The organism is Faecalibacterium sp. i25-0019-C1 (assembly GCF_042854225.1).
In the GTDB taxonomy this organism is placed as follows: Bacteria; Bacillota; Clostridia; order Oscillospirales; family Ruminococcaceae; genus Faecalibacterium; species Faecalibacterium taiwanense.
This window is the reverse complement of record NZ_AP031428.1, coordinates 2386556-2617241: the sequence shown is the minus strand read 5'-3', so window position 1 is coordinate 2617241 and position 230686 is coordinate 2386556. Positions and strand designations below refer to the sequence as shown.

Sequence of the window (230686 nt, the reverse complement as noted above, 5' to 3'; positions counted from 1 at the left end):
GGAAGAAAACCCATCGTCATTCCTGCCGGCGTTACTGTCACTGTCGATGAGGCAGCACATCACGTCGCCGTCAAGGGCCCCAAGGGCAGCCTGAATTCCAACTATCATCCCCTGATGACCGTCAAGGTCGAGGGCAATGAAGTTCTGGTTACCCGCCCCAATGACGAACCCCAGGCCCGCAGCCTGCACGGCCTGACCCGTACCAACATCGCCAACATGGTGAACGGTGTTGTGAACGGCTACGAGAAGAAGCTGGAGATCGTGGGCGTCGGCCTGCGCTGCCAGAAGCAGGGCTCCAACCTGGTCATGAACCTGGGCTTCTCTCATCAGGTGAACATTCCTGATACTGAGGACTGCACCATCGTGTGGCAGGATCCCAACCACTTCACCGTTACCGGTATTGACAAGCAGAAGGTCGGCCAGTATGCTGCCGAGATCCGCGCCAAGAAGCCGCCCGAGCCTTACAAGGGCAAGGGCATCCGCTACGAGGGCGAGGTTGTCAAGCACAAAGAAGGCAAGGCCGGCAAGGGCAAGAAATAAGGTAAGGAGTGAAAGACAATGGTTAAGCAGATCGACAAGAACGAAGCTCGTCTTCGTCGTCATCGCCGCGTTCGTAACAAGATCAGCGGCACCGCAGCACGTCCTCGCCTGGATGTTTTCCGCTCCGCCAAGCACATTTACGCTCAGATCATCGATGATGAGCAGGGCGTGACTCTGGTGTCGGCTTCTACTATGGACAAGGACTTCAACGGCAACGGCGGCAACGTCGAGGCCGCTGCTGAGATCGGCAAGAAGATCGCAGCAAAGGCTCTGGAAAAGGGCATCACCGAGGTCGTGTTCGACCGTGGTGGCTACGTTTATCATGGCCGTGTTAAGGCCCTGGCTGATGGCGCCCGTGAGGGCGGCCTGAAGCTGTAATGAGAGGAGGAAACACATTATGGCTATGAGAAACCGTGAAGACGACGGCATGATCACCAAGGTTGTCTCCATCAACCGCGTTTCCAAGACTGTCAAGGGCGGCCGCATCATGAAGTTTGCCGCTCTGGTTGTCGTGGGCGACGGCAAGGGCACCATTGGTTACGGCATCGGCAAGTCCGGCGAAGTGCCTGAGGCAATCCGCAAGGGCGAAGCTGCTGCTAAGAAGAACATGCACAAGGTTGCCCTGAAGGGCACCACCATCCCCCACGAGATCGTCGGCAAGTACGGCGCAGGCGCCGTTCTGCTCAAGCCGGCTGCACCTGGTACCGGTATGATCGCCGGCGGCCCTGTGCGTGCCGTCATTGAGGCTGCTGGCATCAAGGACATTCGTGCGAAGTCTATGCGTTCCAACAACCCCATCAACGTTGTTTCTGCTACCTTCGCAGGTCTGTGCGGCCTGGTCAGCGCTGAGTCTGTCGCTGAGAAGCGCGGCAAGACCGTGAAAGAAATTCTGGGTTAAGGAGGTAACAAACCATGGCAGATAAGATGCTCAAGATCGAGCTGAAGAAGAGCCTGATTGGCCGCGGCGCTAAGCAGATCGCTACCGCTGAGGCTCTGGGCCTGAAGAAGCCGGGCGACGTTACCGTTCAGCCTGACAATGCCGCTACGCAGGGCAAGATCGCAAAGATCGGCTTTATGCTCAGCGTCACCGAAGCCTAATAGCAGGGGGTATACGCATAATGAAACTTCATGAATTGCACGCGATTCCCGGCGCAAACAAGGCTGTGACCCGCAAGGGCCGCGGCATTGGCTCCGGCAATGGCAAGACTGCCGGCTTCGGCAGCAAGGGCCAGAAGGCCCGTTCCGGCGTGAAGCACGCTGGTTTCGAGGGCGGCCAGATGCCTCTGGCACGCCGCCTGCCCAAGGTTGGCTTTAACAACATCTTTGCTACCCAGTACGCCATCGTCAACGTGGCTGATCTGGAAGCTGCTTTCAATGCCGGCGATGTCGTCGATACCGAGGCTCTGAAGGCAAAGGGTCTGGTCAAGAAGACTCTGGACGGCGTTAAGGTTCTGGGCAACGGCGAGCTGACCAAGGCTCTGACCGTGAAGGCCGCAGCCTATTCCGCTTCTGCCAAAGAGAAAATCGAGAAGGCAGGCGGAAAGGCTGAGGTGATGTAAGGTGTTCCAGACATTCCGTAACGCATGGAAGATCCCCGAGCTTAAAAATCGTCTCCTGTTCACGCTGGCGATCCTCGTGGTGTACCGTCTGGGCTGTGCCATCCCCGTTCCGTTCGTTTCCGGCTCTGCGCTGACGCAGATGTTCGCAAACGGCGACATGCTCTCCTATCTGAACATGATGAGCGGTGGTGCTCTGGCCCGTTGCACGCTCTTCGCGTTAGGTGTGACACCCTATATCAACGCCTCCATTATTGTGCAGCTGCTCACCGTGGCAATTCCCGCGCTGGAAAATCTGGCAAAGGAAGCCGACGGCCAGCAGAAGCTGCAGCAGATCAACCGGTACGCAGGTGCTGTGGTCGCTCTGATCATGAGCATCGGCTACTACTTCGTGATCCGCAATATGGGCGCACTGAAGTACGTTTCCGGCGGTGCCGGCATCTTTGCCGCCATCGTCATCATCGCAACCTTTGTGGCCGGCGCACAGCTGATCACATGGTGCGGTGAGCAGATCGATGACAAGGGCATCGGCAACGGTGTCTCGCTCATCATCTTTGCTTCGATCGTCTCCAACTGGTCTTCGCTGTACACCTCTGTCAAGGGTCTGCTGACTCAGGCAGCGTCCGGCAAGCCCCAGTACTACTTCTTCCTGCCGCTGCTGATCGTGCTGGCACTGGTGGCTGTGGTCTTCGTGGTCGTCATGACCAACGCAGAGCGCCGCATCACCATTCAGTACGCAAAGCGCGTGGTAGGCCGCAAGCAGATGGGCGGTCAGAACAGCTATCTGCCCCTGAAGCTGAACATGAGCGGCGTTATGCCCATCATCTTCGCTTCGGCTCTGGTGTCCATCCCGGGCACCATCGGCAGCTTCCTGCAGATCGACCAGCAGGCACACCCGGTGTGGTATGCATTCTTCCACACCTTCAACTACACCTCCTGGCTGTACGTTGTGATCTACCTGCTGCTGATTCTGGCATTCAACTACTTCTATGTGGCCATCCAGTACAACCCCGTTGAGATCGCCAACAATCTGCGCCGCAACAACGGCTCGATCCCCGGCTTCCGTCCCGGCAAGCCGACCAGCGATTTCATCACCCGCACCCTGAACAAGATCACCCTCATCGGTGCCATCTTCCTGGCTGCGGTGGCTGTGCTGCCGATCATTCTGGGCAACCTGACCGGTATGAGCATCCAGCTGGGCGGTACCAGCCTGCTGATCGTGGTCGGTGTGGCACTTGATACCACCCGCAGCCTCGACAGCTTCATGACGATGCGCAACCACAAGGGCTTCCTTGGTTGATCCACAATAATTAAGATGTGAGAAAGCACTGGAAAGGAGAGTACGCTCGAACTTTTCAGTGCTTTTTTACTTTTTTGGAGTTTACATCCTCTAACAAAGGAAAGGAATGATCCTATGAATCTGATCCTGTTGGGCGCACCTGGTGCTGGTAAGGGCACGCAGGCCGAGATCATCTGCGCCAAGCTGAACATCCCCTCCATCAGCACCGGCAACATTCTGCGCGCTGCTGTCAAGGAAGGCACCGAGATGGGCCTGAAGGCAAAGAGCTTTATGGATGCTGGCGCTCTGGTGCCCGATGAGGTCATCATCGGCATCCTGAAAGAGCGTCTGGCTCAGCCGGACTGCGCAAACGGCTTCATCCTGGACGGTGTGCCCCGCACCATCGCTCAGGCCGAGGCCATCGAGACCATGGGCATCCGTATCGACAAGGTGCTGGAGCTGCAGGTCGAGGACAATGTGATCGTTGACCGCATGAGCGGCCGCCGCGTCTGCGAGAAGTGCGGCGCAAGCTACCACATCGTCAACAAGAAGAGCAAGGTCGAGGGTGTGTGCGACCTGTGCGGCGGCAAGACCGTCATCCGCAAGGACGACCAGCCTGCCACCGTGCTGGATCGTCTGAAAGCATATCATGAGCAGACCGAGCCGCTGGTGGAGTTCTACCGTACCCGCGGCAAGCTGGCAGAGATCAAGTTCTGCCCCTCCATCGAGGAGACCACGGCTGAAGTCATGAAGGCTTTGGAGGCATAATTGTGATTCAGATCAAAAATGCGAAAGAGCTGGACGGCATGCGCAAGGCAAATGCCCTGAGCGCAGCTGCCCTGAAGTACGGCGGTGAGCATATCGAAGCAGGTATGACCACATGGGAATTGGATAAGCTGATCTACGACTTCATCGTGAAGCACGGCGGCACACCCAATTTCAAGGGTCTGTATGGCTTTCCGGGCACGGCCTGCATCAGCCTGAACGATACCATCATCCATGGTATCCCTTCGCATGACATCGTCATTCGTCCCGGTGATATCGTCAGCATCGACACTGGCGCAAAGATCGATGGCTTCAACGGCGACAATGCCTGCACCTATGCGGTAGGCAAGGTCGATCTGGAAGCACAGCGCCTGCTGGATGTGACCAAGGCTGCTCTGTATAAGGGCATCGAGCAGGCTGTGGCCGGCAACCGCATCGGCGACATTGGCTATGCCGTGCAGAGCTACTGCGAGGATGCCGGTTTCTCGGTCGTCCGCGAGTTCGTGGGCCACGGCACCGGCCGTGAGCTGCACGAGGACCCGGAAGTGCCCAACTACGGCCATCAGGGCCGCGGCCCGCGCCTTGTGCCCGGCATGACCATTGCCATTGAGCCCATGATCTGCCAGTACGACTGCAAGATCACCCAGTCCAAGGACGGCTGGACCGTCAAGACCAAGGACGGTGGTCTGGCTGCGCACTTTGAGCACTCCAATGCGATCCTGAAGGATCACACTGAGATCATGACCCGCTTCTGGGATGACCCGGATTTTGACCCGGAAAAGTTCAGCCTGAAGTAAGCTAATCCCTGAAATATGAGAAGCGCCGCCTGTGAAGAGCAGAAATGCTCCGCCGCAGGCGGCGTTTTTGCAGGGACAGACCTGCTGTTTGTGCAATTATGACAACTTTTGGTGAAAAAGTTTCATCTTTGCGGTGGAGAAAAACCAAGACCGGGGAGAGAAAGGACAGCTTTTGAATTTCGAGAATTTTTTATCGGAAATACGGAAAAAAGCTCTTGCAAATTGACAACAAAAGGTGTATAATCTATAAATGGCTGTGGAAGCCAGATACTTCCTCGGCGGACAGGGATTTTCTGCCCGTTTTGCGGATTTTGTGCCGCGAAAGATGAAGTATGTGGCGATCATCGCCGCCTGTCCGTCTGTGGACCGGCACTGGAACTGGAGAACGCTGAAGCGGCAAGCTGCGGTCAAACGGGCGCAGGCACGTGAAAACCGCGGCGCTTTCAGGGTTCCAAGGCAAAGGCACCGGTTCAGGTTCAACGACAAACTGAGCAGATCCAATGAGGAGGCAAATAGCTTGTCTAAGGAAGACGTTATCGAGATCGAAGGCATTGTGCGTGAAGCCATGCCCAACGCCATCTTTAAGGTGGAAATGTTGAGCGAGGATAAGAACACCGGGAAGCTCACTCCCAGCGGTCACATCCTCTTAGCGCACATCTCCGGCAAGCTGCGGACCAATTTCATCCGTATCCTGCCCGGGGACAAGGTTACCGTGGAAATGTCGCCCTATGATCTTTCTAAGGGCCGCATCACCTGGCGCTCCAAATAAGCACCAGGGTATCAACCAAAAGGAGGTTCAACATCATGAAGGTCAAGCCTTCCGTGAAACCCATCTGCGAAAAGTGCAAGGTCATCCGCCGCAAAGGCCGCGTGATGGTCATCTGCCAGAACCCCAAGCATAAGCAGCGCCAGGGCTAATTCGGGCGCCTGGGGGTCAAGTGCGTAGAGTCCCGGCGCAGACCCCGACACTGACATGGGATGATTTTTGGAGGAAACTACTATGGCACGTATTGCCGGCGTTGACCTGCCCCGCGAGAAGCGCGTTCAGGTGGGTCTCACCTACGTTTATGGTATCGGCCAGACCACTGCTAACAAGATCCTGGAAGCAACTGGCATCAACCCCGATACCCGCGTCAAGGACCTGACTCTGGAAGAAGAGGCTAAGATCCGTGACTACATCGATCAGGCTAACATCATCGTTGAAGGCGACCTGCGCCGCAACGTTGCTCTGGACATCAAGCGCCTGGTTGAGATCCAGTCCTTCCGTGGCACCCGCCATCGCAAGAATCTGCCCTGCCGCGGCCAGCGTACCAAGACCAATGCACGTACCTGCAAGGGTCCCAAGCGCACTGTCGCTAACAAGAAGAAGTAAGGAGGATTTGAGAAATGGCAAGTGCAAATAATGCCAAGAAGGGCGCTAATGTCCGCATGAAGCGCAAAGAGCGCAAGAACATTGCTGCTGGTCAGGCTCATATCCAGTCTACCTTCAACAATACTGTTGTCACCATCACCGACCTGCAGGGTAATGCAGTGTCTTGGTGCTCCTCCGGCTCCCTGAACTTCCGCGGCAGCCGTAAGAGCACTCCGTTCGCAGCCCAGTCTGCTGCTGAGACCGCAGCCAAGGTTGCTATCGAGCATGGCATGAAGACCGTTGAGGTCTACGTCAAGGGCCCCGGCGCTGGCCGTGAGTCCGCTATTCGTGCGCTGCAGGCTACCGGCCTGGAAGTCACCCTGATCAAGGACGTGACTCCCATCCCCCACAATGGCTGCCGTCCCCCGAAGCGCCGTCGTGTCTGATCGAAGGAGGAAATTGAATTATGGCAAAGAATACGCAGCCTATCGCAAAGCGTTGCAAGGCCCTGGGCATTTCTCCTGCGGTCATGGGCTATGCAAAGAAGAATACCACCCGCAACTCCAATGGCAACATGCGCAAGAAGCAGTCTGAGTACGCATCTCAGCTGAAGGAGAAGCAGAAGGTCAAGTTTATCTACGGCGTTCTGGAAAAGCAGTTCCACAATGCTTACCTGCGTGCTGAGGCCCGCCCCGGCAAGACTGGTGAGAACCTGCTGCAGATCATGGAGTGCCGTCTGGACAACGTCGTGTTCCGTCTGGGCTTTGCTCAGACCCGCCGCGACGCTCGTCAGCTGGTGTCCCACGCTCACTTCACCGTCAACGGCAAGAAGGTCAACATTCCTTCTTACCAGGTGAAGGCTGGCGACGTGATCGAAGTGCGCGAGTCCAGCCGCAGCTCTGCAAAGTTTGCAAAGCTGACCGGCCCCGAGGCTCCCGTTGTTGCTCTGCCCGCATGGCTGAACCGTGAGACCGGTTCTCTGAAGGGTGTTGTCGCAAAGCTGCCCGAGCGCAGCGATATCGACTACGAAGTCGCAGAGCACCTCATCGTCGAGCTGTACTCCAAGTAATCCATTAAGAAGGCTGGGCCTTCCCCGTGGACGGCTCACTTTCGCATTCTTTTCTTTGAAAGAATTTAATAATGGGCCGGCGGCAGCGCCGGTTTGACAAGGAGGGCATAGATATGATGGAGATTGAACGTCCCAAAATCGAAACGGCAAGCCTGTCCCCGGACGGCCGCTACGGCAAATTCGTGGCAGAACCGCTGGAGCGTGGCTTTGGCATCACACTGGGCAATAGCCTGCGTCGTGTGCTTCTTTCCTCTCTGCCCGGTGTCGCCGTGACCAGCGTCAAGATTGATGGCGTGGTTCACGAGTTCTCCACCATTGAGGGCGTCAAGGAAGACGTTACCGAAATTGTCCTGAACCTGAAGGGTATTGCTGCAAAGCTGTACACCGATGGTCCGAAGACAGTGCGTGTTGAGGCAGTCGGCCCCTGTGAGGTCACCGCTGACAACATCAAGCAGGGCGACGACATCGAAATTCTGAATCCTGAGTGGCACATCGCAACCCTGGGCGAGGGCGGCAAGCTCGTCATGGAGCTGACCTTCGATAAGGGCCGCGGCTATGTGCCCGCAGAGCGCAACAAACAGGCTATCATCGAGAAGAACGATATCAATACTCTTCCCGTTGACAGCATTTACACCCCTGTGCTCAAGGTGAACTACAACGTCGAGAGCACCCGTGTTGGCCAGGCGATCGATTATGACAAGCTGACCATTGAGGTTTGGACCGATGGCACGATCAATGCGCAGGAAGCCGTTTCTCTGGCTGCCCGTGTGCTGACCGAGCACCTGAACCTGTTCGTCAACCTGTCCGATGAGGCAGCCGGCGCTGAGATCATGGTGGAGAAGACCAACGACGACAAGGAAAAGGCTCTGGAAATGACCATTGAAGAGCTGGATCTGAGCGTGCGTTCCTTCAACTGCCTGAAGCGCGCAGGCATCAACACGGTGGAAGATCTGGTCAGCAAGAGCGAGGACGAGATGATGAAGGTTCGCAACCTCGGTCGCAAGAGCCTGGAAGAGGTCATGGCAAAGCTGGATTCTCTGGGCTTCAAGCTGAACACGGATGACGATAACTAAAAATAATTAAGGAGTGAAACGGGATGCCCGGTACCAGAAAGCTCGGTAGAACCAGCGACAGCCGCAACGCTATGATGCGCGCTATGGTTACCTACCTGTTAGAGAATGGCAAGATTGAGACCACTGTCACTCGCGCTAAGGACGTTCGTTCCATGGCCGAGAAGATGATCAGCCTTGGCAAGGCAAGCGACCTGCACACCAAGCGTCAGGTTTATGCCTACATCACCAAGGAAGATGTTGCAAAGAAGCTGTTTGATGAGATCAGCCCCAAGTACGCTGACCGCAACGGCGGCTACACCCGCATCATCAAGATCGGCGCTCGCCGCGGCGACGCTGCTGAGATGGCAGTTCTGGAGCTCGTCTGATCTGCTCTGACTGTTTGATACAGTGTTCAAAAGCCCTTTCCCAGCAATGGGAGAGGGCTTTTTTTTTGCGTGGCATTTTCATTGCTTCTGAATGTTCCCGGGAATAGCAGGCAAAACCGCAAACATTTCAACAAGTCCACTAAAAACTCGAACCTATTTTCTAGCAAAATGCCTCTTGATATGTTGTATGGGGGGGGGGGTAAACTTAAAGAGCAGACGGTGCCTTTTGGGGTGGGTGCCTGCAAAATAACAAACGAAAAGGGGAAGAGAACATGAGAAAAAAGAGTACGAGACTTCTCAGTGCAGCACTTGCGGTGTGCATGATGCTGTCAGCCCTGCCGGTGGGCGCGTTTGCGGCGGAGCCGGGGGCGGAAGAACAGGAAAATGGCGCGAGTGCGCAGGCGGATGCTGCTGTGCCGGAGGGGTATATTGCAATCAACGAGAAAAACTTTCCGGACGAAAATTTTAGAGACTATGTGGCGAGAGAATGGGATAAAAATCAAGACAAGTATTTCAGCCCAAGTGAGATCGCGAACGCAAAGTGGATTTCTTGTGATAATAAAGAAATAAGTAACTTAAAGGGAATCGAGTTTTTTACGAACATCTGGCTCCTCGAGTGCTATTATAATAATCTGACAACGATAGATTTGAGCCACAACAAAAACCTGTCGTATATTAACTGTCATCATAACCAATTGAATGAGCTGGATGTAAGCGGGTTGCCGCTATTGGAAACATTCTACTGTGGGCACAATGCGTTACCGTCGATCGACGTGAGCAAAAATGAGAAGCTGGAAGATTTTGATTGTCAAGATAACCACCTGGATACATTGAATGTAAGTCAAAACAAGGAATTAGTGAAATTAAGCTGCGGAACCAACAATCTGACGGAATTGGATGTCAGTGAAAATAAAAAACTTAAAGAGCTCTCGTGTTATGAGAGTAAATTGAGCAATCTGGATCTGAGGAATCAGACAGAATTGGAAGTGTTAAAATGCTGGAAAAATCCACTGAGTGCATTGAATGTAAGTGCGAACACGAAGCTGAAGAAGTTGTTTGTTTCTAATACAAATCTGACGTCGCTGGATGCAACGAACAATACGGCTTTGGCGACGTTTGTTGGGAAGGACTGCAGCTATAATATTGCAGTTGAAGGCGATGGAAAGTTTGACCTTACCACTTTGCCGGGACACTTTGACGCAAGCAAAGCAACTGCTACACGTGGCGGTACAATCAATGAAAATGAAAATATCCTTACGGTTGATCCCAATTCCAAGACGTTCCGCTACGATTATGATATCGGACAAAACCAAAAATTGAATGTTGTACTGAATGTGCATTGGCATAATTACCAGTGGCAACATGACGGTACCAAACACTGGAGGGAGTGCACTACTGCAAACTGCCCGGGCCTGACGGCTGAACAGGTGGCGAAAACTACCCATGATTACACCGATGCAACAGATCCTTACTGCGACACCTGCGGCTATGTGCGCTCGATGCACAGTGTGATTACCGGTGAGAATGTTACCGCAGAGCTTGAGGACAAAGTGCTGAATGTCCCTGTGGCCGCAGACACCAAAGTGCACCTGACAGCCATTGCGCCGGAGGGACAGCACTTCACCGGCTGGACGGTGAAGGTAGGCGATGAGGAACAGAAAGCAGACACCTTCCTGAAGACCCCGGACGAGAACGACCCCACCAAGGCGACCTTTACGATGCCGAGTAAGAATGTGGAAGTGACGGCAAACTTTGCGAGCAACCCCACTCTGAACCCCACTCTGAGGGTCGGCGACCATGTGACGGCGACCATTGAAGGCAGCGATGCGTCCGTACCGAGCGGCAGCGCTGTGCCGGTGGGTGAAACCGTGCACCTGACAGCCACTGTGCCGGATGGACAGCACTTCATCGGCTGGACGGTGAAGGTGAATGGTGTTGAGCAAGACCCGACCTTCCTGAAGCCGGACGCGGACGACCCCACCAAGGTGACCTTTACCATGCCGGATGCTAATGTAGAGGTGACGGCAACCTTCGCGGATGACCCCATTGGCCCGGATGGCCCCGACCCGGTTGGACCCAGCGATACCGGCAACATTCAGGGCGCGATCTCTGCTGTGGTCGTGGGTGCTGCCGCAGGTGCTATTATCTATGAAGCCGGCACCGGCATCTACCGCGTCATCAATATGCCCGGCATCCCCATGCCCTCCAACCGCATCGAGCTGGCCGAGCTGCTGTGGGAGCACGCCGGGAAGCCTGAGCCTGTAAGCACCGCCCTCTACAGCGACATCGACGAGGGCGATACCGACGCACAAAAGGCCGCCCGCTGGGCAGTGGAGCAGGATCTGATGAAGGACGATGCGGACAACAATAAATTCCACCCGGCCTTCCCCGTCAGCAAGCTGCGCACCTGCCTGACCTGGAACGCCGCAAAAGAAAAAGGCTTGTTTGACAAGACCGAAGAATAACCGCTGAAACCCCAAAGGGGCTGCTGCACAAAAGGCTGTGCGGCGGCCTCTTTCTCATTTTCAGGTGTTGGCATTGCGCCCGGCCCGTGGTATACTGACAATAGCATGTTTTCGGCCTTTGGCCGGACAAGTTTTCCACACAGAGGAGGCGCAGCGGTTGAAACATCCGAATCATTTTGGCCGGTGGTTGGCTTGCGTGCTGCTGTGCCTGCTTCTGGCAGGCTGCAGCATGCCCGGTGAACAGGTGCAGGTGGAAGAGCTTCTGCGTGCGCCCAAGCTTTCCGGCGATTACGGCGATGTGCAGACTGCCCTGAACGACTGGCTGGGGGAGAGCGCACAGCTCAAATATCCCATGCAGGGCGACCTGCTTTCGCCTTTCCTGCTGCAGGATCTGGACGGTGACGGCAGGCAGGATGCCGCCGTGCTTTACACCACCGCCCAAAGCTCCAACGTGTGCATTGCCATCCTGCAGAAGGATGATGCCGACATCTGGCATGTGCGCCAGAACGTAGAGGGCCTTGCAGACACGGTAGAGTCGGTGGGGCTGGCCCAGCTGCAGCCCGGCGATGCCACCCAACTGGTGGTGGGTTATACAGCGGCACAGGGCGACCATTATCTGGCTGTGTATTCCTACACCGACGGCGTGCTTTCCACGATCCTGGAGCAGCAGTACCAGCAGTATCTGGTGGAGGATATCACCGGCGGCGGCAATCAGGACCTGATCCTGATGTCTACGCTGGAGGACGGCGGCGTGCAGATCGAACTGCTGACCGTGGATAAAGAGGGCAGCTTCCAGCAGGTGGCTGTTATGGGCCTTTCCGCCAATCGGTTCGCCGGCTGCGCCTCGGTGGCGGCGGGTGTGGGTGCGGACGGCAGGCATTATCTGGTGTTGGATGGCTGGACCGGCATTTCCGGCAACAATCTGGCCAGCGTGCTGCTGCGTTTTGACGAGGACACGCAGCAGATGGTGCCTGCCGATCAGATCAGCACCGAAAAGCTTTACACCGCATCCCTGCGCAATGTGCCCAGTCTGGTCAGTCAGGATCTGGACGGCGACGGCATCGTGGAGATCCCCACCCAGCCGGACGAAGCGGGCCTGCTGAACATGAGCCAGAGCCGCCGCATGGATTTTATCGTGTGGATGGACTATACCAGCCCGCACCCGGAAAAAAGCTTCGGGCTGCTGGACGAAGAGACCAACTGCTATATCGAGCTGCCCATGGAGTGGGAGGGCAACCTCAAACTGACCGACAGCGAACAATATGATGGTGCAGTGGAGCTGCGCACGGTGGACGAAGACCAGCTGGTAATGACCCTGCGTCTGGTGCGCACCACCTCCAGCCTGAAGGGCTGGACCCGCCTTGGCATCGTGGCATCCCGCCAGATGCAGGCGAAGCTTGCCCCGGATGTGGAGATCCGTGATAAAAATTACCGCCTGTCCAAGGCGCTGTATCTGCTCAACTAAAGAACGGAGGAACAGTTCATGGTACGAGTGCTTGTCGTTGAAGATGAAGCCAACATCCGCGAGATGATCGCGCTGAACCTGCGCCTTGCGGGCATGGAGGCTGTGGAGGCCGAAAGCGCCGAGGCGGCTCTGCCGCTGCTGGAGAAGAAGCCGGGCTGCGATGCGGCCATTCTGGATGTGATGCTGCCGGGCATGAACGGCTTCTCCCTGTGCGAGACCATCCGCCGCACCGATCAGAAGATCGGTATTATCATCCTCAGCGCCAAGGGACAGGAGCAGGACAAGATCCGCGGCCTTTCTATTGGTGCCGATGACTATATGACCAAGCCTTTCAGTGTAAGCGAACTGCTGGCCCGTGTGAAAGCGCTGTGCCGCCGCGTCGGCCGTACTGCAGGCGGGGACGAAAAAGAAAAGGAAAACCCGCTGGGGATGCTCACCAGCGGCGAATTTGTGCTGGACGAGAACCGCCGCGTGCTGCTCAAGGCAGGCCAGCCTATTGAGCTGACGCAGGTGGAATTCCAGATCATGGAGCTGTTCTTCCGCAACCCCGGCATTGCGCTGGTGCGCGAGAAGATCTTGAAGGGTGTCTGGGGCGAGAACTATTTTGGTGACGTGAAGATCGTGGATGTGAACATCCGCCGTCTGCGCATGAAGGTGGAGGATGAACCCAGCCATCCCACCCATATCCTTACTGTGTGGGGTTACGGTTACAGATGGGAAGAATGAGAAGCGGGATCACCAGCCGGTGGCTGCGGGGCAACCTGCTCATCACCGTGCTGCTGGTGCTGCTGGCCGAAACCATGTTCCTGTACAACTACACACGCAGCTATTATAACAGCGTGCAGCAGACCATGTACCGGCGGTTCTCTTCGGTGTCCGGCCAGCTGAAAATGTACACCGGCGATACGGTGCAGAGCACGGCGGCTACCCGCAGCGTGGCCCTGCGCCGCATGGTGGAGCAGTTTGCCGATAAGGACAAATACGAGTTCATGCTGCTGGACAGCTATGGCGGGGTCATTGCGTCCTCCAGCGGCACAAATGCGGACGGCATTGTGACCGGTATCGACTTTGAGCAGGCGCAGGAGGCTTCTGACGGCCTTGGTGTGGCGGTCTACCGCACCCAGTCCGGCGAGCTGGTGATGGCGGCCTGTTATCTGGTGCCCTATGCCGCCGAGGATGTGGCGGCGATGCGTCTTGTCACCAGCCTGACCCTTGTGGGAGCGCAGATCAAGAACGCCATCGCGGTAAGTGTTGTGATCGCGGCGGTGATCCTTGCTTTCACCGTGATGTCCGGCCTGTACTTCATCCGCAGCATCGTGGTGCCGCTGGGGCAGGTGGAGCGCACCGCAGCCAGCATCGCCCGGGGTGAGCTGGATGTGCGCCTGCCGGTCACTGGCAACGAGCACGACGAGGTGGACCGCCTGCGCGGCACCATCAACCAGATGGCCGAAGGGCTGGAAGAGACCGAGAAGATGAAGAACGAGTTCATCAGTTCCGTCTCTCACGAGCTGCGCACGCCGCTCACCTCCATCCGGGGCTGGGTGGAGACCCTGCGCACACTGGACGACCCGGCAGACGAGAACTACCGCAAGGGCCTTGAGATCATCAACAATGAGACGGGCCGCCTGTACAACATGGTGGAAGAGCTGCTGGATTTCAGCCGTCTGCAGAACGGCCGCATCCGTATGGACTGCCGTCCGCTGGACCTTGTGGCAGAGCTGACCGATGCGGTGCTGTTCTGTGAAGCACGCATCCAGCGCGAGGGCCTTGTGCTCAGCTACACCGAGCCGGAGGAGATGATCCCGGTCTATGCCGACCCGGACCGTCTGCGGCAGGTGTTCATCAACATCATGGACAACGCCATCAAGTACTCGGCCCCCGGCGGGCGCATCACGGTCAAGCTGTGGGCGGGCGAATACAAGGCTTTTGCGGAGATCATCGATCAGGGCCGCGGCATCCCGCCGGAAGACCTTGAGAACGTCAAGACCAAGTTCTACAAGGGCAGCAATTCGGTGCGGGGCAGCGGCATCGGCCTTGCGCTGGTGGATTCCATCATGACTGCACTGGACGGCACCATGGACATCAAGAGCACGTTGGGCCGCGGCACAGTGGTCACACTGGGCTTGCCGCTGTACCATAAGGCGTGAAGATTTTGTCACAATTCTGTGGTAAAATGGTCGAAAAAAATATGATCCGATAGGAGAACCCAATGAATCAACCCAAAAAGGAACGTTTCAAGACCAGCGTCGGCGGGCAGGCGCTGATGGAAGGCATCATGATGCGCGGCCCGAAGCTCATCTGCTGCGCCGTGCGCAAGCCGGACGGCACCATTGAGACCAAGATCGACCCTGTGAAGAACCACGGCATCTGGACAAAGATCCCGCTGGTGCGCGGTGCCATCTCCATGATCGAAAGCCTGATCGTGGGCTACCGCTACATGATGTACTCGGCTCAGGTGAGCATGGGTGACGACTACGACCCCGAAGAGGAAGAGACTGCCTTTGAAAAATGGGTGGGCGACCACTTGGGCAAAAAGGCAGAGGACGCACTGCTGGCCTGTGCCGCCGTACTGGGCGGCCTGCTGGCGATTTTGCTGTTCACCGTGCTGCCCACCCTCATCGTGGGCGGTGTGAACCACTTTGTAACATTGGGCCGTTGGGCCAAGGTGGTGCTGGAAGCGGTGCTGAAAGTTGGCATCTTCCTCACCTATATGGTGGCCATCTCCAAGATGAAGGAGATCCACCGCGTGTTTGAGTACCACGGTGCCGAGCACAAGACCATTGCCTGCTATGAGGCCGGTGATGAGCTGACCGTGGAGAATGTGCGCAAGTACACTCGGTTCCATCCGCGCTGCGGCACCAGCTTCCTCATTCTGGTGGTCATCGTCAGCGTGTTCCTCTACAGCGTGCTGCCGTGGGGCAGCATTGGCCTGCGGGTGCTGTTCAAGCTGCTGCTTCTGCCGCTGGTCATGGGCATCAGCTATGAGCTGCTCAAGTGGTGCGGCCGTTCCGATAACATTGCCACCCGCATCATCCGCCAGCCCGGTATCTGGGTGCAGCACCTGACCGTGTTTGAACCGGACGACAGCATGATCGAGGTGGCCATTGCCGCTGTGACCCCTGTGCTGCCCGAGGACCCGGAGGATGGCAGATGGTAATTGCTGGTTTGACCCCGCGCGAAGCGGTGCGGGCCGTGGAAGCCCGGCTTTCCGCTGCAGGGTGTCCGGATGCCGATTACGATGCACGGGAGCTGTTCCGCGTGGCAGCCGGGCGGGATGCCCGCCTTTCCGACCGGGTGCTGACCACAGAGGAAGCGGAAAAGCTGGAAGCCCTCTGCACGCGCCGTGAGCAGCGGGAACCGCTGCAATACCTGTGCGGGATCTGGAGCTTTCTGGATTTTGACCTTGCCGTTGGCCCCGGTGTGCTCTGCCCCCGGGCAGACACTGAGGTGGTAGCGGAAGCGGCTGCCAATACCCTGACGGGCATTGCAGCGCCCCGGGTGCTGGATCTCTGCGCGGGGACCGGCTGTCTGGGGCTGGGCGTCAAGCGCTTCTGCCCGGCGGCGCAGGTGACCTGCGTGGAAAAAAGCCCGGAAGCCTTTGTTTATCTGGAAAAGAACTGCCGCTGCGCCCTGAAAGGGCAGGGCGGGCAGACGGAGGACTTGCTGGAGCCTACCGCGTTTGAGGAGGCAGATGCCCCGGCCTTTGACTGGGGGCCGGCGCTGAACGCTCTGCGCGCAAAGGCAAAGCCAGCCTATGCGGTGCAGCCGGTGGAGGGCGACCTGTTCACCTACTGGCAGGGCCTGCCGGAAGGGCAGCTTGATCTGATCGTATCCAACCCGCCCTACCTCACCGCCGAGGAAATGCGGCACCTGCAGCCGGAGGTGGCACAGGAACCGGCCATGGCGCTGGAAGCGGGGGAGGACGGCCTTGTGTTTTACCGTGCCCTTGCAGAGCATTACCAGAATGCACTGCGGCCCGGCGGAGCGCTGGTGCTGGAGATCGGCTGGCAGCAGCGGCAGGCTGTGGCGGCACTGCTGGCTGCAAACGGCTGGGCAGACATTGAGTGCCGCAAGGATTTTGGCGGCAATGACCGGTGCATGATCGCCCACAGACCCGAAAAATAAAAGTGAAAATAGAAACAACTTCTTGTTGTAATATTTTGATTTTGTGGTATACTATACTGGAAAGTATACGGACAGCCCGCGCACGGCGGGCAGCAGGAAGAAAAGGAGCAGCACGCTATGGCAAAAAATCAGAACAACAACACCGTTGCCCCGGCGACCAAAAAGACCGAGCCGGAGGCCAAAAAGGATGCGCTGGCCACTGCGCTGGCCCAGATCGAAAAGCAGTTCGGCAAGGGTGCCGTGATGAAGCTGGGTGATAACGCCTCCATGCAGGTGGATGCCATTTCCACCGGCAGTCTGGGTCTGGATCTGGCTCTGGGCGTGGGCGGTGTGCCCCGCGGCCGCATCATTGAGGTGTACGGCCCGGAATCCAGTGGTAAGACCACGCTGGCTCTGCACATCCTGGCCGAAGCCCAGAAGCAGGGCGGCGAAGTGGCCTTCATTGATGTGGAGCACGCACTGGACCCCACCTATGCCGAAGCGCTGGGCGTGGACATCAACAATCTGCTGGTCAGCCAGCCGGACACCGGCGAGCAGGCCATGGAGATCTGCGAAGCACTGGTGCGCTCCGGTGCCATCGATGCCATCGTGGTGGACTCGGTTGCCGCCATGGTGCCGAGGGCTGAGATCGAGGGCGAAATGGGCGACAGCCATGTGGGCCTGCAGGCCCGCCTGATGAGTCAGGCCATGCGCAAGCTGACTTCGGTCATCGGCAAGACCAACACGGTCTGCGTCTTCATCAACCAGCTGCGTGAAAAAGTGGGCGTGATGTACGGCAACCCGGAGGTCACCACAGGCGGCCGCGCCCTGAAATATTACGCCTCGGTGCGCATCGACATCCGCCGCGTGGAGGGCCTGAAGGACTCTTCCGGCCAGTTCATCGGCAACCACACCCGCGCCAAGATCGTCAAGAACAAGGTGGCACCTCCGTTCCGTGAGGCAGAGTTCGATATCATGTTCGGCGAGGGCATTTCCAAGATGAGCGAACTCATTGATGTGGGCGTGAAGCTGGGCATCGTGCAGAAGAGCGGCGCATGGTTCAACTATGGCGATATCCGTCTGGGTCAGGGCCGTGACAACGCAAAGCAGTTCCTGAAGGACAATCCCGAGATCGCAAACGACATCGAGGGCCAGATCCGCGCCAATGCCGATAAGCTGTACGCATCCCGCCGCCCGGCAGGCAAGGGCGCTGCGGCCAAGGCCGAGGAACCCGCCAAGGCTGCAGATGCCAAGGAGCCGGTGGTCAAGGCTCCTGCCCGCAGCAGCGAGAGCGAACTGGATATCATGGTGGAGGACTAAATGTCCTTTTATAAACGCCGCCGCCCGAAGCAGGAAGAAGAAAAGTGCGCCGACCCGGCCAAGGCCCGCGCCCGCGCACTGGATGCGCTGGCCTCGCGCGAGATGTCCTCGGCACAGCTGTATGAACGGCTGTGCTATGGCTTTACCGAGCAGGCTGCAGCGGCTGCTGTGGCTGAGATGGTGGAGCTGGATTACGTAAACGATGACCGCTATGCCGAAGCCCGGGCACACAGCCTGCTTGCCGCCCGCAAGAGCCGCCGTGCGGCGGCCCAGAACCTGCGGCAGAAGGGCCTTTCCGGCGCGCAGATCGAGCAGGCGCTGGAAAGCGTCTATGCCCCGGACGCAGACGGCGAAAGCCCGGAGCTGGAAGCTGCCGCCGCTCTGGTGCGCAGCCGCTACATGAAAAAGCTGGCCGATGGCCGCCGCGACCTTGTGGTGGCTGCCCTGCAGCGCCGCGGCTTTGCGTATTCGGTCATAAAAGAAGCGATAAAAAGAGCGGAAGAAGAATAAAAAGCACCCCTCAAAAGAGAAAGAGAGTATCATCCCCTATGAAAATTGCGTGTATTTCCCTTGGCTGCCCCAAGAATCAGGTCGATCTGGATGTGATGGTGCACATCCTGCTGTCTGCCGGCCACGAGACCGTGGCCGATCTGGCCGAAGCAGATGTGATCCTTGTGAACACCTGCGGCTTCATCGAGAGCGCCAAGACCGAAGCCATTGAAAACATTCTGGAAGCCTGCTCCTACAAGCAGCAGAACCCGGAGCTGAAGGTCATCGTCACCGGCTGTCTTGCCGAGCGCTACCGCAGCCAGATCGAGGAAGAGATCCCTGAGGTGGACGCGGTGGTGGGCTGTGCCTCCAACAAGGCCATCGACACCATCGTGGCCCGCCTGTTCCATGGTGAGGACCATCTGGAAAGCTACGGTGCCAAAAAGGACTTTCCGCTGGGCGGCAAGCGTGTCATCGGCACGCCTGCCCACTATGCGTACTTAAAGATCGCTGAAGGCTGCAACAACCGCTGCCACTACTGCGCCATCCCCGGCATCCGCGGCCCGCTGCACAGCCGCGATATGGCCGACTGCGTGGCCGAAGCCCGCTGGCTGGCCGGTGAGGGCGTGAAAGAGCTGATCGTGGTCGCACAGGACCCCACCGCTTACGGCGAGGACTGGGGCAAGCCCGGCAGCATCTGCGAGCTGCTGGATAAGCTGAACAAGGTGCCGGGCCTCGAGTGGATCCGCATTATGTACGCTTACCCGGAGCGCATCACGGATGAGTTCATTGCCGCCATGAAGCGCAATGAGAAGGTGGTGCCCTACCTCGATCTGCCCATCCAGCACTGCAATGACACCATCCTCAAGAATATGAACCGCCGCTCCAACCGCGCCGAGCTGCTGGAAGTGATCGGCAAGCTGCGCCGTGAGATCCCCGGCATCACCCTGCGCACCACTCTGATCGCAGGCTTCCCCGGCGAGACCGAGGAGCAGTTCGAAGATCTGTGCAATTTTGTCAAGGAAGTAAAGTTTGACCGTCTGGGCTGCTTTGCCTACTCGGCCGAGGAGAACACCGTTGCTGCCAAGATGGACGGCCAGATCGAGCAGGAAGTCAAGGACAAGCGCGCCGAACTGGTGATGCAGATCCAGACCGGCATCATGGCCCAGAAGCAGGCCGAAAAGGTGGGCCAGACCGTGCATGTGCTTTGTGACGGCATCGACGAGGAGAGCGGCCTATATCTGTGCCGCACCACCGGCGACGCCCCTGAGGTGGACGGCAATGTTTGCGTTTCCAGCGAGGAACCGCTGTATCCCGGCCAGTTCTACGATGTTCTGGTGGACGACAGCGACCTTTACGATCTGTATGGTACTGTTGCAAAATAACAAATTGGAGGAATCTGTATGAATCTGCCCAATAAACTTACCCTGACCCGCATCCTGCTGGTGCCCGTGTTCATGATCTTTGCGTCCCTGACCGGTCTGAGCGGCATCGCGGATGGCTCCTTCCAGCCGACGTATTACCTGATCGCAGGCATCGTCTTTGCTGCCGCCAGCTTTACCGATTTTCTGGACGGCCATCTGGCCCGCAAGTGGAACATGGTGACCGATTTCGGCAAGTTTGCCGACCCGCTGGCCGACAAACTGCTCACCACTGTGGCCTTCATCTACATGATGCGGGACGGCGTGTGCAGCCCGGTGGTGCTGTGCATCATTCTGGCCCGCGAATTTGCCGTGTCCGGCCTGCGAATGGTGGCCGCCGGCGCCAAGGACGGCAAGGTGATCGCCGCCAACATGTGGGGCAAGGTGAAGACCGTGCTGCAGATGCTGAGCATCATCTTCTACTTCTTTGGCATGGCGATTGCGGCGAATGTGTCCTGGGATGCCACGGTCATGGTTGTGGGAGTCTCGGTGGTGCTGTGCTGGCTGGTGGCTGCCGTGACGGCCATTTCCGGCATCAAGTACCTGTGGGACAACCGCAGCTTCATCAACACCGCAAAATAAAGCGTTTTTTGAAAAAGGGCAGGGAGACCTGCCCTTTTTCAAATTTTCGAGGAAATATTACAAGACGGAAAGGCTTTCCATGAAAAAATTTGCTGATACGGCGCGCCGCCTGCTCTCCATCGCACTGAACCTGTTCATCGTCTGGGCAGAGCCCATTGCCCTGCCCATGAGCTGGGATTGGGGCAAAGAGCAGATGTTCATTTTCTACACGGAGGATTCCAACATCCTTTCGGCCTGCATCTGCGCCATGGTAGCGGTGAGCCAGCTGGTGTGCATCTTTACCGGCAGGGAACTGCCGCGCTGGCTGCACACCCTCAAGTATATCGCCACCTGCTGCCTGACCATGACCTTTCTCACGGTGGTGTTCGTGCTGGGCCCCATGTATGAGGACGGAAACGGCTGGTACATCATGCTGTGCACCAGCTCCATGCTGTACCATCATCTGCTCAACCCGCTGGCGGCCATCTTCTCCTTTGTGCTGCTGGAGCGCACACCGCGCCTGCCCCGCAGCACGGTCAAGTGGGCGCTGCTGCCCACGGTGCTGTATGGCGGCATCATTTTGTGGCTGAACATCCAGCGCGTGGTAGATGGGCCATATCCCTTTATGAAGGTGTATGACCAGAGCGTGCAGGCATCGGTGCTGTGGTGCATCGCCATCCTGCTGATGAATTACTTCTATGCATGGCTGCTCTGGAAGCTGAACGGCGGGAAGAAAGAAAAAGCTTGACGATTTGAAATGCCCTCCGCTTTGCTCTGGGCATATTCAGAGGATAATTTATCTTTAATTTGCAGCTCCGAAAAGCCTGCGGGCTTTTCGGAGCTGCTTTTTCACAGGAAGGGCCGGAGCTTTCAGATGCTGTTTTTCTTTGCGGCCCCTTCTGTGAAAAATGCAATACCGGACAGACCGCAGTCTGTCCGGTATTGCTCTAATAAAAAATAGTATTTCCGCTATTTATGCCCAGAGAAAAGCGGAGGGCATTCTAAATGGTTCTTGTGTTTTTACGCTACGGTGGAATTCTCTTCCAGCCAGTCCAGCACACAGGACTGCAGGGCGTTCAGGTGCGCACGGTTCTCGCCGTAAGTGGAAGCATAGGTGCTCTCGGCATCGTCCAGCTCTTCCTGCGTGGGAGCAAGGCTCTTGGTCTCGGCCACGGCCTGAAGGATCAGGTCCTGCTTTGCCAGATGCTCAAAGTAAGCGTCGGATGCGGCCAGCATGGCATCGGCATCGGTGTAGCCCTGCGTCTGGGCAAAAGCATTCAGATCCATGCCGTAGGCGGTGGCGTACTGGTTGTAGTAGTTCAGGAACATGCGGATGTAATAGCTGGTGATCTCGCTGGGCAGCTCCTTGAAGGTGGAGTTCGACATCAGGTAGTCCACGATGGCGTTCTCGTAGTTGGTGGCATACAGCGCATCGTTAAAGTAGCTGCGCAACTGGTCGACGGTGTGCAGATCATCGCTGATGCCAAAGTTGGAGTCCACCCACTCGTCGGTCAGCTCAGGGGTCACGCTTTCGGAAATGGAGTTCAGGGTCACGCTGAACACGGCTTCCTTGCCGCTGAGGGTGATCGTGTTGCCCTCGGCATCGGTGGAATCGCCGTAGCCGTCCGGGAAGGTGACGGTCACATCAAAGGTATCGCCCACATTGTGCCCGATGATCTGGTCCTCAAAGCCATCGATGAAGGAACCGCTGCCAAGGGTCAGGTCGTAGCCGGTGGCAGTGCCGCCGGTAAAGGCCACGCCGTCCACGGTGCCGGTGTAATCAATGTTGGCAACATCTCCGCTCTGGGCGGAACGGCCGGTAACGGGCTGGGAAGAGGTGTACTGGTTCAGCAGGTTGTCCACCTGCTGCTGCAGTTCATCTTCGGTGGGGGTCAGGTCGTTCTCCTTCAGGGCGATGGAGCCGAAGTCCTCCGGCAGGGTCACATAATCCAGCGCTTTGATGCCGCTCCAATAGCCGTTTTCGTCCAGACCATCGCTGTAATCAAAGGCCTCGTAGTCGAAGTCGGCAACAGAGCCAAACTGCGAGACGGATGCGGCAGCTGAAGAAGCGCTGTCGGTCTGCTTGTGCTTTGTCAGCATGAAACAGGCAAAAATGACGCACACCGCTGCGGCGATGGCCAGCAGGATGCACAGGAGTTTTTTGGTGTTGTTTTTCAAAAGAAATACCTCCATAAAAATCGGCCTGATGCACAGCAAAAGACCGGTACAGGCAGAACAGATACCCATTTATTATATACGTTCTGACGGCAAAAGGAAAGTTCTTTGCAAAATTTCCACAAATCCTGCGGCGGGTTTGTATCACTTTTGCCCGTCTATAGGCGCAAAAGTGACCAAAACCGGTGGAAATGGGCGGGCGGTTCTGTTACAATAAAAATAAGTGAGCCTTCCCGGGAATATAAGGCCCCTCCCTGAGGGGGCTGTCGAGCGTATGCGAGACTGGAGGAGTTCCTCCTTTTGTCATCGCTGTGCAATGGAGAGGGCGAGGACGGTAAGATATTGGAGGAAATTCAAATGGATTACAATAAAGCTGCTCTGGAAATGCACGAGACCCACAAGGGCAAGGTGGGCATCGTAAGCAAGGTGGAGGTCGCCACCCGCGATGACCTGTCCACCGCCTACACTCCCGGTGTGGCCGAACCCTGCCGCAAGATCAAGGAAAACCCCGACGACGTGTATAAGTACACCTTCAAGGGCAACATGGTGGCGGTCGTTTCCAATGGCACCGCCGTGCTGGGCTTGGGCGATATCGGCCCGGAAGCCGGTCTGCCGGTCATGGAGGGCAAGGCGGTGCTGTTCAAGGAGTTCGGCGGCGTGGATGCCTTCCCCATCTGCATCGATGCCCACGACGCTGCCAGCGTCATTGCTGCCTGCAAGGCCATTGCGCCCACCTTTGGCGGCATCAATCTGGAGGATATCAAGAGCCCCGAATGCTTTGAGATCGAAGAAACACTGGAGCGTGAGCTGGACATCCCCGTGTTCCACGATGACCAGCACGGCACTGCTATCGTCGTTACTGCTGCCCTCATCAACGCCCTGCGTGTGGTGGGCAAGAAGATGGAAGATGTGCACATCGTGCTGAACGGCCCCGGTGCTGCCGGTACTGCCATCATCAAGATGCTCATGACCGCCGGTGCAAAGGACATCATTGCAGTGGACCAGTTCGGCACCCTGTACAAGGGCTGCAACAGCGCCGAAGCCCACAAGAACTGGCTGGGTGAGGTGACCAATCCCCGTCAGGTCAAGGGCGGCCTGAAGGAAGCACTGGAAGGTGCCGACGTGTTCATCGGCGTTTCCAAGCCCGGCATCCTGACCACTGAGCTGTGCAAGACCATGAACAAGGATGCCATCGTTTTTGCCATGGCCAACCCCACCCCGGAGATCATGCCGGACGAGGCCAAGGCCGGCGGCGTGCGGGTGATGGCCACCGGCCGCAGCGACTTCCCCAATCAGGTGAACAACGTGCTGTGCTTCCCCGGCTTGTTCAAGGGCGCACTGAGCGTCCGCGCCCGGGACATCAACAATGAGATGAAGCTGGCCGCCGCCTACGCTATCGCCGACCTCATCACCGATGCCGACCGCAGCGAGGAGAACATCATCCCCGGCGCGTTCGACCCCCGCGTGGCCGAAGCTGTGGCAAATGCCGTGGCAAAGGCTGCCCGCGAGACCGGCGTTGCCCGTCTGTAAGCGGAGGAAGCGTTTATGAGAACCATTTCCGCACAGGAGATCACGGATACCGTTGCACGGCTGTGCATCGAAGCCAACACCCGCCTGCCGCAGGACGTGCAGGCGGCGCTGGACAAGGCCCGGCAGGAAGAGCCGTGGCCGCTGGCAAAGAGCACTCTCGACCTTTTGTGGTCGAACCTTTCCGCCGCAAAAGAAGAAAACCTGCCCATCTGTCAGGATACCGGCATGGCCTGCGTGTTTGTGGAGCTTGGCACCGATGTGCACATTGACGGCAGCTTTGAAGCTGCCATCCATGAGGGCGTGCGCCGGGGTTACACCGACGGCTACCTGCGCAAGAGCATCGTGGCAGACCCTTTGCGCCGGGGCAATACCGGCGACAACACCCCGGCGGCCATCACAGTGCATCTGGTGGACGGCGAGGGCTGCCGCATTACGGTGGCACCCAAGGGCTTTGGCAGCGAGAACATGAGCCAGATCAAAATGCTCAAGCCTGCCGACGGCGTGGAGGGCTTCAAAAAGTTCGTGCTGGACACGGTGAAGCTGGCAGGCTCCAACCCCTGCCCGCCCATCGTGCTGGGCATCGGCGTGGGCGGCAGCTTTGACAAGGTGGCGTATCTGGCAAAGAAGGCCCTGCTGCGTCCGCTGGATGTGCCAAACCCGGACCCCTATTACGCACAGCTGGAGCAGGAGCTGCTTGCCGCCATCAACGAGCTGGGCATCGGCCCGCAGGGCTTTGGCGGCAGGACCACCTGTCTGGGCCTTGCCATTGAGCAGATGCCTACCCATGTGGCGGGCCTGCCTGCGGCGGTGAATATTTCCTGCCATGTGACCCGCCGTGCAAGCGCAGAACTGTAAGGAGGGGCAAAGATGGAATACAGACTGACGACTCCCTGCACGGCCGAGGATCTTGCCCCGCTCAAGGCGGGCGACACCGTGCTGCTTTCCGGTGTGGTGTACACCGCCCGCGATCAGGCCCACAGGCGGATGACCGAAGCACTGGAAAAAGGCGAACCGCTGCCCTTTGATCTGACCGGCAGCGCCATCTACTACGTTGGCCCCACGCCGGAACGCCCGGGCCAGGTGATCGGCTCGGCGGGACCCACCACCAGCGGCCGTATGGACGCCATGAGCCCCCGTCTGCTGGACCTTGGCAACAAGATCATGATCGGCAAGGGCAAGCGGGACGATGCCGTAAAGGCGGCTGTGGTGCGCAACGGGGCTGTGTATCTGGCAGCGCTTGGCGGGGCCGGTGCGCTGATGGCAAAAAGCGTGCAGACGCTGGAAGTGATCGCGTGGCCGGACCTTGGCTGTGAAGCCGTGCGCCGCCTGATTGTGAAGGATATGCCGCTGACGGTGATCCTGGATGCCCACGGCGGCGACCTGTACCAGTCCGGCCCGGCGGCATATCTGGAAGCAAAATAATTTATCGCCTTTGCACAAAACGCGGCCGACTAAAAACCGGCAAAACAGCAGATTTGTGCAGGATAAATTTAGTTTGTTTTAACAAACTTCCGCGAATTGCTTGCACATCGGCAAAAAGTGTGATATCTTGTACTATATGAAACCGTGGTGCTTTGCATCCCGGCACAGACAGGAGGCAAACATACCATGCAGATCCACCAATCCGCAGAAGATTATCTTGAAACGATCCTGATGCTGAGTCAGCGTATGGGTAAAGTGCGCTCCATTGACGTTGTCAATGAGCTGGGCTTCACCAAGGCCAGCGTCAGCATTGCCATGAAGAAGCTGCGCGAGAACGGCTATATCGCGGTGGACGGCGAGGGCAACCTGACCCTGCTGGCACCGGGCCGCGAGATCGCAGAGCGCATCTATAGCCGTCACCGTCTGCTGACCCACTTCTTTATGCAGCTGGGCGTGGACGAAAAGACCGCCGCCGAAGATGCCTGCAAGGCAGAGCATATCCTCAGTGAGCAGACGCTGGAAAAGATCCGTGAGCGCGCCATTGAGACGGATGCTGAGCTTGGCAAGACGGTCAAGTGATCCCCGCAGCATTCCAAGATCGTAAAATGATCCCGTTCCTGAAAAGGAGCGGGATTTTTTTGTATGGAAATTGGGCGGCAGATCCCTCTTGCATCCGGGGTGCGGGTGCGGTATTCTTATAAGATAAGAAGGTTTTACAGCCAAACCGGGAGGAAACAGCCATGGATGCAGACGAGATCCGCACGCTTTTGGGCGATAACATTTTTGAGCGGGCTAAGAAATACCGCAAGCGCATCCAGCAGAGCACCTGCACCGTGAACGCCGATGGCGTGCGGCATATTTCGGCCATGGTACAGGGCAGCGGCGGCAGCTATTACTATACGCAGGCATGGCTGCGGGAGAACGGCAGCTTTGTCAGTGCGTCCTGCAGCTGCCCGTATAACCAGAACGGCGAGGGCACCTACTGCAAGCATATCGGCGCATTGCTGCTGGACGATGCCGAAAAGAATGCCCCTGCACCGGCGGCAAAGCCGGATGCGATTCCCGGTGTTGTGCGCGGCGCGGCGGGCCTTGCCCCGGAACCGGCCCGGCGGGACAGCTATGCCTCCGGGCTGGAAATGCTGTTTGGCAAAAAGTGGCACGGCGAAACGCCGGTGTCGGATCACGAGGCCCGCAGGCTGCTGGATACCTACAAGGAAGCAGCCCTTGAAAACCTTGGTGTGGACGAGACCGCCCAGCGCACCGGCTTTGCCCATCTGGAACCGGAGCTGACCCTCGTGCCCGGCGCACAGCCATGGCTGCGGCTGCGCATCTCGGACGGCGGGCGGCAGTATGTGGTAAAAAGCATCCCGAACCTGATGGAAGCCGTCGAGATGGGCAAAAGCGTCAGCTACGGCAAGGCACTGGCTTTTGTGCACCGGTGGGATGCCTTTGATGAAGAGTCCCGTGCGCTTTTGCAGCTGCTGCGCCGTCAGGTGAACGCAAGGCAGAGCATGGACAAAGCCGCCGTGCGGGTGTACGGTGGGGCCGAACAAGGCCCGGCGGGCGGCATGATCCTGACCGGCGAGATCTTTGATGACCTTGTGCAGCTGTACGAGCATACCGGTTTTTTGGGCGGGTACGAGCTGCGGGAAGGTCTGCCCGTCATTACCATGACCGTGGAGCGCCGCCGCGGCGGTGTGCAGGTGGAAGGCGAACCCGCACTTTCCGCTGTGCAGGGCCTTGACTATGATTACCTGTTCAGCGAGGATACGCTCTGGCGGCTGCAGCGGCCCGGGTGCACCCGCATCCTGCCCGCATTGCAGGCGCTGGGCGGCAAAAGCCTGTTCTTTACCAGCGCAGATGCCACGGCCTTTTGCAGCTATGTGCTGCCGGAGCTGGGCAGCAAGCTGAACATCGTGGACCCGGAACGTCTGCTGCTGAACCAGATCCCGCTGGAACCGGTGGTGCAGTTCTATCTGGACGCACCGGACAGCTTCCGCATCGAAGCACACGCGGAGTTTTTGTACGGGGAGGATAAGGTCACGCCGTTCGTGCCGTCTCCGGCAGGGCTTTTGCGGGATGTGCGCGCCGAGAGCCGGGCAAAGCGGCTGCTGGCCTCTTATCTGCAGCCCGGTGTGGGCGGCAGAGAGGAAGTGTACGGCACCGCTGACGAGGACGAGATCTACCGCATGTTGGAGGAGGGCGTGCCGGCCCTGCTGGCCGAGGGTGAAGTATACCTGACGGATGCCTTCCGCAGCCTGCAGGCCGCGCCGCCCCGCATCACGGTGGGCGTTTCGGTGCACGGCAGTGTGCTGGATCTGGAAGTGGATACCGGCGAGTTCCCGGTGGCAGAGCTGAAAGACCTGCTGCGCTCCCTGCACCAGAAAAAGCGCTACCACCGCCTGCGGGACGGCCGTCTGCTGCGGCTGGATGACAGTCTGGAAGGGCTGGACGAACTGAACGATACACTGGAACTTTCCGGGGCCAAGCTCAAGAGCGGCCACGCCGAGCTGCCGCTCTACCGTGCACCCAGTCTCGACTGGGCGCTCTCGGGCCAGAACGGCCTGCGTTTCAACCGCGACGATGCGTTCCGCCGCATCAGCCGCAGCTTTCACGCCGTGAAGGACAGCGAGTATACTCCGCCGGAAAGCCTGCACAATGTGCTGCGCAAGTACCAGCGGGATGGCTACCGTTGGCTGCGCACGCTGGACGGCTACGGCATGGGCGGCATTCTGGCCGACGATATGGGCCTTGGCAAGACCGTGCAGGTGCTCAGCTACCTGCTGGCCATGAAGGAAAGCGGCCAGCGCCTGCCCAGCCTCATCGTCTGCCCGGCATCGCTGGTGCTCAACTGGCAGGAGGAATGCCAGAAGTTCACGCCGCAGCTTTCCTGCGTGGCTGTGGACGGCGACGCTGCTCACCGGGCAGAGCTGGCAAAGCAGTGGGCGGAAGCCGACCTTGTGGTGACCAGCTATGACCTGATGCGCCGGGACGAGGAGCTTTACAGCGGGCAGCAATTCTACGCCTGCATTCTGGACGAAGCGCAGGCCATCAAGAACCACACTACCCAAAAGTACAAGGCGGTGTGCGGAGTGAACAGCAAAGTGCGGTTTGCCCTTACCGGCACCCCGGTGGAGAACCGCTTGGGCGAATTGTGGAGCATCTTCTCCTTCCTGATGCCGGGGTATCTGCCGCCCTACAAGACCTTCTGCGCCCGGTTTGAAAAGCCTATCGTGCAGGAGGACGACAAAGACGCACTGCGCCGTTTGAACCAGCTCACCGGGCCGTTCATCCTGCGGCGCATGAAGTCCGAGGTGCTCAAAGAGCTGCCCCCCAAGACCGAGAATCTCCACCGCATCGAGCTGGACGAGCAGCAACGCAAGCTCTACCTTGCCGCTGTGGTGGACGCGCGGGAAAAGCTGCGCGCTGCAAAGCCGGAGGATAAAATGGCGGTGTTCGCAGTGCTCATGCGCCTGCGGGAGATCTGCTGCGACCCGCGCCTTGTGGCAGACAACTGGGACGGCGGCAGTGCCAAGCTGGATGCCTGCATGGAGCTGGTGACGGCTGCTGTGGAGGGCGGACACCGCATCCTGCTGTTCAGCCAGTTCACCTCCATGCTGGAACTGCTGGCAAAACGGCTGGACGAAGCGGGCGTGAGCCACTTTACCCTGCAGGGCTCCACCCCAAAGCCGGTGCGTGCGGAGCTTGTGCGCCGGTTCAACAGCGGCGAAGCGGACGTGTTCCTCATCTCGCTGCGGGCGGGCGGCACCGGCCTGAACCTGACGGCGGCAGATATCGTCATCCACTACGACCCGTGGTGGAACGTGGCTGCGCAGAATCAGGCCACCGACCGCGCCTACCGCATCGGCCAGCGCAATCCGGTGCAGGTGTACAAGCTCATTGCGCAGGACACCATTGAAGAAAAGATCGTGGAGCTGCAGCAGGCAAAGCAGGACCTTGCCGAGACGGTCACCGGCTCGGCAGACGGAGCGATCCTGTCCATGAAACCAGAGGAATTGCTGCAGCTGCTGCAAGAGGAATAAAGAGGAGAAAACATCATGAAAGTCTGGGATCTGCACTGCGATACCCTCAGCGAGCTGCGCAAAGCCGAACATGCGGGCCGGCCTAAGAGCTTCGCGCAGAACGATCTGCATATCGACCTTGAAAAATTACAAAAAGGCGACTATCTGCTGCAGTGCTTTGCAGCATTCGTCAATCTGGGTGATAAGACGCCCGGAGCGGACCCGCTGGTGACAGCGCTGGAAGAGATCGACCAGTTCAAACGCATCATGGCGGCATACCCGGAAAAAATTGCTCCGGTGTACACGGCGGCGGACATCCGCCGGAATGCTGCGGCGGGAAAGATCAGCGGGATGCTCACCATCGAGGAAGGCGCCTGCTGCAAGGGCAGCGTGGGGGTGCTGCGCCGGATGTATGAGCTGGGCGTGCGCATGATGACCCTGACATGGAACCACGAAAACGAGCTGGCAGCGCCGCAGCGGAACCCCGGCGGCGTGCTGGTGCCCCAGACCGAAAAGGGCCTGACCGGGAAGGGCTTTGAATTTCTGGCCGAGATGGAACGGATGCACATGATCGTGGATGTGAGCCACCTTTCGGACAAGGGCTTCTGGGATATCGTGGAGCACGGCACCCGGCCTTTTGCGGCCAGCCACTCCAACTGCCGTGCACTGGCACCCCACACCCGCAACCTGACCGATGAGATGATCCGCGCCCTTTCGGAGCGCGGCGGCATTGCGGGCCTGAACTACTATGCGCCCTTTCTGGACACCGACCCCACCCACCCGGAAAACTGCCGCAGCACGGTGGAGCTGATCGCAAAGCATGCAGCCCACTATAAGCAGGTGGGCGGTGCACAGATGATCGCCCTTGGCAGCGATTTTGATGGCATCGATGGCCCCCACCAGCTGGAAAATGCTGCCTTCCTGCCGCTGCTGGCGGATGCCCTGCGCAAAGAGGGCTTCACCGAGGACGAGGTGGAAGGCATCTACTACCGCAATGCCATGCGCTTTTTTGAGGAAAACCTGTAATAACAACGGAGAATATGCCGATATGGATAAAAACATGACGCTGGAAAAACGCATTGCTGTGGAGCTGTACTGCTATCAGGGCAAAATGAGCGTGTTCGTGGACGACCTGCAGGGCCATACCGTGGAGGTTGGCGCGGACGAAGAATTTGAGACGGCATCCACCATCAAGGCGTTCATTCTCGCTGCATTGTATTTGCAGGCGCAGCGCGGCAAAGCAGACCTTGCCGAAGAGATCACCTATGAGCAGAGCCAGTTCGTGGACGGCAGCGGTATGCTGCGCGCGCTGGGCGTGGGCGCAAAGCTCAAGGTGAAGGACACCGCTACCATGATGATCATTTGCTCGGACAACATCGCCACCAATATGATCATCGACTATCTGGGACTGGATACCATCAACGCCTGCATCCGGGAGCTGGGCTTTGCGCATACTGTGCTGCACAATCCACTCCACTTTGACCGCTACCGCCGGCTTGGCACCACCACGCCGCGCGACTACGCGGCGCTGTTCGCCCGCATTGCAAAAGGGGAGCTGGTCAGCCGGGAAGCCAGCGCGGAGATGCTTGCCATCCTGCGCCAGCAGCACTACAACACCATGCTGACCCACGATTTTCCCCAGTACTATCTGGACTGCGAGGAGACCGGAGCGCCGGAGCTGATCTGGGTGGCCAGCAAGAGCGGCAGCATGAACGCCTGCCGCAACGACGGCGGCATCGTCCACACCCCCTACGGCGAGTATGTCATCGTGCTGATGAACAAGGATTTTCACGATATCATCGAGTACAATGAACACCCCGCCATGGTGTACGGTGCCCGCGTCTCGCGGATGATCCTGGATCAGGTGCTGGCCTGTGAGGGACGACTGTCCCTGTCCTGAGACGCACGTTCTCCCAAAGAACAAAATTGGAAAAATAAAAGGAATTATAACAATGGGGATCACGCTCTCGCCATGGATGATGGCGTTTCTCGTTCTGATGACGGGCTTTGCAGGCTTTGTGGATTCGGCAGCCGGAGGCGGCGGTCTTATCAGCCTGCCGGCCTATCTGTTTGCCGGGCTTCCGCCCCACTACACCTATGCTACCAACAAATTCAGCGCCGCCTGCGGCACCACTTTTGCCACAGCCAACTTTTTCAAAAACGGTGCAATGAACCTGAAGGTGGGCATCCTTGCAGCCATTGGCAGCTTTGCGGGCAGTGCCCTGGGGGCACATATCGTGCTGCTGCTCAGCGATGAACTGCTGCGCACCATGATGTTCCTCATCCTGCCAGTGGCGGCGGTGGTCATTTTGTGGCAGCGCGACCTGCCGGACCAGAACCGGGACGACGGAACCCTGAACCTGAAAAAGATCCTGCTGGCGCTGGGCATCGGCTTGGGCATCGGCCTGTACGACGGCATCGTGGGCCCGGGCACCGGCACCTTTGCCATCATTGCCTTTACCACCCTGATGGGCTTTGACCTGCGCACCGCCAACGGCAACGGCAAGGTGCTGAATCTTGCCAGCAACTACGCCAGCCTGTTCACCTATCTGATGAACGGTCTGGTGGTGTTCCACATCGGCATCCCCTGCGCCGTCAGCAACATTCTGGGCAACCTGCTGGGGTCCCATTTCGCCCTGAAAAAGGGGGCGCGCTTCATCCGTCCCATGATGCTGGTGGTGCTGGTGCTGCTGCTGGGCAAGCTCATCTCGGACGCAGTGCTGTGAGCGCCGGGCGCGCCAGAGGCTCCCTCTCCGAGGGAGCTGGCAAAACCGTCAGGTTTTGACTGAGGGAGTTTGCGCCCGTTTCCCGCTGCAAAAAATAAGCCGGGCAGCCCGCAGGCTGCCCGACTTTGCTCGGATGATCTTTTTTCGGTGGTCGCTTATTCCAGCACCAGCCCTTTGTCAAAGAATGCCAGACCAAATGCACCGGGGCCTGCGTGGGTGCCGATAACGCAGCCGATCTGGCGCACCAGCGGTTCGCCCATGTGCAGATTTTCACGGAAGTAGTTCTCGATGGGCTGCACTTCCCGCAGGCTGGAAGAATAACCGGCAACAGCGGCAAAGTCCGGGCTGATGCCGCCCAGCTCTTCGATCTTCTTGAACAGGGCCACATAGGCACCGGGCAGGCCGCGGGCCTTACCGGCCATGGCTACCTTACCGTCCTTGATGGTGATGAGGGGCTTGATGCCCAGCATCCCGCCCGCGACGGCCACAGCGGCAGGCAGACGGCCACCCTTGCGCAGATACTTCAGATCGTCGATGGCGGCAACCAGATGCAGGTGCTCCTTGGCGTGCTCCAGATCGGTGGCGATCTGCACCAGCGTCTTGCCTGCGTCACGCAGCTGCACGGCCAGACGCACCAGCAGCGATTCACCCAGACACACGGTGGCACTGTCCACAAACAGCACGTTATCTACATTGGCGAGGTCTGCGGCCAGCTTTGCGCACTGCCATGTGCCGGACAGCTCGTGTGACAGGAAGATGCCCAGCACTTCGTCCCCGGCGGCAACGGCTTCCAGATAGAACTTCTCGAACAGCTCCGGGCTGGGCTGGCTGGTGGTGGGCAGCTTGCGGCAGCTGGCCAGATGGGCGTAGTATTCGGTTGGGGTCATGTCGATGCCATCCCGCAGGATGCTGCCATCCTCCAGCGTCACGTTCAGAGGGATCACGGTCACGCCCAGCTGCTCGGCTTCGGCGGGCAGGATGTCGGACGCAGAATCGGTGAGAATACGGATCATAAAATACCTCCGGATTTCCGGTAAAAACAAATTCAAGTCATGTTTCCCGACGCTTTGCAATAAAACGTCGGGAAACATTATACCAGAATCCACAGGGAAAAGTCAATTACCTGAGCGAAAATTGCTTCGTCCCAGCGCAAAATACTTGCGTAAAAGCCGCTGCTTATGATAAGATGGACGCTGAGAACTGCACGGCAGGGAGGGCAGGCCATGGAGCAAAAGGCAAAAACAAGGGCGCTGCTGGCTGCGTTCGGCTGCGCACTGGCCTACCTGCTGGCAGGCAAAGTGCTGGCATTTCTGCCTGCCCCGGCGTGGGATGTGCGGGCGCTGAGTTTTGTGCACCACTGCATCGCTGCACCTGTCGTGGAGGAACTGGTGTTCCGCGGGGCCATCCAGCAGCTGGCGCAGCCCTTGGGCAGATGGCAGGCCGCGGCGCTGCAGGCGGTACTGTTTGCGGTGCAGCACGGCACCCCGGCGGGCATGGCGTGGGCGCTTGGCTGCGGCCTTGTGCTGGGCGCACTTCGTGAACGCACCGGCAGGGTATGGCCGGGGATGCTTTTGCATACATTGAATAATCTGCTGGTTTTTGCAGCAGGATAAAGGGGAACCTATGACCGATTCTGAACTGATGGGCCTTGCGCTGGAAGAAGCCCGCAAGGCGGCTGCACTGGGCGAGGTGCCGGTGGGGGCCGTGGTGGCCCGCAACGGCGAGGTGGTAGCTGCCGCCCACAACACCCGCGAGACCGAAAAAAACGCACTGCATCATGCAGAGCTGCTGGCTATTGATGCCGCCTGCAAAAAGCTGGGCGGCTGGCGGCTGTGGGAGTGCGAGCTGTTCGTCACGCTGGAGCCGTGCCCCATGTGCGCCGGAGCCATCATCAACAGCCGCATCCGGCGGGTGGTATACGGCGCGGCAGACACCAAGGCGGGCTGCTGCGGCAGTGTGACTGACCTGTTTGCAATGCCCTTCAACCACCACCCGGTGGTGGAGCAGGGGCTGCGCGCAGAGGAAGCACAGGAGCTGCTGCAGGCGTTTTTCAAGGATCTGCGGGCACGGCTTGCGGCCCGGCCGAAGTGGAAACCGCCTGTATGACCGGCATGGAATATGAAGAAACCGTAAAAAAGTGGAAGCTGCGTGAAAAAGTAGGCGGCTTCCACTTTCTTTTTTCGGCAAATTGTGCTATATTATTTAATGGTGTTTTGTCGAAACCCATCTTATGCAGCTGTCTGCCGCGCCGAGCACCGGACTTTGACCGGATAAGAAATGGACGCTGAACGGACGGCGATGGGCCGCACAGACATCTCCTGCACGGCATACCTTTGCAGTGCAGAGATCACGACAGGAGGACTATACTCTTGTACGAAGATGAATTTGAACTGACGTTCAATCTGTCGGGTGAGGAGCCGCAGCCGGAACAGGCTGCACAGGAGCCGCCCGTACCGCCAAAGCCAAAGGCGGCATCACCCGTGGTGGACGAACCCACCCGGGTGATGGTGCTGGAAAAGCCCCAGCCTGCGCCGCAGCCGGAAATGCCGGAGCCTGTGCAGGAAGAGCCGGAGAAAACACCGGCACCTACCGTGCAGGCAGCAGCCAATGGCCGCTGTGTGCTGATCTCCGGCGGCGACCGCGGCATTGGTGCCGCTGCGGCCCGGGCGTTCTATGCGGCGGGCTACCGCGTAGCGGTGCTGTACCACAGCAATGCCAAAGCCGCTGCAGAGCTGGAAAAACAGCTGCCCGGCATCACCGCCGTGCAGTGCGATGTGGCGTCCCGCGCCAGCTGCGAGCTTGCGTTCCGCACCGCAGAACAGGCACTGGGCCGTGTGGATGTGCTGGTGAGCAATGCGGGCATCGCCCAGCAGAAGCTGTTCACCGACATCACCCCGGAAGAGTGGCAGCATATGCTGGACGTGAACCTGACCGGTGCGTTCCACCTGTGTCAGCTGGCGCTGCCGGGTATGATCCGCCGCAAGGCCGGACGCATCCTGACCGTGAGCAGCATGTGGGGCCAGACCGGCGGCAGCTGCGAGGTGCATTACTCTGCAGCAAAGGCAGGCCTGATCGGCCTGACCAAGGCTTTGGCCAAAGAAGAAGGCCCAAGCGGCATCACAGTGAACTGTGTTGCGCCCGGGGTCATTGATACCGATATGATGGCAGCATTCACCGCCGAGGATAAGGCCGCGCTGGCCGAAGAGACCCCTGTGGGCCGTCTTGGCAGCGCAGACGAAGTGGCGCAGCTGCTGGTGTTCCTTGCCGGCGAGGGTGCGGGCTACATCACCGGTCAGGTGTTCGGCGTGAACGGAGGACTTGTGATCTGATGCGCAGGAACACTTTATTACAGGATTTCCCCCGGCGGGAGCATCCCCGGAGCAAGAAGGAGAGAGCAAAATGGGCATGACTTTAAAGGAACTGTTGACGAAAGGCGAAGGCACCATTTCGGCCAAGGAGGCCAAGGCGCTGGCTGCACAGTGCAGAATGGATGAGGAAACGCTCTACACCCTTCTGGAAGAACGCGGCATCAAGGTTCTGGAAGAGGATGCAGAGCCTACGCTGGATGTGGACAGCATCATGGCCGAGGTCGAGAATGCCGAGAACAACAACGATGATATGGGCATCAGCGAGGACGAGGAAGAGCAGAGCGAGGAGAACCCTGCAGACCTGAAGGCTGCCATGGACGAACTGCTGGACGACCCCGTTAAGAACTACCTCAAGCAGATCGGTCAGATCCCGCTTCTGAGCGCGGAGCAGGAGGTGGAGCTGAGCCGCCGCATCCATGCCGGTGCCGAGGCGGCGCACATCCTGCAGGCCGACCGCCAGAAGTACGGCGGGCCGGAGTACATCAAAAAGAACAGCGCCCGTTTCTCGTTTGAAGAGGATGAGAACAGCCGCAGCTATACCGAAGATCTGGACGAGGAGGGCAACGAGAAGCCCAGCGAGGATGCCGAGGAAAAGGCTGCCGAAGAGGAAGCTATGGAGGCTGTGGAGAACGGCCCCCTGAGCGACGAAAAGCGCGCTGAGCTGCTCAAGACCCGCCGCGATGGCCTGAACGCCCGCCGCAGCCTGAGCGAAGCGAACCTGCGTCTGGTGGTGTCCATTGCCAAAAAGCATGTGGGCCACAATCTGGCATTCCTGGATCTGATCCAGGAGGGCAACATCGGCCTGATCAAGGCTGCCGAGAAGTTCGACTGTGACCGCGGCTTCCGCTTCTCCACCTATGCAACCTGGTGGATCCGTCAGGCCATCACCCGTGCCATTGCGGATCAGGCCCGTACCATCCGCATTCCGGTGCACATGGTGGAGACCATCAACCGGATGCGTCAGGCCACCAACCAGCTGGTGTACCAGAACGGCCACGAGCCGACCCCGGAAGAGCTGGCAAAGGCCATGGATATGAGCGTGGAGCGTGTGCGCGAGATCCAGCGCATGGCACAGGAGCCGGCAAGTCTGGAAAGCCCCGTGGGTGAGGAAGAGGATTCCTCTCTGGGCGATTTCGTCGCAGACGAAAACGCCGAAGCCCCCGGCAAGGCCGCAGACCGCGCCATGGTGGCACAGCAGATCAATCTGGCTCTCAAGAGCCTGACCCCTCGTGAAGAGAAGGTCATCCGCCTGCGCTTTGGTCTGGACGATGGCCGTCCCCGTACGCTGGAAGAGGTTGGCCGTGACTTTGGCGTTACCCGTGAGCGTGTGCGCCAGATCGAGGCAAAGGCGATCCGCAAGCTGCACAGCCGCAAGTGCCTGTCCCTGCTGAACGGTCTGATCGAGTGATAAAGTAAGACTCCTTCAGTCATCGCTGCGCGATGCCAGCTCCCTCAGAGAGGGAGCCCTTGGCAAAACCGGAAAGTTGTCCGTACTGCCAAAGGCCCCATCTCCGAGGGGGCTGTCTGCGTAAGCAGACTGGGGGAGTTCTTTCGTAAAAAACGACTTTTTTGCAAAAATCCAGATTTTTTTGCAAAAACCTCTTGCCAAACGGTGGAAACTGTGGTATTATAACTGAGCTGTGATTGCGCTGCTATAGCTCAGTTGGTAGAGCGCATCCTTGGTAAGGATGAGGTCTCCAGTTCGAATCTGGATAGCAGCTCCAGCTCAGATGCCCTGAAGTCGAAAGATTTCGGGGCGTTTTTCTTTTGTAGATCGTTTCTGCTGTGTGGGTCCGGAACAGGGCAGAGCGGGCTTTGAACGGCTCTTTCAGGCTTTTTTGCGTTTTTCGTAAATTCATGCTTGACAAGCGGACGCTTTTTCGATATAATAAAGCACGTTCCGGCGGTAAGCGCCGCGCGAAACTTGAGCGATCATGGCCCGGTAGCTCAGTTGGTTAGAGCACCAGCCTGTCACGCTGGGGGTCGTCGGTTCGAGCCCGATCCGGGTCGCCATTTGCTGCTATAGCTCAGTTGGTAGAGCGCATCCTTGGTAAGGATGAGGTCTCCAGTTCGAATCTGGATAGCAGCTCCACAGCAGACACCTCGAAGCCTTAGGACTTCGGGGTGTTTTTTTGTTGTATGACTGCAAAAGCAGGCTGACGGAGTGCGGATTGCTTTGAGTACAAAAACAAAACGCACAGGCTCCGAAGAACCTGTGCGTTTATGGCAGGGGTAGTAAGTTTCGAACTCACGGCACGCGGTTTTGGAGACCGCTGCTCTACCAGCTGAGCTATACCCCTATAGGCATTCGCTGAATGCTTTGTTATTATAGCCGATGCAAAGGCGAATGTCAAGCATTTCTTTCAAGATTCAGGCATTTTTCGTGCCGCAGCTGCAACAGCCTTCTTTTTTATCGGATGCAGGCAGCTGGCTGGAAAGCTGTTCCAGCGTTACGCTGTCGATATACTGGTTGATCACCTCATCAAGGCCGGTCCAGAAGGGCAGGGTGAAGCACTGCTCCCACATGGGGCACTCGTTGGTCTCGCTGCCAAGGCAGGGAATGGGTGCCACGCTGCCCTCAATGGCGCGCAGGATCTCGCCGGCGGTGTAGTCGGCAGGGGCTTTGGTCAGGCGGTAGCCGCCCTGACTGCCGCGCTCGCTTTTTACAAGGCCCACACGGGCCAGCGGGGTCACGATCTGCTCCAAATATTTCAGGCTCAGGTTCTGCCGCTCACTGATCTCCTTAAGGCTCACGGTGGTGCCCGGCGCATAACGTGCCAGCTCGGCCATCAGGCGCAGGGCATAACGGCTTTTGGTCGAAAATTTCATGGCGATCCTCTCCTTATTGCTTCCTATAGTATAGCACGTTGCTCGGATTTTGCAAAGGTATCCTCTTGTGCAAACAAAAAAGGTCTGTTATCATAGGATGGATAAGAGAATATTATAAGGAGTGAGAGTATGAGTGAGAAGATCACGGCTGCCGATGCCATCCGTCTGCTGGATGCACACGAGGCGGCTGCTGTAGATGTTCGGGAGCCGGACGAGTTTGCCGTGGGCCACATCCCCGGCGCAAAGCTGCTGCCGCTGGGTCAGGTGCTGAGCCGTGCGGCTGAGGTGCTGCCGGATAAGAACGCTGTATGGCTGGTCTACTGCCGCACCGGCCGCCGCAGTGCCGATGCCGTGCGCAAGCTGGAAAGCCTTGGCTACACCCGCCTGTACGATCTGGGCGGCATCCTGAGCTGGCCCTATGAGATCGAGGGCGACTTTGAAGGGCATTTTTAAAAAGAAAGAAGGATAACTCCATGTCGTTCCACGCAAAAGATTTTGCCGGCAGTCACTGCGGCTGCCGCTACCAGCAGGACTACCGCCCCACCTTGGGCCGCGACGGCAAAAAGGAATCCGGCACGCTGGAGGTCATCAAGTTCTATTACGATGGTGCCATCCGCTTTGAGCAGCACTGCTACGGCGAAGCCGCAACCTTCGTGTTCGGCGTATGGGCATCCGGCATGGACGAGGACGGCACCCTGCACTGGGTGCTGCCCGACCGCCGCAAGAGCTACTACGATGAGGCGTATCTGCCCAAAAAGCTGGACCGCGTGGACGAGACGGGCAATCTTTACTTCGACGGCGGCAATTTTCCGTGGAAGCTGGCGGACGATTTTGCCGAGGATAAGCGCTGGGGCTACCCCAAGTGGAAGGTGGTACTGGGAAAACTGACCGGAAAGGGCAAAAAAGGTGACTGAATCACGAAAATCCAGTATTCATATTGACATACTAGGGAATGATATGGTATAACTTATCCGTTGAAAGGATTCCGCATCTGCACAGGGCATGCAAGGCTCCTGCAGACGCGTTCAATAAGAAAGGATCATTCCTATGGAAAACATGGAAAAAGTGGTTTATCTGGATAATGCTGCCACCACTCCCTGTGCTCCCGAGGCACTGGAAATGATGGTCAAAGCCCTGAGCGGTGCCTGCGGCAACCCCAGCAGCCATTACAGTGTGGGCTATGAGGCTAAGGAATTCGTGGACACCGGTCGTGCGCAGGTGGCAAAGGCCATCAATGCAAGTCCGGCTGAGCTCTTCTTTACCAGCTGCGGCTCCGAGGCCGACAACTGGGCCGTAAAGGGCACCGCCTTCACCAAGGCACGCCAGAACAAAAAGCACCTCATCACCAGCGCTTTTGAGCATCATGCCATCATGCACAGCATGGCTGCACTGGAGCGCATGGGCTTTGAAGTGACCTATATCAAGCCCACCGCCGAGGGCTACATCCGTCCCGAGGACGTGGAAGCTGCCATCCGTCCCGATACCGCGCTGGTCAGCATCATGATGGCCAACAACGAGATCGGCACCATCCAGCCCATCAAGGAGATCGCCGAGGTCGCTCACAAGCACGGTGTGTGGATGCACACCGACGCGGTGCAGGCTGTGGGTGCCATCCCCGTGGATGTGAAGGAGCTGGGCGTGGATATGCTGTCCATGAGTGCCCACAAGTTCAACGGCCCCAAGGGCATGGGTGCCCTGTATTGCCGCAAGGGCGTATGGCCCCAGAACCTGATCGATGGCGGCAGTCAGGAGGCCCGCCACCGTGCAGGCACCGAGAACGTGGCCGGCATTGCTGCCATGGGCAAGGCACTGGAGATCGCCACGGCGCATCTGGATGAGCGCATGGCCCACGAGAGCGAGCTGCGCGATTATGTCATTGACCGCGTCCTCAAGAACATCCCGGAAGCCCGCCTGAACGGCGGCCGCAGCCCCCGTCTGCCTAACAATGTGAACATCAGCTTCCCGGGTCTGGAAGGCGAGACCATCCTGCTGGATCTGGATATGCACGGCATCTGCGCCTCCACCGGCTCTGCCTGCAACTCCGACAGTCTGGACCCCAGCCACGTCCTGCTGAGCATCGGCGTGCCTGAGGAGATCGGCCACGGCTCCATGCGGTTCACCTTTGGCCCGCAGAACACCATGGAAGAAGCAAAATATCTGTGCGACGTGCTGGAGGAAGTGATCCCCCGCCGCCGTGCTATGAGTTGTATGTGGCTGCAGGGCCAGAACACGGCCCGCCAGTTCAGCCTGAAGGGAGAGCAGTAATTATGGCAAGCATGTATAGCGCAAAGGTCATGGAGCATTTTGCAAATCCGCACAATGTGGGTGAGATCCCCGACGCAAACGGCGTGGGCGAAGTGGGCAACCCCAAGTGCGGCGATATCATGCGCATGTACCTGAAGATCGAGAACAACGTGATCGTGGATGTCAAGTTCCTCACCTTCGGCTGCGGTGCCGCCATCGCCACCAGCAGCATGGCCACCGACCTCATCAAGGGCAAGACCATCGACGAGGCTCTCAAGCTGACCAACAAGGCCGTTGTGGAAGCTTTGGAAGGTCTGCCTCCCATCAAGGTGCACTGCTCTGTTCTGGCCGAGCAGGCCGTCAAGGCTGCTCTGTCCGACTACTACCGCCGTCAGGGCATCGATCCGGAACCCATCGTGGGTAAGCTCGAAGAGGACTGCGACCACTGCGAGAGCTGCGGCCACTGATCCCCGCATTATGGAAGCCTGCTATTGGACAATGTGCCCGATGGCAGGCTTCTTTTTTGTGGAAATGGGAATCCTTTACAGCATATTGAAAAATGATATAATAGAGAAAAGATTGTTGCCTTTTCAAAAAAGGAGGAAATATGAAAAAATGCAAACTTGCGGCGATGGCATGGTTAAGTGTATGTATTGTTCTGTTTACTTCCTGTGGCAATTCTGCGGGGGTGTCTGCTGGTTCCACTAGCGAGGTAAAAAGTACGGCTGTAAGCGAAAGCACAGCGGAAGAAAAACAGCCCTATGAGATACTTCGTGAGAAAGAAGATGAAACAAAACAGATTGCGGCAGACGAAGAACAGCAGGTAAAAGAACTTCAAGATGCGCTGAATGCAGTTAATTTCTATTATGAAGAATTTGACGGCGGTGATGCTCTGATGGGGGTAAGCCCCAATTGCGAAAATAACGAAAAACAGGGAAAAAGCTGCATTGTCCCAGTTGTTTATGTTTTTGGTCCGTCGGTGGACCCAATAGCATGTATAGGGTTTGATTACATAGGTGATACGTATCTGGATATGGATACGGTTGAAATTGATACGGATAACTATAGATACACCTATGGAAACACAACGTTTATAACTGATGTTCAGAAGGACAAGCTGACAATATCTCCGAATGGCGATGAAAAAACAGAAGAGGCTGCATTTCGCCTTGCGACAGAAGATGACTTGGATGCATTAGTGGATATTGTGGAATCGGATGAAGTTGGTCTGACATTCGCAAAATACAACACCGCAAAGCCGGTTTTCGTAGAATGCGAAATGCCGGAAGAAGATAGACAGGCTATCACAGATGTGTTGAATGCGTATTACCTGTATCTGAATGCCAGTGAGAAGGTGCGTGCAAAAGCACTTGCAGATATTTCGTATACAGAAGTTGAATCGTGAATAGGAGGAGATAAGAATGCGGAGAAAAATTTCAGCGATCCTTGTAACAGTGCTGATAATGCTGATGGTAATGCCAATGGGGGCTTTTGCGGCAGTGCCTTCGGTGCAGGAAGTGGAAACGCTGATTGCACAGATCGGGACAGTCACGCGCGAGAACCGCAGTGCAGTCGAAAAGGCTGTCAATGCTTATAACCAGTTAGACGATGCTTCTAAAGCGGGCGTGTCAAATTTTGATGTGCTGGCCGAAGCACAGCAGATTCTTGGCATCAAGGATGCGCTGGCAAAGCTGAACATTGACCATGATAAGGTGGAAAACAGTATAGTGATGGTGAGTCCATATACAGTAAACAATGAATCAGTAGGACAATCTGTAATGGCACCGGCAATTATTTTTGTTGAACAATATGATCAACCGTTATTAGCAATGGCAGTTGAATATATAGGCGAAGAACATTTGTGGATGAATGTTGTAAAAGTAAGAGCGGGGGAAAACAAATATGAATATTACTATGGGGACTTTCCTATAACAGATGCCGGTGAGGAAAAAATTAAAAATAAGACTGTGGCAGTAGAAACAGGAACACGTATTGCAACGGATAATGACTACAACATGTTTATGAATATACTGAACGCAAAAGAAGCAATCGTCAGATTTAGCAATGTGAATTATGGGCGCGTTATGAAGTCGTATGATTATACAATAACAAATGAAGATCGTCAGGCTATCACGGATGTGCTGAATGCCTACAACCTTATGTGCTCTGTCAGCCCGGATGTACTGCGAAAAGCGTTGGCATGACTTTTGAGCCGTGGGAACAGGCTGTTTTAAATAGCCGACGCTGTTGTATCCTATCCAAAATGTAATAAAGCAAGTGTAAAATATTATTTGTTTACAAAAATGCCCTGAATATGCACTCGTTCATGAAAAATTCATATATTGTTCAGAATGAGTTCACCACTTTTCGGTATAAGTAGGGCAACACAGGCGCAAAGAGCGCCGAACTCCCACGGAAACGGACGAAGAACAGGGCAAAGAACGGTTCGCGGCACGCACTGCAATGCAGGTGCGTCGGCCCCGGAAAACGTCCCGCCGCACAGGAAAGGAAACGAGTTAGTATGAAAATTGGTTTTTGGGAACTTGTCGTCATCGTGATCGTGGCGTTCGTGTTCATCGGCCCGGATCAGCTGCCCGTCTACGCAAAGAAGATCGGCAAGATGCTGCGTGAACTGAAAAAGTACACCGGCGCTGCTTCTGAGGAGATCCAGAAGAACGTTGTGGAGCCGCTGAATGAGATCCAGGCTCCCCTGAAGGAAGCCGTTGCCCCGCTGACCGATATCAAGAAGGATATCGACAACAGCGTCAAGGATGTGACCAAGAGCTTTACCGGTATCGGCAAGACCAGCAAGGAGGAAGCTGCCAAGGCAGAAGCTGCCGAGGAAGTGACCGAGCTGACCGAGGAGCCGGTGGAAGAGCTGGAAGAGGACGCTGCACCTGCCGCCAAGGCAGAGGAGAGCGCTCCCGCTGAGGAGACCGCTGCACCTGCCGAAAAGGCCGAAGAACCCACTGCCCCGGTTGAAAAGGCTGAGCCTGCCGCTGCACCCGCAGAGGAAAAGGCCGAGCCTGCTGAGGAAGCGGCTCCCGCACAGGAAGCTGCCGAGGCTGCTCCTGCGGCCGAACCGGTGGAGGAAGACCCTCGTCAGAATGATGTTCTGCCGAAGGACTGATTACTTACTGGATGCACCCGCGCCCGCGGTTGCCTGATACATGCAATAAGCCCGCCACGCGGCGCGGCAAAGTAAAAAGGAGATTTTTATTATGCGTATTGGTACTAACGAACTGCTGATCATTCTGGTCGTCGCTCTGCTGATCTTTGGACCCAAGAACCTGCCGAAGCTGGGCAAGATGTTCGGTAAGACCATCAACGGCTTCAAGAAGGGCATGGAGGACGAGGAAGGCTCCGATGATTCCGAGGAGAAGACCGAGAAGAAGGTTTCCAAGAAGGACGAAGACGAGGAGTAATTGTGGCTACGAACGTTAAGCGCAAAAAGAAAAAAGCCGAAGTCATGGCAGAGGACGGCAGCATGACGCTGACCGGCCATCTGAAAGAACTGCGGAACAGGCTGATCATCTGCGCGGTGGTGTTCGTGGTGGGTGTTGTGGTCTCGCTGGCATACGCCGACCGTCTGATCGATCTGCTCACTGCCATGGGCCGCGACTATTACGAGTTTGTTTCCATTGCCCCGCAGGAAAAGCTGATGCAGTATTTCCGCGTCTCCATTCTGGCAGGCGTGGTGGTCACTGTGCCGGTGGCGTTCTACCACATCTATGCATTTGCAAGGCCGGGTCTGAAACGGAGCGAGAGCACCTTCTTCAAGCTGGTCATGCTGCTGGGCCTTATCCTGTTCTGCGTGGGCGTGCTGTTCGCCTACAAGCTCATGATGCCCTTCATGCTGCGTTTCCTCAGCACCGGCATCGAGGGTGCCGAGTACATCCAGACCACCACCAGTATCGAGAGCTATGTCAACCTCTGCTTGACCATGTTCATCATTTTTGGCTGCGTGTTTGAGATGCCTCTGATCACCATCATCCTGTCCAAGATGGGCATTATCAACCCGCAGCTGCTCAAGCAGGTGCGCGGCGTTGCCATCGTGATCATCTTCTTCATCGCGGCTGTTGTCACCCCGCCGGATATCGTGTCTCAGTGCATGGTGGCCGGCCCCATGGTGCTGCTGTACTTCATCAGCATTCTCCTGAGCGGCATCTTCTATAAGCCGAAAGAGGACGATGATGACGAAGAGGATGACGAGGATGAGGACGAAGAGTAAGCTCTGACTTCTGGTTTTCTGTTTTATCATTGCAAAAGCAAAGGCTGCTGCGCCATTTGGTGCAGCAGCCTTTTTGTATGTGGAAAATGCTTCCGGTGCAGAGCGTAATCGCGTGGGGCCGTGGCCAGCAGACGCTGGGTGCCACAACTCGTCCAAAGCGAACGCGGCGGCAATTCCAAATCGTTGCTGCTCAGTCTATACAAGCCACCCGCCCTGTGCTAGAATGAAACCAACAAATCAAAGGCGGTGAAACCATGCACCCACTCCCGGAATATCCTCGCCCGGCTATGCGCCGGGACAGCTATGAGAACCTGAACGGCCTGTGGAAGTACGCCATTACTCAGACGGCAGAATACCCCGCTGCGTGGGACGGCAGCATTCTGGTGCCCTACTCTCCGGAAACAAAGGCCTCCGGCGTGGGCCGCACCCTGCAGCCCGGCCAGTGGCTGCACTACCACTGCACCTTTGCTCCCCCTCCGGGAGAAGGGGGTCGGGTGCTGCTGCACTTCGGCGCGGTGGACGATGCCTGTGCGGTGCAGGTGAACGGTCATCTGGTGGGCGGCCATCGGGGCGGCTACTGGCCCTTCACACTGGATGTCACCGCCCAGCTCAACGATACGGGCCGCAACAGCCTGTGGGTGGCCGTGCAGGACCCCACGGACAGCGGTACGCAGGCCCGGGGCAAGCAGACCCTGAAGCCCGGCGGCATGTTCTATCCGGCCCAGAGCGGCATCTGGCAGACGGTCTGGCTGGAGCGTGTGCCGGAAAACTACATCCAGTCGCTCACGGTCACGCCGGACTACGATGCCCGCACCGTGACCGTGAAAGCCCATACTTCCATGCCCGGAGGTGCAGTGAACCTGTGGGCCGTGGTGCGGGCCGGGGGCGTGACCATTGCCGAGGACTGGGGCAGCGACGAAGCGGACCGGGACGGCGAGGTGACGCTGAACATCCCGGAGGAACATTTCTTTCCGTGGAGCCCGGATACCCCGTTTTTGTATGACCTGACCGTGGGCACCACGCAGGGAGGAGAGGAACAGTTCGACACCGTGCACAGCTACTTTGCCCTGCGCAAGTGGAGCTGTGAGCCGGATGCGCGGGGCGTGCTGCGCTTCTGCCTGAACGGAAAGCCCATCCTGCTCAACGGCCTGCTGGACCAGGGCTACTGGCCGCAGGGCCTGTATACCCCGCCTTCCGATGCAGCGGTGGAGCGGGAGCTGAGCGAGGTGAAAGCGCTGGGATTCAACCTGCTGCGCAAGCACGCCAAGATCGAGCCGCAGCGCTGGTACTACCACTGCGACAGGCTGGGCCTTGTGGTCTGGCAGGACATGGTGAACGGCGGCAGCAGATACAACCTGTGGTTCGTCACCTACCTGACCAATGTGCTGCAGCCCCTTGTGCGCCGCCTGCCCGACGCAGAGCCGCTCTGGGGCCTGCTGAGCCGCGGAAAAGCATCCAGCCGGGAAACATACCGCAAAGAGCTGCAAGCCACCGTGGAAGCCCTGCGCTGCCATCCGTGCATCGGCTGCTGGGTACCCTTCAACGAAGGCTGGGGCCAGTTTGATGCGGCCGGGGCAGTGCAGGCCATCCGCACGCTGGACGATACCCGCCTTGTGGACGAGGCCAGCGGCTGGTATGATCAGGGCGGCGGAGATGTGTGCTCCATCCACAACTATTTCTATCCGCTGCATGTAAAGCCCGGAAGCCGTACCGTGGCCCTGAGTGAATACGGCGGCATTGCATGGCCCATGCCGGGGCACGAAGCACCGGGCAAAACCTACGGCTACGGCACGGTCAAGAGCCGCGCAGACCTGACCGCCCGCTGCAAAAAGCTGCAATTGGGCACGGTGCTGCCGCAGCTCAAAAAAGGACTCTCGGCGCTGGTGTACACCCAGCTGACGGATGTGGAAGATGAGGTGAACGGTCTGTTTACCTATGACCGGGCCGAGATCAAGCCGGATGCCAATGCCGTCCGCTCGGTGAATGCTGCCCTTGCCGCAGAGTTCGCAAAAGTGACGCGGTGAAAGAAAAAACTCCCTCAGTCATCGCGCAGCGATGACTGAGGGAGTTTTATGTTACAGCAACTCTCAGCTGTTGGCGCTGTTGTTCACGATCTTTTTGGCGGGCAGCTTGTTCATGGCAGAGCTGTCCAGATCGTGTGCCAGCTCTGCACCGCCTGCGGCCAGTGCGTCGTCCAGCTCGCCGCCCTTCATATCGCTCAGGATCTGGCTGCGCAGGTCGTCCAGCGAAGAAACGCTCAGCGGGTCTACACGCACCATCAGGAGCAGGGTGTGGCTGTTGATCTGCACGGCAGCGGCTTCGCCGTAGGAAAGGCTGCGCAGAGCATCGGCTGCGCCATCCTGCGTAAAGGCCGAAGCAACATCACTCTCGGTCAGCAGCTCGGTCTGGACGCTGGCGCTGTCGTCGGAAGTTTCGCCGTCCAGCACAGCGTAGATGTCCGGCAGGGCATTCTGTGCGGCCTCATGCAGGGCACTCACCTGATCCGAGACCGTCTCGCCGCCTGCAGCATTGACGCTGTCGGCAGCGGCCTGTGCCAGCTTGAGCATCTCGGCCTTCTGGTCATCGTCCGCAAAGGCATAGGTGCTGGTATTGTACAGCGGGATGCTGATGTAGCAGATCTCATACATGCTGTCGTCCAGATGGCTGGTCAGCTCGTCGTCCTCCACTGGGGTCTCGCCGTCCGGGCCGTAGACCATATCCAGCAGGGCGGTGTGCTCCACCTGCAGACGTTCATATGCCTTGACGGTCTCCAGACCAATGCCGTTGGCGGTGTAGGTGTCGCCGTACTGGTCCATCATCTGCTGGGCATAACGGTCGGCAGTGGAAAGCTGCTCTGCAGTCAGCTCACCGCCCAGCGCCTTGAAGCGGGCATCCACAGCGGCCAGCGTTTCCAACGTTTCCTGCGTTTTCTGGGCCACATAGTCGCTCACAACTGCGGTCTCGCCGCTGTCAGAGTCGGTGGTGATGGTCTCTTTCAGGAAGGCTTTTACGTCGGTGGCGTCCTGATCGGTGCCGGCAAGCTGGGCGGCCTGCTGGTAAGCACCGTACTGTGCCAGCAGATACATGCCGGAGGTGATCTCAAAATCACCGATGCTGCCCACGGTGTCCGGGGCGGAAATGGTGCAGCCCACAAGGCTGAACACCAGTGCAAGTGCGCAGATCAGCGCGAGAAGTTTCTTTTTCATGGCAATGCTCCTATGATGTTTATTTTTGCTCGGCGGAGGCAAGGATCTCTGCCATCGCCTTGAGGATGCTTTGCAGCAGCTCCAGCGGCTTTTCGTCGGGCTGCAGGGTGACCGAGAGATAGGGCCGGTTGCCTGCACCGGCGGTGACGCGGCCATTGAAGGCCACCAGCAGGCCCCGGATCATGGGCAGCTCCAGACTTTCCAGCTGCAGGGTGAGGGTGTCCTTTTTCTGGGTCACTTCGGTCACGCCCACAGTGCTGGCCTGCACGCGTACCAGCGACACGTTCACCAGATCGCTCACCGAGGGCGGCGGGTCTCCGTAGCGGTCGATGAGCTCGTCCAGCACATCGGCGGCATCCTCTGCCGTCTGGATGGCGGCAATGCGCTTATAAGCTTCAATGCGGCCCGGGCCGTCTGCGATATATTTCTCCGGGATGAAGGCATCCACCCGCAGGTCCACAAGGCATTCGCTCTTGTCCCGCCGGACAGGTTCGCCCTTGGCCCGGGCGATGGCCTGCCCCAGCATCTTCACGTAGAGGTCGTAGCCCACGGCCTCCATGTGGCCGTGCTGGCTGTGGCCCAGAAGACTGCCCGCACCCCGGATCTGCAGATCCCGCATGGCGATGCGGAAGCCGGAGCCGAAGGCCGTGAACTCCCGGATAGCGGAGAGCCGCTTCTGGGCGATATCGGTCAGAGTCTTGTCTCGCCGGAAGGTGAAGTAGGCATAGGCCTTGCGGCCGGAGCGGCCCACCCGGCCTCTGATCTGGTACAGCTGGGCAAGGCCCATGCGGTCGGCATCCTCGATGATGAGGGTGTTGCAGTTGCGCACGTCGATGCCGGTCTCGATGAGGGTGGTGCACACCAGAATATCGATCTCGCCGTTCAGCAGATGCTGCCACACGGGGTTCAGCTCTTCCTCGGTCATCTTGCCGTGGGCAATGCCGATGCGTGCGCCGGGCACCAGCTTGCTCACATGGGCGGCGCAGGCTTCGATGTTGTCCACCCGGTTGTGCAGGTAGTACACCTGCCCGCCCCGGGCAAGCTCCTTCTTCATGGCTTCGGCAAGGATCACGTCGTTGTATTCCAGCACAAAGGTCTCCACGGGCTGGCGCTCGATGGGCGGCTGCTCGATGGTGGAAAGGTCCCGGATTCCGCTCATGGCCATGTTCAGCGTGCGGGGGATGGGAGTGGCCGACAGGGTGAGCATGTCCACCCCGATGAAGTTCTCCTTGAGCTTTTCCTTGTGCTTCACACCGAAGCGCTGCTCCTCATCGATGATGACAAGGCCAAGGTCATGGAACTTCACGTCCTTGGACAGCAGCCGGTGGGTGCCCACCACGATGTCCACACTGCCCGACTGCAGGCCCCGGAGGGTCTCCTTCTGCTGTTTTGCGGTGCGGAAGCGGGACATCATCTCCACCTTTACGGGAAAAGCTTCCATGCGGGAAAGAATGGTGTTGTAGTGCTGCCACGCCAGCAGGGTGGTGGGGGCAAGGATGGCGCACTGCTTGCCGCCCATCACGCACTTGAAGGCGGCGCGCAGGGCCACTTCGGTCTTGCCCACGCCCACGTCGCCGCACAGCAGGCGGTCCATGGGCCAGCCCTTTTCCATGTCCTGCTTGATCTCGGCGGTGGCGTTCAGCTGGTCGTCGGTCTCGTCGTAGTCAAAGCGGGTCTCAAAGTCCCGCTGCCAGTCGCCGTCCGGCGGGAAGGCGTAGCCGGTGGCCTGGCGGCGGCGGGCGTAGAGCTCGATCAGTTCCTGCGCCATCTCCTCGGTGGCTTTTTTTACCTTGGCGCGGGTACGCTGCCACTCGGCACCGCCCAGCTTTGCCAGCTTTACCTTTTCCTCGTCGCCGGGGGCGGTGTAGCGGCTCAGCAGGTCCAGCTGGGTCACCGGAACATACAGCACATCCGAGCCGGAGTACTGCACCTTCAGGTAATCTTTCGTGGCACCCTGCACTTCCAGCCGCTGGATGCCCGCATACATGCCAATGCCGTGGCTCTGGTGCACCACATAGTCCCCGGGCTTGATGTCCGAAAGGCTGGAAAGGGCGTTTTTGTTCTTTTTGCGCTTTTTGGTCTCGGCGGCGGTCTCTTCCTCCAGACCGTGCCTGCGGCTGGACAGCACCGCCGCATGGGCAAACGGGAAGGTGCACCCGGCGGTCAGATGACCCGGCAGCACCTGTACGATGCCTTTTGTGGGCCGCACATCCCGGCTCATGCTCACGGAGTAGCCCTTGTCGGCAAGGTCGCGGGTGAGGGCGGCGGCACCCTTGGGCGTGCCGGAGAACAAGGTGACGGCATAGCCCTGCGCAATGAGCGGGTCAAGGTCTTCTCGCAGGGAGACAAGGTCGCCGTTCCAGTTGGGGGCGGCAAAGGCCTCGGCGTTGATGAGGTCTTTCAGCTTAAATTCGTTCATGCCGCGCAGGAAGTTCTCGCACAGCAGGGTGCTCTGCTTCTGGGCGGCAGCGGCAAGGTCGTCCATGGTCTGGTAGAGTACATCCAGCCCGGGACAGAGCACACCCTCTTCCAACAGGCCGGTCAGCTCTTCGCTGCGACGGAACTCGGTGGCCTTCTGGGCATCCCGGATGCCGCCCACCTCGTCCAGAATGAACAGCGGTGTGTCCAGATGATCCAGCAGGGTGGCCGGGCTCGGATAGCGCAGGCCGTAGTATTTATCCATGGCTTCCGGCATCAGGCCGGAGTCCAGCTGAGCAAGGTCGGCTTCCGTGGCCTTTTCCAGTGCGGTGCGGTGCCGACCGCGTGCCTTTTTGATGGCGGCACGCAGGGCCTCGGCAGTCTCGGCGGTATCGCCGAACAGCACCTCGCGGGCAGGGGAAAGATAGATCTTTTCCAGTGCGCTGTCCCGCCGCTGGGTGAGCAGGTCGAAGGAGGAAATGGAATCGATCTCGTCGTCCCAGTACTCCACGCGGGCAGGCTGGCGCATATCCGGCGCATAGATATCCACGATATCGCCGCGCACACTGAACTGTCCTGGGCCGTCCACCTGACTGCGCCGCACATACCCGGCGGCGAACAGCCGGGCCACAAGCCCCTCACGGTTGTACACCATGCCGGGTTTGAGGGTAAGAGTGTTCTTTAAAAATTCATCCCGGGGCACGGTGTACTGCAACAGCGCTTCGGCGGGCACGCAGACCGCGTTCAGCCGCCCGCCTGCGAGGGAACCCAGCACCGAAAGGCGGCGGTACTCGTACTCGCGGCCCGCGCCCTCCACTGGGCGCAGCATAAAGTCCCGGGGCGGGAACACCGCAGCGGCAAGCCCCAGTGCCTTGAGGTCGTCCGCAAAGTGGGTGGCCTCGGCCTCGCCGGGGGTCACGATGCACAGCACCCGGCAAAGGTCTTTTTGCAGCGCGGCGTACAGCAGGGCACGGCCTGCGGGCGGCAGACCGAACAGCGCGGCAGGACCAGGCTTTGCAAAGCTGGCCGCGATCTTCTGATATTCCGGTGTGGCCTTGAGTAAGGCTTCGTACATGGAAAAACCTCCTTTCTCGAAACCCTCTCAGTCATCGCTGGCGCGATGCCAGCTCCCCCGAAAGGGGGAGCTTTTGACAAAGAGATTTCGTTTATCATTTAAGGGAAAGTTTATGGGGTGATGCGGAAAAGCTCCCCCCTCGGGGGAGCTGTCGCCGTTAGGCGACTGAGAGGGTTCGTTCCGCTTTACCCGTTATATTTGCTCTGTGCCAGACTCAGCTTGCCGTCCATGATGAGCTTTGCGGCGGCCTCAAGGTCGGGGTAGCGGCCGCTCAGAGCCTTGGCATCCTCTGCCGGGAACTTGCCCAGCACCCACGCGGCAAGGTCGTAGTCCGGGTGGGGCTTGGCACCCACGCCGATGCGGATGCGGGGAAAGTTCTCCCCGCCCAAGCGGGCGATGATGCTCTTCAGGCCGTTATGTCCGCCTGCGGAGCCGGAGGGCCGGATGCGCAGCTTGCCGGGGTTCTGGGTGATATCGTCGCACAGAACGATGACGTGGTCGGCAGGGATCTTGAAAAAGCCCGCCGTGGGGGCGATGGAGTCGCCCGAAAGGTTCATGTAGGTCAGGGGCTTGAGCAGCACCACCTTGTGGCCGTCCACTTCGCCCTGACCCCACAGGCCTTCAAATTTGGTTTTGCTGACCGAAATGCCCCACTTGTCGGCCAGATAGTCCAGCGCGGCATAGCCCGCATTGTGGCGGGTGCCGTCGTATTTTGTTTCCGGGTTGCCAAGACCGGCGATCAGCCAGATGTCATTTGTATTCATGAGTGTTATATTTTCCTTTTTGTGATAAATTGTCCGATGCAAGTCCTAAGTATAACATACGCGCGTGCAAAAAGATATACATTATAAGCGAAAAAGATGCACCTGCAAACAAAAACCGCCGCGCAGGGCCATCCTGTGCAGCGGTCTGTACGCGAAAAACGGACAGCTTACTTGCTCTGCTCGTCTTCCAGCTTCTTTTTTTTGGCAATGTAGGCTTCCATCTTGGGCTCTGCCCAGCCCTCCAGATTGGTCTGGCGGTCACGGGCGATGCCCAGCGCCTGTGCGGGCACGTCCTTGGTGATGGTGCTGCCGGCGGCGGTGTAGGCACCATCGCCCACCTTCACGGGGGCTACAAGGTTCGTGTTGCAGCCGATGAAGCAGTAATCGCCGATCTGGGTGCGGAACTTATCCTTGCCGTCGTAGTTGCAGGTGACGGTGCCGCAGCCGAAGTTGCAGTACTTGCCCACATCGCTGTCGCCGATATAGGTCAGGTGGCTCACCGTGTTGCCCCGGGCAAAGTTGGAGTTCTTGGTCTCCACGTATGCACCCAGATGCACGCCGTAGTCGGTGACGGTGTTCACCCGCACATGGGTGAAGGGGCCGATGTTGTTGTGAGGGCCGATGTGGCTGCTGTATACCTGACTGGCGTTGACGGTGCTGCCCTCGTCTACGATGCTGTCCTCAATGAGGGTGTTGGGGCCGATGATGCAGCCCGCACCGATGACCGTTCTGCCGCGCAGGATGGTACCGGCCAGAATGACGGCACCCGGGGCGATGACCACGTCCGGTGCGATCTGCACGGTGCGGCTGTCGATGATCACGCCGTTTGCGATGTGCTGCAGCAGAATGACCTCGCGGGCGGCTTCGGCGGCATCCAGCTGCTCACGCGCTGCATTCAGCGCAGCAGAAGAAACAGAATTTTCCATACGATAGATCTCCCTTCCGGCACGGCGGCTCCCGGCGGGTGGATGATAAGGCCCGACCCGGAAAAATGATGCATCCATATCCAAAGATGGATACAACAGAAGCTTTGCGCCGACAAAAAAGAAAAGCTGAAATTATAGGGATAGAAAGTTGTATCCAACAGACGGATAATCCGCATCAGAAAACGAAAAACCTCTCGAACTTTCTCCCATTCTATACTACCTTAAAACTTGGCAAATTTCAAGGGATTTGCATAAAAAATAACAGACAAATTCGGGATTTTGCATGGTGGAAAGGAATGGATTTTCTGGTATAATAGTTTAGCATTCACAAACAATGTTCATCGGTCGAGTTTTTAAGACAAGGCAAACGATGAGACTGCGGTGCAGCTGTGCTGCAGTCACGAATGGGAGGTAAACAACGCATGAGCAAAAAGTATCTGTACTACTTCAGCGAAGGCAATGATGCTTTCGGCGGCGACAAAGTCACCATGAAGAATACTCTGGGCGGCAAGGGTGCTGGTCTGGCAGAAATGACCGCAGCCGGTATGCCGGTGCCGCAGGGTTTCACCATCACCACCGACGCCTGCACCCAGTATTATGCAGACGGCCGTCAGATCAATGACGAGATCACTGCTGATATCTTTGAGCACCTCAAGGGTCTGGAAGAGATCACCGGCAAGAAGTTCGGCGATAACCAGAACCCCCTGCTGGTCTCCGTCCGTTCCGGCGCACGTCAGTCCATGCCCGGCATGATGGACACCATCCTGAACCTGGGCCTGAACGACGAGGCTGTTGAAGGTCTGGCAAAGAAGACCGGCAACGCCCGTTTTGCATACGACTGCTACCGCCGCTTTGTGCAGATGTTCGCGGACGTCGTTATGATGGTCCCGAAGAGCCTGTTCGAGGTCGAGATCGACAAGATGAAGGAAGCCAAGGGCGTCAAGAACGACGTTGACCTGACTGCTGATGACCTGAAGGAACTGGTCGGCACCTTCAAGAAGATCTACGAGGAGAACGAAGGCCGTCCCTTCCCGCAGGATCCCCGTGATCAGCTGATCGAGGCTGTCAAGGCCGTCTTCCGCAGCTGGGACAACCCCCGCGCAAATGTCTATCGTAAGATGAACGAGATCCCCTACGAGTGGGGCACCGCTGTCAACGTGCAGCAGATGGCATTCGGCAACTCCGGCGACCGCTCCGGCACCGGCGTTGCATTCACCCGTGACCCCGCCACCGGCGCTAAGAAGCTGATGGGCGAGTACCTGATCAATGCACAGGGCGAGGACGTTGTGGCCGGCGTGCGCACTCCTTCTCCCATCAGCCACCTGAAGGATCAGATGCCTGAGGTGTACGATCAGTTTGTCGAGATCGCTACCCGTCTGGAGAACTACTTCCGCGATATGCAGGATATGGAGTTCACCATCGAGGACGGCCATCTGTACATGCTGCAGACCCGTAACGGCAAGCGTACCGCTCAGGCTGCTCTGCAGATCGCATGTGATCTGGTGGACGAGGGCATGATCACCGAGCAGGAAGCTGTCCTGCGCGTGGAGCCCAAGCAGCTGGATACCCTGCTGCATCCCCAGTTCGACGCCGCTGCCCTGAAGGCCGCCGAGGTCGTCGGCAAGGGTCTGGCAGCTTCTCCCGGTTCTGCCTGTGGCCAGATCGTCTTTACTGCTGAAGAGGCAGAGGAGATGGTCAAGTCCGGCAAGATGAAGAAGGTCGTTCTGGTCCGTCTGGAGACCAGCCCCGAGGATATCGTGGGCATGCAGGTCTCTCAGGGCATCCTGACCGTCCGCGGCGGCATGACCAGCCACGCAGCCGTTGTTGCCCGTGGTATGGGCACCTGCTGTGTCTCCGGCTGCGGCAATGACAACGAGGTCAAGATCGACGAGGAAGCAAAGACCTTCGAGATCAATGGCCACAAGTTCGCCGAGGGTGACTGGATCTCCATCGACGGCTCTACCGGCAACATCTACGGCGAGCAGGTCGCTACCGTGGCCGCTACCGGCAATAAGAACTTCAACCGCTTCATGGGCTGGGCAGACGCTGCTCGTCAGCTGCTGGTCATGACCAACGCTGATAACCCGCGCGACGCACAGCAGGCAGTGGATCTGGGTGCTGAGGGCATCGGCCTGTGCCGTACCGAGCACATGTTCTTCGCAGAGGATCGCATCAAGGCTGTGCGTGAGATGATCTGCGCACGTACCGTGGAAGAGCGCGAAGCTGCTCTGGCCAAGGTCGAGCCGTTCCAGCAGGGTGACTTCGAGGCCATGTACCGCATCATGGGTGAGCGCCCGATGACCATTCGCTATCTGGATCCGCCTCTGCACGAGTTCCTGCCCACCAAGGACGAGGACATCAAGGAGCTGGCTGCCGATATGGGCATGACCTTTGATGACCTGAAGAACGTGGTTACTTCTCTGCACGAGTTCAACCCCATGATGGGTCACCGTGGCTGCCGTCTGGCTGTTACCTACCCTGAGATCGCTGCGATGCAGACCCGCGCTGTGATCAAGGCTGCTCTGAACGTCTCTGCTGAGACCGGCCATGTGATCACCCCGCACATCATGATCCCGCTGGTTGGCGAGGTCAAGGAGCTGAAGTTCGTCAAGGACGTTGTGGTCAAGGTCGCAGACGAACTGATCGCTGCTGCAGGCGTTGATATGAAGTATCAGGTCGGTACCATGATCGAGATCCCCCGTGCAGCCCTGACTGCCGGCGAGATCGCCAAGGAAGCCGAGTTCTTCAGCTTCGGCACCAACGACCTGACCCAGATGACCTTCGGCTTCAGCCGTGATGATGCCGCCAAGTTCCTGGGCGCATACTACGAGAACAAGATCTACGAGAGCGATCCGTTCCAGCATCTGGATCAGATCGGCGTTGGCAAGCTGGTCAAGATGGCTGCCCACGACGGCCGCGAGACCCGTCCCGATCTGGGTCTGGGCATCTGCGGCGAGCACGGCGGCGACCCCACGAGCGTGGAGTTCTGCCACAATGTCGGTCTGGACTACGTCAGCTGCTCTCCCTTCCGTGTGCCTATCGCACGTCTGGCTGCTGCTCAGGCTGCTATCAAAAATCCCAGAAAGTAAGATTGTTGCATGAAGATGCACTAATCCTGCAAAACATGGGAAGATAAGCGTATGATAAAACCCTCCCCGGTGAAACTGAATGGTTTTGCCGGGGAGGGTTTTGTTTTTTGCAGATTGTAGAAGAAAGATTATGGAAAATAAAGGAAAGAAAAAAAGTAGTTCAAGGAACGATATATCACTTGACCAAGCAATATTACAGTGGATTGTGGATGATTATGATATTTCTGATGAAAAATCCAGAAAAATAGTAGGTAAAAGTGGAGAAAAAAGTAAATTAATAACACGCAAAATGGTAATGAATTATCTAGACAATCGAGGTGTATTAGAAGAAACAGATGAAACGGAATTTATGAGATCGCTTCGAAAGCGTCTTTATTATGCAATTGACACAGTCGTTGGATCAATTCCAATGAAATCGAAAAGTATCAATGCACATGAGCTGCTCAGACAAAAAAGTCAATCAAAAGGACGATTTTATGTGACTTCAGCAAATGCGGAATTTTTTATGTATTTGCTTTGGTGCAATGAAGATAGAGCCGACAATGACGATATTTTGTGGTTAATAAAGAACGAAAGGAATTATGAAGCAAGTGAATGGCTGAAAAATTTGATTAGAGACGGCTTTGATTCATTGATTGAGAACCCTGCAATAGGAATAAAACAAAAAACTGTTGAAAGGCGATGGAAGGAATTATTTGAAGGAGAATTAGCCAAAACCAAAGATGCATTAGAATCATTAAATCTGACGTGGGCATATATAGAAGATCGGAAGAAAATGGCAGGGGATGAATTTGATGAAGAATGGTTTGACTTAATAGTAGGATGTTGTTGGAAGAAATGCATAATAAATGTTTGGCTACAAGCTGTAGAAGCAGGAGTATTGGATGATAGCAGAGAAAAATCAGTGATACCAACGTCGTTGGAAGATGAGATAGCTATAATACGAAGAGAATGTAGTGTCAATTGTACGAATGATATAGTAAAACTTTTGGATGAGAGAATTGCCTTGCAACTAGAAGAACTAGATTTTGAAATTCGGGAAGAAGGCAATAAAACGAACTTATACAAAATGCATGATGAATATCTTATCGGTCGGTTCCGGCTCATCCTGCGCTTCGATATACGCACTGACAAGTTCTTTGGTATCGTCATCAAGGTTGCTTATTTGTACGGCTTTCAGGGCAGTTGGAACGTTATACCACGAATGCTTGCCAAAATAATCGACGGCATACCGATATAGAAAGAGCGGAATATCATCACTGATTTTATCAAAATAATGAAACAGCGCATGATTTCCAAACTGGAACTTTGAAGATTTCGATTCCAACTTATCGTGTTCAAATTCTTTCAGACTGGGGCGCTTTAATTGTATTTCATATCGAACCAGATTTTTTGAGCGCTCCAAATCGTCTGGAGAAATCGGATAGCTCTCCTTTTCGCAATTCAAGAGCTGCTGATGCTTGTCATAGAGTGCAAAATCGTACCACGTTTTTTCAAATTTACAGCTTCGGATCTCATTGTGCTGGTTATAGTGCAGTGCGCGACCTTTCCTGTACGGGTCAACGCTTCCTGAATAACGAATGATTTTTACCATCAGCGAGGGATCGCATTTCACATAGAAGTCTTGTGTAATATCCAACCGGTGCATTTTCCATTTAACAGAATCCTCAATTTCAAGGAGTCCAAGCTGCTCCAATTCATCCAGAAATGCCTGCTCTTGCATGGCCAAACCTTCTGGCGATAAATCTGTTAAACTTAAACGAGATGGATCACCTGCGATTCGAGCGAGGTTCACACCAGATAACGTTATGTATCGCTTCTTAAAATCTGGATAATCTGCCAATGTGATGTTCAAACCACCATCTTTTCTTTTATAAGAGTAGCCTTTTTTCGAGGAGCCATGATACGGAATCCGATAGTATTTTCCAGCGGATACCATTTTTTGAATTGCCATAAATATAGTGCGCTTTGCTTCGCAATCGGTATACGTTCCATTCACTTCAAACGTATGAATGGAAGGTGCTAAAAGTGGGAGCTTCTTTGCCATTGTCATAAAAACACCTCTTTTTGTGATTTATCAGGATGTTATGAATCAAATAGAAATTGATCAGGAGGAACAACTACTATAAAAACGCATAGCATTCTATCTGGTGATTTATGACACTGTTATCCATAGATCGATATCTAATAGGATGATAATAAACTGCTTTTTGGGATTTCTTATAGGGCGATTTGATCAAAGGCAGCGTATTTTCGATCTCTGCCCTTCAAATTCATTATGCCGAATGGAAAAATCATTACAGGCTGCAATAAATCCAGTTTCGACATTTTGGATGGTTTTCGTCCGATCAGAATCGAAGTCCGAAGCGGACGGGTCGTTTTCACAATCGAACTGGAACGGAACATCACGATTCTGCGAGGGGACAGCGCCACCGGAAAAACAACGCTGGTGGAGATGCTGCAAGCATACGAGACCTATGGCAGACAGAGCGGCGTAACAGTGAGCTGTGATAAACCGTGCCGGGTGCTGTCGGGTGTTAACTGGGAGTTGCAGTTGAATGCGACCCATGACAGCATTGTGTTTGTGGATGAAGGCAGTACCTTTGTTTCGAGTTTGGACTTTGCCCGTGCGATTCAGCATTCAGACAACTACTATGTGCTGGTCACAAGAGAAGATTTGAGCACTCTGCCGTACAGCGTAAACGCCATTCTGGAACTGAAAAAGACCACCAGCCGCTTCAAACGGACTTATAACAAGGCATACCCGGTCTATGACTCACTGACAGCCAGCAATGTGCAGCTGGAAGGTGTCGAAAAGCTGTTGACAGAAGATGCAAATTCCGGGTATCAGCTGTTTACAAAAGTCGGCGAGAAATACGGAATTGACTGTATCCCTGCGGCGGGCAAAGATAATATCAAACAAAAAATCTTCCCAATGAAATCCGAGAAGGTTCTGGTAATTGCGGATGGTGCGGCGTTTGGCCCGCAGATGAATGATATTTATGCATACGACCCCGATACAGAGGAAGAAGCGGGCCAATGCATGGATGAAGTGATTCAGATTGCAGAGGAAAGCGGCGCCGAAATTCAGTTCTACTAAAAGATAATCATAAGCGACCATAAGGCGGAGCTTTTGCGCAGATAAAATGCTGCGGGAAGCTCCGTTTTTTGTATAAATGAAAACTTTTTACTCTTCGGTTTCGCTCTATAAAACTTATATAAGAACGAAATTTTCTAAAATGCTGGAATAAAAATTGAAAATGAGGTATACTAATAACAGGAAGGAGTTGAAAGAATGCTTTGCCAATTTTCTTTTCAGAATTTTAAGTCTTATAAGGATGAAACAACATTTGATTTCCGTGCAATGGCAATTCCGGAGTTTCAGGATGCCTTGATTCGGCAGGAGAAAGCGGAAGATTTGCTTCCGGTCAGCGCGGTCTATGGCCCTAATGGTGGCGGTAAGACAAATCTGCTTCAGGCATTCTTTTGCCTGATTAACCTTGTCGTAAAGCCAATCCATGCGCTGGAGAAGAATCGACAGCCTATGATCTTCCAGCAGGGCAGCAGTGTGGCTCCTTTTATGCTGGATGAAAACTCTGTAAATGAGCCTACGATTTTTCAGGTGTTTTTCCGTGTAGGCGAGAAGGAGTACCAGTATTATATTTCTCTCAAGGAAGAAATTGTTTTTGAGTCTCTGCTGTGGCGCACACTTGGTGGCAAGAAGACGGGCCTGATTTTTGAGCGAGACGGTCAGAAGATTGAATTGGGCGCGAGCATCAGTAAGGCGAGCATCAATCTGGATGTCAATCCGAAGATGCCGTACCTTTCTTTTTTGGCAATCAATTATAATATTCCTGTGATTGCAGAAGTGCAGAATTGGTTTGAATCCTGTATTACGCAGAGCTACGCGAACCCCAGAGCAGAAAACATTGTGCTGGTGTCCAAGAATGAAGCAACCAAGGAAAGACTGATTCATGCGCTGAATGATGTAGGCATTGATTTGTCTGGCTATCGTTATGATGAGGATAGCAAGCACCTGTTTACGCAGAGAACAATCAACGGCAAGGTCTACGAGCTTCCCTTTGAAGCGGAGTCGGATGGAACCAAGAAAATGATTGCAGCCTTGCCGGTTCTGATGGTAGCATTGCAGGAAGGCCGCACAGTGGTTGTGGACGAATTGGATGCCAAGCTGCATCCGAAGCTGCTCCGGTATGTGATTCAGATGTTCAAGAACCCGGAACTGAACAAGAAGGGCGCACAACTGCTATTCAGTTCTCACGACCTGACTACGATGAAGAATACAGTTTTCCGTCGTGATGAAATTTGGTTTGCCGCAATGAATGACAATCATGAGAGCGAGATTTATTCGCTTTACGAATTCCGACAGGAGGACAATACTCGCGTCAAGAGCACAGCGGCCTTTGACAAGCAGTATCTGGAAGGCCGATATGGTGCAGACCCCTACCTTTCTAATATGCTGACAGGGAGGGATTGGGCATGAGTCTGAAACCTCCGAAAAAGAGTGACCTTGGAAAAAGCTGGATGAAGAATCGCCGTGATAAAGCGAGGATGATTCAGCCGGAATACCACTTGATTGCATCTGAAGGTACAGAAACCGAGCCGCAGTATTTTGGCGCAATTCAGAAAATCATCAATGCTAAGTACCGTGATAGAATCCAGCTAAAGGTAGAGGGCATTGGCGATAATACGGTGAATTTGTTGATGAAAGTTCGTCAATACGTTCAGAATAACGGCATTGTGTTTAAGCACATCTGGATTGTCTATGACACAGATGATTTTCCGGCAGAAAATATCGACATGGTAGCACAGCTGTGCGAAGAATACAATGCACAAAGTGAGACGATTTACCATGCTGTATGGTCGAACCAGTGCGTAGAACTGTGGTATTTGCTGCATTTTATGTATATGGATACTGATATTGACAGATCTCGTTACTGGCCGAAGCTGAGCGATTGGCTGAAAAACATTGGTGCAGGGAGTTACGAGAAGAACCGCCCGGATATGTATGAAGTGCTGCGACCTTACATGGACATTGCGATTGCCAATGCAAAGCGATTGGACAAGCAAAATGAAGGACGGAAGCCCTCTGAGTCAGCACCCGGAACGAAAGTTTACGAACTGGTTGAGATGTTGAGACCTTATCTTTTGGACACGCAGTGACTTTGACGCTGGAAAGGAGGCCCACGCAATATGTGTGATGTGCTTGATAAAGTGGAAAACAGAGGCATCGAAAAAGGCATCGTGAAAGGCGAAAGCCGTGGTGAAAACAAAATGGCTCTGTTGGTGAAGAAGCTTCTTGACCAGAATCGCATTGACGATGTAAAGAGGGCTTCCGAAGATGAAAAGAGCCGTGCGGAGTTGATGAAAGAGCTTGGAATCAACTGAAAATTGAAAACCGCGATGTGTCGTTATTCCGAACGCTCTGTAATTTTGGCACCCGCCCAGGCTGCGATTAAGTCTCCCCGGAAATAAAATCTGATAGGACAAAGAAGAAAAAAGCTCTTGGCTTCTGTAATGGAGGCCAAGAGCTTTTTTGCATCTTGTTTTGTAAGCGGAAAGAGGTTCCAATAATAGAAAAGAAAGCGTACATCGGTCGAATAAGGTGGTGGATTTATGAATGGTTTAAAGTTAAAAGAAGAAGTATTTATGCACAAAAAATGATCGATAAAATTGTAAAAAAGGCGAATGGAATCTCTATGAATTTTATGTTAACATCTTATTACAACACGTGATTCCTCGGAAGCGTCAGTTGTACTTGTGAACAAAGGATAGTGCTCGGTAGAGTGTCTATACCTGCAGGTATAATTATGACTGCAGTCCGAGGCTTTTTCTTTATCCGAAACGGAGAGGGTGGGTGCTATGCGAATTGTTCGGAAAATCAATAACAGTGCCGCTGTTGCTCAGGACTCCCGCGGGAAGGAACTGATCGTGATTGGTAAGGGCATCGGGTTTCCGGCGGTTCCATACGAACTGACGGATATGTCGCGGATAGACCGCACGTTTTACGATATCGACCCGCGTTATTTTGAGATGATCAGTACTCTTCCGCAGGAGATTCTTCTGGCGAGTGCCGACATTACAGAAGATGCGCAGGTCGTACTGAATACGACCCTTAACTCTAACCTGCCGCTGACACTGGCCGACCACCTGAACTTTGCGGTGGAGCGCTTTCGCAGCGGGTTGAACCTGACGATCCCCATTGCCTATGATATCCGTCATCTGTACCCCAATGAGTTTGATCTGGGCGTAAAAGCATTGGATATCCTGAAGGAATACACGGGGGTCTCACTTCCGGATTCCGAAGCGGTCAGCATTGCAATGCATTTGATCAATGCTGAAATCGAAAACAGCGAGATCCATTCCCTCGTAAAGGCGTTGGAGATTCAGGAAGGCGTGGAGTCCATTGTGGAGCGGGAAATGAACCTGAAACTGGATAAGGACAGCTACAGTTACTATCGGTTCACGATGCATATCCGCTATCTCATCCAACGGCTGATGAGCGGTACTCAGAGCGAAACGGGGAGTGGCAGCATGGTAAAGATGCTGGCCAATGATTACCCTAAAACATATATCTGTGCTAAAAAGATTGCGGCTTTCTTGCAAAAGCAGGAGAATTGGTGCTGTAATGATGAGGAGCTTCTCTATTTGATGTTGCATATCAACCGCGTCTGCCAGAAAAATATATAAACAGCTTCCGTTGCTTGGAGCGGCACTCGCCATTTGCGGGACGTGATCCGGGAACAGAGCGCATCCGACCTGAAAACGCTTGCGTTTTCAGGTAGTTTGAAGGCGCTTTGTGCCCGGATCTTTTATTACATATTGAATGAATAGCGGTGCAGGGCCCGCATCGTTTTTCAGATAAAAAATCAGGAGGATTAGCCATGAAACAGGATGCATTCTTTCAAACTATCATACATCACATCGGTGGTGAAGGCAATGTTGCACGAAAACGTTTTGACGGAGAGCACCTGTATGTCACTGTGAAAGACAGCGGTATGGCAGATCTAGAAGAACTGAACCGTTTGGATGGGGTTTTCGGTACGGAACTGAACCGGAACATTCTGTCCGTTACCATCCAGGAAGATTTTTTGGAGGATGTTACAATGGCAAAAGATTTCAAACAGCTGGCGCAGAATATCATGACGTTGGCTGGAGCAAAGGAAAATGTTACTTCCGTATTTCACTGCATGACCCGTCTGCGCATGACGGTCAAGGACGTCAAGAAGGTAGACCAGAAAGCTATCAATGATCTGGACGGTGTGTTGGGCGTCACCTATCAGGGCGGTCAGCTGCAGGTCATCATCGGCAAGGATCTGCTGAAGGTTTATGAAGAGGTGCTGAAGCTGGGCTACAGCGATGGCGGCGCTGTGGACGAAAAACTGGACGGTGACCTGAAAGGCGAAAAGATTTCGGTTGGGCAGGCAGTGATTGGTTACATTTCCGCTGCCGTACAGCCTATGGTTCCGGCACTGATCGGCGGCGGTATGATCAAGGTGTTCCTGCTGCTGATCTCCAAGGTTTATGCTCCCTTTGCGGACAGTTCTACTTATACGCTGCTGAGCATCGTGGGCAATGCGGTATTTTATTTCATGCCCATTTTGGTCGCTTATGGAGCGGCCAAGAAACTGGGTGCGACCCCCACGTATTCCATGGTCGTGGCCGGTGCACTGGTCGCTCCTGAATGGACGGCTATTGTAAGTGCTGGCAATCCAGTCACCATGTTTGGTATCAATGTTGCCCTGAAAGGATACGGCAGTTCTCTGCTTCCTGCGCTGCTGCTGGCAATCGTTGCGTATTATGTGGAAAAATTCCTGAACAAAGTGATCCCCGGCGTGTTCAAGCCTATCTTTGTCGGTACGTTGACAATGGCCGCCACCTATGCCGTCTCGATCCTTGCACTGGCGCCTCTGGGTCAGCTGGCAGGTACCTATGTCACCGCCGCGATCCTGTGGTTGTATAACATTGCAGGCCCCATCACGGTTGCTCTGTTTACGGCTCTGTTCCCCTATATGGTCATGACCGGTATGCACATGACCTTGGGAGCTCCCATGATCCAGCTGCTGTCGGAAACTGGTTTTGATCCCCTGTTCCGCCCCGGTATGCTGCTGTCCAACATGGCAGAAGGCGGCGCTTCTCTGGGTATCGCTATCAAGGCAAAGGACAAGGCAATCAAATCCGAAGCACTGTCCGTTGCAGTGGGCTGCATCTTTGCTAGTGTGACCGAGCCGGCCATTTACGGTTTTAACCTGCCGCTGAAGAAACCTATGTGGGCTGTTTCCCTCGGCGGCGCCATCGGTGGTGTCGTGGCCGCTCTGCTGGGTGCCCATAACTACGAGTATGGTTCTTCTTCCCTGTTTGCCCTGCCGATCTTTGAGGATACCATCGTGGCTATGGTTATTGCAATCATCGTGACGATCGTAGCATCCTGTGTACTTACGATTCTCTTTGGCTTTGACGAGGAAATCTTGAAGAAACACTGATCTCAAAATTTTGTTCGCCCCGGGGAGCGCATGCGTCCCGGGGCGTTGGAGGTATTATGAAACTTAAGTCCAATTTTTTGTGGGGTGGAGCACTTGCGGCTAACCAGTGCGAGGGTGCCTGGCAGGAAGACGGCAGGCTGCCTGCGTCTGCTGACTTTCTGCCGGATGCAGCCCACGGCAGATGGAATGCCATGCTGCATCCGGGAAACATTCTGGAAACGCGGTACGATTATTATCCTAGTCGGGAAGCAATTGATTTTTATCATCGATACAAAGAGGATATCCGCCTTCTTGCAGAGAGCGGGATCAAGGCGCTGCGTTTGTCCATTTCATGGACGCGGATCTATCCGACCGGGGAAGAGAACGCCCCGAACGAAGATGGCCTGCGTTTTTACGAGGAACTGTTTACGGAGTGTTGTAGGTACGGGATAGAGCCGGTGGTCACCCTGTGCCACTTTGATGTGCCGGAAGCCCTGATCCGGAAATATGGTGCCTGGGCAGACCGCAGGCTGATTGCACTGTATGAAAAATATGCTGCCACCGTGTTTGACCGCTACCGGAATCTGGTAAAATACTGGATGACCTTCAATGAGATCAACATGATCACCCACATCCCTTATCTGGGCGGTGGCCTGCTGGTGGACAAGGACGACCCGGAGTTCAACCAGATCGTGTACAATGCCGCGCATAACCAGCTGGTGGCAAGTGCCTGCGCGGTGCGGATCGGTAAAAAAATCAATCCGAATTTCCAAATTGGATGCATGATGGCGGCCGGAAGCTTTTATCCCTATTCCTGTAACCCCAATGATGTGATGGAAGCACGTATCAGTAACAACAAAAATTACATTTTTCCGGATGTCCAATTGAACGGCTGTTACTCCGGATTCGCCCGGAATTACTTTGCAAAATTGGGCATCACGCTGGACGAACAGCCGGGTGATGACGAACTTCTGGCTCAGAACACCTGCGATTTTCTGGGATTCAGTTACTATTCCTCCAGGCTGATCTCCACGGATCCGGAGCATCTGAAAAATGTGGCGGATGGCAACGCCATTACTACCCTGCGCAACCCGTATCTGCAGATCACGAAATGGGGACGTCAGATCGACCCGGTCGGCCTGCGCGTGACCATGAATGATCTGTATGATCGCTATCACAAGCCGTTGTTCATTGTGGAAAACGGTTTGGGCGTGGAGGATACTCTGGAAGTGGACGGTTCCGTCCATGACCCCTACCGGGTGGAGTATCTCGATGCTCATATCACCCAGATGAAAAAAGCCGTTCTGGAGGACGGCATTCCCTGCATGGGATATCTGGTCTGGGGCATCATCGATCTGGTCAGCGCGGGCGGCGGTGAAATGGATAAGCGGTACGGACTGGTCTATGTAAATAAACATAACGACGGCACCGGAGACCTCGCCCGCTACAAAAAAGATTCTTTTGGTTGGTATGCACAGAAGATTCGGGAAGAGTGCTATGAATAAAGCGTATAAGCAGTATTTTGATCTGATATTTGGCTCTACACTACTGACTCTGGGTATCTACCTGTTTGTCACCCCCAATGGTATCAACTTTGGCGGTGTGATTGGCCTGGCTCAGATTATAGAGTTTTTTCTGCGTAGGTTCATTGCAATCCGCAGTGATGCAAACCTTGTTGGCATGATCAATTTACTCATCAATGTACCGCTGTTCCTGATAGGATACCGGGTCATGAGCCGCAGGTTCTGCATTAAAACCATGCTCTCGGTAGCAGTGCAGACGTTGCTTCTCTCAGTACTTCCGCCGCTCAAAGCACCCCTTGTGGAGGATGTGCTGCTAAACTGTATCTTCGGCGCTATTCTCTGTGGTGTAGGTGTCGGCTATGCGCTGCGGGGCAGTGGGTGCTGTGGCGGCATGGACATTGCATGCATGTGTCTGGTAAAGAAATACCCGGATTTTAAAAGCGGACGGCTTTCTATTTATGTCAATGCGGTTCTCTTTTCGGTCTGCCTATTCCTTTTTGATTTGGAAACTACGATGTACTCCATCATCTTTGTGGCAATTCTGTATACGGTGGCAGATAGGTTTCACGATCAGAACATCAATGTGGCGGCCCTGATATTTACGGATGTTTCCACTGTGCAGACTGAAATCCTGCAGAAGATGGGACGCGGCGTCACCTTCTGGAACGGATACGGTGCGTACACCAACCACCCTAAGAAGATCCTTTTCTGTGCCGTGAACAAGTATGAAATCGGGGAGCTGCAGGAAATTATTCACGAGCAAGATCCCAGTGCCTTCGTCACATTCTTTGTAGGTCCTCTGGTCCATGGCGGATTTGAAAAAAGGCTATGAGATTGAGGGTAATCGCATAGAACAAATGAAGCGAGGAACGCTCTGTAATTTTGGCACCTGCTCAGGCTGCCATCAAAAATCCGAGGAAATAAGATTTCCCCTGTGGTATAAGATAGCCTAAAAGCGAATCAAGCCCCTTGGTTTCTGTAATGGAATGAGGTGCACTCCGTCAAGTAGATAGAAAAAATAATACAAGATTTTTTTCGCCGTTTTCATAAGGAAACGGCGATTTTGTGTGCAAATCGTTATCAGGCCCCCCGGTTCATGGCACTGACATGAGCCTGCATTGGTGTTTGGATGAACAGGCGGTGCTGGTAGCGGCGATTGTTGTAATAGTCAATGTAGTTCTCAATCGTTGAAAAGAGACTTTCCCGGCTAAATGTATGTCCATAGTAACATTCTCGTTTGAGGATACCCCAGAAGCCTTCCATCGGGCCATTGTCAATGCAGCGTCCCACGCGAGACATACTTGGCGTCAGACCAGCGTCCAGCAGTTTCTTGTGGAAGATTCGGCTGGTGTACTGGTACCCGCGGTCACTGTGGAGCATAGGATGTGCATTTGGATTTTCCTGAACTGCCTTGTCAAAAGTGTCAAAGACCAGCTTGTTGCTGGTCAGAATGCCATAATCCTTTTCCAGATCATCCCGAATCCGGCGGTGGCCCTTATCCGAGTGTTCTGTGTAAATCTGCTGGATCGCTGCTGAAATCTTCTCGTTTTCAAGCTCATGCTGACTTTTGGGATGGTTTAGCCATTTGTAATAGAATGAACGTGCAATATGTGCGAGCGGACACAAATCCTGAATCGAATATCCTTTTTCTTCATGCAGGATTTTCACTGTCTGGTACCGGAACAGAAGTCTCGTCAGGCTCAGAGATTCCCCCTCTCCAACTCTTGCAATTTTTTTAATACGTCATTCTCCATTTGCGCTAAATAGAGCTGTCGTTTCAATGTGGCAACTTCTAATTTGAGTCGTTCCTCTTCTGTCCGTGGAATGTAATCTTTCTTGTGCCGTCCACGGTGATCTTTTAAGGCAGATTCTCCGTTTTCTTTGTAACAGGAAGCCGGGGCATTTTTTTGTTGGTTAGCTTGCTCAATTCAAAACCACCGGCTTAGCCGGTGGTTTTGAATTGAGCTTTGATGTTCCGAACGCGCAAGCGACAAAATATACATGCAATGATTTCCGGGTCAGCCCTTTGCTTTGGCGGCAAGGGCGTGCACATACGCCGCACAGGCGTCCCAGTCGCGGGCGGCAACCTTGTCCTTCGGCATCAGGCTGCTGGCAAGGCCCACGCCAAGGCAGCCCGCCCGGCGGAACTCCTGAATATTATCCGGTGTTACACCGCCGATGGCAATGTAGTGTGTGTCGTTATACGGGCCCTTCAGGTCTTTGACATAGCTGCGGGGCATGTCACCAGCCGGGAACAACTTCATCGTTTGAAAGCCGTACTGCAGGCTCACCGCCACATCGGTAGGGGTCAGCACGCCGGGCAGCAGCATCACGTCCCGGTCACGGCAGAAGGCTAGCACATCCGGCGGGGTGCCCGGTGTCAGCAGGAACTGTGCACCGGCGTCCAGTGCGGTCTGTGCACACTCGACGGAGATGGCGGTACCCGCACCGACCAGACATTTGCTGCCGTAGGTTTTGTGCAGCAGGGTGATCTGCTCCAATGCGTCCGGGCTGTTCAGGGCCACTTCAAACACCTTTACGCCGCCCCTGAGGATGGCTCCCGCATAGTTCAGCGTGATCTCTTTGGGTACATTGCGCAGGATGGCAAGCAGCGGGTTCTGGGCAAACACTTCGTACATATCCATAAGACGGTTCTCCTTTCTAGCGGTAAATGGTGCTGCTTCCGTTCAGAATGGCATCCATCCGAGCAGCATCCGGGCAACCCTCCACATCGCCGGGCACTTCGGTGGCAAGGGCCCCGCACACCGCGCCCATGCGGCCTGCCTGTTCCAGCGTGCGTCCCTGCAAAAGGCCTGCCAGCACACCGGCGTTGAAGCCGTCGCCTGCACCGATGGGGTCGATGCAGCGGCAGGGATAGGGTTCCAGCCGGATGCACTGGTTCCGGTCGGCGATCCATGCACCGCGGCTGCCGTCCTTGAACGCTGCCACTTCGGTATGGCCTACGGCAAACAACCCTGCGCAAAGCTGCTCCACGTTCCGGGTGCCGAATAGCACTTCCGCCTCGTCCAGCCCCATCAATACGATCTCGGCACGGGTCGTCAGCTGCCGGAGCAGGGGCGTGTAATCCCGGCCGTTCCACAGCTTTTGGCGGATGTTGGGGTCAAAGCTCACCCTGGCACCATATTTTTGCGCCAGACGGATGGCGGCCTGCACCGTCTCGGCACAGCTTTCGCTCAGCACCGGTGTAATGCCGCTCAGGTGCAGGATGCGGCAGCCGCGGAACAATGCTTCGTCCAGATCCTGCGGGGTCATGTGGCTGGCAGCGCTGTTTTCGCGGTAGTAAAACACGCTGCTCTCGCCAGAGCCGGTCTGCTTGAACATCACACCGGTGCGGTGGGCGGGGTCAAAGTGCACACCGCTGCAGTCCACGCCTTCGGCCCGGATCTGATTGCGGATGTACTGCCCAAATTCATCCGCCCCCAGGCGGCTGATCCAGGCGGCAGACACGCCAAGTTTTGCAGCACCGATGGCAGTGTTGCTCTCAGCCCCTGCAATGCGGAGACTGTAGTTTGGCACATAGCGCAGCGGGCCCGTGCGGTCCGGTGCAAAAGCGGCCATGGTTTCGCCAAGGGTCAGGCATTCCGGCATTATGATCCACTCCTTTTTCGATATTTTATTCAGGTACTTCCATTTTAGCAAAAAGAATGGTAAAATACAATTGGATTTGATCAAATATCAAATTTTCTTTTTTCGAAAATCCGAAAAAGATGCCGAAAGACCACTCCGGTTTGATTTCTTATTTTTCTTATGCTACAATAAAAACAACATGTTTGATCAGAAAGGCATGGCCGCTTTATGAAACATGAAAAACAGCAGTCCGTTCTTTTTACAGCCGAACTCCAGCACAGTGAGGAGACCTTCTACCGTCTGGCACGGGTGCAGGCACAGCTGTATGGAGCCCTTGGAAAGGTGTTTGTGATTTTTTGCGGCTTTGCCTTGATCGCAGCGGCACTGTTTGCGCTGCAGGAGAGCACAGGCCGGCTTGTGCTGCTGTTTTTTGGCTGTTGGACCATCAGCTGCTCGGCGCTTCCGGCAAGGCGGACAGCGGAACGCCTTGTGCGTGCAGCAAACGGGAATTTTCCGCATACGGTCTACAAATTCTGCGCAGATACGCTGTATGTGACGGCATATGACAAAACGACAGAGGTTCAGCTTTCGGCAGTTAACGGCTTTTATTCGGATGCGGCGTACTGGTATCTGTTTTTGAACAGCAGCAGCGCATACATGGTGCCCAAGAGTTCACTGCAGCCGGCACGTCCAGAGGCGTTTGAAGCGTTTCTGGAAGAAAGAACCGGCTGCACAAGGGAAAATGTGCCTTCCTTTGTTACGCTGCGGGCCCTGCGGCGCAGTGCAGGGGTGCTTTTTCATAAGGGGTAAGCAGGGCAGCGGCCCAAAATCTGCAAAAATCTGAGAGAAACGAGGATAATTCGTGTGAAAAAGGAAGTGGAAGCTGGATTTGGCGCAACCATTGCCAACCGTGTGGCGGATCAGCTGCGGGATGATATTGTAAGCCATCGGATCAAGCCGGGCAGCAGGATCACGGCAAAAGAGATCGCGGACAAATACGGCGTGAGCAGTATGCCGGTCCGGGAGGCGTTCAGTATGCTGTGCGGTGAAAACCTGCTGGAAATGAACCCTTACCGGGGTGCGACCGTGATCGCAGTCACGCCGGAACTGGTTGCACAGCTCAACGACCTGCAGTATGCGCTGGAAAGCCTTTTGATCGAGCTTTCGATGAAAAAAGGCTATTCGGAAGAGCTTTTGCACCAGCTGGAAGATGTGAATGCACAGATGGCGGCACTGACGGAAAAGGACTGGCGCGAAAAGCGTACCCCGCTGAACATGAAGTTTCATATGCTGGCCTATTCGCCCTGTGCAGATCACATGGCTTACCAGCTTTTTGCGCGGAACATCAAGCAACTGGCCTTCATCCGCAAGTATCACGAGGTGGACTATCAGCGGATGAGCCAGTCGGTGTGGGAGCACAGCCAGCTGATCCATGCTATCCGCAACAACGACGTGATCTCGGCGGTCACGATCGTCAAGCTGCACACTCTGAACTCCAAACAGTATGCTCTGACAGAAAACTTTGAAGAGGAACAGAAAGAAAACTGAGCAATCTTTATAAAGGCCTGATTTGATCGCATCCTGTCCTCGAATAGGCTGAAATGCCCAGATTCTGTGAACATAATATTTTATTTTTGATATTTTTGTATTGACAAACGGCAAAAATACGCGTAAAATAGAATCAAAGATTTGATAAAATATCAAATCCGGACAGAAACAGACCATACAGGAGGAGAATACTATGAAAAAGATCACGCGCCGCACGTTCATGAAAGTTATGGGCACTACCGCCGCTGCCGTCGGTCTGTCTGCCTGCGGCGGCTCCGCGGGCAGCACCGCTGCCTCCGCATCCAACGCAGCTTCTTCGACAGCAGTTTCTGCACCGGCCGCGGCCGAAGCACTTACCTTTAAAGTTGCCTATTCTGAGTCGGAAGACAGCATTTACGGCGAAGTGATCAATGCGGCCTTTGACGAGATTGCCTCCAAAACGGAAGGCCGCGTGGCGTTTGATGTCTACCCCAACAACGCGCTGGGCTCCATTACCGATATGCTGGAGCAGATGCGCGCCGGCGCACCCATGATCTGCTCCATGGGCTTTGATAATCTGGGCGATGTGGTGTCGGACTTTGCACCCGCATCCTTCCCGTATGTGTTCAACAGCCTCTACGAGGTGCAGGCTCTGGCAAAGTCTGACTGGATCGCCGGTATTGAGAGCGAACTGGTCAAGCAGGACATCCAGCCGCTGTGCTACGGTGCCATCGGCTACCGCCATTTCATCAGCACCTTCAAGATCGAAAAGGCAGCCGACTGTGCCGGCCACATCATGCGCATGGGCCCCTCCTCTGCAGCGCAGGGCTTCATCACCGTCATGAACGGCACCCCCACTACCTCTACCTGGGCCGATAACTACTCGCTGCTGCAGACGGGTGTGATCGAGTCCTGCGAGGCTCCGCTGTCCCTGCTGCTCAGCTCTTCGCTGAACGAGGTGTGCAAGTACCTGTGCCTGTCCGGCCACTTTGTGAACCCGTTCTCCCTGTGCATGAACCCCACCTACTGGGATCAGATCTCCGCCGAGGACCAGCAGACCATCAAGAGCGTGCTGACCGACGCCTGTGTTGAGATGGCAGACCAGTCCATGGCCAAGGAAGACGAGTTCGTACAGCAGTTCAAGGATCTGGGCGTGACCGTGAGCGAGGCAGATAAGGCATCCTTTGCAGCCGTTGTGCCGGATCTGTTCACGCTGCTGGGTCTTGACCCCTCCATTTACGATACGATCCGTGCGGCCATCGAGGCCAACACCTGATCTTCTGCAAGAAAAACGGATGCCGCCTGAGCAAATGCCTTCAGGCGGCATTTCTGGAATAAAACGAGAAAGGAGGAGATTCCATGGCGCAGGATTCTCCCAAAAAGAACTCCACAGCAAAGTGGATCGTGATTCATATCCCGGAGCTGATTGCTTCGGTGGCACTGGTTTTTGCCATCACCCTTACCGTAATCAATGTGTTTACACGGTACTGCCTGCATTTTACCATCAAGGGCTCGGATGAATATGTGTGCATCGCGTTTGCGTGGATGGTATTTCCGGGCACTGCGGCTGCATACCGCCGCCACATGCATTACGGCGTCGATCTTCTGGTCAACGCATTCCCGCACAAGGTGCGCTGCATCGTTGATGTGGTGGTGCAGCTGATCATCACGGTCATCATGGCCATCTGCACCTATCTTACATGGATCCTGATCCAGAATGTTGGCAGCAAGATCATGACGGCCACCCGCATTTCCTACCGTGTGCTGGACAGCGGGATGCTGGTGGGCTTTGTCCTGATGACGATTTACGCCGTTGTGTTTCTGGTGCAGGCCGTCCGCTGCCTGCCCGCGAAACTCAAGGAAGGGGGGCCGACGGAATGAACATCAATATCTGGCTTCCGCTTTTGTGCATCGTGGCGCTAGCTATGTTCAATGTGCCCATCTGGCTGGCCCTTCTGGGCGGCGCACTGCCGTACTTCCTGATCCTTCAGCCCACCCTGCCCGTTCAGATCGCGGTGCAGCGCGTGGTGGCCGTTACCGAAACTTCGTCTTACCTGGCGATCCCGTTCTTCATCACGGCGGGTGCCATTATGAACTACGCGGGTATTTCCAGCAGGCTTCTGGATCTGGCGGACGGCCTTGTGGGCCATCTGACCGGCGGCCTTGGCCATGTGAACATTCTGCTTTCCGTTCTGATGGGCGGCGTTTCCGGCTCAGCAGCCGCAGACGCCTCCATGGAAGCAAAGATTCTTGTGCCGGAAATGCTCAAGCGCGGCTACGATGAAGAGTTCAGCGCAGCCATTACCATCGCTTCCTCGCTGATCACCCCCATCATCCCGCCGGGCATGGGCCTGATCGTGTTCTCGTTTGCCACCCAGATCTCGGTGGGACGTATGTTTGCAGCGGGCTATGTGCCCGGCCTGCTGTGCATGGTGTTCATGATGATCTACGTGTACATCGTCTCCAAAAAGCACGGCTATAAGGGCTCCCGCGATAAAATGGCATCTCCCAGAGAGCTGCTGCACCTGCTGCGGCAGGCATTCTGGGCCATGCTGATCCCCTTTGGCATCCTGCTGGGCCTGCGCGGCGGCATGTTCACGGCCACCGAGGCCGGTGCCATCTGTGCATGGTACTCGCTGTTCATTGGTGTTGTGATCTACAAAGAGATCAAGTGGTCCCACATCTGGACGATCCTCAAGGAGTCTGTGCTGGGCACTGCCACCGTTATGATCCTTATCTGTGCGGCAGGCGCACTGTCCTACTTTATGACCTACGAGCGTGTGCCCCAGGCCCTGGCCGAAACTATGCTCAGCATGAACCTGACCAAGGTCTCCTTCCTCCTCATGACCAACGTGATTCTGCTGATCATCGGTATGTTCATGGAAGGCGGTCCGGCCCAGATCATTCTTGGACCGCTGCTCATGCCCATTGCGATCCAGCTTGGCATCGACCCCATCCAGTTCGGCATCATGTTCGTGTTCAACCTGGGCATCGGCAATATGTCGCCGCCGTTTGGCATCGTGCTGTATCAGGTCTCCGGCCTGATGGGCCTCAAGTTCACCAAGGTGGCAAAGGCCTGTATGCCGTTCATTGCCATTATGCTGCTGGTGCTGGCGATCATTGCCTTCTGCCCGAAGCTGATCCTCTTCCTGCCGAACCTGCTGTACGGTGCTTGAGAAAACTGAAAAAAGGAGAGCAAGCCTTATGAACAAGATGGTTGTTGTGACCGGTGCGACCACCGGAACCGGATATTGTGTGGCACAAAAGTTTGCAGCCAACGGCTATGATGTCTGCATTACCAGCCGGGATCAGGCCCGCGCACAGGAAGCTGCCGCCCGCCTGAAAGCAGAGAACGACGGGAAGATCGAGACCTTTGGCTACGGGCTGGAAGTGCTGGACGAGCCGCAGATGGCGGCCATGTTCGACGATTTAAAGCAGAAAGGCCATCTGGTAAGCACCCTTGTGCTGGTGGCCGCAAACATGGGCATCAACATGCCCAACTTCCTTGAGGTGGATTTCAAGGACTGGATCCGTGTGATCGATACCAACATCGGCTGGAACTTCATGTTCTGCCGTCAGGCCGCGAAGCACATGCTGCAGCTGGGCGGCGGTGCCATTGTGGTGATCGGTTCGGTCAACGGCATCCGCACCACCAAGAACCGCAGTGCATACTGCACCTCCAAGTCCGGCCTGCACGGTTTAGCCCGCAACCTGGCTGTGGAGCTTGGCCCCTGCCACATCCGTGTCAATACGGTGGTGGCCGGCGGCATCAAGACGGCGCGGTACTATGCACGCCCGGAGATCCAGAACTCGCCGCACAACAAAAACCCGCTGGGGGATATTGCGGAGTTCCAGGACATTGCAAACGCAGCCTACTTCCTGGCCGACAACGAGCAGGCCCGCATCATTACCGGCGCAGAGCTGGCAGTGGACGGCGGCAGCCTTGCACAGTTCGTCTACGAAGAGGAAGGCATCAAGCTTTCGGACGGTACCGTGATCGCGGACTGACCCGGAACTGGAATACAGACAAAGGAGCTTGCATATGAAGTGCATCTGGCTGGGACAGGCTGGTTTTTTGTTCATCACCCACGGCGGGACCACGGTGATGATCGACCCCTATCTTTCCAATACGCTGGAAGAAGAGCAGGGCCCGGCCTATCACCGGCAGGTGCCTGTCCAGCCGGAATTCCTTTGTACGCCGGATGTTCTTCTGATCACCCACAGTCATGCCGATCATATGGACTTTGGCACGCTGGATGTACTGTTTGAGAAGGTGCACAGGCCGCTCACAGTGCTTGCCGCCGAAAAAGCGTTCTGGGCTATGCGTCAGCGCTACGGAGGCAAGGCTGAGTTCGTGCTCATGACGCCCGGTACCGAGGTGACGCTGGCAGACATGCATTTTACAGCGGTGTCGGCGGCACACAGCGACCCAAGCTCCATTGGCTTTGTGCTGGAAGCGGACGGGGTATTCATCTGGCATACCGGCGATACGCTGTTCCACCGTTCTCTTCTGGCCCAGCGCCCGGCGGTGGTCGATCTTCTGATCCTGCCCATCAACGGAAAAGGCAATAACATGAACGCTGTGGACGCGGTCCGCCTGACCCGCATCCTGCAGCCTGCGTATGTGCTGCCGATGCACTGGGATCTGTTTTCTACGTTTGGCTGCGCCGTGCAGCCCTTTGCCGACCTGCTGGCGCAGGACCCGGTGCGTGTTCTGATCCCTGCACACTACACGGAATTTGTTTTATAAAGGGAGTGATTTGCGTTTGAAGATCACAGATATCAAAACCTTTAATGTTTATACCTACCGCACGAATTATGTGTTTGTGAAGATTGAGACCGACGAAGGCATTTCCGGCATTGGCGAAGGCACGCTGGAATACAAGGAACATGCCCTTCTGGGTGCCATTGAAGACCTGAAGCGGGTGCTGATCGGCCAGGATCCGCGTGAGGTGGAACGGATCTGCCACGAACTGTACCGCGACTCCTACTGGCGTGTGGGCCCGGTGCTGCAAAGCGCCATTTCGGCACTGAACATTGCCATGTGGGACATCAAGGCCAAGGCCCTGCAGGTGCCGCTGTACGAGCTGCTGGGCGGCAAGGTGCGCGACAGTGTGCGCATGTATGCCAACGTCTGGTTTGCCGGTGCAAAGGAGCCGGACGAGTTTGCCGCTGCCGCCAAAAAGGCTGTGGCAATGGGCGTCACGGCCCTCAAGTGGGACCCCTTTGGCAAGGCATATCTCTACATGGACAATCAGGAGTTTTTCCATGCCATCGAGATTGTGGAAGCGGTGCGTGCTGCTGTGGGCAGCAGCGTCGATCTGCTGATCGAGGGGCATGGCCGCTTTGATGTGGCCACTGGCATCCGCATTGCCAACGCCCTGAAACCCTTTGACCCCATGTTTTTTGAGGAACCCACCCCGCCGGACAGTCTGGATGCACTGGCCGAGGTGCACCGCAAGTCGCCGGTGCCCATTGCGGCGGGTGAGCGCATTTACAGCGTCACCCAGTTCCAGCAGTTCCTAGAAAAAGGCTGTGCCGACTTCGTGCAGCCGGATGTGAGCCACTGCGGCGGCATTTCGGCCGTAAAAAAGATGGCAGCCATGGCAGAGCCCTATTATGTGGCGCTGGCCCCGCACAACCCCAGCGGGCCGGTGGCCAATGCGGCCACACTGCATCTGGCAGCATCCACGCCGGGCTTCCGCATTCTGGAGATCTGCCTGACCGATGTCAACTGGCGCGGGGAGCTGACAAATGAGCACGTTGTGTTCGACCATGGCAAGATCCGCATCCCGGAGGGCGTGGGCCTTGGCCTTGCCCTCAACGAGGAAAACTGCGCAAAATATCCCTTCCAGCCGGTGAACCTACGGCATTACAAGGGCACCCTGACCAATGTGCGGCCGGCGGGTGCAAGCTCGTATTATTTTGATGGACTTCCTGCCGTGGACTAAAGGAGGCTGAGCGCTTTGAAGATCACAGATCTTGAGCTGTTCTACCTGCAGCCGCGCTGGCTGTTTTTGAAGATCTCCACCGACGAGGGCATCTGCGGCTGGGGCGAACCCATTGTGGAGGGTCGTGCACACACCGTGGCCGCCGCTGTGGAAGAATACCGCCCGGTGCTGATCGGTGCAGACCCGTGCAAAATCGAGCATCTGGTGCAGCTGATGTACCGCGGCACCTATTACCGCGGAGGGCCGGTGTTCATGAGTGCCATCTCCGGCATCGAGCAGGCTTTGTGGGACATCAAAGGCAAGTATTACCACATGCCGATCTACGAAATGCTGGGCGGTGCCTGCCGGGACCGGGTGCGGATGTACGGCCACCTGAAGCCTGCAGCCATCGCCGGGGATTTCCCGGTGGAGGAAATGCTGAAAATTGCAGACCAGCGTCTGGCCGAAGGTTTTACTGCCGTAAAATATTCGGTCATCCCGCCCATCCGGCCGCTGGATAACCTGGAAATGCTCCACGCCATTGTGGACCGCTTTGCGGCGGTACGCCAGCGTGTGGGCAGCAAGGTGGACATCGCCGTGGATTTTCATGGCCGTGTGAGTTCGTCCATGTCCATCCGGGTGCTCAAGGAGCTGGAACCCTATTATCCGCTGTTTGTGGAAGAGCCTGTTCTGCCGGAAAACACCGAAGAAATGGTGCGTGTTGCACGCAGCACGTCCATCCCCATTGCAGCCGGCGAGCGGCTGTTCGGGCGCTTTGGCTTCCGCAGGCTGATCGAGCAGCAGGCAGTGTCTGTAGTCCAGCCGGACCTGTGCCACTGCGGCGGCATTTTTGAGGCACGCAAGATCGCAGCCATGGCGGAGACCTACTACATGCAGGTGGCCCCGCACAACCCGCTGGGCCCCATCTCGCTGGCGGCCTGCCTGCAGCTGGATGCCTGCATCCCGAACCTGCTGGCGCAGGAGCACCCGGCCATGCCGAACCGGCAGGATCTGGGCGTCGGCATCCTGAAAAAGCCCTTCGTGATCGAGAGCGATGGCTGCATCCGTGTTCCAACCGGGGACGGCCTTGGCATCGAGGTGGACGAGCAGGCTATGGCAAAGCTGGTGTCGGACGGGCACTGGGACACGCCGCACCTTTTCTTTGAGGACGGCAGCGTTGCCGACTGGTAAGTTTGCAAAAACGGCAGATACAGCCTTGGCTGCCTGCCGTTTTTTGTTTGCTGGAAAGGAGCAGATATGGTTTCTTCTTCTGTGGTACGTCTGGCAGGCTTTGGATGGCAGGCGGAAGTTCTGCCCGCCTATGGCATGAATCTGATCCGCCTTGCCCGCAGCGGCAGCGAGCTGCTGCGCACACCGGAAGGAGAGACGCAGCTCCGGCGGGAACCGCAGGTGTACGGGATGCCGCTGCTGCTGCCGCCCAACCGGACAGCCGGAGGAGCCTTCACCTTTCAGGGCACCACGTATCATCTGCCCATCAATGAGCCGGTGTACGGCAACCACATCCACGGCAGTCTGGCCCGGATGCCGTTCCGGGTGACCGAACAGACCGCGACCAGCGTGACCGGCTTTTACGAGAACCGGGGGGAGCGCTACCCGTTCCCCTTTGCCATCACGGTGACCCACTGCCTGACGGAGACGGGCACACAGCACCTGTTCACCCTCTGCAACACGGGCCCCAAAACCATGCCGCTGGCGTTCGGCCTGCACATTGCATTCCGCGCAAAGCCGTTTTTTGCGGTGCCCATCGGGCAGCGGTGGGAGGTGGACGAGCGGTACATCCCCACCGGCAGGCTGCTGCCGCTGACCAGCGAAGAAACGGCCTACCGGGATGGCAGCGATGCCTGCAGCGGAAAATTGATCCGTGGGTTTTATACCGCAGCCGGGCACACCGCCCGGATCGGTGGCCTTTGCATGAACGCGGCGGAGCCCTTCAATCAGTGGGTGCTGTGGAATGGCGACGGCACGCAGGATTTTATCTGCATAGAGCCCATGAGCGGTGCGGTGAACGCCCTGAACTCCGGTGTGGGGCTGGTACAGCTGCAGCCGGGGGAAGCAAAGACCTACACCGTCCGGCTGTACCCCTGGCTGCCGTAACGGCGCAAAAGAAAAATTGACAGCCTGAAAATAAATCAAGCCCTTTGGCCTCTGTAACGGAAGCCGGAGGGCTTGATTTGTTTTCAGAAAAGAGATATGGATAGAATGCACAATCGCAGGAAATGGAAATTGTGAAAAACGCAGATTGTTTCCGATTTCGAGAAATGTTTTTCTTTTACAAGCTGGAAATAGAGGTTCTGGAGTTTTCGGATAGAACATGGTACAGTAAAGCCACAGGAAAACGTGAGAATCTGAAACGAAAGGAGAAACGATAAAATGCTGGGCGAGCGGCTCACAACGCTTTTAAGCCTGATATCGCAGGACGAATATAAAACGGTGGATGAATTCGCGCAAAAGATGAGCCTGAGCACAAAAACCGTGCGGGGGCTGCTGCAGGAACTGAACGAGCAGCTGCAGACCCACGGTGCGGAGGTCCTGCACGAGCGGGGAAAAGGCTACCGCTTGAAAGTGCAGGACCTGGATAAGTTCCAGACCATCTTCCTGAAGGCAGATTCCAACATTCCGCAGGATTCCAGAGGCCGGGTGCGGTTCCTGATCGGATATTTCCTGAAGGACGACTGCTACACAAAGGTAGAGACCCTGTGCGAAAAGCTGTATGTAAGCCGCAAAACGCTGACTTCTGATCTGCGGCAGGCAGAGGATTTTTTCAATCGGTTCCAGCTGACACTGGAACGCAAGCCGCACTATGGAATGCGGTTGGTGGGAGATGAGTTCCACAAGAGGCAGTGCCTTTCCGAATATTTACAGGAACGGAACCCTGGCATGGAGCACACAGCACTGGAAGAAAACGCGCAGGAATACGAACTTGCACAGATGCTGGTGGAACTTCTGGAACAGGAAAACTATCACATCACGGATGTGGGGCTGAACAGTCTGGTGGTTCATGTTGCAGTGGCGATCCAGCGCATCCAATCGGGCCAATACATCCAGATGACCGAGGAAGAAAACCAAACGTGGTCTGCAGGCGAAAGCTATGAGCTGGCGCAGAAATGTGCAAAGTGCATTACTGAATTGGCCGGTGTACCTTACCCGGAACAAGAGGTGCGCTACCTGGCGATCCACTTGGCCAGCAAGCAGACGAGCCAGAATTTTGTGATCGACAGCGATGTGCAGGATGCTGTGACAGAAATGCTGGAAGAGATCTACCAGATCTTCCAGATGGACTTCCGGGATGATCTGGAGCTGATTCTTTCGCTCAGCACCCATCTGGTACCGCTGATCATCCGCATCAAGTACGGAATGCGGCTCAAAAATCCGCTGCTGAAGGAGATCCGGCAGCGTTACAGCCTGGCGTACACCATTGCCGTGCAGGCAAGCGCCGTGCTGGAGCGGCGGTACCGCTGCATTCTGGATTCCAACGAGGTCGCCTATCTTGCGCTGACCATCCAGCTTTCACTGGAACGCAAGCGCTCTCACATTGAAAAGAAAAATGTGCTGCTGGTCTGCGCATCGGGCGCCGGTACGGCCCGGCTGATGGCTTACAAGATGCAGAAACAGTTCGGCGACCGCATCGATCAGATCGCCATCTGTGACCAGCGCAGCATTGGCAGGCAGGATTTTTCAAAGATCGACTACGTTTTTACGATGGTGCCCATTCAGGAACCTGTGCCGGTGCCCATCTGTGAGGTGAAGCAGCTCCTGGACGAAAAGCGCAGCGGTGCCATCAAGGGCTTTCTGCGGGAGGAAGCGCATGATATCCTGCAGTATTACCCCCAGCCGCTGTTCTTCCCGGAGCTGGAAGCCCAAACAAAAGAGGAAGCGCTGCAAAAGCTGGTCTTCCAGGTGGAAAAGCTCCACCCGCTGCCAACCGGCTTTTACGAGGCGGTGTGCAAACGGGAGAAGATGGCACATACCTGCATGGGAAACCGTGTGGCAATGCCGCATCCCTGTCAGGTGCTGACCGAGGATACCTTTGTAAGCGTGGCAGTCCTGAAAGCGCCCATCCAGTGGGACGAGCAGCACGAGGTGCAGGCGATTTTTCTGGTGTCGGTATCGCGGCAGAAAAACAAGAAGCTGCAGGATTTTTACGCCACAACGGCACGGCTGCTGCTGGATGAACAGCGTATTGGGCAGCTGATCCAAAAACGAAGCTACCAGACTCTGGCAGAATGCCTTGAGGCTGTGGACAACGAAAGGACGGAATGATATGGACGAGACAAAATACGCAAAAGCCTTTGAACTGATCATGAATGCGGGCAACGCAAAGTCGCTGGCGTTGATGGCGGTGGAATCTGCACGGGAGTTCGACTTTGAGGAAGCGCAAAAGCAGCTCAAGGAATCGCAGCAGGAGTTCCACCTGGCACATCAGGCGCAGTCGGATATGATTCAGGGTGAGGCAAACGGAAACCCGGTGGAGCTGAACATTGTTCTGGTCCACGCACAGGATCACCTGACCATGGCGACCATGGCGCAGGACAACGCACAGGAATTTATAAACCTTTACCGATTGGTGAAGGAATTACAGGATACCGTAAACGAACTTAAAGGAGGAAATGAACAATGAGGATCATGTTGGCTTGCAATGCAGGAATGTCCACCAGCCTGGTAGTGGCAAAGATGCAGGATGCTGCAAAAGCACAGGGCAAGGATTACAAGATCTGGGCTGTGGAGCAGGGCGAGATCCAGAACGAACTGGGCAATTTTGATGTGCTGCTGCTGGGCCCGCAGGTGCGCCACATTCTGCGGCGGGTGACCAAGCTGGTGGGCGACCAGGCTGTGGTGGATGTGATCGATGGCCCTTCTTATGGCCGCTGCGATGGTGCAGCTGTGCTGAAGCAGGCCGAAGATCTGTATGCAGGAAAGTGAGGAAATCATGGCAAAGACAAGCAAGTTTGAAAACACGTTGATGGACATTGCGGACTTTGTGGACAGCAATGTGTATCTGCGCAGCATCAAGGATGCATTCACCGATTATGTTCCGTTTATCATTGCAGGTTCTTTTGGTTCGTTGCTGAATGCGCTGATCGCCAGCCAGACCACCGGCCTGGCAAAGTGGGTTCCAGCCCTCAGCAACCTGGCTCCGGCCTTCACCGCCATGAACTTTGCAGCCGTTTCCTGCATGACCATCCCCATCATCCTGCTCATTGCCATGAACCTGGCAAAGGCAAAAAAGATGCCTCCGTTCATTACGGGTGTGCTGGCGGTGATCTGCTATTTCGCCATGGTGCCCAACACCATCACAGTGACCATTCAGGAAGCGACCGGCAAGGCCAGTGGCCTGAGCGGCGGCGTTCTGGGTGCACAGGGCCTGTTCGTGGGTATGTTGGTGGCTGTGCTCATCACCAACCTGTTCCATTGGCTCACCAGTATTGAAAAGATCAAGATCAAAATGCCGGCATCTGTTCCGGCAGGCATTGCAAACTCCTTTAACATCCTGATTCCGGTATTCGTCATCATCGTGTTCAGCTCTGTTTTTGGCACCCTGTTCCAGCTGGCCACCGGCTCTTATATCAACGAGTTCATCTACGCCGTTGTGCAGGCTCCGCTGTCGGCTGCTGTGCAGAGCACCGCAGGCGTGATCATCATGGCTGTGTTCTGCCAGCTGTTCTGGTTCCTGGGCATCCATGGCGGTCTGGTGGTGGAGCCCATCCGCAGTCCCATCTCCGCTGCCGGTCTGGCCGAAAACATTGCTGCCGTGCAGGCTGGCCTGACTCCTGCCTATCCGTTGACCCGTGGCTTCTGGACGGTGTTTGTTGTTGTGGGCGGCGCTGGCCTGACCCTGAGCCTGATCTTTGCCATCCTGATGTTCTCCAAGCGTGAAGATCACCGTGCCATTGCAAAGCTTTCGCTGCTGCCCGGCATCTGCGGCATTGGCGAGCCGATGGTCTTTGGCCTGCCGCTGGTACTGAACCCTGTGTTCGCCATTCCCTTTATCCTGAACTCCGGCATTGCAGCTGCTATCGGTCTGTTTGCCATTAAGATCGGCTTCATCTCCTGCAGCATCGTGGACGCACCGTTCGGTCTGCCACTGTTCATCAATGCTACCATTTCCTATGGCTGGCATGGTGCCATTGTGCAGCTGGTGATCCTGATCGTGGGCACCCTGACCTACATCCCGTTCGTGCTGATGTCCAACCGCATGGCGGAAAAAGAAGCACAGAAAGAGCAGTAAGCAAAGGAGAACGAAATGGGATTTCCGCAGAATTTTCTCTGGGGCGGTGCCACAGCAGCCAACCAGTATGAGGGTGGCTACGCGGAGGACGGAAAAGGCCTTGCAGTCGCGGATCTTATTACCGATGGCAACAAGGAACAGCCGCGCCGGATCTTCTACCGTTTCCCGGATGGACGTGAGGGAACGATCGGGCTGGGCGAATGCATCCCGGCGGGTGCACAGGGCATCCTGAAGGATGACTATTACTATCCCAGCCATGTGGCCACCGACTTCTACCACCACTACAAAGAAGACATTGCTCTGTTTGCAGAAATGGGTTTCAAGGTGCTGCGGCTCTCCATTTCCTGGACACGAATCTTCCCGAACGGAGACGACCAACAGCCCAACGAGGCAGGCCTTGCATTCTACGATAAAGTGTTTGACGAAATGCTGACTCATGGCATTGAGCCGCTGGTCACCATCCTGCACTTTGATATGCCGGTGCACCTAGCCACGGCCTATGGCGGCTGGGCAAACCGGAAGCTGATCGATTTCTATCTGCGCTATGCCAGCACAGTGTTCCAGCGTTACCGCAATAAGGTCAAATACTGGGTCACCGTGAACGAGGTGAACGTGCTGGGTGGTTACTGGACACTGGGCCTTTCCAACGATGCAGCATCGGAGGCCGGAAGCAAAAAATCGTATAATCAGGGCGAAACGCCGGATGCAGAGGCAGGGCTGAAATTCCAGGCACTGCATCATTTGATGGTAGCTTCGGCATTGGCAAACAAAGCGGCAAAGATCATCAACCCGGATTTCCAGATGGGCGCGATGCTGGCGCTGTCCGGCATTTATCCGGCCACCTGCCACCCGGAAGATGTGTTTGGAGCCTATGCGTTCCGGCGCAAGGCGCTGCTGTTTTCGGATGTATTGTTCCATGGTGAGTATCCCAACTATGCACAGTCGATTTTTGACGAATATGGCTTTACGTTAAAAATGGAGCAGGGGGATGCAGAAATTTTAAAAGCGTATCCCTCGGATTTCCTAGCCTTTTCCTATTACCGAACCACCGTGTTTGACCGCTTCTCGGCCAACACCACGACCACCGGCGGCCAGCAAGGCGCGCCCAACCCCTACCTGCAAACCACGGCATGGGGCTGGCCCATCGACCCGGACGGCTTGCGCTATGTGCTGAACGAGCTGTACGACCGTTACCAGAAGCCGCTGTTTATTGTAGAGAACGGCATGGGTGCAAAGGATACGGTCAATGCGGACGGTACCATTGAGGACGACTACCGCATCGACTACCTGCGCGGCCATATCCGTGCCATCAAGGAAGCCATTGAAAAGGACCATGTGCCGGTAATGGGCTATACGCCCTGGGGATGCATTGATATCGTTTCGGCAGGCACCGGCGAAATGGCAAAGCGCTATGGTATGATCTATGTGGATATGGACGACAAAGGCCATGGCACATTGAAGCGTTCCCGTAAAAAATCATTTTACTGGTATCAGCATGTGATTAAAACCAATGGAGAAGAACTGGATTGATTTTGAAGGATCAGCAATTTTGACAGCTATCCGAACTGCAATCAAAAACCTGAGAAGATAAAATCTTTCCAACGAGATAAAACAGTTCAAAAGCAAATCAAGCCCATCGCTTTCTGTAATGGAAGGCCGAGGGGCTTTTTGTGTAGCTTGAAAAATTACGAATGGATGAGTATAATAATAAGGAGAACGACACTTCAGCTTGAAAAGGGGTCTATATGGCAAGGTTTGTACCATTTATCATAAAAACAGACGGCAGTCAGAATATCAGTGTGAAAATCGTGCGCATGAAAAAGTCTGACGCGGTACAGACTGAAAAAGAACCCGTCTGGCAAACAAGCTGGTTGTCAGATTATATTCAGGATGATGCCTTTGAAAAGTATGCCTTAAAGACGAGTGATGGCGAATTAGTTGCGCTGGCTGCATACGAAATATTGGAAAATGACGTGATGGTTCACATTACCTACATTGAGAGCCAGCCGGAAAGCAATCCGACAATTGTCGGGCATTCTAAAAAGTATCAGGGCATTGGCCGGGTGTTGATTGCGTACGGAATCAAGCTGTCGATTGACCATGAATGCGGCGGGACGGTCACGTTCGAGGCAAAGGTTCCGGAGCTGGCAGAGCATTATGTCCGGGACTATGGAGCTTGTCCATTGCCGAGTTTTGGCGGAGCACCGCGTTATGAACTCTCTGGTGAGGCAGCAATGAACATCTTTGTAACTTACTTGAAATGAGGTGTGTTTGATGAGTGCAAAAGAATATTTTCAGCGTGATGCAGAGCGTGATGCATTTTATCGCACATTTTATCAAATTTGCAGACGCTTTAATGTCACATGGTCAACAGCAACTCCGGAAGTCAGAGCTTTTATTGAAGAAGCTACTCGTGTGACCTATGAGCAGGAAAAGGCAAAGCGGAACGGAGTTTCTCTTAGTACAGTGAAGCCGTTCTTTGGAGATACAGCGTGCTAAAAGAAAAGCACACCGTTGCCGTGAACGCTCTGCAATTTTGGCTGCCGCTCAGGCTGCTATTAAAAACCCGAGAGCATAAGGACCTTATAGCGAATTATCGTTAAAAATCAAGCGTAAAATAAGGCTCACCGTCAATTTTGGCGGTGGGCTTTATTTGTTCGCTCATGTATGAGATGAATTGCGTTTAACATAGAGCTGCTTCCCAGAAGCATCACAGATACACCTCCACAGTCAGGTCGGTCCACGCTGCACGGCGGAACTGGTGGGGCATCTTGTTGGCTTCCCGGTAACGCTTGGCGGTTTCAAAGTCGATGGTGAAGGTAAGGATGGGCTTTTCCGATACAGCCATCAGATCAGTGCGCTCCTCTTTGGACTTCTTGCAGCCGGTGTTCAGCTTCCAGCGGTAGGCGTAATCGGCAAAGGGGGTGACCACTTCAACGAACTGCTCAATCAATTCGGGAGCAAGACGGGCACCGTGCACATCGACCTTCTGAGAGAGAAAATCGTAGATTACTTTCATGTCCGAGGAAACCGTCTGCGGTTCGGGCGCAGGGGAGAGGGCTTTCAGTTCCTGCTCCAAGCGGACAATCTCGTCATCTGCCTGTTTGCAAAGGGCTTGATATTCTTCCCGTGGCAGTTCGCCGTCTGCACGCATGGCAGCGTAGTTCAGCTTGCGTTTTTTGATTTTTTCGATCTGGCCCTGAATCGGTGCAGCAGACATTCGTGTGGCGGCTTTTCCGTTCTGACAGCTTTCAATCATCTTGCAGGCACGAAGGATGGCTTTATTCTGATTGCCCCAGACCTTTTCAAATATCTTCTTCGCCATCAGTTCCAGCTTCCACTCCGGGATGGAAATGGCGTCGCAACTGAGCTGCTGGGTCATGTTGTGCTCCAGAACGAAGGAACGGGTCGGGTTGACGGTTCGCATATTGCACTGGTAGCCAAAGACCGGCGTTCCGTCCTTCAGTTTGCGCCAGTTGAAAATGCGGTATTGCCGGAAAAGTGAACACGACTCATGCGTCGCCGCCTTGCCATGGGCGGCAATGCCGACAAAAAGAAAACCGTCACCGCAAGAGAAGTTTCTCTCGTGCGCTGACGGTTTTTCCGGGACCGGGTCAGACCGACCCCTGTGTGGGAAAATGATAAATAGGGAGGTACTGCCGGAACTTCTTGTCGTGCAGGTGCGGTAAGTTACAGCAGGGTCTTGACGTAAGCGGCCAGTTCCTCGTCCTTGCAGGAGGCGAAGAACAGCTCAGAGAACTTTGCACCGGCCACAGCGCCCTTCAGCAGATCCTGATCGATGCTCTTCAGGCACTCGATCAGGGGCTTGAAGGTGGCAGCGCGCACGCCGTCCAGGATCTTCTTGTTGCGCTGCTCGGGCACAACGCGCTCCTTGGGGTAGCCCTGACCGTGGCCGAAGCCAAACAGCTTCTCAAAGCAGTACGCGAGATTCAGCTCGCCGCCCCAGCCGAAGCCCTTGGCAAAGGGCATGGCAACGGCGTTGCCGTCGTTGACATGGGCAAAGGTGTAGGCGTCCACGGGATCCTCCACATGGCCGCAGATGACGCCGGGGAAGCTGTTCAGTGCCAGCATTGCACCCTCGCCGGTGCCGCAGCCGGTAACGACGTAGTCCGCAGCGCCGCTGTTCAGCAGGATGGCAGCCAGAATGCCGCACTGCACATAGGTCAGCTGTGCAGCGTCATCGGCGGCGTACATGCCGTAGTTGACCACCTCGTGGCCCATGGGCTCCACCACCTTCTTCAGGGCGGCTTCGATGATGCCATTTTTGGCGGCCTGACTGTTTTCGTTGATAAGCGCGATCTTCATAACGATATCTCCTTTATGCAGACTATTCATGACAGTGTTTTTGATTGTATGATGTCCTACAATCCATCTTGCCTTTATCATACACACTGCGCATGGAAATGTCAACAGGTATTTTCAAACTATGAAAGAATTTTCGTGTTTCATTCACAAATTTCAGGTGGAATACGGCAATTAAAGCTCTTTGCTCAAAAAACAACCGGTTTTTTCAAAAAGTGTTTGACATCATACAATAGACCGCGCTATAATTGTTCTAAGAAAGACAGGAGCGCAGCTTTGCACATCCCTGCTACGGGGGCTGTTTTTGTACCAAAAAATATCCTATTGCGTATTATTAAAGAGGAGGAGGCTGGTCCTTATGGCAGAACCGGCAACAGAACTGAACAGTCTGAAGCGGGTGTCTATCGTGCAGCAGGTGGAGCAGGTCATTGCAGACCGTATTGTGGACGGTACCTATGCAGTGGATACCAAGCTCCCTGCGGAGATGACCCTGAGCAAGCAGCTGGGAGTGGGTCGCGGCACCGTGCGGGAAGCATTCCGCTTGTTGGAGGCAAAGGGGCTTGTGGAGATCCGCCCCGGGCGCGGAGCCTTTGTGGCAAGTGATAAGGAGGCGGGCACAGAGCAGACAGTGCAGTGGTTCAGAGCCAACGAAATGGAGCTTTTGGATTGCGTGCAGGTGCGCAACGCACTGGAGCCGCTGGCTGCCCGCCTGATGGCAGAGCGCAGCCAGCCCGAGGATCTGTTGGAACTGCAACACATCCATCAAAAATTTGTCGAAGCAGTGGAAAAACAGGATGCTGCCACCATTGCAAAGTATGACGAAAAATTCCACACCAGCATCGTCAAAGCCAGTCGGAACCAACTGTTGATCAAGATCAACCATCAGACCTGTGAGCGCATTAAAAACTTCCGGCAGCGCACCTTCCAGCACAACCAGAACGCCTTGAACGCCATTATGCCCCACGCCAAAATTCTGGCGGCTCTGCAGGCAGGGGATGCTGATGCCGCCGAGCATTATATGCACAGCCATCTGGAGCTGGTGGCACAGGATCTGATCAGCATGACCAGGGACGGAAACGTCTCCTTATAAGAGGAAAAAAGGGCACAGCCCGTAAAAAAAGCATACGCAGGCACCTGCAGGGCGCTGCTGAAGTGAGCGTCTGCTGAAAAAAGGGGAATACAGGTATGAAATTCTACATTGATACGGCCAACGTGGACGAGATCCGCAAAGCAAACGATATGGGCATCATTGCCGGTGTCACCACCAACCCCAGCCTGATCGCCAAGGAAGGCCGTGATTACGCCGAGACCCTGAAGGAAATCACCTCCATTGTGGATGGCCCCATCTCCGGCGAGGTCAAGGCCACTACGCTGGACGCTGCAGGGATGATCGAGGAAGGCCGTGCTATCTACGCACTGGATCCTGCGCACATGGTAGTGAAGATTCCCATGACGGCAGAGGGTCTGAAGGCCATCAAGGTGCTGAGCAGCGAGGGCATTCCCACCAACTGCACCCTGATCTTCAGCGCAAATCAGGCGCTGCTGGCTGCCCGTGCCGGTGCTGCCTATGTCAGCCCCTTTCTGGGGCGTCTGGACGATATCGGCCAGCCCGGCATCGACCTGATTCAGACCATTGCAGAGATGTTCGGCAATTACCCCGACATCCATACCGAGATCATCGCTGCCTCGGTGCGCAATCCTATCCACATCACGGACTGCGCACTGGCCGGTGCACACATTGCCACCGTGCCATATAAGGTGCTGGAGCAGATGATCCACCACCCTCTGACTGATGCCGGCATTGAAAAGTTCCAGAAGGACTACGTTGCCGTCTTTGGTAAATAAGTGTGTTCCTGCGGCTGGTGCGTCCCGTAGCGCCGGTACAGGTTCCTGCAAAAAGAGTTGCCGCGCCGGTTTTTCCGGTGCGGCAGCTTTTTTGCATAGAAAGGATAAGATTTTGCAATACGGAGTCACGATCGAACAGGAAATATTTCTGGAGTAGGATTTGCGCGAAGATAAAAACGTATTATCATTCTTCCCCAACGCTCTGTAATTTTGGCACCCGCTCAGGCTGCTATCAAAAATCCCCGCAAGTGATTGCGTGAGCGCTTGAAAAAGCACCAATAAAATAAACGAACCGCCCCGGTTTCCGCAATGGAAGCCGGGGCGGTTTTTTATACAAAAAAGAAATCGTTTTTTTTGTAGCTTTGATGAATTGGCGCAGAGTCATTGACAGCAGAAGGGCAGAAGCGTATCTTTGAAACAGAAAACGGAACCGGGCTATAAATAGCAGGTTTCTTTACCTTGCGAGGACACTTTCGTTTTGATGAGGCACGACCCGGTGTGCCGCTTTTTTCATTTGCGGAGATAAAATACAAAAAGTACGGATTATAGTACACATTATCTGTTATGCTCGGTACATGGAAGGCACACACCGGAAAAGGAGCAAAAATGCGAAGGACGTTGAATAAAACAAGGTTTTTGGCCGGTAAAACGGACCCAGAAAATACCAGCCTGTGGCTGCCGCTCTGGATGCATCTGTGGGATACGGCGGGCATCATGGAGCGGCTAGTCCGGCAGTGGCTCCCCGAAAGCGTAAAACGGGCCATGGGCTTTGAGTGCGAGGAAGCGTTGCTCGCGCATGCCCGGTTTTTGGGTGGAATCCATGATATAGGCAAGGCTACGGTAGCCTTTCAGGCAAATATCCTGCGCACCCTGCCGGAGGCGCGGCAGCGGCTGGAAACGTTGACGCCGCTGGACTGTCCTGAACAGAACCGCCGGGAGTCGCCGCATGCCCGGGCGGGCGAGGCAGTCCTGCTGTGGGATGACTGCCCCGGCGGGATCGCCTCCATTGTGGGGGCGCACCACGGCAAGCCACAGAGCTGCGCGGCGGTCGATGATCAGTTAGAGGGTTGGGAGAGCAACTACTACCCCAAGGGACAGAAAAAGGTCTGGGAGGACTTCTGGACAGAATTGCTCATGACTGTTTTGCAGGACTGTGGCTTTGACGACACAGCGGAGTTGGATGATCTGAATCCGCAGGAGGAAGTGCTTCTGACCGGACTTCTGATCATGGCAGACTGGATCGCCAGCAATACGGAATACTTTCCCCTGATCCCGGTAGAGGAGTTGGGCAGCATGGAGGATTACCCGGCGCGGGTGGACAGGGCTTGGGAAAAGCTGGCGCTGCCCTTCCCGTGGGAGGCACAGCCGGGCATCGCAGACCCGCAGGAGTTTGCGGTGCGGTTCGGCTTTGCGCCCAATGCGGTGCAGAGGGCTGTTCTGGAGGCTGTGGATACCGCAGCGGAACCGGGCATCCTGATTTTGGAAGCACAGATGGGCGTGGGTAAAACCGAGGCGGCGCTGGCCGCTGCGGAGGTCATGGCCAGCCGGTTCGGGCTGGGTGGTGTCTTTTTCGGACTGCCCACACAGGCCACGGCAAACGGCATCTTTCCCCGGCTGCTTGGCTGGGCAGACACACAGTCTGAGGAGACGCTGCCGCAGGCTATAAAGCTGGCACACGGCATGGCAGAACTGAACGAGTGCTATCTGCGGCTGCAGGGGCGCGGAGTGCAGTTGGAGGAGGACGCGCAGGAAGCGCATCAGGTGCAGGTACACCAGTGGTTTCGGGGAAACAAGCAGGCACTGCTGGCAAACTTTGTGATTGGCACAGTGGATCAGTTGCTGCTGGCGGCACTTGCCCAGAAGCACGTTATGCTGCGGCATCTGGGGCTTGCGGGCAAGGTGGTCATTATTGACGAGTGCCACGCCTACGATACCTACATGAACTGCTATCTGGACCGCGCACTGGAATGGCTGGGTTGGTACAAGGTGCCGGTCATCCTGCTGTCAGCCACCCTGCCTGCCCGGCGGCGCGCGGAACTGGTCGAGGCTTACCAGCAGAAAAAGGCTGTCCCGGACGCCCCATGGAAAACCAGCTGCGGCTATCCGCTGCTGACATGGACGGACGGCGCAGAGGTAAAGCAGACGGCCATCCCACCAGACGCACCCGGTAAAACGGTGCAGCTGACCACGCTCACAGAGCCGGAGTTGCCCGCGCTGCTGCGCCGGAAGCTGGCAGAGGGCGGCTGCGCGGGAGTGATCGTCAACACGGTCAAAAAAGCGCAGAAGATCGCGCAGCTGCTGCGGGAAAGCCTGCCGGACAAAGAGGTGCAGCTGTTCCATGCGCAGTTCCTGATGCCGGACCGCGCAGCGCGGGAAAACCAGCTGATGGCACGCATTGGCAAGGGCTCTGCACCGGAGCGCCGGAACGACCTGATCGTGGTGGGCACGCAGGTGATGGAGCAGTCGCTGGACATTGATCTGGATGTTCTTGTTACAGAGCTTTGCCCCATGGATCTGCTGTTGCAGCGCATCGGACGGTTGCACCGTCACCGCCGCAGCCGCCCCGCCCCATTACAGCAGGCCTGCTGCGCGGTGCTGGACACCGGGGAAGATGCCTTTGATGCGGGCAGCGAGGCGGTATATGGACAGTGGTTGCTCTGGCGCACCCGGAAGTTTCTGCCCCGGAGCATCCGGCTGCCGGAGGAAATCTCTCCGCTGGTGCAGCAGGTCTACGGCTGGGAGCGGGAAGCTCCCGGTGGAGCGCAGGGGGAGGAAATGCGCTGCGTATATGAGCAGACGCAGGAGAAAAAGAAAGCGCGCGCCGAGGCGTACCTTGTGCCGCAGCCGGAAACGCACCGGCTGGCGCAGTTGAATACGCTGGACGACTGGATGCAGAACGAGGGTGCCCGCTCCGACCCGGCGGCGCGGGCAGCAGTGCGGGACGGCGACCCCTCGGTAGAGGTGCTTGTAATGCAGTGTCGGGCAGACGGCAGCATCCACTTTCTGCCGTGGCAGGAGGGTGGCAGCGCCGTAGCTGCTGACAGCCCGCCCCCGCCGGAAACGGCACTGAAGATTGCCCGGCAGAAGCTGCGGCTCCCGGCGGTGTTCGGCAAAGCGTGGAAGGTGGATAGGGTCATCCGGGAGTTGGAAGCGGATAACCGCAGCCGCCTTGCGGCGTGGCAGCTGTCGCCGCTGCTGCACGGAGAACTGATCCTGCTGCTGGATGAAAACCTGACTGCCCGGCTTGCGGGCATGGAACTTTGTTATGACCGTGAAAACGGCTTATATTACCAAAAGGAGGAAACGGATGAAGGAAATCGAATTTAACCTGTTGACGGAGCCGTGGGTCCGGGTTCGTCGGCCAGACAATACGGTGCAGGAAGTTTCTTTGACGGACGCACTGCTCCATGCGCAGGATTATGTGGATCTGGCAGGCGAAATGCCCACGCAGGATGCCGCCGTGCTGCGGCTGTTGCTGGCGGTGCTGTTCACCGTGTTCTCCCGGGTGGATGCAAAGGGGAAACCCCAACCGCTGGCACAGAGCGATGATGCACTGGAGCGCTGGAGCGAGCTGTGGCAGCTTGGGCATTTCCCGGCAGAGCCTGTCCGGGACTACCTGGAGCAGTGGAAGGACCGCTTCTGGCTGTTCCACCCGACACACCCCTTCTGGCAGGTGCCGCAGGCAAAGATCGGCACGGAATACGGCGCGGCCAAACTCAACGGTGAAATGTCGGAAAGCAGCAATAAACTCCGGCTCTTTCCACTGTATGCGGGGCAGAGCAAGGAGCAGCTGAGCTATCCGCAGGCGGCGCGGTGGCTGCTGTGCGTGAACGGCTATGATGACACCTCCGCGAAGCCAAAAGGAAAGGGACTTCCGTCAGTAGGAGCCGGGTGGCTGGGCAAAATCGGTTTTATTCAGGCACAGGGCGATAATCTGTACGAGACCCTGATGCTGAACCTGACGCTGCTGCGCGACAGCCGGGAATGCTGGGGCGAAAGCAAGCCCTGTTGGGAATTGGAAGCACCAAAGAGCGCGGAACGGACAGAAATTTGCTGCCCGGACAACCCGGCACAGCTGCTCACCCTGCAATCCAGAAGGCTGTTGCTGCACAGGACAGGGGAGAATGTGGATGGGTTCTGTCTGCTGGGAGGAGATTTCTTCCCCAGAGAAAACGTCTTTGCCGAACAGATGACCATCTGGCGCACGATGCCAATCAAGAAAAATGAACCGGTGGTGTTTGTGCCCTGTCGTCATGACCCGGCTAAACAATTCTGGCGGGAGTTCCCGGCTGTCTTTTGTCAGGACAGTGGGCATCGCCCGGGCGTTGTATGCTGGATCGAAAAGTTGCAGGAAAAGAGATTGAAACTTCTGGATCCCCGCAGAAAGGTACATTTCCGCATCTCCGGTGTCCAATATGGCGATAAGGACTTCTTTGTAAATGATTCTTTCAGCGACAGCCTGACCTTTCAGGCAGGGATTCTGGATGAGATAGGGCGTCCATGGCGGAGTCGGATCGTCAGAGAAATCGAGCGCTGTGAACAGACAGCGGCGCTGGTCGGACATTTTGCGCAGGAACTGGCAATTGCCGCCGGTGACCGGAATGAAAATGCAGGCGGCGCGGTTCGTGCACAATTCTACTTTGCAGTGGATCAGCCTTTTCGGCAGTGGCTGCAGGCGATCGACCCGGAGCAGGACGACCCGGATGAGGCAGCGCTGCGCTGGCAGGCGCAGGCGCGAAACATCGCGGAAAAGCTTGGAAAACAGATGGTGATGGAGGCCGGAAATGCCGCCCTGAAGGGACACCGCATTGTGGTGGATAAGGATAAAAAGACCGAGCGCACCATCCTGTATACCTCGCCAAAGGCCTATAATCGTTTCCGCACAAGGCTTTGGGAGATCTATCCCAAAACAGAACCATAAAGGGAGAATTGTATGAAAACACAGGACGTCAAACTATATGCGGCGCAGCAGTTGCACAGGCTTCAGGCTCTGCCGGACAACCAGCGGCGGGCAGAACTGGCAAAGCTGCGTCGGGGCATCGGCCACGTACCCGGAGAGCTGCCGGAACTGTGGGGAAGCTTTTTGCTGGAAATGCCGGAAAGCTTTCAGGGCCGCAGTGCTCCCTCGGCGGCAGAGTGGGCGGTCTACCTCGCCCTGACCCTGTATGCTATGCATCAGCAGGGGAACGACCGCCTTATGAACTGCCCTGGCAACACACTGGGGCGTGCGGTGCGGCAGCTGGCAGAGCGGAACAGTGCCGGACAGGACTGGACCGAGGCCAGTGTGCTCCGGCGGTTCAATGCGCTGGCCACCGCAGAAGAAATTACCGAGATCAGCTACCATCTGCGGGGCATGATCCAGCTGCTGAGCGCGGCAAAGGATGGCGGCATCCCGCTGGACTATCCGCAGCTTGCGGCAGACCTGTATGAATTGCAATGCACCGACCCGCGATATGCGCAGGCCCCCGCCAATGTTCGTCTACGGTGGGGACAGGACCTGTACCGCGACCCGAAGCCTGCACCGGATGAGAAAGAAAAGGAAAATTGATCATGAATAAGCGCCTGTATGTTGATTTCCACATTTTGCAGACCGTCCCGCCCAGCTGCATCAACCGGGACGATACCGGCAGCCCAAAAACGGCAGTGTACGGCGGTGTGCTCCGCGCCCGGGTATCCTCGCAGGCATGGAAGCATGCCATGCGCGCAGCCTTTGCGGAGAATGCTCAGCTGGACGTGGGCAAGCGCACTAAAAAGGCCGCAGAACTGGTAAAGAAGCAGATCCTTGCACTGGCCCCGGAACTGGATGCGGACAAGCTGGCAAAAAAAGCGCTGGAGAATGCGGGCATCAAGAGCGACGATAAGGGCACCAAGGCACTGTTCTTCATGAGCGCTGCGCAGGCAAAGGCATTGGCAGAGCTGGTTGTGGAGGGCTCTGCGGATAAAAAGCAGTATCGGGATGCCCTGAAAGCAGCGCCCTCGATGGACATGGCGCTGTTTGGCCGCATGGTGGCAGATGAGCCTTCTCTGAACTATGACGCTGCTGCGCAGGTGGCGCACAGCATCTCCACTCATGCTGTGCAGAACGAGTACGATTACTTTACCGCCGTGGATGACTGTCAAGCAGAGGACAACGCCGGTGCAGGCCATCTGGGCACGGTGGAGTACAACTCCTCCACCCTGTACCGCTATGCCACAGTGAACGTGATGGAGCTGGCCGGGCAGCTGGGTGCAGCGCAGGCCGCGGAAACGGTGCGGGCCTTTGGTGAGGCGTTCCTCTTCTCCATGCCCACCGGCAAGCAGAACACCTTTGCAAACCGCACTCTGCCGGATGCGGTATATGTGACCCTGCGGGAGGATCAGCCGGTGAACCTGTGCGGCGCATTCGAGCGTGCTGTGCCCCGCAGTGCGCAGGGGTATGCCGCGCCTTCCAAGGCGGCACTGGCACAGTATGCGCAGCAGATGTACAGCAGCTTTGCCGAGGCCCCGGCGCAAAGCTTTACCGTGGGCAGCGGGCTGGAGGAACTGGCTCCGGCGCAGACGGCAAAGGCTATGCTGGACGCACTGGAAAAGGCTGTCCGGGATGCACTTGCCGGAAATGAGGTGGGGTAATGGCAACGCTGTTGCTTCGGCTGGCAGCGCCTTTACAGGCGTGGGGCGCGGACTCCAAATTTGAGACCCGCAAGACGGGCCGTGAACCCACCAAGAGCGGCGTGATCGGCCTTTTGGCGGCAGCTCTGGGGCTGCGGCGGGACGAGCGCGAAGCACTGCTCCGATTGACCGGGCTGCGGTTCGGCGTCCGCGTGGAGCGGGAAGGGCAGCTGCTGGTGGACTACCACACGGCAAAGACGCAGGATGAAAAGACCTCTTATGTGACCTACCGCCATTATTTGCAGGACGCCGTGTTTCTGGCCGGTATTGAAAGCGAGGATGCCGCCCTTTTGCAGCAGCTGCAGCAGGCGCTGCTGCACCCGGTGTTTCCGCTGTATCTCGGCCGCCGCTGCTGCCCGCCTACCCTGCCGCTCTGTCTGGGAGTACGCCCGGGCAGCTTGCAGGAGGTGCTGCAAGCGGAACCGCCGCTGTGTCCGGGACGGCAGAGCCGGATCTTATTGGACGCCGACCCGCTGGAGCCGGGCACGGCTCCGCAGCGGGATGTGCCGGTGAGCTTTGACCCGCATCATCGGCAGTACGGCTACCGCTCGGTACGGGAGCTTTGGCAGAAAGTGCCGGACAGCCCGGAGACTACGGAGCACGATCCGTTCCGGGAATTGTAAAAAGGGGGCGAGAGAATGTATTTATCACGGGTAGAACTAGATCCCACCCGCCGCAGCACCATGGCTGCGCTGTCGGCACCGCAAAAACTGCATGGCGCAGTGGAAAGCGCTTTTGCAGGGGAGCGCCGCCGCAGACTGTGGCGGTTGGATCGTCTGGGAGAGCGGTTGTATCTGCTGCTGCTCAGCGAAGATGCGCCAGAGCTGTCCGGCGTGGTGGAGCAGTTTGGCACTGGAGCGGCTGCGGAGACCCGCAGCTACGACCCGCTTTTACAGCGGGTGGAGCCGGGCAGCTGCTGGCAGTTTCGGCTGACCGCAAACCCCACCAAAAGCTGCAAAGACCCCCAAAACCCCGCAGCGCGGGGAACTGTAGCCGCACATTGCACGACACAGTACCAGAAGCAGTGGCTGTTGGAGCGCGCCGCAAAGCACGGCTTTGCCCTGCGGGAGGAGGGATTTACCGTGACCCGGGTGCAGTGGCAGCACTTTGCCAAGCACGGCACCCGGCCGGTGACCCTGTTGGCAGTGACCTATGAGGGCATTTTGCAGGTGACCGATGCAGAGCCGTTCCGGGCACTGCTGTGTCAGGGCATGGGGCGCGGCAAGGCCTATGGCCTTGGACTGATGACCGTTATGCGCGGAGGAAACTGAGATGGACGAGATGCCGGGCATGATCCGGCCGGACCTGCAGGCGCTGCCGCAGGTGAAAGACCGGATGACCTTTCTGTATCTGGAACACTGCACCCTTGGCCGACAGGACGGCGCAATCACCGTTACAGACGAAAAAGGGATCGTTCAGATCCCGGCGGCTGGCATCTCGGTGCTGCTGCTGGGGCCGGGTACACGGGTGACCCACCGTGCCATGGAACTTATGGGTGACACGGGCGTGGGTGCTGTCTGGGTAGGTGAGCACGGTGTGCGGTATTACGCCCATGGCCGTCCCCTGACCACCCACTCGCAACTGTTGCTGCGGCAGGCAGAGCTTGTCAGCAACACCCGCAAGCACCTGGATGTGGTACGCAAGATGTATCAGCTCCGTTTCCCGGACGAAGATATCTCCCGGCTGACGATGCAGCAGCTGCGGGGACGCGAGGGCAGCCGTGTGCGGCAGGTATACCGCAAACTTCCAAGGATACCGGTGTTCCGTGGAGCGGCCGACTGTACCGCCCGGAGGATTTTGCATCGGGAGATGCCGTCAATCAGGCGCTTTCTGCCGGGCACGCCTGTTTGTACGGTCTGGCGCACGCGGTGATCGTGGCATTGGGCTGCGCCCCGGGTCTTGGCTTTGTTCATGTGGGGCACGAGTGCTCCTTTGTGTACGATATTGCCGACCTGTACAAGGCCGAGGTGACCATTCCCATCGCCTTTGAAGTGGCGGCACAGGCTCCGGACGACCTGCCGGCCGTAGTGCGCCGCCGGGTGCGGGATGCCATGGTAGAGCATCATATTTTGGAGCGCATGGTGCACGATATCCGGTATCTGCTCCTGAATGCGGATGAGCGGGAACAGGAGCCGGAAGCTGTTTATCTGTGGGACAACAAAGTGGGCACTGTGGCCAACGGCATCAATTATTTTGAAGAAGAGGGTGATAAAACATCGTAGTTCTCACCATGACGAACTGCCCGCCAAAACTGCGCGGGGATCTGTCCAAATGGTTGTGCGAGATCAACACGGGCGTTTATGTGGGCAATGTGAGCAGCCGCGTCCGATTCCATCATCGAATATGGAGCGCTGCGGGTCCGGGACGGTGTATCGGTGGAGGAGCTGACCATGCTGGTCTGCGTGGAAGAAAACGTTCCGGCAGAGATCACAGCCCTGACAGGACTCAGCGCTGCGGAATTGCAGCAGGGAACAGAACCACGGGAAGCGCTGAATAGCTTTTTGTTGTTTATTGGCAAAGACCCACTGGTGGGACATAATATTGCCTTTGATCTGGAGTTTCTGCGCATGACCTGCAAACGATATGGCTTTCCGGCACCGACCAACCGCCAGATCGACCTTGCACAACTTGCCCGCCGAAACCTTACAAGGATCGCAAATTATAAGCTGGTGACGCTGGCACAGCATTTTCAGCTGGCAGAAAAAGTGGAGCATCGCGCCCTGCCGGACTGCCGTCTGATACAACAGGTTTATTGCAAACTGAAGGAAACAGCGGTACAATAGCAACAGGAGGCACGGTGCTACGGGATCTTTTTAGTCTTTTCCCCGCATACGCGGGGGTGATCCCAACATGCTGGAAGAAATCGAGGACGTAAGCCACTTTTCTCCGCATACGCGGGGGTGATCCCTTGGCTTCCTTAGCTGCGTGGGTGTCTTTCTGCTTTTCCCCGCATACGCGGGGGTGATCCTGGCGTCGTCAAAGTGCCGGGCTATGAGCAGCTCTTTTCCCCGCATACGCGGGGGTGATCCTTTGGGCAAACCGTTTGATCGCTGGCACTAAGACTTTTCCCCGCACATGCGGGGGTGATCCCCACAAACCGGTGTACAGCATGGCGTACACGCCCTTTTCCCCGCATACGCGGGGCTTACAAAAAAGAACCACGGGCGCAACGGAAAGTGAAATGATATTTCTGGAAAGGAGAACTCTGCAATTTTATCGCCCGCCCAGGCTGCGATCAAGAATCCCCGCAAGTAATGGCGTAAGGGCTTGACCCGACACAAATAAAGCATAACAAACACCCCTCGGTTTCCTGCTGCGGAAGCCGAGGGGTGTTTTGCGTATTAAGGGTGGAACGAATGCGCACTGTGATTTTATTCGGCCTTCAGGCGGAGCAAAGTGCCGGACTTTTCAATGCGGTAAAAACCTGCGCTGCCGTCCACGCCGAACTGCAGCTGCAGCTTGAGCGAAGAGTGCGACAGCGCGCGCACCGAAGGCGCGATTCAGTGCACCAGTGCCAGCAGCAGCGGCAGGGTGACGACCAGCTCAGTGGCATCCTGCAGTGCGGCCCAGCACTTCACAGTAGAGCAGCTGGTCCAGATCGATGCGGGAGATGCCGGTCTTGCAGCGCAGGATCAGGCTGCGCTGGTCGGCGCGGCGGCACTCGGCGATCACCGAATCCGTCAGACGGAAAAAGCTGTCCTCCCAGATGGGCTTGAGCTGGTAGAAATAGGCACCCACCACATAGGATTCCACTGCAAACTCGGCGGAAGAAGTGAGAAAGATGATCTTGACGACGTTATCGTACTGCCGGATCTCCTTGGCGGCGGTAATGCCGTTTTCGGCCGGCATGATGACATCCAGAAACAGGATATCGTACCGGGTGCCCTTTTCGATCTCGGCCAGCAGATCCAGCGGGCTGTGAAAGGCTGTGCACTGGATCTGGACACAGCGCTGGGCGCGATATTTTTCCAGCAGGGCAGAGAGCTGGTCCAGAACTGTTTGGTCATCGTCGCAGAAGGCGATCTGGATCATAACGGGTTTAACACATCCTTTGTTCGCGTCAGCCAGAAATTACAGCTGGGCCTTGCCCATGCAGTAGGTCTGCAGCACATCGTAGTTGTCGTCCAGCACCACAAGGTCGGCATCCTTGCCGATCTGGATGGAACCCTTGCGGTCATCCAGATGCAGGCAGCGTGCCGGGTTGATGGTGCAGGCGTTCAGTGCATAGTTGAAGGGCACCATGGCCTCCTCCACCAGAATGCGCAGGCCCTTGTTGATGTTCAAAGTGGAACCGGCCAGCGTGCCGTTGTCCAGATGGGCGCTGCCGTCCGGGTAGATGGTGATATGGTTGCCGCCAAAGATGTACTCGCTGCCAATGGGGGTGCCCTTGGCCATCAGTGCATCCGAGATCATGATGGCGTAATCCGGGCCTTTGCTCATGAAGTAGTTGTTCAGGGCAGCAGGGGTGGAGTGGCAGCCGTCGCAGATGATCTCGCCGTACATGGTGCGGATGCGGTAGGCTGCGCCCACCAGACCGTTGGCGCGGTGGGCGAAGGGGGACATGCCGTTGTACACATGGGTCATGGAGCGGGCACCGTTGGCATAGGCCATCACGGCCTGCTCATAGGTGGCGGCACTATGGCCGATGCTGACCACCACGCCGTGCTCGGTCAGGTAATGGGTCAGTGCAAACCCTTCGTCGTGTTCCGGTGCAAGGGTCACATAGCGGATGTGGCCGCGTGCTGCCTGCTGGTAGTGCTTGAACTGCTCCACGCTGGGCTTTGCGATGTACTCCGGAGGCTGTGCGCCCTTGTACTTCATATCGAGGTAGGGGCCTTCAAAGTGGATGCCAAGGATCTCGGCACCTTCGTAGCTGCCCTCCATCACGTCGGCCACATTGGCCACGGCGTTGGTCAGCACCTCCACGCTCTGGGTGACGGTAGTGGCCAGAAAGCTGGTCACACCCTCAGAGACGATATGCTTTGCCCAGTAGCGCAGGCCCTCCGGCTTTGCGTCGTTGGTGTCGAACTCGTAGGCACCATGGCAGTGGATATCCATAAAACCGGGCACGATGCGCTTGGAGCCATAGTCCACATCGGCCTGCTTTTCACCATAGGGGAAGATGCCGGTGATTTTGCCCTGCTCCAGCTCGACTGCGGCAGAAATGAACTGGTCGGCGATCCATACTTTTTTGCTCTGGATGATCATATAATCAGCCCTCCGATATCATCATAAAACCTGCATATGCTGTGCACGACAGCACAACCATTCTACAGAAAAGTATAGCATTTTCTGGCGGGAATAACCAGCCTTCGCGCGCCTTTTCAAAAAAATTAAGCTGGAAAATGAAAAAACGATCGCAGCTTGCACAAAGAAACAGCGTAAAATCAGAAACCCGGAGCCTTTTTGAGCCGTTTTGGCCGAAAATAGGTTCCGGGTTTTGTGCATGATCTTTTCAGAGAGCTGTTTTGCAACAGCCCCTTAATATGAAGTAAGCCCCAGGCTTACATCCAAAGCCTGATCCACACGTTTCTGATCTTCCGGCGTGATCTGCCCGGCCCGCTCCCGCAGGCGGTGCTTATCCAGCGTGCGGATCTGTTCCAGCAGCACCACGCTGTCCTTGGCAAGGCCGGTATCCGCTGCCCGGATATTGATGTGGGTGGGCAGGCGGGCTTTGTCCAGCCGGGATGTAATGGCCGCAGCGATCACGGTAGGGCTGTGCCGGTTGCCGATCTCGTTCTGCACGATCAGTACCGGGCGCACGCCGCCCTGCTCCGACCCCACCACCGGCGAAAGATCTGCGTAAAAAACTTCTCCTCTGTGTACCTCCATGGAATCTCCCTCCCTGCATTTGGAGGATGCGCCCCGCTTATGTGATGCGTCCGGCGCATCTTCGTCTGATTTCAGTATGAGCCGGCTGCGCGCCGGTTATGCAGCGCAGGGGATATTCCATTGTATGCACAAAGGCTTACAGAGTTTCCAGTGTGCAGAAGGCCAGTGCCATGCCGCCCTCGTGGCTCAGAGAGAGCCGGGCGGCAAGGCCATGGGCCTGCATCCATTCCGCCGTCTGTCCGGAAAAATGATAGGCAGGTGCACCGCTTTCCAGCCGGACAGCCTCGATCTCACACAGGGAGAACGGCTCCCGCAGGCCGGTGCCTGCCGCCTTTAAAAAGGCTTCCTTGGCGGCAAAGTTGGCTGCGGCGCTGGCAAGCCGGTGGGCGGCGCTGCGCCCGGCGGGCAGCGGTTCGTCAAGGCTCAGCGCAGCGCGTTCGGCCTCGCCGTACACCCGGCGGATAAAGGCTGCAGCGTGTGCGCCGGTAAGGCTTTTTTCCAGATGCGCGATCTCGCACAGGTCGCAGCCGATGCCATACAGCATAAAGGCCCTCCTTCTGCCGCATTTGCGGCGGTGCAGGCCGTCAGCCTGCAAAATCAGGACCGGAAATTTTATGCAAACTGTGCAAATCCGGTCTGTTTAGCTTGAAGTTTCCTCGCAATTCGTGTACAATGAATGTAGTTCTTCCTAAGGGGGTGTATTCCGTGAGTGGCGAGACCGCTATTTTTTCGATCCACGACAAAAAGGACTATGAGATCCATGAGATCGTACAGCAGGTGTACGATGCTTTAAAGGAAAAAGGCTATAATCCGGTCAATCAGCTGGTGGGCTATATCTTGTCCGAAGACCCCACCTACATCACGACCTATAAAAATGCCCGTTCCATGATCCGCAAGGTGGATCGTGACGATCTGCTGCAGGCCATGCTGCGCAGTTATCTGAACGTCTGATATCGCTTGTCTGCTCATGCCCCGCCGTCGCTATGATGGCGGGGCTTTTTCATAATAGAATGCAGATGCCGTTTACCGTTACAGCCCCTCCGGTGAAAACGCAATTCAGAAAAATCCGCAGATCTTTCTGAATTGCAACTATATAAAATAAAATTTTCGCTGAAGATGGCCAGAGCGAAACGGAGGCCATTCCAACCGTTACGGTCGGAACGGCAGCGTAAAGATCTGGTTTACGACGACCTCATATTCCCACGGTTCCCGCACCTTGCGCAGCTGCTTTTCCAGCTTTTCGGCCCCCTCAAACTTGTGAATGAGGTAGAACCAGTGCCCCTTCATGCGGCTCACCGCGCACCCGGCGCTGCCGAACAGTTCGGAGTATCCGTGGTAGAGGTCGTCAAGGTATCCGCGCAGCTCTTCCCGTGCGGCCGGTGCGCCGCCGCGTGCTTCACGGAAGAGCGCCGGATCCGCAATGATGCCGCGCCCCACCATGATGCCGGACAGCTGCGGATACTGCGCTTCCAACGTGTGCAGGTCCGCAGCGGTGGTCACATCGCCGTTGTAGCACACGGGCATCCGGCACCCGGGCAGGGCGGCAGCAAAAGCGGCACGGTCGGCCTGCCCGCGGTAGAGCTGGCGCATCACACGCGGGTGGATGGTCAGCTCACAGATGGGATACCGGTTATAGATGTCCAGAATGGCAGCAAATTCTTCCGGCTTTTCCACGCCCAGCCGGGTCTTGACCGAGATAGGCCCTTCCGCATTGGCAAATACGGCGGCAAGAAAAGCGTCCAGCTTGACGGGGTCGCGCAGCATCCCGGAACCCTTGCCTTTGGCGGTGACGGTGCCGGAAGGACAGCCGAGGTTCAGGTTCACCTCGGTGTAGCCAAGGCCGCGCAGCTCGCCGATCATCCATGCGGCAAGTTCGCCGTCCTTTGCCAGCAGCTGCGGGATCACCGGTGCGCCGGGGTTTGCCGCAGGGGCAAGCTCGGCCATCTTCTTTTTAATGAGCACCCGGTTCTCCGGCGGGGAGATGAAAGGGGCATAGTAGCGGTCGGCATTGCCAGCAGGGCCGAACCATTTCTGGTGTGCCTGCCGCCACACCCGGTCGGTCAGGCCCTCCATGGGGGCAGCATAGTAATTCATGGGCAAATCTCCAAAGTGTTTGATAGGGATATTGTAACAAAAAACTCCCGCCCTGTGAAGTCACAGAACGGGAGAAGCGAGCTTTTTGAAAGATCAGTCTGCAAACAGCGGGGTGGACAGATAGCGGTCGCCGGTATCGGGCAGCAGGACCACGATGTTCTTACCGGCATTCTCCGGGCGCTTTGCCAGCTGCAGGGCAGCATAAACAGCAGCACCGGAGGAGATACCCACCAGCACGCCTTCCTTGTGGCCGATCAGACGGCCGGTGGCAAAGGCATCGTCGTTCTCCACGGCGATGATTTCGTCATACACCTTGGTGTCCAGTACGTCCGGCACAAAGCCCGCGCCGATGCCCTGGATTTTGTGTGCGCCTGCGGTGCCCTTGCTCAGCACAGGAGAGGAAGCAGGCTCTACAGCCACCACCTTGACGTTCGGTTTTTTGCTCTTCAGGTACTGGCCCACACCGGTCACGGTGCCGCCGGTGCCCACGCCTGCCACAAAGATATCCACCTTGCCATCAGTATCCTCCCAGATCTCGGGGCCGGTGGTCTCGATGTGGGCCTGAGGGTTGGCCGGGTTCACGAACTGGCCGGGGATGAAGGAATTCGGGATCTCCTTTGCCAGCTCATCGGCCTTGGCAATGGCACCCTTCATGCCTTTGGCACCCTCGCTCAGCACCAGCTCTGCACCGTAAGCCTTCATCAGCTGGCGGCGCTCCACGCTCATGGTCTCGGGCATCACGATGATGATGCGGTAGCCCTTGGCGGCTGCCACAGCGGCCAGACCGATGCCAGTATTGCCGGAGGTAGGCTCAATGATCACGGAACCTTCCTTCAGCAGGCCCTTTTCCTCGGCATCATCGATCATCTTTTTGGCGATGCGATCCTTGACAGAACCGGCCGGATTGAAGTATTCCAGTTTGGCAATGATGTGGGCAGGCAGCTCCTGCTCCTTTTCAATGTGGGTCAGCTCCAGCAACGGAGTATGACCGATCAGCTGATCTGCGGCAGTATAAATCTTGCTCATTGTAGTTTCCTCCCTGATACAGTTATGGGCACATGTGCCCTGCTGGACGACCTGGTTCCAAAACCTTTATACCAACATTGTTTGTGGGTTTGATGGTATTATAGACCCGTTCTGTGCGGTTGTCAATGGATTTTTTGAAAAAAGTGGGATTGAAATATTATTTACCCTGTTGTATAATAGGTTAAAAACTCAATCTATAACCAACAAAGGAAGTACACTATTATGATCGTGTCCACCAAAGGGCGCTATGCACTGCGCGTGATGATCGACCTTTCCGAGCATCAGTCTGAAAAATATGTCCCTCTCAAGGAGATCGCTGCCCGGCAGGAGATCTCGGAAAAATATCTGGAAAACATCCTTAAGGTGCTGGTGCAGAACGGCTTTCTGGAGGGCTTGCGCGGCAAGGGCGGCGGCTACCGGCTCACCCGCAGCCCGGATCAGTACACCGTGGGCGAGATCCTGATGCTGACCGAGGGCAGCCTTGCGCCGGTGAGCTGCCTGACCCCCAATGCGACCCCCTGCTCCCGCATGGCAAACTGCCGCACCTACGAGATGTGGAAGGGGCTGGACGATCTGATCTCCAACTACTTCGGCAATATCACGCTGGCCGATCTCGCCCGGCCTGATCAGGCCGGAAATGATTATGTGATCTGATATGACAATAATCGAGTGGACTATAATTGCCATGATTTCATTGATTGCTCTATGCATCCTCGGTGCCTTTGTGGCTGCTATCCTTGCAGCTGTTTGGGGAGAAGACAAGGGACACGCAGGCGAAATGCAAATTTACAATGTACTGGAACAACTTGAAGGGCAAAAAGCAATTATATCCAACTGTTATCTGCCGCTAAAAGATAGCGGAACCACAGAAGTTGATTTAATCTTAATTCATGAATCGGGTATCTATGTGATTGAATCAAAAAACTATAGCGGCTGGATTTTTGGCAGTGAGAATCATAAGTATTGGACGCAAAGTTTGCCAAACCATAGCGGACAAGCCGAAAAGTATCAGTTTTATAACCCGCTTTGGCAAAACGAAACGCACGTACGATGCTTGAAAAGCTTATTGCAGAACAATGAAGTTCCATACTATTCTTATGTGGTCTTCGGCAACAACTGTGAGATAAAGAACTTACATTTAGTGAGCAACCGGCATCGCGTAACTTATTATAGATACCTTTTAGGGGAATTATCTGAGAACGCAAGAAGCGTTGGCAGGTGTTTGACTGACGAACAGATAAATGCTTTTTATGCACTACTTCTTAAGTTTACAGACGCATCAGTTGAACAGAAAGCAAGACATATAGAAGAGGTTCGAGCAAAACACTACCCCATTATCCAACCAGATGGAACATGGACATGTCCGCAATGCGGAGGACGGTTGGTTCCTCGGGTGGCCAGACGGGGCTCTGGAGCCGGAAAAACATTTTGGGGCTGTTCGAACTATCCAAAGTGCCATTTCATCTATAATGAATAGTCTTTTGACGCACCGGAAAACCGGTGCGCCTTTTTTTGCACAGTTCTCGGCGAAATGTGCAATTTTTCTTATCCAGAATCACGGTTGATGGATTGGGGCTCCTGCGGTATACTTTACCCTTGATGTGTCCATTTACGCTTTTGATCGAGGAAAGGGGAACTTTACTACGAAATATATTTTTCAGTTCGCGCGCATTCTTGCGTTTTGTTTTTTGGGCGAGATCCTTCATGTAGTGCTGCCGCTGCCGGTCCCGGCCAGCGTCTACGGTCTGGTGCTGCTGCTGGCAGCGCTGAACTTCAAGCTGGTAAAGCTGGACGATGTGAAAGAGGTTGGAACCTATCTCACAGGCATCTTCCCGCTGTTGTTCGTGCCCGCTGCCGCCGGTGTGATGGAACTGTGGGCAGAGATGGGCGAGATGCTGTTGCCCATCCTCGTTGCTATTATCCCGGTCACTGTGCTGGTGATGGTGAGTGCAGGCAAGACCACGCAGGCCCTGACCGGCCGCAAGAAAAAGGAGGCTGACAATGACGCAGCTGCTGAATGATTTTTTGTCCGGCTCCGCAGCATGGGGCGTTCTGCTTACGCTGGCCGCGTTTGCACTGGGCACCCTTATCAATAAGGTGACAGGCAAAGCCATTTTTAACCCGCTGCTGCTGGGCAGCATCTTTGTGATCATCTTTCTGTCGGTGTGCAGCATCCCGTATGCGGACTACAAGGCCAGCGCGGCACCGGTGAACTATCTGCTGCTGCCCGCCACCGTGGCACTGGCCATTCCGCTGTATGAAAAGATCGACCTGCTGAAAGAGAACGCCGCCGCCATCATTGCGGGTATCTCGGTGGGCACGCTGGTGAGCCTTGGCAGCGCACTGGCGCTTGCACTGGCGCTGGACCTGACCCGTGAGCAGTATGCCACCCTGCTGCCCAAATCCGTGACCACCGCCATCAGCATGGATGTGGCCGCTGAGCTGGGCGGCATTGCTGCCCTGACCGGTGCGATCGTCATTGTTACCGGCATCGTGGGAGCGCTGCTGGCTGAGACGGTGTGCAAGATGTTCCACATCACCGACCCCATCGCCAAGGGCGTGGGCATCGGAACTTCGGCCCATGCCGTGGGCACCAGCAAAGCCCTGCAGATGGGCGAGGTGGAAGGTGCCATGAGCGGCCTTTCCATTGCGGTGGCCGGTGTGCTGACCGCAGTGCTCTGCCCGGTGTTTGTGAACCTGATCCGGTAAAGGATTTAAAATAGCCGCTCTGGCTTTTTTCAGTAGAATTTATTTATTGATCCGGGAACCTCAGTTTACAACAAAAATGAGATAGGCAACCCCTTTCGGGGGAGTCTATCTCATTTTTTTGTTGAGGCTGTTTTTATACGCCGCTGTGTTCCCGTTCATCCTTCAGGATGGCCGTCACGCTCTGCATGGTGCTTACTGCACGATGCAGTTCTTCGTCGCCAAGCTCTGCACGCAGGCGGGCGTAACAGCGCTGCATGAACGCGCGCTCCTCCGCCATCAGCTCCACAGCCTTGCTGGAAAGCTCCACATAGGTGCGGCCCGCTTCACGGTCGGTCTTCCATGCCACAAAGCCATTGTCCTGCAGCTTTTCAACGGCCTTGGAAAGCTCTGTCACCTTCAGGCCCATAACGGCAGCAAGGTCAGCCAGATAAACCTTACTGTCCGGGTGCTGTTCGGCCTGCATCTTGATGTAATATAAGATCAGGTAATCCGCCCGCTGGATGGTGCTGAACACCTTGTCGATATCAAAATTGTGCAGGAAGAACCATTCTTCCGGGTGATGTTTCAGTTCCACGCTCATCATGCATCCTCCCTGTTATTCCCGCTCATTGCGGCGGATATATTCGTGGGTGCCGCCAAGGCTCTTGTAGGCCGGGCGGATGATCTTGTTTGCGCTGAGCAGCTCTTCAATGCGGTGGGCGCTCCAGCCCATCACGCGGGCCACGGCGAACAGCGGCGTGTACAGCTCCATGGGGATGCCCAGCATATCGTACACAAAGCCGCTGTAGAAGTCCACATTGGGGCTGACACCCTTAAAAATTTTGCGCTCCTCCGCGATCAGCTGCGGGGCCATGTGCTCGATCTTGTTGTAAAGGGCAAGGTCCTTGTCGCGGCCTTTCTCGTGGGCCAGCTGTTCCACATAGCCCTTGAATACCACCTCACGGGGGTCACTGAGGGAGTACACCGCGTGGCCCATGCCGTAGATCAGGCCTTTGCGGTCAAATGCTTCGCCGTGCAGCAGTTTTTTCAGGTAGGCTTCCAGCTCTTCATCGTCCTCGGTGTCGTGCAGGTTTTCGCGGATGTTCTGCATCATCTGCATCACCATCAGGTTGGCACCGCCATGGCGCGGGCCTTTGAGGGAGCACAGGGCAGCCGCCATGGCCGAGTAGGTATCGGTGCCAGACGAAGTGACCACGCGGGTGGTAAAGGTGGAGTTGTTGCCGCCGCCGTGCTCGGCGTGCAGCAGCAATGCCACATCCAGCACGCGGGCTTCCAGCTCGGTGTACTTCATATCCGGGCGCAGCATCCGCAAAAAGTTCTCTGCGGTGGAAAGCTCCGGGTCCGGCCGGTGGATGTACATGCTGCCGTCTTTTTCGTAGTGGTTATAGGCATGGTAGCTGTACACGGCCAGCATGGGGAAGATGCCGGCCAGCTGGATGCTCTGGCGCAGCACATTGGAAATTTCCAGATCACCGGCCTTGGGGTCGTAGGATGCCAGTGTGAGCACGCTGCGGGCCATGGAGTTCATGATATCGTGGCTGGGGGCCTTCATGATCACATCACGGGTAAAGTTGGTGGGCATGGTGCGGCACTCGCCCAGCACGCGGCAGAACTCTTCCAGCTTTTCCTGCGTGGGCAGCTCACCAAACAGTAGCAGATAGCCCGCTTCCTCAAAGGCAAAGCGGCTGCCGGACGACCCGCGGATCAGGTCTTTCACGTCGTAGCCGCGGTAGAGCAGCTGACCGTCGGCAGGCTTTTTCACCCCGTCCACATACTGGAAGGCGCGGATATCGGAGATATTGGTCAGGCCCGCCAGCACGCCCTTGCCGTTTTCGTCGCGCAGGCCCGCTTTAACGCCAAACTCCTTGTACAGGTCCTTGCTGATGCGGTCGTGTTCGGCGCACAGCGGCTGCTGCTGGTCGAAGTATCCCATTACGTTCTGCAGATGATCCATTGGTAGTTGCTCCTTTCCCATTGCCGTCAGCTTGCGCTCACTTGGCAGGCCATCAGGAAGTTTTCTCTGCGAACAGCCCGGAACTTCGGTCCCGCCCTACTGCCTGTGGCAGCAGGGTACCACCCCCAGGACATTCGCTGGAGAAACTTCCTGCCGTCCTGCCCGAAAAAACCGTATTGATTCGGGACGGCATTCACTTACATTCAAAATACTCTTTAAGATTACAAAAAGGATATTTCGGTGTCAAGGTACTGTTTGTAAATAAAAAAAGAACAAAATCGGAAAGCTGCCGGGTGCGCATTTGCCCTTTAGCGCAGGGGCAGTTTTTGAGACGGTAACGCACAAATAAGGCATCTTCCAGCCGAATCTCAGGGGACTGGCAACAAATAAAGCCACGACGAAACCGCATTTGTAAACGGTTCATCGTGGTTTTTTGTCATATCGGAGTGGCGAGACTCGAACTCGCGGCCTCCTGCTCCCAAAGCAGGCGCGCTACCAACTGCGCAACACCCCGGCATCCGGCGGCACTGCTGCACCGCCGGAATATAGTATATCGTTTTTGGAGCGGTTCGTCAATAGCGGCGTGGCCCTGCCGTGCCTTTAATTAAAGGAGCGGAAGCCCTTGCCGATGATCTCGCTGGAATTGACGATGGTGATAAAGCTCCGGGGGTCGTTCTCCCGCAGGAAGTTGCGCAGCTGCAGGGCCTGACGGCGGGTCAGCACCGTCACCAGCACGCTCAGCTCGTGGTGGGTGTAAGCGCCGTAAGCCTTTTCCACGGTAGCGGAACGGTTCATTTCCTTGATGATGAAGTCCAGAATGGGCTGTGGGTTGGACGTCACGATGGTGCACACCTTGCGCAGGCGGATGTTCTCGATGGCACCGTCCACCACAAAGCTCTTGCCGATCAGGCCAAGGATGCAGTAAAGGCCGGTGCCCATGCCGAACCGCCATGCCGCCGCCAGCACGATGAGGATATCGCTGACCATCAAGGCTTTGCCGATCTCCATAGAGGTATATTTTGCCAGAATCAGGGCCACAATATCCGTACCGCCGGTGGATGCACCGATGTCGAACACGATCGCCGCACCCAGAGCCGGCAGGAACACGGCGAACACCAGATCCAGCATGGCATCACCGCTCATGGAAACGTTGACGGGATAGAGCCACTCGCACACCGACACAAAAAAGGACAGCGCAAAGGAAGAATAGATCGTCCAGCCCATGGTCTTGATGCCCAGAAAGACAAAGCCCAGCACCACCAGAATCAGGTTGATGATCCACATAAAGCCGCCCACGTTGATCTTAGGGAACAGGTCTGCCAGCAGAATGGACAGGCCCGAGGTGCCGCCAAATGCAAAATGATTGGGATTTTTAAAGTAAACGATGCCGACCGCCGTCAGGATCAGGCCGAGATTCAGCTCACCGAAGAAATTTAAATTCTTCAGCATATTTTTCCTGCTGAACGCTTCTTTTAAACTGTTCATGGGGTTCCTCCTATTTTAAACACGGCAAAATGCGCTGTATGCCATGCAAAAATATACTCTCCTTGCACGGCGGTGTCAAGGGATAGGGAAAAAGTTGTGGAAAACAACATGAATTGGGGATTTTTCGGATGGGAGAACTCCTTCAGTCAAAGCCTGACGGCTTTGCCAGCTCCCTCGGGGAGGGAAGCCTTTGGCAAAGAGGAAAAGCTTTACCGTACTGCCAAGGGCCCCATCTCTGAGGGGGCTGTCACCGAAGGTGACTGGAGGAGTTAAGCTCCCCCTCTCGGGGGAGCTGGCGAGCGTATGCGAGACTGAGAGGGTTTTCTCTTGAAGAAATCGGCAGAATAGTGTATTATATAGTATTATGGAATATATAGGCACTTTGTGCCTTTGACAGGGGGAAAACACATGGCAGATAAAAACTTTCTGACCGACATCATCGACGCGGATCTGGCCGAGGGCAAGATCAGCGAGATCCATACCCGCTTCCCGCCCGAGCCCAACGGCTACCTGCACATCGGCAGTGCCAAGGCCATCTACATCAACTGGTCCATTGCAAACCAGTACGGCGGTAAGTTCAACCTGCGTCTGGACGACACCAACCCTGCCCGCGAGGGTGAGGAGTACGTGAACAGCATCATCGAGGATCTGCACTGGCTGGGTGCCGACCCCAACGGCGGCATCTTCTACGGCAGCGACTACTTTGATAAATGCTACGAGTATGCCGAAAAGCTCATCATGGAGGGCAAGGCCTACGTGGACGACCTGACCCGCGATGAAATGCGCGAGTACCGCGGTGCCGATGCCGGCAAGCCTTCCCGTCCCTCTCCGTGGCGTGACCGCACCCCGGAAGAGAATCTGGATCTGTTCCGCCGGATGCGTGCCGGTGAGTTCCAGGAGGGCGAAAAGACCCTGCGTGCCAAGATCGATCTGGCCAGCCCCAACATGAACATGCGTGACCCGGCTATCTACCGCATCAAGTACGCCGAGCATCACCGTCAGGGCAGCAAGTGGTGCATCTACCCGATGTACGACTTCGCACACCCCATTCAGGATGCCATTGAGGGCATCACCCACAGCATGTGCAGTCTGGAGTTCGAGAACCACCGTCCGCTGTACAACTGGGTCATCGAGAACATCTTCGGCACTGCCTTCCCCAAGCAGCGTGAGTTTGCACGCCTGAACATGACCAACACCGTCATGAGCAAGCGCTACCTGCGTGAGCTGGTGGAAATGGGCATTGTGGACGGCTGGGACGACCCCCGTATGCCCACCCTGTGCGGCCTGCGCCGCCGCGGCTACACCCCCACCTCCATCTTCACCTTCGTGCGGGAGGCCGGCATTTCTAAATCCGACAACCTGATCGACATGCGCCAGCTGGAAGCCTGCATCCGCAGCGAGCTGGACCTGACCGCTCAGCGCCGCATTGCAGTGCTGGACCCCGTAAAGCTGATCGTAGACAACTACCCGGAGGACAAGACCGAGTACTTTGATGTAGCCAACAACCCCAACCGCGAAGCCAACGATACCACCACCCGCAAGGTGGCCTTTACCAAAGAGCTGTGGATCGAGAATGAGGACTTTGCCGAGGTGCCGCCTCCCAAGTTCAAGCGCCTGACTATTGGCGGCGAGGTGCGTCTGATGGGCGCTTACATCGTCAAGTGCACCGGCGTGGAGAAGAATGCCGACGGCAGCATTGCCGCCATCCACTGCACCGCCGACCTTGAGACGGGCAACGGCAATCCCACCGACGGCCGCAAGGTCAAGGGCACCATCCATTGGGTGAGTGCCGCCCATGCCGTGGATGCCGAGGTGCGCCTGTACGACAAGCTGTTCACCGAGGCCAACATGAACGCCATCCCCGAGGGCAGCGATTACAAGGACTACCTGAACCCGGAAAGCGTTGTTGTGTGCAAGGGTTGCAAGCTGGAAGAAAGCCTGAAGGACGCAAAGCCCGGTGAGAAGTTCCAGTTCGTGCGCACCGGCTTCTTTACCCCGGACTCCAAGAACCCCGGCGTTTACAACCGCGTCGTCACCCTGCGCGACAGTTTCAAACCCGCAAAGTAAAAAATATATCACGTCAAAAGGGAGCATTTGATCTTTTATGAAGAAACTCACCCGGAATGTTATCATCATGGCTGTTGTCACTGTCATTATGGCAGTTGTGCTCGGCCTGTACATCAAGTACACCGGCACTGTGCCCGCTGCCGACAACGCCGCCAGCCTGACGGATGGCATCTATACGTCCAGCGCTCAGGGCTGCCTGAGTGATGTGACCGTCACCGTCACCGTCACCGGCGGCCGGGTGACCGGTGTGGAGATCGATGCATCCGGCGAGACTCCCGAACTGGGCGGCACCGCTGCTGAAACTCTGGCAGACCAGCTGACCAAGGCCGGTTCCACCAGCGGTGTGGACGCTGTTGCCGGTGCTACCATGACCAGCGACGCTGTGTTCACCGCCATGGACAACTGCCTGAGTCAGGCAGAGTAAAGACCCGAAAGACCGGCATGGCTCACAGCTCTGCCGGTCTTCTTTCTTAAAATACAGCACAAGGAGAGGGAACATTATGGGCGTATTATCCAATCTGGAACCAGCTTCGGTTTTTTATTACTTTGAGGAGATCTGCGGCATTCCGCACACCTCCCACCACGAAAAGGCACTGAGCGACTACTGCGTGCAGTTCGCCAAGGCCCACGGCCTTGCCTGCCGTCAGGACGAGATGGGCAATGTGCTCATCAAGGCACCGGCCACACCCGGATACGAGAAGGAGCCGGGCCTGATCCTGCAGGGCCATCTGGACATGGTGGGCGACAAGACCGCCGACTGCCCGCTGGATCTTGAGAAGGATGCCATCCATCCGGTCGTAGACGGCGGCTATGTGTGCGCCGAGGGCACGACCCTTGGCGGCGACGATGGCATTGCCGTGGCCTATGCGCTGGCTGTTCTGGACGCAAAGGACATTCCCCACCCTGCGCTGGAGGTCGTGCTGACCGTCTGCGAGGAGGTGGGCCTGCTGGGTGCATCTGCCATGGATTTTTCCGACCTTGAGGGCCGGATTCTGGTGAACATCGACTCCGAGGAAGAAGGAGTGCTGACCGCAGGCTGTGCAGGCGGACGCCGCGTTGAATGCCATCTGCCCATTGCCCGTGTTCCTGTGACCGGCACCGCCGTAAAGGCGGATGTGACCGGCCTTGTGGGCGGACACTCCGGCACCGAGATCCACAAGGGCCGTGCCAACGCCATTGCCCTGCTGGGCCGCTGGCTGACACTGCTGACCGAAAATGGCGTGGACTACGCCGCTCTGGCACTGTCCGGCGGCGCAAAGGAGAATGTCATTCCCAAAGAAAGCAGCATCACGCTGGTGCTGCCCGCAGGCATCACCGAGGGCGTGCACACTGCTGCCGCTCAGTTCGCCGCACAGATGCAGGCCGAATACGGCACGGCAGACCCCGCCATCTGCCTGCAGCTCACCGAGGAGGGCTGCGGCGAATACGATGCACTGGATGCGAACTCCGCCGAGCGTCTGCGCAAAGCCCTGCTGCTGATGCCCTGGGGTGTGCAGAGCATGAGCATGGATGTGCCGGGCCTTGTGGAGACCTCGCTGAATCTGGGCGTTGCCGAGATGGACGAGCAGGAAGCCATTCTGCGCTTTTCCATCCGCAGCTCGATGCCTTCGGCCAAGGAGCTGCTGTGCTGCAAGGTACAGACCCTGACCGAGCTGCTGGGCGGCAGCGTGCGGTTCCACGGCGACTATCCCGCTTGGACCTACGCCCGCGAAAGCGCCCTGCGCGACCGCTGCGTTGCTGTGTACGAGGCGCAGTACGGCGAAAAGCCCCAGATCGTTGCCATTCATGCGGGCCTGGAATGCGGTATCCTCTCGGGCAAGATCGACGGGCTGGACTGCATCTCCTTTGGCCCGAACCTGCTGCATGTCCACACCCCCAACGAGCGCGCCGACATTGCATCGGTGGCCCGTGTGTGGGAATACCTGAAGGCTATTCTGGCTTACAAAGCATAACGGCCCAAAACACAAAACGGCACCTGCGGAACTGGCAGGTGCCGTTTTTGCATAACTCCCTCAGGCACGGCTCACGCCGCGCCAGCTCCCTCAATGAGGGAGCCTCCGGCGAAAAGATAAAGTTTTCCGCTCGGCCAAAGCCTCCCTCCTTGAGGGAGGTGGCATTATGAAGCAATGACGGAAGGAGTTTAGTCCAAATACTTGATCTTGCCCGGCTCAATGCCCTTGATGCCAAGGCCCGGCTCGTTGGAAACCGTGATCTCCTTTTCGTTGAACACGGCACCGCCGAGGATGGGGTCCTCACTGCACAGCACGGGGCCGTCCAGATCCACGCGGGTGATGATCTGCTTTGCGCAGGCCAGATGCACGGCGGCATTCACGCTGATCTTGGCTTCCAGCATACAGCCGATCATGCACTCCACGCCGTACACCTCGGCAGCGGATGCGATCTTGAGGGCGTTGTACAGGCCGCCGCACTTCATCAGCTTGATGTTCACGAGGTCTGCGGCGCCCATCTGCATGATGGTCAGTGCGTCCTGCGGGGAGAACACGCTCTCGTCGGCCAGCACCGGCACATAGGAGCGCTCGGTAACATACTTCAGGCCTTCAAAGTCGTGGGCCTTGACCGGCTGCTCCACGAATTCAAGATCAAGGCCCTTCTCCTGCATTCCGTTCAGGATGCGCACGGCTTCCTTGGGGGTCCAGCCCTGATTTGCGTCGATGCGGATGCAGGTCTCCTTGGGCACAGCACCGCGGATGGCGCTCAGGCGTGCAATATCCTTTTCCGGCTCCTTGCCCACCTTGACCTTCAGGCAGTCGTAGCCGCGGTCGATGGCGTTCAGGGCATCGCGCACCATCTCTTCGGGGTCGTTGACGCTGATGGTGATGTCGGTGACGATGGACTTCTTTGCGCCGCCCATCAGCTTGTACACAGGGATTTTGTACAGCTGGCCGTACAGATCCCACAGGGCCATATCCACAGCAGCCTTGGCGCTGGTGTTCTTCTGGATGCAGGCATTCAGTGCGATCATCAGGTCTTCAAAGTCGTCCACATCGCGGCCGATGATGGTCTTTGCGATATGGTCGCGGATGGCACCGATGATGGCACCGGTGGTGTCGCCGGTGATCACACCGGTGGGAGGTGCCTCACCATAACCCACAGCGCCGGTGTCGGTGTGGATCTCTACGATCACATCCTCCACGCTGCTGACCGAGCGCAGAGCCGTCTTAAAAGGCACGCGCAGCGGCACGGAGATCAGACCGAGACGTACTTCCGTGATTTTCATGCAAAAACCTACCCCTTTCGATAAAAAAATATTGCCAGATTATGAAATCTATGGTAGTATTGTATACGAAATTGTCGATATTGTAAAGACAATTGTCCGCAAAAAATTGCACAAAAAGAAAGGGGATTGGGTTCATGATCACAAACGGTTTCACCTACATCGCCGTGCTGGTGTTCATTGCCGCACTGCTGGTGTGGCTGCAACGCTACACGAAGTCGAAATTCTTCGACTATGCACCACCTATCGTTCTGCTGTACCTCATTACCATGATTCTCTGCACGCTGGGTGCATGGGACATGGAGGCCACCAAGCCTGCCTACTCCGTGCTGAAAAACAACCTGCTGTATGCAATGATCTTCCTGATGCTGCTGCGCTGCGACATCCGCAAGATCATCAAGCTGGGTCCCAAGATGCTGGGCGGCTTCTTTGCCGCTTCCGTCTCCATCTCGTTGGCCTTCATTGCCACCTTCGCCATCATGAAGGGGCCCCTTGGCTCCGAAGCATGGAAGGCACTGGGCGCTCTGTGCGGCAGCTGGATGGGCGGCTCCGGCAACATGATCGCCGTGCAGGCTGCGCTGGACATCGGCGAAGCTGACATGGCCTACGCACTGGTGGTGGACTCCATCGACTACTCCATCTGGGTCATGTTCCTGCTGTGGGCCATCAATCTGGCTCCCAAGTTCAACAAGTGGGTCAAGGCCGACACCACCACGCTGGACGAAGTGTCCCGCCGTCTGGAAGAGGACGCAAAGGGCAACGAGGACAAGGCCAGCTTTGTCAACCTGATCTTCCTGCTGGGTCTGGCTCTGGTGATCTCCGCCTTCGGTCAGGACATCGGCGCAGCCCTGAACGGCGCAATGCCCTTCCTGGACAAGGCCACCTGGACCGTCCTGCTCATCACGCTGTCCGGCCTGATCGGCGCTGTCACCCCCGTGGGCCGCATGGCAGGCAGCACCGAGCTGTCCAACCTGCTGCTGTACTCCGTGGTGGCATTGCTTGCCTCCCGCGCAAGCTTCCTGGAGCTGACCGATGCACCCGCATGGATCCTGGCAGGCTTTATGATCCTGGCCATCCACGGCATCATTCTGGTGCTGCTGGCAAAGATCTTCCATCTGGATATGTTCACCTGCGGTGTTGCATCTCTGGCAAACATCGGCGGTTCCGCATCCGCTCCCATTCTGGCTGGTGCCTGTTGGCGTTCTGATGGCTCTGATGGGCTACGTCATTGGCACGGCAGGCGGCCTGATTACCGCAAATATCATGGCTCTGCTGGCATAACAAATACTGCAAAAAAGGGGCTGTTGCATGTGCAACAGCCCCTTTTCTTATACGATTTTTTGCTTAGCCGCCCAGATATGCACTGCGCACGCGCTCGTTGGTCAGCAGTTCGGCACCAGTGCCCTCCATGACCACACGGCCCGTCTCAAGGACGTAGGCACGGTCTGCCACAGAAAGAGCCATCTGTGCGTTCTGCTCCACCAGCAGGATGGTCATGCCTTCCTTGTGCACGTTCTGGATGATGTCGAAGATCTCCTGCACCAGCAGCGGCGAAAGGCCCATGGAAGGCTCGTCCAGCATCAGCATGGAAGCGTTGCTCATCAGTGCACGGCCCATAGCCAGCATCTGCTGCTCGCCGCCGGACATGGTACCGGCCAGCTGCTTGCGGCGCTCCTTCAGGCGGGGGAACAGCTCAAACACCTTTTCCTTGTTGGGTGCAATGGTGGAAGCAGGCTGGGTGTATGCACCCATGTCCAGATTTTCTTCCACGGTCATGTGCAGGAACACATGACGGCCTTCCGGCACATGGGCAAGGCCTGCTTCCACGATCTTGTGGGCGCGCATGCCCTTGATGCTGCTGCCCTTGTACAGGATGTCGCCGGTCTTGGGCTTCAGCAGGCCGGAAATGGTCTTCAGGGTGGTGGATTTTCCAGCACCGTTGGCACCGATCAGGGTGACGATCTCGCCCTGATCCACCTCGAAGGAGATGTCCTTGACGGCGTGGATGTTGCCGTAATAGACGTTGATGTTATCAACTTTCAGTAACGTATCAGCCATGGCTTAGCCCTCCTTCTTGCCCAGATAGGCTTCGATGACCTGCGGGTTGTTGCGGATCTCATCCGGCGTGCCCTTGGCGATGATGCGGCCGAAGTTCAGCACGGCAATGCCCTCGCAGATGCCCATGACCAGGCTCATATCATGCTCGATCAGCAGCACGGCGATGTTGAACTCGTCGCGGATGCGGCGGATGGTCTCGGTTAGTTCTGCAGTCTCGGAGGGATTCATACCGGCAGCAGGCTCGTCCAGCAGCAGCAGCTTCGGGCTGGTGGCCAGTGCACGCATGATCTCCAGACGGCGCTGTGCGCCGTAGGGCAGGCTGCCTGCCTGCACATTGGCGAGGTCTGCCATGTGGAAGATATCCAGCAGCTCCAGAGCACGCTCGGTGCACTTCTTCTCTTCCTTCCAGTAGTTGGGCAGGCGGATCAGGGAGGAGGCCAGATTGTACTTCATGGACTCGTGCAGGCCCACCTTGATGTTATCGATGACGCTCAGTTCCTTGAACAGGCGGATGTTCTGGAAGGTACGGGCCACGCCCATGCGGTTGACCTGATAGGTCTTTTTGCCGGCGGTGGGCATACCATCGATCAGGATGGAGCCGCGGGTGGGCTGGTAGACGTTGGTCAGCAGGTTGAACACGGTGGTCTTACCGGCACCGTTGGGGCCGATCAGACCGGTGATCTCGTTGCGGCCGATCATCAGGTTGAAGCCATCCACGGCGGTCAGACCGCCGAAGTCGATGCCCAGCTCACGCACGTCCAGAATGGGCTTTTTGTCCTTGTCGCGGTCGGTCAAAAAGCCGCCGGAGGGCACACTGTGTAACTTGGTCTGGAACTCACTCATGGTCTGCACCCTCCTTTGCTTTCTTCTGGAACAGTTCGCCGTTCATGATCTTTTCCACAATGCGGCTCATGGAGAAGTCGTAGCTGCCAAGCAGGCCGCCCGGACGGAAGATCATCATGAGGACCAGCACCAGCGAGTAGACTACCATGCGGTAGCTGTCAAAGCTGCGGGTCGCCTCGGGCAGGATGGTAAGCACGGTCGCGGACAGGATAGAGCCCAGCATGGAGCCCATGCCGCCCAGAACCACCATGACCAGAATTTCGATGGACTTCATGAAGCCGAAGGTGGAGGGGTCCAGAACGCCCAGATAGCAGGCGTACAGGCCGCCGGCCAGACCGGCAAAGGCGGCGGAGAATGCAAAGGCCATGACCTTATAATAAGTAGTCTGGATGCCGCAGCTTTCGGCAGCGATCTCGTTATCGCGGATGGCCAGCACGGCACGGCCGTGGCGGCTCTTCATCATGGCGTGGATGGCAAAGCAGGTAATGACCACGCAGATGAACACATTGGCGAAGTTAGAATACTTGGGGATGTTCTTCAGGCCCTTGGCACCGTAGAACAGCTTGAAGCCCAGCACATCATCGATGTTGTTCAGGGTGATGCGGATGATCTCGCCAAAGCCCAGCGTCAGGATGGCCAGATAATCACCGGTCAGGCGCAGAGCAGGAATGCCGATCAGCACGCCGAACAGGCCCGCCACGATGCAGGCCAGCACCAGACCCACGACAAAAGCGACACCGGAGGGCAGATTGCTGTATTTCGTGAACAGGGCGCAGGTGTAAGCACCCACGGCCATGAAACCGGCGTGGCCCAGCGGCAGCTGGCCCAGATAACCGGTGGCAACGTTCAGCGAGACAGCCAGAATGATGTTGATGCCCACGGTGAGAAGCACCTTGTTCTGGTAGGTGGACAGCACGTTCTGGGTGAGGAAGGACAGGCCCACGAACAGCAGAGCCACCAGCACGGCGTTCATCAGGTAGCGCACGGGCATTTTGAGCGTTTTGCGTTTGGTATTCATCTTCATGCCCTCCTTACACCTTTTCCTGAACCTTGCGGCCAAGGAAGCCGGTGGGCTTGACCAGCAGCACGATGATCAGGATCGCAAACGTGACGGCATCCTTCCATGCGGAAAGGCCGATGGCGGAAACAAAGCACTCACACAGGCCGATGGCGATGCCGCCGATCATGGCACCGGGGATGGAGCCGATGCCGCCCAGAACGGCTGCAACGAAGGCCTTCAGGCCAAGCATGGAGCCCATGGTGGGGGTCGCCTGCGGGTAGCTGCAGCAGTACAGCACCGAGCCGATACCGGCCAGTGCGGAGCCCACCGCAAAGGTAAAGGAAATGGTGCTGTTGACGTTAATGCCCATCAGGCGGGCAGCGTCCATATCCTCAGACACGGCACGCATGGCCTTGCCGAGCTTGGTCTTCTGCACAAGGAAGGTGAGCACCAGCATGGACAGCACCGTGACCAGCAGGGTGATGACAGAGGTGAGGCCCAGCGGCACAGAGCCGATGCGGAAGGTCTGGTTGGTGTAGTAGGCCGGAATGACCTTTGCACCGGAACCAAGGATCAGCTCTGCAGTGTACTCCAGGAAGAAGGACACGCCGATTGCCGTGATCAGCAGGGAGATACGGGGTGCGCTGCGCAGCGGGGTGTAGGCGATCTTCTCGATCACAACGCCCAGCAGCGTGCAGGTGATGATGGTGGCGCACACAGCAGTGACCGGGCCAAGGCCCAGCTGATTCATCACGAACCAGGACATGTACGCACCAACCATAATGACATCGCCATGGGCAAAGTTCAGCAGCAGGATGATGCCGTACACCATGCTGTAACCCAGTGCGATCAGTGCATAGATGCTGCCAAGGGACAAGCCGTTGATCAGCTGGCTAAAAAACACTGTCATGGACTGATACTTCCTTTCTTTGCGGCGTTTGCACGCCTTTTGGGGAATGCACTTTTTTACCAAAAAAGCGGAGACGGCCGAGCAAAACCTGTTCCGGCGGTCTCCGCAATGGGTCTTTTATTTCTGAGTGCTGCCTTTATGCCGCACACCGGTGCGCAGAATCAAAGCAGATCAGAACATTTCCTTCAGAACGGGGGTTGCACCGTCGAAGCACAGGATAGCGGTCTGCTTGACGGGGTTGTGGTGCTCATCGAAGGTGAAGGTGCCGGTGATGCCATCGATGGTGCCGCCTGCGATAGCATCGATGACGGCCTGCTTATAGTCGTCATCACCGGCAGCCAGACCGGCATCCTCAGCAGCCTGAATGCCATAGACAACGGTCATGGCAGCATCGTAGCCCAGAGGAGCGAAGCCGTTGGGGTACTCCTCACCGTACTCAGCCTTGTAGGCATCCTCAAAGTCGGGGTTGGAGCCCTTTGCGTAGTTTGCGCAGAAGTAGGCATCCTTCAGCTGGTCGGCAGTTGCGTAGCCTTCCAGACCATCCCAGCCGTCGCCGCCCAGGAAGGGAACTGCCAGACCGATGCTCTCAGCCTGAGCCAGGATCTGACCGACTTCCTGATAGTAGTTGGGGCAGAACACCACTTCGGGAGCCTTGCCCAGAATGGTGGTCAGCTGGGTCTTGTAGTCCACATCGCCCTCAGAGTAGGTCTCCTGATCGACGATGGTGCCGCCCAGGCTCTCGAACTCGTTGACGAAGTTCTCTGCCAGACCCTCGTTGTAGTCAGCGCCCTTCTGGAAGATGACGGCTGCCTTGGTGTAGCCCAACCGCTGGTAAGCGTAGTCAGCCATCTTGATGCCCTGGAACGGGTCGGTGAAGGTTGCGCGGAACACATTCTCGTTCACGGTGTCGGTCTCGGCATCGTAGGTGACAGCCTCAGCGGTAGCGGAAGCGGTGACCATGGGCATGTTGTAGTCTGCGCTCTCGGCAGCAAGTGCCAGAGTCGGGGTGGTGGTAACATCGCCCACCAGAGCGGTGATGCCCTGATCGCACATCTTGGTGAAGCAGGTAACAGCCTGAGTTGCATCGCCCTGCTCATCCATGGCGATGATCTCCAGCTGCTTGCCGTTGATGCCGCCCTTTTCGTTTACCTGCTTCAGGTACAGGGTAGCGCCGTTGACAACGGCCTGACCGTAAACGGAAACATCACCGGTCAGAGGTCCAAGAACGCCCACCTTGATGGTGTCGCCGGAAGCAGCGGCACCAGAAGCTGCGGTAGAGGCGGAAGCAGCAGTGCTGTTGGAAGAACCGCCGCATGCAGTCAGAACGCCGGCTGCAGCAACAACACCTGCAGCGGCCAGGAAATTACGACGAGAAATCATCTTTTTCATAGTGAATATCCTCCTTAGGAGCATTCGTGCTTCAGTATAAAAACGGAAGCAAGGCCCTCTTTCCCTCAAAGCGACCTTGCTTCGTTATCAATATTATAGACCTGTGAGCCAAAATCCGCAATTCACAAACCGTCCATACTTTCAGGGGCATTTTGTGGACTTTGTCGCCAAAATAGCCAAAAGCAATGGGTCTGTTTTGTGCACTATTTCAATTGTTTCATTTTGTTTGTGTGTCAGGTGAACACAATTCACAAGTTGCAAAAGGGTTACAGGGTCTCCATTTCAGCATCTGCGGCGAACTCGGCCTCTGCACGTGCCTCGGCAGCTTTGCCCTCTGCTTCCGCTTTGGCCAGAGACTCTGCAAGGACCTTGCGGATGGCGGTGAAGTAGAACACCAGCGACAGGCCGGTGCCGATGCACCAGCCCACGGGCCATGCCATCCAGATGCCCGTGCTGCCCAGAGCAGTGCTGCTCAGCACAATGGCGATGCCCACGCGCAGGATCAGGTCGGAGAAGGTGGCGATCATAAAGCGCACCATCATGCCGCAGCCGCGCAGGATGCCGTCAGTGACCAGCTTGAGCGACACCACAAAGTAGAAGGGAGACAGGATGCGCAGGAACAGCATACCGGTGTCGATGGCCGGACCCTGCGGGTCATTCATGAACAGCAGCAGCAGGAAACGGCCGAAGAAGAAGTACAGGAGCACGATGGGCACGCAGATGATCCACACCAGATTGCGGCCTGCGCCAAAGCCCTTGTGCACACGGTCCATCTTGCCCGCGCCCATGTTCTGGGAGGTGTAGTTGGAGATGCCGTTGCCCAGCGTGGTAAAGGAAGTGATGACCATGTTGTTCAGCTTGACGGCTGCAGAGTAGCCTGCAATGACGCTGGCACCAAAGGTGTTGATGACGCTCTGCAGGATGATGTTGCCCACAGAGACGAAGCTCTGCTGCAGGATGCTGGGAATGGCCACCACGGCCACCTTGCCCAGCATGTTCCAGGAGAAGAGCACCACCTTGTGGGTGGACTTGAAGGCACCGATGCGGCGGAACACCACCACCATGGCCAGCACGCAGCTCACACCCTGACACAGGAAGGTGGCCCATGCCACACCGGCTACGCCCATCTTGAGACCGGCCACGAACAGGATGTCCACGCCGATGTTGGACAGGGACGAGACTGCCAGAAAATAGAAGGGCGTTTTGCTGTCGCCCAGAGCGGAGAAGATGCCGGTGGCGATGTTGTAGAAGAACATGAAGGGCAGGCCCAGCACGTAGATATCCAGATACAGCGAAGAATCCGCAAGGATCTCCTCCGGGGTGTTGATGAGCTCCAGCAGGCTGTGGCAGCCCACAAGGCCGATCAGCATCAGCACGGCGCACAGCACGGCAGAGCCGATCAGGGAAGTGTAGACCGAAGTCTTCATCTCATCGTAGTCCTTTGCGCCAAAGTAGCGGGACACGATGACCGAGCAGCCAATGTTGCAGCCAAAGGCAAATGCAATGAAGATCAGGGTGATCTCGTAGCTGTTGCCCACAGCAGCCAGTGCATTCTCGCCGATGAACTTGCCTGCAACAAGGCTGTCGGCAATGTTGTACAGCTGCTGGAAGATGATGCTGCCGAACATGGGCAGGCAGAACTGCCACAAAACCTGTGACGGCTTGCCGACCGTCAGATCCTTATTCATATAGAAAATCCTCCTCTATCTACCATAAAGAAACATATTAGAACCAAAAACAGTATAGAGTCATCCTGACAAAAAGTAAAGAAAAATTTTAGTATATCTGCCATATGAAATTAATATGATAGGCATGACGCATCCCCGCTGCTGCCAGTGGGCAGACTGTAAAGACCAGCTGTTTCCTGCTTTGCCGGAATGTTCTGCCCCATCAGCTGCCTTTTTTGCCCCTTAAAAAGTTTACATCCGCAAACATGCGCGTCGGCTCTTGCACCGGGCCGGAAAGCGTGGTAGGATACTATTGGTTAGTTAGACATAACTATCATAATTGGCCGTCACCCGTCTGCCCGCCCCGGGCAGCACAGGGAAGGAAATGATATTCAGGAGGTTTTCGAGATGAACTATCTGGAAATTGAATCTGTTGTAGGCCGCGAGATCCTGGACTCCCGCGGCAACCCCACCGTGGAAGCTGAGATCACGCTGGCCGACGGCACTGTGGCACGCGGCTGCGCACCTTCCGGCGCATCCACTGGTGAGTTTGAAGCTCTGGAGCTGCGGGACGGCGACAAGGGCCGCTATCTGGGCAAGGGCGTGACCAAGGCTGTTGAGAACATCAACACCGTCATTGCTGATGCTGTTGTGGGCATGGATGCCTCCGACATCTACGCCATCGACGCTGCCATGATCAAGGCCGACGGCACCAAAGATAAATCCAATCTGGGCGCAAACGCCATTCTGGCCGTGTCCATTGCCGCCTGCCGTGCAGCCGCTGCTTCTCTGGATATGCCGCTGTACCGCTTTCTGGGCGGTGTGAACGGCAACCGCCTGCCCGTGCCCATGATGAACATTCTGAACGGCGGCGCACACGCCACCAACACCGTGGATACGCAGGAGTTCATGATCATGCCGGTGGGTGCACCCTCCTTCAAAGAGGCGCTGCGCTGGTGCGCTGAGGTGTTCCATGCCCTGGCTTCCATCCTGAAGGCCAAGGGGCTGGCTACCTCCGTGGGCGATGAGGGCGGCTTTGCCCCCAACCTGTCCAGCGACGAGGAGACCATTGAGACCATTCTGGCCGCCATCGAAAAGGCCGGTTACGTGCCCGGCAAGGACTTCATGCTGGCTATGGATGCCGCGTCCTCCGAGTGGAAGAGCCCCAAGGGCAAGGGCTTCTACAAGCTGCCCAAGGCCGGCACCGAGTTCACCTCCAGCGAGCTGATCGCACACTGGAAGAGTCTGGTGGAAAAGTACCCCATCATCTCCATCGAGGACGGCCTGGATGAAGAGGACTGGGAAGGCTGGCAGGAGATGACCCGCGAGTTGGGCGGCAAGGTCCAGCTGGTGGGCGACGACCTCTTTGTGACCAACACCGAGCGTCTGGCCAAGGGCATCGGGCTGGGTGCAGGCAACACGATCCTGATCAAGCTGAACCAGATCGGTTCTGTTTCCGAGACGCTGGAGGCCATCAAGATGGCCCACAAGGCCGGTTACACCGCCATCAGCTCTCACCGCTCCGGCGAGACCGAGGACACCACCATTGCCGATCTGGCCGTGGCTCTGAACACCTGCCAGATCAAGACCGGTGCTCCCAGCCGTACCGAGCGTGTTGCAAAGTACAACCAGCTGCTGCGCATTGAGGAGCAGCTGGGCGGCAGCGCCGTTTACCCCGGCATGGCAGCTTTCAACGTAAAGCGCTGAAGCTGTTGAAAAACAATTGCTCTTCCGGCACCCGTACTGCTTTTGCAGCGGCACGGGTGCCGTTTTGTTTTCTCCCAATTTTTTCCTGCAATCCGCTGCTCTGCCCAGCCGTATTCCATGCATGCCGGGCATTTTGACCCGAAATTGCAAAAAAAGGAGCAAAACATTCATGTTATCTACTCTGATCTCTCTGTACAAGCTGCTGGGCACCGGCGATTTTGTAAAAGTGCTGCTGATCCTGCTGAAGGGGCTTTTCGGCTGATGCAAAGCCGCCCTTCTCACTGCGGAAACGGGACTGCCTTACCGGCGGTCTCTTTTTTTGCCTTCTCACTTTACTTTCTTAAAAAAATATGCCATAATGAAACCAGTATTTTCCGGTTTAAAAGCCGTGCCCTGTACTGGGAAATCAGGGCCAGAATCCAACAGAAGAGGGGTATTTTGTTATGAGCAAAACCATCATCCCGGCAAACTATACGCCCGCGCTGAACCTGTACGACACGCAGCGCGCCATTGGTACGGTCAAGCGTCTGTTTGCCGACACCCTGTGCGCCACACTGAACCTGTACCGCGTGTCTGCTCCGCTGTTTCTGGAAGCATCCACCGGTCTGAACGACGACCTGAACGGTGTCGAGCGCAAAGTTACCTTTGATATCAAGGAAAGCGGCATTGAGGCACAGGTGGTGCAGTCACTGGCAAAGTGGAAGCGCAAGGCCCTGAAGGACTACGATTTCCGTGTGGGCAAGGGCCTGTACTGCGATATGAACGCGATCCGCCGTGACGAAGATCTGGACAACCTGCACTCGATCTATGTGGACCAGTGGGACTGGGAAAAGGTGATCCGTCTGGAAGACCGCAACGAGGCTTACCTCAAGAGCGTGGTGCGCTCCATCGTGTCCGCTGTCTGCGCCACCGAGATGAACCTGCACGCCATGTTCCCCCAGCTGCAGGAGCTGCCGCTGCACAGCCCCAACGTCACCTTCATCACCACGCAGGAGCTGGAGGACCAGTACCCGGACCTGACCCCGAAGGAGCGTGAGAACGCCTTTGTGAAGGAGCACGGCACCACCTTCCTGATGAAGATCGGCGCTCCGCTGAAGAGCGGTAAGCCCCATGACGGCCGTGCCCCCGACTATGACGACTGGGATCTGAACGGCGATCTGCTGTTCTGGAACGACCCGCTGCAGTGCAGCTATGAGCTGAGCAGCATGGGCATCCGCGTCAGCCCTGAAAGCATGGACAAGCAGCTGACCATGGCCGGCTGCGATGACCGCCGTGCCCTGCCCTTCCACAAGGCCGTGCTGAACGGTGAGCTGCCCTACTCCATCGGCGGCGGCATCGGCCAGAGCCGTCTGTGCATGCTGCTGCTGGGCAGCGCCCACATTGGCGAAGTGCAGGCCAGCGTTTGGGACGCAGCCACCCGCGAAGCCTGCGCCAAGGCAGGCATCCCGCTGCTGTAAGCAGATTTTCCACACAAAGATTCAAAAGGCAGGATACCACCCTCATGGTGGTACCCTGCCTTTGTTCGTTTTTTGCCTGTATCCGGGGAGAAATAGTTCGAGTCCTATACCACCACCAAACAAAAAATCCCCAGACGAATGTCTGAGGATTTTTGTGGTGGAGAATTAGGAACTCGAACGCCAGCCCCCCTGCGTGGGCAGCAGCGTGCCGCTTGCGCCGGTGAGATCAGTATTCAGTTCCATACAGCGTCTCAGCTCCGGTATTCCGCCGGCAGCTGATCCATGGTCTGCCACTTGTCCATGGCTTCTTCCAGCTTCATGCCCTTAGCCACTGCATCGCGGCGGCAGGCGTTGACAGCCTGGATCTCCTTCATCTTGGCACCGGTCAGGGTGTAGCCCTTCATGGCGATGAGGGTAGCCGCCCATGCCACCATGGGGATGATGCAGAACAGCACGATGACCACCCAGTTCATGCCCGGGGTGTAGGGGTCATACTGGGTGGGCAGGCTCTGCAGGCCCACAAAGCTGACCGCAATGCCCACAACGGTAGCGGACAGGCTGGACACCAGCTTGTCCACCAGACTGAACAGGGTGCCCATGATGCCGGGGATATACTTGCCGCTGCGGTAGGTCTCGTAGTCGGAGCAGTCGGCCACCATGGGGATGGGCATATCGGCGGTGGCGTAGTAAGCACCGTAGCCGATGCCGAAGAAAGCGATGAACAGGATGGTGTACAGGTTGATGGAAAGGCCGTTCTCGCCCAGAATGGACAGGGTGAAGGCATCGCCGCGGCCCCAGAGCAGCAGCAGCACCAGCACGCCCACATAGCACACCAGCGCCACGCTGACGTACTTCATCAGGCTGGCCTTCTGGCCCTCCTTCTGGCTGGTGCGGACGGTGAGCAGGAAGAAGGGCACGCTGCACACATAGCCCAGCACCATCATGGGCAGATACAGGCCGTCGTAGTTGCCCATCATGCAGCCGTACAGCATGCACAGCACGGTGGTGTTGGTGGCGATGGAAAGTGCCAGCTTGCAGCCTGCACCGGCCACCATCAGCCGCTGCATGGGATCATTGTTTTTGATGATCTGGATGTACTCGCTCACTTTGATCTTCTCGGTCTTTTCACCGCCGATGCCAAAGTACTTGGGCTGGTCCTTCTCCCAGATGCCGATGACAGCCAGCAGGGTGAGCAGGATGGAGATGACGATGCCCACCGGAGCCAGCGTGCGGAAGAACCCGGCGGAAGCGTAGCCGCCCTCATAGTTCTTGGCAAGGATGGGGGCAAAGAACTGCATGGCACCCATGCCCAGCAGGCTGCCCACCGTGTTGAAGATGGTGAACAGGGGACGCTGCTTGGGGTCATTGGTCAGCACGGTCTGGCCGGAGCGGGTGCAGCTGGTCTGGAAGGTGTAGCCGATGACCCACACGGCATACAGGGCAACGAACGCAGCGTAGCGCAGCCCCATGGCACTGGCGGGGATGAGCGGGGTGAGGCAGTACAGCACCAGAATGCTTGCCGCCATGATGAGGTTGCCGATGACCATGAAGGGCCGGAACTTGCCGAACCTGCCGTTGGTGCGGTCCATGAGGGCACCAATGATGGGGTCGGTGACGGCATCGAACAGGCGCATGCCGGTGACCATCACCGAAGCAAACAGCATGCTCAGGGCCAGCACTTTGCTGCCGAAGGTCGCGATGTAGGAAAGCACCAGCACATAGTACACGTTGGTCGCGCCGTTGTTCAGCGGAAACAGCACCAGCTGGTAGGTTTTGGCGCGGTTCACACTCGACGCCGTTGTTTTTTGTTCGCCCATTGCGGTCTCTCCTTTTGTCTTTGATAAAAAGCGGCAGCCCGCCCCGCCTTCGGGGCAGGCTGCCGTAACATGGGGTCAGGGATCGTGCAGACCGGAATTACTTCTGGTCAACAGCAGGAGCGGTGTCTGCCAGCTCCTTCTTGCGCTTGAGGGCCTTGCTCAGCTGCCATGCGCACAGCACGGTCAGCACAGCCAGCACGGCGATCAGTGCATAGATCGCAGTCTGCCACCAGGGCAGCACGGTCTTGAGCGTATCGCTTGCAGACCAGCCGTTCATGGCGTTGGAGTTGACCACGGTGTACAGGATGTGATGCATTGCATTGCGCATCTGGGTCACGATGTAGGCATCGTTCTCGTAGTTGGCAGCCTTGGTGGTGTGGATCTTGGGCATCGGGCTGTCCCAGATGTCAGAACCGGCGATCAGGCCGTCCACCAGATCCATGTACTGGCTGGAGCCGGAGAAGTCGGTGATGCACATGCCGCGCATGCCCAGCTCCTCGCGCAGGAAGCCGTTCAGCAGGTTGGCGTTGGCACCGCACCAGGTTGCGCCCCAGCGGTTGAAGCCGGTCATCACGCACCATGCGCCGCCATCCGTGATGGCCTTATCGGCCACTTCCAGATAGATCTCGCGGGCGGTCTGCTCGTTCAGCCAGGTGTTGACACCACGGCGGCTGGTCTCGGAGTCGTTCAGGGCAACGTGCTTCAGGTAGACATACACGCCCTTGGACTGGATGCCCTGCACCTCGGCAGCGCAGATGGTGCCGGCCACAAAGGGATCCTCGGCGTAGTACTCGAAGTTACGGCCGGAGTAGGCGGTGCGGTGCATATTGATGCCGGGGCCGTACAGGCCGGAGTAACCCATGGCAAGGCAGTCCTCACCGATGCACTTGCCCACTTCGTTGATCAGGTCCACATTGAAGGTGGCAGCCATGACATCCTCGGAGGTGTAGCACATGGCGGATGCACCGCCGGTCAGGGCAGCGGTCAGGCCCTGCGGGCCGTTCTCGTCCTTGGTAGCGGTCTTGCCGATGGAGGCAGCCGCCGCAGTGTTGTGGAAGCCCAGAGTGATGGTGTTGACCATCTCATCGAAGGTCAGCTGATCCAGCAGGGTCTCCCACTGGGGATCGTCGAAGCCTTTGCCGATCATGGAAGCGAGGGTCAGGCCGTTCTTGGCACCCAGAGTGGGCATCTCGACGCTGTCGGCCTCGGTGCCGTCGTACTGGGTAAAGGCCAGATCTGCAGCCAGCGTTTCGTTGGCGGTCAGGGCTGCAGGCTGGGTGGGAACCGTTCCGGTCCAGTCGGAGCGGCTCATCCAGGTCACGCTGCCGGGAGCATCGCTGCTCTTGTTGGGGTCGGACTCATCGAACAGGTTGGTGATGGCAGTGCCGTTGGCGCTGGTGGCGTAGGTGGTGGTATCCAGTGCCTCGTTGGTCCACTTCCAGACCAGAGAAGTATCGCCGTCCTCGGTCATGCGGCCATTGGTGCCGGCCACGGTGTAGCCCTTGGCAGCAAGGATGTTGTTGACAGCGTTGTGAGAATCGGTAGCAGCGGTGAAGTAGTAGTCACCGGCATCCAGAATGTAGGTCTTGGCGTTGTTTGCGTCGTAGGTGCGCAGCTCGCTCTTCTTCACGGTGATGGTCACATCCTCGGAAGCGCCGGGAGCCAGCACATCGGTCTTGGCAAAGCCGCACAGCTCTGCAGCGGCCTTCTCGATGCCGTTTGCCTTGTCGTAGTCGGTGTAGGGAGACTGGAAGTAGACCTGCACGGTCTCCTTGCCGGAATAGGTCTTGCCGGTGTTGGTGACCTTCAGGGTGACGGTGAAGGCATCGTCAGACTCGGCCACATTGAAGTTGCTGTAAGCGAAGGTGGTGTAGCTGTCGCCGTAGCCGAAGGGATAGGCAACGGTGGTGGCCCAGTCATAGTCGCCTGCCTTGGCAGTGCCCATGACCACATCCTCGTAACGGGTCTCGAAGTAGCGGTAGCCCAGATAGATGCCTTCCTGATAGACGCTGTACATGCCCTGCACGTCTGCACCCTCGGTCAGCAGGTTGTACTCTGCTGCGTTGGGGTAGGCCTGGGTGTAGAAGTTGTACATGGCAGGGTTTGCCAGATTGTCGTACAGGTAGGTGTCCACCAGAGAGCCGGAGGGGGTCACAGTGCCGGCGAGCAGCTGGCCCACACCGTTGATGCCGGTTTGGCCCACATCACCGATCCACATGGCGGCATCGATGCCGTAGTCCTCGCCGCAGATGGCAGGGTTGAGAAAGTCCATCTCCAGTGCGTTGGAGCTGTTGATCAGGACGACGATGGACTTGAAGGTGCCGTTGTCCTTCAGTGCCTTCAGGTTCTTCAGCAGCTCGATCTCTTCAGCAGACAGCTCCAGATAGTTGCCGCTGCCCTCGGAACCGGAGATCCAGCTGTCGTTGGTGCCGTTGGCACCGCTGGGCAGGTCTGCGCCCTCACCGCCGGAGCGGGAGAACACCACGATGGCAGCATCGCCGTACTCGGCAAAGCTACTCTCGGCGCTGGACAGTGCGCTCCACGGAGCTTCATTGACAGCGTACTGGGTGTTTGCTTCCAGCGTATCCGAGATGGAGGCCGGGGTAATGCGGCTGTAATTCGTCATCATGCTGTCGGACTTGTACAGATCCCACAGCGTCTGGTTGACCTGAATGCCCTGAGCTTCCAGTGCTTCCTTCAGGTTGGGGGCCTTGCTGGTATCCACGGAACCGGAGCCGGTGCCGCCGTACATCAGGTCCACAGAGCCATGGCCGAACAGGCTGACCTTGGCGCTGCCTGCCAGCGGCAGGGCAGCGTTGTCGTTCTTCAGCAGGGCAGCGCCCTCGGCCTCAACGGTGGCGCACAGCTCAGCCTCATAAGCCTCACGCTCTTTGTCGGAAGCAAAGCCCGCTTTGAAGTATTCGGTATCTTCCGTAGTGTTGCCCTTGATGATCTTATAGGTCGATGCATTCAGAGCAACGTTCAGGGTGGTGGCGTACTGATTTGCGATCATGTTGCCCACGATGGCGGCGATGGTCAAAATTGCCGTCAGCGCAGTGAGCACCGACCACAAACGTACTTTGGGTTTTTTGGTATTCATTGGTTCTCCTCCTTTTCATGTATAACAACCGCCAGACAGCGGAATGTCCTTGTTTATACCCAGTTTGCACTCTTGGACTTGGTTTTCACCAGCTTGTAGCTGGGGTTCGGCTCTGCCACATTGCAGAAGGATGCGGTGTCGATGCAGTCGCCTGCAACGGCCTTCAGCTCCACCTTGCCATGCAGCGGCACGCGGAACTTGAAGATGTGCTCGCCGGTCTGCTCTGCCAGCTTTTTGCCGTCCGCATACAGGGCGACGGTGTTCTGGTTGGAGTAGACCTTGACCTCGATCTCCTTCTCGGTACGGTCGGTGAACCGCTTGGAGCAGATATGGACGAAGTTTTCCTCGCTCCACCATGCTTTATAGAGGTAGAAGCTGTCCTTTTTGGTCTTTCGGTCAAAGGTGACAAGACCCTTGTGGTTCATGCCCGGCTCGCCGCCCTGATCCCGGGCGTCGGCTGCAAAATCGAACATGTTCCACACATGGGTCGCCCACAGCCACGGGTGGCGATCAAAGCACTTCAGCATATACTCGTGGTACTTGGCCTGATATTCCTCGGTGTGGTCGCCCCGGCGGGGGTGGGCACTGTGGAGGTTGGGCATGCCCTCGGCACCGTACTCGGAAAAGCCCAGCGGACGGTTGGGGTATACCAGATGGAAAAAGTCCATCCACAGGTCGTTCAGGAACAGGCCCGGCACATACCAGCCCAGATACAGGTTCCAGCTGACCAGATCGGTGATGTGCGCCACCGGGTTGAAGGGGCCGCACATGGCGTAGCAGGCCAGCGTGGTCAGGCGGGTGGAGTCCATCTTGTGGCACAGCTCGTTGAGCACCCGATGGTTGTCCAGCATATTCGCCTTGTCCTTGGTGGAAATGGTGATCTCGTTGGACACGCCCCAGCAGACGATGGAGGGGTGGTTGTAGTTCTGGTGGATGAGCTCCTTCATCTGGCTGATGGTATTTTCCCGGCCATTGGGCAGATGCTCGGAAATGTAGGGAATCTCTGCCCAGACCACCATGCCGTACTGGTCGCACAGGTCGTAGAAATACTGGTCGTGCTGGTAGTGCGCCAGCCGGACGGTGTTTGCACCCAGCTCCCGGATCAGCGCCATGTCCTCATCATGCATCTCCCGGGTGATGGCGTTGCCCAGACCCTTGCGGTCCTGATGGCGGGACACACCGTGAAGGGGATAGGGCTTACCATTGAGGAAAAAGCCCTTCTTTGGGTCTACAGAGAAGCTGCGCAGGCCCACCTTGGTGGTCACTTCATCCACCGGCTTGCCGTCCTGCAGCAAGCGGACGACACAGGTGTACAGGTAGGGGTCCTTCACGCCGTTCCACAGGTGGGGAGCATCCAGATGGAGGAAAGTATTTTCGCCTTCGCCCTTTGCAGCGGTGCGGCCCTCGGCATCCAGCAGCTCCACCGTCACGGTGCCGCTGCCTTCCACCAGCGTTTCCACCTGGATGTCGGCGCTGCCCTCTTTCAGGGTGGGGGTGATCTTCACGCCGGTATCGCCAAAGTGTCCCAGTGCGATGTGGTTTTTGTTCACCACCAGCAGGCTCACATCCCGGTAGATGCCGCCGTAGAAGGTGAAGTCTGCTTTCTGGGGGTAAACGCGGTCGTTGACGCTGTTGTCCACCCGCACCGTGAGCTGGTTTTCTGCCTGCAGCAGTTCCGTGACCTCTACCCGGAAGGTGGAGTAGCCGCCGTCATGGGTGCAGAGCTGCTGACCGTTCAGCAGAACGGCAGCGCTGGCGTTGACACCCTCGAACTGCAGCCATACCTGCTGCTGTGCCGGGTCGTACACCGGTGCTGCAAAGCGGGTGCAGTAGGTGCAGCAGCCCCGCCAGTAATCGTTGCCGCCGTCCTGACCGTCCCTGGCATTCCATGTATGGGGCAGCTCTACGGCGGTGGTAACGCCGTTCGGGCCGGTGAACTGCCAGTCCTTCATGAGCTTTGCAATACTACGCATCCGATTCCTCCTGTTTTTGCTGTGGTACAGTGATTTTTTCTTGTTCTCTGTTCTTTGTCATTATTTTATCAGAGTGGCCGTATTTCGCAAGATGCGTGCGAAAATCGGTCGTTTTGCGTGCGCATTCGGTTTTGGACTGCCAAATGTGAACTGATATATTTGTAAGTTTTTCACAAGCAGATGTATCCAACAAACCGCAAAAAGAAAACCGCCGCAGTCCTTCCGTTTCCGGAACTTCTGCGGCGGCTGCCGTTTTCTTAACTTATTTTTGCAGCGGAAAGATGATCTTTTCCGCAAAAAACTCTCCCTGCTCTTCCAAGGTCAAAGTGCCTTTGTACTTCTGCACGATGCGACGGATCACCTTCAGCTCGTATTGTGCAGAGCGGCTTGCCTGCTGTTCCGGCGGGCGCAGCGGGCTGATGATGTTCACCACCACAAAACCCTGCCGCACACAGACCAGCAGATCGATGACCCTGCACTCCGGCCGGGAGACCTGCACCGCGCTTTCCACGGCGTGATCCAGCGCATTGGCAAACATTGCGTACAGATCCCCCGCTTCAAAAAAGCCCAGACAGCTGCCGTTTGCCACAGCATTCAGCTGGATGCCCCGGGACTCGCACAGCAGACTCTTCTCGGTCAGCACCACATCCAGCACCTCGTTGCCGGTGTTGCGGTTCGCGTCATACAGGCGGGCTGCGCGCTCGGCCTCATCAATGCGCTCCGGCGGTACCTCTTCGGGCGACAGCTTGCGGAGATTGGCAATCTGCACTTTCAGCTCATGGCAGCGCTTGTTGATGATCTGCACGTTCTGCCGGGCCACCTGATACTGCTGACGCTGACGCTCGTACAGCAGATTCAGTTCACTCATCTCTTTTTCCATGGCAGACTTCTTGAACAGCTCACTCTGGAAATACAGCAGGGTGATAAAATAGAACTGCCCGATCAGAATGGTAACGGTAAGACTCAGCGGAGTCTGTTCGGCGCGGGCATTGTCCAGCACGGCGGCCTGCACCATGAACAGGATGCCAATGAAGAACGCGCTGAACAGCTGCCGGGGCCCGATGTTGTATTCTCCTTTATAAGGAAGCTGCCGTGCCAGCAGGATGTACACCGCCGCAAAGAATACCGCCCCGGACAGCAGCTGTACCAGAACCGCCCAAGGGGAAGCCATGTTCAGCGGGTGTCCATACCGGGTAAACTGCAGCTCCAGAAAGCACCAGCTCTCGTAGGCGCACTGCGCGATGAGCAGGCTCCATACTGCGCAGTACAGGGCACCTTTTTTATTGATATCCGTACACAGATAGATCATCCCGCCCAGCAGCGCAAAAAAGGAGATGTAAAGTACTAGCAGCAGGAGCTGCTGCTGCCACAGTGTTGTGGACTGTGCCAGAGGGTCCAGCAGCTGCGCCAGCAAAAGCAGCGGGAGCAGCATCCCGCAGGCGCGCGCCCAAAAATGGGAGCGATGCCGCAAAGGCAGACAAAAGACCAGCGCCGCGCCCCAGCGCAGCAGCGCCCGGAGCAGGCTGTTCAGCAGCGATGTGGTCACAGCACACCTCCCATGTAGGACGCTACTGCGGTAAGAAAGGCCGTGCGCTGCCGTCGGCTGATCTCCAGCCGGTCGTTTTTCACAAGGGCAAAGTCGTTTTCAATGCCCTTGACGTAGGCCAGATTGACCAGATAGCATTGGTTGCAGCGGACAAAATGATACTCGGCAAGCTGCTTTTCGGCACTTTGCAGGCTGGCGCGTGCCGCGAACTCGCCTTTGGAAGTGTGGTAGTACAGCATCCGGCTGTGGGTCTCCAGATAATAGATATCAGCGGTGTCCAGCAGCTGGATGCCGCCGCCCGCCAGCTGCAGCACCACCTGCCCGCCTCTGCGCCGCTGCACCCGCTGGATGGCGCGGGAAAGCTTGGTGCAGAACTGATAATAGTTCACCGGCTTCAGCACATAATCCAGTGCATCTACCTCGTAGCCTCGGATGGCATACTGTGCCATGTTGGTCACAAAGACCAGCACCACATCCGCATCCACGGCCCGGATGGCTTCGGCCGCTCCAAAACCGTCCAGCCGTGGCATCTCCACATCCATAAAAATGATGTCGAATCCCGGCGTATAGTGCTCTGCGATCTCGGCACCGTCTGTGATGAGACTGATTTCCACCTGCAGGCCCTGCTCCTGCGCATATTGCCGGACGAACCGGTTCAGGCTTTCCCGTGTTTCTTCCTGATCCTCTACGATCGCAATTTTGAACATCCTGCACCCACCTTCTCACTGCGTCTGATCGCCGTATGGCTCTTTTTATTGAAACACACTTTTCTATGAAATGCAATGGAAAACCTTGCGGGGAAAACAGATGCGGTTCTCGTCCTGCTCTGACGTGGGTTAGTGGATGGCGCAGCAAAAAAGCCCCAGACAACCGTCTGAGGACTTTTGTGACAGAGCATTGCCAAGGGCAGGCAAACCTGGATTTATTCTAGATACTGCGGCAGATTCCACGCACCTCGCAGCACACGGTGGACCTCCACAGTCTTTATTTCATCGTTGACGCGGTAAAACACAAGATACTGGTCAACGACCATCCTACGGTAAGCAGGGTCGAGGCGGTAGATCTCGCACATTTTCGGGGTATCGCCCAATTTTGTGATCTTCTCCCGCAGCTCTTTCAGTACGCGGCTAGCTGTTTTAGGGTAAAAGCCAGACAGATATCGGGCGATATCGTTCAGGTCCTGTACAGCAAGGGGCAGATATTTGATTTTATACGTCATACTGCTTGCCCAGCGTCTCCCATACACTTTCGTGGTCTGCCCATTGCGTGTCGGGGTCAGCCGCCTGCTGCTTTGCCTTGGCAAGTGCCTCGGCAACATACCGCTGGTGCAAGAACTCCTCGTACTTGGCGTAGTCCTCAATGTTGATGAGAACTGATTCCCCACGGCCATGATTCGTGATAATCACATGGTCGTGGTCTTTGAGCATTTCCGAAATTTCGGCGTAATGGTTGCGCAGATCCCGGGAAGGGCGAACGAACGTCTGCATCATACGGGACACCTCCTGTCAGGAATATTGTATCACAAAATGACTACGGACGCAAGGCTGATGATTCTTGTTAGGGCGTGCGGAGCCCCAAACCCTGCTAAGAACGAGTACGGCAAACTGGAATTGACCGAGCTGATAGTTACCGTTTTCTAACACTCCATTCATCATCTTGAGCTTTTCTTTCAGCATAGTAACCGCAAGGCATATCCTTTAGAATACCAACAGAATTATCTAAGTCGAATACTGATTTTAAGGATACTAACTTTGCTTCGTCTGTTTCATGTGCTTTTCCACATAGAAATTGCCACATTCCATCATCTTCATCATGTGATACATATAAAATAGGTTCTCCATTCTCTAATATGTGGCAACAGGTTATTGTAGCTGTATTTGGTGCGTCATAAAATGGGAATTTCATATTTAACACTCCTTCAAATTCCGATTTGTTGAACTGAGCCGAGTATACCACGTCTTGTTAAGAATATCAAAAGGCAGGATACCCCCATGATGGTGATACCCTGCCTTTGCTTGTCCCGGTTCTCGTCCTGTACCGCCACCACGAAAAAAGTCCCCAGACCAAAAGGTCTGGCGGCATCTTTCTTGATAGACATTCCTACGCATTGGGAACCGCGCACTAATCAAAGCCCCACCGGGGCTTTGATTGCCTTCGCTGCGCTCGGCACGTGCTGTTCGAGTCCTGTACCGTCCGGCTCCGACGTGGGTTAGTGGATGACGCAACAAAAAAGCCCCTGACCAAAGTCAGAGGCTCTTGTTTTGGTGGAGCATTGTCCACGGCACTCGAACCCAACACTTCCTCACGGGTGACCGTTTTGGCATCATCCGTGAAGTTGAAATTGAGTACGACCCGGTCATCAAAGACGTAGACCGAGTTGACAAAGGTATCAATGATCTGCCGCTGGTGTTCCGTGCTGCCCACGTCACCCTTGCGGAATTTCTCAAGCCAGAACCGAATCCACTCACGGGTCAGAACGGGCTTTTTCAGTTCTTCTTCCAGAATGCTGGTGTTCAGGGCTTCTTTCCGGGCTTCCAATTCGTCTAGCCGCTGCTTGGTGGTCGAGGTCAGGATGCCCTGTTCAATGGCTTCCAGAAGGTTTGCCAGCCGCTTCTCCGTGTCCCTGAGCTGGTCTTTCAGGACAGGCAGCCGGGTGTTCTCTTTCTGCTGGGCTTCCATGACCAAATCTATCAGCTGTTCGATGATTTCATCGTTAAAAATCACCTTAATGGCGGTGTCCACCACGAACCGCTCCAGAGGCTCCTTGCGGATGGCTTTCAGGTCACAGTGCGCCTTGCCGTGGCGTTTGGCGTTGCCGCACTTGTAGTAATAGTAGGTGTTTCCCATGTGGCTGGTGCCACTTTCGCCACCCATCAGGGTGCCGCACTTGCCACAGAACAGCTTGGTGGTCAGCAGATAGCTCACATCCTCTTTTGCAGGCCGACCATGGGCGATCCTGTTCTGCTCGAAACGCTGCTGCACCCGGTCGAACAAGTCCTTGTCAACAATGGCCGGAATGCCGCCCGGCGTCACAATGTCCTTGTAGCGGTATTCGCCGATGTAGCGGCGGTTGCGGAATATCTGGAAGAAGCTGTTCTTTACGAACGGCTTCCCGGTGCGGGTACGCAGGCCGCGCTCGTTCAGGGATGCGGCAATCTTCTCAGCCGGTTCGCCGTCGGCGTACCGGCTGAAGATCTCCTGCACAATAGGAGCCGTTTCCGGGTCGATATGGTATAGCCTGTCCTCCTTGCCAATGGTGAAGCCCAGCGGCACCACGCCGCCGTTGTACTTGCACTGGAGGGCATTTTCGCGCTCACCGCGCGCCACTTTCAGGGCGAGTTCGGCGGAATAGTATTCCGCCATGCCAATCAGCATACTCTCCACCATAATGCCTTCAGGCCCCTGCGAGATGGGTTCCATGGCAGACACCAGATGGACACCGTTCTTTTCCAGCTGGTACTTGTAGTTCACGGCATCGAATCGGTTCCGGGCAAAGCGGTCGAGCTTCCAGACCAGAACCACATCGAAGATTTTCTTTCCGCTGTCCTTGATCATCCGCTGAAAGTCTGGGCGGTCATCCGTTTTGGCAGAGTAGGCACGGTCAATGTAGGTGCCGACCACGGTGATGCCGTTCTTCTCGGCGTAGGCCTTGCAGTCGCGCAACTGTCCCTCAATGGACGCTTCTCGCTGGCTGTCGGATGAATAGCGGGCGTAGATTACGGCGGTCATGGTTGCACCTCCTTGGCGTGTATTCGACTTGCCTTTATAGTATCGGGTCAAGCGCAGCTTGTCAACAATCTGCGAGCAGAGTGAAATGCGAAAATTGCGAAACGCAGCGAAAAAGGTGAGAGCAAGAATCGTCCCGTGGCCACAAATTTTCAATTCTTGAAAATTCTTGCCCCTTTGGGACAGCTTCTTGTTGGGGCGTGCCTGCCCCAAACCCTGCTGGAACGAGTACGGCAAACTGGAATTTGACTAATCCTACATGTGCATCATATTACACTCATGTAATTATCCTCTACATAAACAGCTTTTCCATCAGCAAGCTTAATCTCATCTTTGCCGTTCGGTAATACTGTTGTTTCAGAACCATTCCAATGGGGGATAATAGGATTGTCAATAATATGTAATCCATCTGTTAAATTTCCCGCCGCATACATACTTCCTGCACTGATTCCGACATATATAAGTCCGTTTTTAATTGCATTATTAAGTATTCTATCAAAACCAGTTCTAGACATTTCACGACAAAGCACAGATACATCACCACCACTGACAAAAACAGCATCAAATTGGTTTAATTCTTCAAAAGTTAATAGCCTTGTAAGCATAAACGGGGTTGTAACATACGAAGAATAGGTTCTTTGATAGTCTTTTGAAAGAATTAATTCCAGATTGTACACTAATATATTTTCGTACTGAATTCCCATTAGAAAGAGTTCATGAAAACATATTGCAAGCGACTCTCTTGCACCATCTGTTTCAATGCCAGCTGTTGGAATATAAAGCACTTTCACATCCTTCGGACACTTTCCAATAATATCAAAGAATTTCTCTTTCATCTTATCGGTCAACCCTGCAGATGTAAGAAATAGATGTTTTCCATTCATATTCTTTTACCTCGTCAAACTCCGATTTACTGGGCTAAGCCGAGTATACCACACTCCACCATGAAAGAACACCCCGATATAGTGAAATTTTGCCATTTTTCTGCGTACGTGCGTACACGCTCCGCAGGGATTCTAAGGGGCTTGACCCCTTGGCACACAGACTTTGGCACAAAGTCTAGTGTGTTACACCTTGTCAGAGGTGTACAGGCTCCCGGTACGCACGTACGCAGCGACTACTCCCAAACGCGCCATATAGGGGGACGACCAAGTTCGCACAAAGCGAACTTGATTCCGCAAAGCAAAAGGCAGGATACCACTATCATAGTGATACCCTGCCTTTGCTCGTTTACCGTTCCGAGTAGTCCTTCCGCAGAACTTCCGATAAACAAAAAACGTACCCAAACCCTTTTTCATAAAGAATCGGGTTCGAGTACGAACTGTATGGTGGACGGTACAGGACTCGAACCTGTGACCTCCTGCACGTCAAGCAGATGCTCTACCAGCTGAGCTAACCGTCCATAAGTCATATCGACTTGAATAGTTTACCACAGCCTGTGCAAAAAAGCAATACTTTTCTGTGATTTTTTATTTTTCCACCTTCAGCGACCTGCGGACGATATCGTACAGCACCGGCTTCATGGCTTCAATATCATCGGGCTTGCCCTCCAGCACGCTGGAATAGCACACCGACATGCACATGCTGCCCAGTGCCGTGATGCGCTGGTAGATCTCCCGCTCGGTGCGGCCGGCCATTTCCGGGCTGGTCAGCACCACATTCAGCAGCTTGCGCATCAGCGGCTCGGCTTCGCGGCTGGCCTCGATCTGGTCCAGCCCCGGCCATATGAAGTTGTGCTCCAGAAACTTGAGCACCAGCGTATCCTTCCGCAGCGCTTCGATGATGTGGTCGATCACCGCCACCATCTTGTCCGGGAAGTTTTCGAGCTCTGTCTGCTTTTCCACCGCTTCGCACGCATCGCTCAGCAGCTGGTAGCTCACCCGGCCCAGCAGCGCCTGCATCACCGCACCCTTATCCTGAAAATACAGATAAAAGGTGCCCTTGGCCACCTTGGCCCGGCTGGTGATGTCCTCTACGCTGGTTTTTGCGGCACCTCGCTCCAGAAACAGATCATAGGCTGCCTCCAGCAGTGCCCGGCGCTTCTCCTGCTTTTTGCCCTCCACGGTACCCATATTCCCTGACGATTCCTCTTTTCCGCTCGTTTTCATTCGCTCATTTGTGTTATCTCAATCATTTTAGCAGTCCTTTCCCGATAGTGCAAGTCCAAAAAGCTATACAATTTCAGGCAGTTGATAAGAAAACTGACTTTTGGTCATTTTTGTGCTTGACACCCGGTTTGTCATGGTTATAATAGTGTTTGCTTGGAAATGACCACCAGTCATTTTACTAAGATTTTTAACCATTTTCTATGGAGGGTTCTCATGAAAAAGATCGCACAGGGCATTGTGCGGCTGCGCAAGCTGATCCTGACAGTAGCATTCCTGCTGTTGATCCCTTCCGCAATCGGCGCAATTGCTACCCGCATCAACTATGACATCCTCACCTACCTGCCGCAGGATCTGGACTCCATGATCGGCGAGGTAGCCCTTGAGGACGATTTCCATTTGGCCTCCACCGGTATGATCACGGTAGAAGGCTTACCCACAAACGAACTGATCGCCATGAAGAAGGACATCGAGGCTGTTCCCGGCGTGACCCAGACCTTCTGGCTCAGCGATGTGATCGACCCCAGCATCCCCACCGAGATGCTGCCCGCCGATGTGCAGCAGTTCATGTTCGGCAAAAACGATTCCACCATGCTGATCGTCCGTTTTGACGCCCCCAGCGCCAGCGACGAGACCATGGAAGCCGTCGCTCAGATCGAAAAGCTGCTGCGCAAGGACTGCTTCTTCGGCGGTATGAGCGTTATCCTGCAGGACACCAAGGCACTGGTCAATCAGGAAATGCCCATGTACATCCTGATCGCCGTGGGTGCCAGCCTTTTGGTGCTGTTCCTTTCGCTGGAAAGCACCATCACCCCGCTGCTGTTCATGCTGGGTCTTTTGTTCCCCATTGCGTACAACTTCGGCACCAACATCTTTCTGGGCCAGATCAGCTACATCACCGAAGCACTGGCCACCGTGCTGCAGCTGGGTGTCACGATGGACTTCTCCATCTTCCTGCTGCACCGCTATCAGGAAGAGAAGGAGCTACGCTCTTCCAACGAGGAGGCCATGTCCAGCGCCATCTGCAAGACCATGACCTCCATCTCCGCTTCCAGCCTGACCACAATCGCGGGCTTCCTTGCACTGTGTGCCATGCGCCTGACGCTGGGCCGCGATATCGGCCTTGTCATGGCAAAGGGCGTTGCCCTCGGTGTCATCTGCACCGTGGTCATCCTGCCCTCCCTGATCCTTACCTTTGATAAATGGGTGGAAAAGTACAAGCACCGCACCGTGATCCCCAAGCTGAAAAAGCTCAGCTACTTTGTTTCCAACCACTCGGTGCCCATCGTGGTTATCTTTATCCTCATCCTCATCCCCTTTGCCATCGCGCAGAACAAGACCGAGGTCTACTACACTCTGTTCGACTCCCTGCCGCAGGACCTGACCGGCATCGTGGGCACCAACAAGCTGGGCGAGGACTTCGGCATGACCACCAGCCACTTCATTCTGGTGCATGACGACCTGACCGCCACTGAGGTGAGCGACCTGTGCGATGAACTCAAGGACGTGGATGGCATTACGCAGGTGGTAAGTCTGGATTCCATCACCGGCCCGGGCTTCCAGACCGAGCTGCTGCCCGACAGCATCATGGAGATCCTGCAGTCCGGCGGCTACAAGCTGATCCTTGCCAACAGCTCCTATAAGACCGGCACGGATGCCATCAACAACCAGCTGGACGAGATGATTTCCCTCATCAAGACCGTTGACCCCGAGGGCGTCATCACCGGCGAGGGCGCCATGACGAAAGACCTGATCGAAGTGGCAGATGTGGACTTCAAGAACGTCAACGTCTGGTCCATCATGGCCGTTCTGGTCATCATCGCCGTTTCCTTCAAGAGCATTTCCATCCCGGCGCTGCTGGTAGCCAGCATTGAAGCCGCCATCGCCATCAACATGGGCATCCCGTACTTCACCGGTACGCAGCTGCCCTTCATTGCAAGCATCGTCATTGGCACCATCCAGCTGGGTGCTACCGTGGACTACTCCATCCTGATGACCACCCGTTACCACGAGGAGCGCGCCTTTGGCCGCACCCCGAAGGAAGCCGCCCAGCAGTCGCTGGAGCACTGCAGCCAGTCCATCCTGACCAGCGGCCTGACCTTCTTTGCCGCCACCGTCGGTGTGGCTGCCATCAGTAAGATGGAGCTGCTGAAGAGCATCTGCCTGCTGATCTCCCGCGGCGCACTGATCAGCATGGTGGTCATTCTGGTGATGCTGCCCGCAGCCCTGATGCTGTGCGACTGGATCATCCGCCACACCACCCTCAAGTGGATGGTACCCGAATCCGCCAACGCCAAGAAGTCTGAAAAGGAGTAATTACGTTATGAAAAAATCGCTTCGTTTCGCCAGTGCGGCGCTGGCTCTCACCCTCGCCGCAGGCTGTGCAATGCCCGCATTTGCAGCTGGTAAGAGCAGCTTTTCCAAATCCGAGACCGTCTATGCTGTGATGAACGGCGACGGCTCCATCAAGAGCACCACCGTCAGCGAGCACCTGTACAGCGCCTCCGGCCTTGCAAACGTCACCGACAAGACCACCCTGACCGACATCCAGAACACTGAGAGCGATGCCGAGTTCACCCAGAACGGGGAAGAGCTGGTGTGGAACACCAACGACACCGATGTTTACTACAAGGGCAATACCGACAAGGCCCTGCCCATCGATGTGAAGGTGACCTACGCTCTGGACGGTCAGGAAGCCGCCCTTGAGGACATCATTGGCAAGAGCGGCCACCTGACTGTGACCGTCAACCTGAAGAACAACGAGACCGGCACCGTGAACGTGAACGGCAAGGACCGCACCATCGTCACTCCGCTGATCACCGCTGTGGGCGTCATTCTGGGCGGGGATGCTTCCAACGTGACCGCAGAACACGGTATGATCGAAAGCGCCGCCAAAAGCAGCGTTGCCGCCTTTGTTACCCTGCCGGGCGTGAAGGATTCCCTGTCCGGCCTGCTGCCCGATGAGGTGGACAGCATCGAAGACTATCTGCAGGACACCGTGACTGTGGAAGCCGATGTGGAAGACTTTACCTGCCCGCAGGTCATGGTGGCCTGCGCTACCAGCACCGCTGCTCTTGGCACGGACAATGTGTTTGACCTGAGCAGCATCAACGACCTGACCGATGGCATCAACCAGCTGAACGATGCCATGAGCCAGCTCATGGACGGCGCTTCCCAGCTGGTGGACGGCACCTCTCAGCTGGCAGGCGGTGTTCTGGCCCTGCTGGACGGTGCCAACACCCTGAACAACGGTGCTGCCGCTCTGGACGACGGCCTTGGCCAGCTGACCAAAGGTCTGGACACCCTGAGCGCCAACAATGCAGCACTGAACGCCGGTGCGCAGCAGGTGGCGGACGGTGTGCTGGCTTCTGCCAACAAGACCCTGAAGGAAGGCGGCCTGATCGACGAGGACATGACATGGTCGAACTACGAGGCTGTGATCGACAACATCCTCACCATGAACGATAAGACCCTTTCTGCCGGCCGCAAAAAGATGGTGCGCACCATCTGGGAGCAGGCTCCCAACTTCAAGGATAGTCAGCTGGATCTGGCCCTGTATCTGTCCGCGACCAAGACGAACCACGATCTGGAAGCAGCCCTGAAGCTGATGCAGAACTTTGACGCTTCCATGCTGACCGGCGCTCTGGAGATGGTGACCAATGCCGATGCCAAGAACACCATCCACGAAGAGCTGAAGTACCAGATCAAGAACAGCCAGGATATAGCTGATGTCCGCGCCCTGAAGACCAGCCTTTCTCAGATCCAGTTCTTTGTTTCCAGCGTGAACCAGTACACCGCAGGCGTGCAGACCGCTGCGGACGGTGCCCACTCCGCAAAGGATGGCAGCGCACAGCTGGCTGCAGGCACCAAGACCCTGTATGACGGCGTGAACACCCTGAACACCGGTGCAGGTCAGTTGAATGACGGCGCAGGCCAGCTGAACGACGGTCTGAACCAGTTCAACGAGGAAGGCATCTCCAAGCTGACCGGCGCGCTGGATCAGGATCAGCTCCATGGCCTGAAGACCGTGCTGGACGAGATGACCGGCCGCCTGAACGACTACACCAGCTTTGCCGGTGCACCGGACGATGCCGAGAGCAGCGTGAAGTTCGTCTACAAGACCGCTGAAACCGTGGCCGCTGCCGACACCACTGCAGCCGAGACTGAGACGGTGAAGGAAGGCAATATCTTTACCCGCCTGTGGCAGCGCATCGTGAACCTGTTCAAGTTCTGATAAGCCATCTTCGAGAATTCATGTTGAACCTCTTTCCATAGAGAAGGGGCTGTTGCAAAACAGCCCCAACGAAAAAATGAGATAGGCTTCCCCGGAAGGGGCTGCCTATCTCATTTTTTTTTGAGATCTGCCTTTGAGTTTTCAGCGTTCTGCCCGTTTTGTACGGTGAATGCGGCTGTTTTCAACATTTTAAAGAGACGCTGTTTTGCAACAGCCCTGCGGGCGATGGAATGGCCCGACTCGTGTCCGGCAAGAAAGCTGCCCGCCCACGATGTGCAGTTTACTTGCGTGCAATCATTTCGGTGTAAGCCAGCACCAGCGGGCCGACACCCTTGGCATCGTTGCAGACCACCGGCTCGCTGAAATAGTAGGCCAGAGAGCCGTCGCGGTGATCCTTGCCGCCAAGACCCGCCACCAGGCAGATGCCGTCCAGCTGCAGACTGCCATCCGGGTTCTTGGAGAGATACTTGTCGCAGGTGCCGTAGAAGGCCTTTTCGGCCCATGCGGCCATGCGTTTGGGCAGGTAGCCAAGACGCACGCCTTTGAGCACCGCGTAGGCAAACAGAGCGGTGCCGCTGGTCTCGAGGTAGTTGCCCTCCACACCGGGGCGGTCCATCACCTGCCAGAACATGCCGGTCTCCTCGTCCTGGAATTTGTGCACATCCTCAATGGTCTGCTTGAGCATTGCCATGATGCCGCGGTACTCATTGTATAGCTGCTCGTCCATCCGCTCCAGCACATCTACCATAGCTACCATGAACCAGCCCATGGCACGCAGCCAGAAGTTGGGGCTGCAGCCGGTGACGGGGTCGGCCCAGTACATCTGGCGGCTCTCATCGTAGCCGTGGTAGTACAGGCCGGTCTTTTCGTCCCGCATGTGTTTTTTGATATTCATGAACTGTTTGTAGCTGTCGATGCAGCCCTGCATCTTGTTAAAGCGGGTCTCGTACTCCATGTAGAAGGGCTGGGCCATGTAGGTGCCGTCCAGCCACACCTGCCATGGGTAGATGTCCTTGTGCCAGAAATTGCCCTCTTTGGTGCGGGGCTGGGTGGCCAGCTGGCTGCGGATGGTCTCGATGGCCTTGCGGTACTTTTCATCCCCAAAGATATCGTACAGGGTGAACAGGTTCTTGCCCTGATTCACGTTATCCAGATTGTACTCCTTGGGGTCGTAGGTCTTGATGGAGCCATCCTCCTGCACGAACCAGTCGATGAAGTTCTTGGAAAAGCGCAGGTACTTCTCGTCGCCGGTGGTCTTGTACAGGCTCAGGCAGGCCGTGATCATGCAGCCGTCGATGTAGTTCCACTTGTTGGGCTTGCCGCTGCGCACCTTTTCGATGTTCCACATGGGTGCTTCGGCGCTGGAATTGGCGATCAGATAGTCCACGTAATCGCCCAGCATGGCAAGAATTTCTTCATGGGTCATGGTATCAGTCCTCCTCAAAATGGCCGACATTTGCAAAGTGCAGGCGTTCGCCCTCGTAGCCCTCGATCTTCACGTTGTGCAGGTCGATCTCCTTGACATTCTCGGCGTAGATGGCCAGCTTCTTCACCAGAGGGCGGTTATCCGCCATAGCGGCCTGACCGGCCTCGGCATTGGGGTCAAAGGTGATCGTGACGTTCTTCATGGAAACGCGCTCAACAGGCTGCTCCGGCAGGCCGTCGAAGTAGCATCCCGCGAACTGAGCGTCGGTGGCGACGATGTCCTCCATGGTCAGGCTGCCCAGCTTCGGGGTGTACTCGTCCACGGGCATGGCATCGCGGCACTGCACATAGGGGCCGTGGCCGTCCGGGTCGCAGAAGTAGAACATGTTGATGACGAAGGGTGCCTTGACACCCCGCATCTCCACGTTGCGGAACACCAGCCCGTCGATGACGGCGGTGTTGCCGCGGCCACGGCGGGTCTTGACGCGCAGGCCGCGGTCGGTGTGATCCATCAGGCACTGGGTGACCACCATATCCTTCACACCGCCGCTCATCTCGCTGCCAATGACGATGCCGCCATGGCCTTTGTCCAACAGGCAGTTGCGGATAACGGTGTGCTCACAGCTCTTTTTCAGCTTCATGCCAAGGAATACTTTGCTGGCCTTCATGGCAATGCAGTCGTCGCCCACATGGATGTTCACGCCGATGATGCGGATATACTCGCAGCTTTCGGGGTCGATGCCGTCGGTGTTGGGGGCATTGTAAGGATTGTTGATGTTGAAGTTCAGCAGGTCAAGATGCTTGACAAAGATGGGGTGGATCGTCCACGAATAGCTGTTCTGTACCGTGATGCCGTGCAGGCAGATGTTCTCGCTGTCCACAGCAGCCACAGCGCGGGGCCGCCATGCGATGCGCTTGATCTTGGGCGTTACCCACCAGTCGCCGTTCTCGGCATCGCAGTCCAGCGTGCCCTCGCCGGTCACAACGACATCGTGCACCTGCGTGATGTTCAACAGACCCGCAAAGCTGTCCAGCGGGTTGCCCTCCCAGCCGGTCAGGTAGTATTCATCCACCTCGTTCTCGCTGGGGATCACGCCGGGCAGGATGGGGTAGTGGGTGCGGTCATTGTCGCCCAGCAGCACAGCGCCCTTTTCAAGATAGAGGGTGGTGTTGCTTTTCAGGAACAGGCTGCAGGTGCGGTAGCGGCCTGCGGGCACGTACACTGTGCCGCCCTTGGGGCAGGTGGAAAGAGCCGCCTGCAGCTTGAGGGTGTTGTCCGTGGTGCCGTCAGCCACCAGACCGTAGCGGGAAGCATCCACAAAGAAGGTCTCGGCCTCGGTGGTAAAGGCGCAGGTCAGGCTTTCGCCCTCGGCCTGCACACCCACCGTGTACTCCGTACCGGGCAGCAGGGAGAACAGGGAGAACACGTTGGTCTGGCAGGCTTCGTAGACGGTCTTTCCGTTCAGGGTAACGGTGAACGGGTGGGCCGGACGATAGCACAGGCCGTTTTCCAGCTCGAAAACAGCGCTGCGCGTCATGGAACGGATAAGCGACAGATTCATGAGAGAACCTCCTGATGGTTTTGTCTTGCCCGCAGGAAACGGACATGATATGATAAAGATTAGAATGAAGGGAACCCCTTCCGTCGAACCCTCGCGGGTTTGCCACTTCCATCCGTGATGGAGGCTTTGGCATACCGGAAAGCTTTTCCTATTCGCCAGAGGCTCCCTCTTTGAGGGAGCTGGCGCGGCATCAGCCGCGACTGAAGGAGTTACCTATGAGATCAGAACGTGAAAAGATCACCGGCAAGGTGGCCGCTGCCACCCTGCGGCTGAATGCGAACCGCTACGAGCTGCCGCCGGATGAGGACACCTGCTATCTGCTGCTGGTGTCGGAGGGCAGCGTCACGCTGGAATACGAGGGCGGGAATGTGCTGGTAAACCCCGGCAGCGCCGTGCTGCTTGGCCCCGGCGGCTGCCGCTTTGCACAGACCGGCAGCGCCGTGCCGCAGATCGTGGGGTGCCACTTTCCGCTGGGGATGCTGCATGATTTGAAAAACACAGCCGGGCGGGATTTCGGCCGCCTGTTTGCGCCCGGGGAGCACACAGTGCTGTATGCACCGGTGCAGTGGCAGAGCCGCATCCGTACCCTGCTGGAAATGATGGCCAGCGCCAGCACCGAGCAGGATTACCCCGGCCCGCTGTACCTGCTGCTGATCCTGCACTATGTGGAGCAGGAGTGCATTGCCGAGAGCAGTGCCGTGGCGCGTCCCCACAACGAAACGGTGGAGCAGATCTGCGCCTACCTTGCGGCCAATTACCGGCAGAAGTTTTCCCTCACCGAGGTTGCGGCGCAGTTTTATCTTTCGCCCTACTACCTGAGCCGTTTGTTCCGGCGGGTAACGGGCCAGTCCATCGTGGATTACATCAACAACCGCCGCATCGAAGCGGCCCAGAAGCTGCTGGAAACGACTGAGCTTTCCATCAGTGCGGTGGCCGAGCAGACCGGCTTTGCCAGCGCCGCCCATTTCCGCCGGGTGTTCCGCGAGGTGATGGGTACTGGCCCACTGCAGTACCGCAAAGGACATAAGAAATAAGAAACACCCCCTGCGCCATCTACGGGAACGGCACAGGGGGTGTTTGTTTGTATCAGATAATCTTATGCTGTGCGGGGAAAGGGCTTAGCCCTTGACGGCACCGGCAGAGATACCTTCAACGAACTGGTCCTGTGCACAGAAGAAGACGATCAGCTGCGGCAGGATGGAGATGAGGGACAGAGCAAGGATCTTGTTCCATGCGAAACCGGTATCACCGTCCATGGACAGCTTGACGAACAGGGACATCGGGTACTTACCGGGAGTGCTGACGTAAAGCAGCGGACCCATGAAGTCGTTGCAGCTCCACATAAACTGGAACAGTGCGCAGGACACCAGAGCGGGGCCAAGCATGGGCACGATGACCTTGTACAGGGTCTGGAAGGAGGAGCAGCCGTCGATGGCAGCGGCTTCGTCCAGATCACGGGGGACATTGCGCATGAACTGCACCAGCTGGTAGACGAAGTAGGTCTCGGTCGCAAATGCGCAGTGCACCCAGATAGCCAGATAGAAGGGGCTGTCCAGCCAGCCGAACTTGTTGTACAGCAGGTACTGCGGCACATTCAGAACGACCTGCGGCAGGAACAGGGTGGCCAGCATGATGTTGAACATCAGCTTACGGCCGGGGAAATCGAAGCGGCCAAAGCCGTAGGCAGCCACACAGGCGGAGACCACCGTGCAGATCACCTTGGGGATGACGTAGCTGTAGGTGTTCAGCATGGCCTGCAGGATGTTGATGGAACCGCCAAAGTTGTTCAGTGCGCCGCGGTAGCCATCCAGAGTGGGGTGCTTGATCCACAGGCTGATGCCTGCAAAGATCTCGCTGTTGTCCTTAAAGGTAGCGCTGATCATCCACAGCAGGGGATAGATCATGATGACGCCGACCAGGATCAGGACGAAATACTTGAAGAAGGTCGCGATTTTGTTCGATGCTTTCATTCCCATACTGGTCACCTTACCTTTCGTCAGAGTAGTAGACCCACTTCTTCTGGCTGGTGAATGCAATGATCGTCAGGATGCAGACGATGATGAACATGATCCATGCCAGAGCGGATGCCATACCCATGTCATAAGACTTGAATGCGTAGTTGTAAACCAGCAGAGAGATCAGCGTGGTGGAACCACGGGGGCCGCCGTTGGTGATGATGTAGGGGCCATTGAACTCCTGGAAAGCCTGGCAGATCTGAGTGACCAGATTGTAGAAGATGATGGGGGTGATCATCGGAACGGTAATGGAGAAGAACTGACGCCACTTGCCGGCACCATCAATGGTAGCGGCTTCGTACAGGTCTGCAGGCACGCCCTTCAGAGCGGCCAGGAACAGCACCATGGCGGAACCAAACTGCCAGATACGCAGGAAGCAGATGATCCACAGCGCGTAGCTGGGGTCAGACAGCCACTCGGGGCCCTGCACCAGACCAAAGGTGACAGCGCGCAGCACGGTGTTGAGCAGGCCGTCCACGCTGAACACAGCCTTCCACAGAACGGCGATTGCAACAGAGCCGCCCAGAATGGAGGGAATGTAGTACACCGTGCGGAACAGGTTGACGCATGCGATCTTGAAGTTCAGGATGTATGCGATGAACAGCGCAAAGACCAGCTTCAGAGGCACGGTGATGAAAGCGTACTTGAAGGTGATGAGCAGTGCCTTGGTGATCTTGGTGGTGGTAAAGGCCGTGATGTAGTTGGCCAGACCAACGAACTGGGTGCCGCTCTTGAAGAAGTTCATATCGGTGAAGCTGTAGTACAGCGACTGACCGAAGGGAACTGCCTTAAAGACGACGAAGCCGATGATCCAGGGGATCAGATAAAACAGACCCTGATATTTGTCCAGCCATTTCTGGAACGGGGTGCGCCCGATGGCGGGAGCATTGCTTTCTTTCATCTGGGAAATCCTCCTTTTTAAGGAATTTCGGAGCATGAGACGGACGAAGGGGTAACAGACTGGATACAGCTTTGTCAGAAATTTGTAACATATCTCTGACAAAAAAGGGGGCATCTGCCGGTCGGGCGGCAGGTGCCCCTCCGTATTAGCCAAAGGGTGCCCTTTATATGTACGTTACCGCACACAGCGGCACTCTGAAGAAAAACTTAGCCGATGGTGTAACCAACAGACTCCATGCCGTCCAGCAGGGTGTCAACAACGTCTGCACCGGAAACGCCGTCGTAGTCAACGGTGTCGAACACTTCCTGATAGATGCCGGTGCCGGAAGCCTTCAGGTCGTTGTTCTCGAACAGGGGATCCAGCTTGTTGGTGGTGAAGGCCATGACCTTTGCATTTGCCTCAGCCACCAGATCCTTGACAGCGCCGGCTTCCTGAGCAGCAGCCAGACCAGCCTTGGAAGCGGGGATGCCGCACTCGGAACCCATGATGGCAGCGCCCTTGCCGTTGTTCAGCAGGAAGTCGATCAGGGTAGCAGCCTCGGCAACGCACTTGCTGGTCTTGGTGATGGCCAGACCCATGGAGACCTTGGAGAAGCCGCCGTTGTTGTCGCCGAACTTGATCTCCTCGCCAACGGTGAAGCCGTCCTTGTTGGCATCATCCAGAGCGGAGGAGTACTTGGAAGCAGCGGAATCCCACTCGAAGATACCTGCAATCTTACCGGTGATCCACTCGTTGGACTGGTGGGTAGCGGTATCAGAGTTTGCAGAGTAGTAGGTCTTCAGGTTCATCATGACGTGGCCATCCACCAGGCTCTTGATGAAGTCGATGCCCTCAGCGATCTCGTCCTCGGTGTAGTTCAGGGTAGAGGTGACGGGGTCAGCCCAGTCCTTGCCGTACTTGGACTCGAGGTAGAAGACCATCAGGATCATACGGTCGTATGCGCCCAGATGCATGGGGTAGTAATCGTCGCCCAGCTTCTCCTTGAATGCCTTGCCGGCAGCCATCAGATCATCCAGAGACTTGGGAACTTCGGTGATGCCAGCCTTGTTGAAGGTGGTCATGTTCCAGAAGAAGATACGGCCGGTCATGGAAACGGGCACGCACTGCTGGCTGTTTGCAACGTAGCAGGCGTCCATGGCAGCGTCATCCCACTGGGTCAGATCCAGGAACTTGGAAACAGTGTTCAGGTCCACGAACTTGCTGCCATCAGCAGAGTAGTTGTACAGCCAGTTCCAGTTCACCTGGCACACATCCTGTGCGTTGCCAGCGATGAAGGCAGCTGCCATCTTCTCTTCCCAGCCGGACCATGCGGCGAAGGTGGGCTCGATGGTGATGTTGGTGTGCTCAGCCTGGAACTCCTTGATGGCGTTCTGGTAAGCCTCGTGACGGCTGTCGCCGCCCCACCAGCTGATGGTCATGGAAACAGGGCCGTCAGACAGTGCCAGGCTCTCGTCTGCAGAAGCAGCGGGAGCGGAAGAAGCGGTGGAAGCAGCAGAGCTGGATGCAGCAGAGTTGCCGCCGCAGGCAGCCAGAAGGCCGGCAGCGCCCACAGCGCCGGTGACCTTCATAAAATCACGACGAGAAATTGCCTTGCTCATTTTTGTTCTCCTCCTAAATACAGAAAACATCATCTCGAACGGGGGTTCTGCACATACCCCGTTGTATACAATTATGATAACAAAACAACAACCAAAAAGAAAGACGCAAATTGCAGATATCTAAACAAAAAACGTACAAATATTGCTCTTGTTCCCGCGCAAGAATTGACGCCTTCGCTGAAATGAATAAACTTGGCTCGAAAAACTGTGCAACATGTATACTTCGCTATTTTGCATAGAAAACTGGGATGCATCATAGGAGGAACGTCGAATTTTGCAATAATTTTGTAAACATTCCGTTTCAGAACGTGGAAACGTTGCATACATTGTGGACGAACAACAGCTTAAAAAGCCCGGATGGGAGTCTTTGAACTGATATATCAATAGCGCAAAAAATGTGCACTCTGATATATCAATTGTTTGCGGCGGGCATCCGGCACCGGTCTTCGGGCATGGAAATCGGTGCTTTTTCGCCCTTTGGGGGGGTGAAGAAGCACCGACAGCGACATATTTTGCGCTGTTGTGTGGACTGCGCCTGTGGGCCGGGAATAAAAAAGAAAGGCTGCCGTGTCGTTGAACACAGCAGCCTTGTATACAAGTTTATTCAACCCGCGAAGCAGCTTTTTCGGCGTAGAACGCGCGCTTTGCCTTGAAATAGCACTGGGGGCACATGCTCACGTACTGCACATCGTTTTCCAGATCGATGGCCACCTGCTCGCCCTCAAAGACGAATCTGCCGTTCACTCTGCGGCAGTTGCAGATGGCCTTGCGGCCGCAGGTGCAGATAGTCTTCATCTCCTCGATGGTGTGGGCCAGCTCCAGCAGGCGGGTAGAGCCGGGAAAGCCCTTAAGCGAAAAATCTGCCCGCAGGCCGTAGCAGATCACCGGAATGTTCAGGTCCACCGTTACCATGAACAGCTGTTCTGCCTGCTGCGCAGTGAAAAACTGGCTCTCGTCGCACAGCACGCAGGCCAGCGGCGCACCGTCAGCGTTGGCCGTGCGCACGGCCTCGAACACGTCCGTCTCCGGCGGGATCAGCAGATCAGCCTTGCGGCGCACGCCCAGACGGCTCACCAGCTCACCGCCGCCCTTGGTGTCCACCTGTGGCTTGAGGATCAGCACCCGCATCCCCTGTTCTTCGTAGTTGTGGGCTACCTGCATCAGGGCGGTGCTCTTGCCGCTGTTCATCGCGCCGTAACGGAAATACAGTTTTGCCATTTGAAAAACTCTCCTTACAGAAAGAACCCTCTCAGCCAAAGCCTGACGGCTTTGCCAGCTCCCCCGATGGGGGAGCTTTTCTGCATCTTCCGGGCAGGCTGTCCTTCGCCGGAGAAGCAGAAACTTTCCCGTCCCCACTCATAAAGCTCCCCTTTCGGGGGAGCTGTCGAGCGTATGCGAGACTGAGAGGGTTCAGCGGCATCTCAGGCTTTGACTGAGAGGGTTCTCTTATTACTTACAATAGGTACGTTCAGTCCTGATTGCGCAGGCGGTAGCCAAGGCTCATCAGGCTGTCGCCCAGATGGACGTTCTCCACCACCACATCGGGATACGGCACAGAGAGGTCATAGTGGGAGAAGTTCCAGAAGCCCTCGATGCCCAGATCCACCAGACGGCCGCTGACCTGTTCCGCACCGTCGCGGGGCACACAGAGCACTGCGACCTTGGGGTGATGCTCGGCACAGAAAGACTCCAGCTCGTCGATATGGCGGATCTGGATGCCGCTGATCTCCTTGCCCACCTCGCTCTGTGCCACATCAAAGGCGGCGATCAGGCGGTAGCCGTTGGTGTCGGTGGTGATAAAGCGGCTCACTGCCTTGCCCAGACGGCCGCAGCCGATCAGGATGGTGGGCAGGCGGTCGCCGTTGCCGAACAGCAGGCCTTCCAGAATGGAGAGCAGGTTTTCCACCGAGTAGCCGATGCCCTGCCGGCCATTCACATCGCCGATGCAGTTGAAGTCCTGCCGTACCTGCGAAGCGGTGGTGCCCATCTGAGCAGCCAGCTCGCGGGAGGAAATGCTGTTGATGCCGTCCGCCTGCAGAGAGCACAGATAGCGGTAATATTTGGGAAGACGCTTGATAACGGGAAGCGAAGCCCTTGCAGGAGTGTTCATAGAATACTTTCTCCTTTCGCTCTATTGCAGTACTTGCCGCAGCTGCCTGCTTTACAGATGCGGCACAGAGAAACCCCGATCCGTTTACGGGTTCATATTGCAGATATTACAGTCAATTATTTAAAGTATACTGCACCGATGGAGAATGTCAAATCATTCTCAAAAAAATTTTATGAAATGTTACCGCTTTTTTGCTGCAGCGGGTCTGCATAGCCCGGCACAGGCTGGGGAATGCTGACAAAAAACGCAGGAGGAAAGCATATGAACGATGAAACGCAGCAGACCGATGCGCGTCGGCTGGAAAAAGAAGAGATCGAGGATCTGGGCACGGTCACGCTGGCCCGCGGGGAGCATGTGATCCACTGCCTGACCGTCATCGGCCAGATCGAAGGCCATTCGGAAGCGCCGCAAGGCCAGAAGACCACGAAGTATGAGCATGTCATCCCGCAGCTGGTGGCCGCGCAGGAGGATCCTCGCATCGAAGGCCTGCTGGTGCTGCTGAACACGGTAGGCGGTGATGTGGAAGCGGGCCTTGCGCTGGCGGAGCTGATCGCCAGCGTGTCCAAACCCAGTGCAACGCTTGTGCTGGGCGGCGGGCACTCCATCGGTATCCCGCTGGCCGTCAGCGCCCGGCGCAGCTTCATCGTGCCCACAGCCACCATGACCGTGCACCCGGTGCGGCATTCCGGCGTCATTCTGGGGGTGCCGCAGACCATGCGCAGCTTTGAGCAGATGCAGCAGCGCATCACCGGCTTCGTAGCGGCCCACAGCGGCATGACTGAAAAACGCTACACCGACCTGATGCTCCACACCGGCGAGCTGGTGATGGACATGGGCACCGTGCTGGATGGACGCCGGGCCGTGAAGGAAAAGCTCATCGACGAGCTGGGCGGGCTTTCGGATGCGCTGGCGTGGTTGTATAAAGAGATTGAACGCAAATGAAGGCCGATTTTGTACAACAATAGGTTTGCCAATTTCTTCCCTGCGTGGTACAATAATAAAATCAAATAGTGTGTCTACTACAAACGCGGGGAACAAAGAAACATGGCAACAAAAAAACGTAAAACGACAACACGGCGCGCAGCATCGCGCAAAAAACGCGCAGAACAGCGGCTTCCGGCGGGGCTTGGCACCCTGTTTGCAGGCCTTTTGCTGGTGGTGCTGGCCTTTGTGGAGGGAGATTCGGCATGGAAGGCCCTGCACGATGTGCTGTTCGGACTTTTTGGCTGCGGCAGCTTTGTGCTGGGCGCGGCAGTGTGCTGCCTTGCTGTGCAGTATACCCGGGGCGAAGACCTTCTGCCCAAGATCTTCAAGCTGGTTCTGGGGCTGGTGTTTGCCTGCGGCACGGTGATCGTTTTTTCCGATATCCAGCCGCAGGGCATGTCGGCATTTCAGATGACGGCTGCCTGCTACGCAAACGGCGTGAATGCATGGATCGGCGGCGGTGCGCTGGGCGCACTGCTGGGCGGCAGCCTGCTGCTGCTGTGCGGACGGCCTGCGGCAACCCTTATCATGATCGTGCTGGCACTGTGTGTCAGCCTGTACATTTTTGATCTGACCCCGGCAGAGGTGTGGCAATGGCTGTGCGCTGCGTTTGGCGGCGTGCACGCAAAGGGTGCGGCCATGGCGCAGCAGAGCGCAGCCCGCCGCGCTGAACGTGCCGCTGCCCGCGCGGCAGAAGCCGAGGCTGAGGAAGACTACGACGAAGCAGAAGATGAATACCGGGATGAGGAAGATGCCGAAGAGGAGATGGAAACTCCGGCTTTCCGCATCGGTGTGCCGGACTGGCTGAACGGCATCCGCCACTGGGGCCACAAGGTGACCGAAGAGATGGAGGCGGAGGAGCCGGAGGCCGCCCCGCAGCCGGAGCCGCCCGCAGATACTTCCGGCCAGCCGCTTGCCCAGCCGGAGCCTGCCGCCCCGGCCATCACGCCGGTGCAGGTACGGGTATCCCGGCCCCGGGCTTCCTTTGACGTAGACCTTGGCCCCGACCACACTGAGGTGAAGGAGGGCGGCAGCGAACCCATCGAGCCGCTCATCGTGGGCCCGGGCGGCACCTTTGGGCAGAACCCGCTGCGCCCGGCCCCCAGACCTGCCACACAGCCCATCGTACAGGACGCAGTGGAGACCGATGCATCCGATTTCTTTGCAAAGGCTGCACAGCCGGTGCAGCCTGCGGCAGCGGAAAGCTTTGATACTCCGGTCATGACCCCGGCAATGCCGACGGCCCAGCCGGAAAGCCCGGCAGCGGCAGTCACGCCGGAGATGCCCGCCGTGCCCATCCAGCCCGCAGTCCCGGCGGCACCCGCCCGGGTGAGCGCCGAAAACGCCGTTGCCATGCGCGGCACACCCGACGAGGACGGCTGGATCAGCATTACCAGCGAACCGGTGGAGGAAAAGGATATCAGCACGCTGGTGGCAGCGGCAATGGAAAAGCCTGCCGCTTCCGAGCAGGCCGCGGCAGCGGCCCCTGTGGACGAGACCGAACCGGTGGATACTTATCAGTACCAGTATCCGCCCATTGAGCTGTTTGAAAAATCGCAGGACGAGACCGACCCCGGCGCGCAGGAAGAGCTGAAAGCCAACGCCCAGAAGCTGGTGGATACGCTGGAAAGCTTTGGCGTGCGCACCCGTGTGCTGGATATCTCCCGGGGCCCCTCCGTCACCCGGTACGAGGTGCAGCCCATGGCGGGTGTCAAGATCAGCCGAATCACCTCGCTGGCAGACGATATCGCCCTGAACCTTGCGGTGGCAGATGTGCGTATGGAAGCGCCCATCCCCGGCAAGCCTGCCGTGGGCATTGAGGTGCCCAACCACAAAAAGACCCCGGTGTATATCCGCAGCGTGTTCGAGAGTCAGAGCTTTTTGCGCATGACCTCACCTCTGGGCATTGCGCTTGGCAAGGACATTGCCGGTGTGGCACAGGTGGCAGACCTGTGCAAGATGCCCCATCTGCTCATTGCAGGCAGCACCGGCAGCGGTAAATCCGTGTGCGTGAACAGCATCATCATGAGCCTGCTGTTCCGCTCCAGCCCGGAGGACGTGAAGCTGCTGCTGATCGACCCCAAGGTGGTGGAGCTGGCCGAGTACAACGGCATTCCCCACCTGCTGATGCCGGTGGTCACCGAGCCGAAAAAGGCCGCAGGTGCCCTTGGCAGCGCGGTGCAGGAGATGGAGCGCCGCTACCGCCTGTTTGCAGAAAACAATGTGCGCGACATCAAGTCTTTCAACAAGCTGGCCGCAGAACGGCCTGATCTGGAAAAGATGCCCTACATCGCCATTATCATCGACGAGCTGGCTGATCTGATGATGGTGGTGGGCAAGGATGTGGAGGACTCCATCTGCCGCATCGCCCAGAAGGCCCGCGCCGCCGGTATGCACCTGATCGTAGCCACCCAGCGCCCCAGCGTGGACGTGATCACCGGCCTGATCAAGGCCAACATCCCCAGCCGCATCGCATTTGCAGTGTCCAGTCAGGTGGACAGCCGCACTATTCTGGACGGCTCCGGTGCCGAAAAGCTGCTGGGCATGGGTGATATGCTGTTCATGCCCGTGGGTGCGCCCAAGCCTACCCGTATTCAGGGCACTTTCGTGCGGGATGAGGAGATCAGCCGTGTGCTGGACTTCATCAAGCAGAGCGGCACCGTGCAGTATGACGAAGCCATGATCGAAGCCATGGAAAAGCACGCCATTCAGGACGGCAAGAAGGGCAGCGGCGGCGCGGACTCCGACGAGGATCCCGATACCGACCCGATGTTCAAGCAGGCCGTGGAGGTGGTCATCGATGCCGGTCAGGCCTCCACCAGCCTGCTGCAGCGCCGCTGCAAGCTGGGCTACGCCCGCGCGGCCCGTATCATGGACGAGATGGAACAAAAAGGCATCATCGGACCCTACGAGGGTGCCAAGCCCCGCGCTGTGCTTATCAGCCGCCAGCAGTGGCTGGAAATGCAGATGAACCAACCGGAGGAATGACCCTCTCAGGCGCTGACGCGCCAGCTCTCCCGAAGGGCGAGCTTTATGAGTGGGTAAGATATCGTCTGCCTTCAAAGAAAAACTGGATGAAAAGATGCAAAAAGCTCCCCCATCGGGGGAGCTGGCAACGCCGCAAGGCGTTGCCTGAGAGGGTTTAACAATAAAAGGAGCATTATGGATAACTCTTCCCCAAAGATCTACACCGAATTTCTTCCCATCAGCCGGGCCGATATGGAGGCCCGCGGGTGGGAGCAGCTGGACTTTGTGGTGGTGGGCGGCGACGCCTATGTGGACCACCCCAGCTTTGGCACTGCCATCATCAGCCGCCTGCTGGAAGCCGAGGGCTATAAGATCGGCGTGCTGGCCCAGCCACGCTACACCGACTGCGAGGACTTCAAGCGATTCGGCAAGCCGAAGTACGGCTTCTTCATCGGCGGCGGCAACGTGGACAGCATGGTCAGCCACTATTCCGTGGCAAAGATCCCCCGCGCCGAGGACGAATACTCCCCCGGCGGCAAGGGCGGCGCACGCCCGGACCGCAGCGCCACCGTGTACACCCGCCTTGCCAAGCAGGCCTATCCCGACCTGCCGGTGATTCTGGGTGGTCTGGAAGCTTCTCTGCGCCGCTTTGCCCACTATGACTACTGGCTGGACACCGTGCTGCCCAGCATCGCCGAGGATTCCGGCGCAGACATCATCAGTTTTGGCATGGGCGAGCACCAGACCGTGGAGATCGCCCGCCGCCTTGCCGCCGGGGAACCGGTGGAGAGCATCACGGACGTGGACGGCACCTGTTACATGACCGACTTCGACCATCTGCCCGAGCGCTACGTGGAGTGCGCAGGCTTTAAAAAGGTGGCGTCGGATAAGACGGCGTATGCCAAGGCCTGCCGCATCCAGATGGACAATCAGGACGTAGTCAGCGGCCAGATCATCGTGCAGAAGCAGAGCGAAAAGTATCTGGTGCAGAACATCCCCGCAAAGCCGCTGGTGCGCGGGGAGCTGGATAAGGTCTACGCCCTGCCCTACACCCGTCGGTATCATCCCATCTACGAGAGCATGGGCGGCGTGCCCGCCATCCGTGAGGTGCAGTTCTCCATCATCCAGAACCGCGGCTGCTTCGGCGGGTGCAACTTCTGCGCCATCCAGCTGCATCAGGGGCGGCGTGTCACCAGCCGCAGCGCGGACAGCATCGTGGCAGAAGCCGAGCGCATGACCCACGAGCCGGATTTCAAGGGCTACATCCACGATGTGGGCGGCCCCACCGCAAACTTCCGCTTTCCCTCCTGCCGGGAGCAGATGCTGCGGGGCATGTGCACCGGCGGCAAGCACTGTCTTGCTCCCACCACCTGCTCCCACATGATCGTGGACCACAGCGACTACCTGAAGATCCTGCGCCGGGTGCGGGAGCTGCCGGGCGTGAAAAAGGTGTTCATCCGCAGCGGTATCCGGTTCGACTACCTGATGGCCGACCCGGACGACACCTTCTTCAAGGAACTGGTGGAGTACCATGTGTCCGGCCAGCTGAAGGTGGCTCCGGAGCACTGTGCCCCCAACACGCTGGCCTACATGGGCAAGCCGCCCATCGAGACCTTCAACAAGTTCAAGGATAAATTCTATGAGCTGAGCAAAAAGGCCGGCAAAAAGCAGTATCTGGTGCCCTATCTGATGTCCAGTCACCCGGGCAGCACCCTCAAGGATGCGGTCTATCTGGCAGAATATCTTTATAAAAACCACATGCGCCCGGAACAGGTGCAGGATTTTTACCCCACCCCCGGCACTGTGAGCACCTGCATGTTCTACACCGGCCTTGACCCCTACACCCTGAAGCCGGTGTTTGTGGAAAAGACCCCCGAGGGCAAGGCGCTGCAGCGGGCGCTGCTGCAATACTACGAGCCTCGCAACGCCGAGAAGGTAGTCAAGGCGCTGAAGATGACCCACCGGGAGGACCTGATCCCCCTGCTGGTGCCCGCCGTAGGCCGCCGCGCCGTGCAGCGCTCTGCCCGCCGGGCCGAAGCCGCCGATGTGACGATCCACAATGACGGCACCTATACGGTGCGCCCGAACCAGAAGGGCCATAACGGCAAGCCTGCCCACGGCCAGAGCCGTGCCGCTGCACCGACAGGCCGTGCGCCCAGCCCCGGCGCACGCTTTGCGCCCCATTCGGCACCCGCGCGCAAGCCAAAAAACGATCAACAGAAAGAGAACACAACGTGGAAAACTGGAAAGAAGAAAAAGTAAACGCGCCTAAGAAGGGCCTGTGGCAGCGCCTTGCTGCGCTGGCCGCTGCCGCCGCACTGGTGCTGAGCCTTGCGGGCTGCAGCGGGCTGCCGTCCGTCCCGGGCGGAAGCGCCGATGTAGTGCCGAACCCGTCCGCTTCTGCTGCGGCGGCTGTGGATACGGTGGACGCACCCTTGGAGGTGCATTTCATCGATGTGGGTCAGGCGCTGAGTGTGCTGGTGGAATGCGACGGACAGTTCATGCTCTACGACGGCGGCAATGTGGACGACGGCAGTCTCATCGTCTCTTACCTGCAGAGTCAGGGGGTGGAGCAGCTGGAATATGTGTTCTGCTCCCACGCGCACGAGGATCATGTAGGCGGCTTGGCTGCCGCACTGGCCTACTTCCCGGCGTACCATGTGTACAGCCCGGTGACCGATGCCTCCACCAAGTGCTTTCAGGATTTTGTCAAGTACACCCAACAGCAGGGCCTGCAGGTAGAGGTGCCTGCCGTGGGCACGATGTGGCCGCTGGGCGGCGCTACCGTGACCATGCTTGGCCCGGTGGCACAGTACAGCGACACCAACGATACCTCCATTGTGCTGCGCATCGACTACGGCTCCACCAGTTTCCTGCTGACCGGCGACATGGAAAAGACTGCGGAGACCGACCTTGTGAACAGCGGCGCGAACCTCAGGGCCGATGTGCTGCAGGTGGGCCACCACGGTTCCAGCACCTCCACCAGCTACCTCTTCCTGAACGCGGTGCTGCCGGAAATGGGCATCATCTCCTGCGGCGTGAACAACAAGTACGGCCACCCGCACGAGGAAACGCTGAGCATCCTGCGGGATGCCAGGGTGGATGTGTACCGCACCGACCTGCAGGGCACCATCACCATTGGCAGTGACGGCCAGAACTACACCGTGGGCACCGAGCACTTTGCGGCAGATTCCGCGCTGAACCCCACCGACCCGGCGGCATCCAGCACGGCCCAGCAGGCGTACATTGGCAATGTGAACAGCAAAAAGTTCCATCTGCCTACCTGCCCGAACCTGCCGGCAGAGAAGAACCAGATCCTCTTCTCCAGCTATCAGGAAGCCGTGGAAGCAGGCTATACGCCCTGTTCCAGCTGCATCAAATAAAGAACGAACTCCCCCAGTCTGCTTCACAGACAGCCCCCTCTGGGATGGGGCCTTTGGCAAAACCGAAAAGCTTACCTTTTCGACAGAGGCTCCCTCCTTGAGGGAGCTGGCACGGCGTGAGCTGTGACTGAGGGAGTTTTCTTTTATCCGCCGCTCTGCGGGATTGATAAAATCCCACAGGTGCGGTATACTTAAGACCACTTTATTTCAAAAAAGCAAGGAGGTGCGGCGGATGATCGGTGCACCGCAGCCGCTGGTGCTGGCAAAACCGGCGGCGATCGATACAGCACAGGCAGCGCGGTATTTCGGGGCCAGAGGGGAACCGGACGACCGCACCATGACCCTGTTGGAAACATGCGCCATGCCGCTGCTGGCGGCGGCAACGCCCCGGGCGGTCTGGCTGGAAGCGGACACGGCTGCCCTTGCCGAAGCAGGCATCCTGCGGGGTGGGGATGTGATGAAGCATCTGGAAAACTGCCCGCAGGCGGTGCTGCTGGCCGTGACCCTTGGCCCCGGCGTGGATGCACAGATCCGCCGTGCCGGTGTGGGAGATATCGCGGCGGGCGTTGCGTCCGACGCACTGGGCAGCGCGCTGGCCGAGCAGGCCGCAGACGCAGCCGAAGCAGAGCTGCGCCAGTGGGCCGCAAAAGAGGGAAAGTATTTGACCGGGCGGTTTTCGCCCGGCTACGGTGACTGGGATATTGCAGTACAGCCGCTGGTGGCAAACGCGCTGGATACGGTGCGCCGGGCGGGCCTGTGTGTGACCGATACCAACCTGATGACCCCGCGCAAGAGCGTGACGGCCATTCTGGGGGTCAGCGGCCACCCGGTAAAGGGAAAACTGGCCGGGTGCGGCCACTGCGTGCTGCGCACCCGGTGTGAGTATAGAAAGAGGGGAAAGACCTGTGCAAGCGAGTGAACTTTTCAAGCAGAGCAATACCGTCCTGCTGGACGGCGGCATGGGCACCATGCTGCAGGCTTCGGGCCTGAAGCTGGGTGCAAAGCCGGAGGAGCTGAACATCACGAACCCGGAGCTGATCGAGAGCATCCATGCCAAGTATGCCGCTGCGGGCAGCCGCATCGTCAACGCCAACACCTTTGGCGCATCGGCCCACAAGCTGGCGGGCAGCGCCTACAGTCTGGAAGAAATCATTGCGGCGGGCATCGCCAACTGCAAGCGCGCCTGTGCGCCCTACGGTGCCCTGACCGCGCTGGATGTCGGCCCGCTGGGAGAACTGCTGGAACCCAGCGGAACGCTGGCCTTTGAGGATGCAGTGAGCGAGTACGCCCGCATCGTCCGGGCAGGCGCTGCCGCCGGGGCCGACCTCATTTTTTTTGAGACCTTTACCGATCTGTACGAGCTGAAAGCCGCTCTGCTGGCCGCAAAGGAAAACAGCGGCCTGCCTATCTTAGCCAGCATGAGCTTTGAAGCCGGCGGGCGCACCTTTACCGGCTGCACGGTGGAAAGCTTCGGCGTGACCGCCCGTGGCCTGGGTGCCAACGCGGTGGGCATCAACTGCTCACTGGGCCCCAAGGAGATCTTCCCCATGGCAAAGCGTCTGGCAGAGGCTGTGCCCGGCGACTTTCCGGTGTTCGTCAAGCCCAATGCGGGCCTGCCCCGGGCCGACGGCAGCGGCTACGATATCACCCCGCAGCTCTTCGCCATGGAAATGAAGCCCTACCGGGAACTGCATCTGTTCGCGGCGGGCGGCTGCTGCGGCACCACACCGGAGTTTATCAAGCTGCTGAACAGCGTTTTTGCAGGCTGCGTACCCGGCCGTCCGGCCCACAAAATGCCCTCGGTGCTGTGTACGCCGGTGGATTTCGTCAACGTGGACGGCATCACGGTGGTGGGTGAGCGCATCAACCCCACCGGCAAAAAGCGCTTCCAGCAGGCACTGCGGGAAGAGGATATGAACTACGTTCTGGAGCAGGCGGTCAGTCAGGTGGAAGCTGGTGCTCAGGTGCTGGACGTGAACGTGGGCGCACCCGGCGTGGACGAGCCTGCCCTGATGCCCAAGGTGGTCAAGGCCCTGCAGAGCGTCACCAGCCTGCCGCTGCAGCTGGATTCCTCCAATGTGCAGGCACTGGAAAACGGCCTGCGCGTGTACAACGGCAAGCCCATCGTCAACTCTACCAACGGCGAGCAGGAAAAGCTGGACGCGATCCTGCCCCTGTGCAAAAAGTACGGCGCGGCCATCGTGGGCCTTGCCATCGATGAGCGGGGCATCCTGCCCGCCGCCGAGGACCGGGTGGCCATTGCCCGCCGCATCACGGAGGCGGCCCTTGCCGTCGGCATCCCGCGGGAGGACATCTACATCGACTGTCTGACCCTGACCGCCAGCGCCCAGCAGAAGGACGTTCTGGCCACCGTGCAGGCACTGGAAGCCTGCAAAAAAGAGCTGGGCGTGCGCACCATTCTGGGCGTGTCCAACATCAGCTTCGGCCTGCCCTGCCGCCCCTATCTGAATACCACCTTCCTCACCATGGCCATGTATGCGGGCCTTGACCTCGCCATTATGAACCCTTCCAGCGAGGAGATGATGGCGGCGGTGTATGCTTACAACGTGCTGACCAACCGCGATCCGCAGAGCACCAAGTACATTGAGCGGTATGCCGACCGTGTGCCTGCATCCGCAGCCATCCGGCAGGCCGCGCAGGCGGTGCCTGCGGCTTCGGCATCCGGTGAGAGCGCAGAGCTTACCGGCCCTTACGCTCCACTGATGAAGGCAGTGGAAAAGGGCCTGAAGGGTGATGCCGCCGCCCAGACCAAGGCACTGCTGGCCGAAAAGCAGCCGCTGGAAGTGGTGGACGAAGCGCTGATCCCGGCGCTGGACATCGTGGGTGCCAAGTACGAGAAGGGCACGCTGTTCCTGCCGCAGCTGCTGCAGGCCGCAAGTGCGGCCCAGAGCGCCTTTGAGGAGATCAAGAACGTCATTGCCCAGAAGGGCGAGGGCAGCGCCAGCAAGGGCCGCATCGTACTGGCCACCGTCAAGGGCGACGTGCACGACATCGGCAAGAACATCGTCAAGGTCATTCTGGAAAACTACGGCTTTGAGGTGATCGATCTGGGCCGTGATGTGCCGGTGGAGACGGTGGTGAACACCGTGCGGGAAAAGAATGTGCATCTGGTGGGTCTTTCCGCCCTGATGACCACCACCCTCAAGAGCATGGAGGAGACCATCGCCGCCCTGCACGAAGCGGGCCTGGACTGCAAGATCATGGTGGGCGGTGCCGTGCTGACCCCGGAATATGCCGAGAAGATCGGCGCGGACTGGTACGCCAAGGATGCCAAGCGCAGCGCGGACATCGCCAAGGAATTTTTCGGGGCGCAGTAAAAGCATGAATGCAGGCCAGTAGGAAGCTTTCTCCGCGAACAGCCCGGGACTCCAGTCCCACCCCAGCGGACGGTCTTCGGAGAAACTTCCGGCCCGCCGCCCCGGTAAGCTGGGGCCTCCTTTGAAAACACCTGAAAATCTATTTGCAAATTGTTCAAAAACTCCACAAAGAAATGCCACGATTGTCTGGTAGTATAAGGGTGCAGTCAGGGAGATGCAAAGACATCTCCCCAAAGCCGACAAGGGCTTTCACCTGCGGGGGCTGGTGCATCTGGCACAGCCCAGCAGGTACTTATTAAAACACTGTCCCCCGCCTATGCCAGGCAATCGCCAACGACGGCGGACAGACTACCAAATCCCTCCTGATCCGCCGCAAAGTTCGGGAGTTCTCATACCGCAGCCAGCACCGCTTTATCCTCCTTTCCACGGTGCTGGCTGCTTTTGTTTTTACCTGAATGCAAGAGAACGATTGGGAATAGCCGCCGCGTGCGCTTTGGCTGTTTTAGCGGAAATTCTATTATAATTCGTTGAGCCTCGGAAAAATCTGCGGATTTTTCCGAGGCTCTTTTTCACGAATAGGATCGAAGCGATATACTTCATCTGAATGTAAAAAGCAAAGCGAGAACGAGTGCGAGACGAAATTGGTTTATACAGTTCGTTTTACTTCACTGCGTTTCGCCCATTTGTTGCTGATCTTATCTGCCAGCAGGGAGCCGCAGGCCCCCAATGCAAGGCCCAGTGCCACGCCGCCCAGAATGTCGGTGGGGAAATGCACATACAGGTACATCCGCGTGAAGCCGATGAACCCGGCCAGCACAAGAGCCGGGATGCCGAGCCTGCGGTTCTGCAGCCAGAGCGCAAAGGCAGCGGCAAAGGCGGAGGATGTGTGTCCGGAAGGGAAGGACCAGCCATGGGGCCGGGCCACCAGCGTGAGCATCTCCGGCCGGAGGTCGCAGGGGCGCGGGCGTGCGAACAGCGGCTTTAAGGCGCAGTGGCCCGCCAGCATATAAAGGCCCAGCGCCAGCGCCATGGCCAGCCCGGCCCGGCGGGTGCGCCGGAACGCCAGCAGCACCACTGTAAATGCGATCCAGATCTCGCCGTGGGCACCGGCCTGATCGAAAAACACCGCCAGTGCATCCAGCACCGGACAGCGCAGAGCCTGCAAGGCATCCAGAAGGGTAAATTCAAAGGACATGGATAAAGCCTCCCTGCTTGTTGTTCTTGCCCTTATGGTATCATGGAACCGGGCAGAGAATAAAAACAAGGCTTGTACAAAGGATAAACAAATCTTAAACCGGCAGAAAAGATGTCGGAAACAGGACAAACCTGGAATATAGCGACGCAATACTACAAATTGTAAATGAATAAGAAGCCCTGCGGTTCTGTGACGTAGGGCATATTGTATGTTTTACTGCATCTGGCTGAGTGTGGGGTAGCTGTCGATGGCACCATTCGTCTGCACGCTGATGCCGCAGAACTGATTGGAAAACGCAAGGTATTCGTTCAGCTTTGTTTTGCTCAGCTTTTCCAGCTTGTTCCGCGTTACGCCGTCACGTTCCAGCTGCCACAAAAACGAGCCGATGAAGCCGTCGCCTGCGCCGGTGGTGTCCACAGCCCGGACTTTCCGGCAGGGGGCAAAGCCGTGGGCGGTGCGGGTGTAGGCGTGGGCACCGCTGCTGCCGCAGGTGTACAGCACCAGCTGCACATCGCCCACGAGCAGCTGCGACAGGGCGGCTTCAATGTCCGCAGTGCCGGTGAGAAATTCCAGCTCTTCGTCCGAAATTTTGAGGATGTTGGAAAGCGGCAGGAACTGCAGCACGGTCCCGCGCAGCATGTCGCGGTCCGGCCAGAGGGGGAAGCGCAGGTTCGGGTCAAAGCTGACGATGCTGCCGGCCTCCCGTGCGGCGGCAATGGCCGCAAGGTGGGCGTAGCGCATGGGGCTGTCCACCAGTGACACGCTGCAGTAGTGCAGGGCAAAGGCATCGGCGAACCATGCAGGGTCGATCTGCTCCGGAGAATAAAGCAGGTCCGCCGAGGGTTTGCGGTAGAAGCTGAAGGTGCGGCTGCCGTCCTCTTCCAGACTGACGAAGGCAAGGGCCGTGCTGGCCTTATCGGTAAAGGCCAGATGGGAGAGGTCGATGCCGCAGGCTTCCAGCTCCCGTGCAATCTTGTGGCCGAAGGGGTCGTCGCCCAGCTGGCTCAGAAAAGCACTTTTGCCGCCCAGCCGGGCAAAGGCGGCGCACACGTTGGCCGGTGCGCCGCCAGTGCGCGGGCTGAACGAGGGAACCTCGTCAAAAGAACAGCCCACCCTGGACGGGATCATATCGATGAGTGCTTCGCCAATGGAAAACAGTGTGCTGCCGGACATAGAGAACCTCCCAAATTAAGATGCTGGTAATAAAAGACTTCCCCCGGCGAGGGGGATGATTTTGTGACCGCTCCCAGTGTAAGGGCCAGAGCCCGGACTGTCAATGCTTTTTTGCGCGGTACAGGGCGTTTTTGTGTTGACTTGCATTTTGGGGTGTGCTAAAATATGCCGGTATGCGTAAAAAATGCCATGAAAGGGAACTTGGATGAACCTGACAAAACAGTTCTTTAAATATGTATCACAGAATATCTTCGGCCTGCTGGGCACCTCGTGCTACATTCTGGCCGATACCTATTTCATCTCGCAGGCGGCGGGTACCGACGGCGTGACCCTGCTCAACCTCTGCCTGCCGGTCTACAACTTCATCTTTGCCGTCGGCTCCATGGTCGGCCTTGGCGCGGCCACCCGCTATGCCATCCTCAAGGCGCAGGGAGACGAGCGCTGCCAGCGCTATTTTTCCAATGCCATCTTCTGTGCCTGTGTGCTCAGCGTGCCGTTTTTGCTGGTGGGCATTTTTGCGCCCGGCGGCCTTCTGCGGCTGATGGGCGGTGACGCGGGGATCATGGCGCTGGGCATCCCGTATGCCCGTATCTTCCTTATGTTCACGCCCTTCTTCATGTGCAACTATATCGTGTCGGCCTTTGTGCGCAACGACGGCGACCCCTCCCTTGCCATGGTGGCTACCCTGAGCAGCAGCCTGTTCAATGTGGTGTTCGACTATATTTTCATGTTTCCCATGGGTCTGGGGCTGGCCGGTGCGGCGCTGGCCACCGCCGTGTCTCCCATCATCAGCATTTCCATCTGCAGCCGCCACTTCTTTAAAAAGGAGAACAGCGTGCAGTTCGTGCGCCAGCGCCCCTCGGCAAGGCTGCTGGGCCAGAGCTGCCAGCTTGGCATCTCCGGCTTTGTGGGTGAGATGTCCTCCGGCGTTACCACCACCGTGTTCAACCTTCTGCTGCTGGGTCTGGCGGGCAATGTGGCGGTGGCGGCCTATGGCGTGGTGGCGAACTTTGCGCTGGTGGCAACGGCCATCTTCAACGGCGTAGCACAGGGTGCACAGCCGCTGGTGAGCGAGTGCTACGGCAAAAGCGACAAGGCCGGTGCCAGAAAGCTGCTCATCCTGGGCAGCTGCACCGCACTGGTGCTGGCAGCGGTGCTGTACGGCATCATCTTTGGTGCTACCGATGCACTGGTGGGCATATTCAACAGCGAAAGCTCCGCCCGGATGGCCCAGTTTGCCCACATGGGCATGAGGCTGTATTTTGTGGGCTACTTCTTTGCCGGGTTCAACATCGTGGCGGCGGGCTACCTGAGCGCGACCAACCGCCCGGTGGAAGCCTCCGTCACCTCCATCTGCCGCGGCATGGTGGCCATCGTGGCCTGCTCGCTGGTGCTGAGCCGCCTGTTTGGCATGAATGGTGTGTGGGCAGCGTTCCCGGCATCGGAACTGCTCACCGCAGTGCTGACCCTGTTTTTGCTGCTGCGCGGTAAAAAGCAGACCGCATAGCCCTTAAATATAAAGCTCCTGTTCGCGCAGAGATTCCTCGGGCGAAAGCCCACTCTGCGCGGCGTGACCGGCCATTGCCCGCCACTGTGCGGGGGATTGGCCGGTTTCTTTTTTGAACACCCGGCACAGGTAGTTGGCACCGGAAAAGCCGCACAGGCTGGCTACCACGTCCAGTGTGTACTCCCGGTGGAGCAGCAGCCGCTGGGCTGCTTCAACGCGCACCGTGGTGAGGTATTTGCCCGGCGGCACGCCAATGGCTGCGGTAAAGGTGCGCACTAGATGGCTCTTGGACACGCCCAGCCGTTCGCTCAGCTCCTCCACGCCGTAAAGGCCCGCGTAGTTTGCGCGGATGTCCTCAATGGCGGCCTGCACCAGCGGCGGCAGGGCGGACGCGGCACTGTCGGCATCGGCCAGCTCACACAGCAGTGCGTAGGCCAACTGGCTGCGGGCACGGCTGTGGGCGGCCTTTTCCTCAGCAAGGCGGTCCATCAGTTCGGCAGCGGCCGGGCAGGAACCGCCCTTGGCAAGGAAGGGCAGTTCGTGCAGCCCGGCCAGAAACTGGGAAGCCGCCTGCCCGGTAAGCTGGACGCAGAGCAGATGGCAGCTGCTTTCCGGCACAAGGGCCAGCGGGGCACGGCTCAGGATCAGGTGCCCGGCAGGCACGGACTGCGGCGGCAAAATGAGCGCTGCACCCAGCGGCAGCGGCCCGGCAGCAGGTACGGATGCAGAGCACTGGCCGCTGGACACAAGGCACACCCACAGTCCTTCGCCGGAGAGGGTGAGGGGGGCAGACAGCTGCAGATCCTGCACGGAAGCGGGAAAAGCGATGGTGTTCCAGTCAAAAAGCAATATCTGACACCTCTAATCAATAAAATGCTATTTTATATCACAAAATTATCTGTTATTATAGTACCAACGAATGAACACGCCGTCAAGAGCGTGAGAACCTTAAAAATTATGGAGGCAAACGACTATGGCTTCGATCAGCTGCCAGCACATCTATAAGATCTATCCGGGTGCTACCGCTCCCGCTGTTACCGACTTTAACCTGGAGATCCAGGATAAGGAATTCATCATCTTCGTCGGCCCCTCTGGCTGCGGCAAGTCCACCACCCTGCGCATGATCGCCGGTCTGGAGGAGATCTCCAAGGGCGAAATGTACATCGGCGGCCGTCTGATCAACGACGTTCCCCCGAAGGATCGTGATATCGCAATGGTGTTCCAGAGCTACGCTCTGTACCCCCACATGACCGTTTACAAGAACATCGCTTTCGGTCTGGAACTGCGCAAGACCCCGAAGGACGAGATCGACAAGCGCGTGCACGAGGCTGCTAAGATCCTGGAGATCGAGCACCTGCTGGACCGCAAGCCCAAGGCTCTGTCCGGTGGTCAGCGTCAGCGTGTTGCTCTGGGCCGTGCAATGGTTCGTAACCCGGCAGTCTTCCTGCTGGACGAGCCTCTGTCCAACCTGGATGCTAAGCTGCGTACCAGCATGCGCACCGAGATCATCAAGCTGCACAAGAAGCTGGCTACCACCTTCATCTACGTTACCCACGACCAGACCGAGGCTATGACCATGGGCGACCGTATCGTTGTTATGAAGGACGGCATCATCCAGCAGGTCGATACCCCGCAGAACCTGTACGATATGCCCTGCAACATGTTCGTTGCCGGCTTCATCGGCAGCCCCCAGATGAACTTCCTGGACGGCACCCTGATCAAGAAGGGCGACCTGTACGGTGTTGACCTGGGCGGCGACGTGATCCCCCTGCCCAAGGAGAAGACCGCAGACGGCAAGCTGGATGCTTACGTCGGCAAGAAGATCAAGATGGGCATCCGTCCCGAGGATATCGACGACGAGCCCGAGTTTATGGCAAAGCACACTGACTGCCAGCTGGATGCTCAGGTGGACGTCTCCGAAATGATGGGCGCTGAGATCTACCTGTATCTGGAGTACAAGGGCAACAAGATGACCGCTCGTGTGGCTCCCACCTCCAAGGCTCGCAACGGAGACACCGTCCGCGTTGCATTCGATCCCCACAAGGTCCACCTGTTCGACGTCGAGACCGAGCTGACCATCCTGAACTAAACATTTTAGCGACGATCATTTTTGATCCTCCTATCATAAGAGAAACCGCCGAAGGAAAGAAACCTTCGGCGGTTTTTCGTTTGTGTGTTCAGCTTTACGCTTCAATGGACCCGTGCTCTTTTCATTTGCTGGCAGTGCCGGGCGCGGGCTGGTGCACCAGCTCGATAAAGGCTTTCATCTGAGGGGTCAGCCATTTGTCACGGTGGTAAAACAGCTGACGGTGCATCTCCACGGTGCAGTCCGGCACATTCAGCCGGGCAAGACGACCTGCTGCCAGCGCCGGACGCACGATGTACTCCGGCAGGAAGGAAAGACCCATGCCCTGCTCCACCATCTGGCACAGCAGCGCAGCGCTGCCCAGCTCCAGATAAGGGTGGATGGCAAGGCCGCGGGCGGCAAGGCACTGATCCAAAGCGTCGCGGTAGCTCATGCCGCGCTCAGTGAGCAGAAATTCCTGCCGGGGCAGCTCTTCCAGCGTAACGGCTTCCTGCCCGGCAAGCGGGTGAGCGGACGGTGCAATAAAACACACCGGCTCCGGCACATCCGCCGCAAGCACCAGATTGGGCTGCAGCAGGGGCTGGTCCAGCGTATAGGCCAGATCAATCTGATTTGTGCCCAGCATCTGCAGCATCCCGTCGGCAGTGGCGGTGCACAGCACCAGCTCCACCTGCGGGCACAGGGCGTGGTAGCGTTTGAGCAGACCGGGCAGGAAGGTGGAGCACACCGAATCCGCCAGCGCGATGCGCAGACTGCCGCTGATCTGCCGGGCGGGCTGCAGGGCAGCCTGCGCCTGCTGGGCCGTGGCCAGCAGGGTGCGTGCATAGCCTAAAAAGGTCTGGCCCGCATCGGTGAGCCGCACGGTCTTGCCCACGCGGTCGAACAGCGGTGCACCCAGCTCTGCTTCCAGCTGTGCGATCTGGGAGGACACCGCCGACTGGGAATAGCCAAGCTGCCGCGCAGTGCGGGAAAAGCTGTGCAGCTCGGCGATGTGCAAAAAGGTATTGATGTTCCGCAGTTCCATAAACGCTTCCTCTCAGCGGCGGGCGATGCCGGTCACGGTGAGCACCTCGCCATCCACGGTAAAATGCACCTCTACCGGGCCGAACTCCATGCCGTACACCCGCTGCGGGTCGTGCTGGTAGGAGGGGCGCGGGTCACCTGCCAGTACGCCGGTCAGGGCGGCGCGGTCGGCCTGCGGCACCTGTGCCAGCAGTTCGGGCGGGAACTGTACCTGCAGACGGTGGAACTGGGTCTGGCCGGTAAAACCCTCGGCGGCATCCGGGTGGAAGTCGGCATAGGGGATGTAAGGCTTGATGTCGTAGATGGGGGTGCCATCCATCAGGTCGGCACCGCGCACGATGAGCACCGGGCCAACGTCCGGCCGGTGCTCGATGCCTTCCAGACGCACGCTGGAAAGGCCCAAAGGATTGGGACGGAACGGCGACCGGGTGGCGAACACGCCCATGCGGGTGTTGCCGCCCAGACGCGGCGGGCGTACAGTGGGGGACCAGCTGTCCCGCACCGCGCCGGAGAACTGCCACACCAGCCAGATGTGACTGAAATCTTCCAGACCGCGCACGGCATCGGCATTGCGGTATTCGGGCGTAAAGATCACCTCGCCGCGCAGCTCGTCCACAAGGCCGCTCTGACGCGGGATGCCGAACTTGGTGGGAAAGGCAGTATGGATATGGGCAATGACCTTCAGGGTCATCTCTTCAGGTGCAGTGGGCATGGTGAACTCCTTTTAATAGATCTTTTTCAGGGGGCATTCCGGCGGGATGCCGTACTGTGCCCGGAATGCGTCCAGTTCCTGAGGCGTGCGAATGAGCTGAACGTCCTCAAAATGGCCATCCGGGGAGATGAAACCGGCCACCTGCTCCCCGGTGCAGATGCTGCACCGCAGTGCAGGCTGCTGGGTGGCGGGGTCGTAAGAACGGGCAGGCTTTTTGCGGGAGAAAAACATGAGAAGCCTCCTCCTTTTATGAAACGTGCCTGAAAGACTGCAGGCGGCTCACAGCCCCCGGCACAGGCCGACAGCGCGGCCCTCAATGTGCAGCTCTTCCAGCTGCAGGCCGGTAAAGATCATGGGTGGGCAGACGGCGGCATTGTCCGCAAGCAGCATCACAGCATCACCCTGCCGGTGGAAGTGCTTGAGGGTGGCCTCGCCGCCAATGCGCACTGCGGCGATCTCGCCCTGCTCCACCTCCGGCTGGCAGCGAATGCATACGATGTCGCCGTCGCAGATGGTGGGGGACATGCTGTCACCGTGGCAGGTCAGGGCAAAGTCGGCGCGCCACGCGGCGGGAACGCCGATATAGCGTTCAATGTTCTGCTCTGCCGTGATAGGAGTGCCGCAGGCAATGGAACCAATCAGCGGGACCTGCGTCATGGCAGGCAGCGGCTCAAAGCCCGGCGGCGGACAGGGTGTGTCCAGCCCCAGCAGATAGGCAGGGGTGGTCTCCAGCGCGGCTGCCAGCTCTTCCACCTTGGACTGCGGCAGGTCGTTGATGCCTTTTTCCAGCTTGGTAATGGAGGATTTGGACCGATAGCCCATGCGCTGGGCAAGCTCTTCCTGCGAAAGGCCCAGTTCTTTGCGGCGCAGATGCAGACGGGTAGAAAGCTCAGACATGCGAAACCTCTCTGAAAACGTATGGTTGTTCTGTAAAAAGAATGCTGTTACCAGAAGTATACCAAAAAATTGCATTAAAATCAACTTTTTTCTGCGAATTTGCAAAAATAGGTTGACACTGAATCAATGCAGGGATATACTACAACTAAAGATTGTAGAACGGCATTGCCGATACGAAAAAAGGAGAGCGGAATATGGCAAATACTGAAATGATCCGGGATTATATCCGCGCCAGTGGGTACAAGATGCAGTATGTGGCACGAGCCTTGAAGATCAGCCCCAATGCGCTGAACCTGAAACTGCAGGGGCGCACACAGTTCAAGCTGAGCGAAGCAGAACGGCTGAGCGCGGTGCTTGGTCTGAGCATGTACGAGCGGGATCTCTGCTTTTTTGAAGAGCAGAACCGCCGCGAAGTGCTGGCACGCCGCGCGGATGAAAAGAGGAGGGCAGAACATGACAAGCGAGCAGAGAAATCAGACGCGGCTGGCACTGTACCGGTATGGGATGCGGCAGCGTGCACGAAGCCCGGTGGAGCGCAGCTGGTGCGCCGCCATTGAGGAGGGCCTTGCCTATTACCGTAAAAACGACCCGCTGCGTGCGGATCTGTTCGAGCTGCGCTATGTGCAGCACCGCACGGAGGACGATGTGATCGATCAGCTGCACATCGGCCGCACTACTTACCAGAAAGCCCATCAGGACCTGCTGAGCACCATTGCCGTGTACGCGGCAGAGCGCGGGGTGTTTTACCGCGAGACGGAAAGTTGAAAGCAGAATGCCCCCGGACGCTGCCAGCAGGCAATGTCCGGGGGCATTTTTGAACTCAGGCTTTTTTGTTCGGATCCTGTTTTTCGCAGTGGCTGTGGCAGGATGCACAGTTGCCGCCGCAGCCCTCGCCCTTCCAGCCGCCCTGCTTGGAGATCCACACAACGGCCAGTGCAAACAGAACGATCAGAACGATCAGCGTAATGATTCCACGAAGTGTCAGCATTTTTTGTACCTCTTTTCCCGGTGGGAAAGTTTCTGTGATCAGTATACACGATTTGGCATCAAAGGGCAACCGGAAAGCGGATACAAAAAGTGTGATTTTTTTAAAATTAGGGCTTGCATTTTGGCAAAGGCCGTGCTATAATAATCACGTTCCAGTTCGGAACGCACAAAACAAAATATGGAGGATTAGCTCAGCTGGTTAGAGCACCTGCATCACACGCAGGGGGTCTGGGGTTCGAGTCCCTAATTCTCCACCAGACGTAAGGCCGTTTACCTGAAAAGGTAAGCGGCTTTTTCTTGTACTTACGTGCTTTTTAATATGCAAAAGTGAAATGGATTCACTTTTGCATATTGATAATGAAACGTGTAGGAGGCCCCCTTTTCAGTCGTTTGTAGCAAGTTTGTAGCAGATCTGTAGCAAAATTCGGGGAGGAACGGCAAAATGGCTCCGTAAACCCGATTTTTGCAGATTTTTGGGTATAAAATTTTATTCTCGAATTTTGTGCAGAATGACGGTGGCACTTTTCATTCGGATTCTGATGCCGTACAATAAAGGAAAAGATCATGGATGAAAGGAGAAATCGCTGTGCGCTACACCATCCGGCATTTTGATTTGCCACTGCTTACCTTTGAAGCAAACATGGACAGTGCAGATACTGACCTCCATATTATAAAGGTCTACGAAGAAAACCGTTCCTTTTTACCTTTGAACCTGACTGTATCAGAAGATGGTGTAGAACGCTGGCTGCGGCATCGCACAATTCCGAAGAACCGAGCGTATGTAGATGCTCTGCTCTCTAAGGTGGGGCTTTCTTTGAATCGACCGCTTGGAATTATTGCAGCCAATAAAGGTCTTTCACTCAATGATTGCTTTTGGGTAGATGCAGAGGGCTCCGGTGACACCTTTGAAAAAGTAAATCTTTACGATAACCGATTCAGTCAGGTGCTGGCAGCAATCGCCTTTACAGGATATGGCAGCAGCATACGAACTTCGCTTGCGTCCTGCCCGGAGTTCTCGACCAACGGGATGCTGCCAAAATGCTGGCGCAGACAAAACGGAAAAATCTATCTTTATAAAGGTGGCACGTCAGGGTTCAGTAATCTGGGATTTGAACCGTACTCGGAACTGTATGCTTATCAAGTTGCACAGGTGATGGGCGTGAATGCGATTCGCTACACCCTGACAAAAGATCTGAAAAAGACGCTTTGTTCTAAGTGTGAGCTGTTCACCAGCAAAGAGTATTCTTATATTCCCATCGGACAGCTTGTGTCCAAAGGCGGAATAAAAGCGATTTTAGCGTATTATCAGACGTTAGGTCAGAACTTTGTGGATGCGCTGGAAGATATGCTGGTCTTTGATGCAATCATCTGTAATACAGACCGCCACTATGGAAATTTTGGTGTGTTGGTAGATAATAAGACCAACACGATTGCGGCACCCGCACCGCTGTTTGACCACGGAAACTCGCTGTTCAGTCTGGGCGGAACGGATCTTTGGGACAACCAGAAAGCATTTGATGAATATGCCCGCACACTGCTTCCGCTTGCATACGATGATTTCTTTGCAGCTGCAAAGAGCGCAATGAAACCTCGTCACCGTGCGATGCTCCATAAGCTGCTGGATTTCCATTTTGACCGCAGAGCGACACGTTATAATCTGCCGCCAAATCGCTTGAAGATGATCGAAAAAGAGGTACAGCGCAGAGCAAGAGTGCTTTTAGGGTAAAAAGGAAATCGCCAAACGTGAGAGATTTTTCTCTCATGCATTGGCGATTTTTTGTATATCTTAAGCCGTCACACCGTGCCAGTTCATCGTGCTGAGGGCATTGACATATTCCTGCGAGACTTCCTTGTTGGGAATAGTTACGGATTCATCTATACTATTGTAGGTCAGATAACCCAAATGCACCAGCAGGGTCAGAACATCGTCTTTGCTGGCAAAGGTGGTCATGTCATTGCTGAAAGTGCCCGTGTTGATTTTTATGGCTTCGCCTGCCAGCATTCGGACAACCGCATCCTGCAAGCCATCCATATCCATCTGGATATAAATTTTCAAGGCTTCATAGGTTTCGGTTTGGTTCCAATAGGTGCCGAATTTGTGCCGCAGCATCGCATAAAGCTCTTGCATGTATACTCCTGCGGGAGTATAATTAGAGCAAGGAGGTGGTTCTGTGGAAAAAACAATTTATCACGGTTCGGATCATATTATTGAAAAGCCAAAGTTTGGCTATGGCAAGCCCTACAATGACTATGGCATCGGCTTTTACTGCACCCAGAACCCCAACATGGCCAAAGAGTGGGGTGTTGGCATCGACCACAATGGCTACGCTAACCGGTATAAAATCGAATGCGACGGTTTGACCATTCTGGATTTGAACGCTCCCGGTTACACGATGCTGCATTGGCTGACGATTCTTTTGGAGAACCGCGAATTCGATACTTCTGCCCCGCTGGCCGCAGAAGCCAAAGAATACCTGATGAACACTTTTCACCTCGACTATAAGTCTGCTGATATCATCATTGGCTACAGGGCAGATGACAGCTATTTTTCCTTTGCATCCGATTTTATCAACGGCGCAATCTCTTACCGCCGGTTGTGCAATGCCATGCGCTTGGGCAAGCTGGGGCAGCAGTTCGTGCTGAAAAGCAAAGCGGCCTTTGAACAGCTGGAATTTCTCGGCTATGAGACCGCAGACTCTAAAGAATGGTATAAGAAAAAGGCCTTCCGTGACCAGACAGCCCGCCGCCAATATTTTGACGTGGAGCGCAACCGCCGTCAGAGGGGAGACCTTTATATTACCACGATTCTCGACGAGGAGATGAAGCCCAATGATCCACGCTTACGATAAAAGCTATCTTTCTGCTGCACAGAAAAATCTTGCCCGGATGTTGGATTATCTTGTCAACGATCTGCATTATCCGTTGGAGACGGCATGGCAGTGGTTTGTGACCAGTGAACTGTCTGCCCGGTTCGAGCAGGGGGATTGTTCTGTGTTGGTGGGCTTGTCCGGTGTAGAACTTGCCCGCGCTGTACTGGAGCAGGCGGGCGAAGCCGTGCCCATGCAGAAACCCTCGTATGCCTACGACCGCAGCCCGGAATACTGGACAGGCTGGGCTCTTGCCTATTACCAGTGGCTGACCAGTCTGCGCTTTGCGGAGATTGAACAGGCAGTGTCTATCACGAAAGTGCGGCTGCTGTATACGCCCTACCACGAGATGGATGTACGGCAGTTTGCAGACAAGATGAACGAGTTGTACCGTGCGGCAAAGCCGGAAACAAACCTGAAAGCCATGCGCACATTGGCCGGATTGAGCCAATCGGAACTGGCAGTACAGGCTGATGTGCCTGTGCGTACCATCCAGCAGTACGAACAGCGACAGAAGGACATCAACAAAGCACAAGCAGAAACGCTGCTTCGCCTTGCGCGTGCGCTGAATTGCAACGTAGAGGATCTGATGGAGAAAGTTCCACCGCTGAATTTTAAATAAGAATGAAGCGATGAGACCTGACACAGATTGTGCAAACAAAAAAAGAAAGCTGCCATCCATGAGAGAAAAATTCTCACGGATCGGCAGCTTTTCTCTTTGAAGTTGTTATGCCTTCGTTGTGGTCAGAACTTCATCATTGACCAGCTGATTGGCCTTATCAAATGCTTCGATCATCTGGGTCGCTTTCGGATGGAGATAGACTTCATCCAGCGTTTTGGATTTGGGCGTGTGCCCGACAGCGCGTTTCAGGATATCCTTGTTGACGCCTGCGCGGTCACAAAGGCTGGCGTAGGTATGGCGGGTGGTGTAGGGCGTATAGGTGGCAAGCTTCCCGGCAAACTCCGGTTTGCGCTTACCATTTTCGTCGTAAGGATTCGGCTGGATGCCGATTTCCTCCAAGAAAGGATAGAATTTGCGATTACGCCAGTTTTTCTCATTCCAGAAACCGCCTTTTCCATTGGGAAAGAGCGGACCGTTTTCCACAGAGGTGGCATACGCATGTTCAAAAACCGGGATGCCAAAGTCGAGAATGGGAATGATGCGGTTGCGTCCGGCTTCGGTCTTGCAGCCGCCGATCAGATAAGCACCGGATTCCGTGCGGTGAAAATCTTCGTGTTTGAAGTGCAGCAGCTCATAGATACGCACTCCGCAGGCCAGAAGAGCAATTACCATCTGCCCGGTGGGCGTGTTCTTTTGGCTCAGGATCAGCGTCACCTGTTCGTCCGTGAAAATCTCGCGTTCCGGAGATTTGCGCCCTTCGACTTTCAGGACAGATGCAAGGTTGGCATCCACGACACGCCAGCCAATGGCTGTGCGATACAGCTTACTGATAAGAGTACGCTCTTTTTCCAACATACTTTGAGACAGGCCGTTATCGGCCATCTTGTCTAAGATGTTTTGAAAGTCCTGCGCATAGAGGGCGGCAATTTTGAAGTGCCACAGCGGACGGAGATATTTCCACGCAATGTCATAGAGCTCGCGAGCCTTATCGGACCGGCCCTTATATTCACGGGACTCTTTGAACATCCGGAAGCAGTCCTGCAGGGTAGAGTCCTGATAGGGTGTGGCCGGACGCTTCATCATCTCTGCGCGGACAGCTTCTGCTTCTTCACGGGTGACGTAGGTGCCAACAGCCTTCATGACTGTAATTCCGGTGTGAGGATCAGGGATTGGCATTCGGAGCAGCCATGGCTTCCGGCGTGTTCCGGACATTCGTGTGATGCTGCCATTGCCAGACGAGGCTTTCAGCCGGGGCGATTCTCGTTTGGCTGGAACGGCAGGTGGAGCTACTGCACCGGGGGATGGCGCTGTGCCAACGGGATGACCGCAGGCAGAGCAGAATTTAGCGGTATCTGAGATTTGATGACCGCAATTTTCACAGAACATAGAATTGAACCTCCTATTGCTTTGAACTTGCTTCAAAAATGCCCCCGGCATTTGGAGGATGCCGAGGGCGGATGGTCGAATTAGTTACGGGCGCGGGAGAGCTGGTACTCCAGGCTCTGTTCAGCTGTGAGACCATTCTGGATGAAATTTACCAAATTTGGGTAAAAGATGTAGATACGTGATCCGTTCGGTACGTGGCTTATGTAACCGGCGGCTACGAGGTTGCGGAGACTGTGGTATGTTATATCATAACCTTCGCTCCGTGCACGACGTGCGGCACCTGTTAGTGTAAGAAAATCCTGCGGCTTATTAACCATAATTTTTCTCTCCTTTCGTAAACTGATGGAAAGCACAGGTGGCTTTTCATAATAAGCATATCTTTTTGAGATATAGGACTCTTAAAGGGCGATTAAGGGTACCAGGGAAGATCTGGCATTTTTGAGAAGTCATAACGCTCCAAAGAATGCAAATCGGGTTGTACTTCCTCATATTGGGCGTTTAAAGGGGGAACGACATAGCCGCAGTTAAAAAATTGACTCTGGTCACGCAGCGTGATAGCACTACAATCGATGTATCCACAATCGCCGGAGTGGCAACATGGAGGCGTTGTAAAGTAAATTGGAGCGCCCATAGTGTTTTCCTCCTGAAATTAAAATTGAATGCGAAGCGGATTGCTTCATGATAAGCATATCTGCTTGAATTAGCGTACATTTTGCCTTATGGTGTGATAAGCGCTTGAAAGGAAATCTGCGCATCATCCTGTTGAATCAGTGAACTGAAATCCATGTTCGGGTAAGAAAAGGTTGCCGGGTGCACTTGTGCTGGTGGCCAAGAACAGTTATAATTACCATAATATGAGTTCATAGGAACGGATGTAAAAACGGCAGATCGAAGCAGCTGCATTTGCGGTGACTGACTTTGTTCTTGTGGAGCAGAAGATTCATCACGAAGATGCAGCGGTTCAATGGAAGGCTCCGAAGGCGAATCCGGCAGCAGAGGACAGGCGTTCTCCGTTACGGTTTCCGGTTTGCTGGGAGCGGCTTCTTCATCGTCACAGTCATCAAGAGCGTCCAACGGCAGAAGAAGGTCAATCTGCGCTGGGGGCAGGATCGGTTCTGTATCGGAAGGTACCGGAATCGCCAGCGGGCCATTGGCAGGAACGACATCCTCTGGTGACTTACTATGGACGACCAGTGGCTTGGTAGTCGGCGTATCAGAATCACCTACATAAACTGGGCCGGAGACCATGAACTCACCAACCTGAAGACTCTTTAGTATGGAAGTCAACTTGGTTCCACCTGACGAACTAATTAAACGGGCGCACATACGAACCTCTTCATCCGCTGGCTGGAAATACATTATATATTTGCATTGCTGAAGCAAAATCCGTTGCTCAGACTTGAACACACGAATGCTCTGGGCAACCAGCAAGCAGTACAATCCGTATTTGCGACCCTCGTTGAGAATTTTTCCCAGTGCACTTGTTTGGTGCAATGGGAAGTTACTCAATTCATCCAAGTACAGGAAAGTGGGTGGAAAATCCTCGTGAGTGGCTTCTCGTAACAGTGCTGCAAAAACCACCTCTTCAACGATGTGTTGCGTGGATGACGGAAACGAACCTAATTCCAGCAAGGTGATGCCGGGGGAAATCTCGAAATCGCCATTCTCGAAAAACTTCTGTCCCCATAAAGGACTCAAGGCTTTTTCCAAACCGGGTGCAGCGAGTGACCGGGAATTCTGGATTTCTAGGTGTAATCGTTCCAATGCTTCATTCGGGGCAGGTGAATCACGGAGAGCCTTTTCTAGTAGGGATATCAGTAACGGCTTTTGCCCATCTGATAGCCTGATAACGGATGCAACCGTATCAACGAAAGATGCAGCCGCATCCGCTGGATTATCTGATGCCCCGAACAAATGCAGCTTGAGTGGCTCTTGAGACACGTCCTGACGATGTACATACGGTTCTAGTTCTACTGGAAGGGACACAGCGTGCCGATGATCTATGGCTACGATCCGAACACCTGACTCCAGCAGCCCCCTTGTAATATTGTAGGAAAGAGTAGACTTTCCTACGCCGCTTTTTCCACAGATAAAAATGGAAGCGTTCCCCTCCTTGAGTTTTTCAACGATTGTAACGGCTTTTTGATAGGTAGAGCCTATTTTCAACTTCATGGTTCCGTCCCTCCTGTTTTAATCAGAATCTTCATATTCGGTCAAGCAACTGCGCTTCAAGGTCAGAAGTCGAGCATCTACATAGGTTCCGTTGTCAATACGAATCTTTTTGGCGATGCTGAACTCAGAGAGCAAATGCTCACTTTGCAAATGCGAAATAATGGCAGATGCACTATAACCCTGTGCATATTCGCAAATCAGATATTTTAGTAAGGAACCTTTCAACAGAAAGTCACCTCCTTTTTGTACGATATCCCGGTCAGGATCATAGCTAGAATCGACCTCTCCATAGCGGAGAAGACGAATGTCCCCGGCTTCTTGTGCGGAATAGAGGACCCTGCGTAAAATCTCTTTGGCGTTGCAATCCAGAGAGCTGTCCCACTCGGATAAACAATTATTTATGTATGCCTGACAGACCTCGTGTGCTGTTTGTGCTAAATCCGGTTGTTTAAGGAGCTTTAATGCCCAGCAAAGAACAACGGATGAAACGTTTAGAAGTGCGATTTCATTCCGAAAGGCGCACTCTTCATCCAAGGAACCTAAAGCGGTTATGTAAGACCGCTCAACGATGCGCTCGAAGGCATCTGGGTTGTGCTCAACAAGGGCACACAGCTTGCTAAAGATTTCGGCCAGAGGCAGCGCGGCTGTATGGCTTTCCTCGTGAGGCAAGAACAGACAGTGCTTCTGCTGCAACTCAGTAATGCCGTTCGTAGATACGATAAGGCATAGCGGAAAACGAGGCTCTGTCATAGTCCTTGTAAGCAGAGTGGCAAAATTTGTCGCTGAACGGTAGTTGCCAACGGTAGCGGCAATTCCTGGATTGTCACCGTAGACTGATAATAAGACATCCGGGCCGTGCTGATCGAGCATTTGATTGAAGTGCTTTGGTATGTCGTCAACCGTCATTCTTGTTGAAGTAGAAACATCATTGTCTAAAAGAGCAAAGAAACGATGAATGCCCTCAAATTTATCAGAGATTCTAGTTTTGATAATCCCTAAAATCCTGACCAAAGCCAAGGGCAACTTTTCCAAGTCAGTGGTGGCCAACAACGGGGTGGCCAAGGTGTCCTTCATCTGCGGCGTATAGAGCCAGCGACCATCCTCTAGTTGATACCATCCAACAGGAGGCAGCAAGTATGGGTGTTCAGTGTCTAAAATTGCACCGATGAAAGCCGCCAACAAATCTGCCCACCGTTTACTGTCCTCGGTATAATGGATCTGGCCACCCGCAGCCATGAACTTCTTCAGCAACGTCTTCGGACTAAAATCGCCTTTCTCCAGCCAGAATGCTCCGGACGGTTTGTTGGGAATACGGAACGATACATAAATCCATTCGGTTGTTTTGTCACGCTCAATTTTCCTTACAACAATAGCCTTGAAATCATAGCAAGATGTGAATGACCGCCGAATCGGTCGAGGATCGTTTGGAATCCGCTTCTTAATGATCCAAGGGCGTTTGTAAATATCTACATCGAATCCAAAATTATCGAAGTGATTAAACTCGGCCAAGAGCGCTTTTAGTTCAGCTTTTTGGGCAGGATCACTCTGTTGCCGAACTAGTCGATTGTGTACTTCTTGTCGGTAGGCCGCATCTCTGGCATCTATATCCATTTGATGCGTTTCCATGTCAATGAACTCCTGACCACTGCTGTCGATATAGGTACAGGCAGGTACAGAAGTAAAATCTCTGGGTGGATCGTGAACTCGATTTGAGACTATGAATTTGCTACTCATGGTAAAAACCTCCTTTTGTGAATATGTTTTCTTGTGGGCAGTCTGACCGTTCCATTGGCGTATGCTACCCACTATGAAATTATCAAGGTGCGGTACAGTAGAAAGGCATCGGTGAACGTTGCCCGCTACTGTGGCTTAGATTTTAAACGAAAACAAAAATTTTTGCGGCAAAAAATCGGTCACAAAAAATCGATCTTGTGATCGAAATGAAGATAGAAAAAATACTGTGATGTAAGAAGGAGAAAGGATATGCAATATCAGGGAGGGCTAGAGCAACTGGTACTTTACTCTATAGAAGAAGATCTGAAAAGAGATGCAGTCATAGTTGCTCCGTGCTGTACAGATGATTACGATGGAGCGATAGATGCGATTCTTCGAGCAACATTCAGGCTATATAGACCATGGGAAAACTTTAACATCAATCAGAATGGTGCTAAATCTTTTTTTACTAGTAATGCATTGATATGTGCATTACTGACGTTTAAGTATTTATCAGCACGAGATATATCATTCGAAAAAATAGTGTGCAATCCAATACTAAACGAAGTTGTAGAAAATAATGAGGGGTTGAAATACGAAATAAAAGCATTCAATGAAAATTGTAAGAAAATTTATAATAGAAACGATCGATGGGAAGAAAAAATTAAAGAAGAGCTTTTTGGAAAAGATGCATATATAGAGCAACTAGAAGACTTCTTGTACACGAACAACTTTTCGTTGAAAGTTCCATCTACATACATCTTTTTTTCACAAGAAAAAATAAAGGATTTTTTGGCACCGGTAGTGAGAGAGATTATATGGGATATTGCAGAGAGCGAACAAACCGAAACTATCGACTATAAAATGGTGGAGGTGCGACGATTATTCATTGAGCATATGAGAGGTAGAGGGTCGGTAATAGGATGGGAATGGTTGGATGATAGTAATGAAGGTCAAAATCAAAGAGCTCGAAAGAGTGCTTTGGTAAAAGCATACGATGCTTTTTGTTATGAACTGGTTAAAATTGGAAATAAGGCTTATGAGAGCGAGAGCTATAGCGAATATATGATGAATGAGTTTGCAAAGGAAATGATTTATCATAGTAGAGCTATTACAGAATTTGAAAATTATTTGATGGGTTTGAAGAAAATCTCCCGTACAATGGATGTGAATATATTAGATGTACTAGAAGAGGATGCTCTTAGGCACCTGAGAAATTTACGGTTAAAATGCACTACTCCAGTAGTTTTCGGTACGGATGGGGTGATTTTTGATGAAAATGATTTTTCTCGAAGAGCATATGTCGAATTTTTAAAAAGTGTGACACAAAGAATCTACGTTGTCGCGGGAAAGGATTCCTTAAAAGCATATGATATATTGAAAAAATATATAGACAACAGAAGGCAGGAAATGCCACAATTAAAACACTTGAAATTGTTGGAGGCACCAAGTAAACAAAACAAATGTAAGATATGGGCAATCGGTGGAGTCCTCAACGCGATTTCACCAACATGGATATACAGTGTAATACCGGAACGGGAAACGCAGAAACCGGATGAATTAACAATGGATATCAGCATGGGTATCAGCGATATAAGATGACTTCGACACTCTAAAAAAAAATAAACTCAAAGTGCGCTAAAATTTCGGGCGAAGGCGGAATTTCAGAGCAAAATTTTTTCCAATTGTCGAAAATGCTTCTGTTGAAAGTAAATAGGAGATAACTAAATGGGCGATCACGCAAGTGGTCGCCCTTTCTCTGTATCTGGTATGATTTGACCTTCGGCAACATCATAGTAACCCACCAAAGGAGGATTTGCCGTTATGTTTGATTGCTATGACACTCTGATCACTCCAGAAGAAGTCGCTGATATGCTGGGATGCGGTATGAACACTACCTATAAGCTTTTGAAGTCTGGAAAGATAAAGGCCATGAGGATCGGCCGATCTTGGAAGATCCCCAAGAGAGCGGTACAGGAATATATTATACAGGAATCCCACTTGAAATCAGTTGGGTGGTAACATGAAAAAGCCCACATGGATGATGTTCCATGTGGGTTTTCTATTGCCTGAAAGTAGTGCTTGATGGAGTGATGTACATACGGGTAATCCAATGTTAATGCTAAATAATGTATAGAACAGAAGGAAGGTGAAAGTTAATCTTTATTAATGACACTAACATTAGGATAAAGCGGCTGAATGGAATAGTTGTAGTACAAACAGTCGCACAAGAATGGTCGAATGTATAGTGTATATACATTTGGCTATTCTTGCTAGGAGGGGGAGGCGGATGCCGTCATAAATAATATTTTATTCTATAAATTCTCATCTATATTTTCAATGAGATTAATTTATCTTTATGAGTTCTATAGAAAGAAGGTGATTATAATGGGAAATATCTTTAGTATACGATTGACAGATGAAGATAAAGTTCATTTACAACAGAGAATGAATGAAACTGGTAAAAATGCAACAGAAGTATTTAAGAGCGCAATCTACTTTACTGAAATAGATGCAGACCTTGTTGATGAAATTATATCTAATATTGGATATTATGCAAGCGAAAAAGATCTGGAAGGGATAAAAGAGGAGGTTCATAGATATGTGTTATATCGAACTCAAAAATGAGAAGTATGAAACTTTGGAAGATTTAAAACGGTTACTACATTATATTCTTAGATTAGATAAAACAGCAGAAGATAGTCAAAGAGCGAATACTATAACAAATACCTTGGCAGGTTGTCAGCCAGCGATGATTCCCAATGAATATTTGTGTGATCCGAGTTCAGTTTATAACCTGATGCTTTTTGAAGTCAGGAGAAGACATAAAGGTATTCCGCAGTTTGCAAAACACCGCATTGTTTCCTTCGCAGCAACAGATTGTATTTTGCCACAGGATGTAGTATCTCTAGCAGAAAGAATAGCAAGTATCTATGCGAAGAACGGTTATATTACAGCCTATGGAATTCATGCGGATAGATTTAATGTACATATTCATTTTGCAGTTTGTGCAGTATCGTTTCAAACACAGAATATGTTTCATATTCAATGGAAATCTGAGTGGAATATGCTTGTAACGGTAACAAATCAATGGAAATCTGAGTTTGACGAACTGCTTCAAAATAATATCCAAATGAGGCAGTCAAGAGAAGCTGCATTGTATGGCGATGATATCGTTCGATACGGAAGCATTCCTCGGACAGCAAAAGGTCAAATGATTCAGAACAGAAAATCAAAACGCAAATAAGAAGGGAGAATACAATGGATAAGTTTGATGAAAAAGTTATCGGTTACGAATCTACGAAAGAGATTCTGCGTCAGATTCTGGATATTCTAAAAAGACCGGAGGTTTATAAAAGAAAGGGCATTTCTATTCCAAGAGGGCTGCTGATGGAATCTGATCCTGGTCTTGGAAAAAGTCTGCTGGCATCTATCCTGATGGAGGAATCTGAACGAAAGCCCTTTGTTTTTCGTAAAACCAGTCAGGAAAACAGTTTTCTGGATGAATTAAGGGCTGTATTTGCTATGGCGAAGGAGGACGCACCTAGTATACTGCTCTTAGAAGATTTGAACCTCTATGTAGAATCCACCTCTCCCTATGCTCCGGAATGGGCTTGTCTGCAAGCCTGTATTGATGATGCAAAGGACACAGATCTTTTTGTGATTGCTACTACTAACGATACAAGGTATCTGACGGTCAATGCTCTGCTTTGCCGTAGAGATGCGGCAATAGCCATAGATGTTCATTGTGCTCCTTTCTGGCTCAAAGATAACGAGCGACATTTTTAAGACTGTGTTTTGCACCTTGAAAGAGCCTGAAAACGGCCGATTTTAATACAAAACAGAATATACGGTATTTTTAATACAGTTTTAGTGGGCATAGGCAGTCATAAAATCAGAAATGGTAGTGCACGGTTTGTGATTGGCGGTGTCCTCGCCATCCAATGGAGCGTAGTTCCAGTCGGTATCTTCGTCAATATATCGCCGCCCATCATCCGGCAGTTCCAGCGGTTCCGCAAGGATGATGGTGCCCCAGTGGTTGACCATCACAAAGGGCGCGATCTCACAAGGGATGCCCCGGCACTCGTCATCATGCCGAACATCGTAGGCGTACAGACCATCCGGAATGGTATCTCTCTTGATGCGGATGCTGGTGAACAGCGCAGGCTTTCCGCAAACCGTGATCTCTTCGTAGTGTTCGGTCATTGCATTAAAGGTCATAATCTGTCCTCCTTAGATTTCAATGATAAAAGCTCTGAATTTCTCTTTGTAGAAATCCATTGTACTCTGCGGCAGGGAAGTCAGATTCCCTTCGTTGTCACATCCGGCCAGAAATCCCGGCCCGGCAAGAACATCGGCTCCATCCCACAGCGGACGATTGAGCGGCAGGCCAAGCAGCTTGCCTTCATCATTGCAGACCAGTGTGACCTCTGAACCGGTGTCACTCAATGTGATGCATTCGATCAGCCCGCCTACAAATTTCTGCATGGCTTCAAGGGTGTTGTCCAAATCAATCTCCTTTGGCAGCTCCATTGGCAGGAGCGCAAGGACTTTGATCTTTTCTTCTTTCATTGTGTACCTCCAAATAAAAACAGGACAATCCAAATGGATTGTCCTGTAAAAAGTGAAGGGGAGCATCCGAAGATACTCCCCAGTAGATAATTATTTTTTCCTTACCATGCAACGCTTTTTGAAGAATGCGATGCCATAGCAGAGGATGTCATCATAGTCATCCCGGAAGTCTGCTGCGTACATCCGGTCATTGATCTGCTGAATGGCAGTATCACAGGCATCCGGCAGAGCATCCAGAGTTTTTGCATACTTGGCTTCAAAAATTGCCACACGGCCATTGCGGATATCCTTTACAATAACATCGCTGCGCCCCTCGCCATGCTCTTTGTTGGATTCTACCACATAGCCAGCACCAGTAAAGATGCCTGCAAGGAAAGCGTGGTAAAAATCCTCCCGATAGTCATGGTAGCTGATGGTCATGCGCAGCAGCTTGGTCATTTCTTTTGTCAGAGCTTCGCTGTTTCCGCTCCAGACTGCATCAAACAACGGGCTGCGGTTCCATGCCTTTGCACTGTCATCAAACCATTTGCTTACAGTGGTTTCAAAAATTTCCCGAATCTCTGCATTGGGAATCATCAACGCAGAGCAGCCATCCGGCAGCGAATCCGTCGGATCCTTATCCCGTACCTTGGTTAGATAGCCTGTCAGATACAGCACACTCCAAAGATTTTCCTCAGAGGAGTGCAGATAATCGTAGGTCAGGTTTTCTTCAATATGCTGAACAATAGAGCCGCCAGCCATCAGAGTTTCAAGCTTTGTGGTGATATTGTCGCCTGCATAGTCGATGAAAGAACGGATGATGGCGTTATCACTGGTGTTTTTCCAATAGCTTTTCGGCTTCTGTGCTACACCATACTGGAAATCCCGCAGATAACTGATTACGTCCCACGGACAATAAATGTCTGCATCGCCAAAATGATAACCGTCGTACCATGCCTTGATTTCAGCAGACTGCGATTCAAGATCAGCATCTTTCAGCATTTGATCTACATCTGCCTGTGTAAACCCAAAGGATTCGCTCAACCGGGGAGAAAGAATCGTATCCGAAACAAAATTGTTCGTCCCGGTAAAGATGCTTTCTTTGGCAATTTTCAGGCAGCCGGTAATAACAGCAAAGTCAAGCGAAGTATTGTCTTTGAGCGTGGTGCTCATCATAGCCCGCATCACGTCCAGCATCTGCGAATAATATCCGTTGCTGCTGGCTTTTGCAATGGGAACATCATACTCATCCAGAATGACGACCGCCGATTTTTTGAAGTGGATTTCCAGCATCCGGGTCAACAGCAAAAAGCAGCTTTTGGTTTCATCCATAGATGCAGTGCGTCCCAGAATCCGCTTAAAGATGCCTTTGTCATCGTCGGAAATAGCATCGTCATCCAAAAGAAACTGATAATCCTGAAATGCAAATGCCAGTTTCATACACAGCATTCCATAGGCACTTTCAAAGGTCAGACCGTCCGTGTCCTTGAAAGAGAAAAAGACCACAGGACACTGATTCATCCACTTTTTGCAAAGTGTCGTATTTTTGGAGATCGCCAATCCCTCAAACAGTTGCTTGCTGTCTTTGCGGATGTCCAGAAAATTTGCGAGAGTGCTCATACCAAGTGATTTTCCGAAACGGCGAGGACGAGTGATCAATGTTACTTCAGCGATACCTCCGCTAAGAAGTTCAGAAATCAGATTGGTCTTGTCGATATAATAATACCCGCCTTCTCGAATCTTCTCAAAATTCGAGATTCCGACAGGAAACTGCAAATCTTTCATGCAATGCTCCTTTCCGCTCACAGAGGAGAGCTTTCAGAACAAGTGTACCATGAAATATAGAATCATACAAGAATCAAGTGACATCGAAATAGAGCAGTTTTATTATGCTACGTTCAATCTGGTGGCTTTATAGCAGTCAGCGCACATTCCCTCATGGGTGGCTGCAAACTCTGCCGCCTGCATGATAGAACCGTCCTTCAGCTTGACCCTCTTGATAGGCTGGTTGCACCGGGCACAGATGCAGGGCACAGGCGGCTGTTCCTGCTTCGGGGCAGCAGATCTCGGTTTCGGCTGCTTTTGAGGTTCAGCCTCCGGCTGCGGGGCGGCATCTTCCGGCAAATCTTCTCCGGCATAGACATAGAGGCCAAGGCCGAACATAGCAAGGTTCTTCACCAAGCACCGCATGATAGCCTTATTCACATCGAACATGGAGGCTGCTTCTACGGTACGTTCTTCCATGCCGATCTTTTCACGGCGGCGGGTCTGCGGATTATAGTCCCATTTCGGGGTGGTGTAGGTATAAGGCACGGCTTTCATGGCTTTGTTGGAACTGTCCAAAACCGGAAGCCACATTTCGTGCGAAACGCCCTCAATCGTGACTGAGGTGTACACCATGAAGCCGGTGATGGGGTCATAAACATAGGGCAGACCGTTGAATTTCTTGACCTCATAGCTGGCAGCAGGGTACAGCTTCTTCACCTCTGCCCAGGCATACGCCCAGCTTACATATTTCAGTTCCGTGTTGCCGGACTTTTTGACTTCCAGATGATCTTTGAAGTCGATAGCAAATAATTTTACGAATGGATTTTCCATAAGAATGCCTCCAATTCTGATAAAGAAAAAAGGGCACAACAGCGTCAACTGTTGTGCCCCATGATGTGAAAATTACGGATTGAGCAGAAAATCAATGATGTTTCGATGAATGATTCCGTTTCGGCTTAAATTCGCCAAATCACCACTGATAACATACTTAGGATAGTTGTCGTGCAGTCGCTCAAGATTACCGAACTCCCGTTCTTCATCGGCGGGAGTGATCAGGTAAGCAACCTGAATATAGAGCTTTTCATCTCCACGGTAGCAGATAAAATCAATTTCGGTGTCGTCCAGCTTGCCGACCTGAACTTCATAGCCACGGCTCCGCATTTCCAGATATACGATGTTCTCATACAGCTTGTTGCTGTCAAGCTTTTCGCTTTTCTTGATAACGTTCCGCAGGCCAAGATCGACTGCATAGTACTTTTCTGTGCTGGACAGGAGCGCTTTTCCTTTGATATCATAGCGGCTTGCATTCAGAAGGATAAAGGCTTCCTTGAAATAATCAACGTAGTTCAGTACGGTAGCAGTGGTTGTCTTGATTCCTTCCGAAACCATGCGTCCACTGATATTACGGGCAGAAAACGGATTGCCGATATTATCCAGCAGGAATGCAAGGACATTACGTAATGCGGTCTGTTCGCGAATATTGTGGCGCAGCATGATGTCACGGACAATGATAGCCTCGTAAAGATCGTCTAGATAGGTGGTGATTGAATGATCGTCAGGGAGGAAGAAACGCTGCGGAAAACCGCCGTACTTCAAATAGTCTGCGAAGAGCTTTTCATCCGAAGTATAGGTTCCGTTTTCAATGCATTGCTGTTTTGCTTCGGCCAGCGAAAAGGGGAAAACCTGAATCTGGATGTATCGTCCGGAAAGATAGGTTGCCAATTCGCCGGAAAGCAGCTTGGAATTGGAGCCGGTCAGGTAAATATCACAATCGAAATCGACACGAAGAGAATTGATTGCAATCTGCCAGCGCTCCACCTCCTGAATCTCATCCAGAAGAATATAGATTTTGCCGGTGCAGCCTTCCGCTTTTTCTGCGATGTAGTCGTAAAGCGTTTCTGCAGTACGGGTGTTACGGAAGCGCATGGACTCAAAATTGACCTGAATAATGTTCTGTGCGGGAATGTTGCACTGGAGGAGCACGTCCTTGATCTGACCGAGAAGGACTGTTTTTCCACAGCGCCGGATTCCAACCAGAACTTTGATCAGATCCTGATCGATAAAAGGAATGATCTTATCCAAATAACTTTTGCGCAGAACCATCATGCATCACCTCATATTCTTATCTTAGCATACAATTATTGTTGTGTAAACAGTATTGTGCTTTTCTATTAAACAAAAATAGCTGAAACGCGAATTTTGTGTGCCTATAGGCGTACAAAAATTATGCTGCATGGATAATGGTAAACCTGCGGCTGCTTACATTCTTGCTGTACCGATTGAAAATATCGGGCTGTTCTTTCTTCAAACGCTGGGAGTCTACCCGTTTACTTTCGGAGAATACCCAGGACACCTTGTAGCCCGGTGCTGTGCCATAGGCGGCATCCTGCATTTGCAGCTTGACCTGCTGCTCAATGGCCGTTTTCTCCTGTTCCATCTGCTCGATTTGGGTGGAAAGCTCCTGTCGCTTGTCCAACAGATTACGGATGGGATTTAGATCGGCAGTTTTGTTTCGATCATCTGCAGAGTACAGCTGATTGATCTGCTGTGTATCCCCCTCGCTTCCGGTAGGTACAGGCGGAATTTCGGGCATTACGTTGTATTTCCAGAAGTGCTCTTCCTTGGCAATGAGGTTGTTCAGAACTTCTTTGTCGGTTGTGATCTTGTGAATCACCAGTTCTTTCCCGAAAATCAGAGCAGCAATGTACCAGCAGTCAAAACCGCTGACGGCCAGATAGTGATTGACCTGAGCCATGTAATGTGCAGGAATTTTGCCATCAGCCCATTTGTCCGCAGAAAACGGCGAGACTGTCTTGCACTCCAGCCCGGCCTTCTGTCCGACAATCAAACGGTCAAAGTCCGCCAGAAGCAGCGGATGTTCCTCGCTCTGGTAAATGGCATTTGCACGGCGTACCTTCAGACCGGTGGCCCCGGTGAAGCGCTGCGCGACATAATCTTCCAGATCGCGTCCCTGACGCATAGCCTCATTGTCGATATTCTCAAAGGTATCACTGATTTTATCGTGGTACACCTGAAATGCCGAGCGGTAGGGATTTAGACCAAGAATAGCCCCGGCATCCGTGCCAGTAATACCGCATTTGCGGTAACGGAGCCAATCTTCTTTGGACAGGTTCAAAGTTGAAATCAATCTTTTCATGCACTTTGCATCCTTTCTCTCATAATTGATTCGGTAATGATGAAGTCGTATTCCACCAAGTCTTTCATAATCGTGGAAAATTCACTGGCCAATGAATGACAAGAGCCAACCCACAGGTCATAAAGAAAATCCAGAATATTATTTTGCACCCTGAGATGGTTCCAGTAGCGCTCCTCCAGTCTGCCCTCGGATTCCAAAACAATAATGGCGGTGCTGATGGTACTTTTCATCGTGATCTCATAAGCCATGGTAACGCTGATTTCAGAAGCACTCTTCTCAACGTTGTCAAAAAATTCCGTGAATTCCCTGAAAATGCGGTTATTTACATCATTCATGTGTTGCTCCTTTATGCTGCAGCCAGCACCATCTTGTAGGCTTTGTCGATCATCGGGTTACCCTCTGCAGTATGCAGGAACAGATTTTCTTTGTAATTCTTGGTCTTGCGGAGAGGATCTGCGTGGGTAGCAAAATCGGAGACTGCGTTGATAAAGCGCCAACCGTTTTTGCCGACCCATTCCAGATCCGGTGCGTTATAATAGCGAGCCTTCAGGTCTTCCTGCAAGCGCAGGTTATTCTTCCGCTGGCAATCGGACAGGTCCTCAGAAATCGGGAAAAACTCATTGATGAACTCCTGCACCTTGTGATCGGATAAATCGATGCGAGCCAGCTCATCGCCACGGTTGCCGAGTTCAACCATATAGTTGCTGGCTAGCTGCAGGGTTTCACGGGCATCCTGCACGCGGAGCAGAACATTTTCGGTGTGGCGTGCAGTCCAGCTGCGCTTTGCGGTATTCAGCGCAAGGTTCAGCGTGTTCTGGCAGACCACACGGATTGGAGTCATGGCCACTTTCACACCAGAACTTCCGTCATGACTGTTGAAGATCACAAGATATGGTACTACCTGATCTCCAGCGATAAGATATTTCCTCGGAAGCCTTGCCAGCATCCAGACTTTCTTGCCGCCCTGCAAAGAACCGGCAGTTTCGTAAGTAACACCTTCACCCAGCAGGTCATCCGTGAACTGAAATGCTTCTTCGTTCTGCACAATGCGGTAGCGGTCGGATACCACACCCAGAACAGCATCATCAGTGCTGCGGACATTTGCGCGATAGCCGGGGATCATAGCACCCGTGCCGGAATAGATATTGCGGCTTTCCACCTGCCAGTCCAGACCGGCTAGTTCCAAGGCTTCACGGCTTGCAGGGGCATCCATAATGATACGGCCAAGGCCGTGCCAAGGTGTCTCACGGACAGAGAACATCGTTTCAACATTTGCGGGCATAGTAAAATCTCCTTTTCAGTGTACTGTGATCAATTGTTGTTTTCCATTTCTTCAGCGATGCGGACGAGGACTTCCACCAGGACGGTGCCAACCTCTTTGACGATTTCGGACCAAAAGTTCATAATGCTTTCTCCTTTCTGCGCAGCTGCGCTTCAAAATACGATGGTAATAATGATAGTGATGGTGCGGAATAACAAAATGCTCACCTCCAGACATGAAAAAGCCCCTGAGTCTTTCGACTCAGAGGCTTTGAATCATGATTATTATATCTGGGTGAAAAATGGAAATTTGAGAAAGCTAGAGATAAAAATGCCAGACCGGCATGAAGGTAGCTAAAAGAAATTTGGAAAAGTGGCATAATCGCTGAAAAATTCATCAATCACTTGTGTAAAGTGTGATTGATGAATGAGCGATGAAATGATATAATTAATTAGAATGGAGGGGAGGAAAAACAGATGCAGAATAAAAAACCGCCATTTACAATTACAGAAAAAATTCTCACAGATGTAATGGAGATTTGTGAACTTGTTGGAAAAGTGAGCTCAACACAACATCTTTCATCTGACCCTGTTCTGCGTAGGCAGAATCGGATTAAAACAATTTATTCCTCTCTTGCAATTGAACAAAATACACTATCCTTGGAGCAGGTAACGGCTGTACTATCAGGAAAACGTGTCCTTGCACCGCCAAAAGACATTGCGGAGGTGAAGAATGCGTATGAAATTTACGACCATTTGAATGAATTGAATCCATACTCAGTGGAAGACTTACTGTTGGCTCATCATGTGATGATGCGAGGGCTGGTTCAAGAAGATGGTGTGTTTCGCTCAAAGCCAGTAGGTGTGGTTGACAGTCATGGAAATGTACTTCATTTTGGAACACTACCGCAGTATGTGCCTCCTCTGGTGGAAGAACTGCTCAAATGGACAGAGGACAGCCCGCTTCCGATGCTGATCAAAAGTTGCGTGTTTCGCTATGAATTTGAAGTAATCCATCCGTTTGCAGATGGAAATGGAAGAATCGGAAGGCTTTGGCATACGCTACTGCTCTCCAGATGGAATCCGCTGTTTGCATGGCTTCCGGTGGAGTCTATTGTTCATGATCATCAGCAGGAGTATTATGAGGCTATCAATACATCCAATGCCCAAGGTGAAGGAACTGCATTTATTGAATTTATGCTAAGTGTGATTGAAGAAGCACTTTTGAGTGTAATCCCAGAAAACTTCGAAAAGAGCATGATGCCTACAAGTGGAAAAGAAAATCGATGGAATATTCTTGAAAAATACTTGAAAAAAGAGAAGATTATTCATAACAGTGATGTGCAACAGTTGCTGGAAGTCTCTTCAGCAACGGCAAATCGAATTCTAGTTTCTTTTGTAAAAGAAGGTAAACTAGAGAGAGTGAGAGATGGTCGCTATTGGGCGTATCAAAAGTTATAAATGGGAGTTGCATAAGCAATGCAGAATACAAACAGAGCACAAGAAAGTGGATATAAAGCTTCTCTGACAAGAGAACAGTTTTTATTCCACGAAATGCGAATTGTAGCGAAGCAAATGGTGCAAGGAGAGGATCTTGCATCAATGATACAAATAATTGCCGCCAATAATCTCTTCCAGTATCCAACTGAACGCATGACAGCTGGTATGGTTCGGGCGTGTTATCGGCGGCTAAATCTTTTGAATAGTGAACAACTGCTTCGGAATATTGCAGAGCATTCCGTGGAAGAGGCAAAACAAATTTGTCTTTACGCGATTATGAAGGATAATAGACTTGTCTGGGATTTTATGGTAACAGTTATTGGAGAAAAATATCGAAACCAGGATTTCAGCTATGGAAAACTTGATTTGACAAGCTTTTTCACAAGACTACAGGAACAGAATGAAGCTATCGCGGGTTGGAGTGAATCTACAGTTAAAAAGTTAAAATCGGTTCTGAACCGAATTTTAAGAGAAAATGATTATCTGGATAGTATAAAAGCAGGCCATTTGAACCCGGTTTGGCTTTATCCGGAATTGGAAAATGTGATTCGTACAAATGGGGATCAGGCGGTATTGCCCGCATTTAACCGTTTTGAGTGAGGAAAATTTAATGGGTGACATACAAAAACGCCTTGATAACGTTCGGCAGATGATTCAGAGTCAAGATTTCCTAGAAGGAAAAGGTCTTAGCAATGAAGTGAATATTCGTATCTTCTGCTATGAACCGAGAGATGAAATGGCGGTTCGACATTTCATTGAACAGCTATCTACAGATATGACACTGGGCTGTCAGTTGCGGATCTGTAATTTATATCAAATCTTCCTAGGGATTTGTGAAGGCATGGATATTTTAGATGCAATCCCCGATATGGAAGAAGAGGACGGCCATGATTATCTGTTGGAACAGCTTCAATCGACAATTGGAGTCGATGAAATTGTACAGAAAATTCAGAGCGAGCCGTTCCAGCCGGGAGAAGTACTGGTTTTGACTGGCGTTGGAGAAGCGTTTCCATTTATGCGAATTCATACGTTACTGGAGGCATCATTGTTTGCAGAGAGGCCGGTGCTTGTGTTTTACCCGGGAACATTTAACGACCAGCAGCTGCGGCTGTTCAACTGTCTGAAGCCGAACAATTACTATCGTGCATTTAACGTTGTGTGAAGGGGGAAATAGAGCTTTGGTTATACAGAATATGTTTGTAGAAGACATCAACCGTAAAATTAACGGTGTTGTCAAGGTTGACGAGGACGAGAACAAGGTCCTGGAACAAGAACTGAACGAGTACGTTATTACACGAGAACTGAAGCGGCATTTTGCAGACTTTTTCAATACCTATGCAGAAGCATTTGACGAACCAACGGCAGATACAGGAGTCTGGATCTCCGGTTTTTTTGGCAGCGGTAAATCTCACTTCTTGAAAATGTTGTCATACTTGTTGGAAAACAAAGAGGTTAATGGTATCCGTACTGTGGAGCGCTTCCGCAAGAAATTTGAGGATGACCCTGGTACCTTTATGCAGGTGGATCGTGCAACCAAAGGTGAAACCGAGACGATTCTGTTTAATATCGATTATGAAGGCTCTATCAATAAGGACAAAACAGCCGTTTTACGTGTTTTTGCTAAGGTGTTCTATAATCATCTGGGATTCTTTGGCAGCAATCTTAAAGTTGCTATGCTGGAGCAGTACATTACGCAGCAGGGCAAGATGGATGAATTTTGCCGTCTGGTTGAAGAAAAGAAGGGCAAGCCCTGGGCAGAAGTGCGCAAGGCGTTTGCATTCAATGGAAAGGTCATTAAACCTGCATTGGCGGAAGCATTGGACATCAGTGAAGAAGATGCAAATAACTGGTTTAACGATAAGAGCGCAACGGAACTCTCTGTTTCACAGCTTGTAGACGACATCAATGCATACGTCAGCACAAAACCTGCAAACTTCCGCCTTCTGTTTATGGTGGACGAAGCGGGTCAGTATGTTGGCACGGACACGGATATGCTGCTGAATCTGCAGTCTTTGGTGGAAAAAATCGGCAGTGAATGCAGAGGAAAAGTCTGGGTGGTCTGTACCGGACAGGAAGCTATTGATGAGATCATCAAGGTACGCGCAGATGAATTCTCTCGGATCCAGGCTCGTTTCAAAACTCGTCTGAGCCTTTCTTCCTCTTCCGTAGACGAAGTAATCCAGAAGCGCATTCTGAAAAAAACTCCAGAAGCAGAAAAAACGCTGGATGCAGTCTATGAGCAAGAAAACTCTGGGATGCGCAACTTGTTTAGCTTTACCAACGCAATGCCGGACATCAAAGGATTCTCTGGCCCTGCACAATTTGCAGAGGATTTTCCGTTTGTTCCGTACCAGTTCCTTATCATGCAGAAAATTTTTGTGGAGATCCGCAAACACGGCAATGCGGGTAAGCACTTCTCTGGCGGCGAGCGTTCCATGCTGAGCGGTTTCCAGGAAGCAGCCCAGAAAGTGGAAAAACAGAACGAGTTTGCATTGGTGCCACTGTTCCGCTTCTATGATACTGTACATTCTTTTCTGGACAGTTCTATTCGCAACGTGATTGACCGCTGCAGCAAAGCTGTAGAAAATCACGATGGTCTGGAGCCAATGGACGTGGATGTTCTGAAACTTCTCTATCTGATCCGGTATGTCAATGAGGATATTCCGGCCAACTTGGACAACCTTGTGATCTTGATGGCGGACGACATTCGTCTGGAAAAGGTTGCTATGCGCGAAAAGCTGCGCGGCAGCTTGGACCGGTTGATGGGACAGAACTACATCGGCCGTACTGGTGACACCTACAACTTCCTGACGGATGAAGAACAGGACATCCAAAAAGAAATCAACCTTACACAGGTGGATACGGGTGCTATTGTTGGGGACATTGCAAAGATTATTTTTGGTATGATCTATGATGCAAAAAAGTTCCGCTATGGCAAGTGCGACTTCCCGTTTGACCAAATGGTGGATAACACTATGTACGGCATCGCCACAGGCGGCATGCGCCTGCGCTTTTTGACAGCAGCTTCGGATGCAACGGAAAAAACGGAATTCCGCCTGATGAACAGCTCCAAGGGCAGTGAAGCCATTGTGGTTTTGGGCGATACACCGTATTATGAATCACTGGAAGCATCCATGAAGATCCGCAAATATGTCAAACAGCGGAATGTCAGCCAGATGCCCAAGAGTGCTCAGGATATTATCCGCGGCCAACAGGAAGAAGCAACCAAGTATGAAGCTGAAGCCAGCAAAGCTCTGGTAGAGGCTATTGAAAACGCACAATTTTACGCCGATGGTGAACATCTGGACATTAAGAGCGGCAATGCTAAGGCCAAAATTGACCAGACGATGGAGTATCTGGTCTCGCATGTTTACAGCAAGTTGGACCTGATTGGGAAAAACGCAGATACCGATGCCGAAATTATGGCGGTGCTTTCTGGTGCAGATGTCGTTTTTGCAGAAGCTGACCCCAACCGAGATGCGGAAGCAGCTGTGGAAGAATATCTTGAAATGCAGGCAATGAAGCATTTGCCTACCTCGATGGCGGATATACAGAGCAAGTTCAGCAGTATACCCTATGGCTGGAAGGAAATCGACATTGCTTATGTGGTGGCGCGTTTGATCGTGAATCAGAAGGTAACCATCAAATATGCAGGCACTACCATCCAGCCGGACAACGCCAAATTACCTGACATGCTCCGCAAAAAGAGTGAGGTGGGTAAAACATCCATCAGCAAGCGCGTGGTGGTATCGGCAACCAAAATGAAGGCTGTGCGGGACCTTCTGCGGGATTACTTCGATGTCATGGATGTTCCAACGGACGAAGATGGTTTGGTCAAGTTTATTGCTGAAGCGTTCGGAAACCAGCTGGAGCATTATAACGAACTGAACAAGCGGTACGATGATGCCCACAAGTACCCAGATCAAACAATGGTACGCAACGCCATTGCTGCAACGCAGGAAGTGCTGAACCAGAAGAAGGATAACATCGCGCTGATCGACTATCTGCTCAAGAAAGAGAACGACCTCTTTGATCAGAAGGATGCCATGGGCAATGTAGAGACCTTCTTCAAGAGTCAGGTCGGCACCTTTGATGATGCTGCACGGCTGGAACACGAGATGCAGGCGGATCTGGACCGCATTGCGCAGGATGCAGCGGCATACGATGCCCTGAACAAGATTCGGCTTATCATCACAATGCCATCTTTTGGGCAGAAGTTCAACTACAAGCGCATTCCGGAGCTGAATGGGTTGATGCAAACGGTGCGTACAGCCCATGACCAGATGCTGGATGAAAAACGCTCTGAGATCCTAGAAACTGTACGTCAGTGCATGGAAGCGACCCATACCGCCGCCGACGGCGATCCCAAGGCGATGGACATTATCCGCAAATCTGACACCTACTTTGACGGGTACAAGACGAAGATCAACGAGTGCAAGAGCATTGCACTGCTGGACGGTATGATTATCCCGCTGAGCAAGTACAAGGATGATGCTGTTAGCAGCATTGAGATTGCACTGATGCCACCAGCACCAAAGCCGGCCGCAGAAAAGAAGGATGTTGTTACTCCGGCACCAAGGCAGAAAAAGGTGAAATCTTATAGCCGCCAGATTCTCTTCCCTGCCAAGACCCTGCGGGATGATGCGGATATTGATGCCTATGTAGAGAAAATCCGGGAACAGCTGCGCAATCTGCTGGACAACTGCGATGAAATCAAGCTGAACTGAGGAATCAAAATGGGACAATATGAAGAATTCAAGGCAGTATTGGACAACGCAAGAAATGAACACGACATAGATACATATTTGAAAAGTCATAGGGAATTATTGCGCGGAATCGGTGGATTGTACTGGAACTGCATGGTGATTCAGCCTGAATTTCAGATTGGAACAAAATATCGTGCGGATTTTATCATTTTGTGTGCGTGTTCAGGGTGCTGGAAGTGCGTTTTGATCGAGCTTCAGAGCCCAACAGATACAATTTATAATAAAAAAAGACGGTTCAGCCAAGGAATGAATGAAGCCTATAATCAATTAGAAGACTGGAAAAGCTATATTGGTATGAATGAACCGGCATTCCGAAGTCAGCTTGCAGAACTGGTAAAGGGGAAACCGGCGTTTTGCAGTAACGCGGCAGTTCATACATGGGCCGAGACAGAAATTCGGGACCCGATGACTGTGATTGAATACGATTATCGTGCAATCCTTGGAAGGCGTAATGGACTGGATGCAGAAAGCAATAGAAAACGCTATCAAGTATCGTATGAAATTATAACGTATGATCGCCTTTTGGATTACGCAAAGCATTGTGACGAAGCAAAAGCGGAATGGGAATAAGGAGAACCATCATGGATAAAAACGCCATCAAGAAATATGCGGTCTGGGCACGGAAAGAACTGCTCTCCCGCGTGGCGCAGAAAGCCCAACAGTACGGCATTACGGAAACGGAAATGGTGGACGCCGGTGCTGATAGCATCAACGGCAAAGTGTTGTCTGCAGAAGAGATGCAGCAGCGCAGGGCACTGATTGCACAGATCAACGAAAAAGGCTACCAGCAGGTTATGGAAGAGGTGGCGTATACATGGTTCAACCGCTTCTCGGCACTGCGGTTCATGGAGGTCAACGGCTATTTGCCCAGCCATGTGCGCGTGTTTACGGATGAAAACAATGCGTTCAAGCCCCAGATTCTGGCCGAAGCCCTGCATCTGGAATTGGATAAGCTGGATAAGGACAAAGTCTACGCCCTGAAAGAGACCGAGCAGACCGAAGAACTGTACAAATACCTGCTCATCGTGCAATGCAACGCGCTGAACAGCATTCTGCCCGGAATGTTCCAGACCATTGCGGACTACACGGAACTGCTTCTGCCGGACAACCTGCTCCGGGAGGGCAGCGTCATTGAGCAGATGATCTCCCAGGTCCCGGAGGACAACTGGCAGGATGCCGTCCAGATTATTGGCTGGCTGTATCAGTACTACAACAGCGAGAAAAAGGACGAGGTGTTTGCTGCCCTCAAGAAAAACGTCAAGATCAGCAAGGACAACATCCCGGCGGCGACCCAGCTTTTTACCCCGGACTGGATCGTGCGGTACATGGTGGAAAACAGCCTTGGACGCCTGTGGGTGGAGGGTCACCCGGACACCAAAACACAGCTGCTGCCCACACCGGAGGAACAGGCTGCTTATACTGCCGGAAACCGTGACCCGGAGGACACCAAGTGGCACTATTATCTGGAGGAAGCCCAGCAGGAGCCGCAGGTACAGGCCCAACTGTCCGAGATCAGCAAACAGTATGCCGACCTGACCCCGGAACAGATCAAGGTCATCGACCCCTGCTGCGGCAGCGGTCATATCCTTGCTTACCTATTCGATGTACTGATGCAGATCTACGAGAACTACGGCTACACGCCCCGCGATGCCGTGACCAGCATTTTGCAGAACAACCTCTATGGTCTGGATATTGACGACCGCGCCGCCCAGCTGGCCTATTTTGCGGTGATGATGAAGGCCCGCCGGTACGACCGCCGCTTTTTCAGCCACACCACCCAGCCTCATGTGTATGCCATTGAGGAGAGCAACCGCATCGAAAAGCCAGATGTGGAGTATTTCTGCAACAGCAAGCCGGAACTGAAAGATGCTATGCACACTATCCTCACCCAGCTTTACGATGCCAAGGAGTACGGCTCCATCCTTACCATCCCCCCGCAGGACTGGGATGCCCTCTATGCCCGGTTTGACGAGGTGGCAGACGAGTCCTCGTTCCATCGAGAGAGTATTCGCAAAAAATTACTCCCATTGGTGCGGGTAGCGCAGACGCTGGCACAAAAATACGATGTGGTCGTCACCAATCCGCCCTATATGGGCAGTTCCGGCATGGGCGCAAAGTTGGCTGAGTATGTGAAGAAGAATTATCCCGACAGCAAGAGCGATCTGTTTGCTATTTTCATTGAACATGGAAATCAGATGGTCAAGCCAAACGGTATGAACAGCATGGTTACTATGCAAAGCTGGATGTTCCTTTCCAGCTTTGAAAAAATGCGTGTAAATCTTCTGCAAACTAAAACGATTACCAACTTGATGCACATGGAAAACATGGTCATGGGTATCGCATTTGGCACGGCTGTCACCGTGTTCCGAAATGGACACCTCAGTGACTATAAGGGAACTTATAATCATATTAAATATGAGGATATCGAAAATGATATTCCCAAAACATTTCCAATCGCAGAAAATAGATTTGCTCAAGTAAGTACAGATAACTTTGCGAAAATTCCGGGAAGTCCTGTGGCGTATTGGGTAAGTACTGATGGATTGAAAGCATTTTGCGCCAAGCCATTCTCTGAGCGCTTCATCTCTGGCGGACGAAACAAGACTCACAATAACGAGAAATATGTTCGAGCATGGTGGGAGATTTCGGACACCAATAGATGGCAGGGATATTCTAATGGTGGTGAGTACAGAAAATGGTATGGAAACAATATCGATGTTGTAGATTGGTCTGAAAGTGCACGAGAAAACTATGAAATACATGGAGGATTACTTCAAAGCAAGTATTGGAATGTTCCTGCCATAACGTGGAATGACATTACGTCTGGTGCATCAAGTTATCGAATAAAGCCAGAAAAGAGTAAATTTAGTTCGGTTTCACCAACGTTAATTAGTAAGGATTATCGGTATGATTACACTATGCTTGGATTCTTAAATTCGGTGGTCTGTTCATGGATGAATCAAATAACGAATCCAACGATTCATACATTGGTCGGAAATATTTTGCAGCTTCCGGATAAAATTGAAAATACAGATACAACTGAAATATCCAAGAGTTCTGTTGATCTATGCAGAATAGACTGGGACTCCTTTGAAACCTCTTGGGACTTTACCCGCCACCCCTTTATCAAAGCCATTACCAAATACCCCAATATGATGGATGTTGGCAATATCTACCTCTCCGAGTGCTATGACATTTGGGCTGGCGAATGTGAAGAACGCTTTGAGAAGCTGAAAGCCAACGAGGAAGAACTGAACCGCATTTTTATTGATATTTACGGCTTGCAGGATGAATTGACCCCGGAAGTAGAAGATAAGGATGTGACCGTGCGCAAAGCGGACCTTGGCCGGGATGTGCGCTCCTTTATCTCCTACGCTGTGGGCTGTATGTTTGGCCGCTACTCTCCCACCTATGATGGTCTTGCGTATGCAGGCGGTACATGGGATGATGGCAAATACAATATCTATAAGCCGGATGCAGACGGTATTATTCCCATCTGTGACGACGAATACTTTGAAGATGACATGGTGGGCCGTTTTGTGGAGTTTGTGCGGGTGGTATACGGTGATAGCTCGCTGGAGGATAATCTGCGCTTTATTGCAAACGCACTGGGCGGCAAGGGTCAGCCGAAAGAGGTCATCCGCAACTACTTCCTGAACGATTTCTATACCGACCACTGCAAGATTTACCAGAAGCGCCCCATCTATTGGCTGTTTGACAGCGGTAAGAAGAACGGCTTTAAGTGCCTGATTTACCTGCACCGCTACCAGCCGGATACCATTGCGCGCATCCGTACCGATTATGTCCACGAGCAGCAGGCGCGCTACCGTACTGCCATCGAAGGTTTGGAAAAACAGGTGGCCGCTGCCACCAGTACCAGCGAGCGTGTCAAGCTGACTAAGCAACTGAACAAAGTGCAGGCGCAGGACGCCGAGCTGCATCAGTATGAGGAAAAAGTTCACGCGCTGGCGGATCAGATGATTAAGATTGATCTGGACGATGGTGTGAAGCATAACTATGAGATCTTTAAGGATGTGCTGGCGAAAATAAAATGAGAAAAACAGAAGAAATAAGCCTTTCCCTACATACCAAACATGTTACAAAAACCGTTTTGTCAAATAGAATTTCTTATAAGCGTGCTTTTATGGGCGATACATGTGCTGCGTATCATTACACTTCACCAGAAGGGCTTATGGGAATCCTGAAAAATCGTGAAATCTTTTTTACGGATGCTGAGTTTCTAAATGACGCAAGTGAACGGAAAAATATAAACGAAGACTTGAATCGTTTCTGGGCACGATGCAAAAAAGATTACGAAGAAAGATTCATTAGAGTCCTTTCTGATATTCGAGTGAATGCATATGAGGACTACCGATTTGGCACAATTGACAAAGCCTATAAAGGAAAGGCCTGTCGGTATTTTGTCTTGTCGGCATCGAAAGATTCTGATAGTCTCAGTATGTGGAAATACTATGCTAAAAACGGAAGCTATAATGGCTATAATATTGGACTTGATACTCTGGCGCTTCAAGACACTTGGATAAATAGAGAACAGGGAATTGCGATAGAGTATGGCTCTGTGATTTACGAAGATGATGAAAAATATTATCAAATTAAAGAAGCCGTTAATCACATTTATGAGTCGTGGATACAATATGAATACTCTGACAAGTTGGATGAAAAGATTCGAGGCGAATTTGAAACATGGGTTTCGTTAAATTCACTGTTCTTTAAACACGAAAGTTTTTCAACCGAAGAAGAATATCGATATGTCGCAGTTGTCCCTACAGAAAATATAAAGATTCTTTCCTATACAACGGAAAATGGATCAAATGTGCAAATGTATAATTTTCGGGCAGTAGATGGCGTATTGACACCATATATAAAAGTTCCAATTTGGGGAACTGACGACTTAGACTTGAAAGCAACTTTTTGGAATGTAGCATCCATTGGAATTGCCCCATGTTTGAACTTTGAACTAAAGAAAAACGGTGTTATACAATTTGTGAAATCTCTTCCATATCGAGTTGAAAACTTTCAAATTAACAAGTCGAAAATCCCAGTTCGCTATTAACAAATTACAGGATTATAACAATGGAAACAGATAAAATCGTACTAGACCTCAACCGCCGGTTTGCGGTACCGCTGCCGGAATTTTATGAGCGCCGGATCATCTTCTGGCACGATGAAGAAAAGGAGTATGCGGACAAGCTGGATGAGATCCGGCTTGAAAATGCTAAGCTGGTTGCACTGACTGGCAGCAATACCTTTGCGGTCAAAAAAATGCTGTCGGTGGATGACCTGACGAGCAACTATGTTGTCTACTGCCCCATTTCCTACGAGCGGCAGGAGGATGACTGGCTGTTGGATATTGAACTATACAGCGAAAGCTACCGGACGGATGCTGTTTCCAACTGGATGCAGGAACTGGATATCTTGGACAATCCCTCTATGCGCAAGCTGGTGAAGCACTACCGGAAGTTTTTTGGTGCACAGGCTCGTCGTGCCAAAATCATGGCACAGGATAAGATACCTGCCACTCCGGCACAGCTGCACATGGCCGTGATGGCGGCGCTCTGCGGTATAAAAAAAGCACAGCCCAATGAAATTTTGCTGAACGTACTTCGTGGCGGGTTGGATAAAGCGCAGAATCCAATCTATCAGAGTTTTGTGGATTATAGTGCAGAAGAAGCTTTCTGGGCAATGGTTCGGCAGGGCTGTGGCTATGCAGAGGAAGAGCCGGATCTTGGGCAGCTGGCAATTCATCTTCTGTTGACAGCTTCTACGCGCACACTGCGCCCGGAATTTCTGGCAGGGTTGGAAAAGTTCCTTTCCATTCCGCATCAGGCGTACTGCTACGAGCTGGTGTCGGAGTGGCTGCACAGTGATGATTTGCAGCAGCTTTATGACGTGGCCCGCTATGTGGAAGATGAAGCACATCTGCCGCAGAGGCTGGAAAAACTGACGGTTGATGATCTGGCGACAACGGAGTGTTTCCCGTGCATCAACGAGATTATCCTGAGCAAGCTGATGACGGAGATCAGTGACCATATTATTGATGTGGATGTGATCACAAAGACGGTGGAAAAACGCCGCACCTGTGTCTGGTACGAGTACTTCCGCAACTTCTACGAGGGTCTGCTGCAAGTGGCCAACATGCAGGAGTTCTTCAAAGAGCACTCCGCAGGGTTCCATACCCCGGACGCAAAGCAGGTCTGGAAAGAATATGCGGAGGACTATTACAGGATGGACACCTATTATCGACTGTTCCATCTGAGTTTCCAGAGAAGTCTGGAAACCTCCAATATCAAACTGGACGACCTGTTCAAGCATGTTGTAGATAAGGTAGAGGGGCTGTACTCCTACTGGTTTCTGGGAGGCCTCGGCAAAAACTGGTCGGATGTATGTGCTGATGAGATGGCAGAGCATGGCCGCGTATTGGAAATTCCGCAGCAGTCGGATTTCTACAATGAGCACATCCGTCCGGCAGACAGCCGCGTGTTCGTGATCATCTCGGATGCTATGCGTTACGAGGTGGCGGCATCACTGGCAGATGAACTGCGCAGAGAAACGCAGAGCAATGTGAAACTCGGCAGTATGCAGAGCATCTTCCCGTCTATCACGAAATTTGGCATGGCGGCACTGCTCCCACATAAGGCGTTGACGGCTGAACTGAAAAATGAGGTACTGAATGTTCTGGCCGATGGGCAGTCTACCGCAAGCACGAACCGGGATAAGGTCCTGAAAGGTGTAAATCCGGCCAGCGTGGCGTTGCAGTATAAGAACATCATCGGGATGAAACGTGCAGAGCGTGCGGCACTGGTCAAGGGTATGGATGTAGTCTATATCTACCATGATACCATTGACGAAGCAAGCCATACTTCGGACACCTCTGTGTTCCCGGCATGCGATAGGGCTATCAGTGAGCTGAAGAATATGGTGCGCATTATCGTCAATGACTTCGGCGGGGCGAATATTCTGATTACGGCAGATCATGGCTTCCTGTACACTTACAGTCCGCTGACCGAAGATGACAAAGTGGATAAAACCAGCTTCCATGATATGGAAGTGGAATATGGCAGACGCTATGCAATCATGCAGAAGGAGGCGGATCCGCAGTATTTGCTTCCTGTAAAATTCCTGGACGGAAAAACGGAATACACTGGATTTGCTCCACGGGAAGGTATTCGCATCAAGATGAATGGTGGCGGGCTGAATTTTGTGCATGGCGGTATCAGCCTGCAGGAAATGACGGTTCCGGTGATCGAATATCATTATCTGCGCAACGGCTCTATGGAATATCGGCGCAATAAGCAGAAGTATGATACACTCCCCGTAACAGTGAGTTTGCTTTCTTCCAGTCGGAAGATCAGCAATATGATCTTTTCACTGGATTTCTACCAGAAAGATGCGGTAAGTGCAAACCGTGAGGCTGCTACTTATCTGGTGTGGTTTACGGATGAATACGGAAAGCCTATCAGCGATACCCAGAAGATCATTGCGGACAAAACCAGTGAGAACGGCGCAGATCGTACGTTCCATTGCAACTTCAACCTCAAATCGATGAAGTTCAGCAATACAGCAACCTATTATCTGGTGATTGCGGATGAGCAGGGTCAGCAGATGCAGCAGCGGGAACAGTTCCAGATCGATATTGCATTTGCGATTGATGAATTCGATTTTTTTAACTGATGGGAGCAGGAGGACTATAAATGGAGCCGAATGCGGAAAATAGCTGCCGTCGAGACGCAATCAAGGAAAAATTACGGCAGAATTTTGATGGAAAGATCGTTCGCAAGGATCTGACTAAAAAGATCAAGGAAGGTGCGAATGTCCCGGTTTATGTGCTGGAGTTTTTATTAGGCCAGTACTGTAGTTCGGATGACGAAGCTATTATTGAAAAAGGCGTGCAGAATGTAAAGCACATTCTGGCGGACAACTTTGTCCGACCGGATGAGGCACAGAAAATTCTGTCACAGCTGCGAAAAAAGGGAAGCCATACTGTTATTGATATGATCACGGTCAATCTTGACATTAAGAAGAACTGCTTCTTTGCCAGTTTCTCTAATTTGGGATTGGACAAGGTGCCCATTGCGGATGAATATCCGGAAAAATATGATCGGCTGCTCTGCGGAGGCATCTGGTGCATTGTACAGCTGGATTATGAAGTAGAGGGTGACAATAATTTTGGCCTTGTTGATCTGGGCGGTGAACCGTTGCAGTCCAGCCAGAAAAAGCAGAAGGACCTTACTCCAATCAGCATCCGTAAACTAACACCGATCCAGATGCCTCATATCGATATTGAGGAAGTACGCACCGGGCGTAAAGCCTTCACGCAGGACGAGTGGATGGATGTAATGCTGCGTTCTTGCGGTTATGAGCCGGAGCAGTTGAACCAGCGGGAGAAATGGCTCTTGTTGGCACGTATGTTGCCGCTGGTGGAGAACAACTTCAACCTCTGCGAGCTTGGACCTCGCAGTACCGGTAAGTCCCATATCTATAAGGAAATCAGCCCTAACAGCATTCTGGTGTCCGGTGGACAAACGACTGTGGCAAACCTGTTCTACAACATGGGACGAAAGACCGTTGGTCTGGTGGGTCTGTGGGACTGTGTGGCTTTTGATGAGGTTGCTGGTATCAAGTTCAAGGATAAAGACGGCATCCAGATCATGAAGGATTATATGGCATCTGGGTCTTTTGCCCGTGGCAAGGAGGAAAAAGCAGCCTCGGCCTCGATGGTCTTTGTGGGCAACATCAACCAGAGCGTAGATGTACTGCTGAAAACCTCTAGCCTGTTTGATCCGTTCCCGCCTGAAATGGGAACAGACACTGCATTTTTGGATCGCTTGCATTGTTACATTCCTGGCTGGGAAATCCCTAAATTCCGCCCGGAGCATTTCACCAACGACTACGGCTTCATCACGGATTATCTTGCTGAGTTTATCCGGGAACTGCGTAAGGAGCAGTATGGCGATGCACTGGATAAGTATTTCCGCCTTGGTAAAAATCTGAATCAGCGTGATACGATCGCAGTGCGTAAGATCGTAGGCGGCTATGTAAAGCTGCTGTATCCGGACGGTGAGTTTACCAAAGAGCAACTGGAGGAGATCCTTATCTTTGCACTGGAAATGCGCCGTCGTGTGAAAGAGCAACTGAAAAAGCTGGGTGGCATGGAGTTCTATGATGTGAATTTCAGCTACATTGATCTGGATACCTTTGAAGAAAAGTTTGTGTCGGTTCCCGAACAGGGTGGCGGTAAGCTGATCCCGGATGGAATGTGCAATCCGGGACAGATCTACACTGTTTCGCGTGGAAAAAGCGGCATGATCGGTGTGTTCCGGTTGGAAAGCCAGATGTTGCCGGGCAGCGGAAAGTTTGAGCGCACAGGTCTTGGTAGTGACCGTGACTGCAGAGAATCCACCAACACAGCCTTCAACTTCCTGAAAGCAAATGGAAACCGCATCAGCGGTGGCATCAGCACGGCATCTAAGGACTACATCATCAACTATCAGGATCTTCAGGGCATCGGTATGACAGGAAAGTTGGCACTGCCCACCTTGATTGCATTGTGCGGCATTGCCCTTGGTCGTCCCACGGTCAGTACCCTTGCAGTTCTGGGCGAAATTAGTATCAGTGGTACAATTCTAAAGGTAGACGAGCTTGCAAACAGCTTGCAGGTATGTCTTGACAGCGGAGCAAAGAAAGTCCTGCTGCCGATTACAAGCGCCGCTGATCTTGGAACGGTGCCACCCGAATTGGTAGGAAGTTTTAATTTGATCTTCTATAGTAGCGCAGAGGATGCGGTGTTCAAAGCATTGGGTGTTGAATAAAGGGGAAAGTTTATATGGCACAATTTGGTGCTTATGGGATACTCGTCTAAAAGATTATACTGTAATATTTTTAAGCTGGATTCCTTGCTAACATGGTCGACATGAAATACAAATTAATGTTTTGATGTAAAAATGAGGAGGTATCTATGGAAGATAGCGTTCCAAAGTATGATTTGTTTCAAAAAGCATATAAAAAATTGAAATCAACTGCGTATTATGACAAGACAAACCTCCATTTGAGAGATCGGATTGCGGAAGCGGAAAACACTCTCAATATAACGATAGAGGAACGCTTGAAGGATTTGCACCAAGCGTTTGTAGCGTCAGATAGCACGAAGTGGGAAGAGAAAAAAGAAGATATTTTGGAAAGCATTTCCTGTCGTCTGCTTCCGAAAAAGATTATGGATACAAAGGAAGAAAAGAATTGTTCGGACGGAACAAAAGGCGTTTTGATTAGTGGAGTGCCAGCAAAACAAGTCAAAGTTGATGAGATACAATATTTCATTGACATGAAGATTGAGGGAATGATTCTTGGCGTTCTATGGATTATGATGATAGGATGGCAGTTAGATAAATCCTATACCAATTGCTATGGAAATCGTATACGAAAGACGCTATATAATGAATTTTCTAAAGAACCGACCTTTTCTCCAGCGCTGTTTGAGCCGTATTTTCAGAATTATGAGAGTTGGCGAGATCAGGCATTAACTTTGGCACAGAAGTGTATGCAACAAGATGATGTTCTGATTTTTACGCTAGACTTTAAGCGCTACTACTACTCCGTGGATGTATCAGAGAAATTCATGAAGGAGATTCTTACTAGGGTAAAAGGAAAATCTGACTACAATGAAGAATATCTGAGTAGGATAAATGACTTTGTGTACTGTGTGATCAAAAGATATTCACAAATCTACAGAGAGCATAGCGGAGAAGAGCGGATTCGCCGTATATTACCAATTGGGTTTCTGCCATCGGGGGTTTTAGCAAACGAGTGTCTGAAAAAATTTGATACAGCAATTTTGGACGGATGGAATCCACTTTACTATGGACGGTATGTAGATGATATATTGCTTGTGGAAAAGGTGGAAAAGGGAAGCCGAATCGCTCAAAAAGCGCAGGATGGTAAACTGGAATTCTATGAGGCCTTTGAATATTATACGGTAAATAATTCACGCTGGACGGGTAAAGAAAACCGGAATGCGAGGGCTGTTTTCAAAAAAGAAGAAGACGAATGTGGAACTTACTGTATTTTGCCAGAGTTTACAAAACCATTGGGAAGCGCCACGAAAATCCAATTACAGGCAAGCAAAATTAAGTTGTTCTACTTTCAGCGTGGACAATCGGATGCATTGATCACTTGTTTTAAGAATAGCATTGAAAAAAACAAATCGGAATTTCGCTGGATGCCGGAAGATGACGCTGTGTTTCAGGAGGACGATTATTCGGAGGTTTTTGAACTAAGCCACCATGGAGTGAATAAACTTCGTGAAGTGGACGATATAGCTGTTGATAAATACGCACTTTCGAAATATCTGGGGAAGTTACAAAGGATAAATGGACTGATTTCGGAGAAGACGAAAGGAGAAGAGTATAATTTTGTCCGTGACATCCATAAAATATTTACGCCTAAAACAATAATTGAAAATTATACACTCTGGGAACGAGTAATTGCAATCTTATTTGTAAAAAAATCCTATAAGGCACTACTTAGGTTTATTGCCCTTGTCATAGACACGCTTGATAAAACAAGTTATGCCATAGAAGGAGTGGATGATGATACCGGATTTGTAACAAATGCATTGCGGGAGGCACTGCAAGAACATCTCATTTCCAGCATAGCTCGTCCGATGGCACTTCATGATGGGGAGACTTTTGAGGAATGGAAGTTAGAAGATGCGCAGAGCCTGCTCAGCGAACAGATGAAAGAACTTTTGACAAAAGCACAGAATCGTTCGAAAGGTTATTTTAAAGCTAAAATGCTGGATAAAAATCTGTGTGTTATCTGGCCAGAACTAGTGAGTTGTGGTGGTGAGAATCCGCAGAAAAAGGATCTGACCAATGAAGATAATGTAGTGGAGCTTCTGAAAAAAGAAACCTGCACAGAAACTTTTCAAGAAAAAATGAACAAGATTATAAATCAGAGATACATCTATTACCCCTACCTTATCAAACCGGCAGATCTGATGCTCGCAAGATTGATGTATGATCTTGTTCGTAAAAAAGATCTAGAAGATTTGAATAAAATCGAGGAAATTTTCAAACAATGCTGGCAGTTGAACTATAGCCCACTTCCATTTGAAGGTTGGACAAATAATAGATTTATAGAAGAAAATATAAAAACTGGTGAACTCAATAAGCAGCCCGTTTTTCAAATCGGAAAGCCGAGCTTTTCAAAGATTAGGGTAGCCGTTGCCAATATCCAAATGGACATTTCAAACTTTGACCAGGCTGTTATGCGTAAACCGAACAGAAGCTACCGAAGATATCAGCAGATAGCAGAACTGGTGAATACTGCTGTTCGGGAAAAAGCAGATATGTTGGTAATGCCGGAAGCGTGTACTCCAAAAGAATGGCTGCCAACGCTGGCTAGAACTTGCGAAAAAAATCATTTGGCAGTTGTAACAGGGGTAGAGCATATTATTGAGGATAACTGTGTTTATAATCTGACAGCAGTGATTCTTCCGTATGAAGAAAAGTGGACAGGTCAGTGGCACTCTGTGATTCTGTACCATTCAAAGAATCATTTTGCACCTGAAGAAAAAAGGATGATTGAAAGCTTACATCTAAGAGCTATGGAAGGAATAGAAAGTTCTGAAGCTAAATGTGATGCAAAGTATGAGTTGTATAGCTGGAACGGATTTTGGTTTACAGTGTACTGCTGCTTTGAGCTTACATCCATTCGAGATCGTTCGATTTTTCAATCCTATATTGATGCGTTGATCGCAGTCGAGTGGAATCATGATGTGAACTATTATAGCAATATAATTGAATCACTAAGTAGAGATATTCACTGCTACTGCATCCAGACGAATACCTCCGAGTATGGAGACAGCCGAATCACAAAACCGTCTAAAACCGAAAATAAGGACATCCTGAGAATAAAAGGAGGAAGTAATGCAACAGCACATGTTGGAACTATTGATTTGGAACAGCTTCGGGAATTCCAAATGAAAGCATACAGTGGTCAAAAAGAAGATAAAACTTTCAAACCGACTCCGCCAGACTTTGACTATAAAGGAGCATATGAGCGTCGGAAAGGAACGATGTTTGAATGCTTTTGTGCGAAGAAAAAAGCAGATTAAATTTGCCGTTTGTAGCAGATCTGTAGCAAATCGAGTCCATTTAACGAATCAACGTCCTAAAAATCGAAAAGTCATCATGCATCACACGCAGGGGGTCTGGGGTTCGAGTCCCTAATTCTCCACCATGCATAAGCCACTAACAGAAGTTAGTGGCTTTTTTTGCACTATACGCGGACTTATGTTAGTGTATAGAGAATTAGGGACTCGAACAGCACGGCCGCGCCGCAGGCGGGGCAATCAAAGCCCTAGCAGGGCTTTGATTAGTGCGCGGGTTCCAACGGTCAGGAATGTCTACCGGGGATGATGCTCAAAAGTCCAGCTGGTCAGAGAATGGTTTGAAATCTTTATGTCCCCTTTTCAGTCGTTTGTAGCAAGTTTGTAGCAGATCTGTAGCAAAATTCGGGGAGGAACGGCAAAATGACCTCAGAAACCCGATTTTTGCAGATTTTTGGATATAAAATTTTATCCTCAAATTTTGTACAGAATGACGGTGGCAAAACAAAAAAGAAAAACGTCAAACGCGAAAGATTGCTCTCTCATGCGTTGACGTTTTTTCTGGTTTGTGGGGATTATTCTTCTGGCAGAGCCAAAACTTCATCTTTGACCAGTTGATTGGCCGAATCAAAGGCTTCGATCATCTGGTTGGCTTTCGGATCTAAAACCTATTATTCAAAATGATAACACGGGGCTGTTGCACACGCCCCAACAAAAAAGACCAGAGTTATTTAGCCAATGTGTCCAGACCGCCGGAATATGCCAGCACGACCTTTTTGACTTCAGACATAGGAACTGCCTTCGTTCAAACCAACTTATATATTTTTCGATTTCCCTCGTGCAATTTCATGATTGCAGTGTCCATTGTACAGGCACTTGGAAAATGTGTAAAAAGTGTTCTGCATATAGCAGCAATATGAAAGCAGTATTTCACAGTGGGGCATTATGAATCTATAATAGGTAGCTGGAAATAAACAGAAAGAGGGTCTTTTTGATGGCAACGATATTTCCAAGAGAAGAAAAGGCAGAGGCACTGTTCGGGGAGATCCTGAAAAATCCAGAAGCCTGCCGACGCCTGATGGATACCTTCAACGACTCGCTGGACATGGCAGACGTACTGGATGCGCCGACCGTGAGTGCACAGCAGTTTGCCGCAGCGCTGTTCAATGCCTACGAGAACAAGGATCTGTCTGCCTTTCTGATGGCGATCTGCCAGCACAGTATGTTTGACCTGCTACGGAACGCTGCCCTGATCCCGTTCAAATTCAACGCCGATGGTCAGCCGAACCCGGTGATCCTGACGGATGATGCCGGCGTTCTTTTGCCGAACAACAAAGTTGCCGTGAGCAGCAAAGTATACGACCGGTTCATCCGGGTGTTCCAGAAGCAGGAAAAGGTAAAAATGTACCTTGCCAGCGGCTACTGCAAGTATCATGGCTACGACGAAGGCTCGATGGATGTGGTGGAGTACCACTACAACCAGCATTTGGGGCTGCTGCTGATCTACGAACTGCCGGACACCGTGAAGCAGAAGGTAACGGAAGCGGAGGCCTACTCCACCGTCTGGGATATCCAGATGAAGCTGCAGCACGCACTGCCCCGTTCCGTGGTCTACTATGGACAGGATACGCTCAAGGACGGCGGAACCCGCTACGATGAACTTGGCGTTTTTCTGCCGCTGGAACACTTTGCCGACCGGCTGGAACGCCATGTGGAAACTACTACCAAGATCGTTTACGGGGAGTAAATGCCCTGTAAACGAACTCCTTTTATAAGTGCATCACAGCAAAACAAAACGCAGCGAACCGTTAAAAGATTCGCTGCGTTTTGCCTTATATGAGAGAATGGAAATGCTGCACATCAGGTGCAATAACGGAAAGTCTTGTCAGTGACAATACGGGCGAAGATCAGCCCTAACGGCAGTGCCACGATGATGAGAATGGCATCTGCAAACCATGTGGCGGAGTCCATCAGAGACAGGATGCCCAGATTATAGATGGCACGGTAGAAATACAGTCCCGGTACCATGATAACGATGGACGGCACGGTGACGGAGATGCGGGGATAACCGGCGGCGCTCTTCAGGCAGGAGGCCAGCAGTCCGGACAGCAGTGCGCCCAGAAACGCTGCAACAGCGGGCGGAAAGCCCGCAAGGCTCACCAGCTCCAGCCGGAACGTGTTCGTTACCGCACCGATAAGGGCGGCGCAGACTGCCAGGTTCCGGGGACTGTTGAACATGAGCGAAAAGCCGAACACACCGCCAAAACTTGCCAGCAGCCGGAACACGATCTCTTCCGGGAGTGTCAGGCTCAGGGCAGGGAACTGCACCGGCTGCAAATGCAGCAGCAGTGCCATGATCCAAGCCGTCATGGTTGCCACCAGAATGATGAGGACGGCGTAGGCCAGACGTTCCAGCCCGGAGCGCATATCCAGCTTGGCAAGGTCGATGCCGCTGGTAATGAACGGAAAGCCCGGAATGATGAAGAGCATGGAGCAGATATACCCCGCCTCGTGCTGCGCCGATACGGCAAACAGCACCTCGGCCAGCTTCAGCAGGATGGCATACACGAGGCTTGCTGAACAGACCGACGCCGTAATGCCCAGAAACAGGGTGAAATGGTGCTTTGTCAGCTTGCACCGTACAAAGTTGCCGATGCCTGCACCGCAGAAGGCACACAGCATTTCCACAATGCCGCCGCCCAGCAGAAAGGTGAAGCAGCTGCAGGCCAGTGCAGCTGCAAAGCCCAGTGCGATGGGCGAATACAAGCCGTGGATGCGCTCGATCTCATCGAGGTGGCTGTGCAGTTCTTCGCCGGTCATAAATTTTCCTTCCCGGTCGAAGTCGTTGACGAAATGCTCCAGTCGGTTCAGCCGGGAGGTATTCACGCCCGTGTTTGTCAGACAGAGTGACTGGGTATAACACTGGTCACCATCAAAGCAGGTGAACTCAATGGACAACAGGCCGATGTCCGCTGTTGTTGTGACTCCCAGCTCCCGCGAAAGGGTGTTCATGGAGCTTCGGACACGCCATGCGCCGGTGCCGCATTCCAGCAGCATCAGCCCGGTGCGTCCAATGACGGAGGCTTTTTCCACAAGCCCCGCCTCGGTAATGGGAACGCCCTTGCTGGCCGACGCATAGTCGTGCCAGTAGACTTCCATGTGATTTTTGATGATCTCACTTTGCCGTTGTCCCATACCGGAAAGCCTCCTTTGTGATATGGGAATGTTGCAGCTGTTTCAAGACTGCGGTGCTATTATAAGGGAAATTGCAGGGTGGGTAAAACGTATCTTGGATATGCCGGCAATGTTCGTTTGGTATTTCAAAGAAGAAAATACGTTGCGTTTTTGGCGGCTCTGCGGTAGGATAGAAAAAACACGCCGAAAGGAAACTGCCGTGACCCTTCAACAACTCCGCTATGTCACGGCTGTTGCCGGCGCCGACACCATCGAGCAGCTGGCTGAGTACATCGGTGTGGAGCCTGCAGCCCTTTCCGCTACTGTGGAGCAGTACAATAAGGTTTGCGCCGAGGGCTACGACAGCGACTTTGCCAAGGACCCGCACTTCCTGAATGCAGTTGCAAAGGCTCCCTTCTACGCCCATGTCACCACCCCGAGTCTGGGCTTTGCACTGGTGACCACCGGCGGCTTTGTGACCACCAATGACCAGCAGGTGCTGAACGAGGATTATCAGCCCATCGAGGGCCTGTACGCCTCCGGCAACACCTGCGGTATGCGCTTCGGCCCCGAGTATATCACCCCGATCCCCGGTGTGAGCATTGGTATGTGCCTGACGCTGGGCCGCGAACTGGGCAAATACCTGGCTGCAAAGTAAGCAGCTGCCTTCGTCAAAGCCTGATCGGCTGCAGTAAAGCCCCATAAGCAAAAAAGATCCCGTCCACTTCTGGGTGAACGGGATCTTTTTTGCGTATCAGACAGGAAAAAGCGGCTCAGAGGTCGTTCTGCTCCTGCCCCAGATTGTCGGATTCCAGGACGACACAAACTATGTTGCCATTGGCGGCGTAACGCCGGAGAACATCCCGGAGTTCCGCAAGGCGGGCTGCCTTGGCGTGGGCCTTGCCAGCAGCCTGATGCCGAAGGACAAGGCCGCCGCCCGCGACTGGGATGCCTGTGCGGAATACATGCACATGCTGCTTACAAAAGCCAAAGGCGAATAAACCGCAGAAACAGCAAGACCGCTCACCCGAAAAGATGAGCGGTCTTTTGTTGTGTGATGGGATGGCATTGCCGCCGACTCTTTAGACCATGGCTTCGCGTCATCCTGCCGGAGCAGTCGGTACCGATGCCGTTCTGCTTTGTCTGCTGCGTGAACCACTTTCACTCCTGAAATGAACTGCATGAAAAATCAGAAGGCCTCATTCTATTGACTTTGCCTTTGCAGGGGAGTATACTCCATGTCACCAAGAATATTACGGCTATGACGAGAAAAAGTACCCGGAAGGAATGCTGCAGAGAGCTGCCGGTTGGTGCAAGGCAGTGCAGGGCATCCGTGGGAAGATCCTCTCCGAGCTTTCCGGCTGAATGGACGGTGTGCGCCCCAGTAAGCAGGAACGGCAGGCCCCCGTTATCACGGGCCGCGCGTTGTTGGACGTGCACTGAGTGGTCAGCGTTGTGCTGGCAATAAGAGTGGTACCGCAGAGGATATTATACGCCTTTGTCTCTTACAGACCGTAGGGGACAAGGGCGTTTTATTTTGCGGATGCTTTTGTCCCAAAGCATGTCAGAAGGAAAAGGAGAAACAATTATGAAAACACTGGAAAAAGTAAGCGACTTTGTGGGCAAGTACATGGCCGCCATCGTTATTGTGGTGGCCGCGGGTGCCCTGTTCTTCCCCGGCCCGTTCAGCGTGGTAAAGACGGCGTGGGTCAATAACCTGCTGGGCATCGTGATGTTCGGCATGGGCCTTACCCTGAAGCCGGAGGACTTCAAGGTGGTGTTCAGCCGCCCGAAGGATGTGATCGTGGGCTGCGTTGCACAGTTCACCCTCATGCCGTTTCTGGCATGGGCGCTCACGCAGGTGTTCCACCTGCCCACCGAGCTGGCCATTGGCGTGATCCTGGTTGGCACCTGCCCCGGCGGCACCTCTTCCAACGTGATGACCTACCTTTCCAAGGGCGACGTTGCACTGTCCGTTGGCATGACCGCTGTTTCCACCGTGCTGGCTCCGCTGCTCACCCCGCTGCTCACCCTGCTGTACGCTGGCCAGCGTGTTGACGTGAACCCCATGAGCATGTTCATGTCCATCGTCAAGGTGGTGCTGGTGCCCATCGCACTGGGCTTTGTGGTCAATCACTTCTTCCATAAGTTCACCGAGGAAGCCGTCCGCGTGCTGCCTTTGGTCTCCACTACCGCCATCGTGCTGATCATCTGCGCCGTGGTCTCCGCCAACAGCGCCAAGATCATGACCAGCGGTCTGCTGATCCTTGTGGTGGTCATCCTGCACAATGTGCTGGGCTACCTCACCGGCTTTGGCGTGGGCAAGCTGCTCAAGCTGGACTCCACCAAGTGCCGCGCGATCTCCATCGAGGTGGGCATGCAGAACTCCGGTCTTGCAACCAGTCTGGCCGCCGCACACTTTGCACAGTATCCGCTGGCTACCATTCCCGGCGCTGTGTTCTCCGTGTGGCATAACATTTCCGGTGCGATCCTCGCCAACTTCTTTGCCCGCACAGCAGAGAAGAAGGATTGATCTTTCATAACACAACAAAGCCCCCGGCAGACGAAGACCTGCCGGGGGCTTTGCTATGCCTGTGGGCCGGGCAACTGCAACAAAACCGGCACAAATTGTGCTTTTCACGCTGCTTTTAGGGCGATTCACGCAGGTTTGCTTCCAAAATGCGGTAAAGTGTGGGATAATCAAGATACTGTAATATATACCCCCCCCCCGTAAAAATGCGAGGGGAAAAAGGAGGTTGTACCATGAAACAAGGCAAACTTATCCGGCGTGCAGTATCGGCGGCGCTGGCCGGATGCATGATGTTCACCCTTTCCGTTCCGGCGCTGGCTGAGAGCACCGATGCGCTGATGCAGCTGAGCATGACCCGCCGCAGCGCCGTGAGCGTGCTGGACGCGGAGAATGATGAGGATGTGCAGGATTATGGCCTTGAAGTAGGCGGTGAATCCACTACACCAACCCGCGTTACCAGCAAAAACTATCAAGACATTTTAAATAAGGGTGTGCTGAGTTATGACCCGACCACCCAAACGTTGAAGTCGAATGGCAAACTACCAAGGTCGCTTCAAAAAATCAACGCACCCGGCAAGGATATAGAACTGAAGGGAGAAAATAGCAGCACAGTAACGGATAAACTGATCGTAGTGAAGGCACATAATGTAACGATCAGCAGTGATGAGTATGATGCGATTTTCTCCAGAGGTGATACCAGCACGATCAACTGCACCGGTAAGGTGGATATCCGCAGCGACAAAAATAGGGCTGTGAACGGAAGCCTGAACATTTATGATTCCAGCGAAGTGATCCTTTCTGCAGGCTACAGCGTTGTAACGGACAACGCAAATATCACCAGCGAGGGTAACGTGACCATTGAGAGTACCGACGGTAGAGCGGCGAAAAACCTGACGATCAACAAGGCTGATAATGTTACTGTTATAATCAATGACACACAAGCGATTTCCGAAAACACCCAAATCACCGCTTCCGGCACTGTGATCCTGAAAAACAACGCACAGGGCGGCCCTGTGGGCACTGTCACCTTTACACAGGCAAAAGGCAAAAACTACGTCTACTATACCAGCGAAGGTGCAGATGAGGGCGCAATTGATGCAAGCGTTACGCCTATCCCGTCCGATGTGCCCTATCGCTACCTGCGTATTGAAGAAAAGCAGAACGCCAGGATCAAGGTAAACAATGGCACTGTTACAGTGGGCGATACAACAGAAGCTCAGTTGGACAGCTTTAAGGGCCAGAAGGTCAAGGTTACTGCAACCGGAGCCGAATCTGACGACCGGAAGTTTGACGGCTGGGAAGTGGTAGCTCCTGATGGCTTTACCATTGATGCCGATAAGCTGAGAGAAAAATCGTTTGAATTCATCATGCCTGCAGGCGAAGTGGAGCTGACTGCGCACTACGCCAGCAAGTTGAGTGTGACCGGCGGCACTGCCGAAGTGAACGGCAACGCGGTGGACTTTGCCCGCCCGGATGCAGACGTGACCGTGACTGCGACCGATCGCAGCGCGGATGGCTACCAGTTTGACCACTGGGTGGTGTCTGGCGGTGATATTGGCAAGACCGAGGAAGAACTGAAAGCCAACCCGCTGAAGTTTACCATGCCGGATGCGGCGGTCAAGCTGACTGCTGTGTACCGTGCCGCTGTTACGGTGGTCAACGGCATTGCCGAAGCAGGCACCGAGAGCGGAGAAACAATCTTTGTGCTGCAGGGCGAAAAGGTCACGGTGAGCGGTAAGAACAGAAACCCGGATGTTACAAAGTTCGGCGGCTGGAAAGTGATCAGCCCGGAAAGCTTTGAACTGACCGAAGAGCAGAAAAATACCGAAAAAAATATGACCTTCACCATGCCGGCCAGCCCGGTGGAGCTGAAAGCTTCTTATAGCTTCCCGGCACCTGTAGTAGATATGCCGGTCATCGTGACGGGCGGCACGATCCGCGTCGGAAAGGGCGAAAGACAGACGGGCACGGTGTTCGTACAGCCGGGCCAGACCGTCACGATCGAAGCCAATGAGCCTGTCAAGGAGAATGAGTCGTTCCATCACTGGAAGGTGGAAAATGGCATCAGCACCGCCTTTGCCCCGACCGAGGGCAAGCTGGGCTCCGAAACGGAAAAGGGCACGGAAAAGATCGTCTTTACCATGCCGCAGGACGGCGTGAAGCTGACCGCCGTTTACAGCATCCCCGCTTCCGTGCTGAGGAGTACCGTTACTGTTACGGGCGGCACGGCAAAGTCCACTCTGGACGAGGGCAGCGATATCCCCGCAGAGATCGGCACCACGGTGGAGATCACAGCTACCCCATATGATGCCGAGAAATACCCCGGCATGGAGTTCGTGGAATGGGAGATCAAGTACCCCGATAGCTTCTACGAGAAATTCCCCGGTGGCATTCCGGAAAATCTGCAGCTCAAGCTGGACAATGCCAAGAGCGCGGCCACGACGTTTGAGATGCCCGTTTACCCGGTCAAACTGATCGCCCACTGGTCGGCCAGCGCGGTGGCCGGACCGGACGAACCTATTGATGAAGACTTCGGCGTAGAACCTGCACCCATGGATACCACAGGTGGCACCATTGCCGCCGTGGCCGTGGGCGGTGCAGCCATCTGGGGCGGCTACGAGATCGCCACCCGCGTCATCCTGAACGACCTCCTGCCCGAGGGCGCAGCCATCCCCGCAAACCGCGGCCAGCTGGCCCTGCTCATCTGGACTGAGAAGGGCAAGCCCGAACCCGCCGCACAGCCCGCCTTTGCAGACATCACCGATGCCGAGCAGGCCAAGGCCGCTCAGTGGTGCGTGGAGCAGGGTCTGCTGGATGCACGGGAAGGCAAGTTTGAATCGGACGGCTGGATGCCCAAGTTCAAGACCATTGAGATCTGGAACAAGGCGTTCCCCAAAAAGTAACCTCTGAGCGCTTCCTCCGTAAAGCCTCAGAATGACAGATCCCCCCGATACCGGATACCCGGTATCGGGGGGATTTTTTGCGCAGGCACGCGTGGCATTGGCGGTGGCAATCATCTCCGACATTTCAATGATCCAGTGACCTTGCAGTTTGCGCGAAACAAAAATACTCCGGCAACTTTCCAACCAAGAGAAAGTTACCAGAGTATTCCGCTTTACTTATTTGTTTTTACCAGCAGTGCCTGATACGGCTCCAGTTCCACATCCGCCAGCCAGACGGAAGTGCCCTCCGGGGTGTGATACTCGCCGCCCAGAGCGTCCAGACTGGCCCCTGCCGGGTACTCGGTAAAGTTGAACAGGCCCACCAGTGTTTCCTCGCCGCGCTTGCGTACCAGCGCCAGCACGCCGGGGTTGTGGCTGTCCCATGTGGTCACCCACGCATCCGGGGCAAAGCAGGGGTCTGCACGCATTTGGCGCAGCTGCTCCATGCCCTGCCACAACTTGTTTTGCAGCGTGCCCTTCCGGGTGCGCTGCTTTGCGTCCTCCCAGTTGAATTTTGTGCGGTGCAGATTGCGGCTGTCCTCCACACGGTCAGGGTCGTTTTTATAATCCCAGCCGTTGAGTTGTGCGATCTCGTCCCCGCAGTTCAGCATGGGGAAACCCTGCAAAAACGCCATAGCAGTGTGCAGCAGCAGGTCACGCTTTACGGCGTAGTCCAGTGCGGTTTTGTCGTCCTTTTCCAGTGCCTGCTCCACGCCGCACAGGCTGGCGGTGGTGCCGCAGCTTCGGGCATCGCCGGTGGCAGGGTCGTAGTTGTACAGCTCGCCCTTTGCCCAGCTGCCGGGGAAATTGCCCTCATAGAAGTGATACAGATATTCCTTGTGCTTTTGCGGGTCAATGCCAAGCCGTTTTTCCACCGCCTCGTCCAGACCCCAGCCGATATCATCGTGGCAGCGCAGATAGTTCACGAACCAGCAGTTGTCCGGCAGGGCATGGAGGGCATCCAGCTGCGCCTTCAGCAGCCGGGTATCCCGGCTGGCAAGGGCGCCCCACAGGTTGACCATGGTGGACACGTTGTAGAGCATGTGGCATTCCGGTTTTTCCGGGGTGCCGAAATAGGCGGCCAGCTCCTTGGGAGCCATGACCACCTCGCCCTTGAGGATGACCGCCGGGCAGACGCATTCCAGCACCATGCGCAGCATCCGCACGATGGTGTGCACCTGCGGCAGATTGCGGCAGGTGGTGCCCAGCTGCTTCCAGATGTAGGGCACGGCGTCAATGCGGAACACTTCCACACCCAGATTTGCAAGGTGCAGGATGCTCTTGGTCATGTCCACGAACACCGCCGGGTTGGCGTAGTTCAGGTCCCACTGGTAGTCGTGGAAGGTGGTCAGCACCCACTTGTGCATCTCCTCACACCATGTAAAGTTGCCGGGCGCGGTGTTGGGGAACACCTGCGGCACCGTCTGCTCGTACTGGTCGGGAATGGTGCGGTCCTCGTAGAGGTGGTAATAGGCCTGAAACCACGGGTCGCCAGCTTTTGCCGCCATGGCCCAGCGGTGGGTGCTGGCGGTGTGGTTCATGACAAAATCCAGACACAGGCTGATGCCGGCTTTCCGCAGCTCCCGGGTCAGGTTTTCCAGATCTTTGTTGGTGCCAAGGGCCGGGTCTACGGTATCGAAATCCTCCACCGCATAGCCGCCATCGTTGTGGGGATGGGGCATCTGCAGCAGGGGCATCAGGTGCAGATAGGTCAGCTTCTGCTCCTTGAGGTAGGGCAGTTTCTTTGCCAGCTCTTTCAGATTTCCGGCAAAGAGGTCGGTGTACATGGTCATGCCGAACATATTGCCCCGCTTGTACCACTCCGGGTCGGCAGAGCGTGCTTTGTCCAGCGCTTTCAGCTCGGCGCTGCGGGCGTTGTAGGCTTCTGCCATCTCCCGCTCCAGAACCTCCAGCCCTTCCCGGTTGTGGTACAGTTCCATGAACAGCCATTCCAGCTCGTCCTTGTGCTTGGCAAACCGGGACGCAAATTCCTGTTTTGCTGCCATGGTTCAGCCCTCCACTTCTGCAAGGGTGGGCATGGCGGGGATAGCACCATGGCGGCTGGTGGTGATGCTTGCTGCCTTGTTGGCAAAGGCCAGAATGCTTTCCAGCTTGTCCACCGTCAGGGTGTCCAGCTCCTCCTTGCAGAGCTTGGACAGAGCAGCCCCAAAGAAGGTATCGCCTGCGCCGTTGGTATCACCCACCTTGCAGGGGACGCCTGCCACATGGCCGGTTTTCTCCCCAAAGCGGTAGAATACGCCGTTTGCACCCAAGGTGACAAAGATCAGCCGGATGCCGTTCTGTGCCAGTTGTGCCGTGCCGCTTTCGCAGTCAGTGGTGCCGGTGAGCAGGGGAAGTTCTTCATCGGACACCTTCAGGATATCCACCAGTGGCAGGGGAGCTTTCATCTGGGCAATGGCATCCTCTTTGTTCTTCCAGAGGTTTGCACGGTAATTCGGGTCATAAGTAATGACAGCACCCAGCTTTTTGGCACGGGCAGCAGCATCCAGCGTAGCGGTGCGGGAGGGGTCAGCGGTCAGGCTGACAGAGCCGAAGTGCACGATTTTGGCAGCCTTCAGAGCCTCGTCCGAAATGTCCTCCTTGCACAGCATCACGTCAGCGTTGGCACTGCGGTAGAAGCTGAAATCCCGCTCGCCGGTGGCATCCACCGAGACCACCGCCATGGTGGTGGGGTGGTCTGCATCCACCGCCATGCCGGAAACGTCTACCTTGTTTTCTGCCAGAACATCTTTCAGGTAGCGGCCAAAGGCATCCGCACCCACCTTGCCGATAAAGGCGGTCTGTGCGCCCAGTCTGGAAGCAGCCACAGCCAGATTGGCCGGTGCACCGCCGGGGTTTGCGGCAAACTGGGGGATGCCGCGCGCATCCTTGCCGGTCTGGGTCAGGTCGATCAAAACTTCACCAATCGTTAAAATGTCCATGCGTTTTCTCCTTATTTTTATCCTATAAGCTAAAACCCAACGGTCACCGCTGGAACAGATAATGAATGTAAGCGGCTGCACGCTCCGGGTGCGGTGCATTCTGCACTACCCCAAGATAGACCTTGCCAGAAAAACCTGCCTGCCTGACAAACGGCGTGTCCGAAATATCCAGCACGGTCCCACCGGCGTTCAAACCCGACAGTGCATGGAAAGACGCATCCAGTGTCCGCAGATCGAGAAAATAATCATCTGCCAACAGTCGATCCCGTGCATATTCGTCCATCAGAACAACATCTAACCGCTGGGCACTGACTGCACCCAGCAGCTTCATCTCCGAAGCATATACATACTGCTCCTCTGCGTGTTCGCTTTCGCTGAGCAGTAAGCCGGACAGCAGATCGACCTGTTGCTTTTTGGTCAGACCCTGCGCCTCGGCAAAGCCGGTGGTAAGCTGTTCCGTCAGATCAGACCCGGCAGTGATATTTACCAGACCAAGGTAAAGCACATCCTCTTTTTTCGTCACATGACGGTAGGCTGCATACCCGAGGATATATACGACGATGAGCACGATCGCAATGGGCAGCTTGTAATATGCCCAGATGTGCTCCCACTTTTTGCGCCCATGGAGGGAGCGGAGCGTATCCCGGTCAGTTTTTGTCATGGTCGGATTCCTCATGTACTGCATCAGGGTCTCCACCGATCTGATAGAGGATCCGAAGCATCAGAAAGGAGCAGAGCATTGCGCACAAACCCATGCCCAGCAGGAATGCAGGCGTGAACACAAACACTATGACGTACCCCATGATGCCATAGATCGCCGCCATCAGCAGGGTGCAAAACAGATACCGGACACCCACGAGAAACGCTGTTTTCAGGATGCCGAAGGTGGTGTTTTCAAACCGTGCCAGCAGAGGAAAGGCATACAGCAGAACGATGCCGTACAGAACTGCCGCACCAATAAGCACAGCAGTGAGCAGCGTCCAGAAAATGTTTTCGCTCCACATTCGGCGCAACACAAAGCCATCCGCAACCAGAAAACTGCCGACTGTCAGCAGGATAAGCCAGAGTTTTGTGGCGGGCTTAAAATTTTCCCGGAACGCCTTGAAAAACATCCGGGTCAGACCGTCGTCCCGATCTTCCGCCATTTTGAGCGTGACGTAGAACAATGCGGTCGTAGAAGCTCCTATGGTAACGATGGGCAGGCTGCACACGAGCCATAAGATGTTCAGGTAAGCACTGTAAGTCAATTTCGTCAGCACAGCAAACAGCGGCTTGTCCGTATTGCACAGGTCACGCATGGGGGTTCTCCTTTCGCTCAATCTCCTGTGGATTCGCGCAGGATCAGGTTGGTTTCCGTATAGACGGTGCGATAGTTCAGCGATGGCTCTTCGATGCGGGTCATAAGCAGATTGGCAGCGGTGTAGCCCATGATCTGTCCATGGATATGGATCGAAGTCAGATGGGGGGCAAAGTAGGAAGCCTCCTGACTGTCATCGAAGCCGCAGACCCAGATATCATCGGGAACCGAATACCCCAGCTCATTCAATGCCTTGACCAGATCCATGGCAACAAAGTCATTGGCGCAGACAAAGGCATCCGGCATCGTTTTGAACCGACGTATGGTTTCGTACAGGGATACCGGATAGTTCTGCTGTCCAGATGGCATCGCACAGGTGTTCAGGCCTTCTGTCAGACCAAAGTACTCCACTGCATCCTTATAAGCCATATAACGCTCAAAAAAGGACTGACAGTGGTTTTTATCCCCCGCAAAGCTGATGCGTTTTTTGCCGCGCTGGACCATGTGAGCCACCGCATTCTGGACCTCAATGCGGTTTTCCATATAAAGGCGGTCGGCTTTAAGGGGAGGACGCATATCCATCACAGGGGTGTCTACAAACAGCAGCGGAACATCCAGATCGCACAGCATCTGTGCGTAGTCATAGTCGAATACTTCAATGCAGATGATGCCGGCTGTGCGCTCGATATTGAGAGAAGATGGAAGCTTTTTCTCTTTCAGCTCTATGGGAGAAATGCGATGAATGGTCGTACAGCTATGCAGATGCTCGATTTCCGACTGGAAACGATCCAGCATCATGGAGGAAAAGTGAGAGCTGCTCAGAAACTGGGTCGTCAGCATGGCGATCTCCCGTTTGTCACTCGGCAGAATGGAATGCTCTGCTGCTTTTGCAGTGTCTTCCTGAAACAGCGGCAGATAGGCAAACTGCTTATAGCCCATTTCGGCGGCTTTGCGCAGGATCTTCTCCCGTGTGGCATCTGCCAGCACACCGGTGTTGTTGATGGCCTTTGAAACTGTGTTGCGGGAAAGCTGCAGTTCGTTTGCAATATCCTGAATGGTGACTTTGGTTGCCATAAGTCATCCTCTTTCTTTATAAATAGGAGCGGGTGTTCTTTCTTTTATAGATAAAGTCCGGTGACGGATCTTATTCTTTGCGACTCCAGTATAGTGCAAATGCACAAATTAGTCAAATGCAAAAATGCAAATCATCATTTTGCATATTTGCGCACTTTTGGATTTGTGCATCTGTACAAATCCACAATAATTTTTGATGTATACCATGAATTATCGTTGACATTCGCTTGCGTGAGTGGTATAAATAAATCAAAGGATTTTACATTTGCACAATAGAAGCGAAAAACGTAAAATTCAAAGGTGCAAATGTAAAGTGCGAATCAAACGGCAAGCAAATCAAAAAGGAGGAGAATGATTCATGAAAGCAAAGACGGCCTCGCCGGAAACGGCTGTGCTGACAGCAGAACGCAAGCTGCACAACACATGGGTCTACATCAAACGGCATTGGCAGCTTTACCTGTTGTTCCTGCTGCCTGCCGTGGCGCTGACGCTGGTGTTCAAGTACGCTCCCATGGGCGGTGTGCTGATCGCGTTCCAGAAGTACAATCCCTTCAAGGGCATCTGGGGCAGCGAGTGGGTAGGCTTCAAAAACTTTACCCGCTTCATGTCCTCGCCGGACTTCCAGCGCTATCTGATCAACACCCTGAAGCTGAGCGTCTACGGTCTGCTGTGGGGCTTCCCGATCCCCATCCTGCTGGCATTCCTGCTCAACCGTATCGAGAGCAAGAAGATCAAGCAGAAGGTGCAGCTGGTGCTGTATATGCCCAACTTCATCTCGGTCATCGTGCTGTGCGGCATCGTCCGAGTGCTGCTGAGTGTCACCGGTCCGGTGAACGGCCTGCTTCACACCAGCATCAACTTCATGACGCTGCCGGAAGCGTTCCGCCCCATCTACATTATCAGCGGCATCTGGCAGGGTGCCGGCTGGGCATCCATCATGTACACCGCATCCCTTTCTAACGCCAGCAAAGATCTGAAGGAAGCTGCGATGATCGACGGCGCAAACCTGATCCAGCAGATCATGACGGTGGAGTGGCCCGCCATTAAGGATATGGTCGTTATTCAGTTTATCCTGCAGGCAGGCAACATCATGAGCATCGGTTTTGAAAAAGCCTATGCCCTGCAAACGGACCTGAACCTGAACACTGCCGAGATCATTGCAACGTACGTTTATAAAAAGGGCCTGTTGGACGGCGATTACAGCTTTTCCACGGCAGTCGGTCTGTTCAACACCGTTGTCAACGTCATCCTGCTGATCGCAGTGAACAAGATCGTTGCCAAAATGAA

General features: G+C 54.8%; 208 protein-coding genes, 7 tRNA genes, 1 pseudogene, 1 CRISPR repeat array and 1 other annotated feature (2 of these 218 cut by a window edge). Of the genes and pseudogenes, 140 read left to right on the top strand and 76 right to left on the bottom strand.

Features of this window, described 5'->3' with window-relative positions:
* From rplF to ACGHUK_RS12765, 26 genes are all read left to right on the top strand, one after another.
* Positions 1 to 540, top strand: partial view of a 50S ribosomal protein L6 gene (gene rplF / locus ACGHUK_RS12890; RefSeq protein ID WP_005938003.1) — the 3' portion only. The gene continues 12 nt to the left of window position 1, outside the view; only the last 540 of its 552 coding nucleotides appear in the window; the start codon falls outside the window, past its left edge; its stop codon occupies positions 538 to 540.
* A gap of 18 nt (positions 541 to 558) precedes the next feature.
* Entirely contained in the window at positions 559 to 918 is a 360-nt protein-coding gene (gene rplR / locus ACGHUK_RS12885) for a 50S ribosomal protein L18 (RefSeq protein WP_005938000.1), read from the top strand.
* Between the two features lie 19 nt (positions 919 to 937).
* Positions 938 to 1438 (top strand): 30S ribosomal protein S5, encoded by a 501-nt coding sequence (rpsE, locus tag ACGHUK_RS12880; RefSeq protein ID WP_005937997.1) that lies wholly within the window; start codon positions 938 to 940, stop codon positions 1436 to 1438.
* A 14-nt stretch (positions 1439 to 1452) separates the two neighbouring features.
* A complete protein-coding gene (gene rpmD, locus ACGHUK_RS12875; RefSeq protein WP_005934904.1) occupies positions 1453 to 1638 on the top strand; it encodes a 50S ribosomal protein L30 in 186 nt (61 codons plus the stop codon).
* Positions 1639 to 1658: 20 nt separating this feature from the next.
* A complete protein-coding gene (gene rplO / locus ACGHUK_RS12870) occupies positions 1659 to 2099 on the top strand; it encodes a 50S ribosomal protein L15 (RefSeq protein ID WP_005934902.1) in 441 nt (146 codons plus the stop codon).
* 1 nt (position 2100) lies between these two features.
* Positions 2101 to 3396, top strand: coding sequence for a preprotein translocase subunit SecY (secY, locus tag ACGHUK_RS12865; protein WP_005937994.1), 1296 nt, complete (start codon positions 2101 to 2103; stop codon positions 3394 to 3396).
* A gap of 114 nt (positions 3397 to 3510) precedes the next feature.
* Positions 3511 to 4143: an adenylate kinase gene (locus ACGHUK_RS12860; RefSeq protein WP_005937991.1), complete on the top strand. Its 633-nt coding sequence runs from the start codon at positions 3511 to 3513 to the stop codon at positions 4141 to 4143.
* A 2-nt stretch (positions 4144 to 4145) separates the two neighbouring features.
* A complete protein-coding gene (map, locus tag ACGHUK_RS12855; RefSeq protein WP_097777145.1) occupies positions 4146 to 4937 on the top strand; it encodes a type I methionyl aminopeptidase in 792 nt (263 codons plus the stop codon).
* A gap of 517 nt (positions 4938 to 5454) precedes the next feature.
* On the top strand, positions 5455 to 5706 hold the full coding sequence (gene infA, locus ACGHUK_RS12850) for a translation initiation factor IF-1 (protein ID WP_005937979.1): 252 nt from the start codon (positions 5455 to 5457) through the stop codon (positions 5704 to 5706).
* A 35-nt stretch (positions 5707 to 5741) separates the two neighbouring features.
* The gene (gene rpmJ, locus ACGHUK_RS12845) at positions 5742 to 5855 is read left to right on the top strand and encodes a 50S ribosomal protein L36 (RefSeq protein ID WP_005921832.1); all 114 of its coding nucleotides are present in this window, start codon (positions 5742 to 5744) and stop codon (positions 5853 to 5855) included.
* An 82-nt stretch (positions 5856 to 5937) separates the two neighbouring features.
* Entirely contained in the window at positions 5938 to 6309 is a 372-nt protein-coding gene (rpsM, locus tag ACGHUK_RS12840; protein ID WP_005937976.1) for a 30S ribosomal protein S13, read from the top strand.
* Between the two features lie 14 nt (positions 6310 to 6323).
* Entirely contained in the window at positions 6324 to 6734 is a 411-nt protein-coding gene (gene rpsK / locus ACGHUK_RS12835) for a 30S ribosomal protein S11 (RefSeq protein ID WP_005934894.1), read from the top strand.
* 20 nt (positions 6735 to 6754) lie between these two features.
* The gene (gene rpsD, locus ACGHUK_RS12830; protein WP_005937973.1) at positions 6755 to 7357 is read left to right on the top strand and encodes a 30S ribosomal protein S4; all 603 of its coding nucleotides are present in this window, start codon (positions 6755 to 6757) and stop codon (positions 7355 to 7357) included.
* A gap of 113 nt (positions 7358 to 7470) precedes the next feature.
* A complete protein-coding gene (locus tag ACGHUK_RS12825) occupies positions 7471 to 8430 on the top strand; it encodes a DNA-directed RNA polymerase subunit alpha (RefSeq protein WP_044953267.1) in 960 nt (319 codons plus the stop codon).
* 23 nt (positions 8431 to 8453) lie between these two features.
* Positions 8454 to 8795 carry a 50S ribosomal protein L17 gene (gene rplQ, locus ACGHUK_RS12820; RefSeq protein WP_005921819.1) on the top strand — a complete coding sequence of 114 codons (342 nt, stop codon included), beginning with the start codon at positions 8454 to 8456 and terminating at the stop codon, positions 8793 to 8795.
* A 1427-nt stretch (positions 8796 to 10222) separates the two neighbouring features.
* The gene (locus tag ACGHUK_RS12815) at positions 10223 to 11260 is read left to right on the top strand and encodes a hypothetical protein (RefSeq protein WP_390574482.1); all 1038 of its coding nucleotides are present in this window, start codon (positions 10223 to 10225) and stop codon (positions 11258 to 11260) included.
* A 157-nt stretch (positions 11261 to 11417) separates the two neighbouring features.
* Positions 11418 to 12725: a hypothetical protein gene (locus ACGHUK_RS12810; protein WP_223388546.1), complete on the top strand. Its 1308-nt coding sequence runs from the start codon at positions 11418 to 11420 to the stop codon at positions 12723 to 12725.
* 18 nt (positions 12726 to 12743) lie between these two features.
* Positions 12744 to 13451, top strand: coding sequence for a response regulator transcription factor (locus tag ACGHUK_RS12805; RefSeq protein WP_005937958.1), 708 nt, complete (start codon positions 12744 to 12746; stop codon positions 13449 to 13451).
* Complete coding sequence (locus ACGHUK_RS12800; protein WP_390574481.1) at positions 13448 to 14872, top strand: ATP-binding protein; 1425 nt, start codon at positions 13448 to 13450, stop codon at positions 14870 to 14872. The genes ACGHUK_RS12805 and ACGHUK_RS12800 overlap by 4 nt, the downstream gene beginning before the upstream one ends.
* Before the next feature lie 62 nt (positions 14873 to 14934).
* The gene (locus tag ACGHUK_RS12795) at positions 14935 to 15882 is read left to right on the top strand and encodes a DUF1385 domain-containing protein (RefSeq protein ID WP_005937952.1); all 948 of its coding nucleotides are present in this window, start codon (positions 14935 to 14937) and stop codon (positions 15880 to 15882) included.
* On the top strand, positions 15876 to 16850 hold the full coding sequence (locus tag ACGHUK_RS12790; RefSeq protein WP_390574480.1) for a N5-glutamine methyltransferase family protein: 975 nt from the start codon (positions 15876 to 15878) through the stop codon (positions 16848 to 16850). Before ACGHUK_RS12795 ends, ACGHUK_RS12790 begins: the two co-directional genes overlap by 7 nt.
* A 117-nt stretch (positions 16851 to 16967) precedes the next feature.
* Positions 16968 to 18149, top strand: a complete 1182-nt coding sequence (gene recA / locus ACGHUK_RS12785) for a recombinase RecA (RefSeq protein ID WP_005937946.1) — start codon at positions 16968 to 16970, stop codon at positions 18147 to 18149.
* Positions 18150 to 18659 (top strand): regulatory protein RecX, encoded by a 510-nt coding sequence (locus ACGHUK_RS12780; protein ID WP_097774405.1) that lies wholly within the window; start codon positions 18150 to 18152, stop codon positions 18657 to 18659.
* Positions 18660 to 18697: 38 nt separating this feature from the next.
* Entirely contained in the window at positions 18698 to 20023 is a 1326-nt protein-coding gene (gene rimO, locus ACGHUK_RS12775; protein ID WP_005937940.1) for a 30S ribosomal protein S12 methylthiotransferase RimO, read from the top strand.
* An 18-nt stretch (positions 20024 to 20041) separates the two neighbouring features.
* Positions 20042 to 20641 (top strand): CDP-diacylglycerol--glycerol-3-phosphate 3-phosphatidyltransferase, encoded by a 600-nt coding sequence (pgsA, locus tag ACGHUK_RS12770; RefSeq protein ID WP_390574479.1) that lies wholly within the window; start codon positions 20042 to 20044, stop codon positions 20639 to 20641.
* A gap of 79 nt (positions 20642 to 20720) precedes the next feature.
* Complete coding sequence (locus ACGHUK_RS12765; protein WP_390574478.1) at positions 20721 to 21368, top strand: hypothetical protein; 648 nt, start codon at positions 20721 to 20723, stop codon at positions 21366 to 21368.
* A 272-nt stretch (positions 21369 to 21640) separates the two neighbouring features.
* Here the strand turns inward: ACGHUK_RS12765 and ACGHUK_RS12760 are convergent, their stop codons facing one another.
* Entirely contained in the window at positions 21641 to 22798 is a 1158-nt protein-coding gene (locus tag ACGHUK_RS12760) for a trigger factor (RefSeq protein WP_390574477.1), read from the bottom strand.
* A gap of 354 nt (positions 22799 to 23152) precedes the next feature.
* On the opposite strand from ACGHUK_RS12760, the gene ACGHUK_RS12755 reads away from it, so the two are divergent.
* The 8 genes from ACGHUK_RS12755 (at position 23153) to ACGHUK_RS12720 (ending at position 32495) form a co-directional block, all read left to right on the top strand.
* Positions 23153 to 24325, top strand: coding sequence for an NADP-dependent malic enzyme (locus ACGHUK_RS12755; protein WP_005937919.1), 1173 nt, complete (start codon positions 23153 to 23155; stop codon positions 24323 to 24325).
* A gap of 15 nt (positions 24326 to 24340) precedes the next feature.
* Positions 24341 to 25180, top strand: coding sequence for a fumarate hydratase (locus ACGHUK_RS12750; RefSeq protein ID WP_097774411.1), 840 nt, complete (start codon positions 24341 to 24343; stop codon positions 25178 to 25180).
* A gap of 12 nt (positions 25181 to 25192) precedes the next feature.
* Positions 25193 to 25747 (top strand): Fe-S-containing hydro-lyase, encoded by a 555-nt coding sequence (locus ACGHUK_RS12745; protein ID WP_097774412.1) that lies wholly within the window; start codon positions 25193 to 25195, stop codon positions 25745 to 25747.
* 186 nt (positions 25748 to 25933) lie between these two features.
* The gene (locus ACGHUK_RS12740; protein ID WP_097774413.1) at positions 25934 to 26326 is read left to right on the top strand and encodes a metal-dependent transcriptional regulator; all 393 of its coding nucleotides are present in this window, start codon (positions 25934 to 25936) and stop codon (positions 26324 to 26326) included.
* A gap of 161 nt (positions 26327 to 26487) precedes the next feature.
* On the top strand, positions 26488 to 29790 hold the full coding sequence (locus ACGHUK_RS12735) for an SNF2-related protein (RefSeq protein ID WP_390574476.1): 3303 nt from the start codon (positions 26488 to 26490) through the stop codon (positions 29788 to 29790).
* A 15-nt stretch (positions 29791 to 29805) separates the two neighbouring features.
* Positions 29806 to 30795 carry a dipeptidase gene (locus ACGHUK_RS12730; protein ID WP_390574475.1) on the top strand — a complete coding sequence of 330 codons (990 nt, stop codon included), beginning with the start codon at positions 29806 to 29808 and terminating at the stop codon, positions 30793 to 30795.
* Between the two features lie 22 nt (positions 30796 to 30817).
* Positions 30818 to 31669: a serine hydrolase gene (locus ACGHUK_RS12725; RefSeq protein ID WP_390574474.1), complete on the top strand. Its 852-nt coding sequence runs from the start codon at positions 30818 to 30820 to the stop codon at positions 31667 to 31669.
* A gap of 52 nt (positions 31670 to 31721) precedes the next feature.
* Positions 31722 to 32495: a TSUP family transporter gene (locus tag ACGHUK_RS12720; protein WP_097774417.1), complete on the top strand. Its 774-nt coding sequence runs from the start codon at positions 31722 to 31724 to the stop codon at positions 32493 to 32495.
* A gap of 155 nt (positions 32496 to 32650) precedes the next feature.
* On the opposite strand, the gene ACGHUK_RS12715 is transcribed toward ACGHUK_RS12720, so the two are convergent.
* Positions 32651 to 33508, bottom strand: a complete 858-nt coding sequence (locus ACGHUK_RS12715; RefSeq protein WP_120079798.1) for a DegV family protein — start codon at positions 33506 to 33508, stop codon at positions 32651 to 32653.
* A gap of 210 nt (positions 33509 to 33718) precedes the next feature.
* Between ACGHUK_RS12715 and ACGHUK_RS12710 the strand changes: the two genes are divergently transcribed.
* The 8 genes from ACGHUK_RS12710 to ACGHUK_RS12675 all read left to right on the top strand — a co-directional run bounded on the left by ACGHUK_RS12710 (position 33719) and on the right by ACGHUK_RS12675 (position 37955).
* On the top strand, positions 33719 to 34108 hold the full coding sequence (locus ACGHUK_RS12710) for a CPBP family intramembrane glutamic endopeptidase (protein WP_097777160.1): 390 nt from the start codon (positions 33719 to 33721) through the stop codon (positions 34106 to 34108).
* 10 nt (positions 34109 to 34118) lie between these two features.
* Positions 34119 to 34601 carry a nucleoside deaminase gene (locus ACGHUK_RS12705; RefSeq protein WP_005937887.1) on the top strand — a complete coding sequence of 161 codons (483 nt, stop codon included), beginning with the start codon at positions 34119 to 34121 and terminating at the stop codon, positions 34599 to 34601.
* A complete protein-coding gene (locus ACGHUK_RS12700) occupies positions 34598 to 34783 on the top strand; it encodes a hypothetical protein (RefSeq protein ID WP_143405584.1) in 186 nt (61 codons plus the stop codon). Before ACGHUK_RS12705 ends, ACGHUK_RS12700 begins: the two co-directional genes overlap by 4 nt.
* Before the next feature lie 81 nt (positions 34784 to 34864).
* A complete protein-coding gene (ymfI, locus tag ACGHUK_RS12695) occupies positions 34865 to 35824 on the top strand; it encodes an elongation factor P 5-aminopentanone reductase (RefSeq protein ID WP_242959976.1) in 960 nt (319 codons plus the stop codon).
* A gap of 70 nt (positions 35825 to 35894) precedes the next feature.
* Positions 35895 to 37271, top strand: coding sequence for a sigma-70 family RNA polymerase sigma factor (locus tag ACGHUK_RS12690; protein WP_005937878.1), 1377 nt, complete (start codon positions 35895 to 35897; stop codon positions 37269 to 37271).
* 240 nt (positions 37272 to 37511) lie between these two features.
* Positions 37512 to 37587: transfer RNA gene (locus tag ACGHUK_RS12685), tRNA-Thr, on the top strand.
* A gap of 212 nt (positions 37588 to 37799) precedes the next feature.
* A tRNA-Asp gene (locus tag ACGHUK_RS12680) sits at positions 37800 to 37876 on the top strand.
* A 3-nt stretch (positions 37877 to 37879) separates the two neighbouring features.
* Positions 37880 to 37955 (top strand) — tRNA-Thr (locus ACGHUK_RS12675).
* A gap of 132 nt (positions 37956 to 38087) precedes the next feature.
* On the opposite strand, the gene ACGHUK_RS12670 is transcribed toward ACGHUK_RS12675, so the two are convergent.
* Together ACGHUK_RS12670 and ACGHUK_RS12665 are read right to left on the bottom strand one after the other, a co-directional pair.
* Positions 38088 to 38163 (bottom strand) — tRNA-Trp (locus tag ACGHUK_RS12670).
* 70 nt (positions 38164 to 38233) lie between these two features.
* The gene (locus tag ACGHUK_RS12665) at positions 38234 to 38692 is read right to left on the bottom strand and encodes an Rrf2 family transcriptional regulator (RefSeq protein ID WP_005937871.1); all 459 of its coding nucleotides are present in this window, start codon (positions 38690 to 38692) and stop codon (positions 38234 to 38236) included.
* Positions 38693 to 38821: 129 nt separating this feature from the next.
* Between ACGHUK_RS12665 and ACGHUK_RS12660 the strand changes: the two genes are divergently transcribed.
* The 10 genes from ACGHUK_RS12660 to ACGHUK_RS12615 all read left to right on the top strand — a co-directional run bounded on the left by ACGHUK_RS12660 (position 38822) and on the right by ACGHUK_RS12615 (position 47191).
* Positions 38822 to 39145 (top strand): rhodanese-like domain-containing protein, encoded by a 324-nt coding sequence (locus tag ACGHUK_RS12660; protein ID WP_005937868.1) that lies wholly within the window; start codon positions 38822 to 38824, stop codon positions 39143 to 39145.
* A gap of 20 nt (positions 39146 to 39165) precedes the next feature.
* Positions 39166 to 39606, top strand: a complete 441-nt coding sequence (locus ACGHUK_RS12655; RefSeq protein ID WP_390574473.1) for a hypothetical protein — start codon at positions 39166 to 39168, stop codon at positions 39604 to 39606.
* Positions 39607 to 39739: 133 nt separating this feature from the next.
* Positions 39740 to 40957, top strand: a complete 1218-nt coding sequence (locus ACGHUK_RS12650) for a cysteine desulfurase family protein (RefSeq protein ID WP_005937861.1) — start codon at positions 39740 to 39742, stop codon at positions 40955 to 40957.
* A 2-nt stretch (positions 40958 to 40959) separates the two neighbouring features.
* Positions 40960 to 41403 (top strand): Fe-S cluster assembly scaffold protein NifU, encoded by a 444-nt coding sequence (nifU, locus tag ACGHUK_RS12645; protein ID WP_005937858.1) that lies wholly within the window; start codon positions 40960 to 40962, stop codon positions 41401 to 41403.
* A gap of 140 nt (positions 41404 to 41543) precedes the next feature.
* Complete coding sequence (locus ACGHUK_RS12640) at positions 41544 to 42341, top strand: hypothetical protein (RefSeq protein ID WP_390574472.1); 798 nt, start codon at positions 41544 to 41546, stop codon at positions 42339 to 42341.
* Between the two features lie 16 nt (positions 42342 to 42357).
* Positions 42358 to 43140: a hypothetical protein gene (locus ACGHUK_RS12635; protein WP_371289925.1), complete on the top strand. Its 783-nt coding sequence runs from the start codon at positions 42358 to 42360 to the stop codon at positions 43138 to 43140.
* Positions 43141 to 43457: 317 nt separating this feature from the next.
* The gene (locus tag ACGHUK_RS12630) at positions 43458 to 44066 is read left to right on the top strand and encodes a twin-arginine translocase TatA/TatE family subunit (RefSeq protein ID WP_371289924.1); all 609 of its coding nucleotides are present in this window, start codon (positions 43458 to 43460) and stop codon (positions 44064 to 44066) included.
* A 91-nt stretch (positions 44067 to 44157) separates the two neighbouring features.
* A complete protein-coding gene (gene tatA, locus ACGHUK_RS12625) occupies positions 44158 to 44361 on the top strand; it encodes a twin-arginine translocase TatA/TatE family subunit (protein ID WP_097800908.1) in 204 nt (67 codons plus the stop codon).
* 2 nt (positions 44362 to 44363) lie between these two features.
* On the top strand, positions 44364 to 45167 hold the full coding sequence (tatC, locus tag ACGHUK_RS12620) for a twin-arginine translocase subunit TatC (RefSeq protein WP_097781276.1): 804 nt from the start codon (positions 44364 to 44366) through the stop codon (positions 45165 to 45167).
* A gap of 254 nt (positions 45168 to 45421) precedes the next feature.
* Entirely contained in the window at positions 45422 to 47191 is a 1770-nt protein-coding gene (locus ACGHUK_RS12615) for a glycoside hydrolase family 2 protein (RefSeq protein ID WP_390574471.1), read from the top strand.
* Between the two features lie 63 nt (positions 47192 to 47254).
* Here the strand turns inward: ACGHUK_RS12615 and ACGHUK_RS12610 are convergent, their stop codons facing one another.
* The 4 genes from ACGHUK_RS12610 to ACGHUK_RS12595 form a co-directional block, all read right to left on the bottom strand.
* Positions 47255 to 48373: a foldase gene (locus ACGHUK_RS12610; protein WP_390574470.1), complete on the bottom strand. Its 1119-nt coding sequence runs from the start codon at positions 48371 to 48373 to the stop codon at positions 47255 to 47257.
* Positions 48374 to 48392: 19 nt separating this feature from the next.
* Complete coding sequence (gene mfd, locus ACGHUK_RS12605) at positions 48393 to 51866, bottom strand: transcription-repair coupling factor (RefSeq protein ID WP_390574469.1); 3474 nt, start codon at positions 51864 to 51866, stop codon at positions 48393 to 48395.
* A 185-nt stretch (positions 51867 to 52051) separates the two neighbouring features.
* Complete coding sequence (gene pth / locus ACGHUK_RS12600) at positions 52052 to 52630, bottom strand: aminoacyl-tRNA hydrolase (protein ID WP_097774427.1); 579 nt, start codon at positions 52628 to 52630, stop codon at positions 52052 to 52054.
* 167 nt (positions 52631 to 52797) lie between these two features.
* Positions 52798 to 53556 carry a UDP-N-acetylglucosamine diphosphorylase gene (locus tag ACGHUK_RS12595; protein ID WP_118526623.1) on the bottom strand — a complete coding sequence of 253 codons (759 nt, stop codon included), beginning with the start codon at positions 53554 to 53556 and terminating at the stop codon, positions 52798 to 52800.
* Positions 53557 to 53978: 422 nt separating this feature from the next.
* On the opposite strand from ACGHUK_RS12595, the gene ppdK reads away from it, so the two are divergent.
* Positions 53979 to 56645, top strand: coding sequence for a pyruvate, phosphate dikinase (gene ppdK / locus ACGHUK_RS12590; protein WP_097774429.1), 2667 nt, complete (start codon positions 53979 to 53981; stop codon positions 56643 to 56645).
* 1060 nt (positions 56646 to 57705) lie between these two features.
* Here ppdK and ACGHUK_RS12585 read toward each other — a convergent pair.
* A complete protein-coding gene (locus tag ACGHUK_RS12585; RefSeq protein WP_390574468.1) occupies positions 57706 to 58698 on the bottom strand; it encodes a hypothetical protein in 993 nt (330 codons plus the stop codon).
* A 225-nt stretch (positions 58699 to 58923) separates the two neighbouring features.
* On the opposite strand from ACGHUK_RS12585, the gene ACGHUK_RS12580 reads away from it, so the two are divergent.
* From ACGHUK_RS12580 to ACGHUK_RS12545, 8 genes are all read left to right on the top strand, one after another.
* Positions 58924 to 59745: a hypothetical protein gene (locus tag ACGHUK_RS12580; protein WP_390574467.1), complete on the top strand. Its 822-nt coding sequence runs from the start codon at positions 58924 to 58926 to the stop codon at positions 59743 to 59745.
* Positions 59746 to 59940: 195 nt separating this feature from the next.
* Positions 59941 to 61146, top strand: coding sequence for an ATP/GTP-binding protein (locus ACGHUK_RS12575; protein ID WP_390574466.1), 1206 nt, complete (start codon positions 59941 to 59943; stop codon positions 61144 to 61146).
* A complete protein-coding gene (locus ACGHUK_RS12570) occupies positions 61143 to 61826 on the top strand; it encodes an RloB family protein (protein ID WP_390574465.1) in 684 nt (227 codons plus the stop codon). The genes ACGHUK_RS12575 and ACGHUK_RS12570 overlap by 4 nt, the downstream gene beginning before the upstream one ends.
* 30 nt (positions 61827 to 61856) lie before the next feature.
* Positions 61857 to 62051 (top strand): hypothetical protein, encoded by a 195-nt coding sequence (locus tag ACGHUK_RS12565; protein ID WP_015564347.1) that lies wholly within the window; start codon positions 61857 to 61859, stop codon positions 62049 to 62051.
* 474 nt (positions 62052 to 62525) lie between these two features.
* Complete coding sequence (locus ACGHUK_RS12560; protein ID WP_390574464.1) at positions 62526 to 63353, top strand: PRD domain-containing protein; 828 nt, start codon at positions 62526 to 62528, stop codon at positions 63351 to 63353.
* 194 nt (positions 63354 to 63547) lie between these two features.
* Positions 63548 to 65146 (top strand): PTS transporter subunit EIIC, encoded by a 1599-nt coding sequence (locus ACGHUK_RS12555; RefSeq protein ID WP_390574463.1) that lies wholly within the window; start codon positions 63548 to 63550, stop codon positions 65144 to 65146.
* 56 nt (positions 65147 to 65202) lie between these two features.
* A complete protein-coding gene (locus ACGHUK_RS12550; protein WP_390574462.1) occupies positions 65203 to 66630 on the top strand; it encodes a glycoside hydrolase family 1 protein in 1428 nt (475 codons plus the stop codon).
* On the top strand, positions 66623 to 67480 hold the full coding sequence (locus tag ACGHUK_RS12545) for a YitT family protein (RefSeq protein WP_390574461.1): 858 nt from the start codon (positions 66623 to 66625) through the stop codon (positions 67478 to 67480). Before ACGHUK_RS12550 ends, ACGHUK_RS12545 begins: the two co-directional genes overlap by 8 nt.
* A 248-nt stretch (positions 67481 to 67728) precedes the next feature.
* Here ACGHUK_RS12545 and ACGHUK_RS12540 read toward each other — a convergent pair whose 3' ends face one another.
* The 3 genes from ACGHUK_RS12540 to ACGHUK_RS12530 form a co-directional block, all read right to left on the bottom strand.
* Positions 67729 to 68316: an IS3 family transposase gene (locus ACGHUK_RS12540; protein ID WP_390574460.1), complete on the bottom strand. Its 588-nt coding sequence runs from the start codon at positions 68314 to 68316 to the stop codon at positions 67729 to 67731.
* 350 nt (positions 68317 to 68666) lie between these two features.
* On the bottom strand, positions 68667 to 69293 hold the full coding sequence (locus ACGHUK_RS12535; protein ID WP_390574459.1) for a bifunctional 4-hydroxy-2-oxoglutarate aldolase/2-dehydro-3-deoxy-phosphogluconate aldolase: 627 nt from the start codon (positions 69291 to 69293) through the stop codon (positions 68667 to 68669).
* A 16-nt stretch (positions 69294 to 69309) separates the two neighbouring features.
* The gene (locus tag ACGHUK_RS12530) at positions 69310 to 70257 is read right to left on the bottom strand and encodes a sugar kinase (protein WP_097774431.1); all 948 of its coding nucleotides are present in this window, start codon (positions 70255 to 70257) and stop codon (positions 69310 to 69312) included.
* A 207-nt stretch (positions 70258 to 70464) separates the two neighbouring features.
* On the opposite strand from ACGHUK_RS12530, the gene ACGHUK_RS12525 reads away from it, so the two are divergent.
* The 17 genes from ACGHUK_RS12525 (at position 70465) to ACGHUK_RS12445 (ending at position 86439) form a co-directional block, all read left to right on the top strand.
* Positions 70465 to 71046 (top strand): YcxB family protein, encoded by a 582-nt coding sequence (locus ACGHUK_RS12525; protein ID WP_097774433.1) that lies wholly within the window; start codon positions 70465 to 70467, stop codon positions 71044 to 71046.
* A gap of 54 nt (positions 71047 to 71100) precedes the next feature.
* Positions 71101 to 71784: a GntR family transcriptional regulator gene (locus tag ACGHUK_RS12520; RefSeq protein ID WP_390574458.1), complete on the top strand. Its 684-nt coding sequence runs from the start codon at positions 71101 to 71103 to the stop codon at positions 71782 to 71784.
* Between the two features lie 193 nt (positions 71785 to 71977).
* Positions 71978 to 73039, top strand: a complete 1062-nt coding sequence (locus tag ACGHUK_RS12515; RefSeq protein ID WP_337679237.1) for a substrate-binding domain-containing protein — start codon at positions 71978 to 71980, stop codon at positions 73037 to 73039.
* Positions 73040 to 73122: 83 nt separating this feature from the next.
* Positions 73123 to 73644, top strand: coding sequence for a TRAP transporter small permease (locus tag ACGHUK_RS12510; RefSeq protein WP_097774436.1), 522 nt, complete (start codon positions 73123 to 73125; stop codon positions 73642 to 73644).
* Complete coding sequence (locus ACGHUK_RS12505) at positions 73641 to 74939, top strand: TRAP transporter large permease (RefSeq protein ID WP_390574457.1); 1299 nt, start codon at positions 73641 to 73643, stop codon at positions 74937 to 74939. Before ACGHUK_RS12510 ends, ACGHUK_RS12505 begins: the two co-directional genes overlap by 4 nt.
* Before the next feature lie 28 nt (positions 74940 to 74967).
* Positions 74968 to 75771, top strand: a complete 804-nt coding sequence (locus tag ACGHUK_RS12500; RefSeq protein WP_097774437.1) for an SDR family NAD(P)-dependent oxidoreductase — start codon at positions 74968 to 74970, stop codon at positions 75769 to 75771.
* Positions 75772 to 75805: 34 nt separating this feature from the next.
* A complete protein-coding gene (locus ACGHUK_RS12495) occupies positions 75806 to 76513 on the top strand; it encodes an MBL fold metallo-hydrolase (protein ID WP_390574456.1) in 708 nt (235 codons plus the stop codon).
* A gap of 16 nt (positions 76514 to 76529) precedes the next feature.
* Positions 76530 to 77714 (top strand): galactonate dehydratase, encoded by a 1185-nt coding sequence (gene dgoD, locus ACGHUK_RS12490; RefSeq protein ID WP_390574455.1) that lies wholly within the window; start codon positions 76530 to 76532, stop codon positions 77712 to 77714.
* A 15-nt stretch (positions 77715 to 77729) separates the two neighbouring features.
* Positions 77730 to 78884, top strand: a complete 1155-nt coding sequence (gene dgoD, locus ACGHUK_RS12485) for a galactonate dehydratase (protein ID WP_097774440.1) — start codon at positions 77730 to 77732, stop codon at positions 78882 to 78884.
* A gap of 66 nt (positions 78885 to 78950) precedes the next feature.
* The gene (locus ACGHUK_RS12480; protein WP_390574454.1) at positions 78951 to 79808 is read left to right on the top strand and encodes an aldose 1-epimerase; all 858 of its coding nucleotides are present in this window, start codon (positions 78951 to 78953) and stop codon (positions 79806 to 79808) included.
* A 276-nt stretch (positions 79809 to 80084) separates the two neighbouring features.
* Positions 80085 to 81974 carry a BglG family transcription antiterminator gene (locus tag ACGHUK_RS12475; protein WP_390574453.1) on the top strand — a complete coding sequence of 630 codons (1890 nt, stop codon included), beginning with the start codon at positions 80085 to 80087 and terminating at the stop codon, positions 81972 to 81974.
* 1 nt (position 81975) lies between these two features.
* Positions 81976 to 82332 (top strand): PTS lactose/cellobiose transporter subunit IIA, encoded by a 357-nt coding sequence (locus ACGHUK_RS12470; protein WP_097774443.1) that lies wholly within the window; start codon positions 81976 to 81978, stop codon positions 82330 to 82332.
* Positions 82329 to 82634: a PTS sugar transporter subunit IIB gene (locus ACGHUK_RS12465; protein WP_097781284.1), complete on the top strand. Its 306-nt coding sequence runs from the start codon at positions 82329 to 82331 to the stop codon at positions 82632 to 82634. Before ACGHUK_RS12470 ends, ACGHUK_RS12465 begins: the two co-directional genes overlap by 4 nt.
* A gap of 7 nt (positions 82635 to 82641) precedes the next feature.
* The gene (locus tag ACGHUK_RS12460; RefSeq protein ID WP_390574452.1) at positions 82642 to 83940 is read left to right on the top strand and encodes a PTS sugar transporter subunit IIC; all 1299 of its coding nucleotides are present in this window, start codon (positions 82642 to 82644) and stop codon (positions 83938 to 83940) included.
* Positions 83941 to 83955: 15 nt separating this feature from the next.
* Positions 83956 to 85470, top strand: a complete 1515-nt coding sequence (locus tag ACGHUK_RS12455) for a glycoside hydrolase family 1 protein (protein WP_097774445.1) — start codon at positions 83956 to 83958, stop codon at positions 85468 to 85470.
* A 215-nt stretch (positions 85471 to 85685) separates the two neighbouring features.
* The gene (locus ACGHUK_RS12450) at positions 85686 to 86204 is read left to right on the top strand and encodes a hypothetical protein (RefSeq protein ID WP_390574451.1); all 519 of its coding nucleotides are present in this window, start codon (positions 85686 to 85688) and stop codon (positions 86202 to 86204) included.
* A 10-nt stretch (positions 86205 to 86214) separates the two neighbouring features.
* The gene (locus tag ACGHUK_RS12445; RefSeq protein ID WP_143405585.1) at positions 86215 to 86439 is read left to right on the top strand and encodes a hypothetical protein; all 225 of its coding nucleotides are present in this window, start codon (positions 86215 to 86217) and stop codon (positions 86437 to 86439) included.
* Between the two features lie 211 nt (positions 86440 to 86650).
* Here the strand turns inward: ACGHUK_RS12445 and ACGHUK_RS12440 are convergent, their stop codons facing one another.
* Entirely contained in the window at positions 86651 to 87322 is a 672-nt protein-coding gene (locus tag ACGHUK_RS12440; protein ID WP_371292456.1) for a hypothetical protein, read from the bottom strand.
* A gap of 308 nt (positions 87323 to 87630) precedes the next feature.
* The gene (locus tag ACGHUK_RS12435; RefSeq protein ID WP_120079840.1) at positions 87631 to 88266 is read right to left on the bottom strand and encodes an RpiB/LacA/LacB family sugar-phosphate isomerase; all 636 of its coding nucleotides are present in this window, start codon (positions 88264 to 88266) and stop codon (positions 87631 to 87633) included.
* A gap of 355 nt (positions 88267 to 88621) precedes the next feature.
* On the opposite strand from ACGHUK_RS12435, the gene ACGHUK_RS12430 reads away from it, so the two are divergent.
* From ACGHUK_RS12430 to ACGHUK_RS12375, 12 genes and pseudogenes are all read left to right on the top strand, one after another.
* Positions 88622 to 89353 (top strand): FadR/GntR family transcriptional regulator, encoded by a 732-nt coding sequence (locus ACGHUK_RS12430; RefSeq protein WP_349935551.1) that lies wholly within the window; start codon positions 88622 to 88624, stop codon positions 89351 to 89353.
* A 95-nt stretch (positions 89354 to 89448) separates the two neighbouring features.
* Positions 89449 to 90108 carry a fructose-6-phosphate aldolase gene (fsa, locus tag ACGHUK_RS12425; RefSeq protein WP_120079850.1) on the top strand — a complete coding sequence of 220 codons (660 nt, stop codon included), beginning with the start codon at positions 89449 to 89451 and terminating at the stop codon, positions 90106 to 90108.
* A 606-nt stretch (positions 90109 to 90714) separates the two neighbouring features.
* Positions 90715 to 93435: a CRISPR-associated helicase Cas3' gene (cas3, locus tag ACGHUK_RS12420; RefSeq protein WP_349935550.1), complete on the top strand. Its 2721-nt coding sequence runs from the start codon at positions 90715 to 90717 to the stop codon at positions 93433 to 93435.
* On the top strand, positions 93416 to 95029 hold the full coding sequence (gene casA / locus ACGHUK_RS12415; RefSeq protein WP_349935549.1) for a type I-E CRISPR-associated protein Cse1/CasA: 1614 nt from the start codon (positions 93416 to 93418) through the stop codon (positions 95027 to 95029). Before cas3 ends, casA begins: the two co-directional genes overlap by 20 nt.
* Positions 95030 to 95041: 12 nt before the next feature.
* Positions 95042 to 95656 carry a type I-E CRISPR-associated protein Cse2/CasB gene (gene casB, locus ACGHUK_RS12410; RefSeq protein ID WP_390574450.1) on the top strand — a complete coding sequence of 205 codons (615 nt, stop codon included), beginning with the start codon at positions 95042 to 95044 and terminating at the stop codon, positions 95654 to 95656.
* Positions 95657 to 95658: 2 nt separating this feature from the next.
* The gene (gene cas7e / locus ACGHUK_RS12405; RefSeq protein ID WP_390574449.1) at positions 95659 to 96717 is read left to right on the top strand and encodes a type I-E CRISPR-associated protein Cas7/Cse4/CasC; all 1059 of its coding nucleotides are present in this window, start codon (positions 95659 to 95661) and stop codon (positions 96715 to 96717) included.
* Complete coding sequence (gene cas5e, locus ACGHUK_RS12400; protein ID WP_291015588.1) at positions 96717 to 97379, top strand: type I-E CRISPR-associated protein Cas5/CasD; 663 nt, start codon at positions 96717 to 96719, stop codon at positions 97377 to 97379. Before cas7e ends, cas5e begins: the two co-directional genes overlap by 1 nt.
* 15 nt (positions 97380 to 97394) lie before the next feature.
* Positions 97395 to 98027: a type I-E CRISPR-associated protein Cas6/Cse3/CasE gene (gene cas6e / locus ACGHUK_RS12395; RefSeq protein ID WP_390574448.1), complete on the top strand. Its 633-nt coding sequence runs from the start codon at positions 97395 to 97397 to the stop codon at positions 98025 to 98027.
* Between the two features lies 1 nt (position 98028).
* Positions 98029 to 98628 (top strand): CRISPR-associated endonuclease Cas1, encoded by a 600-nt coding sequence (locus ACGHUK_RS12390; RefSeq protein WP_390574447.1) that lies wholly within the window; start codon positions 98029 to 98031, stop codon positions 98626 to 98628.
* Entirely contained in the window at positions 98625 to 98978 is a 354-nt protein-coding gene (locus tag ACGHUK_RS12385; protein ID WP_390574446.1) for a hypothetical protein, read from the top strand. The genes ACGHUK_RS12390 and ACGHUK_RS12385 overlap by 4 nt, the downstream gene beginning before the upstream one ends.
* Before the next feature lie 8 nt (positions 98979 to 98986).
* Positions 98987 to 99046, top strand: a pseudogene (locus tag ACGHUK_RS12380) (hypothetical protein); the annotation flags it as partial.
* Between the two features lie 43 nt (positions 99047 to 99089).
* Positions 99090 to 99539: a PolC-type DNA polymerase III gene (locus tag ACGHUK_RS12375; RefSeq protein ID WP_390575814.1), complete on the top strand. Its 450-nt coding sequence runs from the start codon at positions 99090 to 99092 to the stop codon at positions 99537 to 99539.
* 35 nt (positions 99540 to 99574) lie between these two features.
* A CRISPR array of direct repeats spans positions 99575 to 99907; the repeat unit is 28 nt; unit sequence CTTTTCCCCGCATACGCGGGGGTGATCC.
* Positions 99908 to 100299: 392 nt separating this feature from the next.
* On the opposite strand, the gene ACGHUK_RS12370 is transcribed toward ACGHUK_RS12375, so the two are convergent.
* The 4 genes from ACGHUK_RS12370 to ACGHUK_RS12355 form a co-directional block, all read right to left on the bottom strand.
* Positions 100300 to 100788 (bottom strand): LytTR family DNA-binding domain-containing protein, encoded by a 489-nt coding sequence (locus ACGHUK_RS12370; protein WP_005942598.1) that lies wholly within the window; start codon positions 100786 to 100788, stop codon positions 100300 to 100302.
* 39 nt (positions 100789 to 100827) lie between these two features.
* On the bottom strand, positions 100828 to 101964 hold the full coding sequence (nagA, locus tag ACGHUK_RS12365) for an N-acetylglucosamine-6-phosphate deacetylase (RefSeq protein WP_097777211.1): 1137 nt from the start codon (positions 101962 to 101964) through the stop codon (positions 100828 to 100830).
* 273 nt (positions 101965 to 102237) lie between these two features.
* On the bottom strand, positions 102238 to 102588 hold the full coding sequence (locus tag ACGHUK_RS12360; RefSeq protein ID WP_005942608.1) for a type II toxin-antitoxin system PemK/MazF family toxin: 351 nt from the start codon (positions 102586 to 102588) through the stop codon (positions 102238 to 102240).
* A gap of 136 nt (positions 102589 to 102724) precedes the next feature.
* Positions 102725 to 103132: a holo-ACP synthase gene (locus ACGHUK_RS12355; protein ID WP_005942611.1), complete on the bottom strand. Its 408-nt coding sequence runs from the start codon at positions 103130 to 103132 to the stop codon at positions 102725 to 102727.
* A 161-nt stretch (positions 103133 to 103293) separates the two neighbouring features.
* On the opposite strand from ACGHUK_RS12355, the gene ACGHUK_RS12350 reads away from it, so the two are divergent.
* The gene (locus ACGHUK_RS12350; protein WP_097774456.1) at positions 103294 to 103539 is read left to right on the top strand and encodes an IreB family regulatory phosphoprotein; all 246 of its coding nucleotides are present in this window, start codon (positions 103294 to 103296) and stop codon (positions 103537 to 103539) included.
* 198 nt (positions 103540 to 103737) lie between these two features.
* Here ACGHUK_RS12350 and ACGHUK_RS12345 read toward each other — a convergent pair whose 3' ends face one another.
* Positions 103738 to 104682: a tRNA-dihydrouridine synthase gene (locus ACGHUK_RS12345; RefSeq protein ID WP_120020418.1), complete on the bottom strand. Its 945-nt coding sequence runs from the start codon at positions 104680 to 104682 to the stop codon at positions 103738 to 103740.
* Between the two features lie 93 nt (positions 104683 to 104775).
* Positions 104776 to 105708 carry a cysteine synthase A gene (gene cysK / locus ACGHUK_RS12340; protein WP_154259551.1) on the bottom strand — a complete coding sequence of 311 codons (933 nt, stop codon included), beginning with the start codon at positions 105706 to 105708 and terminating at the stop codon, positions 104776 to 104778.
* A gap of 222 nt (positions 105709 to 105930) precedes the next feature.
* On the opposite strand from cysK, the gene ACGHUK_RS12335 reads away from it, so the two are divergent.
* From ACGHUK_RS12335 to ACGHUK_RS12320, 4 genes are all read left to right on the top strand, one after another.
* Positions 105931 to 106362: an Rrf2 family transcriptional regulator gene (locus tag ACGHUK_RS12335; RefSeq protein ID WP_005942625.1), complete on the top strand. Its 432-nt coding sequence runs from the start codon at positions 105931 to 105933 to the stop codon at positions 106360 to 106362.
* Between the two features lie 31 nt (positions 106363 to 106393).
* Positions 106394 to 107185, top strand: coding sequence for a nuclease-related domain-containing protein (locus tag ACGHUK_RS12330; protein WP_243138979.1), 792 nt, complete (start codon positions 106394 to 106396; stop codon positions 107183 to 107185).
* 211 nt (positions 107186 to 107396) lie between these two features.
* Positions 107397 to 107729: a CidA/LrgA family protein gene (locus tag ACGHUK_RS12325; RefSeq protein ID WP_242702883.1), complete on the top strand. Its 333-nt coding sequence runs from the start codon at positions 107397 to 107399 to the stop codon at positions 107727 to 107729.
* Positions 107710 to 108417: an LrgB family protein gene (locus ACGHUK_RS12320; RefSeq protein ID WP_097774460.1), complete on the top strand. Its 708-nt coding sequence runs from the start codon at positions 107710 to 107712 to the stop codon at positions 108415 to 108417. The genes ACGHUK_RS12325 and ACGHUK_RS12320 overlap by 20 nt, the downstream gene beginning before the upstream one ends.
* A 133-nt stretch (positions 108418 to 108550) precedes the next feature.
* Here the strand turns inward: ACGHUK_RS12320 and ACGHUK_RS12315 are convergent, their stop codons facing one another.
* The 4 genes from ACGHUK_RS12315 to ACGHUK_RS12300 all read right to left on the bottom strand — a co-directional run bounded on the left by ACGHUK_RS12315 (position 108551) and on the right by ACGHUK_RS12300 (position 111856).
* Positions 108551 to 109000: a MarR family transcriptional regulator gene (locus ACGHUK_RS12315; RefSeq protein ID WP_154259548.1), complete on the bottom strand. Its 450-nt coding sequence runs from the start codon at positions 108998 to 109000 to the stop codon at positions 108551 to 108553.
* Between the two features lie 12 nt (positions 109001 to 109012).
* Positions 109013 to 110371: a citrate/2-methylcitrate synthase gene (locus ACGHUK_RS12310; protein WP_082210853.1), complete on the bottom strand. Its 1359-nt coding sequence runs from the start codon at positions 110369 to 110371 to the stop codon at positions 109013 to 109015.
* A 441-nt stretch (positions 110372 to 110812) separates the two neighbouring features.
* Positions 110813 to 110885, bottom strand: a tRNA-Pro gene (locus ACGHUK_RS12305).
* An 86-nt stretch (positions 110886 to 110971) separates the two neighbouring features.
* Positions 110972 to 111856: a YitT family protein gene (locus tag ACGHUK_RS12300; RefSeq protein WP_005942639.1), complete on the bottom strand. Its 885-nt coding sequence runs from the start codon at positions 111854 to 111856 to the stop codon at positions 110972 to 110974.
* A gap of 408 nt (positions 111857 to 112264) precedes the next feature.
* On the opposite strand from ACGHUK_RS12300, the gene ACGHUK_RS12295 reads away from it, so the two are divergent.
* From ACGHUK_RS12295 to ACGHUK_RS12285, 3 genes are all read left to right on the top strand, one after another.
* On the top strand, positions 112265 to 113923 hold the full coding sequence (locus ACGHUK_RS12295; protein ID WP_390574445.1) for a glutamine--tRNA ligase/YqeY domain fusion protein: 1659 nt from the start codon (positions 112265 to 112267) through the stop codon (positions 113921 to 113923).
* A gap of 37 nt (positions 113924 to 113960) precedes the next feature.
* Positions 113961 to 114347: an FMN-binding protein gene (locus tag ACGHUK_RS12290; RefSeq protein ID WP_390574444.1), complete on the top strand. Its 387-nt coding sequence runs from the start codon at positions 113961 to 113963 to the stop codon at positions 114345 to 114347.
* A gap of 76 nt (positions 114348 to 114423) precedes the next feature.
* Positions 114424 to 115875, top strand: coding sequence for an aminoacyl-histidine dipeptidase (locus tag ACGHUK_RS12285; protein WP_390574443.1), 1452 nt, complete (start codon positions 114424 to 114426; stop codon positions 115873 to 115875).
* A 188-nt stretch (positions 115876 to 116063) separates the two neighbouring features.
* On the opposite strand, the gene ACGHUK_RS12280 is transcribed toward ACGHUK_RS12285, so the two are convergent.
* Positions 116064 to 117161: a dipeptide epimerase gene (locus tag ACGHUK_RS12280; protein ID WP_337679198.1), complete on the bottom strand. Its 1098-nt coding sequence runs from the start codon at positions 117159 to 117161 to the stop codon at positions 116064 to 116066.
* Between the two features lie 134 nt (positions 117162 to 117295).
* On the opposite strand from ACGHUK_RS12280, the gene ACGHUK_RS12275 reads away from it, so the two are divergent.
* A complete protein-coding gene (locus ACGHUK_RS12275) occupies positions 117296 to 118570 on the top strand; it encodes a DUF819 domain-containing protein (protein ID WP_390574442.1) in 1275 nt (424 codons plus the stop codon).
* Here the strand turns inward: ACGHUK_RS12275 and ACGHUK_RS12270 are convergent.
* From ACGHUK_RS12270 to ACGHUK_RS12245, 6 genes are all read right to left on the bottom strand, one after another.
* A complete protein-coding gene (locus ACGHUK_RS12270) occupies positions 118503 to 119216 on the bottom strand; it encodes an ABC transporter ATP-binding protein (RefSeq protein WP_005942657.1) in 714 nt (237 codons plus the stop codon). The two genes, ACGHUK_RS12275 and ACGHUK_RS12270, sit on opposite strands and share 68 nt — an antisense overlap.
* Positions 119217 to 119219: 3 nt before the next feature.
* Positions 119220 to 120059 (bottom strand): ABC transporter ATP-binding protein, encoded by an 840-nt coding sequence (locus ACGHUK_RS12265; protein WP_097777223.1) that lies wholly within the window; start codon positions 120057 to 120059, stop codon positions 119220 to 119222.
* A complete protein-coding gene (locus ACGHUK_RS12260; protein ID WP_097777224.1) occupies positions 120052 to 121077 on the bottom strand; it encodes a branched-chain amino acid ABC transporter permease in 1026 nt (341 codons plus the stop codon). The genes ACGHUK_RS12265 and ACGHUK_RS12260 overlap by 8 nt, the downstream gene beginning before the upstream one ends.
* Positions 121078 to 121090: 13 nt before the next feature.
* Positions 121091 to 121969, bottom strand: coding sequence for a branched-chain amino acid ABC transporter permease (locus tag ACGHUK_RS12255; RefSeq protein WP_223388612.1), 879 nt, complete (start codon positions 121967 to 121969; stop codon positions 121091 to 121093).
* A gap of 171 nt (positions 121970 to 122140) precedes the next feature.
* Positions 122141 to 123358, bottom strand: coding sequence for an ABC transporter substrate-binding protein (locus ACGHUK_RS12250; protein WP_097781300.1), 1218 nt, complete (start codon positions 123356 to 123358; stop codon positions 122141 to 122143).
* Between the two features lie 266 nt (positions 123359 to 123624).
* A complete protein-coding gene (locus ACGHUK_RS12245; protein WP_390574441.1) occupies positions 123625 to 125046 on the bottom strand; it encodes an MATE family efflux transporter in 1422 nt (473 codons plus the stop codon).
* Positions 125047 to 125433: 387 nt separating this feature from the next.
* Between ACGHUK_RS12245 and eno the strand changes: the two genes are divergently transcribed.
* Together eno and asnA are read left to right on the top strand one after the other, a co-directional pair.
* Complete coding sequence (eno, locus tag ACGHUK_RS12240; RefSeq protein WP_390574440.1) at positions 125434 to 126732, top strand: phosphopyruvate hydratase; 1299 nt, start codon at positions 125434 to 125436, stop codon at positions 126730 to 126732.
* Between the two features lie 443 nt (positions 126733 to 127175).
* Positions 127176 to 128189 (top strand): aspartate--ammonia ligase, encoded by a 1014-nt coding sequence (gene asnA, locus ACGHUK_RS12235; protein ID WP_005942692.1) that lies wholly within the window; start codon positions 127176 to 127178, stop codon positions 128187 to 128189.
* A gap of 251 nt (positions 128190 to 128440) precedes the next feature.
* Here asnA and ACGHUK_RS12230 read toward each other — a convergent pair whose 3' ends face one another.
* The 12 genes from ACGHUK_RS12230 to ACGHUK_RS12175 form a co-directional block, all read right to left on the bottom strand.
* Positions 128441 to 130006 (bottom strand): MFS transporter, encoded by a 1566-nt coding sequence (locus tag ACGHUK_RS12230; RefSeq protein WP_390574439.1) that lies wholly within the window; start codon positions 130004 to 130006, stop codon positions 128441 to 128443.
* A 97-nt stretch (positions 130007 to 130103) separates the two neighbouring features.
* Complete coding sequence (locus tag ACGHUK_RS12225; protein ID WP_390574438.1) at positions 130104 to 133106, bottom strand: glycoside hydrolase family 3 C-terminal domain-containing protein; 3003 nt, start codon at positions 133104 to 133106, stop codon at positions 130104 to 130106.
* Positions 133107 to 133159: 53 nt separating this feature from the next.
* Positions 133160 to 135079: a glycoside hydrolase family 2 protein gene (locus ACGHUK_RS12220; protein ID WP_390574437.1), complete on the bottom strand. Its 1920-nt coding sequence runs from the start codon at positions 135077 to 135079 to the stop codon at positions 133160 to 133162.
* 262 nt (positions 135080 to 135341) lie between these two features.
* Positions 135342 to 136625, bottom strand: a complete 1284-nt coding sequence (locus ACGHUK_RS12215) for a GHKL domain-containing protein (protein WP_390574436.1) — start codon at positions 136623 to 136625, stop codon at positions 135342 to 135344.
* Positions 136622 to 137332 carry a LytTR family DNA-binding domain-containing protein gene (locus ACGHUK_RS12210; protein WP_005942793.1) on the bottom strand — a complete coding sequence of 237 codons (711 nt, stop codon included), beginning with the start codon at positions 137330 to 137332 and terminating at the stop codon, positions 136622 to 136624. Before ACGHUK_RS12210 ends, ACGHUK_RS12215 begins: the two co-directional genes overlap by 4 nt.
* Before the next feature lie 215 nt (positions 137333 to 137547).
* Entirely contained in the window at positions 137548 to 137844 is a 297-nt protein-coding gene (locus ACGHUK_RS12205; RefSeq protein ID WP_005942795.1) for a type II toxin-antitoxin system RelE/ParE family toxin, read from the bottom strand.
* A complete protein-coding gene (locus tag ACGHUK_RS12200; protein ID WP_005935267.1) occupies positions 137834 to 138115 on the bottom strand; it encodes a type II toxin-antitoxin system prevent-host-death family antitoxin in 282 nt (93 codons plus the stop codon). Before ACGHUK_RS12200 ends, ACGHUK_RS12205 begins: the two co-directional genes overlap by 11 nt.
* A gap of 136 nt (positions 138116 to 138251) precedes the next feature.
* Positions 138252 to 138530, bottom strand: a complete 279-nt coding sequence (locus ACGHUK_RS12195) for a hypothetical protein (protein ID WP_005342358.1) — start codon at positions 138528 to 138530, stop codon at positions 138252 to 138254.
* 216 nt (positions 138531 to 138746) lie between these two features.
* Positions 138747 to 140354 (bottom strand): recombinase family protein, encoded by a 1608-nt coding sequence (locus tag ACGHUK_RS12190; protein WP_390574435.1) that lies wholly within the window; start codon positions 140352 to 140354, stop codon positions 138747 to 138749.
* A gap of 263 nt (positions 140355 to 140617) precedes the next feature.
* The gene (locus ACGHUK_RS12185; RefSeq protein WP_005930833.1) at positions 140618 to 141235 is read right to left on the bottom strand and encodes a Type 1 glutamine amidotransferase-like domain-containing protein; all 618 of its coding nucleotides are present in this window, start codon (positions 141233 to 141235) and stop codon (positions 140618 to 140620) included.
* Between the two features lie 442 nt (positions 141236 to 141677).
* A tRNA-Val gene (locus ACGHUK_RS12180) sits at positions 141678 to 141753 on the bottom strand.
* 67 nt (positions 141754 to 141820) lie between these two features.
* Complete coding sequence (locus ACGHUK_RS12175) at positions 141821 to 142423, bottom strand: TetR/AcrR family transcriptional regulator (RefSeq protein ID WP_118526731.1); 603 nt, start codon at positions 142421 to 142423, stop codon at positions 141821 to 141823.
* A gap of 249 nt (positions 142424 to 142672) precedes the next feature.
* Here ACGHUK_RS12175 and ACGHUK_RS12170 point away from each other — a divergent pair, with 249 nt between their 5' ends.
* Entirely contained in the window at positions 142673 to 144772 is a 2100-nt protein-coding gene (locus ACGHUK_RS12170; protein WP_097780802.1) for an RND family transporter, read from the top strand.
* Between the two features lie 7 nt (positions 144773 to 144779).
* Complete coding sequence (locus tag ACGHUK_RS12165; protein WP_390574434.1) at positions 144780 to 146690, top strand: hypothetical protein; 1911 nt, start codon at positions 144780 to 144782, stop codon at positions 146688 to 146690.
* A gap of 280 nt (positions 146691 to 146970) precedes the next feature.
* On the opposite strand, the gene ACGHUK_RS12160 is transcribed toward ACGHUK_RS12165, so the two are convergent.
* Entirely contained in the window at positions 146971 to 148116 is a 1146-nt protein-coding gene (locus tag ACGHUK_RS12160) for a glycoside hydrolase family 105 protein (RefSeq protein ID WP_390574433.1), read from the bottom strand.
* A gap of 4 nt (positions 148117 to 148120) precedes the next feature.
* Positions 148121 to 149677 (bottom strand): glycoside hydrolase family 28 protein, encoded by a 1557-nt coding sequence (locus tag ACGHUK_RS12155; protein WP_390574432.1) that lies wholly within the window; start codon positions 149675 to 149677, stop codon positions 148121 to 148123.
* 215 nt (positions 149678 to 149892) lie between these two features.
* On the opposite strand from ACGHUK_RS12155, the gene ACGHUK_RS12150 reads away from it, so the two are divergent.
* Positions 149893 to 150711: a helix-turn-helix domain-containing protein gene (locus tag ACGHUK_RS12150; RefSeq protein WP_390574431.1), complete on the top strand. Its 819-nt coding sequence runs from the start codon at positions 149893 to 149895 to the stop codon at positions 150709 to 150711.
* Between the two features lie 84 nt (positions 150712 to 150795).
* Here the strand turns inward: ACGHUK_RS12150 and ACGHUK_RS12145 are convergent, their stop codons facing one another.
* The 5 genes from ACGHUK_RS12145 to ACGHUK_RS12125 all read right to left on the bottom strand — a co-directional run bounded on the left by ACGHUK_RS12145 (position 150796) and on the right by ACGHUK_RS12125 (position 156301).
* Positions 150796 to 151653: a carbohydrate ABC transporter permease gene (locus ACGHUK_RS12145; RefSeq protein ID WP_005942942.1), complete on the bottom strand. Its 858-nt coding sequence runs from the start codon at positions 151651 to 151653 to the stop codon at positions 150796 to 150798.
* Between the two features lie 10 nt (positions 151654 to 151663).
* On the bottom strand, positions 151664 to 152593 hold the full coding sequence (locus ACGHUK_RS12140; RefSeq protein WP_120079897.1) for a carbohydrate ABC transporter permease: 930 nt from the start codon (positions 152591 to 152593) through the stop codon (positions 151664 to 151666).
* A 206-nt stretch (positions 152594 to 152799) separates the two neighbouring features.
* Complete coding sequence (locus tag ACGHUK_RS12135; protein ID WP_390574430.1) at positions 152800 to 154191, bottom strand: ABC transporter substrate-binding protein; 1392 nt, start codon at positions 154189 to 154191, stop codon at positions 152800 to 152802.
* Positions 154192 to 154791: 600 nt separating this feature from the next.
* Positions 154792 to 155409 (bottom strand): thymidine kinase, encoded by a 618-nt coding sequence (locus tag ACGHUK_RS12130; protein ID WP_005942920.1) that lies wholly within the window; start codon positions 155407 to 155409, stop codon positions 154792 to 154794.
* 250 nt (positions 155410 to 155659) lie between these two features.
* Positions 155660 to 156301, bottom strand: coding sequence for a redox-sensing transcriptional repressor Rex (locus ACGHUK_RS12125; RefSeq protein WP_005942917.1), 642 nt, complete (start codon positions 156299 to 156301; stop codon positions 155660 to 155662).
* Between the two features lie 261 nt (positions 156302 to 156562).
* Between ACGHUK_RS12125 and ACGHUK_RS12120 the strand changes: the two genes are divergently transcribed.
* From ACGHUK_RS12120 to ACGHUK_RS12095, 6 genes are all read left to right on the top strand, one after another.
* Positions 156563 to 157243, top strand: a complete 681-nt coding sequence (locus tag ACGHUK_RS12120) for a ClpP family protease (RefSeq protein ID WP_120079899.1) — start codon at positions 156563 to 156565, stop codon at positions 157241 to 157243.
* A gap of 102 nt (positions 157244 to 157345) precedes the next feature.
* Positions 157346 to 160273, top strand: coding sequence for a DNA translocase FtsK (locus ACGHUK_RS12115; RefSeq protein ID WP_390574429.1), 2928 nt, complete (start codon positions 157346 to 157348; stop codon positions 160271 to 160273).
* 174 nt (positions 160274 to 160447) lie between these two features.
* A complete protein-coding gene (locus tag ACGHUK_RS12110; RefSeq protein ID WP_207698504.1) occupies positions 160448 to 162514 on the top strand; it encodes a YgiQ family radical SAM protein in 2067 nt (688 codons plus the stop codon).
* Positions 162487 to 163635, top strand: a complete 1149-nt coding sequence (locus tag ACGHUK_RS12105; protein WP_390574428.1) for a ComEC/Rec2 family competence protein — start codon at positions 162487 to 162489, stop codon at positions 163633 to 163635. Before ACGHUK_RS12110 ends, ACGHUK_RS12105 begins: the two co-directional genes overlap by 28 nt.
* 232 nt (positions 163636 to 163867) lie before the next feature.
* Entirely contained in the window at positions 163868 to 164554 is a 687-nt protein-coding gene (locus ACGHUK_RS12100) for a methionine synthase (RefSeq protein ID WP_097773801.1), read from the top strand.
* On the top strand, positions 164541 to 166973 hold the full coding sequence (locus tag ACGHUK_RS12095) for a homocysteine S-methyltransferase family protein (RefSeq protein WP_390574427.1): 2433 nt from the start codon (positions 164541 to 164543) through the stop codon (positions 166971 to 166973). Before ACGHUK_RS12100 ends, ACGHUK_RS12095 begins: the two co-directional genes overlap by 14 nt.
* 646 nt (positions 166974 to 167619) lie before the next feature.
* On the opposite strand, the gene ACGHUK_RS12090 is transcribed toward ACGHUK_RS12095, so the two are convergent.
* A complete protein-coding gene (locus ACGHUK_RS12090; protein WP_390574426.1) occupies positions 167620 to 168168 on the bottom strand; it encodes a phosphatase PAP2 family protein in 549 nt (182 codons plus the stop codon).
* Between the two features lie 213 nt (positions 168169 to 168381).
* The gene (locus tag ACGHUK_RS12085) at positions 168382 to 169341 is read right to left on the bottom strand and encodes a carbohydrate kinase (RefSeq protein WP_390574425.1); all 960 of its coding nucleotides are present in this window, start codon (positions 169339 to 169341) and stop codon (positions 168382 to 168384) included.
* Between the two features lie 205 nt (positions 169342 to 169546).
* Between ACGHUK_RS12085 and ACGHUK_RS12080 the strand changes: the two genes are divergently transcribed.
* Positions 169547 to 170848, top strand: coding sequence for an MATE family efflux transporter (locus ACGHUK_RS12080; RefSeq protein ID WP_390574424.1), 1302 nt, complete (start codon positions 169547 to 169549; stop codon positions 170846 to 170848).
* Between the two features lie 3 nt (positions 170849 to 170851).
* Here the strand turns inward: ACGHUK_RS12080 and ACGHUK_RS12075 are convergent, their stop codons facing one another.
* Positions 170852 to 171697, bottom strand: a complete 846-nt coding sequence (locus tag ACGHUK_RS12075; RefSeq protein ID WP_390574423.1) for a helix-turn-helix domain-containing protein — start codon at positions 171695 to 171697, stop codon at positions 170852 to 170854.
* Between the two features lie 124 nt (positions 171698 to 171821).
* Here ACGHUK_RS12075 and ACGHUK_RS12070 point away from each other — a divergent pair, with 124 nt between their 5' ends.
* On the top strand, positions 171822 to 172937 hold the full coding sequence (locus ACGHUK_RS12070; RefSeq protein ID WP_390574422.1) for an ABC transporter ATP-binding protein: 1116 nt from the start codon (positions 171822 to 171824) through the stop codon (positions 172935 to 172937).
* Between the two features lie 121 nt (positions 172938 to 173058).
* On the opposite strand, the gene ACGHUK_RS12065 is transcribed toward ACGHUK_RS12070, so the two are convergent.
* From ACGHUK_RS12065 to ACGHUK_RS12050, 4 genes are read right to left on the bottom strand one after another with little or no spacing between them, the layout of a single operon-like run.
* Entirely contained in the window at positions 173059 to 173958 is a 900-nt protein-coding gene (locus ACGHUK_RS12065; protein WP_097777249.1) for a LysR family transcriptional regulator, read from the bottom strand.
* Positions 173959 to 173970: 12 nt separating this feature from the next.
* A complete protein-coding gene (gene tsaA, locus ACGHUK_RS12060) occupies positions 173971 to 174669 on the bottom strand; it encodes a tRNA (N6-threonylcarbamoyladenosine(37)-N6)-methyltransferase TrmO (protein WP_390574421.1) in 699 nt (232 codons plus the stop codon).
* 12 nt (positions 174670 to 174681) lie between these two features.
* Positions 174682 to 174900, bottom strand: coding sequence for an aspartate dehydrogenase (locus tag ACGHUK_RS12055; protein WP_097773793.1), 219 nt, complete (start codon positions 174898 to 174900; stop codon positions 174682 to 174684).
* Between the two features lie 48 nt (positions 174901 to 174948).
* Positions 174949 to 175566, bottom strand: coding sequence for a LexA family transcriptional regulator (locus ACGHUK_RS12050; protein WP_005942852.1), 618 nt, complete (start codon positions 175564 to 175566; stop codon positions 174949 to 174951).
* Positions 175567 to 175760: 194 nt separating this feature from the next.
* Here ACGHUK_RS12050 and ACGHUK_RS12045 point away from each other — a divergent pair, with 194 nt between their 5' ends.
* Positions 175761 to 176123 carry a helix-turn-helix transcriptional regulator gene (locus ACGHUK_RS12045; RefSeq protein WP_005942847.1) on the top strand — a complete coding sequence of 121 codons (363 nt, stop codon included), beginning with the start codon at positions 175761 to 175763 and terminating at the stop codon, positions 176121 to 176123.
* Positions 176095 to 176331, top strand: a complete 237-nt coding sequence (locus ACGHUK_RS12040) for a hypothetical protein (protein WP_005942844.1) — start codon at positions 176095 to 176097, stop codon at positions 176329 to 176331. The genes ACGHUK_RS12045 and ACGHUK_RS12040 overlap by 29 nt, the downstream gene beginning before the upstream one ends.
* Before the next feature lie 55 nt (positions 176332 to 176386).
* Here the strand turns inward: ACGHUK_RS12040 and ACGHUK_RS12035 are convergent, their stop codons facing one another.
* Positions 176387 to 176554 (bottom strand): FeoB-associated Cys-rich membrane protein, encoded by a 168-nt coding sequence (locus ACGHUK_RS12035; protein WP_044953787.1) that lies wholly within the window; start codon positions 176552 to 176554, stop codon positions 176387 to 176389.
* 179 nt (positions 176555 to 176733) lie between these two features.
* On the opposite strand from ACGHUK_RS12035, the gene ACGHUK_RS12030 reads away from it, so the two are divergent.
* Positions 176734 to 176810: transfer RNA gene (locus ACGHUK_RS12030), tRNA-Val, on the top strand.
* Positions 176811 to 177121: 311 nt separating this feature from the next.
* On the top strand, positions 177122 to 178279 hold the full coding sequence (locus ACGHUK_RS12025; RefSeq protein WP_390574420.1) for an XRE family transcriptional regulator: 1158 nt from the start codon (positions 177122 to 177124) through the stop codon (positions 178277 to 178279).
* A 60-nt stretch (positions 178280 to 178339) separates the two neighbouring features.
* Here ACGHUK_RS12025 and ACGHUK_RS12020 read toward each other — a convergent pair whose 3' ends face one another.
* The gene (locus ACGHUK_RS12020) at positions 178340 to 178681 is read right to left on the bottom strand and encodes a hypothetical protein (RefSeq protein WP_390574419.1); all 342 of its coding nucleotides are present in this window, start codon (positions 178679 to 178681) and stop codon (positions 178340 to 178342) included.
* A gap of 43 nt (positions 178682 to 178724) precedes the next feature.
* Here ACGHUK_RS12020 and ACGHUK_RS12015 point away from each other — a divergent pair, with 43 nt between their 5' ends.
* Both ACGHUK_RS12015 and ACGHUK_RS12010 read left to right on the top strand, forming a co-directional pair.
* Complete coding sequence (locus ACGHUK_RS12015; RefSeq protein ID WP_390574418.1) at positions 178725 to 179402, top strand: DUF3990 domain-containing protein; 678 nt, start codon at positions 178725 to 178727, stop codon at positions 179400 to 179402.
* Positions 179383 to 180042, top strand: coding sequence for a helix-turn-helix domain-containing protein (locus ACGHUK_RS12010; RefSeq protein WP_390574417.1), 660 nt, complete (start codon positions 179383 to 179385; stop codon positions 180040 to 180042). Before ACGHUK_RS12015 ends, ACGHUK_RS12010 begins: the two co-directional genes overlap by 20 nt.
* A 105-nt stretch (positions 180043 to 180147) precedes the next feature.
* Here ACGHUK_RS12010 and ACGHUK_RS12005 read toward each other — a convergent pair whose 3' ends face one another.
* From ACGHUK_RS12005 to ACGHUK_RS11995, 3 genes are all read right to left on the bottom strand, one after another.
* A complete protein-coding gene (locus ACGHUK_RS12005; RefSeq protein ID WP_173012886.1) occupies positions 180148 to 181428 on the bottom strand; it encodes a zinc-ribbon domain-containing protein in 1281 nt (426 codons plus the stop codon).
* Positions 181429 to 182145: 717 nt separating this feature from the next.
* On the bottom strand, positions 182146 to 183600 hold the full coding sequence (locus tag ACGHUK_RS12000) for a hypothetical protein (RefSeq protein ID WP_390574416.1): 1455 nt from the start codon (positions 183598 to 183600) through the stop codon (positions 182146 to 182148).
* An 18-nt stretch (positions 183601 to 183618) separates the two neighbouring features.
* On the bottom strand, positions 183619 to 185334 hold the full coding sequence (locus tag ACGHUK_RS11995; protein WP_390574415.1) for a hypothetical protein: 1716 nt from the start codon (positions 185332 to 185334) through the stop codon (positions 183619 to 183621).
* A gap of 249 nt (positions 185335 to 185583) precedes the next feature.
* On the opposite strand from ACGHUK_RS11995, the gene ACGHUK_RS11990 reads away from it, so the two are divergent.
* The 5 genes from ACGHUK_RS11990 to ACGHUK_RS11970 all read left to right on the top strand — a co-directional run bounded on the left by ACGHUK_RS11990 (position 185584) and on the right by ACGHUK_RS11970 (position 189102).
* On the top strand, positions 185584 to 186915 hold the full coding sequence (locus ACGHUK_RS11990) for a hypothetical protein (RefSeq protein ID WP_390574414.1): 1332 nt from the start codon (positions 185584 to 185586) through the stop codon (positions 186913 to 186915).
* A gap of 222 nt (positions 186916 to 187137) precedes the next feature.
* Positions 187138 to 187335 carry a helix-turn-helix domain-containing protein gene (locus ACGHUK_RS11985; RefSeq protein ID WP_120020635.1) on the top strand — a complete coding sequence of 66 codons (198 nt, stop codon included), beginning with the start codon at positions 187138 to 187140 and terminating at the stop codon, positions 187333 to 187335.
* Positions 187336 to 187701: 366 nt separating this feature from the next.
* A complete protein-coding gene (locus ACGHUK_RS11980) occupies positions 187702 to 187941 on the top strand; it encodes a hypothetical protein (RefSeq protein WP_204987168.1) in 240 nt (79 codons plus the stop codon).
* Complete coding sequence (locus tag ACGHUK_RS11975) at positions 187916 to 188560, top strand: relaxase/mobilization nuclease domain-containing protein (protein WP_390574413.1); 645 nt, start codon at positions 187916 to 187918, stop codon at positions 188558 to 188560. The genes ACGHUK_RS11980 and ACGHUK_RS11975 overlap by 26 nt, the downstream gene beginning before the upstream one ends.
* 14 nt (positions 188561 to 188574) lie before the next feature.
* Positions 188575 to 189102, top strand: coding sequence for an AAA family ATPase (locus ACGHUK_RS11970; RefSeq protein WP_390574412.1), 528 nt, complete (start codon positions 188575 to 188577; stop codon positions 189100 to 189102).
* A gap of 81 nt (positions 189103 to 189183) precedes the next feature.
* Here ACGHUK_RS11970 and ACGHUK_RS11965 read toward each other — a convergent pair whose 3' ends face one another.
* The 8 genes from ACGHUK_RS11965 to ACGHUK_RS11930 all read right to left on the bottom strand — a co-directional run bounded on the left by ACGHUK_RS11965 (position 189184) and on the right by ACGHUK_RS11930 (position 196070).
* Complete coding sequence (locus ACGHUK_RS11965; RefSeq protein ID WP_112145919.1) at positions 189184 to 189534, bottom strand: LPD28 domain-containing protein; 351 nt, start codon at positions 189532 to 189534, stop codon at positions 189184 to 189186.
* Between the two features lie 12 nt (positions 189535 to 189546).
* The gene (locus ACGHUK_RS11960) at positions 189547 to 189885 is read right to left on the bottom strand and encodes a DUF3846 domain-containing protein (RefSeq protein WP_005924129.1); all 339 of its coding nucleotides are present in this window, start codon (positions 189883 to 189885) and stop codon (positions 189547 to 189549) included.
* 90 nt (positions 189886 to 189975) lie between these two features.
* Positions 189976 to 191649, bottom strand: a complete 1674-nt coding sequence (locus ACGHUK_RS11955; protein ID WP_390574411.1) for an AAA family ATPase — start codon at positions 191647 to 191649, stop codon at positions 189976 to 189978.
* A gap of 102 nt (positions 191650 to 191751) precedes the next feature.
* Positions 191752 to 192462 (bottom strand): DUF1071 domain-containing protein, encoded by a 711-nt coding sequence (locus ACGHUK_RS11950; protein WP_390574410.1) that lies wholly within the window; start codon positions 192460 to 192462, stop codon positions 191752 to 191754.
* 72 nt (positions 192463 to 192534) lie between these two features.
* On the bottom strand, positions 192535 to 193737 hold the full coding sequence (locus ACGHUK_RS11945) for an ATP-binding protein (protein WP_390574409.1): 1203 nt from the start codon (positions 193735 to 193737) through the stop codon (positions 192535 to 192537).
* A 118-nt stretch (positions 193738 to 193855) separates the two neighbouring features.
* On the bottom strand, positions 193856 to 194788 hold the full coding sequence (locus ACGHUK_RS11940; protein WP_390574408.1) for a YqaJ viral recombinase family protein: 933 nt from the start codon (positions 194786 to 194788) through the stop codon (positions 193856 to 193858).
* Positions 194785 to 195123 (bottom strand): DUF3848 domain-containing protein, encoded by a 339-nt coding sequence (locus ACGHUK_RS11935; RefSeq protein ID WP_390574407.1) that lies wholly within the window; start codon positions 195121 to 195123, stop codon positions 194785 to 194787. The genes ACGHUK_RS11940 and ACGHUK_RS11935 overlap by 4 nt, the downstream gene beginning before the upstream one ends.
* 11 nt (positions 195124 to 195134) lie before the next feature.
* Positions 195135 to 196070 carry a DUF932 domain-containing protein gene (locus ACGHUK_RS11930; RefSeq protein ID WP_390574406.1) on the bottom strand — a complete coding sequence of 312 codons (936 nt, stop codon included), beginning with the start codon at positions 196068 to 196070 and terminating at the stop codon, positions 195135 to 195137.
* 455 nt (positions 196071 to 196525) lie between these two features.
* Between ACGHUK_RS11930 and ACGHUK_RS11925 the strand changes: the two genes are divergently transcribed.
* The 12 genes from ACGHUK_RS11925 (at position 196526) to ACGHUK_RS11870 (ending at position 217187) form a co-directional block, all read left to right on the top strand.
* Complete coding sequence (locus tag ACGHUK_RS11925) at positions 196526 to 197509, top strand: Fic family protein (RefSeq protein ID WP_390574405.1); 984 nt, start codon at positions 196526 to 196528, stop codon at positions 197507 to 197509.
* 18 nt (positions 197510 to 197527) lie between these two features.
* Positions 197528 to 198148, top strand: a complete 621-nt coding sequence (locus ACGHUK_RS11920) for a DUF1819 family protein (RefSeq protein ID WP_390574404.1) — start codon at positions 197528 to 197530, stop codon at positions 198146 to 198148.
* 10 nt (positions 198149 to 198158) lie between these two features.
* Positions 198159 to 198710 carry a DUF1788 domain-containing protein gene (locus tag ACGHUK_RS11915; protein ID WP_316537740.1) on the top strand — a complete coding sequence of 184 codons (552 nt, stop codon included), beginning with the start codon at positions 198159 to 198161 and terminating at the stop codon, positions 198708 to 198710.
* Positions 198711 to 198726: 16 nt separating this feature from the next.
* Complete coding sequence (gene brxC, locus ACGHUK_RS11910; RefSeq protein ID WP_390574403.1) at positions 198727 to 202275, top strand: BREX system P-loop protein BrxC; 3549 nt, start codon at positions 198727 to 198729, stop codon at positions 202273 to 202275.
* 9 nt (positions 202276 to 202284) lie between these two features.
* Complete coding sequence (locus tag ACGHUK_RS11905; protein ID WP_390574402.1) at positions 202285 to 202884, top strand: Shedu anti-phage system protein SduA domain-containing protein; 600 nt, start codon at positions 202285 to 202287, stop codon at positions 202882 to 202884.
* 11 nt (positions 202885 to 202895) lie between these two features.
* Positions 202896 to 206369, top strand: a complete 3474-nt coding sequence (pglX, locus tag ACGHUK_RS11900; protein WP_390574401.1) for a BREX-1 system adenine-specific DNA-methyltransferase PglX — start codon at positions 202896 to 202898, stop codon at positions 206367 to 206369.
* The gene (locus ACGHUK_RS11895; protein ID WP_390574400.1) at positions 206366 to 207388 is read left to right on the top strand and encodes a DUF2971 domain-containing protein; all 1023 of its coding nucleotides are present in this window, start codon (positions 206366 to 206368) and stop codon (positions 207386 to 207388) included. Before pglX ends, ACGHUK_RS11895 begins: the two co-directional genes overlap by 4 nt.
* Positions 207389 to 207408: 20 nt before the next feature.
* Complete coding sequence (pglZ, locus tag ACGHUK_RS11890; RefSeq protein WP_390574399.1) at positions 207409 to 210006, top strand: BREX-1 system phosphatase PglZ type A; 2598 nt, start codon at positions 207409 to 207411, stop codon at positions 210004 to 210006.
* Between the two features lie 20 nt (positions 210007 to 210026).
* Positions 210027 to 212144: a protease Lon-related BREX system protein BrxL gene (gene brxL, locus ACGHUK_RS11885; protein ID WP_390574398.1), complete on the top strand. Its 2118-nt coding sequence runs from the start codon at positions 210027 to 210029 to the stop codon at positions 212142 to 212144.
* 146 nt (positions 212145 to 212290) lie between these two features.
* Entirely contained in the window at positions 212291 to 215446 is a 3156-nt protein-coding gene (locus ACGHUK_RS11880) for a hypothetical protein (protein WP_390574397.1), read from the top strand.
* Between the two features lie 417 nt (positions 215447 to 215863).
* Complete coding sequence (locus tag ACGHUK_RS11875; RefSeq protein ID WP_390574396.1) at positions 215864 to 216058, top strand: hypothetical protein; 195 nt, start codon at positions 215864 to 215866, stop codon at positions 216056 to 216058.
* A 376-nt stretch (positions 216059 to 216434) separates the two neighbouring features.
* On the top strand, positions 216435 to 217187 hold the full coding sequence (locus ACGHUK_RS11870; protein ID WP_390574395.1) for a DUF4866 domain-containing protein: 753 nt from the start codon (positions 216435 to 216437) through the stop codon (positions 217185 to 217187).
* Positions 217188 to 217300: 113 nt separating this feature from the next.
* Here ACGHUK_RS11870 and ACGHUK_RS11865 read toward each other — a convergent pair whose 3' ends face one another.
* Positions 217301 to 218635 carry a threonine/serine exporter ThrE family protein gene (locus tag ACGHUK_RS11865; protein ID WP_005942733.1) on the bottom strand — a complete coding sequence of 445 codons (1335 nt, stop codon included), beginning with the start codon at positions 218633 to 218635 and terminating at the stop codon, positions 217301 to 217303.
* A 199-nt stretch (positions 218636 to 218834) separates the two neighbouring features.
* Here ACGHUK_RS11865 and ACGHUK_RS11860 point away from each other — a divergent pair, with 199 nt between their 5' ends.
* The 4 genes from ACGHUK_RS11860 to ACGHUK_RS11845 all read left to right on the top strand — a co-directional run bounded on the left by ACGHUK_RS11860 (position 218835) and on the right by ACGHUK_RS11845 (position 224047).
* A complete protein-coding gene (locus tag ACGHUK_RS11860) occupies positions 218835 to 219272 on the top strand; it encodes an FAD-binding protein (protein WP_390509618.1) in 438 nt (145 codons plus the stop codon).
* 73 nt (positions 219273 to 219345) lie between these two features.
* Complete coding sequence (locus ACGHUK_RS11855; protein ID WP_390574394.1) at positions 219346 to 219615, top strand: hypothetical protein; 270 nt, start codon at positions 219346 to 219348, stop codon at positions 219613 to 219615.
* 251 nt (positions 219616 to 219866) lie between these two features.
* Positions 219867 to 220123 (top strand) — a binding site (T-box leader).
* Positions 220124 to 220202: 79 nt separating this feature from the next.
* The gene (locus ACGHUK_RS11850; protein WP_097777253.1) at positions 220203 to 221147 is read left to right on the top strand and encodes a bile acid:sodium symporter family protein; all 945 of its coding nucleotides are present in this window, start codon (positions 220203 to 220205) and stop codon (positions 221145 to 221147) included.
* A 230-nt stretch (positions 221148 to 221377) separates the two neighbouring features.
* Positions 221378 to 224047 (top strand): hypothetical protein, encoded by a 2670-nt coding sequence (locus tag ACGHUK_RS11845; protein ID WP_390574393.1) that lies wholly within the window; start codon positions 221378 to 221380, stop codon positions 224045 to 224047.
* Positions 224048 to 224259: 212 nt separating this feature from the next.
* On the opposite strand, the gene ACGHUK_RS11840 is transcribed toward ACGHUK_RS11845, so the two are convergent.
* Genes ACGHUK_RS11840 through ACGHUK_RS11820 form a run of 5 tightly spaced genes read right to left on the bottom strand, consistent with a single transcriptional unit; the run spans position 224260 to position 229399 of the window.
* A complete protein-coding gene (locus ACGHUK_RS11840) occupies positions 224260 to 226092 on the bottom strand; it encodes an amylosucrase (RefSeq protein ID WP_390509613.1) in 1833 nt (610 codons plus the stop codon).
* A 3-nt stretch (positions 226093 to 226095) separates the two neighbouring features.
* Complete coding sequence (locus ACGHUK_RS11835) at positions 226096 to 227028, bottom strand: carbohydrate kinase (protein WP_390574392.1); 933 nt, start codon at positions 227026 to 227028, stop codon at positions 226096 to 226098.
* A gap of 43 nt (positions 227029 to 227071) precedes the next feature.
* The gene (locus ACGHUK_RS11830) at positions 227072 to 227689 is read right to left on the bottom strand and encodes a hypothetical protein (RefSeq protein ID WP_097793579.1); all 618 of its coding nucleotides are present in this window, start codon (positions 227687 to 227689) and stop codon (positions 227072 to 227074) included.
* A complete protein-coding gene (locus ACGHUK_RS11825) occupies positions 227676 to 228326 on the bottom strand; it encodes a YesL family protein (RefSeq protein WP_390574391.1) in 651 nt (216 codons plus the stop codon). Before ACGHUK_RS11825 ends, ACGHUK_RS11830 begins: the two co-directional genes overlap by 14 nt.
* A 17-nt stretch (positions 228327 to 228343) precedes the next feature.
* Entirely contained in the window at positions 228344 to 229399 is a 1056-nt protein-coding gene (locus tag ACGHUK_RS11820; protein WP_390574390.1) for a LacI family DNA-binding transcriptional regulator, read from the bottom strand.
* Positions 229400 to 229757: 358 nt separating this feature from the next.
* On the opposite strand from ACGHUK_RS11820, the gene ACGHUK_RS11815 reads away from it, so the two are divergent.
* A protein-coding gene (locus tag ACGHUK_RS11815; protein WP_005945026.1) for a sugar ABC transporter permease crosses the window boundary here: on the top strand, positions 229758 to 230686 show its 5' portion. It continues 19 nt past the right edge of the window; 929 of the gene's 948 nt are visible here — the first part of the coding sequence; its start codon is at positions 229758 to 229760; its stop codon lies off the right edge, out of view.

Bases quoted from the DNA above. Each gene is read 5' to 3' on its own strand.
- rplR (WP_005938000.1), top strand. From the start codon at position 559: ATGGTTAAGCAGATCGACAAGAACGAAGCTCGTCTTCGTCGTCATCGC.
- rpsE (WP_005937997.1), top strand. From the start codon at position 938: ATGGCTATGAGAAACCGTGAAGACGACGGCATGATCACCAAGGTTGTC.
- rpmD (WP_005934904.1), top strand. From the start codon at position 1,453: ATGGCAGATAAGATGCTCAAGATCGAGCTGAAGAAGAGCCTGATTGGC.
- rplO (WP_005934902.1), top strand. From the start codon at position 1,659: ATGAAACTTCATGAATTGCACGCGATTCCCGGCGCAAACAAGGCTGTG.
- ACGHUK_RS12860 (WP_005937991.1), top strand. From the start codon at position 3,511: ATGAATCTGATCCTGTTGGGCGCACCTGGTGCTGGTAAGGGCACGCAG.
- rpmJ (WP_005921832.1), top strand. From the start codon at position 5,742: ATGAAGGTCAAGCCTTCCGTGAAACCCATCTGCGAAAAGTGCAAGGTC.
- rpsM (WP_005937976.1), top strand. From the start codon at position 5,938: ATGGCACGTATTGCCGGCGTTGACCTGCCCCGCGAGAAGCGCGTTCAG.
- rpsK (WP_005934894.1), top strand. From the start codon at position 6,324: ATGGCAAGTGCAAATAATGCCAAGAAGGGCGCTAATGTCCGCATGAAG.
- rpsD (WP_005937973.1), top strand. From the start codon at position 6,755: ATGGCAAAGAATACGCAGCCTATCGCAAAGCGTTGCAAGGCCCTGGGC.
- ACGHUK_RS12825 (WP_044953267.1), top strand. From the start codon at position 7,471: ATGATGGAGATTGAACGTCCCAAAATCGAAACGGCAAGCCTGTCCCCG.
- rplQ (WP_005921819.1), top strand. From the start codon at position 8,454: ATGCCCGGTACCAGAAAGCTCGGTAGAACCAGCGACAGCCGCAACGCT.
- ACGHUK_RS12805 (WP_005937958.1), top strand. From the start codon at position 12,744: ATGGTACGAGTGCTTGTCGTTGAAGATGAAGCCAACATCCGCGAGATG.
- ACGHUK_RS12800 (WP_390574481.1), top strand. From the start codon at position 13,448: ATGAGAAGCGGGATCACCAGCCGGTGGCTGCGGGGCAACCTGCTCATC.
- ACGHUK_RS12795 (WP_005937952.1), top strand. From the start codon at position 14,935: ATGAATCAACCCAAAAAGGAACGTTTCAAGACCAGCGTCGGCGGGCAG.
- ACGHUK_RS12790 (WP_390574480.1), top strand. From the start codon at position 15,876: ATGGTAATTGCTGGTTTGACCCCGCGCGAAGCGGTGCGGGCCGTGGAA.
- recA (WP_005937946.1), top strand. From the start codon at position 16,968: ATGGCAAAAAATCAGAACAACAACACCGTTGCCCCGGCGACCAAAAAG.
- ACGHUK_RS12780 (WP_097774405.1), top strand. From the start codon at position 18,150: ATGTCCTTTTATAAACGCCGCCGCCCGAAGCAGGAAGAAGAAAAGTGC.
- rimO (WP_005937940.1), top strand. From the start codon at position 18,698: ATGAAAATTGCGTGTATTTCCCTTGGCTGCCCCAAGAATCAGGTCGAT.
- pgsA (WP_390574479.1), top strand. From the start codon at position 20,042: ATGAATCTGCCCAATAAACTTACCCTGACCCGCATCCTGCTGGTGCCC.
- ACGHUK_RS12765 (WP_390574478.1), top strand. From the start codon at position 20,721: ATGAAAAAATTTGCTGATACGGCGCGCCGCCTGCTCTCCATCGCACTG.
- ACGHUK_RS12755 (WP_005937919.1), top strand. From the start codon at position 23,153: ATGGATTACAATAAAGCTGCTCTGGAAATGCACGAGACCCACAAGGGC.
- ACGHUK_RS12750 (WP_097774411.1), top strand. From the start codon at position 24,341: ATGAGAACCATTTCCGCACAGGAGATCACGGATACCGTTGCACGGCTG.
- ACGHUK_RS12745 (WP_097774412.1), top strand. From the start codon at position 25,193: ATGGAATACAGACTGACGACTCCCTGCACGGCCGAGGATCTTGCCCCG.
- ACGHUK_RS12740 (WP_097774413.1), top strand. From the start codon at position 25,934: ATGCAGATCCACCAATCCGCAGAAGATTATCTTGAAACGATCCTGATG.
- ACGHUK_RS12735 (WP_390574476.1), top strand. From the start codon at position 26,488: ATGGATGCAGACGAGATCCGCACGCTTTTGGGCGATAACATTTTTGAG.
- ACGHUK_RS12730 (WP_390574475.1), top strand. From the start codon at position 29,806: ATGAAAGTCTGGGATCTGCACTGCGATACCCTCAGCGAGCTGCGCAAA.
- ACGHUK_RS12725 (WP_390574474.1), top strand. From the start codon at position 30,818: ATGGATAAAAACATGACGCTGGAAAAACGCATTGCTGTGGAGCTGTAC.
- ACGHUK_RS12720 (WP_097774417.1), top strand. From the start codon at position 31,722: ATGGGGATCACGCTCTCGCCATGGATGATGGCGTTTCTCGTTCTGATG.
- ACGHUK_RS12715 (WP_120079798.1), bottom strand. From the start codon at position 33,508: ATGATCCGTATTCTCACCGATTCTGCGTCCGACATCCTGCCCGCCGAA.
- ACGHUK_RS12710 (WP_097777160.1), top strand. From the start codon at position 33,719: ATGGAGCAAAAGGCAAAAACAAGGGCGCTGCTGGCTGCGTTCGGCTGC.
- ACGHUK_RS12705 (WP_005937887.1), top strand. From the start codon at position 34,119: ATGACCGATTCTGAACTGATGGGCCTTGCGCTGGAAGAAGCCCGCAAG.
- ACGHUK_RS12700 (WP_143405584.1), top strand. From the start codon at position 34,598: ATGACCGGCATGGAATATGAAGAAACCGTAAAAAAGTGGAAGCTGCGT.
- ACGHUK_RS12690 (WP_005937878.1), top strand. From the start codon at position 35,895: ATGGGCATGACTTTAAAGGAACTGTTGACGAAAGGCGAAGGCACCATT.
- ACGHUK_RS12665 (WP_005937871.1), bottom strand. From the start codon at position 38,692: ATGAAATTTTCGACCAAAAGCCGTTATGCCCTGCGCCTGATGGCCGAG.
- ACGHUK_RS12660 (WP_005937868.1), top strand. From the start codon at position 38,822: ATGAGTGAGAAGATCACGGCTGCCGATGCCATCCGTCTGCTGGATGCA.
- ACGHUK_RS12655 (WP_390574473.1), top strand. From the start codon at position 39,166: ATGTCGTTCCACGCAAAAGATTTTGCCGGCAGTCACTGCGGCTGCCGC.
- ACGHUK_RS12650 (WP_005937861.1), top strand. From the start codon at position 39,740: ATGGAAAACATGGAAAAAGTGGTTTATCTGGATAATGCTGCCACCACT.
- nifU (WP_005937858.1), top strand. From the start codon at position 40,960: ATGGCAAGCATGTATAGCGCAAAGGTCATGGAGCATTTTGCAAATCCG.
- ACGHUK_RS12640 (WP_390574472.1), top strand. From the start codon at position 41,544: ATGAAAAAATGCAAACTTGCGGCGATGGCATGGTTAAGTGTATGTATT.
- ACGHUK_RS12635 (WP_371289925.1), top strand. From the start codon at position 42,358: ATGCGGAGAAAAATTTCAGCGATCCTTGTAACAGTGCTGATAATGCTG.
- ACGHUK_RS12630 (WP_371289924.1), top strand. From the start codon at position 43,458: ATGAAAATTGGTTTTTGGGAACTTGTCGTCATCGTGATCGTGGCGTTC.
- tatA (WP_097800908.1), top strand. From the start codon at position 44,158: ATGCGTATTGGTACTAACGAACTGCTGATCATTCTGGTCGTCGCTCTG.
- ACGHUK_RS12615 (WP_390574471.1), top strand. From the start codon at position 45,422: ATGCACCCACTCCCGGAATATCCTCGCCCGGCTATGCGCCGGGACAGC.
- ACGHUK_RS12610 (WP_390574470.1), bottom strand. From the start codon at position 48,373: ATGAAAAAGAAACTTCTCGCGCTGATCTGCGCACTTGCACTGGTGTTC.
- mfd (WP_390574469.1), bottom strand. From the start codon at position 51,866: ATGTACGAAGCCTTACTCAAGGCCACACCGGAATATCAGAAGATCGCG.
- pth (WP_097774427.1), bottom strand. From the start codon at position 52,630: ATGAATACAAATGACATCTGGCTGATCGCCGGTCTTGGCAACCCGGAA.
- ACGHUK_RS12595 (WP_118526623.1), bottom strand. From the start codon at position 53,556: ATGGAAAATTCTGTTTCTTCTGCTGCGCTGAATGCAGCGCGTGAGCAG.
- ppdK (WP_097774429.1), top strand. From the start codon at position 53,979: ATGAGCAAAAAGTATCTGTACTACTTCAGCGAAGGCAATGATGCTTTC.
- ACGHUK_RS12585 (WP_390574468.1), bottom strand. From the start codon at position 58,698: ATGACAATGGCAAAGAAGCTCCCACTTTTAGCACCTTCCATTCATACG.
- ACGHUK_RS12580 (WP_390574467.1), top strand. From the start codon at position 58,924: ATGCCGAATGGAAAAATCATTACAGGCTGCAATAAATCCAGTTTCGAC.
- ACGHUK_RS12575 (WP_390574466.1), top strand. From the start codon at position 59,941: ATGCTTTGCCAATTTTCTTTTCAGAATTTTAAGTCTTATAAGGATGAA.
- ACGHUK_RS12570 (WP_390574465.1), top strand. From the start codon at position 61,143: ATGAGTCTGAAACCTCCGAAAAAGAGTGACCTTGGAAAAAGCTGGATG.
- ACGHUK_RS12565 (WP_015564347.1), top strand. From the start codon at position 61,857: ATGTGTGATGTGCTTGATAAAGTGGAAAACAGAGGCATCGAAAAAGGC.
- ACGHUK_RS12560 (WP_390574464.1), top strand. From the start codon at position 62,526: ATGCGAATTGTTCGGAAAATCAATAACAGTGCCGCTGTTGCTCAGGAC.
- ACGHUK_RS12555 (WP_390574463.1), top strand. From the start codon at position 63,548: ATGAAACAGGATGCATTCTTTCAAACTATCATACATCACATCGGTGGT.
- ACGHUK_RS12550 (WP_390574462.1), top strand. From the start codon at position 65,203: ATGAAACTTAAGTCCAATTTTTTGTGGGGTGGAGCACTTGCGGCTAAC.
- ACGHUK_RS12545 (WP_390574461.1), top strand. From the start codon at position 66,623: ATGAATAAAGCGTATAAGCAGTATTTTGATCTGATATTTGGCTCTACA.
- ACGHUK_RS12535 (WP_390574459.1), bottom strand. From the start codon at position 69,293: ATGGATATGTACGAAGTGTTTGCCCAGAACCCGCTGCTTGCCATCCTG.
- ACGHUK_RS12530 (WP_097774431.1), bottom strand. From the start codon at position 70,257: ATGCCGGAATGCCTGACCCTTGGCGAAACCATGGCCGCTTTTGCACCG.
- ACGHUK_RS12525 (WP_097774433.1), top strand. From the start codon at position 70,465: ATGAAACATGAAAAACAGCAGTCCGTTCTTTTTACAGCCGAACTCCAG.
- ACGHUK_RS12515 (WP_337679237.1), top strand. From the start codon at position 71,978: ATGAAAAAGATCACGCGCCGCACGTTCATGAAAGTTATGGGCACTACC.
- ACGHUK_RS12510 (WP_097774436.1), top strand. From the start codon at position 73,123: ATGGCGCAGGATTCTCCCAAAAAGAACTCCACAGCAAAGTGGATCGTG.
- ACGHUK_RS12505 (WP_390574457.1), top strand. From the start codon at position 73,641: ATGAACATCAATATCTGGCTTCCGCTTTTGTGCATCGTGGCGCTAGCT.
- ACGHUK_RS12500 (WP_097774437.1), top strand. From the start codon at position 74,968: ATGAACAAGATGGTTGTTGTGACCGGTGCGACCACCGGAACCGGATAT.
- ACGHUK_RS12495 (WP_390574456.1), top strand. From the start codon at position 75,806: ATGAAGTGCATCTGGCTGGGACAGGCTGGTTTTTTGTTCATCACCCAC.
- ACGHUK_RS12480 (WP_390574454.1), top strand. From the start codon at position 78,951: ATGGTTTCTTCTTCTGTGGTACGTCTGGCAGGCTTTGGATGGCAGGCG.
- ACGHUK_RS12475 (WP_390574453.1), top strand. From the start codon at position 80,085: ATGCTGGGCGAGCGGCTCACAACGCTTTTAAGCCTGATATCGCAGGAC.
- ACGHUK_RS12470 (WP_097774443.1), top strand. From the start codon at position 81,976: ATGGACGAGACAAAATACGCAAAAGCCTTTGAACTGATCATGAATGCG.
- ACGHUK_RS12465 (WP_097781284.1), top strand. From the start codon at position 82,329: ATGAGGATCATGTTGGCTTGCAATGCAGGAATGTCCACCAGCCTGGTA.
- ACGHUK_RS12460 (WP_390574452.1), top strand. From the start codon at position 82,642: ATGGCAAAGACAAGCAAGTTTGAAAACACGTTGATGGACATTGCGGAC.
- ACGHUK_RS12455 (WP_097774445.1), top strand. From the start codon at position 83,956: ATGGGATTTCCGCAGAATTTTCTCTGGGGCGGTGCCACAGCAGCCAAC.
- ACGHUK_RS12450 (WP_390574451.1), top strand. From the start codon at position 85,686: ATGGCAAGGTTTGTACCATTTATCATAAAAACAGACGGCAGTCAGAAT.
- ACGHUK_RS12445 (WP_143405585.1), top strand. From the start codon at position 86,215: ATGAGTGCAAAAGAATATTTTCAGCGTGATGCAGAGCGTGATGCATTT.
- ACGHUK_RS12440 (WP_371292456.1), bottom strand. From the start codon at position 87,322: ATGACCCAGCAGCTCAGTTGCGACGCCATTTCCATCCCGGAGTGGAAG.
- ACGHUK_RS12435 (WP_120079840.1), bottom strand. From the start codon at position 88,266: ATGAAGATCGCGCTTATCAACGAAAACAGTCAGGCCGCCAAAAATGGC.
- ACGHUK_RS12430 (WP_349935551.1), top strand. From the start codon at position 88,622: ATGGCAGAACCGGCAACAGAACTGAACAGTCTGAAGCGGGTGTCTATC.
- fsa (WP_120079850.1), top strand. From the start codon at position 89,449: ATGAAATTCTACATTGATACGGCCAACGTGGACGAGATCCGCAAAGCA.
- cas3 (WP_349935550.1), top strand. From the start codon at position 90,715: ATGCGAAGGACGTTGAATAAAACAAGGTTTTTGGCCGGTAAAACGGAC.
- casA (WP_349935549.1), top strand. From the start codon at position 93,416: ATGAAGGAAATCGAATTTAACCTGTTGACGGAGCCGTGGGTCCGGGTT.
- casB (WP_390574450.1), top strand. From the start codon at position 95,042: ATGAAAACACAGGACGTCAAACTATATGCGGCGCAGCAGTTGCACAGG.
- cas7e (WP_390574449.1), top strand. From the start codon at position 95,659: ATGAATAAGCGCCTGTATGTTGATTTCCACATTTTGCAGACCGTCCCG.
- cas5e (WP_291015588.1), top strand. From the start codon at position 96,717: ATGGCAACGCTGTTGCTTCGGCTGGCAGCGCCTTTACAGGCGTGGGGC.
- cas6e (WP_390574448.1), top strand. From the start codon at position 97,395: ATGTATTTATCACGGGTAGAACTAGATCCCACCCGCCGCAGCACCATG.
- ACGHUK_RS12390 (WP_390574447.1), top strand. From the start codon at position 98,029: ATGGACGAGATGCCGGGCATGATCCGGCCGGACCTGCAGGCGCTGCCG.
- ACGHUK_RS12370 (WP_005942598.1), bottom strand. From the start codon at position 100,788: ATGATCCAGATCGCCTTCTGCGACGATGACCAAACAGTTCTGGACCAG.
- nagA (WP_097777211.1), bottom strand. From the start codon at position 101,964: ATGATCATCCAGAGCAAAAAAGTATGGATCGCCGACCAGTTCATTTCT.
- ACGHUK_RS12360 (WP_005942608.1), bottom strand. From the start codon at position 102,588: ATGGAGGTACACAGAGGAGAAGTTTTTTACGCAGATCTTTCGCCGGTG.
- ACGHUK_RS12355 (WP_005942611.1), bottom strand. From the start codon at position 103,132: ATGCTGTATGGCATCGGCTGCGACCTGTGCGAGATCGCGCATCTGGAA.
- ACGHUK_RS12345 (WP_120020418.1), bottom strand. From the start codon at position 104,682: ATGAATTACTATGCTGCCCCCATGGAGGGCCTGACCGACCGGGTGTGG.
- cysK (WP_154259551.1), bottom strand. From the start codon at position 105,708: ATGAGCAAGATTTATACTGCCGCAGATCAGCTGATCGGTCATACTCCG.
- ACGHUK_RS12335 (WP_005942625.1), top strand. From the start codon at position 105,931: ATGATCGTGTCCACCAAAGGGCGCTATGCACTGCGCGTGATGATCGAC.
- ACGHUK_RS12330 (WP_243138979.1), top strand. From the start codon at position 106,394: ATGATTTCATTGATTGCTCTATGCATCCTCGGTGCCTTTGTGGCTGCT.
- ACGHUK_RS12320 (WP_097774460.1), top strand. From the start codon at position 107,710: ATGACGCAGCTGCTGAATGATTTTTTGTCCGGCTCCGCAGCATGGGGC.
- ACGHUK_RS12315 (WP_154259548.1), bottom strand. From the start codon at position 109,000: ATGATGAGCGTGGAACTGAAACATCACCCGGAAGAATGGTTCTTCCTG.
- ACGHUK_RS12310 (WP_082210853.1), bottom strand. From the start codon at position 110,371: ATGGATCATCTGCAGAACGTAATGGGATACTTCGACCAGCAGCAGCCG.
- ACGHUK_RS12300 (WP_005942639.1), bottom strand. From the start codon at position 111,856: ATGAACAGTTTAAAAGAAGCGTTCAGCAGGAAAAATATGCTGAAGAAT.
- ACGHUK_RS12295 (WP_390574445.1), top strand. From the start codon at position 112,265: ATGGCAGATAAAAACTTTCTGACCGACATCATCGACGCGGATCTGGCC.
- ACGHUK_RS12290 (WP_390574444.1), top strand. From the start codon at position 113,961: ATGAAGAAACTCACCCGGAATGTTATCATCATGGCTGTTGTCACTGTC.
- ACGHUK_RS12285 (WP_390574443.1), top strand. From the start codon at position 114,424: ATGGGCGTATTATCCAATCTGGAACCAGCTTCGGTTTTTTATTACTTT.
- ACGHUK_RS12280 (WP_337679198.1), bottom strand. From the start codon at position 117,161: ATGAAAATCACGGAAGTACGTCTCGGTCTGATCTCCGTGCCGCTGCGC.
- ACGHUK_RS12275 (WP_390574442.1), top strand. From the start codon at position 117,296: ATGATCACAAACGGTTTCACCTACATCGCCGTGCTGGTGTTCATTGCC.
- ACGHUK_RS12270 (WP_005942657.1), bottom strand. From the start codon at position 119,216: ATGGCTGATACGTTACTGAAAGTTGATAACATCAACGTCTATTACGGC.
- ACGHUK_RS12265 (WP_097777223.1), bottom strand. From the start codon at position 120,059: ATGAGTGAGTTCCAGACCAAGTTACACAGTGTGCCCTCCGGCGGCTTT.
- ACGHUK_RS12260 (WP_097777224.1), bottom strand. From the start codon at position 121,077: ATGAATACCAAACGCAAAACGCTCAAAATGCCCGTGCGCTACCTGATG.
- ACGHUK_RS12255 (WP_223388612.1), bottom strand. From the start codon at position 121,969: ATGACAGTGTTTTTTAGCCAGCTGATCAACGGCTTGTCCCTTGGCAGC.
- ACGHUK_RS12250 (WP_097781300.1), bottom strand. From the start codon at position 123,358: ATGAAAAAGATGATTTCTCGTCGTAATTTCCTGGCCGCTGCAGGTGTT.
- ACGHUK_RS12245 (WP_390574441.1), bottom strand. From the start codon at position 125,046: ATGAATAAGGATCTGACGGTCGGCAAGCCGTCACAGGTTTTGTGGCAG.
- eno (WP_390574440.1), top strand. From the start codon at position 125,434: ATGAACTATCTGGAAATTGAATCTGTTGTAGGCCGCGAGATCCTGGAC.
- asnA (WP_005942692.1), top strand. From the start codon at position 127,176: ATGAGCAAAACCATCATCCCGGCAAACTATACGCCCGCGCTGAACCTG.
- ACGHUK_RS12230 (WP_390574439.1), bottom strand. From the start codon at position 130,006: ATGGGCGAACAAAAAACAACGGCGTCGAGTGTGAACCGCGCCAAAACC.
- ACGHUK_RS12225 (WP_390574438.1), bottom strand. From the start codon at position 133,106: ATGAATACCAAAAAACCCAAAGTACGTTTGTGGTCGGTGCTCACTGCG.
- ACGHUK_RS12220 (WP_390574437.1), bottom strand. From the start codon at position 135,079: ATGCGTAGTATTGCAAAGCTCATGAAGGACTGGCAGTTCACCGGCCCG.
- ACGHUK_RS12210 (WP_005942793.1), bottom strand. From the start codon at position 137,332: ATGTTCAAAATTGCGATCGTAGAGGATCAGGAAGAAACACGGGAAAGC.
- ACGHUK_RS12205 (WP_005942795.1), bottom strand. From the start codon at position 137,844: ATGACGTATAAAATCAAATATCTGCCCCTTGCTGTACAGGACCTGAAC.
- ACGHUK_RS12200 (WP_005935267.1), bottom strand. From the start codon at position 138,115: ATGATGCAGACGTTCGTTCGCCCTTCCCGGGATCTGCGCAACCATTAC.
- ACGHUK_RS12195 (WP_005342358.1), bottom strand. From the start codon at position 138,530: ATGAAATTCCCATTTTATGACGCACCAAATACAGCTACAATAACCTGT.
- ACGHUK_RS12190 (WP_390574435.1), bottom strand. From the start codon at position 140,354: ATGACCGCCGTAATCTACGCCCGCTATTCATCCGACAGCCAGCGAGAA.
- ACGHUK_RS12185 (WP_005930833.1), bottom strand. From the start codon at position 141,235: ATGAATGGAAAACATCTATTTCTTACATCTGCAGGGTTGACCGATAAG.
- ACGHUK_RS12175 (WP_118526731.1), bottom strand. From the start codon at position 142,423: ATGGGTACCGTGGAGGGCAAAAAGCAGGAGAAGCGCCGGGCACTGCTG.
- ACGHUK_RS12170 (WP_097780802.1), top strand. From the start codon at position 142,673: ATGAAAAAGATCGCACAGGGCATTGTGCGGCTGCGCAAGCTGATCCTG.
- ACGHUK_RS12165 (WP_390574434.1), top strand. From the start codon at position 144,780: ATGAAAAAATCGCTTCGTTTCGCCAGTGCGGCGCTGGCTCTCACCCTC.
- ACGHUK_RS12160 (WP_390574433.1), bottom strand. From the start codon at position 148,116: ATGACCCATGAAGAAATTCTTGCCATGCTGGGCGATTACGTGGACTAT.
- ACGHUK_RS12155 (WP_390574432.1), bottom strand. From the start codon at position 149,677: ATGAATCTGTCGCTTATCCGTTCCATGACGCGCAGCGCTGTTTTCGAG.
- ACGHUK_RS12150 (WP_390574431.1), top strand. From the start codon at position 149,893: ATGAGATCAGAACGTGAAAAGATCACCGGCAAGGTGGCCGCTGCCACC.
- ACGHUK_RS12145 (WP_005942942.1), bottom strand. From the start codon at position 151,653: ATGGGAATGAAAGCATCGAACAAAATCGCGACCTTCTTCAAGTATTTC.
- ACGHUK_RS12140 (WP_120079897.1), bottom strand. From the start codon at position 152,593: ATGAAAGAAAGCAATGCTCCCGCCATCGGGCGCACCCCGTTCCAGAAA.
- ACGHUK_RS12135 (WP_390574430.1), bottom strand. From the start codon at position 154,191: ATGAGCAAGGCAATTTCTCGTCGTGATTTTATGAAGGTCACCGGCGCT.
- ACGHUK_RS12130 (WP_005942920.1), bottom strand. From the start codon at position 155,409: ATGGCAAAACTGTATTTCCGTTACGGCGCGATGAACAGCGGCAAGAGC.
- ACGHUK_RS12125 (WP_005942917.1), bottom strand. From the start codon at position 156,301: ATGAACACTCCTGCAAGGGCTTCGCTTCCCGTTATCAAGCGTCTTCCC.
- ACGHUK_RS12120 (WP_120079899.1), top strand. From the start codon at position 156,563: ATGAACGATGAAACGCAGCAGACCGATGCGCGTCGGCTGGAAAAAGAA.
- ACGHUK_RS12115 (WP_390574429.1), top strand. From the start codon at position 157,346: ATGGCAACAAAAAAACGTAAAACGACAACACGGCGCGCAGCATCGCGC.
- ACGHUK_RS12110 (WP_207698504.1), top strand. From the start codon at position 160,448: ATGGATAACTCTTCCCCAAAGATCTACACCGAATTTCTTCCCATCAGC.
- ACGHUK_RS12100 (WP_097773801.1), top strand. From the start codon at position 163,868: ATGATCGGTGCACCGCAGCCGCTGGTGCTGGCAAAACCGGCGGCGATC.
- ACGHUK_RS12090 (WP_390574426.1), bottom strand. From the start codon at position 168,168: ATGTCCTTTGAATTTACCCTTCTGGATGCCTTGCAGGCTCTGCGCTGT.
- ACGHUK_RS12085 (WP_390574425.1), bottom strand. From the start codon at position 169,341: ATGTCCGGCAGCACACTGTTTTCCATTGGCGAAGCACTCATCGATATG.
- ACGHUK_RS12080 (WP_390574424.1), top strand. From the start codon at position 169,547: ATGAACCTGACAAAACAGTTCTTTAAATATGTATCACAGAATATCTTC.
- ACGHUK_RS12070 (WP_390574422.1), top strand. From the start codon at position 171,822: ATGGCTTCGATCAGCTGCCAGCACATCTATAAGATCTATCCGGGTGCT.
- ACGHUK_RS12065 (WP_097777249.1), bottom strand. From the start codon at position 173,958: ATGGAACTGCGGAACATCAATACCTTTTTGCACATCGCCGAGCTGCAC.
- tsaA (WP_390574421.1), bottom strand. From the start codon at position 174,669: ATGCCCACTGCACCTGAAGAGATGACCCTGAAGGTCATTGCCCATATC.
- ACGHUK_RS12055 (WP_097773793.1), bottom strand. From the start codon at position 174,900: ATGTTTTTCTCCCGCAAAAAGCCTGCCCGTTCTTACGACCCCGCCACC.
- ACGHUK_RS12050 (WP_005942852.1), bottom strand. From the start codon at position 175,566: ATGTCTGAGCTTTCTACCCGTCTGCATCTGCGCCGCAAAGAACTGGGC.
- ACGHUK_RS12045 (WP_005942847.1), top strand. From the start codon at position 175,761: ATGGCAAATACTGAAATGATCCGGGATTATATCCGCGCCAGTGGGTAC.
- ACGHUK_RS12035 (WP_044953787.1), bottom strand. From the start codon at position 176,554: ATGCTGACACTTCGTGGAATCATTACGCTGATCGTTCTGATCGTTCTG.
- ACGHUK_RS12025 (WP_390574420.1), top strand. From the start codon at position 177,122: ATGAAAGGAGAAATCGCTGTGCGCTACACCATCCGGCATTTTGATTTG.
- ACGHUK_RS12020 (WP_390574419.1), bottom strand. From the start codon at position 178,681: ATGCAAGAGCTTTATGCGATGCTGCGGCACAAATTCGGCACCTATTGG.
- ACGHUK_RS12010 (WP_390574417.1), top strand. From the start codon at position 179,383: ATGATCCACGCTTACGATAAAAGCTATCTTTCTGCTGCACAGAAAAAT.
- ACGHUK_RS12005 (WP_173012886.1), bottom strand. From the start codon at position 181,428: ATGTTCTGTGAAAATTGCGGTCATCAAATCTCAGATACCGCTAAATTC.
- ACGHUK_RS12000 (WP_390574416.1), bottom strand. From the start codon at position 183,600: ATGAAGTTGAAAATAGGCTCTACCTATCAAAAAGCCGTTACAATCGTT.
- ACGHUK_RS11995 (WP_390574415.1), bottom strand. From the start codon at position 185,334: ATGAGTAGCAAATTCATAGTCTCAAATCGAGTTCACGATCCACCCAGA.
- ACGHUK_RS11990 (WP_390574414.1), top strand. From the start codon at position 185,584: ATGCAATATCAGGGAGGGCTAGAGCAACTGGTACTTTACTCTATAGAA.
- ACGHUK_RS11985 (WP_120020635.1), top strand. From the start codon at position 187,138: ATGTTTGATTGCTATGACACTCTGATCACTCCAGAAGAAGTCGCTGAT.
- ACGHUK_RS11980 (WP_204987168.1), top strand. From the start codon at position 187,702: ATGGGAAATATCTTTAGTATACGATTGACAGATGAAGATAAAGTTCAT.
- ACGHUK_RS11975 (WP_390574413.1), top strand. From the start codon at position 187,916: ATGTGTTATATCGAACTCAAAAATGAGAAGTATGAAACTTTGGAAGAT.
- ACGHUK_RS11970 (WP_390574412.1), top strand. From the start codon at position 188,575: ATGGATAAGTTTGATGAAAAAGTTATCGGTTACGAATCTACGAAAGAG.
- ACGHUK_RS11965 (WP_112145919.1), bottom strand. From the start codon at position 189,534: ATGACCTTTAATGCAATGACCGAACACTACGAAGAGATCACGGTTTGC.
- ACGHUK_RS11960 (WP_005924129.1), bottom strand. From the start codon at position 189,885: ATGAAAGAAGAAAAGATCAAAGTCCTTGCGCTCCTGCCAATGGAGCTG.
- ACGHUK_RS11955 (WP_390574411.1), bottom strand. From the start codon at position 191,649: ATGAAAGATTTGCAGTTTCCTGTCGGAATCTCGAATTTTGAGAAGATT.
- ACGHUK_RS11950 (WP_390574410.1), bottom strand. From the start codon at position 192,462: ATGGAAAATCCATTCGTAAAATTATTTGCTATCGACTTCAAAGATCAT.
- ACGHUK_RS11945 (WP_390574409.1), bottom strand. From the start codon at position 193,737: ATGATGGTTCTGCGCAAAAGTTATTTGGATAAGATCATTCCTTTTATC.
- ACGHUK_RS11940 (WP_390574408.1), bottom strand. From the start codon at position 194,788: ATGAAAAGATTGATTTCAACTTTGAACCTGTCCAAAGAAGATTGGCTC.
- ACGHUK_RS11935 (WP_390574407.1), bottom strand. From the start codon at position 195,123: ATGAATGATGTAAATAACCGCATTTTCAGGGAATTCACGGAATTTTTT.
- ACGHUK_RS11930 (WP_390574406.1), bottom strand. From the start codon at position 196,070: ATGCCCGCAAATGTTGAAACGATGTTCTCTGTCCGTGAGACACCTTGG.
- ACGHUK_RS11925 (WP_390574405.1), top strand. From the start codon at position 196,526: ATGCAGAATAAAAAACCGCCATTTACAATTACAGAAAAAATTCTCACA.
- ACGHUK_RS11920 (WP_390574404.1), top strand. From the start codon at position 197,528: ATGCAGAATACAAACAGAGCACAAGAAAGTGGATATAAAGCTTCTCTG.
- ACGHUK_RS11915 (WP_316537740.1), top strand. From the start codon at position 198,159: ATGGGTGACATACAAAAACGCCTTGATAACGTTCGGCAGATGATTCAG.
- ACGHUK_RS11905 (WP_390574402.1), top strand. From the start codon at position 202,285: ATGGGACAATATGAAGAATTCAAGGCAGTATTGGACAACGCAAGAAAT.
- pglX (WP_390574401.1), top strand. From the start codon at position 202,896: ATGGATAAAAACGCCATCAAGAAATATGCGGTCTGGGCACGGAAAGAA.
- ACGHUK_RS11895 (WP_390574400.1), top strand. From the start codon at position 206,366: ATGAGAAAAACAGAAGAAATAAGCCTTTCCCTACATACCAAACATGTT.
- pglZ (WP_390574399.1), top strand. From the start codon at position 207,409: ATGGAAACAGATAAAATCGTACTAGACCTCAACCGCCGGTTTGCGGTA.
- brxL (WP_390574398.1), top strand. From the start codon at position 210,027: ATGGAGCCGAATGCGGAAAATAGCTGCCGTCGAGACGCAATCAAGGAA.
- ACGHUK_RS11880 (WP_390574397.1), top strand. From the start codon at position 212,291: ATGGAAGATAGCGTTCCAAAGTATGATTTGTTTCAAAAAGCATATAAA.
- ACGHUK_RS11875 (WP_390574396.1), top strand. From the start codon at position 215,864: ATGACCTCAGAAACCCGATTTTTGCAGATTTTTGGATATAAAATTTTA.
- ACGHUK_RS11870 (WP_390574395.1), top strand. From the start codon at position 216,435: ATGGCAACGATATTTCCAAGAGAAGAAAAGGCAGAGGCACTGTTCGGG.
- ACGHUK_RS11865 (WP_005942733.1), bottom strand. From the start codon at position 218,635: ATGGGACAACGGCAAAGTGAGATCATCAAAAATCACATGGAAGTCTAC.
- ACGHUK_RS11850 (WP_097777253.1), top strand. From the start codon at position 220,203: ATGAAAACACTGGAAAAAGTAAGCGACTTTGTGGGCAAGTACATGGCC.
- ACGHUK_RS11845 (WP_390574393.1), top strand. From the start codon at position 221,378: ATGAAACAAGGCAAACTTATCCGGCGTGCAGTATCGGCGGCGCTGGCC.
- ACGHUK_RS11840 (WP_390509613.1), bottom strand. From the start codon at position 226,092: ATGGCAGCAAAACAGGAATTTGCGTCCCGGTTTGCCAAGCACAAGGAC.
- ACGHUK_RS11835 (WP_390574392.1), bottom strand. From the start codon at position 227,028: ATGGACATTTTAACGATTGGTGAAGTTTTGATCGACCTGACCCAGACC.
- ACGHUK_RS11830 (WP_097793579.1), bottom strand. From the start codon at position 227,689: ATGACAAAAACTGACCGGGATACGCTCCGCTCCCTCCATGGGCGCAAA.
- ACGHUK_RS11825 (WP_390574391.1), bottom strand. From the start codon at position 228,326: ATGCGTGACCTGTGCAATACGGACAAGCCGCTGTTTGCTGTGCTGACG.
- ACGHUK_RS11820 (WP_390574390.1), bottom strand. From the start codon at position 229,399: ATGGCAACCAAAGTCACCATTCAGGATATTGCAAACGAACTGCAGCTT.